Genomic DNA, 230,686 nt, shown 5'->3' with positions numbered 1-230,686 from the left:
CAGGCTGTTACCGCGATAATCCAGTTGACGAATTGCCGCTTCGATACGGTCAACTGTCTCCTGCGGCAGCATAATGCTTTGATTCATATAGCGGGATACGGTCGTTTTTGACAGTCCGGCCCGCGCTGCGACATCGGATAACAGTACCCGTTTTTTACTCATATCACCTGCCATATTGCCCGGAATCGGCTCTCAGTTAACACAGTCGTGCGCAGCGAAAACCGTTTTTCAGTAACCGCTGACGATAAAATAATCGCTTGACAAAATTTAGCCAGAAGCGAATGTTAAAGGCAGTTTACCGCATTACCCGGGAGTCACTCCCAAACCCGATTTATCCCTTTCACACGTGCACCATAATGGACGGTGTGCAGAAAGTCGATTAGTCAGGTCCTGGCTGAAGCAGCCATTCAGACGATATTTGCCCGCCACTCATATTCCCTCTGCATGTTGATGTGGAGATCGACTGGTTATCGCTCATTCCCGACGAGGAATTATAAGATGATGGCATTTAACACCAGAAAACTGCGTGCTGTTGCGCTGGCAACCGGCTTACTGTCTGCGGGTTCTTTATGGTCTCTGGCGCAAGCCGCTCCGGCTTATGCCCTGGTCCAGATTAATCAGCAGGCCCTGTTTTTTAACCAGATGAATAAGGGCGCCCAGGAAGCAGCGAAAGCCAGCGGTAAAGATTTAGTGATCTTTAACGCCAACGATAATCCTGTGTCGCAAAACGATGCGATAGAAAATTATATTCAACAGGGCGTGAAGGGCATTATGGTGGATGCGATTGACGTCAACGGTATTATGCCCGCGATCAAAGAAGCGGCGGCCGCCAAAATACCGGTGATTGCGATTGATGCCGTATTGCCGGCCGGCCCTCAGGCCGCACAGGTGGGCGTGGATAACCTGGAAGGCGGCAAAATTATTGGGAAATATTTTGTCGACTACATGGCTAAAAACAGCGGCGGCAAAGCGCGACTGGGCATTGTGGGCGCACTGAATTCAGCGGTACAGAACCAGCGTCAGAAAGGGTTTGAAGAGACGATTAAGAGCAATCCGGGCATCACCGTGGCGGACGTGGTTGATGGTCAGAACGTGCAGGATACGGCGATGACGGCGGCGGAAAACCTGATTACCGGTAACCCGGATTTAACCGCGATTTACGCGACCGGTGAACCGGCACTGCTGGGGGCGATTGCTGCCGTTGAAAACCAGGGGCGTCAGAAGGATATCAAAGTCTTTGGCTGGGATCTGACGTCAAAAGCCATCAGCGGTATCGATGGCGGTTATGTCACAGCCGTGCTGCAGCAGGATCCTGAAAAGATGGGTGAAGAGGCGGTAAAAGCCCTGAATGCGCTTACGTCGGGCAAAACCGTGTCAAAAACCATTCTGGTGCCGGCCACGGTGGTAACGAAAGCCAACGTGGACAGCTACCGGGCGATGTTTAAGTAAGCGCTGACTCGCCGCCTGTCTGGAGCAGCGCGGCGAGCTCCTCTGCGGTGGGAAAGGCCTGAAGCGTGCCGGGACGGCTGACGGTCAGCGCAGCAGCCTGACTGGCATGCGTCAGAGCTAATGTGTCAACGTCCCCCCCGCGCAGGAGCGCGGAGGCCAGCATCACGGCCAGAAAGGTGTCACCTGCGCCGGTGGTATCTACGGCATGGGCGGGTTGCGCCGGGGAAAATGTTCGCCGGTCGCCCTGAATCAGCCAGGCACCGGCGCTGCCGTGAGTGACCACTAAAGTGTGAACCGCGCCGGGCGGCAACTGTTGGGCTTCATGCTGATTGACCACCGCAATATCCACCAGCGGCCAGCATGCGCTGAACCCCGCCTGCACCGGAGAGGGGTTAAAAACGGTGATCAGGCCACGGGATTTCGCCTCGTTAAACAGCGCATAAGTTTTCTCTGGCGAGAAATTGCCCTGCTGTACCAGCAGATCACCCGGACGCGCACGGGCAAGATGGCGAGTAAGCGTATTGATATCCAGCGAATCTGCCGCCGTTGTACGGGTAATAATGGCGTTATCGCCATCGGCACTGTGCAGAATAAGCGAGGTATCGCTCAATGCGGTCATGGGCTGCGTGGGCAGTAACGTGACGGGCTCGTTCATGAGCTGCTGGCGGATCCATTTTCCATTGCTGTCATGACCGGTCGCGGCAATTAAATACGTTTCAATGCCGCAACGGGATAAGAGTATCGCCTGATTCGCGCCTTTACCGCCGATATCCAGCGAACGCGGATAACCGTGAACAGAGGCGCCCTTAGCCGGAATATCTGTAACAGACCAGGTTTCATCGACAGTAATATTACCAGCCACATAAACACGCATAGTGTTTTCCTGAACAGGATAAAGAAGCAATGGTTTCTATATCAGCAGAAAAAATTGATGCAATACAAGCGATATTTTCACGACCTAAAGCGGTTATTGGCGTGATTCACTGCGATCCTTTTCCGGGGTCGCCAAAATATCGCGGCAAGCCCGTCAGTGCGATAATTGATCGGGCATTACGTGATGCGGAAAATTATATTCTTGGCGGTGTTCATGGCCTGATTGTGGAAAATCATGGTGATATTCCCTTTTCAAAACCTGAGGACATTGGTCCTGAAACGCCGGCACTGATGGCGGTGATTACGGAAAAAGTGCGGGAACGTTTCGGCGTGCCGCTGGGAATTAACGTGCTGGCAAATGCGGCATTACCTGCTTTTGCCACCGCGCTGGCGGGCGGGGCGGATTTTATCCGCGTCAATCAGTGGGCCAATGCGTATATCGCCAACGAAGGTTTTATTGAAGGGGCGGCCGCGAAGGCGCTGCGCTACCGAAGCCAGCTCCGGGCTGAACATATCCGCGTGTTTGCCGACAGCCACGTTAAACACGGCAGCCATGCGATTGTGGCCGATCGCTCCATTAAGGAACTGACCCGCGATGTTGACTTCTTTGAGGCGGATGCGGTTATCGCCACCGGACAACGAACCGGTGACAGCGCTACGCTGGACGAAATCGACGAAATCCGTGCCGCCACCGCTTTACCGCTGCTGGTAGGGTCGGGCGTGACGCCTGTTAACGTCTGTCAGATTCTGTCACGCACGCAGGCTGTCATTGTGGCCAGCGCGCTTAAGGTCGATGGCGTCTGGTGGAACGATGTGGACCGGGAGAGGGTAAAACACTTTATGGCGGTGGCGCAGGCCGCGCTGGAGCAGGCTTAGCCGCCTTGTAGCACCCGACGCAGGAAAATCCTGCGGGCGAGGAGACAGGTCAGCACGGTGAAGGGCGGCGTTCACCGTGCCGAACCCGATTCAGGTCAGCCAGCTTTTCACCACCGGCAGCGCTGCAGGCAGCTGCGACAGCAGATAGAGGATCAGCCCGATGGTGCCGCCCACCAGCGTGCCGTTGATGCGGATAAACTGCAGGTCTTTGCCGATATTGAGTTCGATCTGCTGCGACATGTCGCGCGCGTCCCAGCTCTTTACGGTGTCGCTGATGTGACGCGTCAGGAAGCTGGCGAACTCCGGCGCCACGCTGCGCGCCGCCTGCTCCAGATGCTGGTTCATCGAGTCGCGCAGCGCCGGATCCGCCGCCAGCGTTTCGCCCAGCCACAGGGCTGCGCCACGCACTTTCTCCTGCACCCGCGAATCTTCACTGCTCAGATCGGCCTTGAGCCAGTTGCGCATATCATTCCACAGCTCACCGATGTAGCGATTAAATGTGGCATCCTCTTTCAGCCAGCCTTTGATCTCTTCGGCACGCGCGGCCATTTCCGGGTCGTTCTGCAGTCTGACAATCAGCTTCTCTACCGCCCGGTTAAAGCCCAGGCGCAGCTCATGCCCCTGATCCATCGCCACATCATCCAGTAGCGAATCGACCGCGTTCGCCACCAGCTCGGCGCTGTGTTCGCCCAGCCATTCGGTCGGCAACATTTTGGCTTTGATCGGATGCTCGCGCTTCAGCCAGCGCACCAGCTGCAGGGCGATAAATTCGCGGGTCGCAGGCTTGTGCAGCAGCTTCAGCAGCTGGTCGATGGCCGCGTCCAGCAGCGCCTGATGGCGGTTATTACGGGTCAGGCTCTCCAGCACCATGGCGCTGGTCTGGCTGAGATCCACCTTGTCGATGGCGCGATGCACCGCGCGGCGCATAAAGGTCTGGATGCGCGCGTCATCGGTGAGATCCAGGAAGCCGCGCATCACCTGCAGCAGATGGCGGCCGATGCGGTCGGCATTGCCCGGCGTGTTCAGCCACTGCGCTAGCAGCCGGGAGGGATCGTGACGGCGGATGAGATTCAGCAGCGAATCGGTATCCAGAAACTTCTCCTGGACGAAGCGGCCCAGGTTTTCACCGATGCGATCTTTGTTGCGCGGAATAATGGCGGTGTGGCGTGAGACAAAGGGCACCGGCACCCGCCGGAACAGCGCCACGACGGCGAACCAGTCCGCCAGTGCACCGACCATCGCCGCCTCGGCAATCGCCTTAACGCCGCTGACCCAGAAGCCGGGCGGCAGAAAAAGGGTGACAACAAAGGTGGCGGCGGCCAGCAGCAGCAGCAGCAGGGCCAGGCGCTTCATCCGTTTCAGTTCGTGTTGTTTATCCATAACCTGATCTTAGCAGAGAGCCGGGTTTACCGGCGACGGCCACCCAGCAGGCTGCCGAGTACGCCACGGATGATCTGATTCGTGATCTGGCGGGTAGCGCTTTTCGCCATCGTCTGCACCACCCCATCATGCCTGCCGCCGCGCGGGCCGGTATGACCAAACAGGATCTCTTTCAGTCCGCCGAGGATCCCGTTGTCGACCGCGACATCGCCGCCTCTGGCCGGAGGTGCACTGGCCTTATCGCTGGCGGCCTGGAAACCCTGTTGCAGCTTTTCAAACGCCGATTCACGATCGATTTCGGTGTCATATTTGCCGTAGAGCGGGGAGTGGTTGATCAGACCGTTACGTTCATCGCCGGTGACCGGCCCCATGCGCGAGCCGGGCGCAATCACCATCGTGCGTTCCACCACCGACGGGCTGCCTTTCTCATCCAGGAAGGAGATCAACGCTTCGCCGGTGCCCAGCGCCTGAATCGCTTCCACGCTGTCAAAGGCCGGATTGGTGCGCAGAGTCTCAGCGGCAGTTCTGACCGCTTTCTGATCCCGCGGCGTAAAGGCGCGCAGGGCGTGCTGGACGCGGTTGCCGAGCTGGCCCAGCACCCGATCGGGGATGTCGGCCGGGTTCTGCGTCACAAACCAGACGCCGACGCCTTTCGAGCGAATCAGCCGCATCACCTGTTCGATCTTCTCCAGTAGCACCGGCGGCGCGTCGGTGAACAGCAGATGCGCTTCGTCAAAGAAGAAGACCAGCTTTGGTTTATCTGGGTCGCCCGCTTCCGGCAGATGCTCATACAGCTCCGACAGCAGCCACAGCAGGCTGGTGGCGTAGAGTTTTGGCATCTGGTAGAGCTTTTCGGCGGAGAGGATGTTGATGATGCCTTTGCCGTTGCTGTCGACGCGCATCCAGTCGGCGATATCCAGCATCGGTTCACCAAAGAAGTGTTCCGCGCCCTGTTGCTCCAGCGTCAGCAGTCCGCGCTGAATGGCGCCGACCGAGGCGCTGTTGATGTTGCCGTAGTGGCTCTGGAAGCTTCTGGCGTTGTCACCGATGTACTGCGTCATGGCGCGCAGATCCTTGAAGTCCAGCAGCAGCAGGCCCTGGTCATCGGCGATACGGAAAATAATCTGCAGCACGCCGCTCTGCACCTCATTGAGGTTCAGCAGTCGCGCCAGCAGCAGTGGCCCGAGATCGGAGACGGTGGCGCGCACCGGATGGCCTTTCTCGCCGAAGATATCCCACAGCACTACCGGATTGCTCTGTGGTTGCCAGTCGGTAACGCCGATCGCCGCCAGCCGTGCCTGCAGCTTTTCACTGGACTGGCCCGCCATCGCCACGCCGGTCAGATCGCCTTTAACGTCGGCCATAAAGACCGGCACGCCGCTGGCGGAGAACGATTCGGCCAGCTTCTGCAGCGTGACGGTTTTACCGGTGCCGGTCGCGCCGGTGATCAGGCCGTGGCGGTTGGCCATCTGCGGTAACAGGTGAAGTTCGGTGTCGGGGGTACGCGCAATCAGTAGCGGGTCAGTCATGCTTTTTCACTCCTGGCTAAAGGGTATGCCTGAAGGATAGCAAGCCGGACATCTACAGGAGGAGAACAATCTGCCAGAAAAGGCGCCGCTGCCCGCTACGCAGCGGCCTGAAACGGATTTACTTCCGGACCTCTTCGAAGTTAAGCAGGCTGACGCCGATGCCCTGCTGCAGATGGCTGAGATTGCTGCGCACCGCCACCTGAACCGCACCCTGTAACAGCACGACAAACGGCGAATCCTGCTGGATGCGGGTCTGCAGTCCGGTGTAGAGGCTGCGGCGTTTCGCCGCGTCGCTCTCTCCGGCGGCGGCGCGGGTCTGCGCGCTTAATTCCGGAATAGTCCAGCCGACGCGCCACGCCAGGGTTTTGCCACCGCCCGGCACGTTATAGGCAAAGGTGCTGGCGTTGGTGTTGGGATCGATGTAGTCCGCGCCCCAGTAAGTGAAGATCGCCTGAAAGTCACGGCTGCGCATTTTGCTCCACAGCTCTGATTCCGCCACCGGCTGGAGATCGAGCTGCACATCTGCTTTGGCAAAGCTCGCCTGCAGCGCCTGCGCCACATCGATGTAAGGGGGCTGGTTCACCACCGTCAGCGCGATGTGGGTGCCCGGTTTGATGCCGCCTTTCTGCAGGATCGCCTGCGCCTTTTTCAGATCGTAATGGAACGGCGTACTGTTCAGCGCGCCGTCGAACCCGTCCGGCAGGAAGCTCTGATGAATGCGGTACTGACCTTTCAGCAGCTGGTTTGCCAGGCTGTCATAGTCGACCAGCCAGCGAGCCGCCTGCCACAGGGCCGGATTGCCCAGCGCCGGTTGCTGCGGGCTTTGGGTGTTAAAGCCGACGTAGTAGATCAGGCTGGACGGGAAGGCGTCGACGCGCACTTCCGGCACGCTTTTCAGCGCCGCAATCTGGTCCGGGCCAAGCTGATAGGCGACATCCACGTCGCCCTGCTGGAGCAGCAGGCGGCGGCTGCCGGGATCGGCGACGCCTTTCAGCAGCACCCGTTTCAGATGCGGCTTCTGCGTGCTGTGGGGGTTCGCCTCCAGCACCAGCGCCTGCAGCGGCACAAACTGTCTGATGGTATACGCCGCGCTGCCGGCGGAGTGCGTCTTCAGCCAGCCGTTACCGTAGTCATTATTGCTGGCGTGTGCCTGCGCCACTTTACTGTCGACAATCGAGGCGACCGGTGCGGTCAGCAGGCGCAGCGCCAGATCGCTGCCGATCTCCGCAGGCCAGCGCAGCTCAAGCTGGTGGTCGTTAATTACCGTGAACTGCTGGTCGATGTTTTCCGGCGTCCAGCCAAACTCGCCCAGGATAAAAGAGGGCGCTTTGTTAAGCTTTACCGCACGGGTTAAGGAGAAGACCACATCCTGAGCGGTCAGCGGATTGCCGCTGGCGAAGCGGGCCTGCGGGTTGAGGTCAAATACCAGGCTGTGAGGCGTTTTCCCTGGCTGCCAGCGCGTGGCCGCCAGCGGTGACAGCTGCTGCGGATCCTGATGATTTGGCTCCAGCAGCATCTGATAGATATTGCGCAGGCTGCTGTTGCTGACCGTTTCAAAACTTTCGGCCGGATCAAAACTGATAATGCCATCCAGCGGAACGGCGACCACCAGCGTATCGGCAGGCGTCGCGGCGTGGGCGGCGTGAGACAGCGCCAGAGCGGTAAAAAGAGATAAGAACGTTTTGCGCATCGGAAAGGGTCCTGAGTCGTCGATGGGCTCTACACTACCGGGCGGCGGATAATCTCAAAATGCCGGTTTGTTCTATGCTTTGCACAATATTCTGCATCGTCAGTCAGGCAAAAAGATAAAACGAAATAGTATTTATGCGTTATTATCTCGCGACGGACAGAAGAGGGTATAATAAAAAAGGCTGACCGCAGAGGATCACAGATTGCGCTTTGTCTGATGGCATCGCCACGGTTATTACGCCAGGATAGGCAACTGACAGGATAATCCTGCAGCAAAATATGATATTTTTTTACTGGTTATTCAGCGTGATGATGACGCACCGAAAATAATAACCTTTACTCCTGCGTTAAAACGACTAAATGCCCGATGTTTATAGGGTTTTAATGGCAATTTTCCCGCTGTAAATCTTTTACCTCTTTGTTACCCCTCCGCAACAGCATGATAAAGTTTCACTCTGAAATATTTTAAATTCAATTTTTACATTCAGAAATAGTTATATCCCTAAGATTGCCAGGTTATTAACCGATATGTTCCGTTAGTCACCGAACCATAATTTTACCCGCCTTTCCCTGTTCTGCCGTCGTCTGTCTTGTGTGCGTTCATCTCTGCGGAGCATTTCCGCCTGCACGCATTATTTCGCGCCAGAAGGGAGAAGCCGGGTATTCAGCAGATGAGAGTCGTGCGGATATGCTGTTAGAGAAACCCACCACCAGGCGTAAATTTTTGCTCGGTTCACTGCTGGCGCTGCCGCTCAGTGAACTGGTCTTCAAAGGCCTTACTGCGGCGCAGGCTGCGGAGATGGCCGCTCCCGAATTAGCCGATTACAAACCGATCTTTTTCAGTGCGGATGAGTGGCAGTTTATTCTGGCCGCCACCGACCGTCTGATTCCGGCGGGCGGCAAAGGCAAAGCGCCAGGCGCGCTGGAAACCAACGTGCCGATCTTTATCGATCAGCAGCTCCACAGCGAGGCCTTTGGCAGCGAGATCTACCTGCAGGGGCCATTCAATACCCAGGCTCCGGCGACGCTGGGTTATCAGATCCCGTTCCGTCCTCAGCAGATCTATCAGACCGGGATCCGGCTGATCGATCAGTGGTCGCAGAACACTCACCAGAAAGCGTTTCACGCGCTGACGCTGGAGGAGAAAGATGCGGTGCTGACTCAGGTGAACAAAAACCAGATCGACTTTGCCGCGCTGGGCGAGGCCGATCTCAAACCCGCTCACGTCTTCAGCCAGCTGCTCTCTGATACCAAACATGGCTACCTGGCCGACCCGATGTACGGCGGTAATAAAGGCATGAAAGCCTGGATCGCCATCGGCTTCCCGGGTGCGCGTGCCAGCTTCACCGAATGGGTGAAACAGCACAACGTGCCTTATCCACTGGGCCCGGTCAGCATCAAGGGTGAACGCGCATAAGGCGCTTCCACATCAGGTAAACAGGATTATCATGGCACAGGTTACTAAGAAAGAAGTCGACGTCGTGGTCTGCGGCCTCGGCTGGGCAGGCTCGCTGATGAGCATCGAGCTGGCGCTGGCAGGTCTGGACGTGCGCGCGCTGGAGCGCGGCGGCGATCGCGATTATGACGAATTCGCCTACCCGAAACCGGCGGATGAATATGCCTATGCGGTGCGCAACAAGGTGTTTGCGACCCCTGCCGAAGTGGCGGTCACCGTGCGCTACAACAGCAGCCAGACGGCGCTGCCGACCCGTAAGTGGGGCGCGTTTGCGCCGGGCACGGGCGTGGGCGGTGCCGGGATGCACTGGACGGCGGTGCTGATCCGTCCGACCCCGACCGACCTCAAACTCAAGACCTACGTGGATCAGGCTTACAGGCCGGGGATCCTGCAGGAAGATATGCGGGTGATGGACTTCCCGTTCAGCTGGGAAGAGATTGAGCCTTACTACTACAAATTCGAACTGATCTGCGGCCAGTCGGGCAACACCGGCAACCTGCGCGGCAAAATTCTGGAAGGCGGCGATCCGTTTGAAGGCCCGCGCTCCGAGCCTTACCCGCTGCCTGCGCTGGAAGATACGCTGAACAATGTGATGTTCAAAGATGCGGCCACGAAACTGGGTTATCACCCGTTCCCGAACCCCTCCGCCTGCGTGTCGCGCGCGTGGAAGAACCCCTACGGCAACCAGATCGCGCCGTGCAACTACTGCGGCTACTGCAGCAAGTATCCCTGCCTGAACTACTCCAAAGCCTCGCCGCAGACCGCGGTGATGGATTCGCTGAAGCGTATGCCGAACTTCTCCTATGAAGTGAACGCGGAAGTGATCAAAGTGGTACTGAACGATGATAAGAAAACCGCGAAAGGGGTGATCTACATCGATGCGCAGGGCAACGAGTGCTTCCAGCCTGCAAAAATTGTGGTGCTGAGCAGCTTCCAGCTCTACAACGTGCGGCTGATGCTGCTCTCCGGGATCGGTAAGCCTTATAACCCGATCACCGAAGAGGGAGTGGTCGGCCGTAACTACGCGTTCCTGTCAAACGGCGGCGCGACCCTGTTCTTCAAAGACAAGAACTTCAATCCTTATGCCACAGCGGGCGCAACCGGCCAGATGTTTAACGATATCTCGCCAGGCAACTTCGACGGGCCGTCGCTGGGCTTTCTCGGCGGCGCGAAGATCCACAGCTCCCAGGCGACCGGTACGCCGATCAGTACCGCGCTGCCAAAAGGCACGCCATCCTGGGGTATGGGCTACAAAGAGGGGCTGGAGGAGTGGTACGGCCATTCGATGAAGATCAGCATCACCACCACCTGCCAGTCTTATCGCGATATCTATCTGGATCTCGATCCGAACTACAACGATCACCGCGGACTGCCGCTGCTGCGCATGACCTTTAACTGGAAAGAGAATGAGCTGAAGCTGCAACAGCATCTGAAAGGCATCGTCGGCAACATCGCCAAAGAGCTGAACCCGGACAGCATGAGCATGAGCTTCCTGCCGATGGGCGCGGATTTCGACATCACCAAATATGTCTCCACCCACAACGTGGGCGGCGCGGTGATGGGCGATAACCCGAAAACCTCGGCGCTCAACAAGTATCTGCAGAGCTGGGATGTGCATAACGTCTTTGTGCCGGGCGGCAACGCCTTCCCGCAGAACTTCCAGGCGAATCCGACCGATACCATCGGTGCGATTACCCTGATGGCGGCACAGGCGATCAAAGATCACTACCTGAAAAATCCCGGCCCACTGGTACAGGCATAAGCGCATGAACAAGCTGAAACTGAAATCTTTTATCCTGGCGAATGCGGTGCTGCTGAGCGGCATGGTGCTGCCGGCTCACGCCGAAGATGAGGCGCAACTGATTAAGCAGGGCGAATATCTCTCCCGGCTGGGCGACTGCATGGCGTGCCACTCTTTGTCCGGCAAGCCTGCCTATTCCGGTGGCCTGGCGATTGAGTCGAACCTCGGCACCATCTTCTCCACCAACATCACACCGGATAAGCAGCACGGCATCGGCAACTACAGCGAGCAGCAGTTCTCTGACGCGGTGCGTAAAGGCGTCCTGCCGGACGGCTCCCGCCTCTATCCGGCGATGCCGTACCCGGACTACGCGAAAATCAGCGATGCTGATATCCACGCGCTCTACGTCTACTTTATGAAAGGCGTACAGCCTAGCGCGGCGCAGCCGCCGGAGACCGATCTGCGCTTCCCGTTCAGTCAGCGCTGGGGGATGCGTTTCTGGAACTGGGCGTTCACCTCCGACAAACCGTTCCAGCCGATTGGCGGCGCGTCCGAAGAGATCAATCGCGGTGCCTATATCGTCGAGAGCCTCGGTCACTGCGGCAGTTGCCATACGCCGCGCGGGCTGGGTATGAACGAGAAAGCGCTGGACAGCGGTGACGATCAGTTCCTGGCAGGCGGCAGCCTGAATCACTGGGAGGTGCCGTCACTGCGCGGGATACCGCACTGGACCCGGCAGGAAGTGGTGGAGTACCTGCAGACCGGGCGCAACGATAAAGCGGCGGTCGGCGGGGAGATGACCTCGGTGGTGGAGCACAGCAGCTCACACATGACCGACGCCGATCTCAACGCCATTGCCGCGTACCTGAAGTTCCTGGGCGGTAACCCGCCGCTGCAGGCGGTTAATGTACAGGCGCAGCAGGCGACGGAAGCGAAACTCACCGCCGCGAAGAACCTCAGCGAAGGCGAGCGTCTCTATCTGGATAACTGCGGTGCCTGTCACTTCGTCACCGGCAAAGGCGCGCCTGGCGTCTTCCCGGCGCTGGATCAGGCGACCATCGTAAACGCTAAGGATCCCGCCGGGCTGATCCACACCATTCTGGCCGGAGCGCAGCAGCCCTCGACGGAGAAAGCCCCGTCGAAACTGGCGATGCCGGGCTTTGCCGGACGGCTGAGTGATGATGAAGTCGCGCAGCTGGCGACCTTTATTCGTCAGGGCTGGAGCAACACCGCGCCTGCGGTGAGTCGCGATCAGGTTGCGGAGGTGCGTAAAACGCTGAAGTAACCGATCAGATGGCCCCCCGGTTAATGTGAGGGGGCCATCGCTCAGTGAAAGGTGTGCGCCACTTCCAGCACACCATTAATGACAAACTGCACGCCCATACAGACCAGCAAAAATCCCATCAGGCGCGAGATCGCCTCAATGCCACTCTTACCGACCAGCTTCATGATGGCCCCTGAACTGCGCAGCGAGATCCAGAGGATCAGGCTGACCAGCAGGAAGGTCAGCACCGGCGCGACGCTGATCACCCAGGCGGGGAAATCGACGCCGCTTTTTACCGTTGAGGCGGAAGAGATGATCATCGCGATCGTCCCCGGCCCGGCGGTGCTCGGCATTGCCAGCGGCACAAACGCGATATTCACCGGCTCTTTGGCCTCATCCAGCTCATCCAGCTTCTGCTTCGCCTCCACCGAATGACCTGCCGGCTTCGCCGGGAACAGCATCCGGAAACCGATAAAGGCGACGATCAGGCCGCCTGCGATGCGCAGGCCCGGAATGGAGATGCCAAAGGTATGCAGCACCGCATTGCCCGCGTACCAGGCCACCATCATGATGGCGAAGACATAGATCGACGCCTGGCGCGCCTGACGATTACGCGCCTGGAAGTTCATTTCGCCCGCCAGCCCTAAAAACAGGGCTACGGTGGTGAGCGGGTTAGCCAGTGGCAGGATGACGACCAGCCCCAGGCTGACCGCTTTAATCAGTTCCAGCATCGGTGATCTCCCCGGTTAGTGTTTTGGCCGCTCCAGCGCCTCAAGCAGTTCGGGGAAGAAGTCCTGCAGGATTTCTGGCGTCATCAGTTCGGGGTACTGCATCAGATGTTCTCGGATACGTTCGTTCACCTCCGGCAGCAGACGCTGGGCTGCGGCGCTGGCGGTGATCCGGTGCTTCTTCATGGCGCGCAGCAGGTCGGCAGGCAGCGTGTCTTCATCGGTGTCGTCTTCGATCATCTCCAGCGCATCCAGCTCATCGAACATCTCCATCAGCGCTTCGGTCTGCGGGGTACGCGACTCATATTCACGCGGATGTTCATCTTCCAGGAAGCGCAGCATCGCGCGCATTGGCGTGCCGTCGGGCGTCGACGGCGGCTCTGCGGCGAACCAGCTCAGCAGCTGGTGCATGGTGACCTGATGGACGCGGTAACCGCTGTCGACCAGTTCGTCGGCCAGCAGTTCGGCGGTTTCGTTTTCAATCAGGCAGATGTGGGTGCGGGCAGGTTCGTACTGTTCCAGCCATTGATAGATCTCTTCAATCACGCCATCGTCATACTCGAATTTTTTACTGAGATAGCTGCCATCCTGTTGGTGAACGCAGGCCTGAATCTGATCGGGGTCGAAGTAAAGTGCGATGTTGATGCCTTTCATGCGTGCTGTCCTGTAGAAATCAAAACAACACTATAGCGCTCAACCCCAGGTTTAGGGAATGTCAGGCGTCACAGCATCGGGGCGTTTGATACTCCCCTCATGGCAGAGAGGGGAGCAGAGAGAAGGGGATCAGGAGATAAAGTTTTTGCCCTGCTTCAGGACGACATCACAGGCTTTGGTTTTCAGCTTCTCACCCATCGGCGAGTTGCTCAGGCTCTGCAGGTTAAGCTGCTGGCCGTTGCCGGTATTCAGCAGGCCAGCCACACCCTGGGTGTAATCGGTTTGCTGCGCCTGCGCGGTGGTGGTGTTCAGGCCGAGCTTGCTCAGCACCTGATCTTTCACCGACTGCACATTGTTTTTCACCACGTTGTGCTCGACGCAATACTGCATCACACCGGCGGCGTTGGTCATGTTGTTGGCGCTGACCGCTTTGTCGCCACCGCCCAGCAGGCTGGTAATAGAAGAGAGCGACAGCCCGCCGTTCTGCTGGGTGGTGCTGGTGGTGTTCGCGTTGTTCTGCTGGCTGAGCTGCGACGCCGCGCTGCTCAGCTGATCCTGCCAGCTTGCCGCCGAGGCACTGCCTGCCACCAGAAGCGCCGCCACGCCCCATGCCCATGCCCTGCGCTGTACCTGTTTCATCTTAACCTCTGTCTGTACGTATTCAGTTCTGTTAAGAGAGGCTGAACAGCAGAAAGTTCCGGAGTTTCCTGCTTAACGGGCGCTTTGAGAATCTTCTGTAATAAGGACGAAAATCAAATCAGGTGAATAAGGATGTTATTATTCCGTGACGTTATTGTCTGCGGATAAAAATAAAAATCCTTCGCTGAAACATTATTTAATATCTGTTCATCGCTGCATTCACTTTATGAGGAATCGTCCTGGTTTATCTCCATTCTGCCGCTTTGGTTAAACGGTACTTTATTCCTGCTTGTGTCTTTGTTGTTAATATTTACCTGTGAAATTAAATTCTTTTAAGATATTGTTTATATTGTATTATTTTATTTAATCTTCTGCCAGATTAAGCCGTTTCCCACCAGGGTTAAGCTGTTTTTTCGCATCGCTTTTAAAATTTTCTGCTGATTTTTTTTAATATTCCGCCTTGCGAAATCCACGAGGGTATTCATGCTTAATTACTGTATCAGGCCGTTATGGCCGACTTATTGAACGGGAGGGAAAATATGGCTGGGCAGCCAGAGCACAATAACGATGCAGAGGTCACGCTTAAACTCGCTGAAGAGCAAATAGCACTGACGAAGCAGAAGATTGTGGATGGACATGTCCGCGTTACCCGTTCCACAAACGAGCATGACGAGGTCATCAGTACACTGGTTAACCGGGATAAGGTTGAGGTTGAGCATGTAGCAAAAGCAGAACCCGTTGAGGAAATGCCCGACATCAGGGAAGAGAACGGTGTACTGATTGTCCCGGTCGTTGAGGAAGAAATCCAGATCGTCCGAAAGCTGGTGCTGAAAGAGGAGATCCACATCCGAAAAGTGCAGGAGCGTGTTCCTTTTCAGGAAGTGGTGACCCGACGTGAGCAGCAGGTAAAGGTTGAAAGAGATGACGATCAAAACCGCTAACAGAGAGGAACCTATCATGGCACAGGAAAAAATCGTAACACTGTTCGATTCTGCACAGCAGGCAGAGGCCGCGAAAAGAAATCTCGTGAAAGCAGGCTTTTCTGATCGGGACATCAGTCTGATCAGTGGAGAACGTTTACAGCAGGAAGGGCACTCCGTCCGCCATCCGAGCCTGTGGCAGCGTCTGTTCGGTCACACCGTCGGTCAGGATCAGGCGGATGTCTACACCCGGGCGATGGACAAAGGCGGTGTCGTGCTGACCCTGCGAACCGAAGAGGAGAAGCTGGCCCGCGCCATGACGATTCTCCATTCGCATGACTCCGTAGAGGTACCGTCACGGATGCAGAGTTCAGTTGAGAATGGCACCCGCGCGCCCGGCATCGATCCCACCGCCGGTAAGCAGTTTGCCGGTGAGATCAACGACCGCCAGGCAGAACCGCGACGCACTTCGCTGACCGGGGATGAGAGCGAAGCCGACATTCTGCGCCTGGCCGAAGAGCAGGTAGAAGTGGGTAAACGTCTGGTCAGCGAAGGCTCGACCCGCGTGCGCCGCTACACGGTGACTGATACCGTCTCTGAAGATATTTCGCTGCATGAGCAGCACGCCGACATCTTCCGCCGCTCGGTGAACGAACCCGCGCTGGCCGGCGAAGTGGACTGGTCGGAGAAAACCGTCGAGGTCGCTGAGACCCATGAGCAGCCGGTGATTAATAAGACGACGCACGTGAAAGAAGAGGTGGTCGTGCGCACCGAGGGCAGCGACCGCACCGAGACCGTTAACGACACGGTGCGTCGTCAGGAAGTAGATATCGACCCTGCGCGCAGCGGACTGGAGCGCGAGCTGCCCGGAACCACGGCAGCGGCGAAACCCGCCACCGGTTCACCGTCACCCGCGACGCATCATCGCGACCATAAAGAGAGCCTGACGGAGAAGGTGAGCGAGAAAGCCAGCGAAGTGAAGGATAAGGTGGAGAACAAGCTGCATCACCGCGAGTACGACCATTCGCACTGAGGCGCCGATCCTGACAACCGGCGCTGACGGGTATCGCTGATGCCCAATGCTGAAGATGCAAGGAAGAGCCAACCGCGAGGTTGGCTTTTTTGCGTTTGAGGGGAAATAAAACGGATAACGACGCAATATCTTCTTCGATATAATCAGGGACTCTCCGCGCGGGTCGGGCAGAGATAATACCTGAGGGAATAAAGTGAACTGTAAACCGATGCTTTTCGTGCTGGCGGCGTTCTCCCTGTCGGCTCAGGCCGCCCAGAGCGGAACAACGCTTCAGCATAAGGACTGGGAAGTCGTCTGTGATAATACGCTGACCTGCCGTATGGCGGGTTATGGTAAAGAAGAGGATCCCTCCGGCTCTATCCTGCTCACCCGTGCCGCTGGTCCCGCAACGGAGACCGTGGGAGAAGTGACGCTGGGCGACACTGAAGATGACAGCGAGCCAGCGGAGAAACTGACGCTGTGGATCAACGGGAAGTCCGCAGGCGATCTGACGGCGGCGGATGATAACTGGCGGCTGTCGGCCAGCCAGACCGCTGCGATAATCAGCGCCGTGAAAGGCAACGGTAACGTCGAATTTAAAGGCGGCTCAAAGCCGTTCCAGCTTTCCGGCGAAGGTGCGTATGCCGCGCTGCTGAAAGCCGACGACGTGCAGGGCCGTATCGGCACGCCAGGCGCGCTCACCAGAAAGGGCAATAAACCGGAGAACAGCGTGGCTAAGGCCGTGCCCGCACCGGTTATTCAGGCAGCTAAAACCCTCAGCGGCGAACCCCGTTTGCTGACCGCACCGGAAACCGACGCGCTGAAAACCCGGTTGCTGGCCTCGGTCAATCACAATGACGATGACACCTGCGACAGCCTGTTTTCATCGGCAGAGAACAGCGATCCGGAGACCGACGGGCCCACTCTGACACCGCTGGATGACACCCATGCTTTGCTGTCGGCGCTCTGCTGGCGAGCCGCTTATAACGAGGGGTATGGCTACTGGGTCATCGATAAGCAGCTCAAAGGTACGCCGATACTGGTGACCACATCCGGATCGGATTATGACAAGGGCGAGATCACCAGCGTGCAGAAAGGCCGGGGCATCGGGGACTGCATGAGCCAGGAGAGCTGGGTCTGGGATGGTCAGGCGTTCCGTAAAAGTTATGACGGCGGAACCGGCATGTGCCGCTATATCCATGCTGGCGGTACCTGGGATCTGCCGACGCTGGTCACAGACGTGAAGTCTGTTGCGGAGTAGATCTTCTGGTTAACGGGATCTCAGCGTTTACCTGAGCGGCTATGAGGCCATCCGTTTCACTGCGCACAGGCTTTATCGTCACTCTGTGCCGGTGAAACCGGCATACTGAAGCGACTGTTCAGTGCGGGCAGGGAAGGGCAGGATTTCAGCCAGAGAGGCTACGCGGTGTAGTGAAGAACCCGGAAGACGTTTTTTTCAGCAGTTGCGTCGGCGTCGGCGGATAAGGGTTGCGGAAACAGGGGGCAACGGTATAATCCACAACGTTTTCCGCATCCCTTCAGTGCCGAAGTGGCGAAATCGGTAGACGCAGTTGATTCAAAATCAACCATCGAAAGGTGTGCCGGTTCGAGTCCGGCCTTCGGCACCAAGTATGCAAATTTAAGTCGCTTAAGGGCGGCTTTTTTTGTTTTTATTGCTCTGGAACTGAGTGTTTCGCATCCGGTTCAAGCTTTCAATATTTACAGTGAACCTTATGTTTATAACCTCTTCCACAAAATAATTTCGCCATACGATCTGCTTCTATCTCGGTTGGTAAAATTATCAACTATATGTGATGAATAACAATAGCCTCACTAAGTTCTGCTGATTTGTGTTATGAGAGGAAAAATAATGAAATAGAGTAATGTAACTATTACGCAATATGGCCTTTTGAATAAATAACGGGCTATGAAGACTTTCAGAAAATCCTCCTTAAAACCTACATTTGTACTTATGTTGAGTTCGAACATATTTCCAGCTAATCTATACAGCAATACACGGTATAGTCCTTTACTAGCAGGGACTTATGGCCGCTGTGAGTAATACAAAATACACCATAGTAGCTTACTGACCTCGTGCACCCTTCTGCCAGAAATAGTAGGTAAACAGCAGACAGAATTTAAATGTTATGAGAAGAAGATTTTTCTGGCTTTGGCCGGAGGCAAAATCTGAACATCTATGTCCTGTAGTCAACCAGATTGCTTTAGAGTCTGCTCTCGCAAGGCATGGATGAAGTATGATCAAACTAATAAATTTTCTCAATGTTCAGTAGAGTTAATATTTTCGTTTATATAGAATAGTTACAAATCCACATCAGAGACCGTGCGGTTATGAGCGCAATCACATTACAAAAGGCTTTGGGTGTACTTGCGAAGTCATCTTCGTTTTCCGTTACCACCATGACACACCGCCAGAGGGATGAGTTCGATCAGTTGAAGGAACAACTCTTTGTTAAACAAGAGATTGAAACCGAATTGCAACGCTATCTTGATGTTGCTAAACCCGGCGAAATTATTTTTTTGTGCGGTAGTAGCGGGGACGGAAAGTCCGAAATTCTAACCCGCTGTCAGTCAGATCCGCGTTATCAGCGGCGTTTTAGTTTCCATCTGGATGCCACTCATAGTTTTGCCCCTCGACAATCAGCTATTGATGCTTTGAATGAGTTGTTTGCTAATCATCATCAGCAGTCATCTCCATTGCTCATTGGCATCAATACCGGAATGCTTGCTAACTTTGCCCGAGAAGGTGCTGAATGCCATAAGGTGATTCGGTCTGCAATTGACTCATTTTTTTCAGGGCAGCAGGATGCAAGCCGTCCTTACCGTAACGAGAATTGTTCTTTTTTTGATTTTGAACACTATCCTAAATTCCAGTTTAACGAAAATAAAAACTATTCTTCATTTATTAAATCCTTATTAGATAACTTAACTCGTGATGATGATAATAATTTATTTCAATTTATCTTTCGGCGCGATGAATCAATTAACCCTGGCCTAAAAGAGGTCGCAAACTTTAAATTGCTTTGCATGCCTGGCGTGCAGAATGTATTAATTACGCAGCTCTTTAAGGCGCGGTTGATTAAAGACCAGTTTGTGACGACCCGAACGCTGCTGGACTTTCTTCATCATTTGTTAATGGGGCCTGGCTACTTATTTGATAATCTCTTCATCGGTGCAGAAAATGATCTGATTAAAAAGGTTTCCGATTTTGATCCCGCCAGATTGCACACCTATGAACTTGATCAGTTTGTTTTGCGCTATGAACTGGGACTGGTTGACGCTGATCTCGATGCTTTTTTAGCCGCACTTGAGCCGTTGCACATTAAGTTTGATCGCCAGAGCGTTAAGCCCGGTGACGCAACCTCATTGATCCGGCTTTTCTGGCTGTTGCAGCACGAGTCGTTAGGTAATGATTATCATCGGAGATTTTCTGCGTTCTTTAACGAATCGTTGTTTGAACGTTACTCAGAAATCTGGCATTTGCATAGAAATTACACAGCAGATCCGGAGCAAAAAAGGTCACTGAATCGCTTCTATACTTTTGAGCTTATCGCGGGTATCCAGCGTTATGCTAACCGCAAAGCACCTGAATTAAGTATGCAAAAAGAAGAGTTCTTTTTGGGTGAGTTTGGTGGGATAAAAATAACCGCACCAGTAGAGGTGAAGCCTGATTGGGATGCTATCCGTAATAAAAATACAGCTCATCCAACAGGCTTCGATGTCTATTTAAAGGTGGGGAAAAATCCACTGCCGCATATTCATATCGGGCTTAATTTGTTCGAATTACTGGACAAGTTGAATAATGGCTATCGTCCGAATAAATACGATAAAAATGCCATCGTGTTACTGGACGAAATTGTAGAGTTGATCGCGGAGCAGGCTAAGTCCAGCAGCGAAATAAAATTTTATGATGGCAGACAACGAGTTTATCGTGCAAAGGCGGATGACGATATGATCACTATTAGCGGTATGGAGAGTTAGCAGAATGTACCCTATCGCAAACGAGTTAAAAGTGGGTAACAATCAACTGGATAGTTACCTGCCTGTGCGCAATAAAAACAACGATATTAGCTGGCAATTCGTCACCGGTCTGGTCCTCAGTTACGCCCTGAAACGCAAAATCGAAGCTTATGCTCCCGAACAATTCCGTGAAGATTGTAAAACACATCTGCAGGAGCTGCTTGATGAGCCTGCATTCTGGTCCGTGCTGGAACGGATGTATTTTTCCAGTCACGATATTTTGCGTGTCTCCCCACTTTTTTTACTGTTCCACGCCCAGTTTAATGGTGAAAAAATAAGTGCGGGTTCAACGGCAGATAAACGACTTGGCACGCTATTTGCCAATTTGATGGGAGATTTTAGCCTCCTTTATCCCATACAGGACAGACTGAACTTCATCGAGCAGCAAATGCTGAATAAGCTAAATGAAAAAATAAAGCTGTTAGGGAAAGGACCGTTTGCTGATGAGCAACCGTATCTCCCGTATATGGTAACGTGTTTTCAATCTGATCTGGCATTTCTGGCAGAACATCCGCAGTACCTTTTACAGGAATTGACTAACACCCTACGTTTGTACGCCTTTAGCTGGTGCGCTCAATTGGCGCTCAATCTGGACAACTGGCAGGATGGCGAACCACAAAGCAAATCACTATTTTTTATTCTTGATAGCGAAAAAGCCAGCTCCGAACGGGAAAAGGTGAAACGTTATGGTTATAAGCTGTTCGCTAGCCAGAGCGAAAAACTGTTCCCGGTTCTCTCTGCACTTGAGGTTTTGCAGTGGGGAAAAGGACAGAAAAAGCGTCCGTTATGGCAGATTTATCAAGACACTCTGAATGATTCAGACTCATCTGCCCGAGTACTTAATGACCTTAACGTTTATTTGCAGGATTTTATTGTGGATCGTGGCCTCCCGCTTCGTGAACGCGCAATAAACCTGGAAAATGCCTTCAAACAGCTCTTATCCGTTGCCCTAGAGCAGTTTCAGGGAAAAAAAACTGACCGCGCGACGGTCAATCGTAAATACGTTAACGAGTTGGAAAACCAGATTTGCACTGACTTCATTCAGGTCCGTGGTCGGGCAGGGAAAGTGCTGGTACTGAATCAGGATCGTCTTCTTTTACTTACCAATCTCACTGTGGGCAAAAATGACAAACTCCGCCTGCATGAACTGCTGCGTGGTTTTGAACAGCGCGGTTTTTATCTTGACAACCAGTCGGCGCAAACGCTTGTGGCGTTTTATGAACGCATGGGAAATGTAGAGCGAATGAGTGATAGTGGAGACGCCGTTTATGTCCGTAAAACAGTATGAAACCTATCTGGCAGAAACCTTTGTTGAATGGGTAGGTGGCATCATTCAGCCTGGCGAGCGTTATCAGTTCAAATCTCCTGATCCCGATAATGCCCTGAAACTCTGGGAAGCATTCGTTTCTCTGGCGGACGGCAATCGGTTGGAAATTGCGCCAGGACAATATGTTGATTGTCTCCCCTGCAATGGTGTTCAGCTTATTCCTGTACTGCATGGTGCTGAGGCTCCAGCATTCACAGAAAACTACATTTCTCATTTGCGCGATGAAGTTGCAGGGCGCAGCGGCGTTTTTGCCCAGACAGCGCTGTTGATTATTCACAACAGCATGCTCGATACTCTGATTAACAGCACAAAAGACGTGGCGGCACCGGATGCTATCTGGTATCCACAAACTTTCAGTCATCAACTTGAAAAGCTCATTACCACAGGCAGTAAACGTTCGGAATTATCCCACTGTTTACTGGAGGATCAACTTGCGACGGTACTGGATGAAGGCGCGACCGTATTTGGTTTTTCGTCGCTATATCGCTTACTGGACGATGGCAATCTGGATTTCTCTGAGCTTCATCTGTTTAAAGATGATGAACTACTGAACTTTAGCCAGAAGCAGCTGCGCACCCGATTGAATGAAAACCGGAAATTATATCGCCAGATAGAAGATAGTGTTGAACGCTACAGTGGACAGCTGGAGAATGTGCTGCCTGAGTTTAGTTCAAAATTCATTCAGGAACATTTTTACGATAAAGATGACTGGCGTGAGCTCGATTTCTCCGACTACAGAAAAGAGAAAGAAAAGAATAGTGAACAAAAACTGGTGCTGGAAAACGTCTCCGTCGAAAACGGCGAGGTTTGGCAACGGGCGAAAAGCGCCAGTAAGGCAGGCAAGCGAGATATCAGCCTGCTGGTGCAGGTGCAGCCAGGGCAATCAAAGGCTGAGCTGGAATTCAGTTTTCAGGGTAATGATCTTCAGGATAACCAGATAAAGATTGCCCATAATCGTCAGTTAAAGAATGCACCTTTCTGGCATACCAGCCGGGCGGGTGGCAAGACTTCCCGCATTATTGCGTCGGTGCCTTTTAATGGTCATCCCTGCTTCTTCAGTCTTGAACTGACCAACCGCAATAATTCAGCCGAAGAGTATAAATTTCGCCTATTGTTGGTCGAGCAGGGACAATTCTGGCTGAACGATATTCAGCACTGTTACCGCATTGAGCCAGGTAAAGAACAAATTACTCTGCAACTGGAAGATAACATGCTGCGTGTTGCCGAGTCTGGCAATCTGACTTGTACGTTGAATGACGAGAGCGAAGACATAGACTGCCAGCATTTTGCTCAGGTGAATTTTGAAACGCTGGCAAATCAAAGTGACCTGGTTCAGTTTGCGATCGTTTCCGGTGATTCACGTCTGTCGTTTAACATAGAGGGACCGGGAGCAGAAGAAGGGCTAACGTTACCGTTGCTTTTTGACCAAAGTCGTTTTAATAAGTTGTTCAAAGAAGGGGGCAATGCAACCTGGAACCGACTAAAAGGGCGCATCATACTCGATAATACTGAACACAAGGTCGCAGGTGTACGCCAGCAGTTGTTGATACTGGAAGCCTCATTAATCGAGCAACGTCTGCTGGGTACGGGAAGTGACGATAGCGAGTTTGCGCTGGATGGACTTCTTGCCAGCTACCCCGATCTCCATAATGCTTATGACCAGTTATTTGCTTACTATCATCGTCGTAACACTCTGCCGAGTCTGGTGTCGTGGTCAGCGGAATATCGCACACTGGTCAGCTACATTGTTACTACGTTCGAACAGTCACTCCAGCAAATAGGCCTGAGCAGAGCGCTAACAGCACAAGAGAAACGTCTTCTGCATCTTGGGATCTGTCGCAATGAGAGCCATGAGCGCCTCTCTCCTCTGCATCCTCTGGTGCTGGCCTACCATCTACAACTGGTAGAAACTATCGTTGCGGAGTCGGAACAGCGCGATTCGGCATCATTTGCCACACTACCGCCGATTACTCTTGATCGATTGATGGTTTCCGGGTTAGTGCCGTTTGTTTATCACAGTGAGCATGAATATGCGCAACTACATCCGGTGGATGAAAACCGCTTCTGGATTGATGTGGTTCCTCAGCGGCAGGTCAGCCATGACTACGTTAAACGTCTGGTAAAAGACAAACTTAATGAGTTTACGGACGCTTACGCCCGGTTATTCCAGAGGGCTGAGAACAGTGCATTGATTATCAATGCCATTAATCAAGGTAACGCCAAAGAACTATTTCTGGGATTAGTAGAATATTTTAAGCAAGAAAAAGAGAAGGCTATTTCGGTTCATGTGAACTGCTACGATGAACGTTTACTACCTAATATGTTCGATCACTTTGCAGAAAGTGGTAGCTATGAGCAGCTTAAAAACGATCTCGATCTGAACAGTGGCGTATGGAGAGCCGAAGCCGATATGCTGATTGACCTGCTGCGTAGCCGGTTAACGTTCAGCAAGTTTGTCCTACCGTCAGAAAGCGACAAGCTGGCCTATGCACATCTGGCATTTTTCACCAATACAGCACCTGTGGATTGCCGCCAGATTCGCATTGAAGATGCGTCCAGTGGGGTATTGTGCCATGGATTGATTGCTGGAGAAGGTGCCGAAACGCAAGGGGATGCTTACTTTACCGCGTTTGGACTGCGTGATGTAGATACTGAACCCTATTGCGCCCTGCGTATTGCCCAACTAATCGGCTGCCTGTGGCAACCTGCACGTCAAAGCAACAGCCAGTATCATGGACAAGGGATCGGCTTGGCTGTGAGCGGCAATTTTAAACAGCTACTGAATTACTCCTACAATAGTGCGCTCTGGACCACCATCATTGATCCAAAAGTCACTCTCGATTTTTTCACTAGTCAGAAAGATGTGGTGCTTATCCACTATTCTGACCAGTACACCAGTTGCGCAGGCTACGATGCTGTCACCGTCACGAAGCAGGTTGATCTATTCCTGCGGTTGCTCCAGACCGGAAGCCAGTCAGGGCAACCTGCTGTTGATAGTCAGCATCTATTGGCTGAATTTAATGCCTTTAACGGTGAATGGCTGCTGAAAATGCTGCGTTCCAGTGAAAGAGAGCGTAAAGAGAAGCACGGCATTATAGGCGCGTACAAATTTGTGCAATCTATGTTGCACCAGTCCGATATTTGCTGGATTCCGTTATCGGTAGCCGAAATGATCCGTGTGTCCGGTAATGTCGGGCTGAAAATGAAAGAAAGCGATTTATCGAGAAATCTACAGGGTTATCGTAACGGCGCGATCTCTGATGATGTGCTCTTTGTGGGATTCAAAGAAGACCGGCTCTATCTGTTGCCTCTGGAAGTTAAAACCGGGGTGCGGCCTGACTACAGCTATGCAGGCCAACAGGCTCGTGAGCTGAAACGTTATTTACAGCAGGACATTCTGGAACCACAAACGCTGGCATCACAATTGTACCGGGCGCTCTTTGTACGTCAGGTACTGATGCAGGTGGAGAAACTGCGCCTGTATGGAGTGCTGAACAATGATAAACTGGCTCCTTTGCTGGAACGACGAGAATGGTGGTTAACGGGTGACTATCAGTTAGGTGAGTTGACCGACTATGCGAACGGCTTCGTGGTGGCGCATGTGGACAGTGCAACCTGCTTCGATCTCTCTTATAAAGAGACACCGGAGAATATATTACAGATCGAAATCCCTTATACACTGCTGCCTTCGCTAATTGCTGCGCAGGTGAATGAACCACCGCTGGCAGAACGTTACCGGGTGCCGGAAAAATACCTGCTTAAACCAGAGGGTGATGCCACTCCGTCACAGCCCGAAGTCGTGGTAGAAGTCATAACGCCGACTGCTGCACAGTCCATTTCGGAACCTGAGTCGGATTCGTTACAGCCTGCTGTAACGGTGGTGGCACCTGATATTAGCGATACTCCATTACAGATCCTGTTTGGTCATGATGCTGCGCGTCAGAGCCCATTACAATGGGAGCCAACCAACACTGCGAAGTTCATGAATACCAATACAGGCATTATTGGAACGATGGGCACCGGTAAAACCCAGTTTACTAAATCGCTGGTCACACAGTTGATGCGCAATCAAGCCTGTAACGTTGATGGTAAACCTATTGGTTTGCTGATCTTCGACTACAAATCAGACTATGTGGACGAGGCTTTTCTTGATGCAACGGGGGCCAAAAAGTACAAGTTATTTAAGCTGCCTTACAACCCCTTATCTCTGTTTGGCGACACGCCAATGCTACCAATCCATACCGCAGGCGGACTATCAGAAACGATGGCAAAAGCCTATGGACTGGGTCATAAACAGCAGCTGAAATTAGAAAACCTGATTTTAGAATGCTACGAAGCGGCAGGCATTTCGCCTGAAGATCCGACGACATGGTCACGGACTGCACCGACAATTGAAGATGTATGGCAGCGCTTCCTCGATCAGGAGAAGGTTGAAGAAGATTCGCTTTACGCAGCACTTTCTAAACTGGCGCGTTACAAGATATTCGAGACCATCCCGGAGAAGATGACCAGCTTGTACGAATTGATTAACGGCGTCACCGTTATTGAACTGGCTGGTTACCCGCCAGAAGTGCAAAACCTTGTAGTCGCGCTAACACTGGATCTTTTTTACGCGCAGATGCAAAAGCGCGGCAAACCAGTGGTGCGAGGGGATTATCGTCAGCTCACAAAAATGATTCTGGTGGACGAAGCCGATAACTTTATGCGGAAGGATTTTTCCAGCTTGCGTAAGATCCTTAAGGAAGGGCGTGAGTATGGTGTAGGTGCAATTTTGTCTACTCAGGAGATTACGCATTTTAAAACAGCAGACAATAATTATGCTTCCTATATTTTAACTTGGGTAATTCATCGAGTATCTGAAATCAAGAACGCAGATATTAAAGCTGTGTTTAACGTTGATGATAAATCAGAGCAAGAAGCATTAATGGGTCAGATTCGCCAGCTTGAGAAACATTTTAGTTTATACATTAACGGTGACAAGCAAGTCTTTAAAATGCGCGATAAAGCATTTTGGGAACTACATCAGAATAATTAAGAGGGAATGATGGCTACTAGAACTGACTTTATTATTTTGAATACTAAATTAGATAAATATTTCAAAATTTTGTGTGGATATACTGGCTTTAGCAACTATGGGGTTCTTAGCGAGTCTCAAAAACGTCGCTTTGGGTTCTATTTATTTATAATGGAAAATGTTTGCGATGTAGATTCTAATGAAGATGAACTCATTGAGTCTATAATTGACACAGACTTCAACAAAGTCTTTTTTAACGAGCATGTCAATGATTTTGGGATGGATGTTGTTTATATAAACGAAGAGAAAAGGCAGGTTAAGCTTTTTAATTTTAAATATAAAGAAAGGTTCAATGTTGATAAATCACAAAGCTTAAATGATAATTTTATTTCTACAAAATTTTTAAATCTATGTCTACAATATAATGAAACATTAGTTGAAAATAATCATAAAAAGCTTTGCAGTAAATTGAAAAAGCTAAATGATATTTTTTGCAACCCTAAAGATGAGTGGGAGGTGAAGTTTTATCAAGTTAGTAACGATGCGCAAGAAGTTAAAGAAACAACTTCAGAGTTGGAGAACTTATCTTCCATTTATGAAATTGAGATTGAGCCTTTGGCTTTACCTTCAATCTCACAATTCATGTCAATTCGCCCAAAAGACATCAATGCTAGTATTATTGTAAGTAAAGACGCACTAATGTGTTACAGCGAAGATAGTAAGGCTTCAGCAAAATCCTATATAGTGCGAGTAAGATGTGATGAAATAATTAGGATGACTTGTAATGATGGTTCTCTAAGAAATGAAACAAACCTGGATGACCTAAATCCACTGTCTGAGGTTGATCTAGAATTCAGTGTATTATTTGACAATGTTCGAGGTTTTGTTAAAAATTCAAAATATAACCCTAAGATTAGTTTAACTATTAAAAATCATCCGACAAAATTTTTCATGTATAATAATGGCATTACAATGGTTGCCAAGTCGGTATCTGCTCTTAATCTAGCCGGTAATAAAAGCATGAAGCTTGATATAAATGGCTTTCAGATTGTTAATGGCGGGCAGACACTTAGATCTATTCATAAGTTTAACCAAGATCATAAGGATAATATATCAAATTATCTTTGTAATGCTGAAGTGTTGCTTAGAGTTTTTATGCCTGATTCAGGTTCAAATGATATCCATAAAATTGCAGAGTTTACGAATAGTCAAAACTCTATCAAAACTTCAGACTTAAAATCTCTTTCAACAGAGCAAATTGATATTGAAAGATACCTTGATGAACATGAGATAGCATATTTACGGAAATCAGGGGATACTGGTTCCGATGATAAAAAAGAATATAAATACATGATCAAAATGGAGACGTTTGGTCAGATATTAAAATCTATCAGTGGTTATCCAGAAAAGTCAACTAATAGCATAAAAGACATTTTCGATAAAGATTATGAAGATCTATTTATTAATAATTTTGATTTAAAAAAATCACCGAAGCTAATTGGTGATTATTTCGAAATTATAAAGGATTACAAGTCATCAAATTATAAAGGTAGCCAGATAAAATATTTTTACTGCTTATACTTATTTGAGAAGGGAGTATCGCTAGATCATACTTCCTTGATAAATAAACTTGAAAACTGTATAAATTCATTCCAGGCAGAAAATACATCCATTGTTAGAAAAATGGGTTTGTCTAAATTCAAAGAGCATGTTAACGCAAACTTTGGATTGTAATTTTAACCCCATGCTTTGCATGGGGTTTGTTTTAAATGCTACTCATAAGGTTGTTAATGCTTTTATGGTTTCTTAATGCTGCAATACCATCATCTACGTGCGCTGCCCAAGCATAGGAAATTTGTTTTTGTTCAAGATTTGGGTAGAGCATTTTTAATACTAGCTCCGTTATTTGTAGAGTTTCACCTAACCATGTAATTTTATCTAACACAAGTGTGCCATCAAGTTTTAAATTATTTGTCTCGGCGGAAAATCGGAACCCATTTTCAACTGACCGAAAAAATGCTAGACGGGCAGAAATATTTGGGGTTAATCCAGTGAAACCCTTTAGTCTTTTAAGCTGCTCTTCAGTTTGACGGCTAAGTTGCATTCTATTAGGCAACATCAAATTGCCTCCTTAGTTAATTCCCAGAAATACCCAGCTTTAAGAGCAGATGACTTTGTATGTGCATTAAACACAATCTCATAAGCATGAGAGATATCATCACGCAATTGATCAACAAAATAACGCTCATCCACTTCCGTATCAGTAGATAGCAGCACTACCTGATGGCTGGCAAACGGGAAATAATGGTTGATCAGCTTGTCTCTATGCTGAGAATCTAAACGCCCTAAAGGCGTGTCAATAATTACAGGCAAATCACGACCAGAAGTTTTAGCCAAAGCTTCAAGAATAGCTATCGCATAGATTTGTTTTTCACCAGCAGAGAGCAGCTTACGATTAATAATCTTATTATTTTCATCTACTAGTTCAACATCAAATGTCTCAGGGTTAATATGAGCACTAAGCTGCAAATCCTCTTTACGGGCTAGTTTACGGTAAGCAATTTCAAAGTTAGCGGAAAGTGTTTTAACCCTTGCCTGAGTTAATAGCTCACTATATCGGTCAAGCAGATTAATTGTTTCTTGCGCGTTATTAAAGGCGCTATTAAAGCTATGCTGGTTGCGAGCCGCATCGTGCGCTTTTTGAACCTGACGAGCACAGTCTAACTGCTGTTGTTTAGTCTGTTTAGCTTCTTCCAGTAGTGAGCGATACTTTTGGCGTTTGGCTTCACGCTGTCGATCCAACTCCCGGAGTTTTTCAAAAATATCCATTAGCTGATCATCTTCTGGCGCACGGGCAATGTTTGCTGCGGCTTGCTCTAACTGTTCTTCTACTTCAGCGAGTTGGTTGCGGTAAAGATCAAAACGCTGCCAAGCTTTTTTACTATCCTGTTCGATAGATTGGTGAATCATACCTGCTTCACGCTCGGAGATATCAAACAATAGCTCACCTTTCGGTTTCCCTGCCAAGTATTCTTTAAGATTATCTTCAATCGCTTCAGCCGCAATTTTTCCAGTGCTTCCAGAACGGAATGAAATATCACTTTTTAGCTGCGTAAGGAATTCGTTTAATTCCTTCTCAAAGCTATTAGCCTGTTTTATTTGCATCTCAGCACTAATCTGCTCAAGTAACCGGCTGAGCGTGTTAGGTGCAAGCGCATAAGGCAAAGAACTGTCGCATTCGTGACGAAGCGCTTTTTCCAGATGATCTTTCTCTTTTAAAAGAGTATCAACCTTCTGTTTTTCTTGGGCTTTCGTCTGAGCAAAAGCGCCGCCTTGCGCATTCAGGAGTGCCTCATGCTGTACAATTTCTTTAGAGATTAGATCGATACGTAATTTTGCAAAATCTGCTTTTTCAAGAATCTGCTCCGTTTTGAAGGCAAATTCTTTAATTTGCAGCTCAAGCCCGGCTAATTTCTGCTGTTGAGATTCTGCCAGTTGACCAGATTGCTGACGCTTCACAAAGATCATTAAATCATTGCGAAGTTTCTCGATAAGATCTAATCCGAGTAAGCGGCGCACGGCGGTCCGCAAAATATTCCCTGATTCATCCTCAGCTAGCTCAGCAATTTTTTCACCATCGAAAAAGAACAGATCGGCAATCCCATGGGGGATCAATTCATTCAAAAATCCCTGGCATTGATCATATCCCAGTCCTTGAATCAACTTGCCATCCTGCTGCAGTGCAAGTTTATCCCGCTTTCCTTTTTTCCAGGTGCGAGTAACGGTGAATTCAGCTTCCTGACCGCCTTTATTGTACGTAAAGATGAGCTCGATTGACGCCTCATCGGGTTGTTCACCTGATGATGAGCCGTTATGTATCAGTGAGCTGAGTTCTTCAATATACTCCTGTTGCTGGGTCGTCGAACCAAACGCCAGTCTTCCGTACAATGCCAGACGGATTGCGGACAGAATTGATGTCTTACCCGCGCCGTTTAATCCGCCAAATAAGACAATCGGTCGGGGATTATCGTCGTGTTGCCGCTTTTTAGGCGCTAGATCAATCACATGAGTTCTGTTGAAAACTCGAAAATTTCGCAGCACCAGCTGTTTAATTAACACGTTCTTTATCCTCACTGGTATGCAAAGTTGGTTCGCTTACATCGGCGATTCTGCGCTGTAAAATCTGTAGTTCGTTTTCAATTTTGTTCACTTCTTCCTGATGAACATCTCTTTCATTGCGTTTCTGCAATGCTTCCTGCTGTTGTTTGATCTCTTCCAGGCTGCCCCAGTCCTGCTTGAGGATCGTCCCCAGTTTTTCGAAGATCCCTTGGCGGCGACTAAGTCCCTCCATCGAAACTTCAAGCTCAATCAGCTTCATGACCATTTCAGGAACAACATCAAACCCCTGAGCAATCTGCTCAAGAAGTTCTGCATCGCTGGCGTCAAAGCGTGACTGATCGTCTATGACCCAATCCAGATCTCTTCCGTAAACTTCGCGATAGATACCAGGCAGAGAGTCATACCAATCTGGTTCGTTAGGATCCTTCAACCATTCCTGACGGATAGCATGCAGCTCAGGTTCAGTAATTAAAGTAATCGTGTGCCCTTGGGCATTCATATCACGCTCTATGGTCAGTAAGTCCTTTAACCATTGTTGACGGTATTTAAGCCAATATGGGCCGGGCACATGCTTACGTTCAGCAGTAAGCTCTTCGCCGTCTTTTGCATACTGGTAGCTCACTTTGCCAGTTCGGCGCTTGTAATTACGGTAAGTATCTTTATTTGCGGGGTCAGTCGTGAATGCCAACAGATCGCGATACTTAAGCAGTGGCGACATCCACTCTTCACCGTTCTGGATCAGGCTCTCCATTGCTTTGTCTTTAGTCACAACGGTGCATGTCCAGCAACCAAAGCGGGAGTTACCGCACGAAGGCGTACTGTCATCGATCACGAGCGGGCATTCACCCTGTGCGGAAGAGTCCATATAGAGTGTCCACAAGGGGCGGTTATTCCCACCCCAAGGGCTTTCCCACTCATCAATATCGTCCGGGGCATAGCGGAACGCGCCGCGCAGCAGTTTCCAGACGTCTTCGACATCCCAGGTATCAATAGGGGTATAGATAAACGCATTTGCCAGCGTGGTATGTCGCGCCAGGCGAGTACCATCAATTTTGTGCTTAGCAATAACCTGAGCACGTGATGCGCTTTCGCTACTGCGTGAACCAAGTACAACGATGACTTCATCAAACTGGCTGACTTTATCTTTGATAAAATCACTCACCGGATTGATTTTCATGCGTTCAGTGCACCAGCGGAAACTACGGGTGGGGGCCGGATAGCCTTTACCCAGCAGATTGACCCAGAAGGTTTCGTGGGTCTTTGGCATGACGGCATGTTGAGTGATGGGGAGCCCAGCGCGTTTTGCACCGGCTTCAATTCGTTGCATGGTCTTTTTGATCAAATCGACTACGACTGGTGTTTCTACCAGTGTGTCGGACGAAACAAGAAACACGTCTTTCTGCCGCATAGCCGGCGGTAGTCCTAATAGAGCGAGGTATACTAAAGTAATGACAGCGCTGGAGTCTTTACCCCCGCTGTAACCAATCACCCATGGGCGCTTATCAGCACAATAAATACGTTGTACTTCAGATACATATTCTGCCAGAGGCCGCCCGGCAAAATTTTCCTGGTTGATGAAATCTTCGTAATCGGCCAGATCGTGGGCCTGAATCAGTTTACTCATGAGATAACCATTTGAGCTTCTAGCTCGTGTTCTTCATTTGAAAGGGGAAGCGATAAAGCGATTTTAAGAGCATTGCAGGTAAGCTGAATCGAAGCTGTCGTCTTACTGAGTTTACCATGTTGCATCGCACGTTTGGTTAGCTCTGGGCTACTTTTACGCCAGTCAAAGTCTCTAAGAGAACAAATTATTTTCTGCCATGAATCAGGGTGTTCTGTGAGTAAGCAATGACCCAGTAAACCTAGTGCCTGGAGTCCTATACCGTGTGCATGAACATACTCCTGACGAAGTTGAGCAGGAGAGACCTCTTTCTTTGCCGCTAATTGCCAGTCTGGCATGACCTGAAATATCGCTTGCCAATAGAGGACCGCAAGGTCAGAGCACTGCTCAACATCATTGGCTTTAGGATCTTTTCCCAGCAGAGAACGCGTCGCTTGCTTGATGCTGCTTAAAGTAAACAGTTTGTTTGAAAACTTACTAATGCTGGATTTTTCCATTTCAGTCAGTCCGATAAAAGGCTCGATATTCATAGCCAGATACCGTGAAAGATTTGAACTGACATCTCTGTGGTCATAGAGCGTCGCAAGCGAAGGGCTTGGTCTGATTGCATATTTGTTTAAATCAGCAAACATCTGCTGACTACGTTTAAGTCCTTCATCAACAAAGAACAAGACAGGAATATTGTCTTGCCCCAGCTCTGGTCTTGCATCCAGAGCGTCTTCTATCGCTTTCCTGCGATGCTGCCCGTCATTGATTAAAATTTGTGCTTCCATGGGCACGCGCAAAGTCCCTAAGTTATTGGAGCCCGAATACTCATCAAACTGTACATCAACTGCAATGGAGGCAGTGAGAGCTGAAAAAACATAATCATCTGGATTTTCAAGTAAGTAACGGACCATTTCAGGTATGCGGGTTTTATTGAGTGTTCTTTGTGCTCGTAACTCAGGCGGTACTTCATTTTCGTCAAAACTAAAAATTTTGGGGATTATGCGCATTGGGCAGGTAGCTATATAGAAAGGCCTACCTGCCTGGATTCCTCTGACGGCTGGGAAAGAGTAGCAATAGTCAGTGTCAAAATTCGCCATACAGCAGTTCCCTGGAAGTAATGTTCATTTTACGTAAAAATAAACGTTTTATATGCTCATGTCATCTTTTTTCACGTAGAGTTTTCGCTTTTTTGGCGGTTATTCCTAAATCGCTTTCGAGATTTAACATCTTTTAATTCAGTAGGTTATATGGACATTTAAATCGCAAGCTGAATTTTTTAGGTGCGTTTTACTCGCTCTTTTAACCACCTCACTTAACTCTAACTCTGTTTTCTCTTGTCCTGACGAGTCTTACCAGCTCAACCTAAGCCCCGCCCAAATAAAAAAAGACATCGCTCCATCAATGCCTTTCTCAATCTCAATTCACAGCCCATCGACCACCAGCCCCTTTACCGATACGGCCCCTTTTTCCCCATCGAACTAAACAGCGCCATCTTCGCCGCGACCACTTTACTCGCCGCCTGCATCGGTCTGACAAAAACAGCATTAAGCTCATGCTCCCTGGCATCTGTTTCTGCATCAATACCAAGAAGAATGCTTTCTCCATGCCACTGGGAATATTTATTTTCTGATGCCATACCGCGATATCTCTATCCTTGTGGCCCAAACTGCCATGCAGCATCTGTGGAGTATGAATTAATACAAAGCAGCCTTAAGAAACAGCCCCTCAGCCTCGACCGGCTAAAAAATAATCGATAAAATTCCCGGGCAAACGGCATAGGGAGATGTAAGTATGAGCACCAGACGAGAGATTAAGGATGGGGCACTATTTGACGTACTCGACAGAGGCCTGGTGTACACCGAGGTTCTGGGCTGGATTGATATGGGCCATGCCCGTGGCAATGATGTCGCTGCGCTGAGGCGTCAGTTCGCGGAAGGCGAGCGTAGCGGCCAGCCATCATATTCAGTCATGTACCGGCAGGATATGGGCATACTACGATTCAAATCGCGGTTTGGGGTCGGCAAATTCTCTCACTGGGAAATAAAGCGAGGCCGGAGTAGCGATGAGATTAACAGAATCATGCTGGCGATGATGATGAACACCGCGTTCAGATTCGAAGGCCTGCAGAGCCTGAGGTCATTCTCATGGTATACCGATAGTGGTTTTAGTGGCGAAGATTTGGTGTCTGACCTGTTCGGGTTTTATCGGGCTATCATACCGGGCCGGTATGGCTATCAGCTCAGGCCAGTCAGCTATGATTCAGCGATTCGTCGCTGGGATTACTACGGTGCCATCGGTTCCCATAAAAACCGTGGATTCCGTCCAATCCTTTTTCCTGATCCGGATGATCCATGTGTGCGGCACCAGCCGTATCGCGCCACTCTTCCACATTTTATGACATGGCTCAGGCCATGGAACGATTTCGCATCCGGAACGGTTAAGGTCGTTACCAATGATGGGACATCACTCTCATTTATGGGTAAGAAGCAATGAATAACCTGGTTAAGTGGTCTGCCGCTATGGCTGCCACCGTGTTGATCTGTGGTGGTTTATTTATCGGGTTTGTCGCATCGGGCTCGAATGAAGTGACCGTTTACACGCAACGCGATTTTTTTAAATACCACACACTGACAGATACGGATATTGAAAACGCCCCGCGTATTACGGAGAGCTACTATTTTGAAGCCCATCCGGGGGACGGTTATGCCCCTTCAAATAGCATCGTATTTAAGGGGGCGACAGAGACAGCATCGCTGCGCGCTTATCTCGAAAAGCTGGGATACGCGAAGCAAAAACACAGTCTGGGTGAGAAAGAAATATGGGCAAAGCCTGGCCAGCTGGATGGGGATCTGTTCTATCTCTATTTCAATCCCATAACCCGGGAAATCGAACTGACCAAGGTTCTGAATAACTAAGGCTCGTGGCTGACAATCATCGATGTCAGCATGATATCCCGTCCCGACGAGAGAGCTTCAGACCAGCACGCCTCACATCAGTATCGGCAAGACTGTGCGCAGCGCAGCAGGTAACGTTCACAAGCCTGCTGCACACAGGCCTCCTCCGGTTTGATAACAGCCAGTTACGTAACAGAGATGCCTCTGCCTACACTCTGCCGCTTGCCGCCCCAGCTCCGGGGCAGCAAACCCGACCTTTACCTTTCCCGCAGCGCTTCCTTCGCGCGATTCAGCGGTTTCAGCAGATACTCCATGATGGTTTTACTCCCGGTATGAATCTCTCCCATCGCGATCATCCCCGGATAAACCGGAAACTTCTTGCCCTTTTTATTCACCAGATAATCCTTATCGGTGCGGATATAGACGCGATAGTAGTACTGGTCGCGATGCACCTCGTCCTGGATGGTATCGGGTGAAATAGAGGCCACTTTGCCCTCCAGGCCGCCATAGATGTTGTAGTCATAGGCAGTCAGCTTCACCACCGCACGCTGGCCGGGCGTGATAAAAGCGACGTCGCGCGGGGCGATCTGCGCTTCAATCAACAACTGCTCATCCAGCGGCACGATCTCCATCAGATTACCGCGCTGCGGGATCACGCCACCAACCGTGTTGACTTCGATATCTTTAACGATCCCCCTTACCGGGGTGACGATTACCGTACGCTTCAGCGAATCCGCGCGTCCGATAATGATGGAACGCTGAGACGCCACTTCGGCATTGGCTTTCGCCAGCTCTTCACGCGCCTGAACGATGTACTGATTCTGAGCGTCGTTGAGCTTGTTCTGCAGGTCGTTGGCCTGACGTTTCAGCCGTAAGACCTCTACGTTACTGGCCGCGCCTTTTGCTACCAGCGATGCGGTCAGCTTTAGCTCACGGTTGATCAGGTCCAGCGCTTCGGTCAGACCGCTGATGGTTTTGCTGTAGTTCTCACGGCGCGAATGATAGAGCGCCGTTTCTGCTGCCACCAGCGCGCTGTCGGCCAGGACCTCTGGCGGAAACGTCAGCGGCGTTCCTGCGGTCTCCGCCTGCAGGCGGGCCGAGGTCGCCAGCGCGGCGCGCAACCGTGAGTTGCTCTCCTGTACGCTGGAATCTATCTGGGTTGGATCCAGCAGAGCCAGCACCTGACCGGCTTCCACAACGTCACCTTCGTGGACCTTCAACTCTTTCAGGATCCCGCCCTCCAGCGACTGGATGATCTGCTCGTGTGAGCTGGGGATGACTTTACCGACGCCGACGGTGACCTCATCCAGTTCGAAATTTGAGGCCCAGACGGCGAACAGGATCAGCATCAGCAGCACCGACATAATAATCAGGCCGCCGGATGAATCGCGATCAGGAGAACGCCGGTGCGTTAGTCTGCGGAATATGGAGGAAATCATGCCTGTGCTCCCGGCGTTTTAACGTTGACTTTGCCCTGATGAGGCGCGGCGCTGGCTTCGGGCCTGTTGACCAGCATCTCTGCTTTGGTGCCATCCCGCACAATCCTGCCTTTGTCGATCAGCATGATGCGATCAACCAGCTGTAAAACGGCCGGACGGTGGGTGGCGATGATCAGTGTCCGGTTACCCATCCACGTCATCAGCCGCTCAATCAGATGTTTTTCTGCGGCATCGTCCAGCCATGCGGTGGGTTCATCCAGCAGCAGCACGCTGGGCTGGCGGAGCAGGGTGCGCGCCAGTAACAGCTGCTGACGCTGTCCACCGGACAATCCTTTGCCTCCCTCCTGCATCAGGTAATCCATGCCCTCTGGCAGCCGCTGAATAAAGTCGAGCGCGCCGCTGATCTCCAGCGCCTGAAGCATCTCTTCTTCTGTGGCCAGCGGCATGCCCATGCGCAGGTTCTCGCGGATCGTGCCGTAGAACAGGCAGGAGGTCTGGGTGAGCAGGGCGACGTCACGCCGGACATCCAGCGGATCGATCGATGAGAGGCGCACGCCATCCAGCAACAGGGCACCTTCACCCGGCTGCAGCAGACCGGCCATCATCTGCAGCAGCGTCGATTTACCGGAGCCGTTGCGGCCCAGCAGCGCCACTTTCTCACCCGCTTTAATCGTCATATTTTTCACCGCCAGCACCGGTTCAGGGGCGTTCGGATCGTAGCGGTAGAGCACATCGGAGAAGGCATAGTCGCCATAGAGGCGTGGCCGATGAATGCGGATGCTGCGTTCTGGCTGATCGACCTCGCTGTTGAGCAGGTTTTCCAGTCCTTCACGCGCCACTTTGGCCTGCTGCCAGCGGCCAAAAATCATCGCCAGTTGTCCCAGCGGAGCCATCATGCGTGACGCCAGCATCGAGCAGCCGATTAACACACCGGTGGAGAGGTCGCCGCTCATGGCAAAGAAGGCGCCCACCAGCACTACGCTGACATAGGCGAGGGTCTGAACTTCGCTGGTCCAGCTCATCAGCAGACCGCTGATAAAACGCTGCTTCTTCGACGAGTGACTGATCACCTCGTTCAGGTGATTCCACTGGTTCTGAAAACAGGGCTCTGCACGCAGCAGTTTGATGTCATCCATGCCCTGAACGGTCTCGACCAGCATAGCGCTGCGGACAGCGGACTCGCGCATGGTCGCTTTAGAGAGCGTCGCCAGTGAACCCTGCGCCAGCAGCCCCGGAATCACGATCAGCGGAATCGCCGCCAGCGGAACCAGCACCAGCCAGCCCCCCAGCAGCCAGAGAATAAACAGAAAAATGATCAGAAAAGGCAGGTCAGCGATCGCCGAGATGGTGGTGGAGGTAATCAGCTCGCGTAGCTGTTCCAGCTCGCGGATCTGCGCAATAAAGGATCCGGTCGATTTGGGACGCTGATCGTTGCGGATGCGTAACGCATGACCGAAGACCCGATCGGAGATGCGCAGATCCGCGCTTTTTCCGGCCACATCCGAGATATGCGTGCGGATAATCCGCATGGCAAACACGCAGGTCAGCGCAATCATGACGCCGCCGAACAGTACCCAGAGAGAGGGCACGGACTGGGAAGGGATCACCCGGTCATAGACCTGCATGGTAAACAGCATCGCGGAGAGGCCGAGCACGTTGGAGATCAGCGATGCAAACATCACGTTAACGTAAGCTGGCCATTCCCGAAGGATGGTCTGCCATAACCAGTCCGGACGATGCGGGCGAATGTAGTCATCCACCCGCGCATCCGGCACCGAGGACTCCGGCTTCGCCAGCAGTACGCGCCGGGCATGCTGCGAAAGCTCTTCCAGACTCAGCGTGGTCTGGAGCTGTTTTTCACCGCTCAGCATGACACTGACTTTGCCCTCTTCGCCAACCGTGGTGATGACGCCGACGCCGCGGGATCCGAAGTCGACGATCAGCGGCATACGCCAGGGATCGAGCTGAGCCGGATCGAACGCATCAAATATCACCAGCAGCCCGAGCTGACGCGCCATATTCTCAATCAGCGAATCCTGAGAGAGGTGCTGCAGGTGCCACTCCGCTTCTCCTCTGACCCGCTCAGGTGACCCATCCAGCCGGTAATGTTTCGCCACCAGCAGCAGCGCTTCAAGCCAGGGGATATAGGCTTTTTTGTCCTCAGGCTGAGCTGAAGCATTTTCCCCGTCAGATTGTTTATTCATTATCATTTTCTCTTTATTGCTGACCGTATTACGGCGCGATACGCAGTCCCTGAATATCCTGATTATTTAAATTAAACGCCTCGCGAGCCATGCCGGTCACCACCAGATAATTCAGTGAGGCGGCCCAGAGATCACTGCGGGCATTAATTAAATCCTGCTGAGCGCGACTTATTTCCTGTTCGGCATTGAGTAAGTCGAGTACGTTACGGTTACCCAGTGAGAGATATTGCTCCCGATACAGGGCGCGTGTTTCCCTGATGGTTTTCATCCGGCTCGTCAGCAGGCTGATATTTTTCTGTAGTCCCTTTACACTCTGAAAATAATTTCTCTGCTGATCGCTGATCTCCAGTTTTTTACTGGCGATGGTGGTTCTGGCTGCTTCCAGCGCGCTGGCACTGGCACTTTCCTGCGCCACCAATGCGCCACCCTGATAAAGCGTGCTGTTGACGGAAAGATAAACATTCTGGTACTGGCTGTGGCGCTGATAATTCGCGATGTCGCCAATATACTTATTGGTGTTGGCTTCCAGTGACAGGGTAGGGTAACGCTGTGCTTTGTAATTGCGTAACTCGGCCAGCGCCACGGCGGCATCCGCCTGCGCGACCAGAATCGTCGGGTTACGGTTCAGATCGATCCGGCCGTTCTGACGCTCAATCAGCGGCAGCAGGGAGGCGGGTGCAGAGATTTTTTCCTCAGCTACCGGCTGTCCCAGCAGAGATTGCAGATGATATTTCTGCTGTTGCAGTTTGATTTCCCGATCCAGCTGCTCAGCCTGGGCGGCCTCAACGCGCGCCTCGGCCTGAACCGGGTCCACACGGGTACTGGCGCCGGCATCGGCCCGTAACTGCGTCAGCGCCAGAATATCGCGCAGGGCTTTTACCTCTTTTTTCGCATTATCGAGCAGCTGGGTTGAACGATAGACCTCGTTCAGCGCCAGTGCCGTCTGTTCAATGATGGTGTCAATCTGCTGCAGGACGGTGGCCTGCTGACGCAGGTATTTCGCGCTGGCCTGATCGACCGCGCTGCCGGTTTTACCGAAGTCATAGAGCATCTGGGAGAGGCCGACGGTGGCGATATGGCCGCTGCCCTCATCCTGCTGACGACCGGTCGTAATACCGGCTTTGATCGCAGGCAGATAGCCTGCTTTCGCGGCATCAATCGTGAATCCTGACGACGCCAGCGCCGAAATGCTGCTGCTGATGGCGGGATGATGGCTGACCGCCATCTGAATGGCCGCCTGCCAGTCTGCGGGAAAACGATCGCGCTTCGCTGGCTCGGTGGGCTGCATATCAATTTCAGCCGGATTAATTTTTAAATCACTGGCCAGGGAGGCGCTGCTCGCAGGTAATTTGCCGGGGTCCGGCGTTTTCGTAAAAACACCCCAGAATCCTGAAGGCGCTTCATTAATTGCAGGCTCGCCGCCGGTGAAGGCTTTTTTATCGGCAGCAAACGCAGAATAAGTGATGAGAATACAGTGCAAAGTAATGATTATTTTTTTCATATCATAAATGGATAAATATAATGGCGTTGTAAAAGGGCACGTTGGGCGCACTCAGAAAGAGCAGGCTGGCAGAAATAGCCCAGCCTGCTTTTAACCCGGAATATAATTATCCGATTGTTACATGGTCCTCGATATATATCTGTGCCACGGAGCCATCGGCGGCAGAACTGACGTAATGGTTGTAATTAATCCCATTTGCGACTACTCCATCCGCCTGTTGCCAGTTACCGTTCAGCGTAACCGTATCGCCATTTTCGCCTCTGACATATAACGTATTATCGTTATCGGTGACTTTCAGAACGCTTTCTGCACTGACGACCAGGTTATCCTTTTCGGCATCCTTCAGCAGATCGATGGTTTCGATATTGCTGACCCTGGCCGAGATATCACTGAGATTCAGTGCGCCCGTACCATGCCACGCCAGCGTATCGTTGCCCTCTGCACCGTTGACAGAGATGAAGTCGGTGTCATAGACCTCGAAAACATCTGCGCCACTGGTGCCGGTGAAGGTAATGGCACCGCCCGCACTGCCGTCAACATCCACGCCCAGGTTGAAGCTCAGAGACCCGTTGCTGCCGTCAGACAACGTGTAGGTGAAGGTGTCCGTGTTACCACTATGGGCGTAGGCATCATCCACAACGTAGCTGTAGTGCCCCGCGTCATCGATAACCAGTGTGCCATAAGCGCCTTTAAAGCTCAGGGCATCGTCGGTGATCGCCGCGGTTTCACCATTCTGACTCACCGAGACCACGGTGAGATCGGCGGAGGCGTCCATGACAGAACCGTTCAGATGCTCTGTGACTTCGTTGAAGTGCAGATCCTGCTGAACATAGAGCCGGATAGCCGTACCATCGAGCGCCGTACTGGTGTAGAGGGTGTAAGTAATGTTATTCAGCGTTTCAGTGCCGTTAACCGCCCACACACCCTGCAGTGACAGGGAGTCGTTACTGCCGCCCCTGACATACAGCACATGACTCTCATCCGTGATCTTTTCAATATCGTCGGCACTGATCAGCAGCGTTGTCGCCTTACCGTTATCCTGCAAATCCAGGATTTCGATATTGCTCACTTTGTCAGCGATGTCACTGAGGTTCAGACTGCCTGCACCATTCCAGACCAGCGTATCCTGCCCCGATTTACCATCCACCGAGGTGAAATGGGTGTCGTAAATCGTGAAGGTGTCATCGCCAACGGTACCGGCAAAGGTCAGCGCACCGCCTTCCGCACCATCCACAGAAACGCCTAATGTCATCACCAGATTTTTGACGGTGCCATCCGCCAGAATGTAGGTGAAGGCATCTTCGCTGCCGGCAAGTTTGATGACCGAATCACTGTTCAGTGTATAGGTGTAGCTGCCATCAGTTTTGATCGTCAGCGAGCCGTAGGTCCCCGCAATGGTGGTGCCTGCGTCTGTCACCAGCGCATAGTTTGCGGCGCCGCTTACAATACCGGCGGTGATTGATTTCACCAGCAGTGAACTCTCACCGGCGCTGTCGCTGGCAAAGATCGAACCGTTGACGCTGGTGCTGTGGGTGACTTTATAGTCGGTGGTGCTGACGATGTTTACCGAGATGTTCACGGTAAGCTCGTCATAGACGGTTGACCACAGGAAGCCAGGGTGTCCGGACTGCGTGGTGTCGACCACAATCCGATAGGTTCCGGCTTTCTGACCGCTCAGTGAAACACTCAGCGGACTGCCGCTGGTGACCATCTCAAGGTTGCTGCTCACGGTGTCCCAGCGCAGCGTCTGCGTGTTGTAAATCTGCAACGACCAGTTTACATACACGGCGTTGCTGGCATCGATCGACGCCCCGCTGACACTGACGTTGATCTCCTGCAAATCGCTGATGCTGTTTATCGTGAAGCTTTCACTGGTAACGCTGTCAGACTGGGTCTTCATCGTGGTGGTCTGCGCCACGCTGTCGCTGAGCAGCGTCACGTCGCCCGTCACATCCGCCGCATTATGTTCAGATGCGGTTTCGATGTTGCTCTGCGTAATGTGGCGATCAACATAGAGGTTGACTGTCTGACCTTCGGCGGTGGTGCCCACGTAATGGATGTAATCCACATTGTTGACCACTTCACTGCCTGACTGGGTCCAGCGACCGGAAAGCGTCAGCTGATCGGCGCTATCCCCTTTTACAAACAGTGTGTTGCTGTCATCGGTAATGCTCGCCACGCTTTGCGCCGAGACCACCAGATTCGTCACGACGTTATCATCCGCCAGTTCGATCTCTTCGATGTTGCTGAGTTTCGCCTGCAGATCGCTGAGCGTAAGCGTGCCATTAGCGTGCCACACCAGGGTATCCAGACCTTCGCCCCCATCAATGTGAGCAAAACTGTTGTCCGTTATGTGGAAGATATCGCCTTTTTCTGTTCCCGTTATATCCTGGGATGTCGTGACGTAATACTCCGTGCCATCCTGACTATCCTGATAGGTAGCGGAAGAGAGGCTGAGGCCCTTCTGCACAAAGATATCGACAACCGTATCGTCAGCAGTGGTGCTGGTGTAGTGCGTGTAGGTGACGCTGTCGACAATGACCGTTCCGCTGTTAATCCAGGTGCCTTCCAGCGTGACTTTGTCGCCAGCCATCCCTTTGATGAACAGTGTATTACTTTCACTGCTGACCGTTTCCACACTCTGCGCATTCAACACCAGATTATCGCTGCTGGTGGTCGAACTCAGCATGATTGCCTCAATGTTGCTGATTTTCGCCGCAACATCGCTTAACACCAGCTGACCGTTACCGTGCCATGCCAGCGTATCGTAGCCCGCAGCACCGTCGGCGGAGACAAAACTGATGTCATAGATATCAAAGACATCGTTCGCTTCCGTACCCTGGAAGACCAGAGCGCCACCGCTGCTGCCGTTCACTTCCACGCCCAGATGGATCGTGACCGTGGCGTTGACGACTTCACCATTGGCACCTTTCAGTGCATACGTGAAGACATCGACAGAGCCGGCTGGCAGTGAGTCAGTTGCAGGGGTATAGGTGTAGGCCCCGTTGTTATAGAGCACCAGGGTGCCATACTGCCCAGCGATAGAGACACCACTTTCCGTCACCCAGGTATAGCTGTCATCAATGGCCACATCGCTGGTGTTGTCACCGGCTTTGGCATAGATGCGGGTATAGATGGAGCTCAGTTTATCCACCTCACCGTCAGTTCCTTCGTCGGTCAGGAAGTTACCGGTTGCCACCTCATTTGCCGTGATCACATAGTGCGTCGGGCTGACGGTTTCTAACGCCACATTCATCAGCACGTTGTTGGCCGCACCCGTGGTCGAAACGGCCAGACGATAGGTACCCGCGCCCAGACCAGTCAGAAGCGTCGTGACATCCACGTTCTGAATGACTTCTGAGTTGTGCTCACCCGCGGCCACGACGGCAGTCTGGGTTTTCACCGTGGTCCATGTGCCATCACTGTTCTGCATCTGCACTTCATAAGTGATGTTCAGCGGCACTTTGAAATTATTGCCGAACACGCCCCATTCCGTTTTTAACGTCAGCGAACCGCTAGTCAGGTCGTCTGAACCCGCCAGGGTAAAGGTCGAGCTGTAGTTCTGCGTGCCGCCTGCGACCAGCTTAACGTCCGCATCGGAAACCGTTGAGGACTCATATGTCACGATGACGCTGGCGTTGGCCTCATCACTGGACGCAATGTCCGTGACGGCTTCCGCTGTCGGATCTGTCGCATTCCAGCTCAGCGTCAGCGCATTATTGGTGGTGCCAATCTGCACATGCAGTTGTGCTGTCGAGCTCTGGCCCGTAACGGTGTCAGTAATGGTATAGGTAAACGAATCGACCTTACCGATGCTGTCCATTGAAGAGACAGGGGTATAGACGTAGCTGCCATCAGAATGGATCTCCAGGGTGCCATACTGCCCGGTCAGCGTTGCAGATGGGGTGCTGGCACTCATCGTGACGCTGGCGCCCGTGCCATCAGTGGTGGCAACACCCACCGCCGTGACCGAGGTATAAGCAGGATGCGGGATACCATCCGAACCATAGACGCTGTCGGCATCGGTGATCACATTACCAATTGCTGTGGTGTAGTGGGTTGGGGTGCCCTGTTCCGCCAGTTTATAGACGATTTTAGATGCATCCAGCTTAAAGCTGGCCCCGACATTCAGTCCATTGGTGTTGTAAACCAGCCGATACTGGCCCGCCGTCAGTCCGGATAAAGTGATGGAGGAGGTCGACGCGCCCAGTCCAAACATACCAAACAGGTTGCCGCTATTGTCTTCCGTCACGGTGACCCAGGTGCTGGTTGAGTAGTCATACTTCTGCAGTTCCAGCGTCGAGTTACTGGCGACGTTCAGGAATGACGAGGAGGTTGCCGTCACGCTGAGATCCATAATGGTGCCATCGGCCACCGCAATCGGATCACTGACGATTTTATTGTTCAGTGCGACGATGCCGCCGTCATTCAGTACGGTTCCCAGATCCTGAGTGACTTCAACCGGATAGGTAAATCCGATGGCAGCACCAGAGCTGACGTTGTCGGATGCTGACAGAACCACTTCCTGCACAGTGAGATCCAGCGTATCAGATGGCGCACTGCTGTTGCCTGCGGTGTCTGAAACGGTAAAGGTCACTTCATGGCTGCCATCATACAGTCCGTCAGTGGTGGTCAGGCTCCAGCTGCCATCTTCGCTGACGGTGGTTTTACCAACAATCTGACCTTTGTCGTACATTGTGACGGTCGCGCCAGGTTCAAGATCGCCGCCGCTGAAGGTGAGGATATTATCGCTCTGGGTATCAGCTGGATTAACCTGCTCACCCGCTTCATCGGTGATCACGACCTGACTGATGTCCACGCCCTCTGGTGCCACTGAATCCAGGAGATAACTTTTCGTGGCTGATTCGCCACTGCTGTTACCTGCCGCATCGACTGCCTCAAACGTAAAGCTGTGTTCACCCTCGGTGAGTGCGTCGGACGGTGTGAATGACCAGCTACCATCCTCTGATACTTCGGCTTCACCCAGAACGGCGCCGTTATCGCGAACAATGACAGTCGTTCCAGCTTCCAGGCCGGAGGCACTGAAGGTTGGCGTGGGATCGTTCATTTCGCCACCAGCGACAAAGGCGTTGCCCGCATCGTCAGAGACCGTGACATCGTCAACATCGATCAGCTCTGGCGCAATTGTATCGATAGACACATTTACGGTATCGCTGATGGTGTCGCCTGCCGCATCGGTAACGGTCACGACGAATGCGTGGCTGCCCTCAGCCAGTGCGGTTTCGGGGGTAAAGCGCCAGCTTCCATCTTCCGCAACCACAACGCTGCCCAGTACGGTTTCACCATCACTGATTGTGACGGTTAAGCCTGGCGTCTGGCCCTGAGCGCTGAAGGTTAGCGTGTTATGGTTGGTGATATCGCCATCAGCAATCACATTACCCTGCTCGTCAGTAATGACAACGCCTGTGTTGATCCCTTTGGTGGTGGAGATTGAGAGATCCAGCACTGCGGATTTGCCGCTGCTGTTGCCGACCGGATCGATGACTTCAAACGTGAACTGGTGCTTGCCATCTTCCAGTGAATCCGGCGGTGTAAAGGACCAGCTTCCATCTTCATTAACATGGCTTTCACCTAAGACGGTTTCACCGTCCCGAATGACAACAGTCGCTCCCGGTTCAAGTGCTGTGCCATTAAAGTTCGGGGCGTTTTCTGCCGTTATACCTTCATGGGTAATAGCGTTACCGTCATGATCGATGATGTTTACATTGTTGATATCAACGCCTTCCGGTGGCGTCGTGTCGATGGTGACGCTGAAGATGCCGTTGGCAGTGACGCCATCTGGAGCGGTCACGGTGACCTGGATGTCATGCTGACCATCGCTCAATGCTGTGTCCGGTGTATAGCTCCAGTTGCCATCTTCACCGACCGTCAGGCTGGTGAGTGATGACGCGCCGTCCGTGATGACGATGGTCGTTCCCGGTTCGAACCCTTTGCCGATGAATGTCGGCGTGCTGTCGCGGGTTGTTGTGCCATCAGCAATCGCGGTTCCGTTGTCATCAACGATCTCCATCGTTGGCGCAAAGGTTTTGCCATTGTCCTCGTCGTCAGTGTTGCTGCCATTGCTGTCGCCGGTGCCAGATCCAGCATTGCTGCCGTTGCCGTTGCCGTTGCTGTCGCCGTCGTCGGTGCCGGTGTTGCTGCCGTTGCTGTCGCCGTCGCCGGTGCCGGTGTTGCTGCCGGAACTGTCGCCGTCGCCGGAACCGGTGTTGCTGCCGTTGCTGTCGCCGTCGCCGGTGCCGGTGTTGCTGCCGGCGTTGTCGCCGTCGCCAGAGCCGGTGTTGCTGTCGAAACTGTCGCCGTCGCCAGAACCGGTGTTGCTGCCGTTGCTGTCGCCGTCGCCGGAACCGGTGTTGCTGTCGTTGCTGCCGTTGCTGTCGCCGTCGCCGGTGCCGGTGCTGCTGCCGGAACTGTCGCCGTTGCCGGTGCCGGTGTTGCTGCCAGAGTTGTCGCCGTTGCCGGTGCCAGCATTGCTGCCGGAATTGTCACCGTTGCCGGAGCCGGTATTGCTACCGTTGCTGTCGCCGTCGCCGGTGCCGGTGTTGCTGCCGTTGCTGTCGCCGTCGCCGGTGCCGGTGTTGCTGCCGGCGTTGTCGCCGTCGCCAGAGCCGGTGTTGCTGCCGGAGTTGTCGCCGTTGCCGGTGCCAGTGCCAGTATTGCTGCCGGAGTTGTCGCCGTTGCCGGTGCCAGCATTGCTGCCGCCGTTTCCGGAGCCAGTATTGCTGCCGGAGTTGTCACCGTTGCCGGAACCAGTGTTGCTGCCGTTGCTGTCGCCGTTACCGGAGCCAGTGTTGCTGCCGGAGCTGTCGCCGTTGCCGGAACCAGTGTTGCTGCCGTTGCTGTCGCCGTTACCGGAGCCAGCGTTGCTGCCGGAGTTGTCGCCGTTGCCGGAGCCGGTGTTGCTGCCGGAATTGTCGCCGTTGCCAGAGCCGGTGCCAGTATTGCTGCCGGAGTTGTCACCGTTGCCGGAGCCTGTGTTGCTGCCGGAGTTGTCACCGTTGCCAGAGCCGGTGCCAGCATTGCTGCCGGAGTTGTCGCCATTGCCAGAGCCGGTGCCGGTGCCAGTATTGCTGCCGGAGTTGTCACCGTTGCCGGAGCCAGTATTGCTGCCGGAGTTGTCGCCGTTGCCGGTGCCGGTGTTGCTGCCGGAGTTGTCGCCGTTGCCAGAGCCGGTGCCGGTGCCAGTATTGCTGCCGGAGTTGTCACCGTTACCGGTGCCTGTGTTGCTGTCGGAGCTGTCGCCGTTGCCGGAGCCGGTGTTGCTGCCGTTGCTGTCACCGTTGCCGGAGCCGGTGTTGCTGCCGTTGCTGTCACCGTTGCCGGAGCCGGTGTTGCTGCCGTTGCTGTCACCGTTGCCGGAACCGGTGTTGCTGCCTGAGCTGTCGCCGTCGCCAGAGCCGGTGTTGCTGCCGGAGCTGTCGCCGTTACCTGAACCAGCGTTGCTGCCGGAGTTGTCACCGTTGCCAGAGCCGGTGCCAGCATTGCTGCCGGAGTTGTCGCCATTGCCAGAGCCGGTGCCGGTGCCAGTATTGCTGCCGGAGTTGTCACCGTTGCCGGTGCCGGTGTTGCTGCCGGAGTTGTCACCATTGCCGGTGCCAGCATTGCTGTCGCCGTCGCCAGAGTTGGTGTTGCTGCCGGAGTTGTCGCCGTTGCCAGAGCCGGTGCCGGTGCCGGTGCCAGTATTGCTGCCGTTGCTGTCGCCGTTGCCAGATCCAGCGTTGCTGCTGTTGCTGTCACCGTTGCCAGATCCAGCGTTGCTGCCGTTGCTGTCACCGTTGCCGGAACCGGTGTTGCTGCCGGAGTTGTCACCATTGCCGGAACCAGCATTGCTGCCGTTGCTGTCGTCGGTGCCAGAACCAGCGTTGCTGCCGGAGTTGTCGCCGTTGCCGGAGCCGGTATTGCTGCCGGAGTTATCACCGTTGCCGGAGCCTGTGCCAGCATTGCTGCCGGAATTGTCGCCGTCGCCAGAGCCGGTGTTGCTGCCGGAGCTGTCGCCGTTACCGGAGCCGGTGTTGCTGTCGGAGCTGTCGCCGTTGCCGGAGCCAGCGTTGCTGCCGGAGTTGTCACCGTTGCCAGAGCCGGTGCCAGCATTGCTGCCGGAGTTGTCACCGTCGCCAGAGCCGGTGTTGCTGCCGTTGCTGTCGCCGTTGCCGGAACCGGTGTTGCTGCCTGAGCTGTCGCCGTTGCCGGTGCCGGTGTTGCTGCCGGAGTTGTCGCCGTCGCCGGAGCCGGTGTTGCTGCCGGAGTTGTCGCCGTTGCCGGAGCCGGTGTTGCTGCCGGAGTTATCGCCGTTGCCGGAACCGGTGTTGCTGCCGTTGCCGGTGCCGGAGTTGTCACCGTTGCCGTTGCCAGATCCAGCGTTGCTGCTGGAATTGTCGCCGTCGCCAGAGCCGGTGTTGCTGCCGGAACTGTCACCGTTGCCGGAACCGGTGTTGCTGCCGGAATTGCCACCGTTGCCGGAGCCAGCGTTGCTGCCGTTGCTGTCTCCGTTGCCAGAGCCGGTGCCAGTATTGCTGCCGGAGTTGTCACCGTTGCCGGTGCCGGTGTTGCTGCCGTTGCTGTCGCCGCTGCCGGAACCAGCGTTGCTGCCGTTGCCGGTGCCGGTGTTGCTGCCGGAGTTGTCACCATTGCCGGTGCCAGCATTGCTGCCGTTGCTGCCGCCGTTACCGGAGCCGGTATTGCTGCCGTTGCTGTCGCCGTTACCGGAGCCGGTGTTGCTGCCGGAGTTGTCGCTGCTGCCGGAACCAGTGTTGCTGCCGTTGCTGTCGTTGGTGCCAGAACCAGCATTGCTGCCGTTGCTGCCGCCGTTACCGGAGCCAGCGTTGCTGCCGGAGCTGTCGCCGTTGCCGCTGCCGGTGCCAGTATTGCTGTCGGAGTTGTCACCATTGCCGGAACCAGCGTTGCTGCCGTTGCCGGTGCCAGCGTTGCTGCCGGAGTTGTCACCATTGCCGGTGCCAGCATTGCTGCCGTTGCTGCCGCCGTTACCGGAGCCAGCGTTGCTGCCGGAGCTGTCGCCGTTGCCGCTGCCGGTGCCATTATTGCTGCCGGAGTTGTCACCATTGCCGGTGCCAGTATTGCTGCCGGAGTTGTCACCATTGCCGGTGCCAGCATTGCTGCCGTTGCTGCCGCCGTTACCGGAGCCAGCGTTGCTGCCGGAGCTGTCGCCATTACCGGAGCCGGTGTTGCTGTTGGAGCTGTCGCCATTACCGGAGCCGGTGTTGCTGTTGGAGCTGTCGCCGTTGCCGGAACCAGTGTTGCTGCCGGAGTTATCACCATTGCCGGAGCCAGCGTTGCTGCCGGAGTTGTCACCATTGCCGGTGCTAGCATTGCTGCCGTTGCTGTCGCCGTTGCCAGAACCAGCGTTGCTGCCATTGCTGTCGCCGTTGCCGGAATTGTCGCCGTCGCCAGAGCCGGTGTTGCTGCCGGAGCTGTCACCGTTGCTGTCGCCGTTGCCAGATCCAGCGTTGCTGCCGTTGCTGTCACCGTTGCCGGAACCGGTGTTGCTGCCGGAATTGTCACCGTTGCCGGTACCAGCGTTGCTGCCGGAGTTGTCACCGTTGCCGGTGCCAGCATTGCTGCTGGAGTTATCGCCGTTGCCAGATCCCGCATTGCTGCCGGCGTTGTCGCCATTACCGGAGCCAGCGTTGTTGCCAGAATTATCCGGTACCGTACTGGTGTTATCGGCAGAGCTGACGGTGACGTCGACAGAATTGCTGGCAGGTTTGCCAGTAGAATCAGTGCCGTTCACGACCAGCGTGTGCTTGCCGTCGGACAGTGAGCTATCAGGGGTGAAGCTCCAGTGGCCGTTCGCATCCGCAGTCGTTTCGCCGATCACTGTTTCGCCATCCAGAATCGCGACAGTCGATCCTGGCTTCATGCCACTGCCGCTGATTGTTGGGGTGCTCTGAGTGGTGCTGCCATCCGTTACAGGATTACCTGTTGCATCTGAAATCGATGGCGTTGTGTCAGGTGCAGTAGTGGCGGCGTTATGATCTTCATTCGCTGCCGGAGCTCTGCGATTTCTGGAGGAGGATTTGCTACCCGAGTTCGTTGCTGCGGCCACACCAACCAGACCGGCCAGACCACCTACAACGCCCGCCGCGATATGCACATTGTCTGCAACGGAGTTACTAGCCGTGCCTGAAGCAAGTTCGTATACGCCATTAGCGGCATCATAGTCATAGGCATAAATCGCACCATCCGGACCTGAAGCCGTTATAACCGGCATTTCCTCCGGGCTGACGTTCTGAATTACCACGTCAAACTGCTCACCCGTGACGTCATCGACCAGTTTAACGTCGAGGTCACCGTGAGCGTTGGATGCCACGATCTTGTGGGGAGGCTGCCCATCATCACTATGGACCTCATACGAGGCGGCCTGTGGCGATGCCTGTAATGTCAGCGGCTGCCCGGGTTGTAAATTTTGTTTAGCAATGATGTTGCCATTACTATCTTTAACGAGTAATTGAATTTTCATTTTTCACCAATTGATGTCGAAATGAACCCTGTGTTTAATGAGTTAGTGTGTGTTGAATTAAGTAGGTGAGATCTTTTGGATTAGTTAACTAACCTCCAGAGGATGGCTGATAAAGTCATGCAAGCGATTTGTTATTAATGAAACAGATTTACTCTTCTGGTTTTGAACGATGATTCTCATTCTGCACTGCATTTAATAATGAAATTGAGATTTGCTCTTAACGCATCTTCAGGCTGATTCACTTTTTCATACTGCTTTTTTGGCAGCATTACTTCTGAATGTTGATGTCACCTGAACGTTAAGCTATGTCATTTTTATAATGGTTAATCCTCTTGTCTGAACTGATTTTTCTGAATGTTAAGTGGCTATTTTTATAATAGAGTCTGAATCGATCGGGATTCTTGCAAATAAAAACTTAAAAGGGAATTGAGCGGCGTTATGCGATTTTTTCACGGTTCTTTTGTTCTGTCTGAATTGCTTTTATTGATTTTTAATTTCTTTTTTATTTATTTTTTTAGGTTTTTTTTGTGTAGGCGTGGTTTTTTTCAGGCTGAAATTCTGGTCGGGCAGATTCTTTTGCTACGTTTCGGAGGGAACAGGGCGTGCTGCATAACTCGTTCAGGCTGGCTTTGATTTACTTAAGTCAAATCATGGGCTTGTTGATCTTTTGTTGATCGTTTTTGCCTGCTTTTCTTTGATGTTCAGGCGCTGGGTTGTTAATTTTTATTTGATTTTTTATTAACGTAAATAAAGCATGGGTATTCTTTTAGAAATGAAAAGTTAGCCTGAATTTTATCAATAAGTGCACTCTGAGGTGACCTTGTCAATAAGCGCGAACAAATTCACATTTTGTGATGGTTGTTAAGTTTCAGTTGGTTTGAGGGATGGATGAGTCGTTTATGATAACCGTTGTATCTACTTGATGGGGTGCTTTGTCTGGCTTAATATGCGGACGATTTTTTTATTTTAATCTTCTTGTGTCAGTCCGTCCTGATCATAAGGTCTTTTTCAAGGCGTTTGTCTTATTCGTTATCAGTGGCTTAGGCATGTCGGTATCGCCTGTCCTGATTGAAAAAATACTTGCTGGATCGTTGGTCTGTCATGCGTGATCTGAGAAGTGGCATGGTAAAGAGGCGGGCAGGCATTAACAAAAAAATCATCTTTTTATGCTTATTTTTAATCACCTTCCTTCTCACCGCGTCAGTTCTGATAAGTCTTCATCCGGTTTTGTCTTCACTTAATTCGGGTTGCTGTCGACCCTACGTGTGGTGGGGTCTGTTTTAGCGTAACGGCTGACTCATTATTGGGAGCAACACAGACGACAGGCGCGAGGCAAAGAGGAGATCGGCTGGCTGTTCATGTCCGGAAGTGGATTCGGTCATGATCCGGAGGTTGCGACGCTGGCGAGAGTGCGTTATCGGAATTGTGCAGACGGAGTGATGCTCGTCAGCAGGCGATAACTGGGTGGAGAAAGCCCGGCTTCAGCCAGGCATGTTTTGTTGTTCAGGGGTGTCACAAGGTGTCAGCGAGGCGTGCGGTCAGGGCGGGAACCCCAGAAAAGCATCGTCATTTTAAAACCTGCCAGGCACTCATCCGCCCGGCAGCTCGGCACGTTTAATCAGTGCAGGCAGCACTGCTTATATTTTTTACCGCTGCCGCACGGGCAGGGATCGTTGCGACCTGGCATTTTCTCTGCCGACACGGGCTTCTGCGGAACAGGAATGGCTTCAGGCTGAGAGATCCAGTGATCGTGCAGCGCCAGGGCTGCCGGGCGGATCGCCTCAATGCTGGCTTCCATCTCTTCCGGTGTCAGGGCGTCGATTCTGTCGAGGTTCTCTTCCGTGCCGTGCAGGGCGATGGCGTCCAGCGCAGGCTGCAGGTCAGGCGGCAGACCAGACCAGTCGCTTAGCGAGACACCGCGCATGTAGCCAAAGCACCACTCTTCAACCACGGTAAACTCCAGACCCTCCATCTCGCGGATGCCAAACAGCGGTTCGAACTGCTCCGGGAATTCCGATAAGCGGTCAGCCACGTCATTCATATGCTGGAAGCAGAGCGACATAAAGCGGGTCATTTCCCGCTCATTGCTCCATTTGGGAATATGCTTCTCGCCACCCCAGAGCGCGACCAGCCACTGGCTGGGTTCGATGGTCACGGGGCCAGAGAGGACGGCAGTCAGCAGACCATCCAGCTCGGAGACATCAATAATTGACGCTTCGCTGCCATATTTTTCCAGCATATCTTCCAGCCATTGCAGCTCTTTTTCGGACAGTGGGCCTTCTTTCATGCGGTTGCCTCCCGGGCGTATCAAATTTCAGCGTGGCGTTGAGCCATAAAACCGCAGCAGTGTACACCCTTGCGGGCCACAAGACAGCTAACCCCGTTGCGGCGTCTCTGGCGGTTAAACCGTATTTAGCCCCTGTTTCCGGCCGTTAAGCAGGCGATAGCCCGCTGCACTTTGTGGTACATTTTTGCGCTACCGCCCGCCTGTTACGTGCTTTACCGCGTTAAGTTTATGTTTAAATGATGAAAAATGGATTTACTGTCTGCCAGGCGGATGCCGACTGCGTTGAGGGGGCTGCTTCTCGCCGCCACCGGGCCACCTGCGTGCTCAGGCTGTTGACGCCGATCATCCTCTTCCTGCTGGCAGGCTGCGGCACCCTGTCGCAGACCTCTGCGCCGGTAAGCGATCGTGTTTATCTTACGCATGCCACCTTTGACGAAAACGTCGATGACATCGTGCAGCACTACATGCAGCAGAAGCAGGTTCCCGGGATCAGCATTGCGGTCATCCATCATGATGGTCCGACGCGCTTTTACCCCTTTGGCGTCACCGACCGGGTGCATCGCCACCCGATCACGCCGGATACCCTGTTTGCGCTGGGATCGCTGAGTAAAGGCATCACGGCAGAGGTGATCATCCAGCTGGTGGAGCAGGGCAGGCTGCGCTGGAGTGATACTCTGGCGGATCTGTTGCCAGAGAACGTAAGGCTCAGCGCGGATGCGCGGCGCATCACGTTGCTGCAGCTGGTGACGCATACCTCCGGTCTGCCGCGTCAGGATATGGATCTGCCGATGCTGGCGCAGTTTATCGGTTACCTGGGCACCGGCGAGAACTTCTATGGCAATCTCGACAGCGACACGCTGCTGAGCTATCTGGCGGATTTCACCGCGCCAGCCGTACGCGTGCCGCACTACTCAAACCTGGGCTATGCGCTGCTCGGTTATATCCTGCGCACCCGTTTTCATCAGGATATTCAGGCGCAGGCCTCAGCGCTGATCTTCGCGCCGCTCAGGATGAATCAGAGCAGTTTTGTGCCGGAAACGCTGACGGGCTATCCGCTACGTGCGCTGGGACATGCCGGCGATCAGCCGAAATTCATCCGTCGCGGTTCGCTGACGCCCGACTGGCATTTCCACGGCAATATGGTGGCCGCGGCCAGTCTATACAGTAATGCGCGTGATCTCAGCGCCTATCTGCGCGCGCATCTGCGTGCTACCGGGGATACGGCGCGGGATCGTGCGTTCGCCGCGGTTGGGCAGGCCTGGTATCAGCAGGGTTCACAGACGCAGAATATTGCCTGGGTGACTGACACGGTCGACGGGCAGCAGATTACCTATCAGGTAGGTTACATCGGTGGTTACGCCAGCTTTATCGGCTACGATAAACGGAACGGTAATGCGATTGTGGTGCTGCAGAACGGCTTTAACTGGAGCAACTATTTAGGCATTGCGCTGTTGGTCGATCTGGCAACTCAGGATAAAGTGGTCTCACAGTAACCGGTTAGCTGGCCTGTGTGCAGTGAAGTGAGTCGCGCTGTTTTTCCTGCAAAGCGCATCAGCGCGCCGGAACTGAAGTGCCATAAACATTGTCTTTAGCCTGACTGTCAAAATTTAACGTGGAAATCATTATGCGCAGGACTCAACGTGTACTTTTATCAATGGGATTACTGGTTGGCTCGCTGAGCCTGATCCCTGCTGTTCAGGCCGCTGGCGAAGCAACGGATAACGTTCCGCCACCGCCACAGGTTCAGCCCGCGAATCCCGGTACGCAGCCTGCTGCGCCTGATGCAGGTACGGCTCAGCCGGATACCGGTGCGCCGCAAAGCCAGGCACCGGCCAGCTCACAATCCAATGATGGCATTACGCCAACCACACCTGCACCGTCCAACGGCGCGCGGCCTAATTACGAACTGAGCACCATCATCATCGATTATAAAGAGTATAAAATCGGTGATACCGTGCCAGAGAAGTACACCGGTAAAACCTACACCATTGGCGAGTGGCAGAAACGTAACCTGCCTGCGCCACAGGAAAATACCCACTGGGCTTACATCAACGCCAACTACATTCTGATTACCAATGACACCGGCAAGATCGTCATGGGTAAATCAGGTGATATCTTCTTCCGTGGCTGAGTCAAAAAGCCGGTCGTGATGACCGGCTTTTTTTTTGCGGAAACGCCTGGTGCCACCGGCTTCGGTTATGCGGCGTCATCAGCCGGGCTGTGCCATCCCGCCCCACGCCGGATTAATCCGGCCAGTCCAGTAACCGGCCCAGCAGGCGCGTGGCCGCTGCAATTTGCGTGTCACTGCTGTTGCCATAGCCCATCACCAGCCCGGATTGTGCCGGTTCAGTCAGATAAAAAGTCGAGAGCGCCGCAGGCGCGAAACCTGCCTGATGCAGTCTTTGGGCGATGGCCCTGTCATCCCACTGCGAATCGAGAGGCAGCACCAGATGCATACCGCTTTCACCGCCCAGCAACGGCACGGCCCGACCCGCCGTGCGCTGCAGTTCGCTGCGCAGTGATGTCTGACGCTGACGGTAGAGACGACGCATCTTGCCGAGATGACGGCGATAATCCCCATTGAGAATAAAGTGTGTCAGCGCCAGCTGCGCCAGACGATTACCGCCCCGCAGCAGCTGATCGAGTGCCGGACGCAGACGGCTGACGAGTGACGCGGGCAGCACCATGAAACCAATCCGCAGCGCAGGAAACAGTGTCTTACTGAAGGAGCCAAGATAGATAACCGGCGCATTGCCGCTCATGCCCTGCATCGCCATGATGGGTTCGCCGTGATAATGGAAGTCGCCATCGTAATCATCTTCAATAATCCAGGCCTGCTGCTGGCGCGCAGCCGCAATCAGCGCCAGACGCCGGGCCGCGCTCATGACTGAACCGGTCGGATACTGATGCGTAGGCGTGGTGTAGATGAGACGGGGTGGCGTCAGCGCCCAGTCTGCTGGCCGGGGGGCCATTCCCTGTTGATCGGTCGGAATCGGCACCACGCTCAGCTCACCCGTCCGGAATGCGGCTTTTGCACCGCGATAGCCCGGCTCTTCGATCCAGCCACCGTCGCCCGGATTGGTCAGCAGGGCAACACACAGCATCAGCGCCTGCTGCGTACCTTCAGTGATGACAATCTGTGCGGCATCGCAACGCACCCCGCGTGTGATGCGCAGCTGCTGCGCCAGCACGGCCCGCAGTTCGGGCTCGCCGAGAGGATCGCCATAACCGAGCCGCTGCGGTGAGGTCTGGCTCATGACCTGGCTCATTGCCCGTCGCCATGCCGCCACTGGAAAGTGGTTAAGGGCCGGGATGCCGGGACGCAAAGGCAGTGTGCCGGTGTCGATCCATGGGTTGCGGTGAAAGGCGTCAATCCGATTTGCCAGGGGCCAGCTATCGGGCGTCATCTCCTCCGCCTGAGTCACAGGCAGAGCCAGCGGGCTGACCCGGCTGCCCTGTCTGTCGCTGGTGAGATAGCCCTCCGCCTGCAGCTGTGACCAGACGTTAAGCACGGTATTGCGCGACACGCCCAGCTCCAGGGCCAGCTGCCGGGTGGCCGGCAAGCGCGATCCGGCAGCAAGCTGCCCCTGCAAAATAGCCTGCATCATTCGCTGATAAAGTTGCTGCTGCAGCGTGGTTCCGGCGGCTGCCGTTAAGGGAGCCATCAGCAGGGCGGTGATCTCTGACGTCATGGTCTGCTCGCGTGGATCTATCATTTCTACTGATTGTGGTCCTTTTTCACCTGCCAGGATAGTGGCACTCTGCTGACATCATCCGCAGCCGGGAGGCGATATGTCACATCAAATCAATCAATATGGACAGATGGTCGGGGCACCTTTACCCGACTGGCAGCCCCGTCCTCTGCCTGAGCATCAGGTTTTCACTGGTGAGACGTGCCGGCTGGAGCCGTTCAGTCTGGCACAACATGGCGACGCGCTGTCTGCGTGCTGGTCCCTGGCGGAAGATGGCCGTGACTGGACATATATGTTTATGGGGCCGTTCAGCGATCGACAGGCGTGGCTGAATTATGCGAGTCAGCTCGAGACCAGCCGCGATCCGCTGCATTTCGCTGTTATCGATCTGGCAACGGAGCAGGCGACAGGTACTCTGTCATTAATGCGCATTCAGCCTGAACATGGCGTGATGGAGGTCGGGCATGTCGCTTTCTCACCGAGGCTGAAACAGACCCGGATGGCAACGGAAGCCCATTATCTGCTGATGTGTTACGCGTTTGAGACGCTGGGCTACCGGCGATATGAGTGGAAATGTGACAGCTGCAATGCCCCTTCCCGCAAAGCGGCAACACGTCTCGGTTTCCGCTATGAAGGTGACTTTCGTCAGGCCATTGTCTATAAAGGGCGCTCGCGTGACACCAGCTGGTTCTCCATTATCGACAGTGAATGGCCGCAGGTGAAAACGGGTCTGCAGCGCTGGCTGGCGGAAGATAACTTCACGGCTGACGGTCAGCAGCGCGAAAAGCTGGAGGCGCTGCGCAATCGATCCTGATCGGCTGCAGGCCGATCACAGCAGGATATCTTTCAGGACCGCCGCCAGCAGGGTGGTGGTCATCAGAATCGATAACCGCTTGATCCAGCGCATATCGGCGCTGAGGCCGGCCACGTCATTTCTCAGGTTGTCCACCGCTGACGTTAAGCGGACATTCATATCGCTGAGTAATGCTTCCAGCTTATCCATTCTGATTTCCAGATGATTAAACCGGACGGCCAGCTTATCGGTTTTTCTTTCGACATGGCCCAGCCGCTCGTCTATGTGATGGATTTTGGTCGCGAGCAGGCCGAGATGGGTATCCATCTGATCGACCTTCGTCGTCAGTTTGCTGAGATGGGTATCCATCAGGTCAAATTTAGTCGTTAGTTTGCCGAGATGGTTATCTATCTGGTCCACTTTGGTTGTGAGTTTACCAAGATGGGTATCTATCCGGTCCACTTTGGCTGTGAGTTTGCCGAGATGATTATCCATCCGGTCCACTTTGGCTGTAAGTTTGCCGAGGTGGGTATCCATCAGGTCGACCTTCGTCGTCAGTTTGCCGAGATGAGTATCCATCTGATCGACTTTGGTCGTCAGCTGGCTGACCCGGTTATCGGTCTGGTCGACCCTGACCATAAACCTGTCAAACCGGCTGTCTGTCTGATGAACGCTGGCCCGAATCTGACCGAGTTGTTTGCTGATCTGTTTGCCTGGCTGACTCTGTTGCATAGGGGTAAACACCTCAAGCATCGCCTCCGCCTGCCGATCGGCGATCCCGGCTCGCTGTAGCGCTTTAAACGCGTTATGAGTACGGATTAATGTGTTTTTCATCATGGCACCTCCCTGTCAATGCTGGCGATAACGCATCATGACAGGCATACGGCACATCACCAGACAATGTGGTTGTATTTTGCGCGCCCTGCAGAAAAATATCAATTAGTACAACAGGTAACGTGTAGCGGCGTGCGGTACGCTTCGCAAGATTTTGCAGCAGGCAGGGCGTCACGCCTCTGCGATTGTCGACAGAGGCGTGAGACGAAAAGGTGTTAAGACTGCGGTACGATTTTAATTTCGACCATGCCAATGCCGAGTCTGCGGGGATCCTGACCCGTGATATTACCGGTGTTACTCAGTTGCGGTTCAGGCGGGGCAATCACCAGACGATGACTGGCACCGGGATTGTCAAAATGCAGGGTATGGGTGGATATCTCCTCGCCCAGCGACAGCAGTTGCTCCTGATCGCCAACCCGGACCGGAATCGCCCGGTGTGCGTTGGCGCCGTAGGCGCGTGCGGTGATCACCAGATCGAACTTCGCTGGCAGCGCATCGACATAATCGATCCGTACCTCGGGCGCGAGATTGGCGTTGGACCAGCGTCCCCAGCTCTCTGGCCGGGAGATGCCGCTGAAGCTTTTCACGCTCTCCGGTGCGCCCGGCACATCGAGCCTGAAGCTGTCGGCGTTGTACCGAATATTGTTATCTTCCACCCGGATCTGTGCCAGATTCTGCCGGTAGCGCGCTTCTGTGACGGGGCCTGCCGGGAACTCTACTTTTCCTTTCCACTGCGGTTTATCGACGAGCGTAACCGATGGCGTGCCGCCGGGCTGCCCCATCGCCACACAGAGATCGCCGGAGAGCGCCAGCGAAGGCTGCCAGAGTCGCGCCATCTTAAAGCAGCGATCCACCCAGACGAATTTATCATCGAGAGCAAAATCGGCGAGCTGATAGCGCAGCGGGGCGGAATATTCGCCCTCTGGCATCGGCTCAACATGTTTGTCGCTGATGCGGAACAGGATCGGCAGTTTAAAGGTCGTCCCGGAGAAGCTGAAGGTACTCTTCGCCTTATCTATCGTGAAGTTGTCCATCTTCTTCGGAAAGTTCCACAGCTGAATAATATCGGGCTTCCAGCTCGACACCTTGCTCTTCATGTCGTCGAACTGGGTCGAGAGCGAAAGCGAGGAGAGGCTGCTGCGGCCCAGGCCAATCGCATTGTCGCCGCCCAGAATATCCAGCAGGGTGGCGCCGTTATCCAGCGTGCTGCGCTTCGCCTCCATCAGCTCCGCCTGCGGCTTATCACCCCGGATCACCATGAACAGGTTGCGGCGCGGCTGCTTTATCAGCCAGGGGTGTGCCGTATTGTTCATGGCCAGATGATCCGAACTCACCACAATCACGGTGTTCCGGAACCACGGCGACGCTTTGATGCGCGCAATCAGACGCGCCACATGTTCCTGTGAGCAGGCGACCGCGCTAAAGGACTGATTGGGTTTACCCTCCATGCTGTAGCTTCTGCGTTCACAGCTGCGTGAGATAAATCCGTCGGGATGATGGGTATCGACGGTCAGCGCAAACAGCGCAAAAGGCTTCCCGGCCTGAGAGAGTTCCTGATACTTCTCAAAGACTTCATCCAGCACCGTATCGTCGTAATAGCCCCAGTTATTGCGGTAGGTTGGATCGGCAACGCGGCTTTTCAGCTCCTGCGAGCCATAGAGGTTGGCCGGATCAAAACCGTGGGACTTCAGGAAAATGTCCTTACCGGCAAAACGCAGATCGGCACCCTGGATAAACCAGTTTTCATAACCTGAGTTTTTCAGGATGTCGCCCAGACAGACGTTTTGCGGATAGAAGCTGGAAAGCGAGGCCGACGCATTGCCGTCAAACGGCGCAAAGAGCGGGATACCGCACTGTGAGGCGACCATGCCCGCGATCGTGTAATCGGTGCCCGGCAGCTGCTCGGTCTGGCTGAAATCGATGCTCTGCTCTTTCTGACGGCTCAGTTCCGGCGCTAAACCCGGAAAAGCGTTGGCGTCGAAGTAGGTACGCTCCAGGCTCTCGCCGTAAATGTAAACCACATTGAGGTGCGGATTCTCAATGCGGTTGCGCGGCACTTTATAGAAGTTATCGAAGTCAGAATCGGCCAGTTGGGTGTGCGACACCACCAGTGTCGCGACCTGGCGAAAGGCCGGTGTCGTCTGAACCGACCCCAGCGCGCAGGCCGCCGCCAGCAGCGACCAGCCCAGATGATGCGGACGCCTGCGCCGCCGCAGGATCCACGACAGCAGGCAGAACAGCAGGAACAGCACGATGATCAGGCCAATCGCCGGCACCACATATTTACTGACGCCCGCGCCGGTCAGACTGTTGGTGAGGGTATAGAGCACCGCATCGTTAATGCCGTCACCGGTGAAATAGTTGCTGGCATAGAGGGTGGCATTCAGCACCACAAAAAGCACCAGCAGAATCAGAACAAGCACAAACCAGAATTTGTTACGCCCGGCTTTACAGGAATAGATTGCAATAGCGGCCAGAAATAACGCCACGGACACCAATTCGGACAACGGCAAATCCTCTCTCTACAAGGTTACGCGAGGCGTCGCGCAACCGGCCACCTGCGTGGGATGGTTTTTCGACAATCTATATTGGCTGTCATCGGGCTGCAACATATCCGGTCCGATTTGTGCAGTGATGAACAGATTGGCTGAGGGGCCGGGCAGAAGAGGGGGGATCAGGCGTGACGGTGGCTGGCGCGCACCGTCAGTGGCATCACGATCGCGACGCTTTTCAGAGTTTGCCGGTGAGATATTGCGCTTCGCCATCGGCAAAGCTCCAGTCGCCTTTGTCGTTGGTAATGAAGCTGATCATCAGGTCATTGCCGCCGACGCCACAATGCTCACGCAGCTCCCGTGCCAGCTCGGCCATAAAGTGCTGTTTCTGTTCCGTGCTGCGCGGGCTGGTGTAGACCCGCACCAGTACCAGATTGTCGCTGCGGGTGAATCCCAGTCCGGTATCCTGAAACACCATCTGATAACGCTTGTTTTCCTGAACAATCTGGTAGCGATCGCGTTCCGGTACCTTAAAGGCGGTGAGCACGGCGCGGTGTGCCGCATCCAGCAGCGTCCGCAGTTCAGATTCTGAACGACCTTCAATCACATCAAATTGCAGCAGTGGCATAGCCTATTCCTCGTTGGGGTTAAGCACCCTATGGTGAAGCCTTTAACCGGCGGGAAAAAGCGCGTAGCCTGAATTGATTATTCATTATAGTGAACAATGATGAAAGAGATGAAAACCGACACGCTGTGGGAGCACCTGCACTGGCTGACCGTGCTGGCGGACCAGGGCAGTTTTACCCGTGCGGCGGAGCGACTCGGCGTCAGTAAGGCGGCGATGAGCCAGAAAATCAAAGAGCTGGAGGCGCGGGCGGGTGTGCTGCTGGTGCAACGCACCACGCGCAGCGTACGGCTGACACCGGCGGGCGAGAAGCTGGTGGCGGAGCTGCGCGATCCCTTTACCCGTATTGAGCAGAGCTTTTTCAGCGTGCGCGACGAGGCCGGGCCGGTGCGAGGCCTGGTACGTATGACCGCGCCAGTGGCCTTTGCCCGTCAGCAACTGGTGCCGCTTATCGGTGAGTTTCTGCGCGACTATCCGCAGGTACGTCTGCAGCTGGATGTGACGGATCGTCTGGTGTCGCTGAGCCACGAGGGATATGACCTGGCGATCCGACACAGCGACACGCTGCCGGACACCCATGTGGCGCTGCCGTTGTGTGATACGCAGACGCTGCTGGTAGCGTCACCCGCCTATCTCAGGGCGCAGGGCGAACCGCAGCACCCGCAGGATCTGGTGCAGCATAACTGCCTTTACTATCCGCGCGGCGTGGAGTCGCCGCGCTGGCGGTTTGTCACGGCAGCGCAGCGCGAGCCGGTGCAGGTGCAGATTGAGGGCAGCTTCGCCACCAACAACAGCGAGTCGATCCGCGATGCCGCGTTACAGGGGCTGGGGATCGCCATGCTGCCTGACTTCAGCGCCCGTGAGGCGCTGGCGGCGGGAACACTGCGGCGGGTGCTGCCCGAATGGCAGCCGGCAGAGGCATTTGCGACCCGCCTGTGGATCGTGCGACCCTGGGCGGCACAGGTGCCGCGCGCAGTCACCACCTTTACGCACTGGCTACGCGCGCGCTTTGGTCATTGAAGGCAATGCCAGCGCGGAAGGCGAGGTGTGCATCATCGCCCCGATCAGGCTGCTGCGATTATAGAGGCCGAGCCGCAGATTGAAGTCGAGATGCAGCCGTTCGTTGCCGGTTAACTTGATAATAGGGGGCGGCGTCTGCGGCCGCTGGTGAAACATCACCGACTGCGCAAAGGCGCTGCTGCTGTCAGCATGCAGGCGCTGATAATACCAGGCGCTGGCTTCGCCTTTCCGCAGATAGAGGTTGGCCCGCCGGTACTCCCGCATCGCGACCTGCTGCGCCAGCGCCAGCAGCTGACGGGAAGGATTATCCATGCTCTGTACAATCAGCGGGAAATCGTCACGTTTCTTCAGCTCATGGAAATAGTTGCGGATACCGACGTTCTTGACCGGTGCCAGCTGCTTCAGCCATTCACGTATAAAGGGGTTCTGCGCGGGCGCGGCAATAAACCAGCTCTCGATGACGGGCGCCAGCAGGTTCATCGTGGATTGCTCGCGGTAGTAGCCGATCAGATCCATCGGACGCGCCTCATGCGCGCGATGCACCCAGCTGAGATCCTCAAACAGCAGAGTGCTGCAGTCAATGCCGATGCCGCCGTAGCGATGGATCAGCTCAAGCCGGATGATGTCACTTTTATGGGCCAGCGTCAGATCGGAAGAGATCAGGTTAAAGTCGGGTAGCCACTGCGACAGGGTGCGCTGCGTGACCAGATAGACCTGGTGATCCGGGTTGTCCCGCCGGATATTACGGATATTCAGGGCCATCGAGGCGGGCAGGCGATCGTGGTGCCACACCATCCAGACAATTTTGGGGATCGCCGGCAACGCTTTCTGCCCGCCGACTAATACCACGTTATTTTCCTGCCCCGGATCATATTCCGGAGCCTGAAGCAGGCTCTGCTGTTTTTTATTCCATAACATCTGGCTACTGAACGATATTCTTTTCCAGTTGCGCCAGATTTTATGTGCCGGACGCTGACGAAGTGAAGTCATGGTACACCTGTTATTTTTATTTTCCCGTTATCGTGCAGGCTCTGTCCGTTCCGCCAGCGGCGCAAACGTGCGGGGTTGCAGACCGGCTGCAAGCCCGTTGAGTACGGGAAGCGTTGAATAGTTTTCCCTGGTGGCGACGCAGTGCGGAAGCGCGCGATAGTTTCCTCACGGCGGATTAATTGCACTGCATCTTTTTAATAAAACATTATTTACGCATTAGCTATCTCTTTTTTTGACTTTAGGATAATACGGAAATAATCCGGTCACCTTTTGCGAATAATAATATCGACAGAATTAATCGTTTATTTAAATGGCATCAGCATGGGGGTTAAGGAATATCTGAAGATCAGGCGATGTGTACCGGATTAATGGCGGGCGGGCGACCCACGCAGGTCACTATTGGCCTTAAAACGGGGAGTAAGCCCGGCTCATCAGTGGGCAGAACCGGACAGCATCGGAGAGGATTGTCTACGCTTAAGAAGAACTTACTGAGAAAGGAGCACGCATGCAGAGTGAATCCTATGGTTTACTGGCGGTTGATAAGCAGGGCAATCGCGTCCTGTTCCTGAATCCGGAGACGTTCGCCGTCGAGCGGGAACTGAATGCGTTTCCGCCACGCCCGCATGAACTGCTGATGCTGGCGCCGTGGGGAAAAGCCTATGTGCCGATCTATGGTGACGGCGTGCACGGCGATAACCCGCATCCGGGGCACAAGGTGGCGGTTATCGATTTACAGCACCGGACGATCAGCGGCTTTATCGATCTGTCGCCGCTGCGGGCCCCGCACAGCGGACAGCTGGGGCGGGATGGCAAGGTCTATCTCTGCTGTGAGCAGAGCGCCGCCGTCGCGGTGATCGATCCGCTGACCGACAGCGTGGAAAAAATTATTCCGATCCCGTCCCACAACGCCCATCGTCTGACACTGTCGCCCAGCGGGCGCAAACTGTTTACCGATAACGAAGAGGATGCCACCATCACCGTGGTGGATCTCTGTGAAGCCGAGGGGCGGGTCATCGATACCATTCTGCTGCCTGGCCCGATCGCGGGCATCGCCGCCTCGCCGAAACACCCCTATCTGGTCGCCAGCGCAGCCGATGCGCCGCTGCTCTACGTGATTGACCGGCAAAGCCACCGTATCCGCCAGCGCCTGACGCTGCCGGGCCATCAGCAGCCCTGCCAGGTCGTGCGCTTCAGCACAGACGGGGAGCAACTGGTGGCGATAGGCGATCAGGAGCCGCTGGTCACGCTGTTTGACGATCTGCTGAATCCGCTCGGTGATATCAGCACGGGCCGCATGCCGATGGATGGATGCTTCACGCCCGACAGGCAGCAGCTGCTGATCGCCAATCAGGGCGACGGCACGCTGAGCGTGATCGACCTGGCGCAGCGCAAAGTGATTGCCACGCCGCGTGTCGGAACCGGCTGTGAGGTGCTGGGCTATTTTCCGCGCGGTCAGATAAACGGCCGGTGATAGATGGCGGAGCTCCAGTGACGACTGCTGGCATGTTTCTCGGCCTGCCAGCCGCGCTTGCGTAACTCGCGCGCAATCATCTTATTCATGATGCCGTGACCCAACAGCAGTACCGTGCCTCGCTGCGAGTGCGCGATCAGCCTCTCCGCCGCTGCTGAGGCCCGGCCGCGGGCATGCTGCAGCGACTCCGCTTCCCCCGCGTACCCGCAGAACCACAACAGGCGCAGCAGGGCCAGCCAGCAGACCGTGGGCAGCTCCAGCGCGCCGCTTCGCAGCAGGGGCACTTCGACTTCGCTGAACAGCGCATCAATCTCCTGCGGCTGTAACCCCAGCTGGCTCAGGGAGGATTGCGCGCGGGGCAGGGGGCTGCAGACCACCACCGTCGCCTGACGTGCAATCGCCACGCTGCGCGGCGGCGGGCCGTCACTGACCTGAGACTGATCGTAGGCTTCACACCAGTCTGCCAGCGCCTGTACGCTCTGGCGGCCCGTTGCCCGGTGATCGGGTTTACCGTGTCGCATCAGAATAATTGTCATCGCATCTCTGTCCGCTTTTTGTCCAGAGTAACGCATTGTCTCTGCTGACAGCCATTTTTCAGAATAAACAGGGCGTGTCATCTGACGGTCACAGGCGTGTGCGACAACAGAGCGCGATGAAAGGGGCGTCGCCTGTTCTCTACCGCTTAATGATTAGAGAAAATGGTAACTTGTCGCCGGAGATGATCTTTTTTTGTGCGATAAAGTGCAGTTAACTGGCTGAATTTTCGCTAAAAATGTGTGGTGACGGAAAGTGATAGTGAAGTTTTACTAACAATTTTCGTCAGGATCTCTTGATTTATCTACGCGCGTAGATACACTAAGTCTCCAGTGATTGCTCACGGTGCCTGATGCACGGTCGGCTCCATTGATTGTTAAGTTACATTCGTTCAGTTTAAGCGACCGGTTAAAAAAAGACCGGCGGAACAGGGCGGTGAATACGATTCCAACACCAGGGAATCCTTTAACCTTTCATCATGGTTAGTCAACTGAACGTCATCACCGGGGAATTCCGCTTCGATTAGGGAATCGACCCAGGGAGGGGCGTTTATCGATCTGCAAACGCATTCAGGGATAGGGTTATGACGGCACACAATTCCGTTAAGCAGCAGGCATCACTGTCTTCACCTTCAGCCGCCGACGAGCGGTTTAATACCTCTTCTGGCCGCAAAGATTTCTGGCGCGCCACATTCTCATGCTGGCTGGGAACGGCAATGGAGTACGCGGATTTCGCACTCTACGGCCTGGCTGCCGGTATCATCTTTGGCGATGTTTTCTTTCCGGAATCGACACCTGCGATGGCGCTGCTCTCGAGCTTTGCCACCTGGTCAGTGGGCTTTATCGCCCGGCCTATCGGCGCACTCTTTTTCGGCTGGCTCGGCGACCGCAAGGGACGCAAAGTGGTGATGATCACCACGATCATTCTGATGGGCGCCTCCACCACCTTTATCGGTTTAATCCCGGGTTATGCTTCAATCGGTGTCTGGGCGCCAGCCTGCCTGGTGCTGCTGCGCTTTACCCAGGGGTTTGGTGCGGGCGCAGAGCTCTCGGGTGGCACGGTAATGCTGGGGGAATATGCGCCGACCGCGCGTCGCGGGCTGGTCTCCTCCGTGATCGCGCTGGGTTCCAACAGCGGCACGCTGCTGGCCTCACTGGTCTGGCTGCTGGTGGTACAGATGGATCAGCAGAGCCTGCTGGAGTGGGGCTGGCGGATTCCTTTCCTCAGCAGCGCTCTGATTGCGCTGGTGGCGCTGTGGATCCGGCGTCATCTGCGCGAAACGCCGGTATTTGAGCGCAGAAAAGCGGAGATGGAAGCGGAACGCGCAGGCGTGCTGGCTGCGCCGCTGACCGATGAGCGGCCTTTCTTTCAGCGCACCCGGGCATTCTGGACCATGGTGGGCCTGCGTATCGGTGAGAATGGCCCCTCTTATCTGGCTCAGGGCTTTATTGTTGGTTACGTCGCGAAGGTGCTGATGGTCGATAAGTCGGTGCCAACCACGGCGGTGTTCCTGGCGTCCCTGCTGGGCTTCCTGATCATTCCTTTTGCAGGCTGGCTGTCGGATCGTTTTGGCCGCCGGATCGTCTATCGGGTGTTCTGCCTGTTACTGATGATCTACGCCTGGCCCGCCTTTACGCTGCTGGACACGCGTGAACCAATGGTGGTGATCCCGGTGATCGTGGCCGGTATGGCGCTGGCGTCGCTGGGCATTTTTGGTGTGCAGGCGGCCTGGGGGGTCGAGATGTTTGGCGTACACCATCGCTATACCAAAATGGCGGTGGCGAAGGAGCTGGGATCGATTCTGTCCGGCGGCACGGCACCGCTGATTGCCGCTGCTATGCTCTCTTATACCGGTCACTGGTGGCCCATCGCGATCTACTTCTCGGCGATGGCGGCCATTGGATTCTTTACCACCTTTGTTGCGCCTGAGACACGAGGGCGAAATCTCAACCTGCCTGAAGATGCCATCTAGATTCGTCTGAGCAGGCCATCTGTCGGGATCGGGTGAAAAGCAGCAGGCCGTGTAACGCGGCCTGTTTTTTTTATGGAGGAACGTGATGTGCCTAAGTCGTTAACGGGAAAAGTGACCCGCAGTGAAGTTGCCAAAGCGGCAGGCACGTCAGTGGCAGTCGTCAGTTACGTCATTAATAACGGACCACGCCCGGTCGCTGAAGCGACCCGTCAGCGCGTACTGGAAGCGATAAAAGCAACCGGCTACCGGCCGAATGCGGCAGCCCGCGCGCTGGCCTCCGGCAACACCAAAACCTTTGGTCTGGTGGTGCCTAACATCGGCAATCCTTTTGTGGCCTCCATGGCGCACGTACTGCTGCAGGAGTCGATGAATCACGGTCACGTCATGCTGCTGGGCGATGCAGGAGACGATCGCAAGCGCGAACTGGAGTTAATTCAGGGGCTGCTGAACCGGCAGGTCGACGGTCTGTTTTACAACAGCGTGGATCGCCATCCCTATATCGATCTCATTAAGGCCAGCGGAACACCACTGGTGATGCTGGAGCGGGTGGAGCCGCAGCCCGGCGTGAATATGTTGCGGGTCAATGAGCGTCAGGCGGCCTGGCAGGTGACGGCGCATCTGCTGAGCCACGGTTATCAGCAGGTCGGCATCATCAGTGGCCCGCTGGAGATGCTCAACGCCCAGGATCGTATTCAGGGCTGGCGCGATGCCATGCAGGAGCGCGGCCTGCCGATCGATGAGTCGCTGATGTTTCCGGCCAGCTACACCCCGCAGGGCGGATACGCTGCGGCTCAGACCATGATCGCCCGGCGCTGCGTCCCCCGGGCGCTGTTCGCCAGCAACGAGGGGCAGGCGATTGGTGCGCTGCGCGCCTTTTCCGAACATCAGATCCGGGTGCCGCAGGATGTGGCGCTGGTCTGCTTCAACGGCACCAATCACTCGTCGTTTCACGTCCCGAAATTAACGACCGTGCGTCAGCCGCTGCGTGAGATGGCCCGCTCCGCCATTCATATGCTGAAAGAGGGGCAGAGCGAAGCCCAGTTAAAGGAGTTTCCCCACTATCTTGAAATCGGTGAATCCTGCGGCTGCCAGCCGCAAAGCCAGAGTTAAATTATAAGAACATGAAAAGAATCATTATTGACTGCGACCCCGGCAACGGGATCGCAGGTGCCAACACCGACGATGGGCTGGCGATTGCGCTGGCCCTGGCTTCTCCCGGACTGTCGCTGGAGTTAATCACCACGGTAGCCGGTAATACACCCAGTGACGTGGGCGCGCGCGTAGCCAAAGATCTGATTGTCCGGCTGGGGCTGGCCATCCCGGTCGTGCAGGGCGCGACCCGCGCGCTGCAGGAAGATCCTGCGCCGTGGCGCGAGACGCTGGATAACCGGGTGAATCAGCTCGCGCTCGGCTCCCTCTGGCAGGATGTGCCGCCGCCTGCGGCGCTTGCGGCCGATGCCTTCGATGCCGCCGACGCTATCGGCAGGCTGATTTGTGAGCATCCGGGTGAGATTACCCTGGTCGCGATTGGCCCGCTGACTAACGTGGCGCTGGCGATGCAGCGCTATCCGGCGATGGCCGAAGCGGTCGCCGAAATTGTGATTATGGGCGGCGTATTTGCGCTGGATGATTACATCAAAGACACCAACTTTGGTCTGGACCCGGAGGCGGCGCATCAGGTGCTGCACAGCGGGGCGGCCGTTACGCTGGTGCCGATGGATGTTACGACGCAGACACTGCTCACGCAGCAGGATTTAACCCGCCTGACTACGGTGGACCATCCGCTGACCGCATTTGTACGCGACACGCTGCGGCCGTGGATCGACTATTCGATAGCGACCCGGCAGCTTGCCGGATGCTGGATCCATGATGCGCTGGTGGTCGCCTGGCTGCTGAATCAGCGAGTGGCGTCAGGCATCGATTATCAGGTCGACATCGAACTGCGGCCGGGTGCCACTCGCGGCAAAAGCTGGCGTTACCGGCAGCCGCTGCGGCTGACGGTGGGCGTACCTGAAGGGTGCGGTGCCTCGGTGCATGTGCTGCATCGGGTTGATAACGCGCTGCTGCTGTCGATCATCGAAGCGGCGTTTAAGCGCCTGAAAGCCTGATTCAGCGAAAGCGTCGCGAGCCGGTGGCAGGCAGCGCCCCGGCCCGCGGCGCGGTTCCGTTTGTCCGTTCGATCTATCAGGCGATCGGCAGAGTTACTTCGCAGCAGAGAGGGCTGGGTTCAGATTGCCTCGCAGACGTCGATCCAGCGGGCGTTTGTCAGTTCAGCCATCTGCTGTGGCGAGATGCGGACGGCGCTGTGGATCGCACCCGCAGCGGGCAGGACTTCGTCGAAACTGCGCAGGGAGACATCACAGTAGACGGTCAGGGGATTCTCCAGACCAAATGGACAGACGCCGCCGACCGGATGGCCGGTCCAGTTAATCACTTCATCAACGCTCAGCATCCGCGCCTTGGCTCCGAGAGCCGCTTTCAGCTTGCGATTATCCAGTCGGGCATCGCCTCGCGTCACGATCAGCACCACATCGTTTTTCACCTTCAGCGACAGCGTTTTCGCAATTTCTCCCGGCGTGACGCCGTGGGCGCGGGCAGCCATGCCGACCGTTGCGGTGCTTTCGGCCAGTTCGATAATTTCAATTTCAGGGGCGTGTTCGGCGAAGAACTGGCGCACGGACTCCAGACTCATCTTTTTCTCCAGGCTGATCGAAGGCGTAAAAATTGCCACAAGCCTCAGTGCCTGTAAACGAGATAAACGGAGAATTCGCGGGAATTAGCCCTGTTCAGCTCCCGTTCAGGGTGCAGTTGCCGCATTGTTCGACATCCGGAATGCGATAACGCTGACAGCAGCTGCGACGGACCAGCTCACCGTTGCGCGGGATCATGGTGCGGTAGAGGGGGTTTTCGCTGCCATCCAGCAGTCGCTGACTGAAGAACAGCGCCTGCTCCAGCTGCAGCACCAGCGTCTCGTCAATCTGGCTTTTCAGCTCGCCCAGGAACCACTGGAATGAGTAGCCCATGTTGTTCCAGATCAGGCGGGCATTGATGTCACCATGCTGCGTGATGCCGTTCACCACCGGGATAAGATGCTGCTGAATCAGCCGATCAATGCGCTGCCGGGGATTCAGATAGCGCGCTTCCTCATCCTCCTGCACCGCGATCCAGAACGTTGCCGGATGACCATGCTCATGGAAGCCGACGCGGATATGCTCCGGTGAGCAGTCCAGCGCGCGCGACTCCTGAAGTAACGCCATGATCAGCGGCGGCAGCAACAGGCCAAAATACCATTGCGCCCAGAGTGAGAGTACCGGCTTCGCTTCCCGGACTGCATCAGGATGATCGCGGTAGAGATAATCGCTGTAGCGCTGGATAAGCGGGGTAAAGTTTGCCGCCTGAGACCAGGCCGCGAGGGTCTGCGTGTCACGCGGCGCGGGCTGACTGAACTTCGTCGAGTCAAGCAGATAGCTGCGCTGCTGTTGCAGTTGCTCATGCAGACTTTCCGCCAGCGGACGGTCGTTCTGCCGGAAGATCATCGACTGAGCGCTAAAACGCGGTTCCTGAACTGAAGCGGTTGCCATGACGACTCGCGAAAAGTGTAGATAAGAAAGCAAATGATAATCGTTATTGATTAACTCTACAAGTCGCGCAAAAAATCTTCTGCTGGCGGGCAACGCGCAGGCGTTATCGGGGGCATCCGCCACGGACAGGGCAGGGCCTGTCGCGGCGTCATCTGTTGATAACCGGCTGAATCAGGCCGGTTCGCTGGCGGTCTGTTGCGGCTGTCGTGGGAGATCTTCCCAGGCGAGGATGGTATTGCGCCCCTGATTCTTAGCCACGTAGAGCGCGCTGTCAGCATTGGCGACGGCCTGATCAAACTCATCATCATAGATGGGCGCAATACCGGCGCTGATGGTGACGTGGGTCGACACGGTTTCGTTGAAAAGGTGGGGGATTTCTAAATCCACCACATACTGACGGATGCGCTCAGCCAGCTTCAGGGCAATCGAGCTGTTCACATTGGTCATCAGCACCAGAAACTCTTCGCCGCCGTAGCGGGTAACGACATCGCGTGAACGCACGGCATCCCGAATCGCGACAGAGACGCGCGCCAGCGCCTGGTCGCCCATCGCATGTCCGTAGTTGTCGTTGTAGGCCTTGAAGTGATCGATATCCAGCAGCAGCACATAGTGGCTGCCCGCGTGATTCTGCAGGATATTGTCGAGCCGGTTCTTCAGCCCGCGCCGGTTATAGAGTCCGGTCAGTGGGTCGAGCATGCTGAGATCGCTGAAGGTCTCTTTCTCTTCATAGAGCTGATGCATCAGGCGCAGAGTAAAATTGTCGGCGCGCCGCCGCATCAGATGCTGAAGCGAAAATCCGATTAACGGCAGGGCAATGGTCAGCAGGATCAGCGGCAGATGCTGCGCATTGTCGAGCAGCACAACGGTCACCACCGGCGGGGTAACGTGCAGCCAGAATGCCGCCAGATAATCACTCAGGGCGATTGCACTGATAAATAACAGACTGATTAAGCTGATAATAAGAAAGCCGCCATCGAAATAGAATATCTGATGAAAGCGATAATTAATGTGCCAGGCCCAGAGCACGCCGAGCAGCAGCGCCACGGGATTTAGCAGGGGAAGTTTTGCTTTTGGCCAGATTAAATAGGTTATTAACATGATGCCGCTGAATGCCATGATACAGATGAGCGGCAGAGTCGTATCGCTGTTTTCGACGTTAATTACGGGCAGAACAAAAAAGAGTGAAATGGCGATATTAAGAAACAGAAAAAGCATGACCGACAGGCGGTATTTGCTCTGTTTAAGCTCTTCATATGATTGTAATTTCATTGTAAATACTCGCGGCGACCCTGAAATACCAAAGCGCAAGCCGGCAGAATAGCTTCTGCCAGTCAGATAATTATTGCTGTTATTAAAAGTATTATCGGCCGCAATCTAGCATTTTCCAACTGGTCTGTCATCTTCGCGTCCGGAACCGACAAAAACAGGCTGCAGGGAGGTAAAATCTGCTATATGATAATGGGAATGCTTATCATTTGAGGCTTTGTCATGGGAATAGCGATTGTCGCAGCCTGCGGCCTGTGGGGCGTCAGCTGGGCGCTGGGTAAGAAACTGGATAGCGCCTGGGGCGTGCTGCTGCCCTGCATCGCGTTGCCGCTGTTTGCATTATGGGAGCCAAGCTTCAGCCAGTGGCGGATGGTGATGACCGTGGCGCTGCTGCTGACCGTCGTGATGCTGTTTAACCGGCGTCTGCGTCATTACCTGCTGCTGCCGTCGTGTCTGGCGTTAGCGGGCGGACTGGCGGCTGTCTCTGTGAACTTTCAACTCAGCTAGCGCTGCAGATCAGCTGGAAAACGGAGCAGGACGATCAATTAAAAACTCAGTGGAGTAAAAGAGGAAAACGGAACTGCAGGGGAAGAGAGAGGCGGCCGGGAACGACCTGAGAATGACAACGTTGGTGCGAAGAGAGGGACTTGAACCCTCACGTCCGTTAAGACACTAACACCTGAAGCTAGCGCGTCTACCAATTCCGCCACCTTCGCATCGAGTTGTCTTTTCATATCACCGCATTGGTGCGAAGAGAGGGACTTGAACCCTCACGTCCGTTAAGACACTAACACCTGAAGCTAGCGCGTCTACCAATTCCGCCACCTTCGCGCAGTGCTCGCGATATGAAACATGTGATTTTGGTGCGAAGAGAGGGACTTGAACCCTCACGTCCGTTAAGACACTAACACCTGAAGCTAGCGCGTCTACCAATTCCGCCACCTTCGCATACCCGTAACACCCTGAGAATGTTACAACCACGGAGGCGCATTCTAGAGATTTTACTCTTTGCGTCAACAACTATTTCGTCGGGCTGAAACGATTGCTGCAAAAAGCAACGTTTTCAGCCCGGCGATGCGGGTAATGGCGAAAAAAAGCGCTTATCGCGCCCTGGCGCCACGACCATAGATGGCACGATAGACCTTAAAGCGACCGGTCTGTGCGATCACTTCATGGCTGCCGAAGGTTTCATCCAGCACCTGGGGATAGGGCAGGAAGGTATTGGCCACGATACGCAGCTCACCGCCGGTGTTCAGATGCTTCACCGCACCCCGGATCAGCGCCTGAGCCGCATCGAGGCTGGTCTGCGTCCCTTCATGGAAAGGCGGGTTGGAGATAATCATATCGAAACGGCCCGTGACGTCAGAGAAGACGTTGCTGGCAAAAACTTCACCCTCGATGCCATTGGCGGCCAGCGTCGCCTTACTCGCTTCGATCGCCGCCGCATGGACGTCGCACAGCCAGAGACGGACTTTAGGCGATACGGCAGAGAGCGAAGCGGCCATCACGCCCGCGCCACAGCCCATATCCAGCACTTTGCCTTTGGTGTGCGGGGTAAAGGTCGACAGCAGCAGGGCGCTGCCGCTGTCCAGGCCATCACGGCTGAAGACGCCCGGCAGGGTGTGAATAGTCAGATCATCCAGCGGGTACTGGTCACCAAAGGCGCTGACGTCAAACGCCGGCTGGGTGTCGAGGCGGCCATGATAGAGACCACAGCGGCGGGCGCTGTCGATTTTCTCCAGCTTCACCCACGACGCCAGCATGCCTTCCGCGCTGCGCACGCCGCTGCGGTTTTCACCGACCACGAACACGTCGCAGCCCACCGGCAGCAGTGACAGCAGGTTCTGCAGCTGGAACTGCACTTCCGGCTTATTTTTGGTCCAGAAGTAGATCAGCGTGTCGCAGCCCTGCACATCTTCCGCCTGCGCCACCAGGCCGTAACGGGCCTGTTCGCCCATGCGGCGGCTCAGGTTTTGCCAGTGATGATATTGCTGGGTGTGAACGCGCGATGAGGCGGTTTCCAGCTGAGCGGGCAGGTCATCCTGCAGATCGCCAGCAAATAAGACATGGCGGGCGGTAAATTCATCACTGTGGCGCAGAATAACTTCGCTGGCCGGGGAAAAAGCAGACATGTAGGGCTCCTGTAAGATCTGAGCGGGGATTATAGTGCTTTGTTGGCGCATGTTCGATGGGTTTGCTAGCATAGCGTCGCAATCAGGCAGCAGAACAGGTAACACCATGACGTCCAGGCGCGACTGGCTTTTACAGCAAATGGGAATTACGCAGTATCAACTGCGCCGCCCGCGCGTGCTTCAGGGCGAAATTGCCGTCACGCTGGCCCCGGACACGCAGCTAATTATTGTCGCGGAGGCGCCCCCCGGTCTGGATGAGCCGCTGATGCGCGACGTGCTGCATGCGCTTCATCTGCAGCCTGCTCAGGTGATGACCGTTACGCCGGATCAGCTGCAGATGCTGCCGGAAACGCTGAACTGTGCGGGCTGGCTGCTGGGTGTTGAGAGCGAACAGACCTTCAATGGCGTGGCACTGAGCAGCGCCTCTTTTAATGAACTGATCAGCAGCGGCGTCGCCCGACGCGCGCTCTGGCAACAGATGTGTAACTATGACAGCCATCTCTTTCCTCACCCCTGACGATCTGGCGGAAGCCTTTGCGATCGAGTGCCGCAGCCACGCGTTTCCCTGGCGTGAACAGACCTTTGCCAGCAATCAGGGCGAGCGCTTCCTCAATCTGCGACTCGACGTCGGCGACAAAATGGCCGCCTTCGCTATTACCCAGGTCGTCCTCGACGAAGCCTCCCTGTTCAATATTGCGGTCGATCCCGCCTTTCAGCGTCGGGGATTAGGCCGTCAGCTGTTGCAGCATCTGATCGAGGCGTTGATCAAACGCGATGTGCTGACGCTGTGGCTGGAAGTGCGGGCCTCAAACCTGCCCGCAATCGCGCTCTATGAGCAGCTTGGCTTCAATCAGGTCAGTCGTCGCCCTGACTACTATCCCACTGCCAGCGGCCGTGAAGATGCCATCCTTATGGCGCTGACGCTGTAGCCGCATAAAGGAGCTTTCATGTCAGAACACTGGGATTGCATCCTGTTTGATGCAGACGATACCCTTTTTCATTTCGACGCCTTCGCCGGGCTGCAGCGCCTGTTCGCGGGTTACGATGTGCAGTTTACCGACCAGGACTACAGCGACTACCAGGCGATAAACAAACCGCTCTGGGTCGATTACCAGAACGGCACGATTTCGGCGCTACAGCTGCAGACGCAGCGGTTTAACCACTGGAGCGAAAAGCTCAGCGTCGCCCCGGAGATCCTCAACAGCGGCTTCCTCAGCGCAATGGGGGAGATCTGCACGCCGCTGCCGGGCGCGGTCAGCCTGATGAACCACCTGCACGGGCGGGTGAAGATGGGCATCATCACCAACGGCTTCACCGCCCTGCAGCAGACCCGCCTGGAGCGTACCGGCTTCCGCGATTACTTCTCGGCGCTGGTGATCTCTGAGCAGGTCGGCGTGCCTAAACCGGCGGCAGCGATTTTTGATTATGCGCTGGAACAGCTGGGCAATCCGGATCGTCAGCGGGTACTGATGGTCGGTGATACGCCGGAATCGGACATTCTGGGCGGCATGAACGCCGGTCTGAAGACCTGCTGGCTGGATCACGGCACCCGGCCGCTGCCGGAACAGATCAAACCGACCTGGCAGATCAAATCGCTGGCCGAACTGGAAGCGCTGCTGGTCGGCTGATCGACGCCGCACTCCGCGATCGCCTGCCGATCAAAAAGGCCCGCATAGCGGGCCTTTTCGTTTATCGCGATCCTGACGCCAGCGCGCTACGCTTTCTTCTCTTCATCGTCATCACGATCCTCTTGCACCGGCGTGCTGGCGGTCAGCAGAAACGGCGACTGCTGCCAGCGGGTGCGGCGATGGCGCAGCAGGGTGCGGGAGAGGATAATGCCGATGGCCAGTGCCAGCAGCATCATCAGGCGCAGAATATTGGTGGTGTTATCGACCTGATGTGAGTCGGTGACCAGCACATGGGTGTCGAGCGTTACGCGCAGAAAGCCGAGCGGGCCATCGCTGCCGTCCAGCGGCTGCACAATCTGATGGTTGAAATAGCTGCCCGCCCGCTGCCCGTCGAGCGCCAGCCGGTCGCGGACGTTGATATTCTCGCCGCTGTGCGCCACCAGGCTGCCGTCGCCGTCATAGACCGACGCATCCAGAATACGGCTGTTTGCCGTCATCTGGTTCAGGATCGCTTCGATCTGATTGCGGTTATTTTCGCTGTTATCCATCAACGGCTTAAGGCTGAACGCCACCTGACTGGTGAGGGTATGCGCCAGCTCCTCGACCTGTTCAGACCGCGCCATCTGATGACCCAGACTGAACCAGGATGCGCCCTGCATCAGGACGACCAGCAGCGCCATCGAGATGAGCACGATCACGGTTCGATGCAAGCGAAATTTCAGTGCGGTTTTAGCCATTAATCATCCGGGTCATGTCACAACAGAAAGCCTGGAGATTATGTTGCCAGAAGCGGCGCAGACAAGGTAGCCTCTTGCGTGGTTTTGTTGTCCCTACAGGAGCTGTGATGCCAAATCGTTTAACCTGGTGCGATCTTCCCGCCGACGTCTCTCTCTGGCCGGGTTTGCCCCTTTCTCTTAGCGGTGATGAAGTGATGCCGCTGGATTATCGCGCTGGCCGCACCGGCTGGCTGCTGTATGGCCGCGGGCTGGATAAGCAGCGTCTGACCGATTATCAGCATCAGCTGGGTGCCGCGATGGTGATCGTCAGCGCCTGGAACGTCGATGAGTATCAGGTGATTCGCCTGGCGGGATCGCTGACGCCGTTTGCCACCCGGCTGGCGCACGACGCCGGACTGGACGTGGCGCCGCTGGGTAAAATCCCGTGGCTGAAAGCGCCGGGCCTGCTGGTGATGGATATGGATTCGACCGCGATTCAGATCGAATGCATCGACGAGATCGCAAAACTGGCGGGCTGCGGCGAACAGGTGGCGGACGTGACGGAGCGCGCGATGCGCGGCGAACTCGACTTCGCTGCCAGCCTGCGCGAGCGCGTGGCGGCCCTGCAGGGCTCAGACGCCAATATCCTGATGCAGGTGCGTGATGCCCTGCCGCTGATGCCAGGCCTGACGACGCTGACGCAGAAACTGCAGGCGCTGGGCTGGCAGGTCGCCATCGCGTCCGGCGGCTTTACCTACTACGCCGAATACCTGCGTGACAGGCTGCATCTGTCGGCGGTGGCGGCCAATGAGCTTGAGATTCGCGACGGCAAGCTCACCGGCAAGGTGCTGGGACCGATTGTCGACGCACAATACAAAGCCGATACCCTGAAGAAGCTGGCGCAGCGTTTTAACATCGCGCCGGAGCAGACGGTGGCGATCGGCGATGGAGCCAATGACCTGCCGATGATCAAAGCCGCCGCGCTGGGCATTGCGTTCCATGCTAAACCTAAGGTGAATGAACAGACTGCGGTCACCATTCGCCATGCCGATCTTATGGGGGTGTTCTGCATCCTGACCGGCAGCCTGATCCACGAAGAGCGTTAACTGAGGTATTGATTTGGCCAAAGCGGCAAAACGCGCATTTGTCTGTAACGAATGTGGCGCAGATTACCCACGCTGGCAGGGGCAATGCAGCGCCTGTCACGCCTGGAACACCATCACCGAGGTGCGCATCGCCGCCTCGCCTGCGGCTGCGCGTAACGAGCGCCTGAGCGGTTACGCCGGCAGCGCCGGCACCAGCCGGGTGCAGAAACTCTCTGAAATCAGCCTGGAGGCGCTGCCGCGTTTCTCCTCCACCTTCAAAGAGTTTGACCGGGTGCTGGGCGGCGGCGTCGTGCCGGGCAGCGCGATCCTGATCGGCGGCAACCCTGGCGCCGGGAAATCGACGCTGCTGCTGCAGGTGATGTGCCGGCTGTCGGAGGGGATGAAAACCCTCTACGTGACCGGTGAAGAGTCGCTGCAACAGGTCGCGATGCGCGCCCATCGTCTGGGATTGCCCACCGAAAATGTGAATATGCTGTCGGAAACCAGCATTGAGCAGATCTGCCTGATCGCCGAGCAGGAGCAGCCGCAACTGATGGTGATCGACTCGATCCAGGTGATGCATATGGCGGAGATCCAGTCGTCACCCGGCAGCGTCGCCCAGGTGCGCGAAACCGCCGCCTATCTGACGCGCTTTGCCAAAACGCGCGGCGTCGCGATCATTATGGTCGGCCACGTCACCAAAGATGGTTCGCTGGCGGGGCCGAAAGTGCTGGAGCACTGCATCGACTGTTCGGTGCTGCTGGATGGCGATGCCGATTCCCGCTTCCGCACGCTGCGCAGCCACAAAAACCGCTTCGGCGCGGTCAATGAACTGGGCGTGTTTGCCATGACCGAGCAGGGCATGCGCGAAGTCAGCAACCCCTCAGCGATCTTTCTGTCGCGCGGCGAAGAGGTGACTTCCGGCAGCTCCGTGATGGTGCTGTGGGAGGGAACGCGGCCGCTGCTGGTGGAGATTCAGGCGCTGGTCGATCACTCGATGATGGGCAATCCGCGCCGTGTGGCGGTCGGGCTGGAGCAGAACCGTCTGGCGATTCTGCTGGCCGTGCTGCATCGACACGGTGGACTGCAGATGGCGGACCAGGATGTGTTCGTCAACGTCGTCGGCGGCGTGAAGGTCACCGAAACCGGTGCGGACCTGGCGCTGATGCTGTCGATGGTATCGAGTCTGCGCGACCGTCCGCTGCCGCAGGATCTGGTGATCTTCGGCGAAGTCGGCCTGGCCGGTGAAATCCGTCCGGTGCCCAGCGGCCAGGAACGCATCTCCGAAGCGGCGAAGCACGGCTTCAGACGCGCGATTGTGCCCGCCGGCAACGCACCGAAAAAACCGATTGCCGGGATGCAGGTGTTCAGCGTGAAGAAGCTGGCCGATGCGCTGGCCATTCTGGACGAACTGTAACGCGCCTGCGGCCTGTCAGCCGGAGTGCAGGGCAGGCCGGACGCACCTTAACCGCATTGATGCAGGAGGCACGACATGTCGTCGTTTGAATATCTGAAAACGGCCATCCGCCAGCAGGGTCACACGCTGCAACAGGTCGCTGATGCCAGCGGCATGACGAAAGGCTATCTGAGCCAGTTGCTCAATGCCAAAATTAAAAGCCCCAGCGCTCAGAAGCTGGAGGCGCTGCACCGCTTTCTGGGCCTGGAGTTTCCGCGCCGGGACAAACGGATAGGGGTGATATTCGGTAAGTTCTATCCGCTGCACACCGGCCATATCTATCTGATCCAGCGCGCCTGCAGCCAGGTGGATGAGCTGCATATCATCATGGGCTACGACGAGCCGCGCGACCGTGAACTGTTTGAGAACAGCGCGATGTCCCAGCAGCCGACGGTCAGCGATCGCCTGCGCTGGCTGCTGCAGACCTTTAAGTATCAGAAAAATATCCGCATCCACGCTTTCGACGAAGAGGGCATTGAGCCTTATCCGCACGGCTGGGATGTCTGGAGCAGGGGCGTCAGTGCGTTCCTCAGCGAACAGGGGATTACGGCGGACTGTATCTACACCAGCGAAGCGCCCGATGCCGAGATGTATCAGCAGCATCTGGGGATTCAGACCGTGCTGGTCGATCCCAGCCGATCCTTTATGAGCATCAGCGGCGCGCAGATCCGTCAGGATCCGTTCCGCTTCTGGGACTACATTCCCACCGAAGTAAAACCGTTCTTTGTCCGCACCGTGGCGATCCTCGGCGGAGAATCCAGCGGCAAATCGACGCTGGTCAACAAACTCGCCAACATCTTCAATACCACCAGCGCCTGGGAGTATGGCCGCGACTACGTCTTCTCCCATCTGGGCGGCGACGAGATGGCGCTGCAATATTCCGATTACGACAAGATCGCGCTGGGGCAGGCGCAGTACATCGATTTCGCCGTAAAATATGCCAATAAAGTGGCGTTTATCGACACCGATTTCGTGACCACGCAGGCGTTCTGTCTGAAGTATGAGGGGCGTGAACATCCCTTTGTGCAGGCGCTGATCGACGAATATCGTTTTGATCTGGTGATCCTGCTGGAAAACAACGTGCCCTGGGTTGCCGATGGATTGCGCAGTCTGGGCAGTTCGGTGGATCGTCGGGAGTTTCAGTCGATGCTGGTGACGATGCTGCGGGAAAATAACATCGATTTTCTGCACGTTCAGGAAGATGATTATGACACCCGCTTCCTGCGCTGCATTGAGCTGGTGAAGGCGATGCTGGGCGAGAAAAACGCCCAGCCGTAACGCCTGCGGTGATCCGGTCTGCCGTCTGGCAGCCGGATCGGGACATTAATAGACCATCACCACTTTACCGCGCATGTGGCCTTCCAGCACCCGCTGATGAGCGGCTTTCAGCGTCTCTACGCTCAGGCCGTGCAGCGTCTCGCTCAGCGTCGTCTGCAGTTTCCCCTCATCCAGCAGCGCCGACACCGCATCCAGAATCTCGCCCTGGCGCGCCATATCCGGCGTGTTGAACATGCTGCGGGTATACATCAGCTCGAAGTGCAGCGCGGCGCTCTTCAGTTTCAGCTGATCCATCGACAGCGGATGTTCGTTTTCGACGATGGTGCAGATATGGCCCTGCGGGGCGATCAGTTTAGCCATGGTTTCCCAGTGACCGTCGGTGTCATTCAGGCAGAAGATGTAATCAACCTGCTTAATCCCCTGTTTCTCCAGCTCGCCGACCATATCTTTGTAGTTGATCACCCGATCGGCTCCGCGATCGCGGCACCACTGCGCGGAATCTTCACGCGAGGCGGTCGCGATGATCTGCACCTTGCTGCGTAGCTTCGCCAGCGGGATCGCCAGCGATCCGACGCCGCCCGCGCCGCCGACGATCAGCAGCGTCTGATCGGCCGTGGCGTGCTCCAGGTTCAGTCGCTCAAACAATCCTTCCCAGGCGGTCAGGGCGGTCAGCGGGATCGCTGCCGACTGCGCCCAGTCCAGGCTCTCCGGCTTGTGGCCGGTGATACGTGAATCCACCAGCTGCTCGGTGCTGTTGCTGCCCGGACGGGTCAGGTCGCCGGCATAGAAGACTTCGTCGCCAGGCTTAAAGTTGCTGACTTTGCTGCCGACTTCCAGCACCACGCCGCTGGCGTCCCAGCCGAGAATGCGCGGCTGCTCAAGGCCATTTTTCATCGCCCCTTTATGTACTTTGGTGTCGACCGGGTTGACCGACGCCGCTTTCACTTCGACACGCAGGTCATACTCACCGGGCGTCAGGGATTCAGGGAAAATCTCAGTGAAGTTTTCAGGACTTTCCGGATTAACTGCGATAGCGCGAATAGACATAGCATTTTCCTGTTTAATCAGGCTCTCAGCCTGGAACGTGTCTCTGCCATGCTGACCGTGGCGCGGCAACCCGCTGTCGGGCTGCGCCACGCTTCACATGGCCGAATGGCGAATCTTTCAGAACCGGCTTTAAGTGTAGAACCAGGATTTAGCGGTGATAAGATGGACAATCTTTCATAGAGTGTTCGTCTGAGGTGAACAATGGCCTTTCGGCAGTGGCAGGATATGGCGCTTTTCGCGCTGGTGGCGGAGTGCGGCAGCTTTACCGGCGCGGCGGAACGGGCCGGTCTGCCGAAATCGAGCGTCAGCCAGCGCATCAGCCAGCTGGAGCAGCGGCTGGGGATCCGGCTGCTGAACCGCACCACCCGCCAGCTCAATCTGACCTTTGCCGGTGAGCGCTATCTGCTGCACTGCCAGGAGATGATGCAGGCCAGTGAACGCGCCGATCAGGCGATTGCCAGCCTGCGTGACAACCCCAGTGGCCGCCTGCGTATCACCAGTCCGGCGGGCATCGGCGCCACGCTGCTGGCGCGCTGCAACGCGGCATTTCTGCGCCTTTATCCTGATGTGACGCTGGATGTGTCGATATCGGATGAGATGCGTGACCTGGTGCAGGAGGGGTTTGATGTGGCGCTGCGCACGGGTCAGCCGCAGGAGTCCTCGCTGATTGGCCGCCGGATAGGCAACTGCCCGCGACGGCTGGTTGCTTCGCAGCACTATCTCGACCAGCATCCTCCGCTGCTCCATCCCCAGCAGCTGTCGGCCCATCGCTGTATTGCGCACCGCGCCTGGAATGAATGGGTGCTGCAGCGTGACGAAGAGTTCTATCGCTGGCTGCTGCCGCCAGGCCACCTCACGGACAATCTGCTCTACGCGCGCGAATCGGCGCTGGGCGATGCGGGCATCACGCTGCTGCCGCACTTCCTGATCGACGGGCCGATGGCCGATCCCCGGCTGGTGCCGGTGTTACCGGAATGGGAGGTCGAAGGCAATGAGCTGTGGCTGGTCTATCCGGGCCGCAAACTGCAGTCGCCTGCGCTGGCGCGCTTTATTGAGTTTGCGCTGCAGTCTCCGGTATTCAGGGCGTTTTATCGCTGAGCGGCTGGATATGGCGGAGAAATAAAGCTGCCATTTTTTCAGGGCCGGATTGATAACCGGCAATATTAGCGGCTAACCAGTCGCTGGCGCTCAGACCTTCCCAGCTGACCTGATAGCCTGCATGCAGAATAATATGTTCAAACAGGATGCGCAGTGCACGGCCATTACCTTCGCGAAAGGGATGCAGAATATTTAACTCGCAATAGTACCAGGCAACCTGATAACAGAAAGCCGCATGATCAGGCTGGGAGAAGAGTTTCTCATGCGCCATTTTCGTAAATAAACGGTCTGCTTCCCGCGCAATAAAAGCGGGCTGGCAAAATCGCGTCTGGCCTTTGCTGATGGAGATATCGCGTATTTTTCCTGCCCAGCTGTAAAGTTCGTTAAACAGGCAATAATGAATATGGCACAAGGTCCGGAGGGAAAAGGGAGGATGTGAAAGCGTAATCGTATGAATAGTCAGTGCGGTGACATCACGTTCAGCCTGATCAAGCAGGATCTGATCGCGGATATTATAACGATTGATCAGCACATCTGAATCGGGGTAACAGTAGTGATCCCGCCAGACCTGATAACGATTCACCTTCGCCACCTGTTACTGTTTATAGCGGCGTCGGATCTCTTCCAGCGTTAATAATTTACTGTCAGCAGAGATATAGATTCCCTCAAGGCGCGAACTGGCGGCAAAGTTAGCCACTTTCGTCGCCTCAAAAATCGCTTCTGCTTTTTTCGATGTTGATGCCCTGGCTGTTTTTTTCATCAGATTCAGACCTCTGTAGCGAACAGAATGAAAAGCGGAAGAGGGAGACCGGAGCCTCCCTCTGACACGCTTACTTCGTCATACGCTTGTACTTGATGCGCTTCGGCTCCAGCGCGTCTGCGCCGAGGGTACGCTTCTTGTACTCTTCATATTCGGTAAAGTTACCTTCGAAGAATTCAATTTTACCCTCATCCTGATAATCCAGAATGTGAGTCGCGATACGGTCCAGGAACCAGCGGTCATGCGAGATCACCATGGCACAGCCCGGGAACTCCAGCAGGGCGTTTTCCAGCGCGCGCAGGGTTTCGATGTCCAGGTCGTTGGTTGGCTCATCGAGAAGCAGCATGTTGCCGCCTACCTGCAGCAGTTTCGCCAGGTGCAGACGACCGCGTTCACCGCCCGACAGTTCACCGACGCGCTTACCCTGATCGACGCCTTTGAAGTTGAAGCGGCCGACATAGGCGCGGCTTGGCATCTCGGTGTTACCGATACGCATGATGTCCTGACCGCCGGAAACCTCTTCCCATACGGTTTTGGCGTTATCCATGCTGTCACGGAACTGATCGACGGAGGCCAGCTTCACGGTTTCACCCAGCACGATGCTGCCGGAATCAGGCTGTTCCTGACCGGACATCATACGGAACAGCGTCGATTTACCCGCGCCGTTCGGACCGATGATCCCGACAATCGCACCCTTCGGCACGGAGAAGGAGAGGTCATCAATCAGCACACGATCGCCGTACGATTTACGCAGGTTGCTGACTTCCAGCACTTTGTCACCCAGACGGGCACCTGGCGGAATGAACAGTTCGTTGGTTTCGTTACGCTTCTGGTAGTCCGTGTTGTTCAGCTCTTCGAAGCGTGCCAGACGGGCTTTGCCTTTAGACTGACGGCCTTTGGTCCCCTGACGCACCCACTCCAGCTCTTTCTCGATCGACTTACGGCGAGCGGCTTCGGTAGAGGCTTCCTGTGCCAGACGCGCATCTTTCTGCTCCAGCCAGGAGGAGTAGTTGCCTTCCCACGGAATGCCTTCGCCGCGGTCCAGCTCCAGAATCCAGCCCGCCACGTTATCCAGGAAGTAACGGTCGTGCGTAATCGCCACGACGGTGCCTTCGAAGTCATGCAGGAAGCGCTCCAGCCAGGCGACAGACTCGGCGTCCAGGTGGTTGGTCGGTTCGTCCAGCAGCAGCATGTCTGGTTTTTCCAGCAGCAGGCGGCAGAGGGCAACGCGGCGGCGTTCACCACCGGACAGGTTCGCGATTTTCGCGTCCCAGTCTGGCAGACGCAGCGCATCGGCCGCACGTTCCAGCTGCGTATTCAGGTTGTGACCGTCGTGCGCCTGGATAATCTCTTCCAGACGACCCTGTTCAGCGGCCAGCTTGTCGAAGTCTGCATCCTCTTCGGCGTACAGGGCGTAGACTTCGTCGAGGCGTTTCAGGGCGCCAACCACTTCGGACATCGCCTCTTCCACCGACTCACGCACGGTGTGTTCAAGGTTCAGCTGCGGCTCCTGCGGCAGGTAGCCAATCTTGATGCCGGGCTGTGGACGCGCTTCCCCTTCGATATCTTTATCGATGCCGGCCATGATGCGCAGCAGGGTAGATTTACCCGCACCGTTCAGACCGAGGACGCCGATTTTTGCGCCTGGGAAGAAGCTGAGCGAGATGTTTTTCAGGATATGACGCTTCGGCGGAACCACTTTGCCGACGCGATGCATGCTATAGACGAATTGAGCCACGTTGGTTTGAGCCTCTGGGTCTGTTGGTCGTTGGAATGATGTCGAAGTTTAGCCTTTTTCACCGTCTAATCCCAGCCGGGGGGCGGCGAATATTACCCCGCGAAGGGAATGGCGGACGGCGCAGAGCGTCAGCGTCTGATTTCATCACCGCCTGGCGGACAGGCGGCAGAGGCGGGGATCAGGGCAGGCGCAGCGGTATCGCCTGCTGCGTCAGCCAGTGTTGCAATGCCTGATCGGGCGCGCTGTCGCTGACCAGCAGATCAAAACGCTGCAGCTCGGCGATACGGGCGGGCAGCACCTTGCCATATTTGCTGCTGTCAGCCACCAGCACCGACTTCCGGGCGCGCAGCATGGCGTGATGCTTCATCATCAGCTCATTGGTGTTGTAGCAGGTCGCGCCCTGATCTTTGTCGATGCCTGCGGCAGAGATAAAGGCCAGCGTCGGACAGAGATCATCCAGGATGGTGTGCACGCCAATCGGCGTAAACAGGGCATTGTCAGCGTGAAATTCACCGCCGCTGAGGATCACGTTGCAGGCCGGTTTCTCTTTCAGCGTCAGAAAGGTGTTCATGGCGCAGCAGATGGCGGTAAACGCGAGGGTATCGGGGATCGCATCCACGATGTAGGGCAGGGTGGTGCCGCAGTCAAAAAAGACCGTATCGTTCTCCACGATCAGGCTCGCCGCAGCCTGGGCCAGCCGCTGTTTTCGGGCGGCATTCTGCCCATGCTGATCGCTGACAAAATAGTGGCTGGCGTGACTTTTCGGATCGCTGACGATATAGCCGCCCAGCAGAACGATACTGGAAGCCGGTTCGGTTAAGTCGCGCCGCACCGTCATCTCTGAGACGCCCAGCAGCTGAGCCGCATCTTTCAGATGCAGTTTATCGGTGCGTTTCAGCGCCTGCGTCAGCTTGTGAATGCGTTCGTCGCGCCGGGTTTCCATGGTCATCTCTCTGTTACCTATCCTGCAGTGCGGAACAAGGACGCCGTAACCGGCGTTATATCGCGACAAACCTCACAGATTTGAATGAGTTGCGTCTCATCCGCCAGGCTGGCAATCAATCTTACCCGCAATCCGTAAGGGCCGCAAACCTGCGCTGCGCGGTCAGCGTCGTGTCACACCACGACCGCATACAGGCGGGGAGATAAGTCTCGCCCGCATGGACGGTGATGTTATCTTGTTATAATAGTAACACTCCCTTGCCCGTTTATCGCCGAAAGGTCGGGTCGCCTGCCGCTTCAGGATGTGGTTTTTGTCACATATTTAACCTTTAAGAAAGGTTATTGTTAATTTATTAACATTTAAGCTGGCAACACATCCGGGAGAAACCGTTATGACAATCGCGGTGATCGGCTCAAACATGGTCGATCTGATTACTTATACCAACAGCCTGCCGAAAGCGGGCGAAACCCTCGAAGCCCCCGACTTTGCCATCGGCTGCGGCGGCAAAGGCGCAAATCAGGCGGTTGCGGCGGCGAAAATGGGCGGCCGCGTGATGATGGTCAGCAAGGTCGGTGACGATCTCTTCGCGCCCAGCACTGTGGCGAATCTGCAACAGCAGGGGGTCGACACGCGCTTTGTGACCACCGCCTCAGGAACCTCCAGCGGCGTGGCGCCCATTTTTGTTGATGACCAGTCGCAGAACCGCATTCTGATTATCAAAGGCGCCAACCAGCAACTGAAGCCGGCAGATATCGACGACGCGGCAGAAGCCCTGAAAGCCTGCACGCTGATTATCCTGCAGCTCGAGATCCCGCTGGAAACGGTCTACTACGCCATCGATTTTGCCCGCCAGCATGAGATTCGGGTGATCCTCAATCCGGCTCCGGCCGTCGCGACGCTGGACATCGACTATGCCTGCAAATGTGACTTCTTCATGCCCAATGAAACCGAGCTGGAGATCCTGACCGGCCTGCCGGTCAGCAGCGATGAAGAGGTGATGCGTGCCGGTCAGTCGCTGCTGAAGCGTGGACTCAAAAATCTGATTATCACCCTGGGCAGCCGGGGATCGGTCTGGATGAGCGGCGATCGGGTACATCGTGTGGCCGCCACGCCGGTTCAGGCGGTGGACACCAGCGGCGCGGGCGATGCCTTTATCGGCTGCTTTGCGGTTCTGCTGACCGAAACCGGCGATGTGGCCGCGGCCATGACGCAGGCGTCTGCCTATGCTGCCTGCAGCGTCACCGGGCGTGGCACCCAGCGTGCTTACCCTGACACAGCGGCTTTCCAGCGTTTTCTCAACCGTAACTGAGGTTCTGCTATGCAACAGAAAATAGTTCAGCAATCTGATGGCTATCTGAATAAAACGCCGCTGTTTCAGTTCATCCTGCTGTCATGCCTCTTTCCGCTATGGGGCTGTGCGGCGAGTCTCAACGATATTCTGATCACCCAGTTTAAAAGCGTCTTTGCCCTCAGCGACTTCGCCAGTGCGCTGGTGCAGAGCGCCTTCTATGGCGGCTATTTTCTGATTGCGATCCCGGCCTCGCTGGTGATCCGCAAGACCAGCTACAAGATGGCGATTATGATCGGCCTGGCGCTCTACATTGCAGGCTGCATCGCCTTTTATCCGGCGTCGCACATGGCGACCTACACCATGTTCCTGGCGGCGATTTTTGCCATCGCCATTGGCCTGAGCTTTCTGGAAACCGCGGCCAATACCTACAGTTCGATGATTGGTCATCGTGATCACGCCACGCTGCGGCTCAACGTCAGCCAGACCTTCTATCCGGTTGGTGCGCTGATGGGGATTGTGCTGGGCAAATATCTGGTGTTTCAGGATGGCGGCAGCCTGGAGAGCCAGATGGCGGGCATGACGGCGGAGCAGGTACATGCGTTCCGGCTGACCATGCTGGAACACACGCTGGAGCCGTACAAGTATCTGGTAATGGTGCTGGTGGTCGTGATGCTGCTGTTTATGTTCACCCGCTATCCGCACTGCAAGCCGGACAGCCACGCGAAATCGCGCCCGTCACTGGGTGAGACCTTCCGCTATCTGGCCAGCAATCGCCACTTTAAACGCGGGATCGTGACCCAGTTTCTCTATGTTGGCATGCAGGTGGCGGTCTGGTCATTTACGATTCGTCTGGCGCTGACGCTGGGCGCGGCCAATGAACGTCACGCCTCTAACTTTATGATCTACAGCTTCATCTGCTTCTTTATCGGCAAGTTCGTGGCGAATTTCCTGATGACCCGTTTCCGGGCCGAGAAGGTGCTGATTGCCTATTCCGTGCTGGGCGTGCTGACGCTGGCCTATGTGATGCTGGTGCCGGACTTCACCGCCGTGTACGCCGCCGTGTTTGTCAGCGTGCTGTTTGGCCCCTGCTGGGCCACCATTTACGCAGGCACGCTGGCGACGGTAGACAACAGATATACCGAGGTCGCGGGTGCGTTTATCGTGATGGCGATTGTGGGCGCCGCCTTCGTTCCGGCGCTGCAGGGGCTGGTCTCTGACTCCCTGGGATCGATGCAGCTGGCGTTTGGCGTGTCGCTGCTCTGCTTCGCCTGGGTCGGCTTCTATTTCTATGGCGAGCTGCGTCATAAAAAGCAGCCGGTTGCAGGCGGGCGTCTGGTGGAGGAGTTGCCATGAAAACCCGTTTACCCCTGACGCGTGACCAGTTTCAACCCACGCCGTCGACGCTACTGGAGAGCGAGGCGTTCCGGGTCGAGCTGTTTCGCTATCCGTCAGGTATTGAGGCGGTGCGCCTCCATAACCGTCGCGGCAGCGTAACCGTGCTGCCGTTTCTCGGGCAGATGATCTGGGAGGTCGCGTTCGACGGGCATAACCTGACGATGGGCCACAGTTTCAGGCAGCCGCTGCCAGCCCGTTCGATCATCGATACCTATGGCTGTTTTGCGTTTCACTCGGGATTGCTGGCGAACGGCTGTCCTGCGCCAGAGGACGATCATCCGCTGCACGGCGAGATGGCCTGCGCCCGCATGGACAGCGCCTGGCTGGTGCTGGAGGAGCAGACGCTGTCGCTGGAAGGGGAGTATGACTATGTTAAAGGCTTTGGTCATCACTATCTGGCAGCACCGGCCGTTCGTCTTCAGGCCGATCGCCCGCGGCTGACGATCGACATGACGGTCACCAATCTGGCCGGTGCGCCGATGCCGTTGCAGTACATGTGTCACATCAACAGCGCGTGGATCGATCAGGGGCGCTTCAGGCAGTCGATCCCCGATCGGGCCTTTCAGCTGCGCCAGTCGATCCCGGCGCATCTGCGGCCAACGCCTGCCTGGCGCGACTACACGGATCGGCTGGCGCGCGATCCGCTGGCCCTGCAGCAGCTTGATCAGCCGCAGCTCTGCGATCCGGAGATCGTCTTTTTCGCGGACGATCTGCCGCAGTATGGCGATGAGGTGCAGTTTGAGCTGCATGCGCCACAGGGCTACGCGCTGATGACGCGCTTCTCCACCGCGCAGTTCCCGCACGCCACCCGCTGGCTGCTGCATAATCCCGATCAGCAGGTGGCGGCCTATATTCTGCCCGCCACCTGCCGGCCGGAAGGCTTTCTGGCGGCACAGCAGGCAGGTACGCTGATCACCCTGAAACCGGGCGAACAGCGCCACTTCTCCGTCGAAACGGGTCTGCTCTGATCGCCGGTTAAATCGCCACGAGGCCGCGCACACCCTCTGCTTCCATGGTGTCGCCGCGGCCACGCTGCACGATCTCCCCGCGCGACATCACCAGATAGCTGTCCGCCAGCTCGGCGGCGAAATCGTAAAACTGCTCGACCAGCAGGATCGCCATATCCCCGCGCTGCGCCAGCTGGCGGATCACTGCGCCGATCTCTTTGATCACGGAGGGCTGGATCCCCTCTGTGGGTTCATCCAGGATCAGCAGCTGAGGACGACAGGCCAGCGCCCGGCCGATCGCCAGTTGCTGTTGCTGACCGCCCGAAAGATCGCCGCCGCGACGTGACTTCATCGCCAGCAGCACCGGAAAGAGCTGATAGATCTCCTCCGGCACCTCGCGCGCCTGCGCCGCCGGAAAACGGGAGAGCCCCATCAGCAGATTCTCCTCCACCGTCAGATGCGGAAAAATTTCGCGGCCCTGTGGCACATAGGCGATGCCCGCCTGCACGCGCTGATGAGGTTTACGGCCAGTGATCCGCTGCTGCTGCCAGTAGATATCCCCTGACTTCGCCGGGATCAGCCCCATCAGGCACCTGAGCAGCGTGGTTTTCCCCACGCCGTTGCGTCCCAGCAGGCAGGTGATCTCACCAATTTTTACCTCAAACGACAGGCCGCGCAGAATATGACTGCCGCCATAATATTGATTCAGTTCAGTAACCTGTAACATCTCAGCGCCCCAGATAAACGTCGATAACCTGCTCGTTGGCCTGCACCTCGCGCAACGACCCTTCTGCCAGCACCTGACCCTGATGCAGCACCGTGACATGGTCGGCGATGGTCTCCACAAAACCCATGTCATGCTCCACCACCATCAGCGAGTGTTTGCCCGCCAGGCTGCGGAACAGCTCGGCGGTGTAGTCCGTCTCGGCGTCGGTCATGCCCGCCGCAGGCTCATCCAGCAGCAGCAGATGCGGCTCCTGCACCAGCAGCATCCCGATCTCCAGAAACTGCTTCTGGCCGTGCGACAGCAGGCCCGCCCGGCGCTGGCGTTCAGCGCCCAGCCGCAGCAGTTTCAGCACTTCATCAATGCGATCACGCTGTTCGCTGTTGAGGCGGGCGCGCAGGCTGGCCCAGACCGATTTATCGGTTTTAAGCGCGATCTCCAGATTCTCAGTGACCGTTAACGCCTCAAACACCGTGGGCTTCTGAAACTTGCGGCCGATACCGGCGCGGGCGATCTCCACCGGCGAAAGACGGGTCAGATCGCTGTTCTGGTCATAGATCACCCGGCCCGAATCGGGTCGGGTTTTGCCGGTAATCACATCCATCAGCGTGGTTTTGCCCGCGCCGTTGGGGCCGATCACGCAGCGGAGTTCACCGATGCCGATCTGCAGCGACAGATCGGTGAGCGCGCGAAAGCCCTCGAACGAGACGTTGATCTTCTCCAGCTGCAGCACCGGATCGCGCTGCAGCCGATGACGATCCGCCCGCTGGGGCTGGGTAAACAGGGCATCACTCATGGTTTCCTCCGGCGCAGCAGGCCAATGACGCCAGAGGGCAGAAACAGCGTCACCAGAATGAACATCAGACCCAGAAAGAACAGCCAGTACTCCGGGAAGGCCACGGTGAAGATGCTGCGTGCGCCGTTGACAATCGCCGCCCCCAGCAGCGGGCCAATCAGCGTGCCGCGTCCGCCCAGCGCCACCCAGATGGCGGCTTCGATCGAGTTAGCCGGTGACATTTCTCCCGGATTGATAATGCCGACCTGCGGCACATAAAGCGCCCCGGCCAGGCCGCACAGCACAGCGGAGAGCGTCCAGACAAACAGCTTAAAGCCGCGCGGATCGTATCCGCAGAACATCAGGCGATTCTCCGCATCCCGCACCGCGGTCAGCACCCGGCCAAACTTGCTGCGCGCCAGGGCAAAGCCGATCGCCAGGCTCAGCAGCAGCAGCAGCACCGTGGCAACGAACAGCCCGATACGGGTGCCCGTCGCCGTGACGGAAAAGCCGAGCAGGGTGGTAAAGCCGGTAAACCCGTTGTTGCCGCCAAACCCGGTTTCGTTGCGGAAGAACAGCAGCATACCGGCGTAGGTCAGCGCCTGGGTGATGATGGAGAAGTAGACGCCTTTGATTTTTGAGCGAAAAGCGAAGAAGCCAAACAGCCAGGCCAGCAGGCCCGGCACCAGCATGCTCAGGCAGAGCGCCCAGGCGAAGTACTGGGTGCCGGTCCAGAACCAGGGCAGCTCATGCCAGGAGAGAAAGGACATAAAGGCGGGTAAACCCTCACCCGCGGCCTGGCGCATCAGGTACATGCCCATGGCATAGCCGCCCAGGGCGAAAAACAGGCCGTGCCCCAGCGACAGCAGACCGGCGTATCCCCACACCAGATCCAGCGCCACCGCGACCACCGCATAGCAGAGGATTTTGCCGACCAGCGTCAGGGTATAGGTCGAGAGGGCCAGCGGATGCGTGGCGGGCAGCAGCGCCAGAAACGGCATCAGCAGCAGCGCCAGCGCGACCAGCAGGCCGAGGCTGAGTGTCAGGCGCGGCGCGGTACGCGCCACGCGAAGCGTCATGGGTTGCGTCATCAGTCAGTCACCCTTCCTTTAACCGCAAACAGGCCCTGCGGGCGTTTCTGAATAAACAGCACGATGATCATCAGAATCAGGATCTTGCCCAGCACGGCGCCCATCTGCGGCTCCAGCACTTTGTTGAGAATGCCCAGGCTGAACGCCGCGACCACGGTGCCCGCCAGCTGGCCAACGCCACCCAGCACCACCACCAGAAACGAGTCGATGATGTAGCCCTGGCCCAGCTCCGGCCCGACATTGCCGAGCTGGGACAGCGCCACGCCACCCAGCCCGGCGATACCGGAGCCGAGGCCAAACGCCAGCATATCGACGCGGCCGGTCGGTACGCCGCAGCACTCCGCCATCGCACGGTTCTGGGTTACGGCCCGGACGTTCATGCCCAGGCGGGTGCGGTTCAGCAGCAGCCAGGTGAGCGCCAGCACAAACACCACAAACAGGATCACCGCGATACGGTTCCACGGCAGCACCAGGTTAGGCAGCAGCGTCAGGCCGCCCGAGAGCCACGCCGGATTCGCCACCTCCAGGTTCTGTGCGCCGAACAGTACCCGGACCAGCTGGATCAGCATCAGGCTGATCCCCCAGGTGGCGAGCAGTGTCTCCAGCGGACGGCCATAGAGATGGCGGATCACCGTGCGCTCCAGCGCCATGCCGATGGCGGCGGTGACCAGAAAGGCGACCGGCAGCGCCAGCAGCGGATACCAGGCTAAATAGTGCGGCGCGAACTGCTGAAACAGACCCTGCACCCACCAGGTGGCATACGCGCCGAGCATCAGCATTTCACCGTGCGCCATGTTAATCACCCCAAGCAGACCGTAGGTGATCGCCAGGCCCAGCGCGGCCAGCAGCAGAATCGACCCGAGCGACAGGCCGCTGAAGGCCTGCCCCAGCAGATCGCCCCACATCAGCCGCTTCTGAATCTGTTGCAGGCTCTGCGCCGCCGCCGCCCGCACCGTGGGATCCGGCTCGTTCGCGGCCTGAGTCAGACGCTGCAGGCTGGCCTGAGTATTGGGATCGCCGGACTCACCCAGCTGCTGAACCGCCCGCAGACGCACCATCGGCTCGCGATCGGCCAGCTGCAGATTCGCCAGCGCCAGCGCTAACGCGGCGTGGACCCGACTGTCCGGCTCGGCGGCCAGCCGCTGTTCCAGCAGGGGGAGCTGGTCCGCCATCCCCTCATTTTGCAACTGCCGGGCCGCGCGCAGGCGCAGAGCGACATCCGGGCTGACCAGCTGGTGGGCGGCCAGCGCAGTGTTGACCAGTACCCGCAGCCGGTTGTTCATAAACAGTTTTTTCAGGCTGCCGGCAGGCTGCGCCACCGTGTCCAGCGGCTGCAGCGTCGCACCCTGCTGGCTGAACGGCTGCCTGTTCTGGTCGGTAACCACGGTTTCGGCATGCAGCGCCTCCAGCAGCGGCAGGCGCTGACTGTCGGGCGCCGCGGCCCACTGCTGCAGCAGTGCCGCCTGCTGGCTGCGGCTGGCGGCCGCAAAGTCCGCAGCCGGTCCGGCGCTGGCCATCAGCGGCATCAGCAGCAGCAGGCTGAGAAAGCAGCGACATAGATTCATAAAGAGAGCCTCGTCAGGGAGAGCATCGCGGCCGCGTCACAGCAGGTGACGCGGCCGGGTTATCCGCCGCGCACCATTACTGCGCGGTCTTGACCGGGTGATCGGGCTTTTTGTCGTTACCGGCGATATAGGGGCTCCACGGCTGCGCGCGAACCGGCTGATCGGTCTGCCATACCACGCTGAACTGGCCGTTCTCTTCCACCTCGCCAATCATGACCGGCTTATGCAGATGGTGGTTGGTCTGATCCATCGTCAGGGTAAAGCCATCCGGGGCCTTAAAGGTCTGGCCGGCCATGGCCGCCCGCACTTTGTCGACGTCCGTGGTGCCCGCTTTTTCCACCGCCTGCGCCCACATATGGATCCCTACATAGGTTGCCTCCATCGGATCGTTGGTGACGACGGTGGCGGCGTTCGGCAGGTTGTGCGCTTTGGCGTAAGCGCGGTAATCGGCGACGAATCTGGCATTAACCGGATTATCAATCGACTCGAAATAGTTCCAGGCCGCTAACTGGCCCACCAGCGGTCGGGTGTCGATGCCGCGCAACTCCTCTTCGCCCACCGAGAAGGCGACGACCGGAATGTCAGTGGCCTTGATTCCCTGGTTGGCCAGCTCTTTGTAGAACGGCACGTTGGAGTCGCCATTGATGGTGGAGACCACGGCCGTTTTGCCGCCCGCCGCAAACTTTTTAATGTCCGCGACGATGGTCTGATAATCGCTGTAACCGAAAGGCGTATAGACCTCTTTGATATCGCTGTCCGCCACGCCTTTGCTGTGCAGGAAGGCGCGCAGGATCTTGTTGGTGGTACGCGGATAGACGTAGTCGGTGCCCAGCAGGAAGAAGCGTTTCGCGCTGCCGCCATCTTCGCTCATCAGGTACTCCACGGCCGGGATCGCCTGCTGATTCGGCGCGGCACCGGTGTAGAAGACGTTGGGCGACATCTCTTCCCCTTCATACTGCACCGGGTAGAAGAGCAGGCCGTTCAGCTCTTCAAACACCGGCAGCACCGACTTACGTGAAACCGAGGTCCAGCAGCCAAACACCACGGCCGCCTTATCCTGCGTCAGCAGCTGGCGCGCTTTTTCGGCAAACAGCGGCCAGTTGGAGGCGGGATCCACCACCACCGGCTCCAGCTTTTTCCCCAGCACGCCCCCTCTGGCGTTGATCTCATCGATCGTCATCAGCGCCACATCTTTCAGCGGCGTTTCAGAAATCGCCATGGTGCCGGAGAGGGAATGCATGATCCCCACTTTGATGGTATCCGCAGCCTGGGCACTCCAGGTGAAACCCAGACTGACAACGGTGGCGGAGAGCGCAAAAGCCTTGATCAACGAACGTCTTTTCATCATCTGAACCCCTGAGTGGTAGTGGTATTATTCGGTGAGCTGAAGCCGGGCCTGCTGGAGGCGGTGCAGCGTGATCTTGCGGACTTCCGCCTTACTGACGGCGATGTGATCGGTCAGGATCTGTTGTGCCGTGGCACGCTGCTGCTGAAAAATTGCCTGTAAAATCTGCGCATGTTCCTGATAGGTGGCGCAGATGCGATCGTCGCGGGTGAAGTCGAGGCGACGGATGATGCGGATCTTCTCCGTGAGTTCGGCGTGAATGCGCGCCATCTCCGGATTACCGGCGGCGGCGACCAGCGTCATGTGAAACGCCTCATCATGCTGCGATACCACCAGTCCGTCGGTGAGCGCCTCCGACTCACACCAGAACTGGTTGAGTGCTTCGAGTAGCGCGGCGCACTGCGGCGCGGGCAGGGCGCAGAGGCGTTTTACCGCCTCGCACTCCAGCACGGTGCGCAGATCATAGAGCGATTCGAACCAGGCGAAATCAAAGGTCTTAATCTGCCAGCCGCTGCGAAACCAGACGTCCACAAAGCCTTCACGCTCCAGCCGGAACAGCGCCTGGCGCACCGGGGTGCGGCTGACCGCCATGCGCGCGGCGATTTCGCTTTCGCTGAAGCGATCGCCCGGCATCAGGCGAAAGGCAAAAATATCGGCCTTCAGGGCCTGATAGACCCGTTCGGCCAGCGCTTCGGGGCGCGCTTTCGGAGGATGTGCTCTCATTCTGCCTCCGGTTCAAGCCATAACAGGGTGTCGCCGGGCGTGACCGGCCGCCCCGCCTGACAAAGGATCCGCGTCACGCGGCCCGCCTGAGGTGCGACAATCGCCAGCTCCATCTTCATCGCCTCCACGATGATCAGCGTCTGACCGGCGCTGACCGCCTCGCCCGGCTGCACCAGCACTTTCCAGATGTTGCCATTGAGGTCAGCCTGCACGGCCAGGCCGCTGTGATCCTCGTCACTGACGCCGGTGGCGGCCTCCTGCACAGGCGGGGCGTTCTCCTCTTCCCGCGCCCAGTGCTGCACTTCCTGTTCAAAGGCAGCAGCCTGACGCTGGCGAAAGGCGGCGATCTCAGCGGCGTGATCGGCAAGGAACTGCTGATGAGCGGCGAAATCAAACTCGGTCTCTTCAATACGCAGGCTGGCGCGGCCTTCACGGAAATCTTCGCGCAGCCGATTCAGTTCGCTCTCACTTACCGGATAGAAGCGCACCTGGTCGAAGAAGCGCAGCAGCCATGGCGCATCGGCCGCGAACTGCGGATTTTTCAGGAAGGTGTTCCAGATCGGCAGCGTGCGGCCCACCAGCTGATAGCCGCCGGGCGAATCCATGCCGTAGATGCACATATACATGCCGCCGATACCGACGGTGCCTTCGGCGGTAAAGGTGCGCGCCGGACTGTATTTGGAACTCAGCAGGCGATGACGCGGATCGATCGGCACCGCGCAGGGGGCGCCTAGATAGACGTCGCCCAGTCCCAGCACCAGATAGCTAGCGTCGAACAGGGTATCGCGCACCGCTTCGCGGCTGCTCAGGCCGTTAATGCGCTGAATGAAATCGACGTTATTCGGCAGCCAGGGGGCCGTGGCGCGCACCGTCTCCTGATAGCGGCTGACGGCGCCCAGCGTGGCGCTGTCTTCAAACGCCATCGGCATCCACACGACGCGCGACGGCACTTTAAGGGTGCTGACATCGCCCAGCGTGGCCTCCAGCGTCAGCAGCAGCGACATCAGCCGCGCCTGGCTGATAACCAGGCTGTCGTAGCGCACCTGCAGCGACCGCACACCCGGCGACAGCTCCTCAATGCCCGGTTCAGCCTCTGCTTTCAGCGCATTCATCAGCAGATGCACGCGCAGGCGCAGCGCCAGATCCAGTACGTTATCGCCATACTCAATCAGCACATATTTGTCGCCCGCCTGGCGGTAGACCACGGCCGGTGTGCTGCCTGTCGCGTCCCGCGCGGCCAGGATCGTCGCGGAGCCGTGGGCAGTTTCGGCCAGCGACGGCACGGCAAACGCTGGCGGATGCTCCGGCCGCAGGGTTTCGATCAGATGCGTCTGCGCTTTTTCCCGCGCCAGCGCATCGTCTGCGGAAATCGGGTGGAAGCGGATGGTGTCGCCAGGTTTGACCTGACCCACCTTCCACAGCTCCGCTCTGGCGATGGTCACCGGACAGACAAAGCCGCCCAGACTGGGGCCGTCATGCGTCAGGATCACCGGAAAGTCGCCGGTAAAGTTGACCGCGCCGATGGCATATTCGCAGTCGTGTACGTTTGAGGGATGCAGGCCCGCTTCACCGCCGTTGGCACGGGTCCAGGTGGGTTTCGGGCCGACCAGCCGCACGCCGAGGCGGTTGGAGTTGTAGTGCACCTGCCAGTCACTGGCAAAGAACTCATCAATCGCGGCCTGGGTGAAGAAGTCCGGCGCGCCGTGCGGCCCGTAGAGGACGCCGATACGCCATTCGCTGCCGTAGTGCGGGATCAGCGCCGCGTCGAGCGGCTGCGGTGCGCTGATCGGGGCAGGGGTGGTGCAGGCCGCCTGTTCAGGCCGGGAGATCGGCAGCATATCGGCCACACGCAGGGTGCGCCCGGCGTGACCGCCGAACTGGCCCAGCGAGAAGGTGCTGCGGCTGCCGAGATAGACCGGTACGTCGAAGCCGTTGCGCACCGCCAGATAGCTGCGGCAGCCCTCTCGGGCGCGGCCCAGCGCCAGCGTCTGTCCCGCTTTTACCGTCAGCGGCTGCCAGTAGCTCACCGGCTCGCCATCCAGCGTGGCGTCACACGCCGCGCCGGTCAGCGCCAGCGTGGCATCGCAGTGGAAGCGCAGGGTCGGCCCCTGCAGCGTAAACTCCAGGCCCGCTGCCGATGCATGGTTCCCGACGATGCGGTTAGCCAGCCGGAAGGCGAAATCGTCCATCGGGCCGGAAGGCGGCACGCCGATGTCCCAGTAGCCGAGGCGGCCGGGATAGTCCTGAACCGAACTGAAGGTGCCGGGCTGCAGCACCTCCACCACCGGGGCGGCGGGCACCACGCTGTCGAGATAGCGGGTCCAGACGCTGCCGCTGCGAAACGTGTCGCTGGTGGTGATCTGCCGCAGGTAATCCAGGTTGGTGGCGATGCCGTGCAGCTGGGTGGCATCCAGCGCCTGCTGCAGTTTTTCCAGGGCCGCATCGCGGCTGTCGGCGTGCACAATCAGCTTGGCGATCATCGGATCGTAGAAGCTGGAAACCTCGCTGCCGGTTTCGACACCCGTGTCGACCCGCACGCCCTCGGGAAAGACCACGCCCGTTAAGAGGCCTGGGCTGGGCTGAAAGTTTTTCAGGGGATCTTCGGCATAGAGACGGACTTCAATCGCCGCCCCCTGCGGCGCCTGCTGCAGACGCGCCCAGTCCACCGCATCGCCCGCCGCCACCTGTAACATGCACGCCACCAGGTCCAGCCCGGTGACGCACTCCGTAACCGGATGTTCCACCTGCAGGCGGGTGTTGACCTCCAGGAAGTAGAATGTCTGCTGGCTGACGTCGTAGATATACTCCACGGTGCCCGCGCTGCGGTAGTTTACCAGCTCACCGAGCCGCACCGCCGACGCGAGCAGGGCCTCGCGCGTGGCGGGCGACAGGCCCGGCGCAGGCGTCTCCTCCACCACCTTCTGATTACGGCGCTGCAGCGAGCAGTCGCGTTCGCCCAGCGCCACCACGGTGCCGTTGCCGTCGCCAAAAATCTGGACTTCGATGTGACGGGCGCGATCGATACAGCGCTCCAGAAACACCCCGGCATCACTGAAGAACTGCTTGCCGAGGCGGCGCACGCTCTCCCAGGCGCTGGCCAGAGCCTGCGCATCGGCGCAGCGTGTCAGGCCAATACCGCCGCCGCCCGCGGTGCTTTTCAGCATCACCGGATAGCCAATCTCATCGGCGGCCTGCAGCGCCGCCTCAAGCGACGCCAGCAGCGGCGTGCCCGGTGTCATCGGCACGCCCGCACGGGCCGCCAGTTCGCGCGCGCGGTGCTTCAGTCCGAACTCGCCAATCTGCTGCGCGGTCGGGCCGACAAAGGCGATGCCTGCCGCTTCGCAGGCTTCGGCAAACGGCTGGCTTTCGGAGAGAAAACCGTAGCCAGGCCAGATCGCCTGCGCGCCGCTCTGCTGCGCCGCCGCCAGAATTTTGTCGATGCGCAGATAGCTGTCGCTGGCTTTGTCGCCGCCCAGGGCGATAGCCACATCCGCCTGCCTGACGTGCCGGGCGTTGCGGTCGGCGTCAGAGTAGACCGCGACGCTTTTCACGCCGAGGCGCTTCAGGGTGCGGATGGCGCGACAGGCAATCTCGCCGCGGTTGGCAATCAGTACGGTGGTGAACATGATCAGTGACTCCCCTGTGATGCCAGCCAGTTGCGCCAGCCGCCCGTTTCAGTGATCTCCAGCGCGCCGTTCAGCGCCGCGCCTTCGCAGATAAAGCCTTTGACGACCCGGCCATCGGCCAGCGTCAGGTTGCCGATCCCCAGCGGCGCCGGGATCCCGGCCACAAACTCGCCGAAGCGCGCCAGCGGAATGTCCCACAGCTCCACGGCGATCGCGGCGCCCTGTTGATCACGCATCAGGCCCGGCTTTTTGATCGCCCCCTCCAGCAGGGCAAACAGGCGGTAGTGGGGTGCGGTCTGCGTCTCCTCGACCCACACCGCCTGACGTTCGGTAAGCTCGAAATTGAGCGGCATGCCGGTGAGATGGGCACCCACCACCGCCAGCCGGACGTGATCAGCAGAGGTGGGCAGCGTGGCGCGTCTGGCCGGGAAGGGCTGACCGGTGGCGCCCAGCGGCAGGGTCAGTTGCTGCTGCCAGCGCAGGCCAAACCCGGCCAGCGCCCGATCGTGCCAGGCCGGCGCGATCAGCGTGATGCCCGCCGGCAGGTCGTCGTTGCGGAACGGCGCGGGCAGCGCCAGCGCGGCGAGGTCGGCCAGGTTGGTAAAGTTGGTGTAGGTGCCAAACTGCGAGTTGTAGTGGACGGGCTCCTGCTTCATCTCTTCCAGGGTGTGGATGGTGGGCGAGGTCGGCACCACCAGCGCGTCAAAGGGGGCCAGGGCCTGCTGGATCTGGCGCGTCAGGTCGGCGCGCAGATACTCCGCTTTAAACGCCTCCACCGCGCTGTAGTTCAGCCCGCTGGCGATGATGTTCTGCACGACCGGCTCCATCTGGTCGAGCATTTCGCCCACCGCCGCCGTGCGTTCGGCGACCCAGGGGCCGTAATAGAGCTGTTCAGCCAGCTGACGGAACGGAGTGAAGTCGATGGGGTGCAGCGTCGCGCCGCCCGCCTGCAGGGCCTCCAGCGCCCGATCCCAGGCGGCTTCGGCAGCAGCATCATCAAAAAAGGCCGGATCGGCCGGGATAGCAAAGTGAGGACGGGCGGGCAGGCTGGCCGGGGCGGTGCGCGGGTTGACGCGCGAATAGGCGTCGCCGCTGTCATAGCCGCCCATGAGCGTGGCGACGGTAAAGGCATCTTCGGCCGTCAGCGCAAAGACTGAGATGGTGTCGTTAAGCCGACAGGCGGGCACCACGCCGCGCGCAGAGAACCAGCCTTTGGTCGGTTTGAGGCCGACGATGTTGTTGAAACCCGCCGGGACACGACCCGATCCGGCCGTATCGGTGCCGAGTGAAAAAGCGACCAGTCCGCGCGCCAGCACCGACGCCGAGCCAGAGCTGGAGCCGCCGCTGACATAGTCGGCATCGAAGGTATTGCAGACCGCTCCGTAAGGCGAACGGGTGCCCACCAGACCGGTCGCGAACTGATCGAGGTTGGTTTTGCCGATGACCACCGCGCCAGCGGCTTTCAGCCGGGCGACAGCCACCGCATCCTCACGGGCGGTGTAGGTAAAGGCGGGGCAGGCGGCGCTGGTGGGCCAGCCCGCCACATCAATGTTGTCTTTGACCGCGAACGGTATCCCAAACAGCGGCAGCGCCGCAGGATCGCGCTGATAGTTCGCCAGCAGTGGCGCAATCTGTGCCGCTAACTGATCCGGTGTCGCCAGGGTGATCCAGGCGTTATCCTGCGGATCGATCTCCGCCAGGTGTGCGTTGAGCAGGGCGCTAATCTGCTGCGGTGCCTGCTGAATGCGCTGCTGCCAGGCGTGAAGCGTCAGGCCAATGGTCGATGTCATAAGAAGAATTCCAGCTGGTATACAAGATGGCATTCAACAGAGCAAAGGGTGTGCCAGTTTTTTAACGCGCTGATTCAACGGGTTAATGACGGTGGTGATAAGATTTTCTGATGATAATTTGCACAATCGCGGCGCGCAGCCTGAGCGATAGCGGTGCGCCGGGGGGCGTGGTGCGTAAATTTTGTGAAGAACATGGCAAGAGTCCGGTGGCCTGGTTAGCATGAAGACTGTCTGGCAGTTCGCCGGGCCCAGCAACAGAGGAGATTTACGTGGTGAAGTGGCGTAACTGGATGATAGGGATCTGCCTGGCCGGCACGGCCAGCAGCGCATGGGCCGATTCGCTTGATCAACAACGGCAACGTTATCAACAAATTAAACAGGCCTGGGACAGCAACCAGATGGCCACCGTGGATCAGCTCCTGCCGACGCTGCAGGATTATCCGCTTTACCCTTATCTGCAGTATCGCCTGCTGGCGCAGGATCTCGATCAGGAGACCGCGCTGGCCGTGCAGAACTTTATTCGCCAGTATCCGACGCTGCCGCCTGCGCGATCGCTCAGCACCCGCTTTATCAACGTGCTGGCTTACCGCCAGGACTGGCAGGGCGTGCTGAACTTCAGCCCGACTGAACCTAAGCCGGTGCAGGCGCGCTGCAACTGGTACTACGCGAAATGGGCCACCGGCCAGCAGCAGGCCGCGTTCGACGGTGCGAAGCAGATCTGGCTGCGCGGCACGGCGCTGCCTGCGGACTGCGATAAGCTCTTCTCGGTCTGGCAGTCTTCCGGTCAGCTCTCACCGATTACCATCCTGGAACGTATCCGGCTGGCGATGAAGGCCGGTAATGACAGCCTGGTGAGCTATCTGGCGAAAACGCTGCCGGCCGATTATCAGACCATGTCTGACGCGGTGCAGGCGCTGCAGCAGGATCCGCTGACGGTCAGCACCTTCGCCAGCAGCGTCGGGCCAACTGACTTCACCCGCCAGGCGACGATCTACGCCTTTACCCGCGTGGCGCGGCAGGACATGGAAAACGCCCGCAGCCTGATCCCGATCCTGGTCCGGGCGCAGAAGATGGGGCCGGAGGATGAACAGGCGCTGAAGGAGATCGTGGTCTGGCGCATGATGGGCAGCGATCTCACCTCAGAGCAGGCGCGCTGGCGTGACGCGGTGGTGATGAACAGCGAGTCGACCGCGCTGCTGGAACGCCGGATTCGCCTGGCGCTCACGCAGCATGACCGGCGTGGCCTGAACACCTGGATCGCCCGTCTGCCGCTGGAAGCCAAAGAGAAAGATGAGTGGCAATACTGGCAGGCCGATCTGCTGTTTGAGAAAGGGCGCAAAGAGGAAGCGGAAGAGATCCTGCGTAAGCTGATGCAGGCGCGCGGCTTCTATCCGATGGTGGCCGCCCAGCGGCTGGGCGTGGATTATCCGCTGCAGGTGGATGAAGCGCCGAAGCCAGACAGCGCCACGGTGCAGGGCCCCGAACTGGCCCGTGTTCGCGAACTGATGTACTGGGGGCTGGATAATCTGGCACGCAGCGAATGGAGCAATCTGATCGGCAGCCGCACGCACATCCAGCAGCAGATGCTGGCGCGTTACGCCAACGAACAGGACTGGTGGGATCTCAGCGTGCAGGCGACCATCACGGCCAAAATGTGGGACAGCCTGAAGGAGCGTTTCCCGCTGGCATGGCAGAGCGTCTATGAGCGTAATACCGACGTGAAGCAGATCCCGCCGAGCTATGCGATGGCGATCTCGCGTCAGGAGAGCGCCTGGAACCCCAAAGCCCGTTCGCCGGTCGGTGCCAGCGGTCTGATGCAGATCATGCCCGCCACCGCGGCGCACACCGTGAAGATGTATAACATTCCGGGCTACAGCAACGTCAGCCAGCTGCTCGATCCGGAAACCAATATCCAGATCGGCACTCAGTATCTGGAGTATGTCTATCAGCAGTTCAGCCAGAACCGGATCTTTGCTTCGGCGGCGTACAATGCCGGGCCGGGCAGGGTGCGGAGCTGGCAGAAAATCAGTGCCGGCAATCTGGATGCCGTGGCGTTTATCGAGACAATCCCCTTCTCAGAAACGCGCGGCTACGTGAAGAACGTCCTGGCGTATGACGCCTACTATCGTCACTTCATGGGCAAGCCTGACCGGATCCTGTCAGATGCTGAGTGGAATCGCCGTTACTAGCTGTGCTAAGCTTCCGTACTCTTTAGCGAGTACGGAAGCCTCTCCATGACCCATTCTGAATCCCCCTCTGCCGATGCGCATCCGACAGACGATAGCTGGCAGCGCGTTGTCCTGCTGATGCAGCAGGCCTTTGCGGATGGCCATGCGCTGCCTCTGCTGCAGCTGATGATGACGCCCGACGAGCGCGAAGCGTTCGGCACCCGCCTGCGGATCATCGAAGAGTTAATGAACGGCGAGATGAGCCAGCGCGAGCTGAAAAATGAGCTTGGCGTCGGCATCGCGACCATTACCCGGGGATCCAACAGCCTGAAAGAGGCGCCGCCGGAGCTGAAACGCTGGCTGGAAGCGCGTCTGGGCCGCGCCTGATCACTGCTGATAGAGCGGATGGACGAACGGGCAGAGCGCCAGAATCAGCGCCTGATGATAGACGCTGGAGCGGCTGAGCAGGCCATGCGTAAACGCGCCGATCGCGCCGCCCTTCTGTTTGATATTCTCGATGCCGGTTAAGCGCGCCATCTCCTCGCCCAGCTCACGGCCTTCGCGCAGGCCCGCCAGAACGGCGGGCGGCAGGGTGAAGCTGGCTGACCGCGATTCGCCACGCTGCTTCTGATTCTCCACCACCATCCAGGCAAACGCACAATCCTCTTCAATCCCCGCCTCAATCGCGACCCAGAACGCCGCTTCAGGACGAACCTGACGGGCATTCATCACGCGCTGGCGTGCGCCGGTTCGTGTTTCGAGATGAGTTAACGGCTGTGCGGCAACGCCACTCTCGACCTCGACCCCTTCGATATGGCAGGATCCTTCGCCGAAAACGTCGCTGAATGCCTGCGCAATCGCGTGAATCTTCGCTGGGTTGGTTGTGGCTGCGACAACATGGTACATAATTGATTGAACCCTCAGGTGATTAAGCGCCTGGCCCTCAGGCCATTTTATCTGTCAGTCTGAGCCGGAACAGTGCTCCTGCGCCTCACGTACTCACCGTACGTCGGGTCGTTCCGCACTGGCTCCGCCCGGACTGCCTGCAACAATGACGCCTGTCGGGACAGGCTCTAAAGCGATTTTGTCGCAGTATAACGGAAACTAACATGCTACAGGTCTATCTTGTTCGTCACGGTGAAACGGTATGGAATGCGGAGCGCCGCATTCAGGGCCAGTCTGACAGTCCATTGACGGAAAAAGGTGAGCAGCAAGCCCGGCAGGTGGGTGAGCGCGTCAAACAGCTGGGGATTACCCATGTGATCGCCAGCGATCTGGGACGGACGCGCCGCACTGCGGAGATTATTGCGGATGCCTGTGGCTGCGGCGTAACGCTGGATGCGCGGCTGCGTGAGCTGAATATGGGTGTGCTGGAGAAACGTCCGCTGGATGGTCTGACCGCCGAAGAGGAGCAGTGGCGCGCCACGCTGGTCAACGGCACCGAAGGCGGCCGCATCCCGCAGGGCGAGTCGATGTCGGAGATGGCGACGCGCATGCACGCCGCGCTCAATGCCTGTCTCGACCTGCCTGCCGGCAGCCGTCCGCTGCTGGTCAGCCACGGGATGGCGCTGGGGTCACTGGTCAGTACGATTCTGGGGCTGCCCGCCTATGCGGAGCGTCGTCTGCGCCTGCGTAACTGCTCACTGTCACGGGTGGATTATCAGCAGAGCGCCTGGCTGGCGGAAGGCTGGATTGTGGAGACGGCGGGGGATGTGTCTCATCTGGATGCCCCCGCGCTCGACGAGCTGCAGCGCTAATCCTGCAGGCTGCCGTTACGAGAACGGCAGCCCCGATCTTAGCTGTCGGCCGCCTGGCGGCGGATAGGGATCAGATAGTCGCAGCGGATCTCTGTCGGCGGCTCGGCGCGCTTTTTGCCACCGTGGGTATAAAAGCGTTCGATGTCCTGCCCCTGACGGCGGGTCAGGCCCAGCGTGGGCATGCAGGTGCCATAGAGTAACAGGATAAACTCCTGCAGGCAGGCGCGGGGGCCGCTGTAGCTGAATTGCACATAATCCCCGGCTTCCAGAATCACGTTCTGGCCGGAGAAGAGGCTGGCTGCGCCGTCCGCCGGTACCGCCGTGGTGTAGAGGATCTCCTGCTCGTCATCTTTCTCCTGGCTGGCGCGCACCTGATGCAGGCCATACAGCACCGGTGGCACGGTGTCAGTTTCCAGCAGGAACTGCTTCCAGAAGTGAATACGCATCTCGTCGCGGTAGCTGGAAATCTGCTCCAGCGTACAGGTGTAGTTCTGGGTCTGTCCCACCAGCACCGTTTCCGGCAGCGTCACGAAAGCGGATTCCGGCTGCGCCTCATTATCCAGACGGATAGGGGGGCGGATACCGAATGAGTTCCAGTCAGAGGCGCGACGATACCAGGCTGGCGTCTGAGCGAACTGCTTTTTAAAGGCGCGAGTAAAAGTCTGTTGTGAATCAAAACGATACTGAAGTGCGATATCCAGGATCGGGCGGCTGGTCAGGCGCAGCGCCACGGCGGCTTTCGACAGGCGACGGGCGCGGATATAGGCACCGATGGCGTGCCCGGTCACGTCTTTGAACATCCTCTGCAGATGCCACTTAGAGTAACCCGCTTTCTGGGCAACGTTATCCAGTGAAAGGGGTTGATCCAGATGGCTCTCCAGCCAGACAAGCAAATCGCGAATGATACCGGCTTGGTCCATAAAACATCCTCATACTCTGGTGGGGCAGCTAAACGCACTCGAAAATATTAGCACTCGTTGCACAAAAGACGTGGGCCGTTTTCCGGGGAAGGTTGTGCTAAAACATGACGGGTTAAGACCCGTTTTGGTTTGGTCGTTGTATCGATTAACAGTACATTACATTCTCATCTATTCCATTTGCAATGGTAACTCCATGACAATATCGCGTCTTATATTAGCTGCGCTCACTACCCTGAGCTTCTCCAGCCCGCTGTTTGCCGAGCAGATCGGCTCGGTCGATACCGTGTTCAAAATTTTCGGTCCTGACCATAAGATTGTTGTCGAAGCTTTCGACGATCCGGACGTGAAAAATGTAACCTGTTATATCAGCCGGGCGAAAACCGGCGGGATCAAAGGCGGGCTGGGGCTGGCAGAAGATACGTCTGATGCCGCGATTTCCTGCCAGCAGATTGGGCCGGTCGAGCTGAGCGAGAAGATCGCCCAGGGCAAAGCGCAGGGGGAAGTGGTCTTCCGCCAGCGCACCTCGCTGATCTTCAAAAAGCTGCAGGTCGTGCGTTTCTTCGACCAGAAGCGTAACGCGCTGGTCTATCTGACCTACTCCGATAAGATGGTCGATGGCTCACCGAAAAATGCGCTCAGCGCCGTACCGATTATGCCGTGGCACTAAGCCGGACATATTGAGGACAAAAAAAACGCCCGCAGGGGCGTTTTTTACAGGCGGCCTCTGGCGGGCAGTTACTCCTGCAGATCACCGCAGAAGCGATAGCCTTCACCATGAATGGTGGCGATGATCTCTGGGGTATCCGGCGTCGATTCGAAATGCTTACGGATACGGCGGATCGTGACATCGACGGTGCGATCGTGTGGCTTGAGATCGCGGCCGGTCATTTTCTTCAGCAGATCGGCGCGGGTCTGGATCTTGCCCGGATTTTCGCAGAAGTGCAGCATGGCGCGGAACTCACTGCGCGGCAGCTTATAGTGCTCGCCGTTCGGGTTGATCAGTGAGCGGCTGTTGATATCCAGCTCCCAGCCGTTGAATTTATAACTCTCGACCTGACGACGCTCTTCGCCCGGCATCGCCAGGTTCATGGTGCGCGACAGCAGGTTGCGGGCACGAATCGTCAGCTCACGCGGGTTGAACGGTTTGGTGATGTAGTCGTCAGCGCCAATTTCCAGACCAAGAATTTTATCGACTTCGTTGTCACGGCCGGTCAGGAACATCAGTGCGACGTTGGCCTGCTCACGCAGTTCACGGGCCAGCAACAGGCCGTTTTTACCGGGCAGGTTGATGTCCATGATCACCAGGTTTACGTCATTGTCGGTCAGCACCTGATGCATTTCAGCACCGTCCGTCGCCTCATACACCACATAACCTTCCGCCTCAAAAATGCTCTTGAGGGTATTACGCGTGACCAGTTCGTCTTCAACGATAAGAATGTGCGGGGTCTGCATGTTTAGCTACCTAAAATTTGCCAACAAATTGAAAACAGGGCGTACAGCGGTATGGCGTTCTCCATCATCGAGAGCGGCGGGCCGCGCGGAACCGTTGTACGAAATCATCTTTTGATAAGCCATCTATCAACGTCAACAACAGTATTAGCTCAGCCAGTCAGGATGAAAATTGCATGCCCCGGGCGTTAATGATAATGGCGCATATCCTAACTGTATTAACAGCAACCTAACAGCACCAACTACAACCGATAAGCATAAAAAAAACGCTTCGTTGACTTATATCAAATGCAATTGTAGCACGTTAACACTTTTGTGAAAAACTTCTCGCATATTGCCTGTTTAGCTCACAAAAAGCATCATTTTCGTTACATTTTCTGTGGGCGAGGCCCAAAATGAAACCGGAGCGTCACGACATTCTATCCTGTTGAAGTTAAATGCTTTAATAATGTTTTCTTTAATAATGGCCGCTTCAGTGATAAAAATATCCCGGCCACGATTTTTAATGAGTTTTAACATCGTTAACACTCTATTTTCTTATTACCTGCTGCCGACTGAATCATTAACAGCCATGTTAATATGGCGTTATGTAAATGGACCAATGGAATAAATATGCTTTTTCCCCTGATTCTCGTCTCGCCTGCGCGGCCAGAAAATATCGGCGCGGCGGCGCGTGCCATGAAAACGATGGGCTTCACCCAGCTGCGTATCGTGGCCAGTGACGCCTGGCAGGACCCCGCTGCGCGCCGGGTCGCCCACGGCGCGGGTGAGATCCTCGATAATGTGCAGACCTTTGCCACTCTGGCCGACGCGCTGGCGGATATCGATTTTTCGGTCGCCACCACGGCGCGCAGCCGGGCAAAGTTCCGCTACTACGCTACGCCGGAGCAGGTCGAAGCGCAGCTGCAGGAGAAGCGCCAGTGGGTCAACAGCATGGCGCTGGTGTTTGGCCGCGAGGATAGCGGGCTGACCAACGAGGAGCTGGAGCAGGTCGATCTGCTGACCGGCATCCCGATGGCGAATGACTATCCGTCCCTCAATCTCGGTCAGGCGGTGATGGTCTACTGCTATCAGCTGTCGAAGCTCAACCAGGTGGAGGCGCCGGTCGCCGCGGCCGCCGACGGGCAGCAGCTGCAGGCGCTGCGTCAGCGTTTCCATCAGCTGCTGACGCACCTTGAGGTCAGCGATGATGAAAAACTGGCAGACTGGATCGATCAGCGGGTCGGGCTGCTGGAGCAGCGCGACAGTGCGATGCTGCATCGTCTGCTGCACGATATTGAAAAAAAACTCACAGATAAATCCTCGGCAAAAAGCTGATTTTATAGCACCAGATCGCACCTGGTTTCGTGATGGCAAACGATCAAACACCGTTTCCGGCTTTCACCGGAGGCTGTGCGCAGTGGCGAAGATCTGTCCGGCGGACAAATCGGGTTGACTTAATGTGCGCTTTGCTTTACTTCTGGGAGCCAGACGGACAAAAAAGACAGACAGAAAATAAATCTCAATGCGTAAAATCAGCCTGAACACCACAATTATTACCACCACCATTACCCCAGGTAACGGTGCGGGCTGACGCATACAGGAAAAACAGAAAAAAAGCCCGCACCTGAACAGTGCGGGCTTTTTTTTCGGCTTAAATTCAGGAGAGTGAATATCATGCGAGTGCTGAAATTCGGCGGGACCTCGGTAGCGAATGCGGAGCGGTTTCTTCGCGTCGCGGACATTCTGGAAAGCAATGCGCAACAAGGACAGGTTGCAACCGTGCTCTCTGCGCCAGCGAAGATCACTAACCATCTGGTGGCGATGATTGAAAAAACCATCAGTGGTCAGGATGCTTTGCCGAATATCAGCGACGCCGAACGCATTTTCAGCGAGCTGCTGCAGGGACTGGCGGAGGCTCAGCCCGGCTTTGAATACGATCAGCTGAAAACCCGTGTCGATCTGGAGTTTGCCCAGTTGAAGCAGGTGCTGCACGGCATCAGCCTGCTGGGGCAGTGTCCGGACAGCGTAAACGCAGCGATCATCTGTCGTGGTGAAAAGCTCTCGATCGCGATCATGGAGGCTCTGCTGCAGGCGCGCGGCTATGGCGTCAGCGTGATCGACCCGGTGGAAAAACTGCTGGCGGTCGGCCACTACCTTGAATCTACCGTCGATATTGCCGAATCGACCCGTCGCATCGAGGCGAGCCGGATCCCACCGCAGAACATGATCCTGATGGCGGGCTTTACGGCCGGTAACGAACGCGGCGAGCTGGTGGTGCTGGGCCGTAACGGCTCTGACTATTCAGCAGCGGTGCTGGCAGCCTGTCTGCGCGCCGACTGCTGTGAAATCTGGACGGACGTGGATGGCGTCTACACCTGCGATCCGCGTCAGGTGCCGGATGCGCGCCTGCTGAAGTCGATGTCCTATCAGGAGGCGATGGAGCTCTCCTATTTCGGCGCGAAAGTCTTACATCCCCGCACCATTGCGCCGATTGCCCAGTTCCAGATCCCCTGCCTGATCAAAAACACCGCTAATCCGCAGGCACCCGGCACCCTCATCGGCGCAGAAGGCGACCAGGATGAGACCCCGGTGAAAGGCATCACTAACCTGAATAATATGGCGATGGTCAATGTCTCCGGCCCGGGCATGAAAGGGATGGTGGGCATGGCGGCCAGAGTCTTTGCGGCGATGTCCCGTACCGGGATCTCCGTGGTGCTGATCACGCAGTCCTCTTCGGAATACAGCATCAGTTTCTGCGTGCCGCAGAGCGAGCTGGCGCGTGCGCGTCAGGTGCTGGAAGAGGAGTTCTATCTGGAGCTGAAAGATGGCCTGCTGGACCCGCTGGATATCATCGAAAACCTGGCGGTCATCTCGGTAGTGGGCGATGGCATGCGCACCCTGCGCGGCATCTCAGCCAAATTCTTCTCGGCGCTGGCGCGCGCCAATATTAATATCGTGGCGATTGCCCAGGGCTCCTCTGAACGCTCTATCTCGGTCGTGGTCAACAATGACGAGGTGATCACCGGCGTTCGCGTGGTGCACCAGATGCTGTTTGCCACCGATCAGGTGATTGAGGTGTTCGTGGTCGGCGTAGGCGGGGTGGGCGGCGCACTGCTGGATCAGCTGCATCGCCAGCAGGCGTGGCTGAAGCAGAAGCATATCGATCTGCGGGTCTGCGGCATCGCCAACTCGCGTGCGCTGTTAACGAACGTCCACGGCATCGATCTGAGTCACTGGCAGGCGGCGCTGGCCGAGGCGAAAGAGCCGTTCAATCTGGGCCGCATGGCGCGTCTGGTAAAAGAGTACCATCTGCTCAATCCGGTGATTGTGGACTGTACCTCCAGCCAGGCAGTTGCCGATCAGTACGCCGATTTTCTCAGCGAAGGCTTCCATGTGGTGACGCCGAACAAAAAGGCCAACACCTCCTCCTGGCATTACTATCAGCAGATGCGTGCGGCGGCGGCCAAATCACGGCGCAAATTCCTGTATGACACCAACGTGGGCGCTGGCCTGCCGGTGATCGAAAACCTGCAGAACCTGATGAACGCCGGTGATGAGCTGCTGCGTTTCTCCGGTATTCTCTCCGGTTCGCTCTCCTTTATCTTCGGCAAGCTGGATGAAGGGGTGTCCCTCTCCCAGGCGACCCGGATGGCGCGTGAGATGGGCTTCACCGAACCCGATCCACGCGACGATCTCGCCGGAACCGATGTGGCGCGCAAGCTGCTGATTCTGGCGCGTGAGGCGGGTCATCAGCTGGAGCTGAGTGACATTGAGATCGAGCCGCTGCTGCCCGCCAGCCTGACCGGGATTCAGGATGTTGAGCAATTTATGCAGCGTCTGCCGGAACTGGATGACGCCTTTGCCAGCCGGGTCGCGCAGGCGCAGGAGGCGGGTAAAGTCCTGCGCTATGTGGGCGTGATCGAAGAGGGTGGTATCTGCAAAGTGAAGATCGAGGCCGTTGACGGCAACGATCCGCTCTATAAAGTGAAAAATGGCGAGAACGCGCTGGCGTTTTACAGCCGCTACTATCAACCGATTCCGCTGGTGCTGCGCGGATACGGTGCAGGAAATGATGTCACAGCGGCCGGGGTCTTTGCCGACCTGCTGCGTACGCTGTCATGGAAGTTGGGAGTTTAATCATGGTAAAAATTTACGCACCGGCCTCGATTGGTAACGTCAGCGTCGGCTTCGATGTGCTGGGCGCGGCCGTTTCGCCGGTAGATGGCTCCCTGCTGGGCGACTGCGTGTCGGTTGCGGCGGCGGATCAGTTTTCCCTGACCAACGCCGGCCGTTTCGTCAGTAAGCTGCCCGCCGATCCCAGGGAGAATATCGTCTATCAGTGCTGGCAGCGTTTCTGCGAGGCGGTGGGCAAAGAGATCCCGGTGGCGATGACGCTGGAGAAGAATATGCCTATCGGCTCCGGGCTGGGCTCCAGCGCCTGCTCGGTGGTGGCCGGTTTAATGGCGATGAACGAATTCTGCGGCAAACCGCTCAGCGACAGCGCTCTGCTGACGCTGATGGGCGAGCTGGAAGGGCGGATCTCCGGCAGCGTACATTACGATAACGTTGCGCCCTGCTTCCTGGGCGGCATCCAGCTGATGCTGGAGGAAAACGACATTATCAGCCAGGCGGTGCCGGGCTTCGACGACTGGCTGTGGGTGATGGCCTATCCGGGCATCAAGGTCTCGACCGCCGAAGCGCGCGCCATTTTACCTGCGCAGTACCGCAAAGAGGATTGCATCAAGCATGGCCGCCTGCTGGCGGGCTTCATTCACGCCTGCCATACGCGTCAGCCTGAGCTGGCCGCTAAACTGATGCAGGATGTGATTGCCGAACCCTATCGCACCCGGCTGCTGCCCGGCTTTGCCGCGGCGCGCCAGGCCGCTAAAGATACTGGCGCGCTGGCGTGCGGGATTTCAGGTTCCGGTCCGACACTTTTCGCCGTTTGCAATCAGATGGAAACGGCACAGCGGATGGCTGACTGGCTGAGCCAGCACTATCTGCAGAACGATGAAGGCTTCGTCCATATCTGCCGTCTTGACACGGCTGGCGCACGACAATTGGGATAACGCATGAAACTCTACAATCTTAAGGATCACAACGAGCAGGTCAGCTTCGCCCAGGCGGTGAAACAGGGTCTGGGCTCACAGCAGGGTCTCTTCTTTCCGCTGGAACTGCCAGAGTTTGAACTGACCGACATCGACGCGATGCTGGAGATGGATTTTGTCAGCCGCAGCAGCAAAATCCTCTCGGCGTTTATTGGTGACGAGATCCCGGCCCAGCAGCTGCATGAGCGCGTGAAAGCCGCGTTTGCTTTCCCGGCGCCGGTCAAAGCGGTCAGCGAGGATATCGCCTGTCTGGAACTGTTCCACGGCCCGACGCTGGCGTTTAAAGATTTCGGCGGCCGCTTTATGGCGCAGATGCTGTCGTATGTTTCTGGTTCCGATGAGCAGATCACGATTCTGACCGCCACCTCCGGCGACACCGGTGCCGCCGTAGCGCACGCCTTCTACGGCATGAAAAACGTGCGCGTAGTGATCCTCTATCCGCAGGGCAAAATCAGTCCGCTGCAGGAGAAACTTTTCTGCACCCTGGGCGGCAACATCGAAACCCTTGCGATCGACGGCGATTTCGATGCCTGCCAGGCACTGGTGAAACAGGCGTTTGATGATGAAGCGCTGAAGAAGGCGATTGGCCTTAACTCGGCAAACTCCATCAACATCAGCCGCCTGCTGGCGCAGATCTGCTACTACTTTGAAGCAGTGGCTCAGCTGCCGCAGGAGAAACGCAATCAGCTGGTGGTCTCTGTGCCAAGCGGCAACTTTGGCGATCTGACCGCCGGTCTGCTGGCTAAATCACTGGGCCTGCCGATCAAGCGCTTTATCGCCGCCACCAACGCCAACGACACGGTGCCGCGCTTCCTGGGCAACGGCGAGTGGCTGCCTAACCAGACGGTCTCTACGCTGTCGAATGCGATGGATGTCAGCCAGCCGAACAACTGGCCGCGTGTGGAAGAGCTGTTCCGCCGTAAAACCTGGCGCCTGACCGATCTGGCCTGTGGTGCCGTCTCTGATGAGACCACCCGCGCCGCGATGCGTGAACTGGCTGAAGCAGGCTATGTGTCCGAGCCGCATGCCGCCATCGCCTGGCGTCTGCTGCGCGACCAGCTGCAGGAAGGGGAGTATGGTCTGTTCCTGGGGACGGCTCACCCGGCGAAGTTCCGCGAGAGCGTGGAGGCGATCCTGGAGCAGACGCTGACGCTGCCGCCGGCGTTAGCGGAGCGCGCCGATCTGCCGCTGCTGTCGCATAAGATGAAGGCGGATTTCGCCGCGCTGCGGGCGTTCCTGCTGAAGTAAGAGTACCCAGGGCTTCTCCGATAGGGGGAAGCCCGGCGCGCGGCGGCGTTACTGCTCCGCGCGCTTAAACACCAGCTCACTGTCGCTGCTGCTGGCGGCATCAAAACGATACCCCTCCAGATCAAACGCTTTAAGCTGCTCCGGCTTCGTCAGCTGCTGCTGAATCACAAAGCGACTCATTAGTCCGCGCGCCTTTTTGGCATAGAAACTGATGACTTTGTAGCTGCCGTTCTTCTCGTCGAGGAACACCGGCTTGATCATCTGCGCCTGCAGTTTCTTCGGCTTAACCGCCCTGAAATATTCGTCCGAGGCGAGGTTGATCAGCACCTCATCGCCCTGTTCCGCCAGCGCGGCATTCAGCGTTTCAGTAATGAGATCGCCCCAGAAGGTATAGAGATCTTTACCGGCCGGGTTCGCCAGGCGAATCCCCATCTCCAGACGGTAAGGCTGCATTAAGTCGAGCGGACGCAGTACGCCATAGAGGCCAGACAACATGCGCAGGTGCTGCTGAGCAAAATCGAAATCGCGATCGCTGAAGGTTTCAGCCTGCAGGCCGGTGTAAACGTCGCCTTTGAACGCCAGAATCGCCTGGCGGGCGTTCTGTGGCGAGAAGTCGGGCTGCCAGCTGTTAAACCGCTCGGCATTCAGGTGCGCCAGTTTGTCGCTGATGCTCATTAACGAGGCGATGCTGGCCGGGGACAGATCGCGGGCAATCTCAATCAGCTGTTGTGATTTTTCTAACAGCGCAGGCTGGGTGTAGCGCGTCGTCGCCAGCGGGCTTTCATAATCCAGCGTCTTGGCCGGAGAGATCACCATCAACATAGTCGTTTCCTCGATTAATAGCTGGATTTACAGGGCATTGGCTGCTCATCAGGGCTGGCAGTGTAGCAAAAAAGCTGCAAAGAATGACGAATCACACCTATTTGTCCGCACTATCGCAAACGGCATTCCCTGACCTTGCGCCACCGTTGCTGCGTGATATTATCGCCACAGCCTTTTTTCACACTGATAGTTAACTAAGAGAAAAGAACATGACGGACAAACTTACCTCCCTGCGTCAGCTCACCACCGTCGTCGCCGACACCGGTGATATCGCAGCCATGAAGCTGTACCAGCCTCAGGATGCGACTACCAACCCTTCTCTGATCCTCAACGCCGCACAAATCCCTGAATACCGTAAACTGATCGATGAAGCGATCGGCTGGGCGCGTGAGCAGAGCAGCAACAAAGAAGAGCAGCTGCAGCTGGTTTCTGACAAGCTGGCCGTAAACATTGGTCTGGAAATCCTTAAACTGGTGCCGGGCCGCATCTCGACAGAAGTCGATGCGCGTCTCTCTTACGACACTGAAGGCAGCATCGCGAAAGCCCGCAGCCTGATCAAGCTCTATAACGATGCCGGTATCAGCAATGACCGTATCCTGATCAAACTGGCCTCTACCTGGCAGGGTATCCGCGCGGCGGAGCAGCTGGAAAAAGAGGGCATCAACTGTAACCTGACGCTGCTGTTCTCCTTTGCCCAGGCGCGTGCCTGTGCCGAAGCGGGTGTGTTCCTGATTTCGCCGTTTGTTGGCCGTATCCTCGACTGGTACAAAGCGAACACCGACAAAAAAGAGTATGCCGCGCACGAAGATCCCGGCGTGATTTCCGTTTCTGAAATCTACAACTACTACAAGCAGCACGGCTATGAAACCGTGGTCATGGGTGCCAGCTTCCGTAACGTGGGCGAAATCATCGAGCTGGCCGGCTGCGACCGTCTGACCATCTCTCCTGCGCTGCTGAAAGAGCTGGCAGAAAGCGAAGGCACTCTGGAACGTAAACTGAGCTACAGCGGCGAAGTGAAAGCGCGTCCGGCCCGCATGACCGAGTCTGAGTTCCTGTGGCAGCACAACCAGGATCCGATGGCCGTTGCCAAGCTGGCTGAAGGTATCCGCAACTTTGCCATCGACCAGGGCAAACTTGAGAAGATGCTGGCAGAACTGCTGTAATCTGCTGACCGTGACGGCACAGGCCGTCACGGTTTTCCCTTTTGCGACCCTTTCACTTTATATTATCCTCTCTGCCAGTCCCCTTTTACTCCACCGCACCGCGGTAAAGCACAGCGAAATACATCATGAATACATTACGCATTGGCCTGATCTCAGTCTCCGATCGCGCCGCCAACGGCATCTATCAGGATCAGGGGATCCCCGCGCTGGAGAGCTGGCTCAGCAGCGCCATCAGCAGCCCGTTTGAGATTGAATCCCGCCTGGTGCCCGATGAGCAGGTGATGATTGAACAGGCGATTTGTGAACTGGTCGATGAACGCTTCTGCCATCTGGTGCTGACCACCGGCGGCACCGGTCCGGCCCGTCGCGATGTCACTCCCGACGCGACGCTGGCCGTCGCCGATCGCGAGATGCCAGGGTTTGGTGAGCAGATGCGCCAGATCAGCCTGCAGTTTGTGCCGACCGCGATTCTGTCGCGCCAGGTGGGGGTGATCCGCAAACAGTCGCTGATCCTGAATCTGCCGGGCCAGCCAAAATCGATCAAAGAGACGCTGGAAGGGCTGAAGGATGCGCAGGGCAAGGTTCAGGTGCACGGCATTTTCGCTTCTGTACCTTATTGTTTACAGCTGCTGGACGGGCCGTATGTCGAAACGCATCCGGAAGTGGTAGCAGCATTTCGGCCTAAAAGTGCCATCCGTGAGATAAATAACTAAATATTCCCCATTTCAGGCATAAGCTATAGCCCTGCTGGTGTGGCAAAAGATTGACGGTATAGTAATCGTATCTTTACAACGTTATCTCTTTTGCCTCTGGAATATTATGAATCCGACTCCTACTCAGCGCCTGACCGGTAAGGATTACCGTACGCTGGCGCTGGCCGCCCTGGGCGGCGCGCTCGAATTTTACGACTTCATCATTTTTGTCTTCTTCGCCGCCGTTATCGGCGAGCTTTTCTTCCCGGCAGATATCCCGGAATGGCTGCGTCAGCTACAGACGTTTGCCATTTTTGCTGCGGGCTATCTGGCGCGGCCGCTGGGCGGCATCGTGATGGCGCACTTCGGCGATAAGCTCGGCCGCAAAAAGATGTTCAGCCTGAGTATTCTGCTGATGGCGCTGCCGACCCTGATGATGGGCGCGTTACCCACGTGGCAGACGATCGGGATCGCGGCGCCACTGCTGATGCTGCTGATGCGGATGTTGCAGGGAGCGGCGATTGGCGGTGAAGTGCCGGGCGCCTGGGTGTTTGTCGCGGAGCATGTGCCTTATAAACGTATCGGCATCGCCTGCGGCACACTGACCGCCGGGCTGACCATCGGCATTTTACTGGGCTCGCTGGTGGCGACGCTGATCAATACGTCGATGTCTCCGCAGGCGATTCACGAGGGCGGCTGGCGTATCCCGTTCTTTTTAGGCGGGCTGTTTGGCCTGCTCGCGATGTACCTGCGCCGCTGGCTGCATGAAACACCGGTGTTTGTGGAGATGCAGCAGCGTAAAGCGCTGGCGGAAACCCTGCCGCTGAAAACGGTGCTGGCGGAGCATAAGAAATCCGTCGTCATCTCTATGCTGCTGACCTGGCTGCTCTCCGCCTGCATTGTGGTGGTGATCCTGATGTCGCCGGTCTGGCTGCAGAAGCAGCAGGGCATTGCGCCCGCGCTGACCCTGCAGGCCAACAGTATCGCCACCCTGATGCTCTGCGTGGGCTGTATCCTTGCCGGGCTGGCTGCCGATCGCTTTGGCGCCAGCCGCACCCTGTGTGTCGGCAGCCTGCTGCTGGCGATCTGCAGCTGGCAGTTTTATCACCTGACCGCTCTCTATCCGCAGCAGCTCTTCGTGCTCTATGGGCTGGCGGGGCTGAGCGTCGGGGTCGTCGGCGTCGTGCCGTTCGTGATGGTGCGTGCCTTTCCGGCAGAGGTGCGTTTTACCGGGCTCTCGTTTTCCTACAACGTCGCCTATGCGATCTTCGGCGGGCTGACCCCCATCGCAGTCTCACTGCTGATGGGGTTCTCGGTCATGGCGCCGTGCTGGTATGTGATGGCGCTGGCGCTGGCAGGCCTGATGACCGGGATCTGGCTGCGACGCGATCTCAGCCATGAACCGGTGCAGGCGCAGGAGATTAAGCCACTGTCATAAGCAACGCGGAGCCTGGCTTCGCGTGCTGTCAGGCTTCCGTGGCGTTTGCGCCAGTCGGCAGGAGGGTGCGGCCAAAGGGCTCATTCAGCACTTCACCCAGCGCCAGATAGCAGGCACTGGCCCCGCAGATCAGGCCGATCCAGCCTGCGTAAACCAGCAGCGCAGGCTGATGCAGCAGGTGGCCTGCGGGTAGCAGGATCGCCACAAAGTGCAGCCAGAACATGCCGCAGGAGGTAAAGGGCCGTCGCCCGAAGATGTTGTTCTGTTTAAACGACCGCAGACCGGCCAGCAACCGGGCCATCCCGCCATAAAAAATCCCCATCGCTAAAAGGGTCACATCCATGTCAGACAGGCCCGCGTTGTGCAGATTAAGCCAAACGGTTGTCATGCCAAATCGCATTAAGCCCGGTTGGGCAGGGTTAGCCAGCGCTGAATTTGCCACTGTTCCCCGGCAGTAAAAGGAAGGTTGATGAAATAAAAGTATCGCCGTCCGTGCGCTTAAAAGAGCAAGGCGTCACATGATATTCAGCGCGGGAAGGGGGTTCATTCACACCGGCGGGCGCTGCGGCGAAAAATTTTTTTTGATTTAACCCTTGATGCGCTTCGAAGCGGCCCCATTTACTTCTCATCGAGCGTTGTGAACGCTGCAAAAAAAGCATGTGCTGGCAGGTTGAATGCAAACAACCCGCCCACATAAAAGGTTCACAACCCAAACTTGGCAACGAATTTAAGTGGGAGATGTTTAGATGGGTAAGATTATTGGTATTGACCTGGGTACAACCAACTCTTGTGTTGCGATCATGGATGGCACCAAAGCACGCGTGCTGGAAAATGCCGAGGGCGATCGCACCACGCCTTCAATCATTGCTTACACACAGGATGGCGAAATTCTGGTCGGTCAACCGGCTAAACGTCAGGCAGTGACTAACCCGCAGAATACCCTGTTCGCGATTAAGCGTCTGATCGGTCGTCGCTTCCAGGACGAAGAAGTACAGCGTGATATCAAAATCATGCCTTACAAAATCGCCAGCGCCGACAACGGTGACGCCTGGCTGGAAGTGAAAGGTCAGAAAATGGCACCGCCGCAGATCTCTGCTGAAGTGCTGAAAAAAATGAAAAAGACCGCCGAAGATTACCTCGGTGAGCCAGTGACTGAAGCGGTCATTACCGTTCCGGCCTACTTCAACGATGCGCAGCGTCAGGCGACCAAAGATGCCGGCCGTATCGCAGGTCTGGAAGTTAAACGTATCATTAACGAACCGACGGCGGCGGCGCTGGCGTATGGTCTGGATAAAGGTCAGGGCAACCGCACTATCGCGGTCTATGACCTGGGTGGCGGTACCTTCGATATCTCGATCATCGAGATCGACGAAGTTGACGGCGAAAAAACCTTTGAAGTGCTGGCGACCAACGGTGACACCCACCTGGGTGGTGAAGACTTCGACAGCCGCCTGATCAACTATCTGGTTGCAGAATTCAAGAAAGACCAGGGCATCGATCTGCACAACGATCCACTGGCGATGCAGCGTCTGAAAGAAGCGGCAGAGAAAGCGAAAATCGAGCTCTCTTCTGCGCAGCAGACCGACGTTAACCTGCCTTACATCACGGCAGATGCGACCGGTCCTAAGCACCTGAACATCAAAGTGACCCGCTCTAAACTGGAGTCACTGGTTGAAGATCTGGTTGCACGCTCAATCGCGCCACTGAAAGTTGCGCTGCAGGATGCGGGCCTGTCTGTTTCAGACATCAACGACGTTATCCTGGTGGGTGGTCAGACCCGTATGCCACTGGTTCAGGCGAAAGTGACCGAGTTCTTCGGCAAAGAGCCACGTAAAGACGTGAACCCGGACGAAGCGGTTGCAGTCGGCGCGGCTGTTCAGGGTGGTGTACTGGGTGGCGACGTGAAAGACGTGCTGCTGCTGGACGTTACCCCGCTGTCACTGGGTATCGAAACCATGGGTGGCGTGATGACTTCGCTGATCAGCAAGAACACCACCATCCCGACCAAGCACAGCCAGGTCTTCTCAACAGCAGAAGATAACCAGTCAGCCGTAACCATTCACGTGCTGCAGGGTGAGCGTAAGCGCGCCAATGACAACAAGTCACTGGGCCAGTTCAACCTCGACGGTATCCAGGCTGCGCCACGCGGTATGCCGCAGATCGAAGTCACCTTCGACATCGATGCGGACGGTATCCTGCATGTGTCAGCGAAAGATAAGAACAGCGGTAAAGAGCAGAAAATCACCATCAAAGCCTCTTCAGGTCTGAACGACGAAGAGATCGAAAAAATGGTGCGTGATGCAGAAGCGAATGCGGAATCTGACCGTAAGTTCGAAGAGCTGGTACAGACGCGCAACCAGGGCGACCAGATTGCCCACAGCACCCGTAAGCAGCTGGAAGAAGCAGGTGACAAACTGTCTGCTGATGACAAAGCGCCAATCGAAGCCGCACTGGCCGCGCTGGAAACTGCGCTGAAAGGCGAAGATAAAGCGGAAATCGACGCGAAAATGCAGGCGCTGATGGAAGTCTCTGGCAAGCTGATGGAAGCAGCACAGCAGTCTCAGGCAGGTGCAGCGGATGCCGGCGATGCGTCAGCGAAGAAAGACGATGACGTTGTCGATGCTGAATTCGAAGAAGTGAAAGACAACAAGAAATAATTGCCCCTGACCGGGCGCGACGGCTGGCCTGACAGCCGTTGAAACCAGCACGGGCGTAGGAGATCTCTCCACGCCCGTGCGATCATGTTAAGGGCTAAATAAACATGGCGAAGAGTGATTACTACGAGATTTTAGGCGTCGCCAAATCCGCGGACGAGCGTGAAATCAAAAAGGCTTACAAACGCCTGGCGATGAAATATCACCCGGATCGTAATCCCGGTGATAAAGAGGCCGAAGCCAAATTTAAAGAGGTCAAGGAAGCGTATGAAATCCTGACCGATGCGCAGAAACGCGCGGCCTACGATCAGTATGGTCATGCGGCCTTTGAACAGGGCGGCATGGGTGGCGGTGGATTCGGCGGCGGCGGCTTCGGCGGCGGCGGTGCAGACTTCAGCGATATCTTTGGCGACGTATTCGGTGACATCTTCGGTGGTGGACGCCGTCAGCGCGCATCCCGTGGCGCCGATTTACGCTACAACATGGAGCTGTCGCTGGAAGAAGCGGTACGCGGCGTGACCAAAGAGATCCGCATTCCAACGCTGGAAGAGTGTGACGTCTGCCACGGCAGCGGTGCGAAAGCGGGTACCAAGCCACAAACCTGTTCAACCTGTCACGGTGCAGGCCAGGTGCAGATGCGCCAGGGCTTCTTTACCGTTCAGCAGGCCTGTCCGACCTGTCACGGTCGCGGCTCGGTGATTAAAGATCCGTGCAACGCCTGTCATGGTCATGGCCGCGTTGAGAAGTCGAAGACGCTGTCAGTGAAAATCCCGGCAGGGGTGGACAACGGCGATCGCATTCGTCTGAGTGGCGAAGGCGAAGCGGGCGAGCAGGGTGCACCGGCTGGCGATCTCTACGTCCAGGTTTCCGTGAAGAAACACCCTATCTTCGAACGTGAAGAGAACAACCTCTACTGTGAAGTGCCGATCAACTTTGCGATGGCGGCGCTGGGCGGCGAGATCGAAGTGCCGACGCTGGATGGTCGCGTGAAGCTGAAAGTGCCGTCAGAAACCCAGACCGGCAAGCTGTTCCGCATGCGCGGACGGGGCGTGAAGTCGGTCCGCGGTGGCGCGGTCGGCGACCTGTTATGCCGCGTAGTGGTGGAAACCCCGGTCAGCCTGAACGAGAAACAGAAAACGCTGCTGCGTGAACTGGAAGAGAGTTTTGGTGGCCCGAGCGGTGAACATAACAGCCCGCGCTCAAAGAGCTTTTTCGACGGCGTGAAGAAATTCTTTGACGATCTGACCCGCTAAGCGGTGACAGAGAAAACGGAGCCTCAGGCTCCGTTTTTTTTGCCCTTCAGGCCACATCCTCCCGGCCGTAAACCTCCCCTCTTTTCAGACCGCCTTTTCCCGACTCAGTTAAACCGAGCTAACAGCGTGGTATAAGCTGCTTTTAACGAACTATATGAGCCGTTACACTCATTCTCTTTCTATCGCTGATCAGGAAGATAAACGTTGAATAAGCCTCGCAGACTCAAAAACCTCCTAAAAAGCTTCATTGAGAGTGACGCCAGTAATGGCATGATATTAATCCTGGCGGCCGTGGCCGCCATGATTCTGGCCAACACGGCGTCGACCGCCGAAGGCTATCAGGCGTTTCTCAATGAACCTGTCCAGATCCGCTTCGGCGCACTCGATATCAGCAAAAATCTGCTGTTGTGGATTAACGATGCGATGATGGCGCTGTTCTTCCTGCTGATTGGCCTGGAAGTCAAACGCGAGCTGATGGTGGGTGAACTGGCAAGCCGCGACAAGGCGATCTTCCCGGTTATCGCCGCCCTGGGTGGCATGGCGCTGCCGGCACTGATCTTCCTCGGCTTCAACCACGGTGATGAGATTGCCCGCAATGGCTGGGCGATTCCCACTGCGACCGATATCGCTTTTGCGCTGGGCGTGCTGGCCCTGCTGGGCAGCCGTGTGCCTGCGGCGCTGAAAGTGTTCCTGATGGCGCTGGCGATCATTGATGACCTGGGGGCGATTGTGATTATCGCCCTGTTCTACACCAGCGGCCTCTCGGTGCTCTCTCTGGGTGTGGCAGCAGGGGCGATCGTGGTGCTGGCGCTGCTGAACTACTTCAACGTCCGTAAGATCTCGATCTACATCCTGGTGGGGATTGTGCTCTGGACCGCCGTGCTGAAGTCGGGCGTTCACGCCACGCTGGCGGGTGTGATCGTGGGCTTCTTTGTGCCGCTGGAGAAGCGGGAAGGGCACTCCCCTGCGGAGCATCTGGCACACGGTCTGATGCCGTGGGTGAACTGGCTGATCCTGCCGCTGTTCGCCTTTGCCAACGCCGGTATCTCACTGGCGGGGATTACAATCGGCGACGTTCTCTCACCTGAGCCGTCAGGCATCATCCTTGGCCTGTTAATCGGTAAGCCACTGGGCATTACGCTGTTCTGCTGGCTGGCCGTCCGGCTCCGCCTGGCGGTGCTGCCCGACGGCACGACCCTGCGTGACATCATGGCCATTGGGGTGCTGTGCGGCATTGGCTTTACGATGTCGATATTCATCAGTTCGCTGGCCTTTGACGCGGCCCACGAGCAGCTGGTGACCTTCTCTAAACTGGGGATTCTCACCGGCTCTCTGCTTTCCGCCGTGATCGGATACTGCCTGTTGCGGGTCAAACTGCGTTAATGGAGAGGAGGCGAAAGCCTCCTTTTTTCGATGAATCATATCAACTACAACCACCTCTACTACTTCTGGCACGCCTGCCGTGCAGGCTCGATAGCGGGCGCCGCAGAGGCGCTCTCCCTGACGCCACAGACCATCACCGGGCAGATCAAAACGCTGGAGGAGCGCCTGCAGGGCAAGCTGTTCCGGCGTCAGGGCAGGGGACTGGTGCCGACCGAACTGGGGCAGCTGGTCTTTCGCTATGCGGATCGCATGTTCATGCTGGGTCAGGAGATGCTGGACATCGTTAACTACCGCAAAGAGTCGCATCTGCTGCTGGATGTGGGCGTGGCGGATGCGCTCTCCAAACAGCTGGTCAGCAAGGTGCTGGAGACGGCGGTGGTCGCAGAGGAGAAAATCCATCTGCGCTGCTTTGAATCGACCCATGAAATGCTGCTGGAGCAGCTCAGTCAGCACAAGCTGGATATGATTATCTCTGACTGCGCCATCGACTCTACCCGCCAGGAGGGGCTGTTTTCGGTCCGGCTGGGCGAGTGTCCCGTCAGCTTCTGGTCAACCGAGCCGCTCTCCGGCCTCGCTTTCCCGGCCTGCCTGGAGTCGCGCCCGCTGCTGATCCCCGGCCGCCGCTCTATGCTGGGACGCAAGATCCTGAACTGGATCAGCACGCAGGGGCTGCAGGTAGAGATTCTGGGGGAGTTCGATGATGCGGCATTGATGAAGGCGTTTGGTGCGAGACAGAATGCGCTCTTTGTCGCACCGGCGCTGGATATCGGTCAGCGGGAGGGGATTCATGAAGCCGGACAGCTCAGCGCGGTGTCCGAGGAGTATCACATTATCTTTGCGGAGCGGATGATTCAGCACCCGGCGGTGCAGCGGATCTGCCACGCGGACTTCAGCGGTCTTTTCCCCCGCCAGAATCCGGACGAAAAAAAACCGGCGTAAGCGCCGGTTCTTTCAACAAAGCGATAAACAACGGGCGATTAAGCCAGTTTGTTGATCTGTGCAGTCAGGTTTGCTTTATAACGTGCAGCTTTGTTTTTGTGGATCAGACCTTTAGCAGCCTGACGATCCACGATTGGTTGCATTTCATTGAATGCGTTCTGCGCAGCAGCTTTGTCGCCTGAAGCGATCGCCGCGTATACTTTCTTAACGAAGGTACGCATCATAGAGCGGCGGCTAGCGTTATGCTTACGGCGTTTCTCAGATGTTACGGCGCGTTTCTTAGCTGATTTGATATTAGCCAAGGTCCAACTCCCAAATGTGTTCTATAGAGACAAATCAAAGGCCGAGGACTATGCCCTTCTAACCTGATTTTGTCAATGGATTTGTGCAAATAAGCGTCGCTCTGCGAGCAGCACTCGGTTACGTATTTGATGGCGTAAGATTCTACCAGCTTCCCCTCCCTGAATACAGTATTTAGCGACAAAATTCTTAACATGCGGCTCTGTAACAGGAAATGCAGCCCGTAAAGCATGAAAGGCGTGCTGACGGGTTAACCTGAGTCACTTTCAAGGGTATAATCCGCCGATTTCCACCGGTTTGGGCCAGCCATGAAGTTTATCCGCGGTATTCATAATCTTAACGAGCAGCATCGCGGCTGCGTTCTGACCATTGGTAATTTCGATGGCGTTCACCGTGGGCATCAGGCGCTGATTTCCCGGCTGTGTGAAGAGGGACGCAGGCTGAATCTGCCGGTGGTGGTGATGGTTTTTGAGCCACAGCCGCTGGAGCTGTTCGCCGGTGATAAAGCCCCGGCTCGCCTGACCCGCCTGCGCGACAAACTGCGATACATGGCGGAAGCGGGCGTCGATAACGTGCTGTGCGTGCGGTTTGACCGTCGCTTCGCGGCGTTGTCCGCCCAGCGCTTTATCAGCGACCTGTTAGTTGAAAAGCTGGATGTTAAGTACCTTGCGGTAGGCGATGACTTCCGCTTTGGCGCGGGACGCCAGGGCGATTTCCCGCTGCTGCAGAAAGCTGGTGCGGAGTATGGCTTCGACGTCGTCAGCACTGAAACCTTCTGCGACGGCGGCAAGCGCATCAGCAGCACCGCCGTCCGTCAGGCGCTGGCCGCAGACGATCTGGCGCTGGCGCAGTCGCTGCTGGGCCATCCTTTCACGATTTCCGGCCGCGTGGTGCACGGGGATGCGCTGGGACGCACGCTGGGCTTCCCGACGGCGAACCTGCCATTGCGCCGCAGCGTTTCGCCGGTGAAAGGGGTCTACGCGGTTGAAGTGCGGGGCCTCACGCCCGAGCCGCTGCCAGGGGTTGCCAACATCGGCACCCGCCCGACGGTAAAAGGTTTGCGCCAGCAGCTTGAAGTTCACCTGCTCGACATCAATATGGATCTCTATGGCCGTCACATTGATGTGGTGCTGAAACAGAAAATACGAAACGAGCAGCGCTTTGCCTCACTGGAGGCGTTGAAAGAACAAATTGCAGACGATGTGGTAACGGCCCGACACTATTTCGGGCTGCTTTAACCTGAGCGAAAAACGGAATCGAGAATCTGATGAGTGACTATAAATCTACCCTGAATTTGCCGGAAACGGGATTCCCGATGCGTGGCGATCTCGCCAAACGCGAACCGGGAATGTTGCAACGCTGGTATGCCGACAATCTTTACAGCATCATCCGCGAAGCCAAAAAAGGGAAAAAAACCTTTATCCTGCATGATGGCCCTCCGTATGCGAACGGCAGCATTCATATTGGTCACTCCGTTAACAAGATTCTGAAAGACGTTATCGTTAAGTCGAAAGGCATGGCGGGCTATGACGCGCCCTATGTGCCGGGCTGGGACTGTCACGGTCTGCCTATCGAGCACAAAGTGGAGCAGATGATCGGCAAGCCAGGCGAAAAGGTCACCGCAGCCGAATTCCGCGAAGCGTGCCGCAAATATGCCGCTGAACAGGTGGAAGGTCAGAAAGCGGACTTTATCCGTCTGGGCGTGCTGGGCGACTGGGATCGCCCTTACCTGACCATGGATTTCGGCACCGAAGCCAACATCATTCGCGCGCTGGGCAAAATCATCGGCAATGGCCATCTGCATAAAGGCGCGAAGCCCGTGCACTGGTGCCTGGACTGCCGTTCAGCTTTAGCCGAAGCCGAAGTCGAATATTACGACAAAACGTCACCGTCGATTGACGTGATGTTCAACGCCCTGGATACCGATGCGGTGCGTCAGGCCTTCGGTGTGGCAGACGTGAGCGGCCCGATTTCGCTGGTGATCTGGACCACCACGCCGTGGACGCTGCCGGCTAACCGCGCGATCTCCCTGCACCCTGAATTTGAGTATCAGCTGATCCAGATCGAGGGCCGTGCCCTGATCCTGGCGAAAGAGCTGGTGGAGAGCGTCATGAAGCGCGCCGGTGTCAGCGAATGGCAGGTGCTGGGCGAATGCAAAGGCGCGGCGCTGGAGCTGCAGAAATTCCAGCACCCGTTCCTGGCGATCGCGTCGCTGGTGGTGCTGGGTGAGCACGTCACGCTGGATGCCGGTACCGGTGCGGTGCACACCGCGCCAGGCCACGGCCCGGATGACTATGTCATCGGTCAGAAATATGGCATCGAAACCGCCAACCCGGTCGGTCCGGATGGCACCTATCTGCCAGGCACCTTCCCGACGCTGGATGGCGTGAACGTCTTTAAAGCCAACGACATGATCGTTGAGCTGCTGAAAGAGAAAGGCGCGCTGCTGCACGTCGAGAAACTCCTGCACAGCTACCCGCACTGCTGGCGCCACAAAACGCCGATCATCTTCCGTGCGACCCCGCAGTGGTTCATCAGCATGGATCAGAAAGGTCTGCGTGCGCAGTCGCTGAAAGAAATTAAAGTCGTGCAGTGGATCCCGGACTGGGGCCAGGCACGTATCGAATCGATGGTCGCGAACCGTCCCGACTGGTGCATCTCCCGTCAGCGTACCTGGGGCGTGCCGATGGCGCTGTTCGTTCATAAAGAGAGCGAAGAGCTGCACCCGGACACCCTGGCGCTGATGGAGAAAGTCGCGCAGCGCGTTGAGCAGGATGGGATTCAGGCCTGGTGGGATCTCGACCCGCGCGAGCTGATGGGCGACGACGCCGATCACTACGTGAAAGTGCCGGATACCCTGGATGTCTGGTTTGACTCCGGTTCAACCAGCTACTCGGTGGTCGATGCGCGTCCTGAGTTTGACGGCCATTCGCCGGATCTCTATCTGGAAGGCTCCGACCAGCATCGCGGCTGGTTCATGTCCTCGCTGATGATCTCCACGGCGATGAAGGGCAAAGCGCCTTACCGTCAGGTTCTGACCCACGGTTTCACCGTCGACGGTCAGGGCCGCAAGATGTCGAAATCGATCGGCAACACGGTGTCGCCGCAGGATGTGATGAACAAGCTGGGTGCCGATATTCTGCGTCTGTGGGTCGCCTCAACCGACTACTCGGGCGAGATGGCGGTGTCAGACGAGATCCTCAAGCGCTCTGCCGACGCCTACCGTCGTATCCGTAACACTGCACGTTTCCTGCTGGCGAACCTCAGCGGCTTCAATCCGGCCACCGATCTGGTGAAACCGGAAGAGATGGTGGTGGTGGATCGCTGGGCAGTGGGTCGTGCGCAGGCGGCGCAGGCCGATATCGTTGCCTCCTACGAAAACTATGACTTCCATGAAGTGATCCAGCGTCTGATGCAGTTCTGCTCCATCGAGATGGGCAGCTTCTATCTGGACATCATCAAGGATCGTCAGTACACCGCCAAAGGCGATGGCCTGGCGCGTCGCAGCTGCCAGACCGCGCTGTGGCATATCGTTGAAGCGCTGGTTCGCTGGATGGCACCGATCATGTCCTTTACGGCGGATGAGATCTGGGGCTACCTGCCGGGCGAGCGTGCGCAGTATGTCTTCACGGAAGAGTGGTATCAGGGGCTGTTCGGTCTGGCTGAGAACGAAGCGCTGAATGACGCCTACTGGGCCGAGCTGCTGAAAGTGCGCGGCGAAGTGAACAAGGTGATCGAGCAGGCGCGAGCAGACAAACGTATCGGTGGCGCGCTGGAAGCGACCGTCACGCTGTATGCCGATCCGGAGCTGGCCGCTAAGCTGCAGGCGCTGGGCAACGAACTGCGCTTTGTGCTGCTGACCTCCGGCGCACAGGTGGCGGATTACGCGCTGGCCAGCGATGAAGCGCAGCAGAGTGAACTGCTGAAAGGTCTGAAAATCGCGCTGCACAAGGCGGAAGGCGAGAAATGTCAGCGCTGCTGGCATTACACTACTGACGTCGGACAGAATCCGGAGCACGCTGAGGTGTGTGGTCGTTGTTATACTAACGTAGCCGGTGACGGTGAACAGCGTGAATTTGCCTGATGCGTAAACCTATTTTATCAACCGGATTGCGCTGGCTCTGGCTGGTGCTGGTAGTGATTGTTGTCGACTTCGCCAGTAAGCAGTGGGTGATGAACAACATGATGCTGCACGAAACCCAGCCGCTGATGCCGTTCCTGAATCTGTTCTACGCGCACAACTACGGCGCGGCGTTCAGCTTCCTGGCGGACAAGGGCGGCTGGCAGCGCTGGTTCTTTGCCGGTATTGCGCTGGCCATTGTGGTGTCACTGATGGTGATGATGTACCGCAATCGAGCCAGCCAGAAGATCGCCAATATCGCGTATGCCCTGATCATCGGCGGCGCGATAGGCAATCTGTTTGATCGTTCATATCATGGCTTTGTGGTCGATTTTATCGATTTCTACGTCGGTAACTGGCACTTCGCTACATTTAATATCGCCGACTGCGGCATCTGTATTGGTGCGGCACTGGTGGTGCTGGAGGGGTTTTTAAGCCCCAACAGCAAACAGGCTAAACAGAAAGGGTAAGTGATGACTGAGTGCGTACAGCGTGAAAGCGCGGTGTTGGTGCATTTTACGCTGAAGCTGGAAGATGGCTCGACGGCGGAATCGACCCGTGCAAACGGCAAGCCCGCGCTGTTCCGTCTCGGTGATGGCAGCCTCTCTGCGGCACTTGAGCAGGCACTGCTGGGGCTGAAAGCGGGTGACACAAAGCAGTTCACCCTGGCGCCGGAAGAGGCATTTGGTGGTGTCAGTCCGGACCTGATCCAGTATTTCTCGCGTCGTGACTTTATCGACGCAGGAGAGCCGGAAGTGGGTGCCATCATGCTGTTCAGCGGCATGGGCGGCAGTGAAATGCCCGGCGTGATCCGCGAAGTCTCCGGTGATTCTATTACCGTGGACTTCAACCATCCGCTGGCAGGTCATCGTATTCAGTTTGATGTAGAGGTGCTGGAAATCGATCCGGTCCTGGAGGCCAACGATGCAAATCCTGTTAGCTAATCCGCGCGGTTTCTGCGCCGGCGTCGATCGCGCCATCAGCATTGTTGAGCGCGCGCTGGAGATGTATGGCGCGCCGATCTATGTCCGTCACGAAGTGGTGCATAACCGCTACGTGGTGAACAGCCTGCGCGAACGTGGCGCCATCTTTATCGAAGAGATCAGCGAAGTGCCGGATGAGGCGATCCTGATCTTTTCAGCGCACGGCGTGTCTCAGGCGGTGCGTGCGGAAGCGAAAGCACGCAACCTGACGATGCTGTTCGACGCCACCTGTCCGCTGGTGACGAAGGTGCATATGGAAGTTGCCCGCGCCAGCCGTAAAGGCGTTGAGGCGATCCTGATCGGCCACGCGGGCCACCCGGAAGTCGAAGGCACCATGGGGCAGTACAACAACCCCAACGGCGGCATGTATCTGGTCGAGTCACCGGAAGATGTCTTCAGGCTGACGGTGAAAGATGAAAATAATCTGAGCTTCATGACGCAGACGACGCTGTCGGTGGATGATACCTCAGACATCATCGATGCCCTGCGTCAGCGTTTTCCGGCGATCGTCGGGCCGCGCAAAGATGATATCTGCTACGCCACCACTAACCGTCAGGAAGCGGTGCGGACGCTGGCGCAGGATGCCGACGTGGTGCTGGTGGTGGGGTCGAAGAACTCCTCTAACTCAAACCGTCTGGCAGAGCTGGCGCAGCGTGCCGGTAAACTGGCGAAGCTGATCGACTCTGCGGAGGATATTCAGGAAGAGTGGGTAAAAGGCGTCGGCTGCATTGGCGTGACGGCGGGCGCGTCTGCCCCGGATATTCTGGTGCAGCAGGTCATCCAGCGGCTGCGTGAGCTGGGCGGGGAAGCCGCGATTGAGCTGATTGGCCGCGAAGAGAACATTGTCTTCGAAGTGCCGAAAGAGCTGCGCGTCGAGGTGCGCAACGTCCAGTAACTCCCGGAAATTTCTGATAAAAAAGGCCGACTCTGTTCGGCCTTTTTTGTTTTTTCAGCCCGGTCACCGGACCGGCGTTTGCTGCGGTGATTGCTTTTACTGATAATCAGCGGCGGCTGGCATAAAATTCTTATTATCACGGATTAATAGTGGCGTGACTGTTAACTCATCGTTAACCTGATAACGCTTTGGATGCATAGTTTTGTTTTAGGAATGAATAAATATGAACACTATCCGCATTGCTGTGGTGGGCGCACCGGGCCGTATGGGCCGTAATCTGATCGAGGCGACGCAGCAGGCAGAAGGCGTGACACTGGGGGCCGCTCTGGTCCGTCCCGGTTCATCGCTGACCGGCAGCGACGCCGGTGAATTAGCCGGTATCGGCCGGAACGGCATCCTGATTGCCGACGATTTACGCGCGGTGATCAACGATTTTGATGTGCTGGTCGACTTTACCCGTCCGGAAGGGACGCTGGAGTATATGGCGATCTGCCGTGAACACGGCAAAGCGATGGTGATTGGCACCACCGGTTTTGATGAAGCCGGTAAAGCCGCGATTCGTGCAGCGGCTGAAGAGATCGCCATCGTGTTTGCCGCGAACTTCAGCGTCGGGGTTAACCTGGTGCTGAAGCTGCTGGAGCAGGCCGCAAAAGTCATGGGTGAGTACGCGGATATTGAGATCGTCGAAGCGCACCACCGCCATAAAGTGGATGCGCCATCAGGCACCGCGCTGGCAATGGGTGAGGCGATCGCCGATGCGATGGCGTGGAAACTGGATGAGCATGCGGTCTATGCCCGTGAAGGCCACACCGGCGAACGCCAGCCGCAGACCATCGGTTTCGCCACCGTGCGTGCGGGCGATATCGTCGGTGAGCATACCGCGATGTTTGCCGATATTGGCGAGCGGGTAGAGATAACCCACAAGGCTTCAAGCCGTATGACCTTTGCAAAAGGCGCGGTTAAGTCGGCCGTATGGCTGAAAGACAAGAAAAAGGGTCTTTTCGATATGCGGGATGTGCTCGGCTTAGCAGACTGATGTGTGTTGTGAACCATCGTGATGTGGTTATTTCAATCGTTAATTCATTGATTGAGAAGGGGCAATGTTTTCATTGCCCTTAATTTTATCTTTTATCTGACTTATCCCTTCTTAATTGTCTGTAACCTCTTTTTTTGTCACTTTTCTATCTTTTTTGATCCGTTAAGATGCTAATTTTGACCATTTGGTCAAAAAAAACAGGCTCTCTCTCGCTGGTTTCGCGTTTAGGCGGCATGGCAAACGATTATTTCAATGGGTTTCCTCCTCTTTTTGCCCTTTATATCGCATATTTTCTTCAGAAGGCGGATAAAGGTGAAAAAAAGTGGCGTCAGGGTAGACAATGACCAGGGGGATCATTAGAATGCGCGCAATTTGCCAAAAATCGACAATTCAGGCGGTTTTTGCATTGATTCAACCGGCTATTTTGAATTAATATGCAGATATTATGACTGTTTATTCCCTGGAGGATGTTTTGATTAAGTCAGCAATCCTGGTTCTGGAAGACGGAACCCAATTCCACGGTCGGGCCATCGGGGCAACGGGGTCGGCAGTGGGGGAAGTCGTTTTCAACACCTCAATGACCGGTTATCAAGAAATCCTCACTGATCCTTCCTATTCCCGCCAAATCGTTACTCTCACTTATCCCCATATCGGTAATGTCGGTGCCAACGCCGCCGATGAAGAATCCAGCCAGATTCATGCGCAGGGCCTGGTCATCCGTGACCTGCCGCTGATTGCCAGCAACTTCCGCAGTGAAGAGGGCTTATCCGCCTACCTGCAGCGCAATAACATCGTGGCCATCGCCGATATCGATACCCGCAAGCTGACACGTCTGCTGCGTGAGAAAGGGGCGCAGAACGGTTGCATCATCGCTGGCGACGCGCCGGATGCGGCACTGGCGCTGCAGAAAGCCCAGGCGTTCCCCGGCCTGAAAGGGATGGATCTGGCGAAAGAGGTCTGCACCACCGAGACTTACAGCTGGCAGCAGGGCAGCTGGACGCTGAACGCGGGGCTGCCAGAGCAGTCATCGGCAGAGTCGCTGCCTTACCATGTTGTGGCGTACGACTACGGTGCCAAGCGCAATATTCTGCGTATGCTGGTCGATCGCGGCTGTCGTCTGACGGTCGTACCGGCACAGACGCCTGCGGAAGAGGTACTGAAGCTGAACCCGGATGGCATTTTCCTCTCCAACGGTCCGGGCGACCCGGAGCCGTGTGACTACGCGATCAGCGCCATTCAGTCATTCCTGAAAACAGAGATTCCGGTGTTTGGTATCTGCCTGGGTCATCAGCTGCTGGCGCTGGCCAGCGGTGCAAAAACCGTGAAGATGAAGCTCGGCCATCACGGCGGCAACCATCCGGTGAAAGATCTCGACAGCAACCGCGTGATGATCACCGCGCAGAACCACGGTTTTGCAGTCGACGAGAACGATCTGCCCGCGAATCTGCGTGTGACCCACATTTCGTTGTTCGATAAGACCGTGCAGGGCATTCACCGCACCGACAAGCCTGCCTTCAGCTTCCAGGGACACCCGGAAGCCAGCCCGGGACCGGGTGACGCAGCGCCGCTGTTTGACCACTTTATCGAATTGATTGACGCATTCCGTCTGCAAGCGAAGTAATCAGGAGCTAATTCATGCCAAAACGTACAGACCTGAAATCCATCCTGATTCTTGGGGCCGGTCCGATTGTGATCGGACAGGCCTGCGAATTCGACTACTCCGGTGCGCAGGCGTGTAAGGCGCTGCGTGAAGAGGGTTACCGCGTCATTCTGGTCAACTCCAACCCGGCGACCATCATGACCGACCCGGAAATGGCCGATGCGACCTATATCGAGCCCATCAACTGGGAAGTGGTGCGTAAGATCATCGAAAAAGAGCGCCCGGACGCCGTTCTGCCGACCATGGGCGGCCAGACCGCGCTGAACTGTGCGCTGGAGCTGGAACGTCACGGCGTACTGGAAGAGTTTGGCGTCACCATGATCGGTGCGACCGCCGATGCGATCGACAAAGCGGAAGATCGTCGCCGCTTCGACGTGGCAATGAAGAGCATCGGTCTGGACACCGCGCGTTCCGGCATTGCGCACACCATGGAAGAGGCGCTGGCCGTGGCCGAAGATGTGGGCTTCCCCTGCATTATCCGTCCCTCCTTTACCATGGGCGGCACCGGTGGCGGCATCGCCTATAACCGTGAAGAGTTCGAAGAGATCTGCGAACGCGGCCTCGACCTCTCTCCGACCAATGAGCTGCTGATCGATGAGTCGCTGATTGGCTGGAAAGAGTATGAGATGGAAGTGGTGCGTGATAAAAACGACAACTGCATCATCGTCTGCTCAATTGAAAACTTCGACGCGATGGGCATCCACACCGGTGACTCCATCACGGTCGCGCCGGCTCAGACGCTGACTGACAAAGAGTATCAGATCATGCGTAACGCCTCGCTGGCGGTACTGCGTGAGATTGGTGTGGAAACCGGCGGCTCCAACGTGCAGTTCTCGGTGAACCCGAAAGATGGTCGTCTGATTGTCATCGAGATGAACCCGCGTGTTTCACGCTCCTCGGCGCTGGCTTCAAAAGCCACCGGCTTCCCGATTGCGAAAGTGGCGGCCAAACTGGCGGTGGGCTACACCCTCGATGAGCTGATGAACGATATCACCGGCGGATTAACTCCGGCGTCGTTCGAACCCTCTATCGACTACGTTGTGACCAAAATCCCCCGTTTCAACTTTGAAAAATTTGCCGGTGCTAACGACCGTCTGACCACCCAGATGAAGTCGGTCGGTGAAGTCATGGCGATTGGCCGCACATTCCAGGAATCTATGCAGAAAGCGCTGCGTGGCCTGGAAGTCGGCGCGAACGGCTTCGACCCGAAAGTGCACCTCGACGATCCGGAAGCGTTAACCCGTATCCGTCGCGAGCTGAAAGATGCCGGTTCCGACCGCATCTGGTACATCGCGGATGCGTTCCGTGCGGGCATGTCAGTGGATGGCGTCTTTAACCTGACCAACATCGACCGCTGGTTCCTGGTGCAGATCGAAGAGCTGGTGCGGCTGGAAGACCAGGTCGCGCGTGAAGGCGTTAACAGCCTGGATGCGACTTTCCTGCGCGCGCTGAAACGCAAAGGCTTTGCGGATGCGCGTCTGGCTACGCTGGCCGGTGTGGCTGAAAGCGAAATACGCAAGCTGCGTCAGCAGTTTAACCTGCATCCGGTCTACAAGCGCGTGGACACCTGCGCCGCCGAGTTCGCAACGGACACGGCCTACATGTACTCCACGTATGAAGAGGAGTGCGAGGCCAATCCATGCACGGATCGCGAAAAGATCATGATTCTGGGCGGCGGACCGAACCGTATCGGCCAGGGGATCGAATTTGACTACTGCTGCGTTCACGCCGCCCTGGCGCTGCGTGAAGATGGCTATCAGACCATCATGGTCAACTGTAACCCGGAAACGGTCTCGACCGATTACGACACCTCCGATCGCCTCTACTTTGAGCCGGTCACGCTGGAGGATGTGCTGGAGATCGTGCGCATCGAGCAGCCAAAAGGCGTGATCGTGCAGTATGGCGGTCAGACGCCGCTGAAACTGGCGCGTGCGCTGGAAGCGGCAGGCGTACCGGTTATCGGCACCAGCCCGGATTCGATTGACCGCGCGGAAGACCGTGAGCGTTTCCAGCAGGCGGTCGATCGTCTGAGCCTGAAGCAGCCGGCTAACGCCACCGTTACCACGCTGGAGCAGGCCGTTGAGAAGGCCGCAGGCCTGGGCTATCCGCTGGTGGTGCGTCCTTCTTATGTACTGGGCGGCCGGGCCATGGAGATCGTCTACGACGAGCTCGACCTCAAGCGCTACTTCCAGACGGCGGTATCGGTCTCCAACGATGCGCCGGTTCTGCTGGATCGCTTCCTGGATGATGCGGTTGAAGTGGACGTGGATGCGATCTGCGACGGTGAGCGGGTGCTGATTGGCGGCATCATGGAACACATCGAGCAGGCGGGCGTGCACTCCGGTGACTCCGCCTGTTCACTGCCGGCCTACACCCTGAATCAGGAGATTCAGAACGTGATGCGTCAGCAGGTCGAAAGACTGGCGTTTGAACTGAACGTGCGGGGTCTGATGAACGTGCAGTTCGCGGTGAAGGAGAACGAAGTCTACCTGATCGAAGTGAACCCACGCGCGGCGCGTACCGTCCCCTTCGTCTCTAAAGCGACCGGTGTACCGCTGGCGAAAGTGGCGGCACGTGTGATGGCCGGTAAAACCCTGGCCGAGCAGGGCGTCACCGAAGAGGTGATTCCGCCGTACTACTCCGTCAAAGAAGTGGTGCTGCCGTTTAACAAGTTCCCTGGCGTTGACCCGATTCTTGGCCCGGAAATGCGTTCGACCGGTGAAGTCATGGGTGTGGGCCGCACCTTCGCGGAGGCATTCTCCAAAGCGATGCTGGGCGCACAGAGCAACATGAAGAAGTCGGGCCGTGCGCTGCTGTCGGTGCGCGAAGGCGACAAGAAGCGGATCGTTGACCTGGCCGCTAAGCTGCAGAAGTTTGGGTTCGAACTGGATGCGACGCACGGCACGGCGGTGGTACTGGGCGAGGCGGGCATCAATCCGCGCCTGGTCAACAAGGTGCACGAAGGCCGTCCGCATATCCAGGACCGCCTGAAGAACGGCGAATACAGCTACATCGTCAATACCACGGCAGGCCGCCAGGCAATTGAAGATTCGAAGCTTATCCGCCGCAGCGCGCTGCAGTACAAAGTGCATTACGACACCACGCTGAACGGCGGCTTTGCCACCGCGATGGCACTGAATGCAGACCCGACGGAGCAGGTTATCTCCGTTCAGGAGATGCATGCTCAGATAAAGGCGATGTAATGTAAAAACGGCTCCTGCGGGAGCCGTTTTTTTTGCCCACTCTCTGGCGATAGTCTTAAAAACAGGTCCAGGAAAAGCAAAGAGTTTGCGTTAAAGTTACTGATTTGACTTATTTTTTTAGCTAAAGGTGCGAAACGCATCGCTTCGCACAGATTTATAAAATAAACGCTTTCTGTACGGATTTTTCGCCAGTACTATGCCTGCCGCTCATCACCAGAGCGTATCAGGACACTAATAAAAAATGAAAATGCGTACTTTTTCTCTGAGTGCAGTGGCTGCACTGATGGCTGTTCTTCCTTTCGCCAGCCAGGCAGAAATCACCCTGCTGAAGCAGGATCCGCAGGCGGGCGATCCGCTCAGCCGCCTTAACTTTACGTTTGGCGGCAGCATTCGTGCTCAGGTCAACCATCAGACCGGCGTGAATGACAAATCCTATAAGCGCGACGGTTTTGACGGCGGCACCCGTTTCCGCTTTGGCGCGGACTACTACCTGTTCGATGACGTCAGCTGGGTCAGCTACTATGAGCTGGGCGTTAACGTCCCGGCCCTGTTCAGCTGGGACGGTCACTATGCCGACGGGGCGAATAACACCACCCGCCGCCAGCTTTACACTGGCCTGAAAAGCAAAACCTGGGGTCAGCTGACCTTTGGTCAGCAGAACAGCGTTTACTACGATACCGTGGGCGCCAAGACCGATATCTGGGATTACGACATGATCGGCCAGGCACCGGGCAACGGGATCAACGGCGACTACGACGGCTCTTACCGTTCGCGCAAGCAGTTGAAATATAAAAACAGCTTCGGCGATGTGGATCTCTTCGCCTCTTACCTGTTCGACGACAATGAGTTCCTGCCGGGCAATGGCCTGCGCTACAAGCGTAAAGGCGGCGGTTCACTGGGTGTGGACTACCACATCACCGACGATCTGAGCTGGGGCACCGCGTGGAACTACACCCGTGCGGCGATGCGTAACCCGAACAACGGCGACAGCAAAACCTACGACCAGAACATCTTCGGTACTGCGCTGAGCTGGACACCGGGTAACTGGACGCTCTCCGCTGGCGGTGGCTGGTATCAGAACTTCATGACCACCAAACGCAAAGATGTGCATGACTACTTTGCGGGCGATGCGTGGGGCCTGGAATATTTCGCTGGCTACAAAATTCCGGTCGCGCAGTATGGCCTGAAAGCGGTTCAGCCTTACGTCATGGGCGATCGCATCGAGTATGCCAACGGTCGTGACTACCAGCGCATCGACAACGGTCTGGGTGTGACGCTGTTCCTCGACTACGGTTTCCGTGTCGATTACGAACATGTCTTTACCTCCAGCACCGATAACCTGGGTGACATGAATCTGGTGCGTCTGCGCTACGACTTCTGATCATCCTGACGGCTCCTGCGGGAGCCGTCTTCTTTTGCGCCCCCCGTTTATACCAGCCCGAGGCCGCTGGCTGGCGAGCTGCAGCAAACTAACGCGATTACGCGGTGAAAAACGCTGCACAGGCCGCGAAAAACGGCGTCATAAAAAGCTTTACGCAAATAGACCGATCCCCCTATCGACGAAACTTTCACCTTTACGTATCATGGCGCCAATTTTTTTCAGTGAGTGGTTAACATGATTAGTCTTATCGCGGCATTAGCAGCAGATCGCATTATTGGAATGGAGAACGCCATGCCGTGGGACCTGCCTGCAGACCTGGCGTGGTTCAAACGTAATACGCTGAAGAAACCGGTGATTATGGGCCGACTGACCTTTGAATCGATCGGCCGTCCTCTGCCTGGTCGCCTGAATATTGTGGTCAGCAGCCAGCCCGGCAGCGCAGAAGGGGTCACCTGGGTCACGTCGCTGGAGGAGGCACTTCAGGCCGCCGGTGATGCAGAAGAGATCATGGTGATTGGCGGTGGGCGCGTCTACGAGCAGATGCTGAAGCGTGCCGATCGTCTCTACCTGACGCACATCGACGCAGAGGTTGAAGGCGATACCCAGTTCCCGGATTACGAGCCGGACGAGTGGCAATCCACATTCAGCGAATTTCACGACGCTGACGAGCAGAACTCCCACAGCTACTGCTTCGAGATCCTCGACCGTCGTCGCTAATCCCGCCCCCGCCTGGCTGTAACCTGGCTGTCATCATTATTCATTAGCATTGCTTCTTTTCTGGGATCGTGACAAAGGAAGCAATAACCAATGAAAACCGAATTATCCGCATTAAGCACTGACCGCCTGCCTGATCCACTGCGTCGTAAATTTCTTGCCGGTTCCGGCGCTCTGGGCCTGACCGGCTTTCTCAGCGGCGGCCTGACGCTCTCATCCGGCGCGCGGGCCGCAGAGAAACCGGCGGGCAGCGCGCTGCTGGGCTTTCAGGCGATTGCCGCCTCGACCGCTGACGAGGTGGTGGTCGCGCCCGGCTATCGCGCTGAGGTGCTGATCTCCTGGGGCGATCCGCTGGTGAACGGCGCCGCCGCGTTTGATCCGCACGGCAACAACAGCGCGGCGGATCAGGAAAAGCAGTTCGGTGACAACAATGACGGGATGAGCTTCTTTGCCATCGACGATCGTCGCGGCGTGATGGCGATCAATAATGAATATGTTAACGAGCCAACGCTGTTTGCCCACGGTGGCAGCAAAGCAACCAGCCTGGAGGATGTGAAAAAGTCACAGGCGGCGCACGGTATTTCCGTGGTGGAAGTGAAGCGGGGCGAGGATAATCGCTGGCAGGTGGTGCGTCCATCTGACTATAACCGCCGCATTACCGCAAATACCCCGATGCGCTTTTCCGGTCCTGCCGCCGGTGACAACGCATTGCAGACCGCAGCCGATCCCGAGGGCATGAACGTCCTCGGCACCTTTGGTAACTGCGCCAACGGCAAAACGCCGTGGGGCACCTACCTGACCTGCGAAGAGAACTACGACACCTATTTTGGCACCCGACAGGCGGACTTCACGCCAACCCCGCAGCAGAAGCGCTATACCCTGAATGCCGCCGAGCCGGAACGGAACTGGGCCGACTTCGATCCCCGCTTTGATGTCGCGAAAAACCCCAACGAATTTAACCGCCACGGCTGGATAGTGGAAATCGATCCCTTTGACCCTCACTCCGTGCCGGTTAAACGCACCGCGCTGGGCCGCTTCAAACATGAGAATGCGGCGGTCACCGTCGCTAAAAGCGGTCAGCTGGTGGTGTACATGGGAGATGATGAGCGCGGCGAGTATATCTATAAATATGTCTCCGACGATCGGGTTATGCCAGATGATGCGAAAGCGAATCATGGACTGCTGGACAAGGGCACGCTCTATGTCGCGCAGTTCAATGGCGATGCGCAGGGCACGCCGCTTAAAGGCACCGGACGCTGGCTGGCGCTGAAGTGGGGCGAAAACGGCCTCACCGCAGAGAAGGGCTTCAGCAGTCAGGCTGACGTCCTGATCAACGCGCGCGCGGCGGCCGATGTGGTAAACGCCACCCGCATGGATCGGCCGGAATGGATCGCCGTGAATCCGCACGATGGCCGCGCCTACTGCACGCTGACCAACAACAACAAGCGCGGTAACGAGGGGATGCCCGTCAATGCGGCCAACCCGCGGCCAAAAAATATCTACGGCCAGATTATCCGCTGGGATGAGAAGGGCGATGCCACCGCGCTGACGTTTGAGTGGGATATTTATGCGCTGTGCGGCAATCCGATCGCGCATCCTGAGGGGATCTATCGCGGCACGCCCAATATCACTGCTGAGAACACCTTCAACAGCCCGGATGGTCTGGGATTTGATGCCGCGGGGCGCTTATGGATCCTGACCGACGGCAAATACAGCAACAAAGAGGATTATCAGGGGCAGGGGAATAATCAGATGCTGGTGGGCGATCCCGACAGCGGCGAGATCCGCCGCTTTATGGTCGGCCCGAAATCGTGCGAGCTGACCGGCATTACTTTCACGCCCGATTACAGAACGCTGTTCGTCAACGTGCAGCATCCGGGCGAGGAGGGGGACTCCCATTTCCCGCATAACAGCCCGCGTCCGCGCTCATCGGTGATCATGATCACCCGCGAAGATGGCGGTGTTATCGGGGCCTGAGACCACATGCTGGCCTGACGGCCAGCATGATCGTTACAGCGCAGGCGGGGCCAGGCTGTCGCTGGCATTCAGCGCTTTTTCGCGGTTGGAGGGCTGCACCACATAGCGCTGCGTTTCCCAGTGCAGCAGGGTCAGCGTTCCGCCCCAGCAGCAGCCGGTGTCCAGACCGATAATTCCTTCAGGCGTGCCTTTGCCTTCCAGCGACGCCCAGTGACCAAAGATGATGGTGTAGTCGCGTGCGACCGGCCCCTCAAGGGTAAACCAGGGTTTCAGCGGTGGAAGCGCCGACTCCGGCGCATCTTTGCAGATCATATCCAGCTGACCGTTCGGGAAGCAGTAACGCATACGGGTCAGGGCGTTGGTGCTGAAGCGCAGACGGGCCAGCCCGGTCAGGTCTTCACTCCAGTTATTCGGCATGTCGCCATACATGGCATCCAGGAACAGCGGATAGCTGTCGCTGGCAAGCACCGCTTCGACCTCACGCGCGCACTTTTTCGCGGTTTCGATATCCCACTGCGGCGTGACACCGGCATGGCCCATCACCAGTTTCTTCTCATCATCCACCTGCAGCAGGGGCTGACGACGCAGCCAGTTAATCAGCTCGTCGGCATCCTCCGCTTCCAGCAGCGGCGTCAGACGATCTTTGGGCTTGTTGCGGCTGATCCCGGCGTAGACCGCCAGCAGATGCAGGTCGTGATTACCCAGCACCAGACGCACCGCGTCGCCCAGCGATTTTACGTAGCGCAGAACCTCCAGCGAGCCGGGGCCGCGCGCGACCAGGTCGCCGGTCAGCCACAGGGTATCCTGCTCAGGGTTGAAATCGACCTGTTGCAGCAATGCACGTAATTCGTCGTAGCAACCATGAACGTCGCCAATCAGGTATGTGCTCATAACGTTTTATCCATCGGGAAGGTGCCCGGCCCGGCGGGCAAAAAGCGTGTGAATCAGTGAATGTGGGTCTGAACGGCGAGGCGGAACACCGGGATATCGACGTGAAAGGTTTCACCCTGCTCATCGACCATCACATAGTGCCCCTGCATGGTACCCATCGGGGTTTCAATCACGGCACCGCTGGTGTACTGAAACTCATTGCCTGCGGCGATAAGCGGCTGTTCACCGACCACGCCTTCACCCTGAACTTCCGTTTCGCGGCCATTACCGTTGGTAATCAGCCAGTAGCGCCCCAGCAGTTGCACAGCGGAACGGCCCAGATTGCGTATCGTGATGGTATAGGCGAAGACGTAGCGATCCTCATCCGGCGAGGACTGGGAGGCGACGTACTGGCTCTGCACATGGACGGAGACGCGGGCCGTTTCACTCATGACTTACTCCTGCGATTTTCCCTGATGATTCGCCAGCCAGTTGGCCAGCTGACAATATTGCGCGACTGAGACATTTTCAGCGCGCAGACCGGGATCGATGGACAACTCTTCCAGCGCACCGGCCGTCACCATGTGGTTCAGGCTGTTTCGCAACGTTTTGCGGCGCTGACCAAAGGCTTCGGTGGTAATGCGGCTCAGAATACGCACGTCGCTGACCGGATGAGGCGGTTCGGCAAAAGGTACCAGACGCACCACCGCAGAGTCCACTTTCGGTGGCGGAGTAAAGGCGTGCGGCGGCACTTCCAGCACCGGGATCACCTGGCAGTAATATTGCGCCATCACCGTCAGGCGGCCATAGGCTTTACTGCCCGGACCGGCAACCAGACGGTTAACCACCTCTTTCTGCAGCATGAAGTGCATATCTTTGATCGAACCAGTATAGCTGAAAAGGTGGAACATCAGCGGGGTCGAAATATTGTAGGGCAGGTTACCAAATACCCGCAGCGGCTGGCCTCGCTCCTGCGCCAGGGCGGCGAAGTCGAAGGTCATGGCATCCTGCTGGAAGATGGTCAGTTTCGGGCCAAGGAACGGATGGGTCTGCAGACGCGCGGCGAGATCGCGGTCCAGCTCGACCACCGTTAAGCTATCGAGGCGTTCGCCTACCGGCTCGGTCAGGGCACCCAGGCCAGGACCGATCTCAACCAGCGCTTCATCGCGCTGTGGATGGATAGCGGAGACAATGCTGTCGATAATGTACTGATCGTTCAGGAAGTTCTGCCCGAAACGTTTACGGGCATAGTGCCCCTGATGGACGCGATTATTCATTACTGCTCTTGATCATAGTGATGGCGAGGTTAAGCGCCGTGATGAAGCTGCCCGGTTCCGCCTGACCCAGCCCGGCGAGTTCAAGCGCGGTGCCGTGGTCTACGGAGGTCCGGATAAAGGGCAGGCCCAGGGTGATATTTACCGCCCGGCCAAACCCCTGAAATTTCAGGACCGGCAGGCCCTGGTCGTGATACATCGCCAGAACCGCATCGGCATGTTGCAGATATTTAGGCTGAAACAGCGTATCCGCAGGCAGCGGGCCGGTCAGTCTGATGCCCTGCTGACGCAGTTCATCCAGTGCCGGTGTGATCGTCTCGATCTCTTCACGGCCCATGTGGCCGCCTTCGCCCGCGTGGGGATTGAGACCGCAGACGTAGATGTGTGGCTCGGCGATCGCAAACTTCTGCTGCAGATCGCGATGCAGAATCGTGATCACCTCATGCAGGCAATCACGCGTTACCGCCGCGGCGACATCCTTCAGCGGCAGATGGGTCGTCGCCAGCGCGACACGCAGCGCTTCGGTCGCCAGCATCATCACCACGCGATGTCCGCCTGCGCGATCGGCGAAGAACTCGGTATGGCCGGTGAAGGCGATACCGGCATCGTTGATCACGCCTTTGTGGACCGGGCCGGTGATCAGCGCCGCAAATTCGCCGGACAGGCAGCCGTCACAGGCGCGCGCCAGCGTGGTCAGCACATAATCGCTGTTCGCGACGCAGAGCGTGCCCGGCGTCACCGGTTCGGCAGTTTCGACGGGCAGGATAGTCAGCGACCCGGCCTGCTGTGGCTCGGCAGCCACGCCAGGCTGATAGGGTCGCAGGGTCAGTGGCAGACCGAGCTGCGCCGCACGCTGCTGTAGCAGGGCAGGTGAGGCGCACACCACCAGCTCAACCGGCCACGCCTGCTGAGCCAGCTGAACGGTAAGATCGGGACCAATCCCGGCGGGTTCGCCGGGCGTGATCACCACACGGGCATTACTGCGCATTGCCATCCAGAATCTTCACGTAGGCGCTGGCGCGCTGTTCCTGCATCCAGGTCTGTGCTTCTTCCGCAAACTTACGGTTGAACAGCATGCGGTATGCGCGCTCTTTCTGGGCCGCATCGGTCTTATCGACCTGACGGGTATCCAGCAGCTGAATCAGATGCCAGCCGAAAGAGGAGTGCACAGGCTGACTGACCTGGCCTTTCTGCAGACGCAGCAGCGCGTCGCGGAACGCCGGATCGAAGACTTCCGGTGAGGTCCAGCCGAGATCGCCGCCCTGGTTAGCCGAGCCCGGATCGTCAGAGTACTGCTTGGCCGCGGCGGCAAAGGTGGTTTTCCCGCTGCGGATGTCGGCAGCGATCTGCTCCAGCTGCGCGCGCGCCTGGCTGTCAGTGAGGATCGGTGAGGGCTTCAGCAGGATATGACGTGAATGCACTTCGGTGACGGAGACATTTTTGCTCTCGCCGCGCAGGTCGTTCACCTTCAGGATGTGGAAGCCCACACCGGAACGGATCGGCCCGACGATGTCGCCTTTTTTAGCCGTTGCCAGCGCCTGAGCAAACAGGGTCGGCAACTCTTCGATTTTGCCCCAGCCCATGTTGCCGCCTTTCAGCGCCTGAGAGTCGGCGGAGTAGGTCACGGCCATCTTGCCGAAGTCAGCGCCATTTTTCAGTTCGCCCACCAGCTGTTTCGCCAGCGTTTCCTGCTCATCAACCTGCTGCTGCGTCGGGTTTTCCGGCAGCGGCAGCAGAATGTGGCTGACGTTCAGCTCGGTGCCCTGGCTGTTCTGAGAGCCAATCTGGGCAGCCAGCGTATCCACTTCCTGCGGCAGAATGGTCACGCGACGCCGTACTTCGTTGTTGCGGACTTCGGCAATCGTCATCTCTTTGCGGATCTGCGCACGATAGACGCTGTAGTTCATGCCGTCATAGGCCAGACGGCTGCGCAGCTGATCGAGGCTCATGCGGTTCTGTGCTGCAATGTTCTGAATAGCCTGGTCCAGCTGCTCGTCGCTGATCTGAACGCCCGCTTTCTCGCCCATCTGCAGGATGATGTTGTCCATGATCTGACGTTCCAGAATCTGATGGCGCAACGTTTTATCATCTGGCAGCTGCTGATTTGCCTGCCGGGCCTGAGATTTGACGGTGCTCATCATGCCGTCCACGTCACTCTCAAGAACCACGCCGTTATTGACTACGGCAGCAACTTTATCAACGACTTGTGGTGCTGCGAACGCGGTGTTGGCACTGATTGCCACACCAAGAATCAGCATTCTCCAGTTCTTCATACTTTATCCATTGTTGGTTCCGCACTGCGGGATTGCCTGTCAAACATCACAACATCAGAAAGCGGGCTGGTAAGGAATAATGCCCTGACGCAGCATATCGTTGGTGCCTAAGCCGTAGTTAGGACTCAGACCACGCAGCTCAATGTTGAATGAGATTTGGTTGTCATATTTACTGTCGTTGTTTTCCCAACCGTTAATTTTGCGCTCGTAACCGACCCGGATCGCGTAACAGCATGAGCTGTACTGCAGGCCCACCAGCTGCGATGCCGGACGCGTGTTGCGGGTATCGTAGTAGTAAGCGCCTACCACAGACCATGCATCCGCAATCGGCCAGCTGGCCGTGGTGCCGACCTGTGAAATCCCATTTTTATAGATAGGATTGGTTACCAGCGCACTGTTGTTCAGCGCACTGGCCACATATTCCGGGCTGCTGTAACGATAGCTCAGCTGCACCATGCGGTCGGCATCGCGACGGTATTCCAGGACGGTATTGCCCTGAGAGACGTTGTCGAGTTTGGTGTCATACTGCAGACCACCCCGGACGCCCCAGCGATCGCTGATTTTCCAGTATGTATCGCCAGCCCAGATCAGGCTGCCGGTATCATCTTCTTTACTGGTTTGATTCACACCAGTACGAGAAGGGGTAAACGAGTAGATTTGACCCACAGAAACGTTAAAACGTTCAACCAGATCGGTATCATAAATACGTGAAGTGACACCGGTCGCGACTTCATTCGCAGACGCGATGCGATCCAGGCCGCTGTAAGTACGATCGCGGAACAGGCCGGTGTAGTCGGTCTGCAGCAGTGTTGAGTCGTACGGATAGATGTTGCTCTGATTGCGGTACGGGATATAGAGGTACTGTACCCGCGGCTCCAGCGTCTGGGTGTAACCCACCGCCGAGTTCATATCGCGATCAAAGACCATCCGGCCATCAACCTTAAACTGCGGCAGCGTACGGTTAACGGACTCTTTGAGCTGGTTGTTGCGATCGGTATCGATGTTGGTGTTGTAGTACTCAACATCATCCTGCTGATAGTGGGTCGCCAGTAATTTCGCTTCGGTATCCAGGCTGGCCCAGCCGTTTGACAGCGGCAGGTTCAGGGTCGGCTCGATATGCAGGCGGGTCGCTTCAGGATAGCGGTCGCTGACGTTGGTGAATTTCACCGCCTGCGCATAGATCCGGCCATCGAACGGACCGATGTCGTTCTGATAGAGATTGACGTCCAGCTGCGGCATGGCGCGATAGACGTTATTGCTGCTGTTATCGCCGAACACCTGGAAATCTTTGGTGGAAAGCGTGGCGTCCCAGTTGGTGTCCGCATAACCGATGCTGAATTTTTGCGTGGCGTAGTTATCGGTTGAGCTGTAGTACTTCGAGTCGAGATCGTTGAAGTAGTACTTATCGCTGACCTTGGTGTAGTCCGCATTGAAACGCCAGTTCTTGTCATAGACACCGGCATGACGCCAGTAGAAGAGCCAGCGGTTTGAGCTGTCATCTTCGGCGATACCGCGCATCGCTTTGTCGTTATCGTACTGTTTGTCTGAGCCGAGGTAGTCAAATTCCACCAGGCCCGCGCCCAGCGTCGTCAGATAACGGAATTCGTTCTCAAACTGCATGCCGCGCTTACTCATGTAGTGCGGCGTAATGGTGGCATCGGCCTGCGGCGCGATGTTCCAGTAATAGGGCAGCATGAACTCAAAGCCGTTGTTGCTGCCATATTTTGCATTCGGGATCAGGAAACCGGAGCGGCGGCGATCGCCAATCGGTAACTGCAGATAGGGGCTGTAGAACACCGGCACGGAGCCGATCTTAAAGCGGGCGTTCCAGATCTCGGCCACTTCTTCTTCGCGATCCTGGATCACCTCGGATCCCACCACACTCCAGCTGTTGGAGCCGGGCAGACAGGAGGTAAAGGTGCCGTTTTCCAGAATGGTGTAGCGGTTGTCCCCGCGCAGCTTCATCTGGTCGGCGGTGCCGCGACCCTGACGATCCACCATCTGATACTGACCATTCCAGACGTTGGTATCTTTGGTGTTGAGATTTGACCAGGCTTTCGGACCTTTCAGGATGACCTGATTGTCATCGTAGTGCACATTACCCAGCGCATCGACGGTGCGAACCGGGGCGGTCTGGTCGTTCTGCTGACGCTGATGAAGCTGCACTTCATCGGCCTGCATGCGGCTGTTGCCCTGCTCAATATTCACGTTGCCGGTAAACACCGCGTCGTCGGGATAGTTCCCTTTGGCGGCGTCGGAATTGATGGTAACAGGCAGCTGATTCGCATCGCCATTGACCAGCGGGCGGTTGTAACTCGGCACGCCTAACATACACTGCGACATCAAATCGTCGGCAAAGGCTTGCTGGCTAATGGCTGCGCCGATCAGTGTGGCCAGCAGGGTAGGTATATGTTTTTTCATACGCGGTATCGAGAATTCCATGAAAACTGGCATCATGCCGACAATCGGGTCAGAGACTAACTTACTGCCCGGCGTTGCGCCAGTGTTAATCCTGGTCTGTCAGCGTTGCTGTTAGGCGCTGAGGTAAATGACAGGTATGATAATGCAATTTTCAGCCGCAAGCATGGCGAATTGAGGAGTTTATGCGCTACTGGGGAAAAGTTGTGGGTCTGGCGGTGGGATTACTTTCCGGCGCCGGCTTTTGGGGTATTGTGATCGGTTTGATCATTGGCCATATGATTGACAAAGTACGCGGTGCGCAAGGCAAGGCTTACTTCTCAAACAATCAGACCCGACAGACGCTGTTTTTCAGCACCACCTTTCAGGTGATGGGCCATCTGACCAAGTCAAAAGGGCGCGTCACCGAAGCCGATATTCAGATTGCGTCGCTGCTCATGGAGCGGATGCAGCTGCACGGTGACTCACGCACGGCCGCCCAGCGCGCCTTCCGTGAAGGCAAACAGGCGGACTATCCGCTGCGCAGCAAACTGCGTGAACTGCGCAGCGCCTGCTTTGGCCGCTTCGACCTGATCCGGATGTTTCTGGAGATCCAGATCCAGGCCGCCTTTGCCGACGGTTCGCTGCATCCCAATGAGCGTCAGGTGCTCTATGTGATCGCCGAGGAGCTGGGGATTTCACGCACGCAGTTCGATCAGTTCCTGCGCATGATGGAAGGCGGCCAGCAGTTTGGCGGCGGCCAGCACAGCGCGGGCGGTTTCCAGCAGGCGCAACGCGGCCCGACGCTGGATGACGCCTGCAGCGTGCTGGGCGTAAAGCGCAGTGACGACGCGACCACCATTAAGCGGGCCTATCGCAAGCTGATGAGTGAGCATCATCCCGACAAGCTGGTGGCGAAAGGCTTACCGCCCGAGATGATGGAGATGGCGAAGCAGAAAGCGCAGGAGATTCAGGCGGCGTACGACCTGATTCGCAAAGAGAAAGGCTTCAAGTAATCCCCGGCGGCCTGGCCTCTTCTGTCACCGAGGAGGCCGGCCGTCGCTGGCGTGGCGTGAGTCTCAGAAGTCGGCGGGCTGACGAAACGTCATCGCATTGCCAAACGCCGGATGGGTGATAGTCAGCGACTCCGCATGCAGCAACAGGCGGGACGCCATCGCCCTGGCATCCGGATGGGCATAGAAGTTATCCCCCAGAATCGGATGGCCCAGTGCCAGCATATGCACCCGCAGCTGGTGCGAGCGACCGGTGATCGGCTTCAGCGACACGCGCGCGCTGTTATCGTCGCGGTATTCCAGCACCTGATACGCCGTCTGCGCGGCTTTCCCGTTCTCAAAACAGACCATCTGCTTCGGACGATTCGGCCAGTCGCAGATCAGCGGCAGATCAACCAGACCCTCCTCCTTTTCCGGATGTCCCCAGATGCAGGCCACGTAGGTTTTGGCTGGCTCGCGCTCGCGGAACTGACGTTTCAGTTCACGTTCGGCGTCCTTGGTCAGGGCGACGACCAGCACGCCGCTGGTCGCCATATCCAGCCGATGGACCGATTCAGCCTGCGGGAAGTCCCGCTGAATCCGCGTCATCACGCTATCTTTGTGCTCGGATAACCGGCCGGGGACGGAGAGCAGACCGCTGGGTTTATTGACCACCATGATATGCGCATCCTGATAAAGGATGTGCAGCCAGGGGTCGCGCGGCGGATTGTAAGGTTCCATGGGGCTTTCCAAAAAAAGAGGGGCCATGCGGCCCCTGAGCTTACTGGTGGGTCACGACAATCAGGCGCAGCGCGTCGAGACGCCAGTTAGCCTGATCGAGACTTTCCAGCACCTGTTCGCGGTTGCTTTCCAGCGCCTCGATTTCATCTTCACGGATGTTCGGGTTCACCGCTTTCAGAGCGTTGAGACGCGAGAGCTCAGCGCCCAGCTTCTCGTTCGCCTCGGTGCGCGCAGCGTCAATCAACGCACGCGCTTCGCTGACGACGCTCTCTTCACCCTGCAGCAGAATCGCATGCACATCCTGCTGAACCGCATTCACCAGTTTGCTGGCGGTATGACGGTTCACCGCGTTGAGCTGACGGTTGAAGCTCTCGAACTCCACTTTGTCCGCCAGATTAGTGCCTTTGGTATCCATCAGCAGACGGATCGGCGTTGGCGGCAGGAAGCGCGTCAGTTGCAGATGCTTCGGCGCCTGCGCCTCTACGACATAGATCAGCTCGACCAGCAGCGTGCCGACCGGCAGCGCCTTGTTCTTCAGCAGCGACAGCGCGCTGCTGCCCGTATCGCCCGAGAGAATCAGGTCCAGACCGTTGCGGATCAGCGGGTGCTCCCAGGTAATGAACTGGGTATCCTCGCGGGACAGCGCCTGGTCGCGGTTAAAGGTGATGGTGCAGCCATCTTCCGGCAGACCAGGGAAATCGGGCACCAGCATGTGATCGGACGGCGTCAGGACGATCAGGTTATCGCTGCGATCTTCCTGATTGATACCGACGATATCAAACAGGTTGAGTGCGAAGTTAACCAGACCGGTGTCGTTATCCTGCTCGCTGATGGCATTTGCCAGCAGCTGCGCCGATTCGCCGCCGTTGGAGTTCAGCTCCAGCAGACGGTCACGACCCTGTTCCAGCTGCGCTTTCAGCGCATCATGCTGTTTACGGCACTCGCTGATAAACGTATCGAAACCTTCGCTGTTTTCCGGCGCGGCCAGATAGCCAATCAGCTCTGAATGCACGCTGTCATAAATGGTGCGGCCGGTCGGGCAGGTGTGTTCAAACGCATCCAGCCCCTCGTGATACCAGCGCAGCAGCACCGCCTGGGCGGTCTGCTCCAGCCACGGCACCAGAATCTGGATGTCGTGCGCCTGGCCGATACGATCCAGACGACCGATACGCTGCTCCAGCAGATCCGGGTTAAACGGCAGGTCAAACATCACCAGACGGCTGGCGAACTGGAAGTTACGGCCTTCGGAGCCGATCTCGGAGCAGAGCAGCACCTGCGCGCCATTCTCTTCGGAGGCGAACCAGGCGGCGGCACGGTCACGTTCGATGATCGACAGACCTTCGTGGAACACGGCGGCCCGGATGCCTTCACGCTCGCGCAGTACCTGCTCCAGCTGCAGCGCGGTGGCGGCCTTGGCGCAGATCACCAGCACTTTCTCTTTGCGGTTGCTGGTGAGATAGCCCATCAGCCACTCCACGCGCGGATCGAAGTTCCACCAGGTGCCGCTGTCGCCTTCAAATTCCTGATAAATCTGTTCCGGATAGAGCAGGTCACGCGCCCGATCTTCGGCGCTCTTGCGCGCGCCCATAATGCCGGAAACTTTAATCGCGGTCTGATACTGCGCGGGCAGAGGCAGACGGATCTGGTGCAGTTCGCGTTTCGGGAAGCCTTTAACGCCGTTGCGGGTGTTACGGAACAGGACGCGGCTGGTGCCGTGGCGGTCCATCAGCATCGAGATCAGCTCCTGGCGCGCCGCCTGCTTGCCGTCGCGATCGCTGTTGGCGACCTGCAGCAGCGGCTCGATATCCTGTTCGCCGACCAGATCGTTGATCCGGTTCATCTCCTCCTGGGAGATCGCCTTGTCTGCCAGCAGCGCCGTGACGGCGTCGGCAATCGGCCGGAAATGCTGCTGCTCTTCAACAAAGGCGGCAAAGTCGTGGAAGCGATCCGGATCGAGCAGGCGCAGACGGGCGAAGTGACTCTCCATACCCAGCTGCTCCGGCGTCGCGGTCAGCAGCAGCACCCCGGCGGTTTTCTCCGCCAGCTGTCCGATTACCTGATATTCGCGGCTCGGTTCGCCTTCTGACCAGGCCAGGTGGTGCGCTTCATCGACCACCAGCAGATCCCACTCGGCATCGGCCAGCTTCTCCAGACGCTGACGGTTACGACGCACAAAGTCGAGAGAGCAGATAATCAGCTGCTCGGTTTCAAACGGGTTATCGCTGTCGTGCTGCGCTTCGGTGTAGCGATCGTCATCAAACAGCGCAAAGCGCAGGTTAAAGCGACGCAGCATCTCGACCAGCCACTGGTGCTGTAAGGTTTCCGGCACCACGATCAGGACACGTTCGGCCCGGCCCGCCAGCAGCTGCTGCTGGATGATCATCCCGGCTTCAATGGTTTTTCCCAGACCCACTTCATCGGCCAGCAGCACGCGCGGCGCATGGCGGCGGCCCACATCATGGGCAATATGCAGCTGGTGAGGGATCAGGTTGGTGCGCATACCACGTAAGCCGCTAATCGGCAGGCGGTACTGCTCACTCTGGTATTTACGGGCGCGGAAGCGCAGGGCAAAGCGATCCATCCGGTCGAGCTGGCCGGCAAACAGGCGATCCTGGGGTTTGCTGAACACCAGCTTGCTGTCGAGCATCACTTCGCGCAGCATCACGTCGCTCTCGTCGGTATCCAGACGGGTACCGATGTAGGTCATCAGGTCATTTTCGTTGCGGACGTCATCGACGCGCATCTGCCAGCCTTCGTGGCTGGTGATGGTGTCACCCGGATTAAAGATAACGCGGGTAACCGGCGAATCATTGCGGGCGTAGAGGCGGTTTTCCCCCGTGGCCGGAAACAGCAGGGTGATCATGCGGGTATCGATCGCCACCACGGTGCCCAGTCCCAGTTCACTTTCCGTATCACTAATCCAGCGCTGACCTAATGTAAAAACCATATATTTTTTGCTCGAATTTTAACGTTTTTAGAGGTGTTTCCCAAAAATCAGGCAATAGCGTTACCGCCAGACAGCAGGGTCTGGAGCGTACTTAAGAGCGGTGAGTTTCAGGAAGGGCGCTATGGTACTGGATGGCAGGGCGTTCGTCACCTGTCAAAAAAGCCCCAGCTGCCCGGTAATCAGTGTAGCAAAGTCCCCCTCCACAAAGGGCAGGATCCCCTCCGCGACGGGCTGAAGTTGTCGGGTTACGTAGTGATCATAGTCCAGCGGGGTGCTGCGCGCCTCCAGCGGCTCGGGGCCGGCCGTCGCCATGACATACCGGATCCGGCCGCCGTTCTGATACTGCAGCGGACGGTTTAATTTGCGATTCTGCTCGTCGGCCAGCCGCGCCGCACGGACGTGCGGCGGCACGTTTCGTTCATACTCCTTCAGCGGACGCCGCAGGCGCTTTTTGTAGATCAGCTGATCGTCGAGTTCCCCCGCCAGCAGTTGGGCCACCGTCTCCCGGATATAATCCTGCCAGGGTTCCCGATGGAAGATGCGGTGATAGAGCTGCTGCTGAAAGGTTTTTGCCAGCGGCGTCCAGTCGGTGCGCACCGACTCCAGCCCCTTGAAGACCATACGCTCGCCGCCCGCGTCACGGATCAGGCCCGCGTAGCGTTTTTTGCTGCCCTGTTCGGCCCCCCGAATCGTCGGCATCAGAAAGCGGCAGAAGTGGCTCTCATACTCCAGCTCCAGCGCACTGGTCAGCCCCTGGGTCTGCTGCAGATGGTCGCGCCACCAGGCGTTCACCTTCTGCACCAGCTGATGACCAATCGCGGCCGCCGCTTCCTCGCTGTGGGCCGACTTCAGCCAGACAAAGGTGGAGTCGGTGTCGCCATAGATCACATCGTAGCCTTCCGCCTCAATCAGCGCGCGGGTCTGCTGCATGATGGCGTGACCGCGCAGCGTAATCGAGGAGGCGAGGCGCGGATCGAAGAAGCGACAGGCGCTGGTGCCCAGCACGCCGTAAAAGGCGTTCATGATGATCTTCAGCGCCTGCGACAGCGGCTGGTTGTTCTGTTTTTTCGCCGCTTCACGGCCCAGCCAGATCTGCTCAACAATCGCCGGCAGGCAGTGGGTCTGCCGCGAGAAGCGCGCTTCCCGGAACCCCGCCACCGAATCGGCATCATCGGGATGGGCCAGGCCCTCCACCAGCCCGACCGGGTCGATCAGGAAGGTGCGGATAATCGAGGGGTAGAGGCTCTTATAGTCCAGCACCAGCACCGAGTCATAGAGGCCGGGGCGCGAATCCATCACATAGCCGCCCGGACTGGCTTCCGGCGCGACATCTCCCCGGTTGGGCGCAACAAACCCGGCGCGGTGCATCCGGGGAATATAAAGATGACTGAAAGCCGCCACCGATCCGCCGTGGCGATCCACCGCCAGGCCGTTGACCGCCGCGCGCTCCAGCAGGAACGGCATAATCGCCGTCTTGTGGAAAATGCGCGTGACCAGCTCGCAGTCTTTAAGGTTATAGCGCGCCAGTGCCGGTTTATCGTTGGCAAAGCGCCAGTTGATCTCCTCCATGCGCTGCCAGGGATTATCGATCGCTTTCCCTTCACCCAGCAGCTGCTGCGACACCGACTCCAGGCTGAAGGAGGGGAAATCCCAGAACGCCGACTTAAGGGCCTCGATGCCGTCGATAATCAGGCGGCCGCTGGCCTGGGCGAAGAAAACGCCGGGCTTGAAGCCATGTTCACGCCACTCCAGCGCGGCCTGCTGGCGCCCCAGGCGCAGCGGGATGCCGTAGCGATCGGCATGTTTCTGCAGCACGCGCAGGTCAAACTGCACCACGTTCCAGCCAATCAGGACATCCGGATCGTGCTCGGCAAACCACTGGTTCAGCGCCTCAATCAGCTGAGGACGGCTGTCGAGGTAGATCAGCTCGAAATCGAGGGCGCTGGCGTCGCCGTTGGCCGGGCCGAGCATGTAGACCTGACGCTGACCGCAGCCCTCCAGCCCGATGCAGTAGAGCTCGCCGTGCTGGGTGGTTTCGATATCCAGCGACACCCACTTCAGCGGCGGGCGATAGTCGGGATGCGGCTTGAGCCGCGCATTGACCACGCTGTCACCCTGCTGCTCGCCGTCAAACCAGACGGGCGCGGTAATAAACCGCTCCATCAGATAGCGCTCCGGCGGGCGGATATCCGCCTCATAGATCGGAATACCCTCTTCGCGCAGCCGTTTTTCGATGCGCTGAAGCTGCCGGTTCTGCGGACAGTAGAGGCCGAAAACCGGGCGACGGCGGAAATCTTTCAGCGCCAGCGACTGCATCCGAAACTGACGCTCATCCTGGAGCAACGCGCTGACCTGCGCCTGAAACGCCTCAGGAATAAAGGCCACGGACTCCTGCAAAGGCAGCACCACGCGCTGCGGGCCCGCATCGGTGGCGAGCCAGAGGATAATTTCCGTGCCATGCGGGCTGTCGCGCCAGTGGCGGGTGAGCACAAAACCTGCGCGGGGCATCATCAGCGGTTCTCCGGACTCAGCGTTTCAGGGTTAAGAAAACCCGTTCAGTATACCATGGATATTTATACAGTTCCCACGGCTGGCTTTTGTCAACATTGCCCTACAATTCTTGCCTTGACGCTGTGTGGCTGGCTCAGGACAATCCAGCCTTCTGCTTTTACTGAGGATGAATATGGAAGCCTGGATTCAACAACTGATTACGCAGTCCCTGGAGTGGGCGCTGTTTGCCGTTGCGCTGGTGACGTTTCTGGAGTCACTGGCGCTGGTCGGGCTGTTGCTGCCAGGCACGGTGATGATGGCCAGCCTGGGCGCGCTGGTCGGCAGCGGCGAGCTTGGCCTCTATCCGGCCTGGGCCGCGGGCTTTGCGGGCTGCCTGATTGGTGACTGGGTTTCCTACGGCATCGGCTGGAAATTCCAGGGGCCGCTGCATCGCTGGAAATATCTGCAGAAATATAAGGGGCTGCTGGATAAAACGGAGCACGCTCTGCATCAGCACAGCATGTTTACCATCCTCGTCGGGCGCTTTGTGGGGCCGACGCGGCCGCTGATCCCGCTGGCGGCCGGGATGCTGGAGCTGCCGGTGCGGAAGTTCCTGCCACCGAACATCATCGGCTGTATCCTCTGGCCGCCGCTCTATCTGCTGCCCGGTATTCTGGCGGGCGTGGCGATCGATGTGCCGAAGGCCGCGCAGGGCGGCAGCTTCAAGTGGCTGTTGCTGGGGGCTGCGCTGCTGATCTGGCTGGGCGGCTGGTTATGCTGGCGCTGGTGGCGCAGCGGCAAAAGCCGTGACTGGGCTACCGCCTGGCTGCCGCCGGAACGCCTGCGCTGGGCAGGCCCGCTGGGGCTGATCGTCGCCGTGGCGGCGTTCGTCGGCATTCAGTTCCATCCGATGATGCCGGTTTTCCGCCACCTGCTGTGGCAGGTCTTTATCGCCTGACCCGCTTAACGACGCGGGATACCGAGGACATCGGCTTCCCGCGTCTCGCCCGACAGCAGCTGTCGGGTTTCGCCATCCCAGTAAACCCGGCCATCCACGATCACCACGCTGCGCGCCGCAATCTGCTGCGCATCTTCCAGACTGTGCGACACCATCAGCAGGGTGATCCCGCGCGCCTCGCACACCGAACGCACCAGCTGCAGCATCTCGCCGCGCAAGGCCGGATCCAGCGCCGAGAAAGGCTCATCCAGCAGCAGCACCGGCCGATCCCGCAGCAGGCAGCGGGCCAGCGCGACGCGCTGTCGCTGTCCGCCCGACAGTTCGCCCGGCAGACGCGTCAGCAGATCGCCCAGCCCCACCTGTGCGGCCAGCGTGACCAGTGCCTGACGCTGCAAAGCCGTGAGCTTTAATCCCGGATGTAGCCCCAGCCCCATGTTCTGCTCCACGCTGAGGTGCGGAAAGAGGTTATTTTCCTGAAACAGCATCGAGACCGGTCGTCTGGCCGGGACGCTGTGCGTATGATCCTGGCCGTCGATGATCAGGGAACCCTGGTTCACCGGCAGGAAGCCGGCGATCAGGCTCAGCAGGGTACTTTTACCGGCGCCGCTGGGCCCGAGAATGGCGATGCGCTCGCCGCGTGCGGCGGTAAGGCTGAAGCGCATCGGCAGATGCTGATAGAGGTAGGTAAGGTTATCGAGAGTCAGCATGGCGACCTGGTAATTTTTCCATTAGCGTAAACAGCAACAGGCAGAGCAGCAGCAGCAGCAGGGCGGTGACTGCGCCATCCGCGCCGCGATAGGCGCCTATCTGCTGATAAAGGTAGAACGGCAGCGTGCGGAAGTCGGCGCTGCCAAACAGCGCGACCACGCCAAAATCGCCCACCGACAGGACGCAGGCAAAGGCCAGCGCCTGCGCCAGCGGACGCTTCAGCGCCCGCAGCTCAATCAGCCGCAGCCGGTTCCAGCCGCGGATATCCAGCGAATCACAGAGTCTGCCGTAACGCTCCGCCACATCCCGCATCGGGTTTTCCAGCACTTTCATGGCATAGGGAATGGCGATCAGCGCATTGGTAAAGATCACCAGCCCCTCTGCCGAATCGGGCAGGCCGATCGTGGCGTTGAACAGCAGGAAAAACCCGGTGGCGAGGACGATGCCGGGCATCGCCAGGATCAGCATCCCGCTGGTGTCGATCAACTGAGCGGCCACCGGGCGCTGACGCAGCCGCAGCTCACGGCTGCTCCACAGCAGCATCATGGTCAGCGCCACACAGAGCAGGCCCGCGCCGGTGGCGATACGCAGCGAGGTAAAAGTCGCCTGCCAGAGGGCTGGCTGCGCCAGTGCGCCCCGCACGCCGCCGTGCAGCCCCTCGACAATCACCGCCGCCAGCGGGGGCAGCAGCAGGAGCAGCGCCAGCAGGATCAGCAGCGTATCGATCAGCTGCGCCGCGCGCGAATCCTGCGGATCGCGCCAGCCGCTGAGCTGGCTGCTTCCGGCGGGGATCGCCTTGCTGAAGCGCTGACTGAGCAGCACCAGCGTCAGGCAGCAGCCGAGCTGGATCATCGCCAGCAGGGCGGCGCGGCCGGGATCGTAGTCATAACTCAGCGCCTGGAAGATCGCCAGTTCGATAGTGGTCGCCTGCGGACCGCCGCCCAGCGACAGCACGGTGGCAAAGCTGGCAAAGCAGAGCATAAAGATCAGCGCCCCGGCAGGCAGCAGCTGACGCCGCAGCCACGGCCACTCCAGCAGACGAAAGTGGTGCCAGCCGCGCAGGCCAAGCTGAGCCGCCAGCTGACGCTGCTCTGCCGGGATCTGCTCCAGCGCCTGCAGCAGCAGACGCGTCGCCAGCGGCAGGTTAAAGAAGACGTGCGCCAGCAGGATGCCCGACAGCCCGTAGGGCGAGAAGTGATAGCCGATCCCGGCCCACTGGCAGAGCTGCGCCAGCCAGCCGGTGCGTCCGTAAATCGTCAGCAGACCAAATATCGCCACCAGCACCGGCAGCACCAGGGTCATGGCGCACAGGCGCAGCAACAGCTGACGGCCGGGAAAGCGGCGGCGATAGAGCGCCCGCGCCAGCGGCAGGGCGGGCAGCAGCGACAGCAGTGCGGAGAGCAGCGCCTGACCGAATGAGAACGCGATGACATGGCGCAGGTAATCATCCTGCAACATGCTGCGCAGATCGGTTTCCGGTGCGGCGCTCCAGAGTGCGCCGAAGGCCAGAAACGCCACCAGGGTTAGCAGCAGCGTGGCGAACGATCCGGGCAGCAGCCAGCCCGGCATCAGCGACTGACTGCGCGTTGCCACTGGCTAATCCAGCCGGCGCGCTGGCTGGCGACCTCTTCCGGCGAGAACTGCAGCGCGGTGGCGGGCACCGTCAGGGCGTTAAAACCGGCGGGCAGCGGCGTGGCGGTCACCGGGTACATCCAGTTACCGGTCGGAATGGTGCGCTGGAAGTCGGGGGAGACCATAAACGTCATGAACTGCTGCGCCAGCTCGGGCTGCCTGCTGCTGGCTAACTGCGCGGCGACTTCGACCTGCAGATAGTGGCCTTCGGCAAACGGGGCGGCCGCATAGTTCTCTTTCTTCTCTTCGATGATGTGATAAGCCGGTGAGGTGGTGTAGCTCAGCACCAGATCGCTTTCCCCTTTCAGGAACAGGCCATAGGCCTCACTCCAGCCTTTGGTCACCGTCACGGTTTTCTGCGCCAGCTTCTGCCACGCCTGCGGTGCCTGAACGCCATAGACTTTCTGCATCCAGAGCAGCAGACCTAAGCCGGGGGTGCTGGTGCGGGGATCTTCGTAGATCACCCGCCACTTCTGCGGGCTGTCGACCAGCTCTTTCAGGCTTTTTGGCGGGTTTTTCAGCCGGGTCCTGTCATAGACAAAGGCGAAGTAGCCATAGTCAAAGGGGATGAAGGTCGTGTCATGCCAGCCGCCGGGCAGGGTTAATTTTGTGGTGTCGACCTGACTGCTGGCGAACAGGCCGGTTTTCTGCGCCGTCTGCACCAGATTGTTGTCCAGCCCCAGCACCACATCCGCCTTGCTGTTTTTGCCTTCCATCCTCACGCGGTTCAGCAGCGAGACGCCATCTTCCAGCGTGACAAATTTCAGCTCGCAGTTGCAGCGGGCTTCAAAGGCTTTTTTTACCGCCGGGCCGGGGCCCCAGTCGGCAGAGAAGGAGTCGTAGGTGTAGACCGTGAGAACCGGTTTTGCCGCCAGAACGGGGGCGGAGAGTAACAGCAGGACCGGCAGAACTTTCTTTAACACTTTGCGCTCCTTCAGGAGAATAGGGGATGAGTCGCAAAGGATCTGAGCACTGAGGCCTCTCAAATCCCTACGTCGGTATTAACCGAATCAGGTTCGACGGGTCTCTCTCAGCTGCTTGCTGGTGGCAGGCGGCACCCCGTTGAGAACGCCACATTCTAGTCATTTCATCGGCGTGGCGAAAGCGTTACAGCGCGGGTGGCGCGAACCAGGCCGATTTAAAATCGAACCAGCCCAGCGTATTCATCCGCACGCCGCGCATACTGCGCTGACCTTCGAGCAGCAGCCAGTGGTGAAACAGCGGATGCAGGCCCGCCTCTTCGACTAGCTGTTTGCTCCATTCGGCCAGCGGCAGCGTTTTCTCACGCCAGCGCGCCGCATCGCCCTGCCAGTCGACGGGCAGGCAGTGGTGCAGCAGCGGGATCTCATACAACTGCGCGAACAGCGAATAGTTGAGCGGCAGGGTGAAGTTCACGCTGCCGAGCCAGATGTCACTTTCCGCCTCGCCCTGATACCAGCTCTCGTAGTCGATCTCGCGGGTCACCAGCGTGACGCCATGCTGAGCCAGCAGGGGTCGCAGCGCATTGGCAATGCCTTCATGCTCCACATGCTGGCTGTACCAGGTCAGCGTCAGGTGGGTCAGGCCGGGCGGCTTCTCAACCGGCGTCAGGTCGCGGCGGTGATGCCAGCGCGGCAGCAGGCCATAGGCCGGGAACCAGTAGCGCTGATACCCGACGCCCGCGTGGTTGAGCAGGGCGATGGGGTTAAACAGATAGCTCACCCAGCGCCGGACCGCCGCGTCGCGGCCCTGCGCGGAACGCTGGTCGAACAGCAGGTAGTAGCATCCCTCCTCCAGGCGACTCTCCTCCTGAACCTCATCAGCGCTCTCGCTGTCGCCCTGCAGACGGACACCGGCATAGACCAGCTCATCGCTGATGTCGGGCAGCACCCAGATAGAGACATCGTCGATCAGGGCGCGAAAACCAAAATAGTCATCAAAGGCTTCAATTTTCAGCTGGCTCGCCTGATTGCGGATCACCCGGTAGGGGCCGGTGCCCACCGGCTGGCGGGCAAAATCGGCTAGGGTGGGCCATTCGCGTGGCAGGATCATCGCGCTCACGCTGCCCAGCAGCCAGGGCAGCCACGCGTCGGGCTGGCTTAAGTGGATGTCGAGCGTCCAGGGGGCGGGCGAGGCGATCTCTGCAATATGGGAGAAGAGCGGGTGAGGGCGCTGACGCGCCAGCGTGGCCAGCACATCCTCCATCTCCAGCTCTCTGCCGTGATGAAAACGAATCGCCGGACGCAGAAAGAAGCGCCAGTGTAGCGGCGAGGTCTGCTGCCAGTGATGGGCAATGTCCGGCTCGACTTCCCCGTTTTCCTCATTTATTCGCGTCAGGCCGTTGAAGATCTGGCGGGCAATATGGGTCTCCGAGCGTCGCAGCGGCGAGCCGGGCAGCAGGTTGAGCAGCGGCCGGTAGTAGAGCACCCGCAGGATATGCTTGCCCTGGCGGAAGCTGCGGCCCAGATGCGCGCCGATCATCTGGCGTACCTGATTTTTGTCCCCGACCAGCTGAACCAGCTGATCGATACGATCCTGATCCAGCAGATCCTCGGCGCGCTGCTGCTGTAAGGCCAGCCCGGTGTAGCAGAAGGTGAGCACCGAGCGTTTGCCGCGACCGGCCTCAGCCTGCCAGATCAGCCAGCCTGCGGCCTGCATGCGGTTGAGCAGGTTGCGCATATGGCGGCGCGAGCAGTGCAGCCGATCGGCCAGCTCGCTCAGGGTGATCGCCTGCGTCTGCCCCTGACAGCTCTGCCACAGGCGGATGAACTGCTGCTTCAGACGTGATGAGGACATAAAAGGGGAACTCCCGCTGAAAAGCGCTCTGTTTTTCCTGCCTCATTTTAAGAGCAAACTTTGTGCGATGGGAAGAGCGGGAGGCATTCCCCAGGGAATGGCGTTCGACCCTCACGTCGCGCTTCAGCGCGGTGCTTTTCTGAGTAGGGTGCATTTTCACCGCCAGCAGAGGATCTCTGCTGGCTTTTTTCATGCTGCGCGGTATCGTCTACCCTTCTTTTTTTCCCCGTTTGTCCTGTAAGGGATTTCGCTATGAAATCGCTGTTAACGCGGCAGCGCCGCATCAATCCGGTTTATCTCGCCTTTATGGTCGCCTCTTTTATGCTGGGCGTGGCCGGTGCATTGCAGGCGCCGACCCTCAGCCTGTTTCTGACGCGCGAGGTGCAGGCGCGCCCCTTCTGGGTCGGCCTGTTCTTTACCATCAATGCGGTGGCCGGGATCGTGGTGAGTATGCTGGTGGCAAAGCGCTCTGACAGTGTAGGCGACCGGCGTCATATCATTCTCTTCTGCTGCCTGATGGCGCTGGCCAATGCGCTGCTGTTCGCCTTTACCCGACACTACTTGACGCTGCTCACCCTGGGCGTACTGCTGTCGGCGCTGGCCAGCGTGTCCATGCCGCAGCTGTTTGCGCTGGCGCGCGAGTACGCCGACCAGTCGGCGCGCGAAGCGGTGATGTTCAGTTCGGTGATGCGCGCCCAGCTCTCGCTGGCGTGGGTGATCGGGCCGCCGCTCTCCTTCGCCCTGGCGCTGAACTACGGTTTCGTTACGCTGTTTATCGTGGCCGCCGCGCTGTTTCTGATCTGTATTCTGCTGGTCTGGTTTACGCTGCCGTCGGTGCCGCGCAGCCAGCCGCTGATGCAGAGCGGCGGGCTGCCGATAAGCGGCTGGCGCGATCGGGATGTACGTCTGCTGTTCCTCGCCTCGGTGGTGATGTGGACCTGCAACACCATGTATATCATCGACATGCCGCTCTATATCAGCACCACGCTGGGCCTGCCGGAGAAGCTGGCCGGTCTGCTGATGGGCACGGCGGCCGGGCTGGAGATCCCGGTGATGCTGCTGGCGGGCCACTACGCGCGGCGCATCGGCAAGCGCCGGTTGATGCTGATCGCGGTGGCGGCGGGTGTGCTGTTCTACCTGGGGCTGGTGCTGTTTAATTCCCGCGCGTCGCTGATGGTGCTGCAGCTGTTTAACGCCGTGTTTGTCGGGATCATTGCGGGCATCGGGATGCTGTGGTTTCAGGATCTGATGCCGGGACGGCCTGGCGCAGCGACCACGCTGTTCACCAACTCCATCTCGACCGGCATGATCCTGGCGGGCGTGATTCAGGGGACGCTCAGCGAGCGGCTGGGACATGAGGCGGTTTACTGGCTGGCGTTCGGGCTGGCGGTGGTGGCGCTGGTGATGTCGGCGCGGGTGCGCGACGTATAAAGAAGAACAGGGGCGACCGGGTGCCGCCCCTGTTTAATGCAATCAGCGCAGGAAGGCGGGCTGATTCTGCTCATACTGTGAAATCGACGCTTCGTGCTGCAACGTCAGGCCGATGCTGTCGAGGCCGTTGATCATGCAGTGGCGGCGGAAGCTGTCCAGCTCAAACGGATAAACGTTGTCGCCTGCGGTGACCGTCTGCGCTTCCAGATCGACCGTGAAGCGGATGCCAGGCTGGGCCGCAACCAGTCTGAACAGCTCATCCACCTGCTCTTCGCTTAACTTCACCGGCAGCAGCTGGTTGTTGAAGCTGTTGCCGTAAAAGATATCCGCAAAGCTCGGCGCGATGACGACGTGAAAACCGAAGTCGGTCAGCGCCCAGGGCGCATGCTCGCGTGAGGAGCCGCAGCCAAAGTTCTCGCGCGCCAGCAGGATGCTGGTGCCTTTGAATTCGGGCTTGTTCAGCACAAAGCCGGGCGTCGGCACCGTACCGGCGTCGTCTTCGAAGCGCCAGTCATGAAACAGGTGCTGGCCGAAGCCGGTGCGGGTGACCTTCTGCAAAAACTGTTTAGGGATGATCGCGTCGGTATCCACGTTCGCGGCATCCAGCGGCGCAACAATGCCGGTGTGCTGAGTAAATTTATTCGCCATGACTTAAGCTCCTGTCGTCAGTTCACGGATGTCGGCAAAGTGGCCGGTCACGGCCGCCGCTGCGGCCATCGCCGGGCTGACCAGATGCGTCCGGCCACCGCGGCCCTGACGACCTTCAAAGTTACGGTTGCTGGTGGACGCGCAGCGCTCGCCCGGATTCAGACGGTCGTTGTTCATCGCCAGACACATTGAGCAGCCCGGCAGACGCCATTCAAAGCCCGCTTCCAGGAAGATTTTATCCAGACCTTCCGCTTCAGCCTGCGCCTTCACCGGACCGGAACCCGGTACCACCATTGCAATCACGCCCGGCGCGACCTTGCGACCTTTGGCGATCGCCGCGGCCGCACGCAGATCTTCGATGCGGGAGTTAGTGCAGGAGCCGATAAACACTTTATCAATTGCGACGTCGGTCAGACGGATGCCCGGCTGCAGGTTCATGTAGGCCAGCGCTTTTTCCGCAGAGGCGCGCTCCACCGGATCGGCAAAGGAGGCCGGATTCGGGATCAGCTGATCCACCGCGATCACCTGACCGGGGTTGGTGCCCCAGGTGACCTGCGGCGCAATCTCTTCCGCCTGCAGCGTGACCACCGCATCATAGTGCGCGCCCTCGTCAGACTTCAGGGTGCGCCAGTATTCCACGGCCTGCTCCCATTTCTCACCCTGCGGCGAGAACTGGCGACCTTTCAGGTAGCTGAAGGTCGTTTCATCCGGTGCGACCAGGCCCGCTTTCGCGCCCATTTCGATCGCCATGTTGCACAGGGTCATACGGCCTTCCATGCTCAGCGCCTGGATCGCCGGGCCACAGAATTCAACCACATAGCCGGTGCCGCCTGCGCTGCCGGTTTTGCCGATGATCGCCAGTACGATATCTTTTGCGGTAATCCCGGCCGGGGCCTGGCCCAGCACTTCGATCTTCATGGTTCTGGCCCGACCCTGCTTCAGGGTCTGGGTGGCAAACACATGCTCGACTTCAGAGGTGCCGATACCAAAGGCCAGCGAGCCAAAGGCGCCGTGCGTCGCGGTATGTGAGTCGCCGCAGACAATGGTCATGCCCGGCAGCGTCATACCCTGCTCAGGGCCGATAACGTGGACGATGCCCTGGAAAGGGTGATTCAGGTCATACAGCTGGACGCCAAACTCCGCGCAGTTCTTCATCAGCTCCTGCATCTGAATACGCGCCATCTCGCCGGAGGCATTGATGTCTTTGGTCTGCGTCGAGACGTTATGATCCATGGTGGCAAAGGTTTTGCCCGGCTGACGGACTTTACGCCCGTGCGCGCGCAGCCCGTCGAAAGCCTGCGGCGAGGTCACTTCATGGATCAGGTGACGATCGATGTAGAGTAACGGCGTTTCATTCGGCGCTTCGTGAACGACATGAGCATCAAATAACTTCTGGTATAAGGTTTTCATTGTTTTATTTTTCCTCGGCGATAAAGCGGGCAATGATGCTGCCCATCTCATCTGTGCTGACCGCAGGGCCATCACCGGCTAAATCTTTGGTGCGGTAGCCCTGTTCCAGCGCACGGCTGATGGCGCGTTCAATACTGTCGGCAGCCGCATCGGCATTCAGGCTGTAACGCAGCAGCAGCGACAGCGACAGGATCTGAGCGACCGGGTTAGCAATATTCTGACCCGCGATGTCCGGCGCAGAGCCACCCGCCGGTTCGAACAGGCCGAAGCCCGCTTCGTTCAGGCTGGCCGAGGGCAGCATTCCCATCGAGCCGGTGATCATGGCGCATTCGTCAGAGAGAATGTCACCAAACAGGTTGGAGCAGAGCAGCACATCAAACTGCGAAGGATCCTTGATCAGCTGCATGGTGGCGTTGTCGATATAGATGTGGCTCAGCTGCACGTCCGGGTACTCTTTCGCCACCTCGTTGACGATCTCACGCCACATGACTGAAGTCTGCAGCACGTTCGCTTTATCGACCGACGTGACCTTGTTGCGACGCTTGCGGGCGGACTCAAAGGCGATGCGGGCGATGCGCTCGATCTCAAACCGGTGATAGACCTCGGTATCGAAGGCGCGCTCTTCCGGGCCGTTGCCTTCGCGTCCTTTTGGCTGACCAAAGTAGATGCCGCCCGTCAGCTCACGCACGCACAGAATATCGAAGCCCTTCGCGGCGATGTCGCTGCGCAGCGGGCAGAATGCTTCCAGGCCGCTGTAGAGCGCCGCCGGACGCAGGTTACTGAACAGCTTAAAGTGCTTACGCAGCGGCAGCAGGGCACCGCGCTCCGGCTGTGAGGCGGGCGGCAGGTGTTCCCATTTCGGGCCGCCAACGGAGCCAAACAGGATCGCGTCGGCCTGCTCGCAGCCAGCCACGGTTGCGGGGGGCAGAGGTTCGCCATACTGATCGATAGCGATGCCGCCGACCGCATATTCCTGCGTGGTGATCTGCATATCAAAGCGCTGACGAATGGCCTCCAGCACTTTCATCGCCTGCGCCATCACTTCCGGGCCGATGCCGTCACCGGGTAAAACTGCGATATGAGAGGAGCTGGACATGGTTATACGGTTTCCTTCTGATCTTTAAATTTGCGCTGCAATTCCTGTTCAACCTGACGGGCACGCCAGATGTTGTTCAGGGCGTTGACCATCGCTTTGGCGGAGGATTCGACGATATCGGTCGCCAGACCCACGCCGTGGAACTTGCGGCCGTTGTAGGCGACCACGATATCGACCTGGCCCAGGGCATTCTCGCCGTGGCCTTTGGCGGTCAGTTTGTAGTCAACCAGCTCGGCGTCAAACTGCGTGATCCGGTTAATCGCCTGATAGACCGCATCCACCGGACCGTTACCGGTAGCCGCATCGGATTTGCCCTCATCACCGCAGCCCAGATTGACGGAGGCGGTGGCGGTGATGCCGGAGCCGGTCTGGACGTTGAATTCGCGCAGCTGGAAATGCTCCGGCTCTTCGTTCTGCTTGTTGATAAAGGCCAGCGCCTCCAGGTCGTAGTCGAAGACCTGACCTTTCTTGTCGGCCAGCTTCAGGAAGGCGTCATACAGCGTATCCAGGTTGTAATCCTGCTCGGCATAGCCCATCTCTTCCATGCGATGTTTTACCGCCGCACGACCGGAACGGGATGTCAGGTTCAGCTGAATTTTGTGTAAGCCGATCGACTCCGGCGTCAGGATCTCGTAGTTTTCGCGGTTCTTCAGCACGCCATCCTGATGGATACCAGAGGAGTGAGCGAAGGCGTTGGAACCGACCACCGCTTTATTGGCCGGGATCGGCATGTTGCAGATCTGGCTGACCATCTGGCTGGTGCGGTAGATCTCCTGATGATGAATATTGGTGTGGACGTTCATGATCTGCTGACGGGTTTTAATCGCCATGATCACCTCTTCCAGCGCACAGTTACCTGCACGTTCGCCCAGACCGTTCATCGTGCCCTCAACCTGACGCGCGCCCGCCTGAACCGCCGCCAGGGCGTTGCCGGTTGCCATCCCCAGATCGTCGTGGGTATGCACAGAGATGATCGCTTTATCGATGTTCGGTACGCGGTTCATCAGCTCGCTGATAATATGGGCATATTCGCCCGGCAGGGTGTAGCCGACGGTGTCCGGGATGTTGATGGTGGTGGCACCGGCGTTAATGGTGGCTTCCACCATCCGGCACAGATCATCAATCGGGGTACGGCCGCCATCTTCGCAGGAGAACTCCACGTCGCTGGTGTAGTTACGCGCCCGCTTCACCATATGCACCGCACGCTCAATCACTTCCGGCAGGGTGCTGCGCAGTTTGGTTGCGATGTGCATCGGCGAGGTGGCGATAAAGGTATGAATACGGAAGGCTTCGGCCACGCGCAGCGATTCGTACGCGGCATCGATATCTTTCTCTACGCAGCGCGCCAGACCGCAGACCCGGCTGTTTTTAATGGTGCGCGCGATAGTCTGTACGGATTCAAAGTCGCCAGGTGAGGAGACCGGGAAACCGACTTCCATCACATCCACGCCCATGCGCTCCAGCGCTAACGCGATCTGCAATTTTTCTTTCACACTCAGGCTGGCCTGCAATGCCTGCTCACCGTCGCGCAGAGTGGTATCGAAAATAATGACTTGCTGACTCATCGTAATCATCCTTATGCATTTTCTGGCCTGGCAACGAGCATAAAAAAACCCGCGACAGGCGCGGGTTTTTAACTTTCAGCAGGTTTGAATCAGTGTCTGATTCCGCCCACAAGTCTACCGCGCAAGCTGTGTGCGTTTAGTAGTAGACCGAGAAGGCGAGCAAAACGAAACATGGATTCAAACCTTATAAAATGTTGTGCTGCACATATTGGTACTGGAATCACCGGGGGATGTCAACCTTCAATGCAGGGTTATTCTGCGCGGCGCGGAAGGAAGATATTCTGTTATTTCACGGTCAGGCAGCGGATTAAACAGCAGGGTAACGGCGGCCGCGGTCACCCCCTTGCGCTGAGCGGCCTTGCTGGCTCTTTTTGAGATGTAAAGTAATAAAAATAAAGCGTTTTTATCGAAAGAGGCTCCTGCCGGACACAGAATTTATCACCTCCGGGTTAGCATAATCGCATGTGTCTGACTGATTTAATGGTTAATTACGCCAGAAAAGAAAAGTGTCAGACGATTGTGGGCTGGAGCCGGGCGTAATAAGTTTTCGTTATTTCTTATATCACGCTGAAAATAATTTCTTACTCAGCATTTTCCGCTGCGGTTCTGCGGCGCAATTAGTTTAATCCGCGCAGCCAATTCTTTTCGGGCAGAGCCTTTACGCCCCGGCCATTTAATTTACGCGGGTTTGTGGTTTGCCTGCCCGGTTAAGTGCGGTTATGGTAATCGACCTACTCTCAGAACAATGAACGCAGCAGATTTCTCTGTAACCGGACCGCGATCGCTGTGTCGCTGTCGTGAATAAACATACGTTTTAGATTGGCAAAGCAGGCACCGACGCGGTGTGACAGGCCCGATGGGCCTGTCAGCAGCGTCAGGTTCTGCAGCCTGGAGGCAGAAGATGGAGATGTTGTCAGGAGCCGAAATGGTCGTCCGTTCGTTAATCGATCAGGGCGTTAAGCAGGTATTCGGTTATCCGGGTGGCGCAGTGCTGGATATCTACGATGCGCTGCAAACCGTCGGAGGTATCGATCACATTCTGGTACGCCACGAGCAGGGCGCGGTGCACATGGCGGATGGCCTGGCGCGCGCGACCGGCGAAGTCGGCGTGGTGCTGGTCACCTCCGGCCCCGGCGCCACCAATGCGATTACCGGTATCGCCACCGCCTATATGGATTCGATCCCGCTGGTGATTCTGTCGGGTCAGGTTCCTTCGTCACTGATTGGCTATGACGCCTTTCAGGAGTGCGACATGGTCGGCATCTCCCGCCCGGTGGTGAAGCACAGCTTCCTGGTAAAAAGTACCGAAGAGATCCCCGGCGTGCTGAAAAAGGCGTTCTGGCTGGCCGCCAGCGGACGCCCGGGCCCGGTAGTGATCGACCTGCCAAAAGATATTCTGAACCCGGCGAATAAGCTTCCTTATCACTGGCCGGACACGGTCAGCATGCGCTCTTACAACCCGACCATTCAGGGGCATAAAGGGCAGATCAAACGCGCCCTGACCACCCTGCTGGCCGCGAAGAAGCCAGTGATTTACGCCGGTGGCGGTGCCATTACCGCAGGCTGCGAAGCGGAACTGCTGCAGCTGGCCGAAAGCCTGAACGTGCCGGTCACGACCTCGCTGATGGGGCTGGGGGCGTTTCCGGGCACGCACCGTCAGTGCGTCGGCATGCTGGGCATGCACGGCACTTACGAAGCCAATATGACGATGCACAATGCCGATCTGATTTTTGGCGTCGGCGTCCGCTTCGATGACCGCACCACCAACAATCTGGCGAAATATTGTCCCAACGCCACGATAATGCATATCGACATTGACCCGACGTCGATCTCCAAAACGGTGGCGGCCGATATTCCGATCGTCGGTGATGCGAAGCAGGTGCTGCAGCAGATGCTGGAGTTACAGGCGCAGAGCGACACTCCGTCAGGCAGCGAGAGCCTGCACGACTGGTGGCAGGCGATTGAAGGCTGGCGCAGCCGTCACTGTCTGGAGTTTGATCGCACCAGCGACAAAATCAAACCGCAGGCCGTGATCGAAACCATCAGCCGCCTGACCAAAGGCGAAGCTTATGTGACGTCGGATGTGGGCCAGCACCAGATGTTTGCGGCGCTCTATTATCCGTTCGATAAACCGCGTCGCTGGATCAACTCCGGCGGTCTCGGCACGATGGGCTTTGGCCTGCCTGCCGCGCTGGGCGTGAAGATGGCGCTGCCGGAAGAGACGGTCATCTGCGTCACGGGCGACGGCAGCATCCAGATGAATATTCAGGAGCTGTCGACCGCGCTGCAGTACGATCTGCCGGTGCTGGTGCTGAACCTGAATAACCGGGTGCTGGGCATGGTGAAGCAGTGGCAGGATATGATCTACTCGGGTCGTCACTCCCAGTCTTATATGGAGTCGTTGCCTGATTTCGTCCGCCTGGCGGAAGCCTACGGCCACGTCGGGATCGCCATTGAGCATCCGGCGGAGCTGGAAGAGAAGCTGACGCTGGCGCTGGAGACCCTGGCGAAGGGGCGTCTGGTCTTTGTGGATGTCACCGTTGACGGTAGCGAGCACGTCTACCCGATGCAGATTCGCGGTGGCAGCATGGATGAGATGTGGTTAAGCAAAACGGAGAGGACATAATTATGCGTCGTATTTTATCAGTTCTGCTGGAGAATGAATCCGGCGCATTATCCCGTGTCGTCGGCCTCTTTTCACAGCGCGGCTACAACATCGAAAGCCTGACCGTGGCACCGACCGACGATCCGACCCTGTCGCGGATGACAATCCAGACCGTGGGCGATCAGAAGGTGCTGGAGCAGATCGAGAAGCAGCTGCACAAGCTGGTCGATGTTCTGCGCGTCACCGAACTGGGGCAGGGCGCCTACGTTGAGCGCGAGATTATGCTGGTGAAGATTCAGGCCAGCGGTTATGGCCGCGAAGAGGTGAAGCGTAATGCTGAGATCTTCCGCGGTCAGATCATCGACGTGACGCCGACGCTGTACACGGTTCAGCTGGCAGGCACCAGCGACAAACTGGACGCCTTCCTGAACTCCGTACGCGAGGTGGCCGAAATCGTTGAGGTGGCACGCTCCGGAATCGTGGGCGTTTCACGCGGCGATCGCATCATGCGTTAATCACGCACCGTCATCATCGAACCTGACCTAACCCGGCGAAATGCCGGGTTTTTTTATTTTTTATGCGCCAGGCGGGTTACATTCAGAAAAGCGGTTGCTCCGCGCACTTTTCTGCTGTTAGATGATAGTCATAGGTTATCCATAGCGTAACTGCGGCTATTCTGCCGCGACGCGGATTTGATGGTGGGGTTATCGTGAAGCTGGATGAAATCGCGCGTTTAGCAGGCGTATCGCGCACCACGGCCAGTTATGTCATCAATGGCAAAGCGCGGCAGTATCGTGTCAGCGACAAAACCGTTGAGAAAGTGATGGCGGTGGTTCGTGAGCATAATTATCACCCCAATGCGGTGGCCGCCGGGCTGCGCGCCGGGCGCACGCGCTCGATTGGATTAGTGATTCCCGATCTGGAAAACACCAGTTACACCCGTATTGCCAACTATCTTGAGCGCCAGGCGCGTCAGCGCGGCTACCAGCTGCTGATCGCCTGTTCAGAAGATCAGCCCGATAACGAGATGCGCTGCATCGAGCATCTGCTCCAGCGGCAGGTCGATGCGATCATCGTTTCGACCTCCTTACCGCCGGAACACCCTTTCTATCAGCGCTGGATCAACGACCCGCTGCCGATTATTGCATTAGACCGGGCGCTGGATCGTGAGCACTTCACCAGCGTCGTCGGTGCCGATCAGGATGATGCGCAGACGCTGGCCGCTGAATTGCGTCAGCTGGACGTCAAAAATGTGCTCTTCCTGGGGGCGCTACCTGAGCTGTCCGTGAGTTTCCTGCGCGAAATGGGCTTCCGTGACGCCTGGAAAGGCGATTCCCGCCCGATTGACTACATCTACTGCAACAGTTTTGAGCGGACCGCCGCCGCCGCGCTGTTTGAGCGTTATCTTGACGATCACCCGATGCCGGAGGCGCTGTTTACCACCTCTTTTGGTCTGTTGCAGGGGGTGATGGATGTGACGCTGAAACGAGACGGGCGCTTGCCGACCGAGCTGGCGATTGCCACCTTTGGCGACCACGAACTGCTCGATTTTCTGGAGTGTCCGGTGCTGGCCGTCGGGCAGCGTCATCGCGACGTGGCAGAGCGCGTGCTGGAATTAGTTTTAGCCTCGCTGGATGAACCCAGAAAACCGAAACCGGGTTTAACCCGCATCCGGCGTAATTTATACCGGCGCGGACAATTAAGCCGAAGAGTGAAATGAATCTCAGGCGGGTATTACCATGCCCGCCCGCTTTATTTTCACAATTTAACTGATTAAATAAACAGGTCGACGTAAAAAAGCGTAAATTCTCCTCATCAAATCTCACAAAGCAGAAAGGACGAATTTTATTATCTGCTTACAACTTCAACAAACTTCCCGGCCCCGTCGCCCCTGAACCCGCTGGGCTTCCTTTCGGAAATCCCCTAAAATGCCGCAGCTTTCTGCCGGACCGCGATAAATATTAAGTGGGTCACACTGTTTCATTTTTAAGCGTTTTTTCACAGATCGTTTTTTTTATTCAGATATTCATTGGCTTAATTTTTACTTTTCTCTTTCATTCGATTATATCGTCGCCAGAGATTAATTTTGCGCTCTGTAAAGAGTGATATTCAGCTACCGCTCCGGCTTGACAATGATTTCCCCGGATCCTTAAACTCGTTTCGTGGTAAAAAGTGGGATAAAGTGGTGTAAACGGGTGACCAGGAGGAGAGACTGGCATGTTCCGCGGAGCAACGTTAGTCAATCTCGACAGCAAAGGGCGGCTCGCCGTACCCACGCGCTATCGCGATTTGCTGATCGGGGAATCTCAGGGGCAGATGGTCTGTACCATCGACCTCCACCAGCCATGCCTGTTGCTTTATACCCTGCCCGAATGGGAAATCATTGAAAAAAAGCTGGCACGCCTTTCCAGTATGAATCCACTTGAGCGTCGTGTGCAGCGTTTGCTGCTGGGCCATGCCAGTGAATGTCAGATGGACAGTGCGGGCCGCCTGCTGCTGGCGAACACGCTTCGGCAGCATGCAAAATTAACCAAAGAAGTGATGCTGGTTGGACAGTTCAACAAGTTTGAGCTGTGGGATGAACAGACCTGGTATCAACAAGTCAGGGACGATATTGACGCAGAACAGTCGGCTCAGGAGCCTTTATCTGAGCGGTTGCAGGACTTGTCGCTATAGCTATGCAGGAAAATTTCAAACATACCACCGTACTGTTGGATGAGGCGGTTAACGGCCTCAATATCAGGGAAGACGGTATTTACATCGACGGCACCTTCGGTCGCGGTGGTCATTCACGCCTGATTCTTTCCCGGCTGGGAGAGAAGGGCAGGCTGATCGCTGTCGATCGGGATCCGCAGGCGATCGCCGCCGCCGCCGACATCACTGACCCGCGCTTTTCTATTATTCATGGTCCTTTTTCTGCCCTCGCTGAGTATGTGGCTGAACGGGATCTGGTCGGGAAAATTGACGGCATTCTGCTGGATCTGGGCGTCTCCTCGCCGCAGCTGGATGACGCGGAGCGCGGCTTCTCCTTTATGCGTGACGGACCGCTGGATATGCGCATGGACCCTTCCCGGGGTCAGTCTGCCGCAGAGTGGTTGCTGAATGCGGAAGAGGCCGACATCGCCTTCGTCCTGAAAACCTACGGTGAGGAGCGATTCGCTAAGCGCATTGCCCGGGCCATCGTCGAACGCAATCGCGAACAGCCGATGACCCGCACCCGGGAACTGGCTGAAGTCATTGCCGTCGCCACACCGGTAAAAGATAAGTTCAAGCATCCGGCCACGCGCAGTTTCCAGGCCATTCGTATCTGGATTAACAGCGAACTGGAAGAGATCGACACCGCCCTGAAAGGTGCGGTTGACGTCCTGGCACCACAGGGGCGTCTCTCGGTGATCAGCTTCCATTCGCTGGAAGATCGGCTGGTGAAACGCTTTATGCGCGACCAGAGCCGCGGGCCGCAGGTGCCCGCCGGGTTGCCGATGACTGAACATCAGCTGCGCGCCCTGGGCGGCCGCGAACTGAAACTGCTCGGCAAGATGTCGCCGGGTGATGCGGAAGTGGCCGAAAACCCACGCGCCCGCAGCTCGGTATTACGTATCGCGGAGAAAACCGACGCATGATCGGTAACGAGCGTCACAGTCTGCCCGCCGTCATTGGCGGGGATCTGCTGCGAAAGGGCAAGATTCCGGTGCTGTTGCTGATCGCCGTGGTAGTGTCGGCTGTGCTGGTGGTGACCACCACCCACAAAACACGCCTGCTCACCGCGCAGCGTGAGCAGCTGGTCCTGGAGCGTGACGCGCTGGACATTGAGTGGCGTAACCTGATTCTGGAAGAGAATGCGCTGGGCGACCACAGTCGTGTCGAACGCATTGCCACCGAGAAGCTGCAACTGCAGCACGTTGATCCTTCACAAGAAAATATCGTGGTGCAGAAATAAGGATTTCAGATAGCGAATGAGCGGTACAGGCAGAACGCTGAAGTTAAAGAAACCGGAAGATAAGGCCAGCTTTGTAAGCTGGCGTTTTGCGTTGCTGTGCGGCTGTATTTTGCTGGCGCTGGGAGGCCTGCTGTCGCGGGTGGCCTGGCTGCAGGTGATCAATCCGGGCAAGCTGGTTAAAGAGGGCGATCTGCGCTCACTGCGCGTTCAGGCGGTGCCGACCTCGCGCGGAATGATCAGCGACCGCGCCGGACGCCCGCTGGCGGTGAGTGTGCCGGTGAATGCGATCTGGGCCGATCCTAAGGAGCTGCACGCCGGGGGCGGCGTGACGCTGGACAGCCGCTGGAAGGCGCTCTCCGATGCGCTCTCGATTCCGCTCGATCAGCTGGCGGCCCGTGTTAATGCGAATCCCAAAGGCCGTTTTGTCTATCTGGCGCGCCAGGTCAATCCGGCCATTGGCGACTACGTTAAAAAACTCAAACTGCCGGGTATTCATCTGCGCGAAGAGTCGCGCCGCTACTATCCTGCCGGGCAGGTGACCTCCCATCTGATTGGCTTCACCAACATCGACGGCCAGGGCATTGAAGGCATCGAAAAGAGCTTTGATAAGTGGCTCACCGGCGCGCCGGGCGAAAGAACGGTGCGTAAAGACCGCTATGGCCGGGTCATTGAAGATATCTCCTCCGTAGACAGCCGGGCTGCCCATAACCTGACGCTCAGCATCGATGAGCGGCTCCAGGCGCTGGTCTACCGTGAACTGAACAACGCAGTTGCCTTTAACAAAGCGGAGTCAGGAACGGCGGTGCTGGTGGATGTGAACACCGGCGAAGTGCTGGCGATGGCCAACAGCCCGGCTTACAACCCGAACAACCTCAGCAACACGCCGAAAGATCTGATGCGTAACCGTGCCATCACCGACATCTTTGAGCCCGGCTCGACCGTGAAGCCGATGGTGGTGATGACGGCGCTGCAGCGCGGCGTGGTCAGAGAGAACAGCGTCCTGAATACCGTGCCGTACCGCGTCAATGGTCATGAGATCAAGGATGTGGCGCGCTACAACGAACTGACCCTGACAGGGGTTTTACAGAAGTCGAGTAACGTCGGTGTTTCACGTCTGGCGTTAGCGATGCCCTCCTCAGCGCTGGTAGAAACTTACGCGCGCTTTGGACTGGGTAAACCGACCAATTTGGGGCTGGTCGGGGAAAGCAGTGGCTTATACCCTAAAAAACAACGGTGGTCTGACATAGAGAGGGCCACCTTCTCTTTCGGCTACGGGCTAATGGTAACGCCGTTACAGTTAGCGCGGGTCTACGCAACGATTGGCAGCTATGGCATTAACCGTCCGCTGTCGATCACCAAGGTCGATCCCCCTGTCGCGGGTCAGCGCGTTTTCGATGAATCACTGGTTAAGACCGTGATGCACATGATGGAAAGCGTGGCGCTGCCCGGCGGTGGTGGCGTCAAAGCGGCCATCAAGGGCTACCGGATTGCGATAAAAACCGGTACGGCGAAAAAGGTCGGTCCCGACGGACGCTACGTCAATAAATACATTGCTTATACCGCAGGCGTGGCGCCTGCCAGTCATCCCCGATTCGCGCTGGTGGTGGTGATCAACGATCCCCAGGCCGGCAAGTATTACGGTGGTGCGGTTTCCGCACCGGTGTTTGGTGCCATCATGGGCGGCGTACTGCGCACCATGAACATTGAGCCGGATGCGTTACCGACGAATGACAAGAACGAGCTGGTGACTAACAGAAGTGAGGAAACAAGTGACAGATCGTAACCTGCGCGACTTACTCGGCCCCTGGGTGCCAGGCGCGCCGGCGCGCCCTTTGCGCGACATGACCCTGGACAGCCGCCTGGCGGCTTCTGGCGATCTGTTTGTCGCGGTTGCAGGCCACCAGGTCGACGGACGCCGTTTCATTCCACAGGCGATCGCGCAGGGCGTGGCGGCGGTGGTGGCGGAAGCCGAGGGTGAAGCAGCTGACGGCGAAATCCGTGAAATGCACGGGGTGCCGGTAATCTATCTGGCGCAGCTGCCTCAGCGTCTGTCGGCGCTGGCAGGCCGCTTTTATCAGCAGCCGGGCGAAAAGCAGACGCTGATTGGCGTCACCGGCACCAACGGTAAAACCACGACCACGCAGCTGCTGGCGCAGTGGGCGACGCTGCTGGGCGAAACCAGCGCGGTCATGGGCACCGTCGGCAATGGGCTGGTCGGTCACTTATCGGCGGCGGAAAATACCACCGGTTCGGCGGTCGATGTTCAGCATCTGCTGCACGATCTGGCCGAAAAAGGGGCGACCCTGACCGCGATGGAAGTCTCGTCGCACGGCCTGGTGCAGCATCGCGTAGCGGCGCTGCCGTTTGCCGCCGCAGTCTTTACCAATCTCAGCCGCGATCATCTCGATTATCACGGCGATATGCAGGGCTATGAGTCAGCCAAGTGGCTGCTGTTTTCTGAACACCAGGTCGGCCAGGCGATCCTGAACGCGGATGATGAGGTCGGCCGTCGCTGGCTGGCGCGCCTGCCTGATGCCGTCGCCGTGACGCTGGAGGATAACCTTCAGCCGGGCTGCCGGGGCCGCTGGCTTAAAGCCGATGCGGTGACCTATCACGATAACGGTGCGCACATCCGTTTCAGCTCCAGCTGGGGCGATGGCGAGATCGACAGCCCACTGATGGGTGCCTTCAACGTCAGCAACCTGATGCTGGCGCTGGCAACGCTGCTGTCGCTGGATTATCCGCTGGCCACGCTGGTCAGCGTGGCTCCGCAGCTGCAGCCGGTCAACGGGCGCATGGAAGTCTTCAGCGCCGAAGGAAAACCCACGGTGGTGGTGGATTATGCCCATACACCGGATGCGCTGGAAAAGGCGCTGGAAGCGGCCCGCCTGCACTGCAAAGGCAAACTCTGGTGCCTGTTTGGCTGTGGCGGCGATCGTGACAAAGGCAAGCGTCCGCTGATGGGCGCAATCGCCGAGCAGTATGCGGATGTCGTGGTCATTACGGATGACAACCCGCGCAGCGAAGATCCTCAGGCGATTGTGAATGACATTCTGACCGGCCTGCTCGACCCGGGCCGCGCCCGCGTGGTCGCCGGCCGTGCTCAGGCGGTGACGAACACCATTATGCAGGCGCAACCCGACGATATCGTGCTGGTGGCAGGCAAAGGCCATGAAGATTATCAGATCATCGGTCAACACCGTCTCGACTACTCCGATCGTGCCACCGTGGCGGCACTGCTGGGAGGCGTAGCATGATCCCGGTTTCATTACAGACCCTGGCGCAGATCACCGGCGGCACGCTGCACGGCAGCGATCTGACCCTGAATGAGGTGACCACCGACACCCGCCGCGTAATCGCAGGCAGCCTGTTTGTGGCGCTGGTCGGTGAACGCTTCGATGCTCATGACTTTGCCGCTGACGCGATTGCCAGTGGCGCACAGGCTTTGCTGGTTAGTAAGCATTTACCTGTCGCCGTGCCGCAGGTCGTGGTTGCGGATACCCGCCTCGCCTTTGGCAGACTGGGCGCGTGGGTTCGTCAGCAGTCCACCGCGCGTGTGGTGGCGCTGACCGGCTCCTCCGGCAAGACCTCGGTTAAAGAGATGACGGCCGCTATCCTGCGTGAGTGCGGTGAAACGCTCTACACGGCGGGCAACCTGAACAACGATTATGGCGTGCCGATGACGCTGCTGCGTCTGACCGCAGAGCATCAGTATGCGGTGATCGAACTGGGTGCGAATCATCAGGGCGAAATCGCCTACACCACCGATCTGGTGAAGCCGGAAAGCGCGCTGGTGAACAACCTGGCCGCCGCTCATCTGGAAGGTTTTGGTTCACTGGAAGGTGTCGCCAAAGCCAAAGGCGAGATTTTCCAGGGCTTACCGGCTCAGGGGATCGCCATCCTGAACGCCGAGAGCAATGACTGGCCCAACTGGCAGCGCACACTGCAGGATAAAACGGTATGGCGCTTCTCGCCGCAGGCCGCAGAGTGTGATTTTTCCGCCCACGACATCCGCATCGCGCAGGATGGCACCCATTTCGTTATGAAAACGCCGTGCGGCACGATCGACATCGTGCTGCCTCTGCCGGGACGTCACAACATCGCTAACGCTTTAGCGGCCGCGGCGCTGGCGCTGTCGGTAGACGCTCCGCTCAGCGCCGTTCAGCAGGGACTCAGAAACCTGCAGTCGGTGCCGGGCCGCCTGTTCCCGGTGCGCCTCTCTGCGAACCAGCTGCTGCTGGATGACAGCTACAACGCCAACGTCGGATCGATGACCGCCGCCGCGCAGGTGCTCTCTGAGATGCCGGGCTACCGGGTGCTGGTCGCGGGTGACATGGCGGAACTGGGTGACGAAACAGAAAAATGTCACCGCGAAGTCGGGGAAGCGGCGCGTGATGCCGGTATCGATCGCGTGCTGACCACCGGCAGATTCAGCCATTTTATCGGCGAAAGCAGCGGCGTTGGCGAACATTTCAGCGATAAGACGGCGCTGACTGAACGTTTGCGTCAGTTGTTGTCCGAACACTCAGAAATTACGGTCTTGATAAAAGGTTCACGTAGTGCCGCCATGGAGCAGGTAGTACAGAGCTTAAAGGAGAAAGGAACATGTTAGTTTGGCTGGCCGAGCATCTGGTCGCTTTTTATTCCGGCTTTAACGTCTTTTCGTATCTGACGTTTCGCGCCATTGTCAGCCTGCTGACCGCGTTATTTCTCTCGCTCTGGATGGGCCCGCGCCTGATCGCCTGGCTGCAGAAATTACAGATTGGTCAGGTTGTCCGTAACGATGGCCCGGAGTCGCACTTCAGCAAGCGCGGCACGCCGACCATGGGCGGCATTATGATCCTGACCTCCATCACCGTCTCCGTGCTGATGTGGGCCTATCCCTCGAATCCGTACGTCTGGTGTGTGCTGTTCGTCCTGATCGGCTTCGGCATCATCGGCTTTGTCGATGACTATCGCAAAGTCGTGCGCAAAGACACCAAAGGCCTGATCGCCCGCTGGAAATATTTCTGGATGTCGGTGATTTCGCTGGGCGTTGCCTTCGGACTCTATGCGGCGGGCAAAGATACGCCTGCGACCCAGCTGGTGGTGCCTTTCTTCAAAGACATCATGCCGCAGCTGGGCCTGTTCTATGTGCTGCTGGCGTACTTTGTGATTGTCGGCACGGGTAATGCGGTCAACCTGACCGATGGCCTGGATGGTCTGGCTATCATGCCAACCGTGTTTGTCGCGGCGGGCTTTGCGCTGGTCGCCTGGGCCACCGGTAACGTCAAGTTTGCGGAGTACCTGCACATCCCTTATCTGCGTCACGCGGGTGAACTGGTGATTGTCTGCACCGCCATCGTCGGGGCAGGGCTGGGCTTCCTCTGGTTTAATACCTATCCGGCTCAGGTCTTTATGGGCGACGTCGGTTCGCTGGCGCTGGGTGGCGCGCTGGGTACCATCGCCGTGCTGCTGCGTCAGGAATTTTTGCTGGTGATCATGGGCGGCGTGTTTGTGGTTGAAACGCTGTCGGTGATCCTGCAGGTGGGATCGTTCAAGTTACGCGGCCAGCGTATTTTCCGCATGGCGCCGATCCATCACCACTATGAACTCAAGGGCTGGCCGGAACCGCGCGTGATTGTGCGCTTCTGGATCATTTCGCTAATGCTGGTGCTGATTGGCCTGGCCACGCTGAAGGTGCGTTAATCATGGCTGACTATCGGGGTAGAAAAGTCGTCATCATCGGGCTGGGCCTGACCGGGCTCTCCTGTGTTGATTTCTTTTTAGCGCAGGGCGTAACGCCTCGCGTGATGGACACCCGTGTCTCGCCGCCGGGGCTGGATAAACTGCCGGGGCAGGTTGAACGCCATCTGGGCGGGATCAACGGCGACTGGCTGCTGGCCGCCGACCTGATCGTAGCCAGCCCGGGCATCGCGCTGGCGCACCCGATTCTCAGCGAAGCGGTTGACGCCGGTATCGAAATCGTCGGCGACATCGAGCTGTTCTGCCGCGAGGCGCAGGCTCCGATCGTCGCCATTACCGGCTCCAACGGCAAAAGCACCGTCACCACTCTGGTCGGTGAGATGGCGAAAGCGGCGGGCTGGCAGGTGGGCGTCGGTGGCAACATCGGCCTGCCCGCGCTGAGCCTGCTGCAGTCTCCGGCACAGCTCTATGTGCTGGAACTCTCCAGTTTCCAGCTGGAGACCACCTACAGCCTTAAAGCGGCGGCGGCCACCGTGCTGAACGTCAGCGAAGATCATATGGATCGTTATCCGCTGGGCATGCAGCAGTATCGCGCGGCCAAACTGCGGATCTACGAGAACGCCCGGACCTGCGTCGTTAACGCCGATGATGCGCTGACGATGCCGGTGCGCGGCGCAGACAACCGCTGCATCAGCTTCGGTATCGATTTCGGCGACTACCACCTTAACAAGCAGCAGGGCAGTATCTGGCTGCGGGTGAAGGGCGAGAAAGTGCTGAACACGGCCGAAATGAAGATGGTGGGACAGCACAACTACGCGAACGCGCTGGCGGCGCTGGCGCTGGCCGATGCGGTCGGTCTGCCTCGCGCCTCCAGTCTGGCTGCCCTGACGCAGTTCAGCGGCCTGGCGCACCGTTTTCAGCTGGTCCATGAACATCAGGGCGTGCGCTGGATTAACGACTCCAAAGCCACCAACGTCGGCAGCACCGAAGCGGCGCTGAACGGCCTGCAGGTAGAGGGAACTCTGTGGCTGCTGATGGGCGGGGACGGAAAGTCTGCTGACTTCTCGCCGCTGATCCCCTGGCTGCAGGGCGACCATATCCGCCTCTACTGCTTTGGCCGCGATGGTGATGCGCTGGCGGCACTGCGTCCGGAGATTGCTGTGCGCACGGAGACGCTGCGTCAGGCGATGGAGCAGATTGCGCCACAGGTCCGGTCCGGCGACATGGTGCTGCTGTCGCCCGCCTGCGCCAGCCTTGACCAGTTCCGTAACTTTGAGCAGCGCGGTGAGCAGTTCGCGCAACTGGCGAAGGAGCTGAGCTGATGCGTATTCCTGGTGCCGGTGTGGCGCAATTCTTTGGCGGACGCCTGAAAGACTGGGTCATGGGCGCACGCGAGAGCGATGACACGTCGCTGGTGCTCTATGACCGCACGCTGCTATGGCTGACGCTGGGTCTGGCGGTGATCGGTTTTGTGATGGTGACATCGGCCTCAATGCCGGTCGGTCAGCGTCTCAACGATGACCTGTTCTACTTTGCCAAGCGTGATGCGTTCTATATCGCGCTGGCCTTTGGTATGGCGCTGGTCACGCTGCGGGTGCCGATGGATTTCTGGCAACGTTACAGCAACGTGATGCTGATGGTGACGGTAGCGATGCTGCTGATTGTTCTGGTGGTTGGTAGCTCGGTTAACGGTGCTTCGCGCTGGATCGCGCTGGGGCCACTGCGTATTCAGCCTGCCGAGCTGTCGAAGCTCTCCCTGTTCTGCTATCTCGCCAGCTACCTGGTGCGCAAGGTAGAGGAGGTGCGTAACAACTTCTGGGGCTTCTGTAAGCCGATGGGCGTGATGGTGGTACTGGCAGTTTTACTGCTGGCGCAGCCCGACCTCGGAACGGTCGTCGTACTCTTTGTGACCACGCTGGCGATGCTGTTTCTGGCGGGCGCCAAACTGTGGCAGTTCATGGCCATCATCGGTTCCGGTATTTTCGCGGTGATCCTGCTGATCATCGCCGAACCTTACCGTATGCGCCGTGTGACCTCGTTCTGGAATCCGTGGGAAGATCCCTTTGGTAGCGGCTATCAGCTGACGCAGTCGCTGATGGCATTTGGTCGCGGCGAATTCTGGGGCCAGGGACTGGGTAACTCCGTACAAAAGCTGGAATATCTGCCGGAAGCGCATACCGACTTTATTTTCGCCATCATAGGGGAAGAACTCGGCTACGTCGGTGTGGTATTGGCACTTTTAATGGTATTCTTCGTCGCTTTTCGTGCGATGTCGATTGGTCGCCGCGCGCTGGAGCTGGATCAGCGTTTCTCCGGCTTTCTGGCCTGTTCGATCGGGGTCTGGTTCAGCTTCCAGGCGCTGGTTAACGTCGGGGCCGCCGCCGGTATGCTGCCGACCAAAGGTCTGACGTTACCGCTGATCAGTTACGGTGGGTCGAGTCTGATCATTATGTCGACGGCCATCGTCTTTTTATTACGCATAGATTATGAAACGCGCCTGGCGAAAGCGCAGGCGTTTACCCGAGGTGGTCGATGAGCGGTAAGCGATTGATGGTGATGGCAGGCGGAACCGGTGGGCATGTGTTTCCCGGTCTGGCTGTCGCCCATCATCTGATGGAACAGGGCTGGGAGGTTCGCTGGCTCGGGACGGCCGACCGTATGGAAGCCGATCTGGTGCCAAAGCATGGCATCGACATCGACTTCATCCGCATCAGCGGATTACGCGGCAAAGGCCTGAAGGCGCTTCTGCAGGCCCCGCTGCGCATTTTCAACGCATGGCGTCAGGCGCGCCGCATCATGAAAGCCTGGCAGCCGGATGTGGTGCTGGGCATGGGCGGCTACGTTTCAGGCCCTGGCGGTCTGGCGGCCTGGAGTTGCGGGATTCCGGTGGTGCTGCATGAGCAGAATGGCATCGCCGGACTGACCAACAAATGGCTGTCGAAAATCGCCACCAAAGTGCTGCAGGCCTTTCCGGGCGCATTCCCCGCCGCGGACGTGGTCGGGAACCCGGTGCGTACCGATGTCCTGGCGCTGCCGCTGCCTGCGCAGCGGATGGCCGGTCGTCATGGCCCCGTGCGGGTGCTGGTGATTGGCGGCAGCCAGGGCGCACGGATACTGAATCAGACCCTGCCGCAGGTCGCGGCGCGGGTGGGTGATGAGATCACCCTGTGGCATCAGACCGGTAAAGGTGCGCTGCCCGAAACCGAGAAAGCCTATCAGCAGGCCGGTCAGACCCAGCATAAGGTGACCGAGTTTATTGATGATATGGCCGCCGCCTACGCCTGGGCGGACCTGGTGGTGTGCCGCTCCGGTGCGTTAACCGTGAGCGAAGTCGCTGCGGCAGGTTTACCGGCGATTTTTGTGCCGTTTCAGCATAAAGATCGCCAGCAGTACTGGAACGCGCTGCCGCTGGAGAAAGCGGGCGCCGCCAGAATTTTTGAGCAGCCGCAGTTTACTGCGGAGGCCGTCGCGGATCAGCTCCGCCACTGGGATCGCGCAACACTGCTGACGATGGCTGAACAGGCCCGTCAGGTGGCGATCCCCGATGCGACCGAACGGGTCGCTCAGGAAGTGGCTCGCGCCGCAAAGTAATCATTCCGGTCAGCGCGTCTGACCTGTACCCGGAGCAGGTACAAACTGAAAGAGCAGGTAATTGAGAGCGATGAATACACAACAATTGGCAAAACTGCGTTCTATTGTGCCCGAGATGCGTCGCGTCCGGCACATTCACTTTGTCGGCATCGGTGGTGCGGGCATGGGCGGTATTGCCGAAGTGTTAGCAAATGAAGGCTACCATATCAGCGGTTCAGATCTGGCCCCGAATCCGGTGACACAGCATCTGACCGGGCTGGGTGCCACCATTTATTTTAACCATCGCCCTGAGAACGTCACCGATGCCAGCGTGGTCGTGGTTTCCAGCGCCGTTTCGCAGGACAACCCTGAGCTGGTGGCGGCCCGCGAACAGCGTATCCCGGTGATCCGCCGTGCGGAGATGCTGGCTGAGCTGATGCGCTTCCGTCACGGCATCGCCGTTGCCGGGACGCATGGCAAAACCACCACCACGGCGATGGTTTCAAGTATTTATGCGGAAGCGGGTCTCGATCCGACCTTCGTTAACGGCGGCCTGGTGAAAGCCGCAGGCACCCATGCCCGCCTGGGTAACAGCCGCTATCTGATTGCCGAAGCGGATGAGAGCGATGCGTCGTTCCTGCATCTGCAGCCGATGGTGGCGATTGTGACCAACATCGAAGCCGATCACATGGACACCTATCAGGGCGATTTCGAGAACCTGAAGCAGACGTTTATTAACTTCCTGCACAACCTGCCGTTTTACGGTCGCGCAGTGATGTGCGTAGATGATGCAGTGATCCGTGACCTGATCCCGCGCGTGGGACGCCATATCACCACTTACGGTTTCAGCGACGATGCGGATCTGCGTATCGAGAACTATGAGCAGCTGGGTGCGCAGGGCCATTTCACCCTGATCCGTCAGGATAAAGCGCCGCTGAAGATTACGCTGAACGCGCCAGGCCGTCACAACGCCCTGAACGCGGCCGCCGCCGTTGCCGTCGCCAGCGAAGAGGGCATCGAAGACAATGCGATCCTGGCCGCGCTGGAGAGTTTCCAGGGTACCGGTCGTCGCTTTGATCTGCTGGGCGAGTTCCCGACAGAGCCGGTCAATGGTCAGCCAGGCAGCGCGATGCTGGTGGATGATTACGGTCACCATCCCACCGAAGTGGATGCGACGATCAAAGCCGCGCGCGCAGGCTGGCCGGATAAGAAGCTGGTGATGGTGTTTCAGCCGCACCGCTACAGCCGGACCCGCGACCTGTTTGACGATTTTGCAAACGTGCTGTCGCATGTGGATGTGCTGCTGATGCTGGATGTTTACTCTGCCGGTGAAACCGCCATTCCGGGCGCTGACAGCCGTTCGCTGTGCCGCGCGATTCGCAACCGTGGCAAGGTCGATCCGATTCTGGTTACCGAACATGAGGCCCTGCCGGAGATGCTGGCGCCGCTGCTGTCGGGCAACGACCTGATTCTGGTGCAGGGTGCCGGCAACGTCGGCAAAGTGGCGCGTAAGCTGGCGGAGAGTAAACTCCAGCCAGCGCCGGAAGCGGAGGATCGTCATGGCTGATAAAGTTGCCGTATTAATGGGCGGCACCTCGGCAGAGCGCGAGGTTTCGCTGAATTCAGGTCAGGCCGTTGTCGCCGGATTACGGGAAATGGGAATAGATGCTGAGGGCATCGACACCCGCGACGTCTCTGTGCTGACGCTGAAAGAGCAGGGCTTCACCAAAGCATTTATCGCGCTGCATGGCCGGGGCGGAGAAGATGGCACGCTGCAGGCCGTCCTGGAGTTCCTGCAACTGCCCTACACCGGCAGCGGCGTGATGGCCTCTGCGGTAACCATGGACAAGCTGCGTACCAAACTGCTGTGGCAGGGTCGCGGCTTACCTTCAGGCCGCTTTGTCTGGCTGACACGTCAGCAGCGTGATGCCGGGCTGGATGCCGCGTGTCACGCGGAGATTGCGGCGCTGGGCTTACCGCTGTTTGTCAAACCTGCCTGTGAAGGGTCCAGCGTGGGCATCAGCCGGGTCAACGATCTGAGCGCGCTGCCTGCGGCGCTGGAACTGGCGTTTAAGCATGACGACGATGTGCTGGTCGAGGCGTTTCTCAGCGGCGCAGAGTATACCGTGGCGATCGTGGGCGACCGTATCCTGCCGGCCATCGAAATAAAGAGCGCCAGCGAGTTCTATGATTATGAAGCAAAATACATTTCTGACGATACTCAGTATCTCTGCCCGGCGGATTTAAGCGCTGAACGCGAGGCGGAGCTACAGCAGCTGGTACTGGCCGCCTGGCGTGCGCTGGGATGCAGCGGCTGGGGACGGATAGACGTGATGACCGATGGGGCAGGGAACTTCCAGCTGCTTGAGGCGAACACCTCGCCGGGCATGACCAGCCACAGCCTGGTGCCGATGGCGGCAAAACAGGCGGGCATGAGTTTCCCGCAGCTGGTTGCCCATATTCTGGAGCTGGCCGACTGATATGTCACAGGCGGCGATGAGAGTTCGAAACCGTGAACCGCAGGAGCGTATTCGCACCGGCCGCAGTAACGGAGCCCGACTGTTCGGCATTATCTTTTTGCTGACCGTTATCGGGATTATGGTGGCAGGCGGCCTGGCCGTGCTGAAGTGGATGAACGATGCGTCCCGGCTGCCGTTATCGAAGCTGGTGGTGACGGGGCAGACGCACTACACCACGCACGATGATATTCGCCAGGCGATTCTGTCGCTGGGGCCGCCCGGCACGTTTATGTCGCAGAACGTGGACATCCTGCAGCAGCAGATTGAGCGGCTGCCCTGGATTAAGCAGGTCAGCGTGCGTAAGCAGTGGCCGGATGAGCTGAAGATCCATCTGGTCGAGTATACGCCAGTGGCGCGCTGGAACGATTTGCATATGGTGGATGCGGAAGGGGTTTCCTTTAGCGTACCCGCCAGTCATGTCGGCAAAGAGGTACTGCCGATGTTGTATGGGCCGGAAGGGAGTGAGAAAGAGGTCCTGGCGGGCTATCACAGCATGGATGATGTGCTGAAAGCCCGGAAATTTACGCTGAAGGTGGCGTCGATGACGGCCCGGCGTTCATGGCAACTGGTCACCAGCGATGATATCCGCATCGAACTGGGACGCAGCGACACGATGAAACGACTGAATCGCTTTATTGAGCTCTATCCGGTGCTGCAGCAGCAAGGTCAGAACGAGAGCAAACGTATCAGCTACGTGGATTTGCGATACGACTCTGGTGCTTCTGTGGGCTGGACACCGGTCGTGATGGAGCCACAGGACAGTAATCAGCAACAGAACCAGGCACAGGCTAAACAACAATGATCAAGGCAACGGACAGAAAACTGGTAGTTGGACTCGAAATCGGCACTGCGAAGGTTGCCGCCCTGGTTGGGGAAATTCTGCCCGATGGTATGGTCAACATTATTGGGGTGGGCAGCTGCCCGTCCCGTGGTATGGATAAAGGTGGCGTCAACGACCTTGAGTCGGTGGTGAAATGCGTTCAGCGCGCCATCGACCAGGCTGAGCTGATGGCAGACTGCCAGATCTCCTCCGTCTACCTTGCTTTATCGGGCAAACATATCAGTTGTCAGAACGAAATCGGGATGGTTCCGATTTCCGAAGAGGAAGTGACTCAGGATGATGTGGAGAACGTCGTACATACCGCGAAATCGGTTCGTGTGCGTGACGAGCATCGCATCCTGCACGTTATCCCTCAGGAGTACGCCATCGACTACCAGGAAGGGATCAAAAACCCGGTCGGTCTGTCCGGCGTGCGTATGCAGGCGAAAGTGCACCTGATCACCTGCCACAACGATATGGCGAAGAACATCGTCAAAGCCGTTGAGCGCTGCGGACTGAAAGTGGATCAGCTGATTTTTGCCGGTCTCGCCTCCAGTTTTGCCGTGCTGACGGAAGATGAACGTGAGCTGGGCGTGTGTGTTGTCGATATTGGTGGCGGTACAATGGACATTGCCGTATATACCGGCGGCGCTTTACGGCACACTAAGGTTATTCCGTATGCAGGTAACGTCGTGACCAGCGACATCGCCTATGCGTTTGGTACACCGCCGACGGATGCTGAAGCGATCAAAGTGCGCCATGGCTGCGCGCTGGGCTCGATTGTCGGCAAAGATGAGAACGTTGAAGTGCCGAGCGTGGGCGGACGTCCACCGCGCAGCCTGCAGCGTCAGACGCTGGCCGAGGTCATCGAGCCGCGTTACACCGAACTTTTGAATCTGGTCAACGACGAGATTCTGCAGTTACAGGAACAACTGCGTCAGCAGGGCGTGAAGCATCATCTGGCCGCAGGCATTGTCCTGACCGGGGGTGCCGCGCAAATCGAAGGACTGGCGGCCTGTGCGCAACGCGTATTCCATACGCAGGTGCGTATCGGACAGCCGCTGAATATTACCGGCCTGACTGACTATGCGCAGGAATCGTACTACTCCACCGCAGTGGGACTGTTGCACTACGGCAAAGAGTCGCACATGAACGGTGATGCAGAGACCGAAAAACGTGTCTCAGTAGGCAACTGGTTCAAGCGTATTAACAGTTGGTTAAAAAAAGAGTTTTAATTTTTGTGAAAGGGGATCATGCTGTTTTCTTTTGTGATCTCCAGGCGACAGGCACATAACGGAGAGAAATCATGTTTGAACCTATGGAATTAACCAACGACGCGGTGATTAAAGTCATCGGCGTCGGTGGCGGCGGCGGTAACGCCGTAGAGCACATGGTACGCGAGCGTATCGAAGGTGTGGAATTCTTTGCTGTGAATACCGACGCGCAAGCGCTGCGTAAAACAGCTGTCGGCCAGACCATCCAGATCGGTAATAACATTACCAAGGGTCTGGGTGCGGGTGCGAACCCGGAAGTGGGCCGTAACTCTGCAGAAGAAGATCGCGAAGCACTGCGTTCTGCGCTGGAAGGGGCAGACATGGTGTTCATCGCAGCCGGCATGGGCGGCGGTACCGGAACCGGTGCAGCACCTGTAGTCGCTGAAGTGGCTAAGGATCTGGGTATCCTGACGGTGGCTGTCGTTACCAAGCCGTTCAACTTCGAAGGCAAAAAGCGCATGGCGTTTGCCGAGCAGGGGATCGCTGAACTCTCTAAACATGTGGATTCTCTGATCACCATTCCAAACGACAAGCTGCTGAAAGTGCTGGGTCGTGGCATCTCTCTGCTGGATGCATTTGGTGCGGCGAACGACGTGCTGAAAGGCGCTGTCCAGGGTATCGCCGAGCTGATCACCCGTCCGGGCCTGATGAACGTCGACTTTGCTGACGTGCGCACCGTGATGTCCGAAATGGGCTATGCGATGATGGGTTCCGGCGTTGCGTGCGGTGAAGATCGTGCGGAAGAAGCGGCTGAAATGGCGATCTCAAGCCCACTGCTGGAAGATATCGATCTCTCTGGCGCGCGCGGCGTGCTGGTCAACATCACGGCGGGCTTCGACCTGCGTCTGGATGAGTTCGAAACCGTGGGTAACACCATCCGCGCCTTCGCGTCTGATAACGCGACCGTCGTGATCGGTACCTCACTGGATCCGGAAATGAATGACGAACTGCGCGTCACCGTGGTGGCAACCGGTATCGGCATGGACAAGCGTCCTGAAATCACGCTGGTGACCAACAAGCCAGCCAGCCAGCCAGTGATGGATCATCGCTATCAGCAGCACGGTATGTCACCGCTGCCGCAGGAGCAGAAACCGGCGGCTAAAGTGGTTAACGAGCAGCCTGCACAGTCGAACAAAGAGCCTGATTATCTTGATATTCCGGCCTTTTTACGTAAGCAGGCCGATTAGGATTAACCCGATAATTGGGATTCTCCGCTCTTTGTGCTAAAGTGTCTGCCCGCTGGTAAAGTATACTGGCGGTCGGAAAGGTGATACTGCGAGATAATGCGATGATCAAACAAAGGACATTAAAACGTATTGTTCAGGCGACTGGCGTCGGTTTGCATACCGGCAAGAAAGTCACCCTGACCTTACGCCCTGCGTCGGCTAACACCGGGGTCATCTATCGTCGCACCGACTTGAATCCACCGGTAGATTTTCCGGCTGATGCAAAATACGTGCGCGACACCATGCTGAGCACCTGCCTGGTGAATGATGAAGGCGTACGTATTTCAACGGTTGAACACCTCAATGCCGCCCTGGCGGGTCTGGGTATCGACAACATTATTGTTGAAGTTGATGCGCCAGAGATCCCGATCATGGACGGCAGCGCAGCACCGTTTATCTATCTGCTGATGGATGCGGGTATCGAGCAGCTCAACAGCGCGAAGAAATTTGTGCGCGTTAAGCAGGCCGTGCGTGTGGAAGAGGGTGACAAATGGGCCGAGATCAAACCTTATAACGGTTTCTCGCTCGATTTCACCATCGACTTTAAACACCCGGCGATCGACTCCAGCTCACAGCGCTATGCGATGAACTTCTCTGCTGACGCCTTTGTTCGTCAAATCAGCCGGGCGCGTACATTTGGCTTTATGCGTGAAATCGAATATCTGCAGTCTAAAGGCCTGTGCCTGGGCGGTAGCTTAGATTGTGCGATAGGCCTGGATGATTTCCGCGTACTGAATGAAGAAGGCCTGCGTTTTGAAGACGAGTTTGTCCGTCACAAAATGCTGGACGCCATTGGCGACTTGTTTATGTGTGGCCACAACATCATTGGCGCATTCACTGCGTTCAAATCGGGCCATGCGCTGAACAACAAGCTGCTGCAGGCGGTTCTGGCGAAGCAGGAAGCCTGGGAATGGGCAACCTTCGAAGACGAAGCGGAACTGCCGCTGGCATTCAAAGCACCGAATCTGGTTCTGGCGTAACGCCTCAGGAACGTGAAACGGCTGGTTATGCTGACACCCTCTCCGGTCAGCGGCACCAGCCGTTTTTTTATCCCCTCTTTCTCCCCCGGATCGCTGCGAGCGCACCCGCAAAACGCGATTTCCGCTGCTGAATTGCTGAACAATCACGCGCGTTTTCTCACACCGCCACTTTAATCTCAGGTGTGGATGCCCCACATTAATGTTACTATCTGAGGCGCTTTTACAGGCCAAAATCCGTTGCGGTTCGCGGCGGGTACACAAAAACAAGAGAGCAGCACTCTGTGCGCGATGGAAAGGTTGTGATCGGGATTCTTCAGCGCTGGCGACAATTAGGTAGACGCTACTTCTGGCCTCATCTCCTGTTGGGGATGGTTGCGGCCAGCTTTGGCCTGCCAGCCTGCGCGCAAAGCTCCGAACTTAACGCTTCGTCTGAATCGCCTGCCAGCAGCCTGTTTCTGGGCAACGCCACACGTTTTGACCACCTGATCCGGCTTCAGGAAGCGTCCCGGCGCCCGAGCTTCAGCGTCGACTACTGGCACCAGCACGCAATCCGCACCGTTATCCGTCATCTCTCCTTCACGCTGGCGCCTCAGGCGCAGGCGGAGCAGCAGCCGTTACCGCTGGCAGCACAAAAGCTGGCGCTGATCGACTCCCTGCACAATTTACTGACATCACACTCTGCGCTGCACACCGCGCCACAGCAGCTTGCTGTTCCCCCGCTTTTTATGGCCGTTACCCGCTCATGGGTTGAGTGGCATGCCAGCGTGCATGGCATTCGCGCCGGGCCTGCCCGATTGTTCTGCTAATCTTTCTGGTTTTATTCACTCTGTTTAGATTTCGCAGCCCGCAATGCGCCGGCTGAATTGAGAATATATTTATTATGTTAAGCAAAATATTAACCAAGGTTTTTGGTAGCAGTAACGATCGTACCCTGCGCCGTATGCGCAAAGTGGTGGACGTCATCAACAAAATGGAGCCTGACTTCGAGAAGCTCTCTGATGATGAACTGAAAGCGAAAACCGACGAGTTCCGCGCACGTCTGAAAAAAGGGGAATCCCTGGAAAGCCTGATCCCGGAAGCGTTTGCCACCGTGCGTGAGGCCAGTAAACGTGTGTTCGGGATGCGCCACTTTGACGTGCAGCTGATTGGCGGCATGGTGCTGAACGACCGCTGTATCGCAGAGATGCGTACCGGTGAAGGTAAAACCCTGACCGCGACGCTGCCAGCCTATCTTAATGCGCTGTCGGGCAAAGGCGTTCACGTCGTGACCGTCAACGACTATCTGGCACAGCGTGATGCGGAAAATAACCGTCCGCTGTTCGAATTCCTGGGCCTGAGCATCGGTATCAACATGTCGGGCCTGCCGGCGGTGGCGAAGCGTGAAGCCTACGCGGCCGACATCACCTACGGCACCAACAACGAATATGGCTTCGACTACCTGCGCGACAACATGGCGTTCAGCCCGGAAGAGCGCGTTCAGCGTAAGCTGCACTATGCGCTGGTGGATGAGGTCGACTCCATCCTGATCGATGAAGCGCGTACACCGCTGATCATCTCCGGTCCGGCAGAAGACAGCTCCGAGCTTTACACCAAAGTGAACAAAATCATCCCGCATCTGGTTCGCCAGGACAAAGAGGATTCCGAAACCCATCAGGGTGAGGGTGACTTCTGGGTTGATGAGAAAGCGCGTCAGGCGCACATGTCTGAGCGCGGTCTGGTGAAAGTGGAAGAGCTGCTGGTCAGCCAGGGCATCATGGAAGCGGGCGAGTCGCTTTACTCTCCGACCAACATCATGCTGATGCACCACGTCACGGCGGCACTGCGCGCGCACGCCCTCTTTACCCGCGATGTGGATTACATCGTGAAAGATGGCGAAGTGGTAATCGTCGATGAACACACCGGCCGTACCATGCAGGGGCGTCGCTGGTCCGATGGTCTGCATCAGGCGATCGAAGCGAAAGAAGGTGTGGAGATCCAGAACGAGAACCAGACTCTGGCCTCGATCACCTTCCAGAACTACTTCCGTATTTACGAGAAGCTGGCCGGGATGACCGGTACGGCCGATACCGAAGCGTTCGAATTCAGCTCCATCTATAAACTCGACACCATCGTGGTGCCGACTAACCGTCCGATGGTGCGTAAAGATCTGGCTGACCTGGTCTACATGACCGAGAAAGAGAAGATCGATGCGATTATCGAAGATATCCGTGAGCGTACCGCCAACGGCCAGCCGGTGCTGGTGGGGACCATCTCGATTGAGAAATCGGAAGTGGTCTCTAATGAACTGACCCGCGCCGGTATCAAACACAACGTGCTTAACGCCAAATTCCACGCCCGCGAAGCGGATATCGTGGCGCAGGCGGGTCAGCCGGGAGCCGTCACCATCGCCACCAACATGGCCGGTCGTGGTACCGACATCATGCTGGGCGGAAGCTGGCACGCGGAAGTGGCCGAGCTGGAAGCGCCGACCGAAGCCCAAATTGAAGAGATCAAAGCGGCGTGGAAGATCCGTCATGATGCGGTTCTGGCATCAGGCGGTCTGCACATTGTGGGCACCGAGCGTCACGAATCACGTCGTATCGACAACCAGCTGCGCGGTCGTGCAGGCCGTCAGGGTGACGCCGGTTCATCACGCTTCTATCTGTCGATGGAAGATGCGCTGATGCGTATTTTTGCCTCGGATCGCGTCTCCAATATGATGCGTAAACTGGGCATGAAGCCGGGTGAAGCGATTGAGCATCCGTGGGTAACCAAAGCGATTGCCAACGCCCAGCGCAAAGTTGAAAGCCGTAACTTCGATATTCGTAAGCAGCTGCTGGAATATGATGACGTGGCGAACGACCAGCGTCGCGCGATTTACAGTCAGCGTAATGAGCTGCTGGATGTCTCCGACGTCAGCGAAACCATCAACAGCATCCGTCACGATGTCTACAAGGCCACCATCGATACCTACATCCCGCCGCAGTCTCTGGAAGAGATGTGGGATGTGCCTGGTCTGGAAGAGCGTCTGCGTGCGGACTTCGATCTCGACCTGCCGATTGCGGAGTGGCTGGATAAAGAGCCGGATCTGCATGAGGAAGTGCTGCGCGAACGCATCATGGCCCGTGCGATCGAGAGCTACGCCGAGAAAGAGGAGATCGTGGGCGCAGAGATGATGCGCAACTTCGAAAAAGGCGTGATGCTTCAGACACTGGATTCGCTGTGGAAAGAGCATCTGGCCGCGATGGACTATCTGCGTCAGGGTATCCATCTGCGTGGCTATGCGCAGAAAGATCCGAAGCAGGAGTACAAGCGTGAATCCTTCGCCATGTTTGCGGCAATGCTGGAGTCACTGAAGTATGAAGTGATCAGTACGCTGAGCAAGGTGCAGGTGCGCATGCCGGAAGAGGTGGAAGCGATGGAGCAGCAGCGCCGCGAAGAAGCCGAGCGTCTGGCACAGCAGCAGCAGCTGAGCCATGTCGAAGAAGATCTGCTGGCTGAGCCAGAGCCGCAGCAGAGCGGTGAACGCAAAGTGGGCCGCAACGATCCCTGCCCATGCGGTTCCGGCAAAAAATACAAGCAGTGTCATGGCCGTATCGCCTGAGACTGACCGCTGAATAAAAAGGAGCCGCTGGCTCCTTTTTTTATGCCTTCTCGCAGCATCCGGCACCGCCTGAGCGGAGAGGGCTGCGCCGGGCTAAAGCGGTTAACTTCCGCAGAGGCATGCTCTAAAATCATCCCTCATTCATCGATCACAACCGGATAGTCCTCATGAAGCACCTGCAGGTTGCAGTTGGCATCATTCGTAATGCCAATAGACAGATTTTCCTTGCCCAGCGCGCGGCGAGTTCTTACATGGCGAACAAATGGGAGTTTCCTGGCGGTAAGATTGAAGCGGGCGAAAGCGCCGAACAGGGACTGATCAGGGAACTGCATGAAGAGACCGGCATTGAGGTTACTGAGGCGCATCCGGTCGGTCATGCAGACCACACCTATGAGGACCTGCGTGTGACGCTGCACTTCTTCCTGGTGGAAGGGTGGAAAGGCGAGCCGTGGGGCAAAGAGGGACAGCCGCAGCGCTGGGTCGATCAGCAGGCGCTGGTGGCAGACGAGTTTCCGCCAGCCAATCACCAGCTGATTGCACGCCTGGTCGCGGGCGAACTCTGAGGGAATGGGGCCGTGCGCCCCATTCTTTAATCAATGATCCTGCTCGCTCCAGCTGTCGCTGTCGTTCATGTCATCGCGGCTGGGGATCCGTTTCTCTTCGGCGGCCCATTCCCCTAAATCAATAAGCTGGCAGCGCTTACTGCAGAACGGGCGCCACGGGCTCAGCTCATCCCAGATGACATCTTTGCCGCACTGCGGACAGGAAACGGTCATAACATCTTGCTGCATGGTTACCTCTAACAACAGGCCAGTTGAAAATTAAGGCGGGCCGGGACTTCACCGTGCTCGCTGTCAAATGGCATAAAACGAATGGCATAACGGCTTTTGTGGCCGGATACCTGGGGATAGAGCGCGTCGTCCAGTGACAGCTGCAGCCGCAGCAGATCGGCTCCTTCGGCATTATCCTGATAAAACCCATTAAGGCTGGTCTGCAGATGGAAGGTACCGGACTGACGAATCAGATCCAGCACCATCGCCAGCGCATGATGCAGCGGCTCCAGCGTCTGCATCCAGGCTTCGACCTGGGCATCGCGTGTCTCCTGAGGCAGATGCAGCCAGATGTGCAGGCCCGGCAAATCAAAGCTGCAGCAGCCGCCGGGAATGCTCAGACGCTGGCGTACGAGGGCGATAAGACGATCCTCGCGCAGCTGCTGGCCCATCCGCGGGGCATTCATCAGCTGAGTTGACTGAACTCTGAGTTTATCGCTGAGGGCGTTAACCAGCGTCATATCGACACCGGGCACATCCGCCCAGGCACGCAGCTTCTGCTGCTGACGCTCCAGCTCTTTCAGCAGCTCTGTACGCATGTCCCCCCGCTCGAAAATGTCGAGCAGTTCGGCGATCAGACGGAAAAAGGTCAGCGCATTTACCGTCTTATCCAGCGGCGTGCTCTCATCTAACTGATTAATCAGAAACTCAACCCGTAGCCAGGTGCGCATTTTTTCATTCAGTGGGTGTTCAAACAGAACGGGTGTGCTCATGGTATTAATCCTGTTTCGTTGCCGCCAGCCTGAGGTAGCGCTGATGAAGTCCGGCAACCTGTGGCAAGGCGTCATCGGGCTCGCCACTGTTATCAATGATGTCATCGGCACAGGCCAGGCGCTGCTGGCGGGTGGCCTGTGCGGCAAGAATACGGTGTACCTGGTCGGCAGAGAGACCATCACGCTGCTGCGTGCGCGCTAACTGCGTAGCCTCATCGACATCCACCACCAGCACTCTGTCAGCCTGGTGCTGTAACTGGTTTTCCACCAGCAGCGGCACGACCCACAGCACATAAGGTGAGGTGGCCTGCGCGATCAGCTGGCGCGTCCGGGCGTTGATCAGCGGATGGAGCAGCGCGTTTAACCAGCTTTTCTCTTCCGGCTGCTGAAAAATAATGTCGCGAAGCCGGGCACGATCAAGCGTCCCCTGCTGCGTGACGATCGATGAACCGTAGCGCGCCTGAATGGCCTGCAGAGCCGGTGTGCCCCGCTCGACCACTTCACGGGCGATCAGATCCGCATCAATAATCTCCACGCCAGACGCGGCGAATGCCCGGGCAATCGTACTTTTTCCACTGCCGATTCCACCGGTAAGCGCGACGATATAGGGCATGTTTTTCACCTGACTTCTTATCCGGACCGGGTTTCAGGGTAATGATCTGGCAAAAAAACGCAAAAATGCGCGTCAGATCACACCGATAAAGCACAACTAAATTTAACGGATTGTAGCGTAAATAAAGTGAAATTCGCAGTCTTGTCGCAAAGCAGGAGGCGCGTATCATAACGTCACTGGAGCTGTGCTTATTTCGTGAAGAACGATTCATTGCCACTTACCAGGACACTGTTTATGCGTATTGAAGAAGATCTGAAACTGGGCTTTAAAGATGTGTTAATCCGCCCGAAACGCTCCACGCTGAAAAGCCGCTCGCAGGTTGAGCTGGAACGCAGCTTTACCTTCCGTCATTCGGGGCAGCGCTGGAGCGGCGTGCCGATCATTGCCGCCAACATGGACACCGTCGGCACTTTTTCGATGGCCGAGGCGCTGGCCAGCTTCAATATCCTCACCGCGGTTCACAAACATTACAGCGTCGATGAGTGGCGCGCCTTTATTCAGCGCGTGCCCGCAACGGTACTGACGCAGGTCATGGTCTCAACCGGCACCTCAGAGGCCGATCTCAGTAAGCTGGTCGCAATTATGGCGCTCTCTCAGGAATTGCAGTTTATCTGCATCGATGTCGCCAACGGCTACTCACAGCATTTTGTCGATTTTCTGCAGCGGGCGCGTGAGAGGTTCCCGACCAAAACCATTTGTGCCGGTAACGTGGTCACGGGTGAAATGGTGGAAGAGCTGATCCTCTCCGGCGCGGATATCGTCAAGGTCGGCATCGGCCCCGGCTCGGTCTGTACCACCCGGGTGAAAACCGGCGTTGGTTATCCGCAGCTGTCGGCCGTTATTGAGTGCGCCGATGCGGCGCACGGCCTGAGCGGACAGATCGTCAGCGATGGCGGCTGTTCTGTGCCCGGCGACATCGCCAAGGCGTTTGGCGGCGGAGCTGACTTCGTGATGCTGGGCGGAATGCTGGCGGCGCATGATGAATGTGAAGGGCAGATCGTCGAAGAAAATGGCGAAAGTTTTATGCTCTTCTACGGCATGAGCTCTGAATCAGCGATGAAGCGTCACGTCGGCGGTGTCGCGCAGTACCGCGCCGCGGAAGGGAAAACCGTGAAGCTGCCGTTACGCGGCCCGGTGGATGACACCGCCCGTGATATTCTGGGTGGACTGCGTTCCGCCTGCACCTACGTCGGCGCTGAGCGCCTGAAAGAGCTGACCAAGCGCACCACCTTTATCCGCGTTAACGAGCAGGAAAACCGCGTCTTTAACCGATAGCGATCCCGGGGCGCAGGCTGCGCCCCTTACTGCATTGCATCGCCCAGCCCGAAGACCGGCAGGTACATCGCTATCACCAGCGTACCGACAATGCCACCCGTCACTACCATCATCATCGGTTCCAGCGAGGCCGCCAGCGTCTCCGCGCGTTCCCGGGTTTCCGTTTCGTGCCACTCCGCCAGACGGGCCAGCATCAGATCCAGCGCACCTGCCTCTTCGCCGACCCGAACCAGCTGACTGCATAACGGGGTGAACAGGGGATGATGGATCAGTGCCTGATGCAGCGGGTTTCCCTGAGCAATGTGCTGCTGCAGTCCGGCGATCGCCTCCCGCCACAGCCGCGATGAGAGCGTGCCTTCCACGGCGGTCAGACTCTGCAACAGCGTTAAACCTGCGCGCTGCGTCAGGTTAAGAATGGTGTAGATCTGCGTCAGTTGTGCGCCGCGCCATAGCCCGGACAGCAGCGGGATACGCAGGAAGATAGCCTGCTCACGGCGTTGCCAGCCCGCAGAGCGCCGTCGCAGCTGATGCCAGGCAATCAGCAACAGCGAGATACCGCAGGCGGCCACCGCACCCCACGCCTGAAGCCACGCAGAGACCTGCATGACCGCGGCCGTAAAGGCAGGCAGCGGCGCATCGAAAGCGTCATACACGGCGACAAACTCTGGCAGCACAAACAGCAGCATGCCGCAGGAGACGGCCACCGCCACCAGCAGGATAAACAGCGGATAGCGCAGCGCCTTCGTGACCTGCTGGCGTAACTGCTGCTGACGGCTCTGCTGCCTGGCCAGTTCACTGCAACAGACATCCAGCTGACCGGTCAGCTCGCCGACCTCCATCAGGGAAGGATAGAGCGCCGGAAAGATCTGCGGCCATTCCCGCAATGCCTGGGAAAACGGCGCGCCGCTGAGTACCCGATGATGCAGCGCACGCATCAGCGCCCGCCAGCCAGGATGCGGATGGCCTTCCGCCAGCAAAGCAAGGCTTTCTGCCAGCGGCAGGCCCGCTTTAAGCAGGGTAGCCAGCTGCCTGAACAGGTCGACCCTGGGCTGCCATTTCCAGGCCTTCCGGGGCCAGACTTTCTCTCTCTTCCAGCTCACCGGCAGAAGATCACGCTGTGCCAGCATCAGCAGCAGGTTGTCACTGTCGATCGCCAGTAGCTGCCCACTGCGTAACTGACCCTGGCTGTCTACCGCCTGCCAGCGGAATAAGAATGTCTTATCCATCGTCCAGCCCGATCACCCGTTGCATCTCCTCCAGCGAGGTATCGCCCCGGCTCACCGCTTCCAGGCCAGACACCAGCAGGGTACGCAGGCCCTGCTGTTTCGCCAGCGTGAGCAGACTCTCCAGCGGCATATCGGCGGCGATCGCATTTTGCAGCCGGGCATTAATCGGCAGCAGTTCAAACAGCGCCAGGCGGCCAAAATAGCCGGAAAAGCAGTGATCGCAGCCGGGCGCGCGCCAGGTCTGCAGCGTGCCGGGCCAGAGATCGGGCGGATAGTGCGCCACGGCCTGAGCAGGCTGACGGCAGTGCGGGCAAAGGCGCCGGACCAGACGCTGAGCAACAACCAGTTTTAGCGCCGGGCCCAGAAGATAGCCGGGGATGCCCATCTGGCGCAGCCGGGTCAGGGTGTCGGCCGTGGAGTTCGTATGCAGCGTCGACAGCACCAGATGACCGGTCTGCGCGGCTTTCACCGCAATTTCTGCCGTTTCCGCATCCCGGATTTCGCCCACCATGATCACGTCCGGATCCTGTCTCAGCAGCGCCCGCAGCACGCGGTTAAAATCGAGACCGTTTTTGGTATGGATCTGCGTCTGGTTGATGCCGGGTAACGGGATTTCGACCGGATCCTCCACGCTGCAGAGGTTCTTCTCCGGGGTATTCAGAGCGCTGAGTGCGCTGTAGAGCGTAAAGGTCTTGCCGCTGCCGGTCGGGCCGGTCACCAGTATCAGCCCCTGTGGCTGGGCCAGCGCGGCGCAGAACAGGCGAAGCTGGGCGGCGGGGAGGCCCAGCTTATCCAGTGACAGCGCTGCGCTTTCACTCTGCAGCAGCCGGACCACGGCTTTTTCACCGCCGCAGACGGGTAGCGTAGCCAGGCGAAAGGAGGCCGGTTTTCCGGCGATCTCCAGACTGAACTGACCATCCTGCGGCAACCGGCGTTCGGCGATATCCAGTCCGCCGAGGATCTTCAGACGCGCCAGCAGCGCCGCAGGCGGAGTGGCGGGCAGGGCGGAGAGAGGCTGCAGAACGCCGTCGATACGCAGCCTTACCCGCAGGCCCTCGCGGCCGGGCTCAATATGGATATCCGAGGCGCGACGCTCCAGCGCCTGACGCAGGATCAGCTGCGTCGCCTCAACCGCCGACTCCGCCGGTGACGCTTCGCGCGCGACCAGCGCGGTATCTGCATGCTGATGCTGGTCGAGCCGGGCCTGCGGCCAGCATTCGATCTCAATCTGGCACTGGCTGGCAAAATGGAGAGCCTCAGCCAGGCCCGGCGGCGCGCTCTCAGCCACCGCAACGCGCAGATCGGTGGCGTCATGGTGCAGAACCACAGCGCGATAGCGCTGACAGAGTGCCGCAATTGCGGCATCAGGCTTCGCCATCGCCGGCTCCTTTATCCGCGAAGCGGAACTGCGCCAGACAGTTGTCACGCAGGCTGCTGTTGCTGCTGGTGCAGCTCCGCTGCCAGCTGATGCCGCCCTCGCTGCTGTCCCGGATCGGTACCATTTCGACGCTCAGGCCATTCAGACTCTCCTGACCGGTCAGGGTAATCACCCCGTTCGCCACGCTGAGGGCGGAAACATAGCGCGAGCCGCGCGCGGCAGGAATCCCCGCCTCTCCGGCCTGGCACTGTGCGGGGCCGCCATGTTCCATCGCACACAGCTCGACCGCCGTTTTATAGGGCATCATCGTCTGCAGCATGTCGGTCAGGGCTGCGCGCTGGAGATAGTTCTGATAAGCAGGCAGGCCGATGGCGCTTAAGATCGCCACAATCCCCACCACAATCATCAGTTCTACCAGTGTAAATCCACGTTGATTTGTCATCACATCGTCTCCTGATTAAGAAGCCGACAGGGTAAAAATCATGGATGATGAAAGACAGTGCGCGAGAAGCGAACCGGAAAGCGGGCTGCAGGAAGATTTCAGCATTGCAGCGCAGTCGAAACTGCGCCGGAAGCAGGGTCGCAAAATTGCCGTCCCGGATGACGGCGGGGCGGGTTACTGCTGTTTAAAACGCATAGAGAGATCCAGCGCCCTGACATGCTTGGTCAGCGCACCCACCGACACATAGTCCACGCCGGTCTGAGCGATCTGCGGCAGAGTGGTTTCCGTCACGTTACCGGAGACCTCCAGCCATGTCCGGCCCTGGTTGAGCGCGACGGCAGCACGCATGTCGTCCAGGCTGAAGTTATCCAGCATAACGATATCGGCACCGGCCTCCAGCGCCTGCTGAAGCTCCTCCAGCGACTCCACCTCGACCTCGACCGGGACGTCGGGCTGCAGCCATTGCGCGCGTTCCACCGCCTGCTGGATCGAACCACTGGCGATAATATGATTTTCTTTGATCAGGTAAGCATCGGAGAGGCCGAGGCGGTGATTCTGCCCGCCGCCGCACAGCACGGCATATTTCAGCGCGGTACGCAGGCCGGGCAGGGTTTTGCGCGTGTCGAGCAACTGCGTCTGGCTGCCCGCCAGCAGGGCCACATAGCGGCTCACCTCAGTGGCCACGCCTGAAAGCGTCTGCACGAAGTTAAGCGCCGTACGCTCGGCGGTCAGCAGCAGTCGGGCCGGACCGGTGATCTCAAACAGCAGCTGATCCGCTTTCACCGCATCGCCATCTTCAACATGCCAGTTCAGGGACGCGTGGGCGCCAAGCTGGATAAAGACCTCTTCCACCCAGCGTTTACCACAGAAAACACCGTCTTCGCGGGTGATCACCTGCGCGTGAGCGTGCGTGTCGGGCGGCAGCAGCTGGGCGGTAATGTCACGGTCTGCGTCGATCTCGCCGCCGAGATCCTCTTTCAGTGCCAGCGCGACGGCATCCGGGATGTCACTTTCAACGCGTTTAATCAACGCCTGACGGCGGCTGTCCGGATCATAACCACGAGATGACATAGTCGTTTTACCTTATAAAAGTGCAATAACAGAGGGGGTCACAATAGCCTGAACCGTTACGCTGTACCAGTCCTGGTGCTGATTTTGTTTAGTATCCTTAACAGGGTGCGCTTCTTCGCCATGATCCGGACACACTAAGAGGCAAGAATCCTTTATTATTCATGCTATTCTCAACCAGGCAGAACAAGGAATCCGGTATGAAAATCAAACAGGGCTGGCTGACCGGGGTGCGTCACGTGCCGTCAACACATTGCAACGAACGTCCTGACGATGAGGCGCCTTCGCTGCTGGTGATCCACAATATCAGCCTGCCACCGGGTGAATTTGGCGGGCCGTGGATCGATCGCCTGTTTACCGGCACACTGCCGCCTGATGCTCATCCCTATTTTGCGGATATCGCCGCCCTGAAAGTGGCGGCACACTGCCTGATTCGTCGTGACGGGGAGATTGTGCAGTATGTCTCTTTTGATAAACGCGCCTGGCATGCGGGTGTTTCTCAGTTTAGAGGACGTGAAAACTGTAACGACTTCTCCATCGGTATCGAGCTGGAAGGGACAGACAGCGAGCCTTATACCGGGGCGCAATATCGGGCCCTGCAGCAGGTAACGCAGTTACTGCTGCAGCACTATCCGTTAACGCCTTCACGTATCACGGGGCATAGCGACATCGCACCGGTACGCAAAACCGATCCCGGACCTGCTTTTGACTGGGACTACTACAGACAGCTGTTAACGCAGCCCACATCCTGATTTTTGCGGGGTCAGTATGACGTTGTTTACCTTGTTGTTGGTTTTAGGCTGGGAGCGCCTGTTTAAGCTGGGCGAGCACTGGCAGCTCGACCATCGGCTGGAGCCGATTTTTCGCCATCGCCGTCATTTCTCGCTGGTGCGCACGTTGCTGATGGCCGTGCTGGCGATGGCGCTGACCGCGCTGGTGATCTGGAGCCTGAAAGGGCTGCTGTTCGGCGTGCTGCAGCTGCTGTTCTGGATCGTCTCCGGTCTGCTCTGCATCGGTGCCGGTTCGGTTCGTCAGCACTATCATCACTACCTGAAAGCCGCCAGTCATGATGACGAGGCGGCACATCAGGCGATGGCGGCCGAGCTGACGCTGATCCACGGTGTACCGGTGGAGTGCAGCGAGCGCGAATTTCTGCGCGAACTGCAGAACGCCCTGATCTGGATAAACTTCCGCTTCTATCTGGCCCCGATGTTCTGGCTGGTGGTGGGCGGGCCCTGGGGCCCGGTGCTGCTGGTGGGCTATGCGTTCCTGCGCGCCTGGCAAAGCTGGCTGGCAAAACAGGGTACGCCAATGGCGCGCGCGCAGTCCGGCGTGGATGCGATTCTGCACCTGCTCGACTGGATCCCGGTGCGGCTGGCGGGCGTGGCCTACGCGCTGCTGGGCCACGGCGAGAAAGCGCTGCCTGCCTGGTTTGCCTCGCTGACCGACCGTCATCGCTCCCAGTATCAGGTGCTGACGACGCTGGCCCAGTTCTCCCTGTCGCGCGATCCGCATACCGATAAAGTTGAAACGCCACGGGTGGCCGTGGCGTTAGCGAAGCGCACCTCACTGGTGCTGGTGGTCGCCGTTGCGTTGCTGACGATTTACGGCACGCTGGTGTAATCGGCGGGTGGCACACCAAAATCGGGTGTGCCATCGTCCCGCCAGTGAACATATTTCAGGCGGGTATGGCGGTTCGGATCCCAGAGCGGATCGCCCTCAATTTCCGTGTAATTGCGTGCGTGATATACCAGCACGTCACGGCCCTCTTCATCGCGGGTGAAGCTGTTATGACCCGGTCCATACTGGTGGTTGTCCCAGCTGGAGACAAAGACCGGCCGGGCGGATTTCTGCCAGGCAGAAACGTCCAGCGGGTCAGCATCAGCCGCAATCGACAGAAGCCCCAGGCAGTAATTCTCATCGGTGGCGCTGGCGGAGTAGGTCACAAACAGCCGATCTCCGTGACGGATCGCCGCCGGTCCCTCATTGACGCTAAACCCTGCGCACTCCCACTCATACTCCGGCCGGCTCAGCATGACCGGCGTACCTTTCAGCGTCCAGGGATTGAGTAATTCGGCCAGATAGAGGTTGGAGTTACCGGGGATCAGGGGATCTTTCTGCGCCCAGAGATACCAGTTCTTGCCCTGATGAACGAAGTGCGTGGCATCCAGCGAGAAGCTGTCAAACTGACTGAAGACCCGGCGGCAGGGCTGCCAGGGTCCCCGCAGGGGATCTTCCGCGTCACAGACCAGCGCATACATCCGGTGCTGAAACAGCCCCTCTTTGATGTCGCGTGTCGGGGCAGCTGCGAAATAGATCACCCACTGGCCGTCAATAACGTGCAGTTCGGGCGCCCAGATTAATTCGCTGCAGGGGCCGCTCTCCGGTTTGTGCCAGACCTCCACCGCCTCGGCGCTGCGCAGGCCTGCCAGCGTGGTGGCACGGCGGATCTCAAGCCGGTCATACTCCGGGACCGAGGCCACGAAATAGTAGTGCTGGTCATGGTGCAGGATAAAAGGGTCGGCGCGCTGCGTAATAAAAGGATTTGGCCAGGCTGTCATCATTTTACCTCTCCGGTTGGGGTGACCGCTTCGTCGCGCAGGCGAACCGAGTGCAACTCACGGAAGTTCTGGCGGCGCAGAGCGAGATCCTGCTGGATGGTCAGCATCATTTTGCGGTCAACCTTCAGCAGCCGGACCACACCAGCGGTAATCAGATAGCCGACGCCCGGAATGACGGTGAAGAGCAGCATGATGCCGTTAATGGCTTCCGGCGACTGCTGTTTTGCCCCCGCATTGTAGCCGTAGATCGACAGCAGAAAGCCGACCATCGCACCGGCGACGGCCAGGCCAACCTTAAGGAAGAAGAGGTTGCCGGAGAAGCTGATGCCGGTGATGCGTTTGCCGGTTTTCCATTCGCCGTAGTCGTCTACATCGGCCATCAGTGACCAGTGCAGCGGTGACGGGATCTGATGCAGGATATTCAGTACAAAATAGGCGACGACCACCATCACCGTGGCGTGAGGATCGATCCAGTAGAAACCGCTGGAGAAGAGCGCCAGCGCGATATTGGTCCAGAAGAAGACTTTGAGTTTGCACCAGCGATCGGTGAGCAGTTTCGCCAGCGTGCTGCCGACCATCATGCCAATCACCCCCAGGCTGATAAACAGCGTGGCGAAGTGCGTTGACTGGCCCATCACCCAGGTCACGTAATACATGGTGGCCGCCATGCGGATAAAGCCGGGGCAGACGTTGCAGAAGGTCAGCAGCAGAATTCGCACCCACTGGTCGTTCTTCCAGACGTCGCGCAGATCCTTTTTCAGGTCATCGTTGCTCGGCACGGCCGGATGGATACGTTCGCGCACCGTCGCAAAGCAGAAGAGAAACATCGCCAGTCCGATGGTGGCGAGAACCGTCATCGCCATCTGATAACCGCGGGCCTTATCGGCACCGCCGAACCATTCCGCCATCGGCAGCAGTGACATCGAGAGAATCAGCGTGGCGATGCCCACCATAACAAAACGGTACGACTGGCAGGAGACACGCTCACCGGGATCGTTGGTGATCACGCCCCCCAGCGAGCAGTAGGGAATGTTGATGGCGGTATAGGTCAGCGACATCAGGAAATAGGTGACGAAGGCCCAGATAACCTTGTTGTGATAGGTCCAGTCGGGAGTAGTAAACATCAGGATGCTGAACAGCACATAGGGCACCGAAACCCACAGCAGCCAGGGGCGGAAACGTCCCCAGCGACTCTGGGTGCGGTCGGCGATCGCGCCCATAATCGGGTCGGTCACCGCATCCAGTACCCTGACTGACAGCAGCAGGGTGCCCACCAGCGCCGGGGCCAGGCCAAAAACATCGGTATAGAAGTAGTTCAGGAACAGCATGATGGCGCCGCCAATCATGTTGCATCCGGCATCGCCCATGCCATATCCCAGCTTTTCTTTAAATGAGAGTAATGCGGGCTTCATTGTTCGTCTCCTGACAGTCATGAAGCCACCGATTATTAGGGTTCAAACGGTCGATGGTGCAGTAGCAACTGGTTACAGAGATGGACAAAACAGGTGGTGTAAAAAAAATGTGAACTGGCATGCAGGAACAGGCCTGTTCACATTGGATTAGAGGAGAGAGAGGGTATGAGGTTGAATTATGTGGCGCTGCTGTTCTGGCCTTCGACCAGTCCACCAATTTTTCCGCCAATAATGCCGCCCAGGTAACTGAGGATATTACCGACAGTCGACGAGATAAAACCAGAGACAAATGGGATGGGTATCAGCTTACCCAGTTTGTTACCGATGTACGTCCCAAACTGCTTACCCACGGCAGTCGTAGTGTCCTTGATAACGCCACCGCCGCTGACGGCCATGATTTCTGATGCTGCGAGTTCGCGCATAATTTTTTGCTCCTTGATTGGGTTTACATCAGGACAAAAAACTATCACCTCACGGCAGCGAAAAAAATAGTAATCCAGCGATAGTGACAGGTGCGCGTGATTCTGCGCACCTGCCAGATCTGCGCATCAGGCTTTCTGGGTTTTGTTCTTAATGAAGTAACCGATAGCCAGAATCACCAGCCAGACCGGAATCAGCCAGACAGAGATTGCCATGCCCGGCGTGGTCGCCATCAGCACCAGAATCGCGGCCATGAAGACCAGGCAAATCCAGTTCCCCACCGGATAGAGCAGCGCTTTAAAGCGGGTGGTAACACCCTGCTGATCTTTCTTACGACGGAACTTCAGGTGTGCCAGGCTGATCATCGCCCAGTTAATCACCAGCGCAGAGACCACCAGCGACATCAGCAGACCAAAGGCTTCGCCCGGCATCAGATAGTTGATCAGCACGCAGAGCGCCGTGGCGACGGCCGAAACCAGAATCGTGAGTACCGGCACGCCGCGACGGTCGACCTTCAGCAGCGATTTCGGCGCGTTGCCCTGCTGAGCCAGACCAAACAGCATACGGCTGTTGCAGTAGACGCAGCTGTTATAGACCGACAGCGCCGCCGTCAGGATTACGACGTTGAGCGCATTCGCCACCATCGCATCGCCCAGCTCATGGAAAATAAAGACGAACGGGCTGACGTCAGAGGTGACGCGATTCCACGGCATCAGGGAGAGCAGCACGGCCAGCGAACCAATGTAGAAAATCAGGATGCGCCACAGCACCTGGTTGGTCGCTTTCGGAATGCTCACTTCCGGATTGTCAGCTTCGGCTGCAGTGATCCCGACCAGCTCCAGCCCGCCAAAGGAGAACATAATAATCGCCATGACGGCGACCAGTCCGCCGATGCCGTGCGGGAAGAATCCGCCCTGTTCCCAGAGGTTGCGCACGGTCGCCTGCGGACCCGCATGACCGCTGAACAGCAGCCAGCCACCGAACAGGATCATGCCGATCACCGCCAGCACCTTGATGATGGCAAACCAGAACTCCATCTCACCGAACACCTTAACGTTGGTCAGGTTGATGGCGTTGATCATGACGAAGAAGATAGCGGCCGAGGCCCAGGTCGGAAAATCGGGCCACCAGAACTGGATATATTTGCCCACGGCGGTCAGTTCCGCCATCGCGACCAGCACGTAAAGTACCCAGTAGTTCCAGCCCGAAGCGAAGCCGGCAAAGTTGCCCCAGTATTTATACGCAAAGTGGCTGAAGCTACCGGCGACCGGCTCTTCCACCACCATCTCGCCCAACTGGCGCATGATTAAGAAGGCAATAAAACCGGCGATCGCATAGCCCAGAATAACGGCCGGTCCGGCGGATTCGATAACCGATGCGCTGCCCAGAAACAGCCCGGTTCCCACTGCACCACCCAGCGCGATGAGCTGAATATGGCGGTTCTTAAGACCACGTTTCAGCGCTTCGCCTTGCTGTTGTTCCATACAAACCTCGTGATGTTTTTATTCTTCGTTCGCAGCGCAGTTCGCTGTAATGAAGTGGTTACAATAACGTATTGATAATTTTACGGTATCTGGCCTGCTGAATGCTGCCATGCGCTACCCTGGCGACAAGAATAGTGATAAGCGGATCGCTTTGCACCTGCTTTCGCCTTTTGTGCTGAGAGTTGACTGAAAAAACGCCGTTCCCGTCACGTCCGATCAGAGAAACTTCTGCCATGAAATTCCGCGCATGACGAATAGCTTTCACTTATGGCTGCCGCTGCGTCTGGCCGCTAACCGGGTGTAAGGTTTGGTAAAAGTGCATTTGTTTAACATTTGCGGCAACGCTGAATTTTCATTTTTTTAACCACAAGTTAGCGCCAGCACAGGGCCTGGGGAGATGTGAATGTCGCCGACACCATATAGACACAAGGTGAATACTTTGTTACTTTACGGGCGCCCCCTGGCAATTGGTATTACCAATTTACTCCGGACGATTGGTTTAATAAGAAGGGATGATGGCTTACAGTAAGATTCGCCAACCCAAGCTCTCTGACGCGATCGAGCAACAGCTCGAATCCCTGATCATGGAAGGGACCCTGCGTCCGGGAGAGAAGCTGCTCCCTGAGCGCGAACTCGCCAAACAATTCGATGTCTCACGTCCATCTCTCCGTGAAGCGATCCAGCGGCTGGAAGCCAAAGGATTATTGCTGCGCCGACAGGGTGGCGGAACGTTTGTACAGGAGAATCTCTGGCAAAGCATGAGCGATCCACTCGTTGAGCTTCTCGCCGACCATCCGGAATCACAGTTTGACCTGCTGGAAACGCGCCATGCCCTGGAGGGTATCGCTGCCTATTACGCGGCACTGCGCGGCACGGAAGAGGACCTGGTGCGCATTCGCGACTGTCATCTCCACATCCAGCAGGCGCAGGACAGCGGCGATTTAGACGCCGAAGCGGACGCAGTGATGCAGTATCAGATCGCTGTCACAGAAGCGGCCCATAATGTTGTGCTTTTGCATTTGCTACGCTCAATGGGCCCTATGCTGGAACAAAACGTCCGTCAGAATTTCGAATTGCTCTACTCGCGCCGGGAAATGCTGGCGAAAGTGAGCGGTCACCGCGCCAGAATCTTTGAGGCGATTGTGGCCCGTGAGCCAGAAAAAGCGCGCGAGGCTTCACACCGTCACCTGGCGTTCATAGAGGAAATCTTGCTGGACAGAAGTCGGGAGCAGAGCCGTCGTGAACGCTCCCTGCGTCGTTTACAGCAACGTAAGGAATAACGTGCGACAAAGATCGTACGGACATGTGCGACGAGCCTGCCGGCATCTGCTTTAACAGGCTCCCGATTATTCAACGTATTAGACACAGATAAGGAACACACCCATGTCAGAACGTTTACACAATGACGTGGATCCGATCGAAACTCGTGACTGGCTACAGGCGATCGAATCGGTCATCCGTGAAGAAGGTGTTGAACGTGCGCAGTATCTGATCGATCAGGTACTGGGTGCAGCCCGCAAAGGCGGCGTCAATGTGGCTGCAGGTTCGTCTGCAATCAGCAACTACATCAACTCTATTGCCGTTGAAGATGAACCCGACTATCCGGGCAACACCTCTCTTGAACGTCGTATCCGTTCCGCAATTCGCTGGAACGCCATCATGTCGGTGCTGCGTGCATCCAAGAAAGATCTGGAACTGGGTGGTCACATGTCCTCCTTCCAGTCTTCTGCCACGATCTATGAAGTGTGCTTCAACCACTTCTTCCGTGCGCGCAGTGACAAGGATGGCGGCGATCTGGTCTATTTCCAGGGCCACATCTCTCCGGGTATCTATGCCCGTGCGTTCCTTGAAGGTCGCCTGACCGAAGAGCAGATGAATAACTTCCGTCAGGAAGTGGATGGCAAAGGCCTCTCTTCTTATCCGCATCCAAAACTGATGCCGGAATTCTGGCAGTTCCCGACCGTTTCTATGGGTCTGGGTCCGCTGTCCGCTATCTATCAGGCGAAGTTCCTGAAATATCTGGAACACCGTGGCCTGAAAGACACCTCCGCACAGACCGTTTATGCCTTCCTGGGTGACGGCGAAATGGATGAGCCGGAATCAAAAGGTGCGATCACCATCGCCACCCGTGAAAAACTGGATAACCTGGTCTTCATCATCAACTGCAACCTGCAGCGTCTGGATGGCCCGGTCACCGGTAATGGCAAGATCATCAACGAGCTGGAAGGCATCTTTGCCGGTGCTGGCTGGGAAGTGATCAAGGTCATCTGGGGCGGTCGCTGGGATGAGCTGCTGCGCAAAGATACCAGCGGCAAGCTGATTCAGCTGATGAACGAAACCGTCGACGGTGACTACCAGACCTTCAAATCCCGTGATGGTGCCTATGTGCGTGAGCACTTCTTCGGTAAATATCCGGAAACCGCGGCGCTGGTTAAAGATATGTCCGACGATGAGATCTGGTCACTGAACCGTGGCGGCCACGATCCGAAGAAAATCTACGCGGCACTGAAAAAAGCGCAGGACACCAAAGGCAAGCCCGTCCTGATCCTGGCGCATACCATCAAAGGCTATGGTATGGGCGACACCGCGGAAGGCAAAAACATTGCCCACCAGGTGAAGAAGATGAACATGGATGGCGTGCGCTATATCCGTGATCGTTTCAACGTGCCGGTTGCCGATGACAAAATCGAATCACTGCCGTACGTGACCTTCGAAAAAGGGTCCGAAGAGCATACGTACCTGCATGCGCAGCGCGAGAAGTTAGGCGGCTACCTGCCAACGCGTCAGCCGAAGTTCAGTGAAAAACTGGAAATGCCGGCGCTGGAAGAGTTCAGCGCGCTGCTGGAAGAGCAGAACAAAGAGATCTCCACCACCATCGCCTTCGTGCGTGCCCTGAACGTGATGCTGAAGAACAAGTCGATCAAAGATCGTCTGGTTCCGATCCTCGCCGACGAAGCGCGTACCTTTGGTATGGAAGGTCTGTTCCGCCAGATCGGTATCTACAGCCCGAACGGCCAGCAGTATACGCCGCAGGACCGTGAGCAGGTTGCGTACTACAAAGAAGATGAGAAAGGCCAGATTCTGCAGGAAGGGATCAACGAGCTGGGCGCAGGTTCATCCTGGCTGGCGGCGGCGACCTCTTACAGCACCAATAACCTGCCGATGATCCCGTTCTACATCTACTACTCGATGTTCGGCTTCCAGCGTATCGGCGATCTGATGTGGCTGGCAGGCGATCAGCAGGCGCGCGGCTTCCTGGTCGGCGGCACCTCGGGTCGTACGACTCTGAACGGCGAAGGTCTGCAGCATGAAGATGGTCACAGCCACATTCAGTCGCTGACGATCCCGAACTGTATCTCTTACGATCCCTCTTACGCCTACGAAGTCGCTGTCATCATGCACGACGGTCTGGTGCGTATGTATGGCGAAGCGCAGGAGAACATCTACTACTACATCACCACGCTGAACGAAAACTACCACATGCCAGCCATGCCTCAGGGCGCGGAAGAGGGTATCCGTAAGGGTATCTACAAGCTGGAAACGGTAGACGGCAGCAAAGGCAAAGTGCAGCTGCTGGGCTCAGGTTCTATCCTGCGTCACGTTCGTGAAGCCGCGCAGATCCTGGCGAAAGATTACGGTATCGGCTCCGATGTCTACAGCGTTACCTCGTTCACCGAACTGGCGCGTGATGGCCAGGATTGTGAGCGCTGGAACATGCTGCATCCGACAGAAGAAGCGCGCGTGCCTTACATCGCTCAGGTGATGAACGACGCGCCAGCAGTCGCCTCAACCGACTACATGAAACTGTTCGCTGAGCAGGTTCGTAGCTATGTGCCTTCCAGCGATTATCGCGTACTGGGTACAGATGGTTTTGGTCGCTCTGACAGCCGTGAGAATCTGCGTCATCACTTTGAAGTTGATGCATCTTATGTGGTGGTTGCCGCGCTGGGTGAGCTGGCTAAACGCGGCGAGATCGAGAAGAAAGTGGTGGCCGACGCGATCACCAAATTCAATATCGATGCCGATAAAGTTAACCCGCGTCTGGCTTAAGAGGTAAGAGAGTAATGGCTATCGAAATTAAGGTACCGGATATCGGGTCTGACGAAGTGGAAGTCACCGAGATTCTGGTGAAAGTTGGCGACAAGGTGGAAGCCGAGCAGTCGCTGATCACCGTGGAAGGCGACAAAGCCTCAATGGAAGTGCCGTCGCCACAGGCTGGCGTAGTGAAAGAGATTAAGATCTCTACCGGTGACAAAGTTGAAACCGGCTCACTGATCATGATGTTTGACGCGGAGGGCGCTGCGGAAGCCGCCCCTGCTGCTGCTCCGGAGAAGAAAGCGGATGCGGCGCCTGCGCCAGCCGCGGCGGCGGCCACGGCCAGCAAAGAAGTGGCGGTACCGGACATTGGCGGTGACGAAGTGGAAGTCACTGAGATTCTGGTGAAGGTCGGCGACAAAGTCGAAGCCGAGCAGTCACTGATCGTGGTCGAAGGCGACAAAGCGTCGATGGAAGTCCCGGCACCGTTTGCGGGTGTGGTCAAAGAGATCACCATCGCGACCGGCGACAAAGTCAGCACCGGTTCCGCCATCATGGTCTTTGAAGCCGAAGGCGCAGCCCCGGCCTCTGACGCGAAGCCCGCGATGAAAGAAGAAGCGGCATCGGCACCTGCCGCCGCCGCAGGCGCGAAAGACGTGAACGTCCCGGACATCGGCGGTGATGAAGTGGAAGTCACCGAGGTGCTGGTGAAGGTCGGCGACAAAGTCGAAGCCGAGCAGTCACTGATCGTGGTGGAAGGCGATAAAGCCTCAATGGAAGTGCCTGCGCCGTTTGCGGGTACGGTCAAAGAGCTGAAAGTCGCGACCGGCGATAAAGTCAGCACCGGCTCCCTGATCATGGTGTTCGAAGTCGAAGGCGCGGGGCCAGCGGCACCTGCGGCGGCGAAACAGGACGCGGCACCAGCACCGGCTGCCAAATCTGACGCGAAAGCCGCAGCACCTGCACCGGCTGCCGCGAAAGCGGACAGCAAAGGTGAGTTCGCCGAGAACGACGCTTACGTTCACGCGACCCCGGTGATCCGTCGCCTGGCGCGTGAGTTCGGTGTGAACCTGACGAAAGTCAAAGGCACCGGTCGTAAAGGTCGCATTTTGAAAGAAGACGTGCAGACTTACGTGAAAGAGGCGGTGAAACGCGCTGAAGCGGCACCGGCTGCTGCCAGCGGCGGCGGTCTGCCAGGCATGCTGCCGTGGCCAAAAGTGGACTTCAGCAAGTTTGGCGAAGTCGAAGAAGTCGAACTGGGCCGTATCCAGAAAATCTCTGGTGCGAACCTGAGCCGTAACTGGGTGATGATCCCGCACGTTACGCATTTCGACAAAACCGATATCACCGAGCTGGAAGCCTTCCGTAAGCAGCAGAATGCGGAAGCTGAGAAGCGTAAGCTGGACGTGAAGTACACGCCTGTCGTGTTCATCATGAAAGCCGTGGCGGCCGCGCTGGAGCAGATGCCACGCTTCAACAGCTCGCTCTCTGAAGATGCGCAGAAACTGACGCTGAAGAAATATATCAACATCGGTGTGGCGGTTGATACGCCAAACGGCCTGGTGGTTCCGGTCTTTAAAGACGTGAACAAGAAGGGCATCACCGAGCTGTCCCGTGAACTGATGGCGATTTCGAAGAAAGCGCGTGACGGTAAACTGACGGCGGGCGACATGCAGGGCGGATGTTTCACCATCTCCAGCCTGGGCGGCCTGGGCACCACACACTTCGCGCCGATCGTGAACGCGCCGGAAGTGGCTATTCTGGGTGTCTCTAAGTCGGCGATGGAACCGGTATGGAACGGCAAAGAGTTTATGCCGCGTCTGATGATGCCGATTTCTCTCTCCTTCGACCACCGCGTGATCGACGGGGCCGATGGTGCAAGATTCATCACCATTATTGGCAATATGCTGTCCGACATTCGTCGTTTAGTTATGTAAATGTAAAGAAGGCCGGCGGATGCCGGCCTTCCTTTAACGATTCGTCGCGCCGCGGTTGGCAGTTTGTTAACAATTCTGTAAACTCTTGCGGTGAAAGTCCCGGTGGAACAAGGGCATTATAAGAACGTCTGACCCGCCGGATATCAATTAAGAGGTCATGATGAGTACAGAGATTAAAACCCAGGTCGTGGTACTTGGGGCAGGTCCTGCAGGTTACTCTGCAGCCTTCCGTTGTGCGGATTTAGGTCTGGAAACCGTACTGGTTGAGCGTTACAGCACCCTGGGCGGTGTTTGCCTGAACGTCGGTTGTATCCCCTCTAAGGCGCTGCTGCACGTTGCCAAAGTGATTGAAGAGGCGAAAGCCCTTGAAGAGCACGGCATTGTGTTTGGTCAGCCCTCTACTGATATTAACAAGATTCGCAGCTGGAAAGAGAAGGTCATCAACCAGTTGACTGGCGGCCTGTCAGGTATGGCAAAAGGGCGTAAAGTCACCGTGGTTAACGGCCTGGGCAAATTCACCGGTGCTAACACCCTGGTGGTGGAAGGAGAAGGCGGCGCGACCACCATCAACTTCGACAATGCCATTATCGCTGCGGGTTCACGCCCTATCGAACTGCCGTTCATCCCGCATGAAGATCCACGCGTCTGGGACTCTACCGATGCACTGGAGCTGAAAGAAGTGCCGAAGCGCCTGCTGGTTATGGGTGGCGGCATCATCGGTCTGGAAATGGCGACCGTGTATCACGCGCTGGGTTCAGAGATCGACGTGGTCGAGATGTTTGACCAGGTTATCCCGGCTGCGGATAAAGACGTCGTTAAAGTCTTTACCAAGAAAATCAGCAAGAAATTTAACCTGATGCTGGAAACCAAAGTGACCGCCGTTGAAGCAAAAGACGATGGCATTTACGTTTCGATGGAAGGGAAAAAAGCACCAGGCGAAGCGCAGCGTTATGACGCCGTGCTGGTGGCGATCGGTCGCGTACCGAACGGTAAAGGTCTGGATGCCGGTAAAGCGGGCGTGGAAGTGGACGACCGTGGTTTCATCCGCGTCGACAAGCAGATGCGTACCAACGTGCCACACATCTACGCTATCGGTGACATCGTCGGTCAGCCAATGCTGGCGCACAAAGGCGTGCATGAAGGCCACGTGGCAGCGGAAGTGATCTCCGGTCTGAAGCACTACTTCGATCCGAAAGTGATCCCGTCAATTGCCTATACTGAGCCAGAAGTTGCCTGGGTCGGTCTGACCGAGAAAGAAGCGAAAGAGAAGGGCATCAGCTATGAGACAGCGACCTTCCCATGGGCGGCCTCTGGCCGTGCAATCGCCTCCGACTGTGCAGAAGGCATGACCAAACTGATCTTCGACAAAGAGACTCACCGTGTTATCGGTGGTGCGATTGTCGGCACCAACGGCGGCGAGCTGTTAGGTGAAATCGGTCTGGCGATTGAGATGGGTTGTGATGCGGAAGATATCGCGCTGACCATCCACGCTCACCCGACCCTGCATGAGTCAGTCGGTCTGGCTGCAGAGATCTTCGAAGGCAGCATCACCGATCTGCCTAACGCGAAAGCGAAGAAGAAGTAAGTTTCTGCCGCAGTGAAAGAGAAAGCTCCCGTTACGGGGGCTTTTTTTTTGCGCGAAATGTCTGACATTTTTCAGGCCACACGGCGGGCAGGCCTGCTCAGGGGTGGCCCGGCAGAGTTGCTGAGGCTGTATTATTCTGACGGGCACGGCACAGGACGTCGCGATGGATAGCCGCAGAGTCATGGCGGAAATCAGGGCGATGGCCGGAGGCTGGTGGATATCGATGTGATTCGACGGCCAGGCGGCGCTGAAAAACTAACGTTACCCTGCCTGAATCCCTGCCCAGAGCGATCGCGGCGTGGCCTCGCAACCCGAAGACAAAAGAGGTGCGGGCTTTTTAGCGCAGGGTGCGCGTAAATGGATTGGGGCGAAGAGCAGCACGCCTGAAAAATAGGCTGCGCTGCGGCTGAAAAGAGAGGAAAGGCGGATGGGCAACGTTGCGGGGCCTGTCCGGCTGTTCTGTCCGGCAGCCAGCGCGCGGGGCAGGGCAATCATCCTCCCCGCATACGCTGCGAAAACAGAATGCGCGGTCATCGCGAAGTCACTCCTTCAGCCTGCGCCGGCGTCGCTGAAAAGAGACGACGGCCATTCAGGACTTAACGTTCTGCTTCTCCCGCGCCACCCGCTCAATAAACATCTGCGCCAGCGCAGCAATGGCGCTGTTGCCGGGCAGCCTCTCTTCATTCATATGCATCACCAGCGTACTGCTGCGCCTGCGGCCCTGACGCAGCGGCAGGGGACGGAGTTCACCGCTCTCCAGCAGGGCGGCGATATTCTGTTCCGGCAGCCAGCCGTAGCCTAACTGATGCTGGACCGCTTCAATCGCAGCCGACAGCGTGGTGAATGACCAGTTCTCCGCCTGCTCGCCATTGACCTCTGACTGCTGCTGTTGCTGGCGATCCAGAATGGTTACGCAGGGCCAGCGGGCCAGCGTGGTCGCGTCCAGCGGGGCCGGTTCGCGGTGCAGCGGATGGTCGCGATGGGCGACGGCGACAAAATCGACGCTCATCAGGCTTTCGCCCGCTAACGGCTCTGCACCATACTGCGCGACCAGCCAGAGATCGGCCTGATACTCCGCCAGCCTGTCCGGCGTCTCACTGCGGACGATTTCACTGAACCAAATGCGGACGTGCGGATAGCGCTGCTGAAAGGTTCGCAGCACATCAAACAGCAGGGGCTTGGGCAGAGTGGCGTCGACCATCAGATCGATGCGCGAACGTTCGCCGCGTTGCAGCGCATGCGCCCTGGCCTCCAGCGCACCGAATCCCTCCAGCAGCGGACGAACCTGAGCAAGCAGCTGATGTCCTTCCGCGCTCAGCACCGCGCGACGGCCTTCCTGCTCCAGCAGCGTCATCCCCAGTCGCTGCTGAAGCAGGCTCAGCTGATAGCTCAGCGAGGACTGGCTGCGATGATTCTTCTCCGCGGCCAGCGCGAAGCTGCCCGCATTCACCACCTCATCGAGCAGATACCACTGTTCAAGCGTCGTTTTAAACATGCCGGACTCATCTGAAATTTGAATGATTTAGTGCTAAAAATAGCGTTATTAATCGCTTTTGTAACGCGCAATAATCCCTTCAACGAAAACAAATGAGGAATAAATCATGAGCACATTTGATAAACATGACCTGTCAGGCATCGTCGGCAAACATCTGGTTTATACCTATGACAACGGCTGGAACTACGAGCTTTACATCAAAAACGCCAGCACCATCGACTACCGCATTCACAGCGGCATGGTCGGTAATCGCTGGGTTAAAAATCAGCATGTTTATGTCGTTCGTCTGGCGCAGGATGTCTACAAAGTCTCCTGGACTGAGCCAACCGGTACGGATGTCAGCCTGGCCGTTAACCTGACCGACAAAATTTTCCACGGCACCATCTTCTTCCCGCGCTGGGTAATGAATAATCCTGAAAAAACAGTCTGCTTCCAGAACGATCATCTGGAAGAGATGGCAAAATTCTGCGAAGCGGGCCCGGCGTATCCGACCGAAATCATCGATGAGTTTGCAACGCTGACCCTGATCCGCGATGTGGGTGAAAACAACGAAAGCGTGGTGGACTGCCCGCCTGACCAGCTGCCAGCCGACTGGCCAGCCAGCCTGAAAAACTAATCATCATTCTGAAGAGGCCCGGGCGGCCTCTTCTGTTATCGGCGTCAGACCAACGCGCCGCGCTGCCTGCAAAAACCCGTTCCGGTGCACTGCCCGGATTCTGAAAGCGCGCGGCCGCCGGCCCGGAATCACAACGGCCAGCCAGGCTGACGCCCTCCGCCGCCTGAGATATCCGCTGCTCAGCGCGTTCTCCATACACCGCTGCGATAACCGCCGTGCGGCCGGGTTTCCATTCCGGCAGGTTATCTATTCCCCTGAATCCCTTCACTAAAATGGCGGCATCGCGCACAGGCTTTGCGGGTGTTCGCTGGCCTGTGCTGCGTCGCACGCCGGGATCGTTCCGGCTGTGCGATCGGGCGGATGCAGCGGGCGAGAAGGGCAGAAGGGACGCAGGAGATTATGTTGTATTTTTGTAAACAGATTAACAAACAGCCGGAATCCTGCTATTCTGCCCTCCGCGAAACCGGGCACCTCAACCTGGACGAGAAAGGGAAGTGTGTTCTCCATAAGTGAGCAAGGTGGTCGGAAAGCCCTACATAATGAGAGCGAGGATAACGTCGTGCTAGAAGAATACCGTAAGCACGTTGCCGAGCGTGCTGCCCAGGGAATTGTCCCTAAGCCTTTAGAGGCTTCCCAGATGGCCGCGCTGGTTGAACTGCTGAAAAATCCACCTGCGGGTGAAGAAGAATTTTTGACCGATCTGTTGGTCAACCGCGTCCCACCTGGCGTCGATGAAGCGGCGTATGTCAAAGCCGGTTTCCTGGCGGCTGTCGCCAAAGGCGAAGCAACCTCTCCTCTGATTACTCCTGAAAAAGCGGTTGAACTGCTCGGCACCATGCAGGGCGGTTACAATATTCATCCGCTGATCGAGGCGCTGGACGATAGCCGACTGGCCCCTGGCGCGGCGAAAGCCCTTTCCCACACGCTGCTGATGTTCGACAACTTCTATGATGTCGAAGAGAAAGCGAAAGCGGGTAACGAATACGCGAAGCAGGTGATGAAGTCATGGGCAGAGGCTGAATGGTATCTGTCACGCCCTGAGCTGGCTGAAAAGATCACCGTTACGGTGTTCAAAGTCACCGGCGAAACCAACACCGATGACCTCTCTCCGGCACCGGATGCCTGGTCACGTCCCGATATCCCTCTGCACGCCCTGGCGATGCTGAAGAATGCCCGCGATGGCATCGAACCGGATGAAGCCGGTAATATCGGCCCGATCAAACAGATCGAGGCGCTGAAGACCAAAGGTTTCCCGCTGGCCTACGTCGGTGACGTGGTCGGAACCGGCTCTTCTCGTAAATCTGCCACCAACTCGGTGCTGTGGTTTATGGGCGACGACATCCCGAACGTGCCGAATAAAAAAGGCGGCGGCGTGGTGCTGGGCAGCAAAATCGCACCGATCTTCTTCAACACCATGGAAGATGCGGGTGCCCTGCCGATTGAAGTGGACGTGAACAACCTGAACATGGGCGATGTCATCGACATCTATCCGTTCAAAGGCGAAGTCCGCAATCACGAAACCAATGAGCTGCTGGCAAACTTCGAACTCAAAACCGAAGTGCTGATCGACGAAGTACGTGCCGGTGGCCGTATTCCATTGATCATCGGCCGTGGCCTGACCACCAAAGCGCGCGAGTCGCTGGGTCTGCCGCATAGCACCGTATTCCGTCAGGCGAAGGATGTGGCGGAGAGCAGCCGCGGCTTCTCGCTGGCGCAGAAAATGGTTGGCCGCGCCTGTGGCGTGACCGGCGTGCGTCCGGGTGCCTATTGCGAACCGAAGATGACCTCGGTCGGCTCGCAGGATACCACCGGCCCGATGACCCGTGACGAGCTGAAAGATCTGGCTTGCCTGGGCTTCTCGACCGACCTGGTTATGCAGTCCTTCTGTCACACCGCTGCCTATCCTAAGCCGGTCGATGTGAACACGCACCACACTCTGCCAGACTTCATCATGAACCGTGGCGGCGTCTCACTGCGTCCGGGCGACGGCATCATCCACAGCTGGCTGAACCGTATGCTGCTGCCGGATACCGTAGGCACCGGCGGTGACTCCCATACCCGTTTCCCTATCGGTATCTCTTTCCCGGCGGGTTCAGGCCTGGTGGCGTTTGCTGCCGCGACCGGCGTCATGCCGCTCGACATGCCGGAATCGGTGCTGGTGCGCTTCAAAGGTAAGATGGAGCCAGGCATCACCCTGCGCGATCTGGTTCACGCCATTCCGCTGTATGCCATCAGACAGGGTCTGCTGACCGTTGAGAAGAAGGGCAAGAAAAACATCTTCTCTGGCCGCATCCTGGAAATCGAAGGTCTGCCGGATCTCAAGGTGGAGCAGGCGTTTGAGCTGTCCGATGCGTCAGCGGAACGCTCCGCTGCGGGCTGTACCATCAAGCTGGATAAAGCGCCGATTATCGAATACCTCAACTCCAACATCGTGCTGCTGAAGTGGATGATCGCAGAAGGTTACGGCGATCGCCGTACGCTGGAGCGTCGTGTTGAGAGCATGGAGAAATGGCTGGCCGATCCTCAGCTGCTGGAAGCCGATGCGGATGCGGAATATGCCGCCGTGATCGAAATCGATCTGGCCGATATCAAAGAGCCGATCCTCTGTGCACCCAACGATCCGGACGATGCCCGTCTGCTCTCTGACGTTCAGGGTGAGAAGATCGACGAAGTGTTCATCGGCTCCTGCATGACCAACATTGGTCACTTCCGTGCCGCCGGTAAACTGCTGGACAGCCACAAAGGCCAGCTGCCAACCCGTCTGTGGGTGGCACCGCCAACCAAGATGGATGCGGCCCAGCTGACCGAAGAGGGCTACTACAGCGTCTTCGGCAAAAGCGGTGCGCGTATCGAGATCCCGGGCTGCTCACTCTGCATGGGTAACCAGGCGCGTGTGGCAGATGGTTCGACGGTCGTCTCGACCTCGACCCGTAACTTCCCGAACCGTCTGGGAACCGGCGCGAACGTCTATCTGGCGTCAGCCGAGCTGGCCGCGGTTGCGTCTCTGCTGGGCAAACTGCCTACGCCGGACGAGTATCAGCAATTTATGGCGCAGGTCGATAAAACGGCCAGCGACACATATCGCTATCTCAACTTTGACCAGCTGGCGCAGTACACCGATAAAGCGGACGGCGTGATTTTCCAGACTGCGGTCTGATTCTTCACCCGACAGCGTGAGAGAAGGGGCGATGATTCGCCCCTTTTTTACGTCTGACGATCGGGCTGCGGCACGATCAAAAGCTGGATTTCGCCAGACAGCCTGTAATAATGCGCGACGTGTCACACTTTGCTGCACAGGCAGCACGGACACTTATCAGGTGACGCGACGACGTTGAGAGGAACGGGCGATGGAATATGAATTTTTACGCGATGTGACCGGACAGATTAAGGTCCGCATGTCGATGGATCATGAAGCGGTCGGCCACTGGTTCAACGAAGAGGTTAAAAACGATCCGGGCCTGCTGGATGAAGTCGAAGCCGCCATCGAAGATGTCAGAGGCAGCGTACGCCAGTGGCAGCGCATCGGCAGCGAGTACACCATCCTGCTGGATGAGGAAGAGGTGATGATTCGCGCCAATCTGCTGGCCCTGGAAGATGATGGCATGGAGGAGGGGATGAACTACTACGACGAAGAGAGCCTCTCGTTCTGCGGCATTGAAGACTTTCTGCTGGTGATCGCCGCCTATCGCCAGTTCGTTAATCAGTACGGTAAGCCTGTCCGGTGATCACAGCCGGGCGACCTGCGTCACCCGGCCTGTGCGTTAACTCAGCGACGCGCCGCCGCACATCACCAGCTGCTGGCCGGTGATCGCCGCCGCCGCCGGAGAGAGCAGGAAATCGACCAGTCCGGCGACCTCCTCCGGCTGAATGTAGCGGCCGATCGGCGGCAGGCGGGGCGGTGAACTGGCCCGGCCTGGCTGCTGCAGCATCGGCGTTTCGGTGGCACCGGGCGCCACGATGTTCGCCGTGATGCCGCGCGGCGCCAGCTCTGCCGCCCAGCTGCGGACCATGCCGATCATCGCCGACTTGGTCGCCACATACTGACTGCGGCCCGCCGCGCCGCCTGACGTGCGACTGCCCAGCAGTACGATCCTGCCGCCCGCGTGCATCTGCGGCGCAAAGTGATTCGCCAGCTGTTCAGCGGCGGCAACATGCAGCCGCCACAGGCGTGCGCTGGCCTCGCCGTCCAGCTCTCCCAGCGGCGCGGCCTGCATCATGCCTGCTGCGTGAACCACCGCCTGCGGCACGGGCAGACGCTCCAGTAATGCCTGCAATGCTGCGCTGTCGCTGATATCGACCTGGTGACTCTGCCAGCCGCTTTCGGTCCGGTTGATGGCCGAACGGCTCAGGCCGGTTACCTGCCAGCCCGCCGTGAGCAGGCGCTCCGCAATCGCCTGGCCGATGCCGGAGCTGGCTCCGGTCACCAGCGCCATCCGTGCGATCACGCGTCACCTCCCTGTACCCAGGACTCCCCGACCCGCACATACTTAATCGCCTGACGATACCAGGTGTAGGCGATATGCAGTTCGCCGTTCACCCCCTGCTTGATGCTGGGGTAGGAGAATTCACGGTTCAGCTTCTGCTGGGAGTTATTGGTCATGCAGTAGCCATCGCCCTCGTCCAGATTGCGCTGCAGTGGCCAGCTTTTACCGCCATCCGTAGAGATCGCCAGCGTCATTGGTGCGCGTGGTGCGCCCCAGAAGGCGGTGCGACCGCTCTGCACCACCGGTTCGGCAGCGACCGCCACGTCACCTTCAGCCGCCTCTTCATCATCTTCGATCTCGTCATAGAGCGACAGCCGCCGCTCTTTAGCGCCCTCTGCGCTCATGGCGTTGAACACCAGCGCCAGATGACCGTTGCGCAGCGTGGTGACCTGAATCGAGGAGTTATTGTTGGGCAGCGACAGCGGTTCCGGCGCGCTCCAGCTCTCACCCTGATCGAATGAGCGGCTCTGATAGATATGGTCGGCCCAGCGGCTGCGGTAGAGCGCCAGCAGGGAGCCATCCTCCAGCAGCGTGACGTTCATGTGCACGCAGCCGGTGCTGTCAGGCACGCTGACGTCGCGCCAGCTGCGGCCTTTATCTTCCGAGATTTTGACCGCGCTGACGTCATAGCTGCCGACCCATTTCTCTCCGGGCCGCGTCAGGCAGTAAAAGACCGGCAGCAGCCAGTTGCCGTTGGGCAGCACCACGATCGGCTGGCGAATAAAGGTGCCGGGTTTATCCAGCAGGGTGCGGATTTCGCCCCAGCTCTGGCCCAGATCGTGAGACTGGCGATAGCGGACGATCGCGGTGTCCTGATTGCCCGACTTCTGCGCTGTCCAGAGCAGCCACAGCACCTGATCAGGATCGAGGAACAGCACCGGGTTCTGTTCGGATCGGCCCGGATCGTCAGAGAGTTTCTCTGCGTCACTCCAGCGATCGCTGCCCTTTTTCAGTCGTGAGCACCAGACAGAGATATCGGCGATCCCCTCCTGTGTGCCGCCAAACCAGACGCAGAGCAGATCGCCATCGGGCAGCGGCAGCAGGTTAGCTGCGTGGTTCTGCGGGCAGGGGGAAGGCAGCATCGCAACCTGCTGCGCGCTATCCTGCGGGTGCGGCGCAAGCTGGCCGTTGCGTTCTGCGGTGACGGTTTCCTGAGTCATATTAGGCTCCACTTTTTTGTGCATTGTGTTGCGGTTGAGGCTGAGACTGACGTGACGGAATGCAGCGGTCAATCACCATAATGATGGCCGGGGTAATCAGCGCCACATACATATTGTCGATACCGAAAGGGTTACCCATCAGGAACCAGACGGAGGTGACCAGACAGGCGCCAATCAGACCGGCATTTGCGCCACGCGTGCTCTTAAACCATGGCAGATAGAACGCCATGATGGCCACCACGGTGATCGACAGGCGAATCGCGCGGGTAAAGAAGGAGAGCTTCAATACTTCCGGGAAGAACAGGACAAACAGCAGCGGAAAGAAGCCGATACCGATCGAGATCCAGCGCGTGACCTTAAATTCGCGCTCCGGAGTGGGTTTGCGGTAGGGCACATAGAAATCTTTCACGACCAGCGAGGCGATAGCCAGGGCGACGGTGCCGACGCTGACGAAGATCGAGGCCACCAGCGAAGTGGTAACGATCCCGGCCAGCCACGGCGACATATCCTGCAGAAACACCGGCAGCGCATAGAGGCTTTTGATATCGGGATGAGCAAACTTCGCCGCCACGCCAATCAGCGCCATCGCCAGGCCGATAGGCAGACAGAAGATAAAGGCGATCCAGGTTGCGCGTTTCGCGGACTTCACATCTTTGGTGGAGGAGATCGCCTGGATCACAAACTGGGTACAGAAGATCGATCCCACGGTACCGATCAGCCAGGCGACAATGGTGCTGGCCCCGACATGCCCATCCCAGGTCCAGTAGAACGCCGGCATTTTCTCCATCATCGGCGCGACGCCACCGGTCATCTTCAGCGCCACATAGAGAATAATCAGGATCCCGGCGTACTTGATGGCGCTGTGCAGCAGCGTCACCCAGGCGACGCCTTTCATGCCGCCAAACGCGAAGTAGAAGGTACTGACCACCGCCGTGATAAAGGCCGCCTGGGTCAGATCGACTTTTAACACGGTGGAGATCGCCGCCGCGCCGCTGATGTAGTTACCGACGTTCACCAGCAGCAGCGCATAGATCATAATCAGCGAGATGATATTTTTGGTCGAGCTGCCATATTTCTCGGCGATCGCGCCGGAGATCGTGATCTTCCCGGTGTTATAAATGCGTTTGACCAGAATCAGGCCAAACAGCGGAAAACCAATCGCTGCGCCAATGACCGACCAGGAGGCGGCGAAGCCATCCTCAAAGGCCGCCTGTGCGGTGCCGATGGTGGATTTGGCCCCGATATACTCGGACATCAGCATGATGCCGACAATAAAGGCGGGCATGGCGCGCGAGCCTTCCATAAAGTCGCCGCTGGTTTTACTGCGCAGCCGCCAGGTCAGCCAGGTAGTGAACAGAATATAGGCGACCACCATGCCGACGATCAGTAAGGTGCTCTCAGTTGAAAATGATTTCATCATGACCTCGATTGTTCTGGCAGATGGCGACCATCAGGTTCGTTCTCATCTGACCGATAGTGTGCAAAGGCGATGGACGTTATTGCAGGTAGTGGTTCACGATTTGACGAATCTGCTGCTGCTCTTCGGCGCTGAACTGCACCGCATAGCGACTTTCACCGACCTCAAAGCCCTGCAGGCTGACCGCTTTTTTCACGGCGGCCGGTGAAAAACCGATGCTGTAGAGCGCGGTGCGCAGGCCGGTCACGCTCTCCTGCGCCTGATGCGAACCGGCGATGTCGCCGGCGCTGAAGCGCGCCCAGATCGCGTTGATCGCGTCGGGTGCCACATTAGCCAGCCCGGAAATCGACGCAGAACAGCCGTCAACGAATCCCTGATGGATCAGCGAATCCGGACCGTTCAGGACATCGAAACCTTCGCAGTCGGCAGTGGCCTGCAGAAATCCGCTCAGGCTCTCATAGCTGCCGGCAGAGTCTTTGATGCCGATGATGTTCGGGTGCGCCGCCAGCGTGCGCACCGTGTCGGGCTGCAGGGTGTTGCCGGTGCGTGCCGGGATGTTGTAGAGGAACAGCGGCACCGTGAGTGCATCCGCCACGCGCTGATAGTGGTCAATCAGCTCCTGCTGTTTCAGCGGAACAAACCACGGCGTGATCGCGGACACCGCATCCACGCCCAGGCGGCCAATCTGCTGGCCGAGCCGGATGGTTTCGCGGGTCGAAATCTCTCCGATATGCGCCACTACCGGCACCCGGCCGTTGACTTCATCGACGCAGGTCGTGGTGACGGCAATCTTCTCCTGCTCGTTCAGCACAAAGAATTCGCCGTTGGTGCCGCCGCAGAAGATCCCGTTACCGGCGTCGATCTGCCGTCTGACCTGCTCGCGCTGCTTCACCGGGTCAAAGGCCCCCTCCCGGTCGAAAGGGGTGACGATGGCCGTCAGAATGCCCTCTATTTTCTTATTCATAACAATCCTCAATTCGCCTGGCGGGAAGGAAACAGGGTGAGATAGATAGCGCGCACATCGTCGGCGCTGACACTCATCGGCACATTTTTCATCAGGCGCTGAACGTCGAGTGCTGCTTCCACCAGATAGGGCAGGTGATCCGGGCTGATGCCCAGCGCTTCGAGACTGGCAGGCAGCTGCAGCCGCTCAACCAGTGCGGTGAAGTACTCCACCAGCGCATGGGATTTCTCGTCGTCGCTTAAACGGCTGTCGGCATCGGGCAGCAGATCATAGGCCTGCGCGAACTTGCTCACCGCGGCCGGGCGGACGAATCGCATGCAGGGCGCCAGCAGAATGGCGTTGGCGACGCCGTGAGGCAGATGATATTTGCCGCCGAGCGGATAGGAGAGGGCGTGCACCAGATGGGTACCGGCATGGGCGATGGCCGCGCCGCCGTAGTAAGAGGCCCAGAGCATCTCCAGCCGCGCCTGTAAATTGTCTGGCTCGCGCAGCGTGGTTTCGAGACTGGCGAACAGCTTCTTCATGCCGGTGAGTGCATAGTTGTCGCTAACCGGATTGGCGACGTTGGCCGTGAAGCACTCAATCAGATGGCAGAGCGCATCAATGCCGGTCGAAGAGGCGATGTGGGCGGGCATGCTGGTGGTGAGTTCCGGCACCAGCGCCACCACATCCGGCAGCATCACCGGGGAAATAATACCGACTTTGGTCTCCTTCTCTGGGATAGCCAGAATCGCATTGGGGGTGGCTTCAGAACCGGTTCCGGCGGTGGTCGGGATCAGCAGCGAGCGGGTGCGGCGCTGCGGTTTTTCACCCGCCAGCAGGGCGTCGAGCGACGGCGCCGCGTCCAGGCAGAGTACCGAGAGCAGCTTCGCCACATCCAGAACGCTGCCACCGCCGATGCCGATCACCATATCGGCCTGCCGGTGGGGAAGCGCCGCCAGGATCGCAGCAACATCGTGCTGGCTCGGCTCTGGCGGGACGCTGTTGACCAGGCTGAGCTGCGGAATCCGATCCCGCAGTTGCCCCATCAGCGCCTGCACCGCCGGAATCGCCTCAATGTTTCGGTCCGTGACCACGACCGCTGCCGAGACGCCCTGCAGCAGATAGCCCATGTCGTTCAGCGCCTGATAGCCGCTGATCACCGTGCTGTTAATGTTCATTTCATCCCCTCTTTACTGTCGCGGCGGAGCACATGATTAATTTTGCTCAGCACAATGCGAATTCAGTCACTCTGTGTGGCTAAATTTATAAGGCATATCGATTTCGATTAATTTGAACTTGCTCACATATAATCAATCATGATTGAATATAATCAAATGCAAATGGCAGTCGCCTGACAGGAGTGAGGATGGGCTCATCAAGATGGAAAACCGCGGTACTGGTCATCGCCGATGACTTTACCGGTGCCAACGATGCGGGCAGCGGGCTGGCTCAGGCCTGTGCCCGCGTGCAGGTGCTCTTTGGCCTGGGGACGTCGGTGCCGGACGCAGCGGATGTGTTGGTGATCAGCACCGACAGCCGGGCCGTCAGTGCCGGGCAGGCGGCTGAGCGCGTCACGCAGGTGGTGCAGCACCATGCGGCACAGTTTCAGACAGGCTGGCTGTTTAAAAAGATCGACTCTACGCTGCGCGGCAACGTGGGTGCGGAAACGGCGGCGGCGCTGCGCGCCAGCGGCAAAACCCTGGCGCTGGTGGTACCGGCGGTGCCGCGACTGGGCCGCACCACGCGGCAGGGTTGCGTGTGGGTCGATCAGCGTTTGCTGACGGAGACCGAATTTGCCAGCGATCCCAAAACCCCGATCCGCAGCGCCCGCGTCCTCGATCAGATGCAGATCGAGGGCATGGAGATCGATCTCGCCACGCTGCGCAGCGATCGGCTCGATGCCGTGCTGGCCGCGGCGCAGGGCGTGGTAGTGGTGGATGCCGAAAACGAGGCCGATCTGGCGCGGCTGATTGCGGCGGCGGCGCAACTGCGCGAGAAGCCGCTGCTGGTCGGGGCTGCCGGATTAAGCGATGCGCTGGGCGCGGCGCTCTCGGTTCGCCCGGCCCGGCCGGTGCTGGCGGTGGTGGGATCGATGAGCGACAGCGCCCAGCAGCAGATCGCCGCCCTGCAGCAGCAGCGGGCCGTTGAGATCGTGGAGGTGGACATCACTCAGCTGTTTCAGCAGCCCGCCTGGCCGGAACGGGCGCGCTGGATCGCGCAGGCGGCCGACGCACTGCGGGCCGGTCGTCATACGGTGATCCGGACCTGCCAGCATCGCGCGCAGCGCCACGCGATCGAGGCGCTCTGCCAGCAGCACAGCCTGACGCGCCAGCAACTGGGTGAGGCGATCTGCGGCTTGCTCGGTGAGATGACCTTAAGCCTCTGCCGCGCCGCGCTGCCGCATGCGCTCTATCTGTCAGGAGGCGACGTGGCAATCGCCGTCGCTCAGGCGCTAGGCGCCAGCGGCTTCCATATTCAGGGTCTGGTGGCGGGCTGTGTGCCGCACGGGGTTCTGCTTAACAGTGAATTTACTCTGCCGGTGATGACCAAAGCGGGTGGCTTTGGTGATGCAAATACTCTGGTAGCAGCCATTGGTTTTATTGAGGAGAAGTCGAGTGAGTAAAATTATTGCGATCACCATGGGCGATCCGGCGGGCATCAGTCCGGAAATCATTATCAAGTCGCTCTCTGAAGGTGAGCTGAATGGCATTCCTGCCGTAGTGATTGGCTGTGCCAGCACGCTGCGCCGCATTATGGCGATGAACATCACGCCTCAGGCCGAATTGCGGGTGCTGGATCGGGTGCAGGATGCGCGCTTCGCGCCGGGCATTATCAACGTCATCGATGAGCCGCTGGCGGATCCCGCAGCCCTGAAACCTGGCGTGGTGCAGAAAGCGGCGGGAGATCTGGCGTGGCGCTGCGTGAAACGGGCCACCGAACTGGCGCTGGCGGGTGAGGTTCACGCCATTGCCACCGCACCGCTGAACAAAGAGGCGATGCATGCCGCCGGACATCTCTATCCGGGTCACACCGAACTGCTGGCGCACCTGACCGACACCAAAGATTACGCGATGGTGCTCTACACCGATAAGCTGAAAGTCATCCATGTCACGACCCACATCGCGCTGCGCAAATTCCTCGACACGCTGAACCAGACGCGCATCAAAACGGTGATTGGCATGGCGGATACCTTCCTGCGCCGTGTCGGTTATAGCGCCCCGCGCATCGCGGTCGCGGGGGTGAATCCTCACGCCGGGGAGAACGGGCTGTTCGGGGATGAGGAGATCACCACGGTTGCGCCCGCGATTCAGGCGATGAAGGCGCAGGGCGTGGACGTTTACGGGCCCTGCCCGCCGGACACAGTATTCCTGCAGTGCCAGGAGGGGTTGTATGACATGGTGGTGGCGATGTACCACGATCAGGGGCACATTCCGCTGAAGCTGCTGGGCTTCTATGATGGCGTCAATATCACCGCAGGCCTGCCGTTTATCCGCACCTCGGCGGACCACGGCACGGCGTTTGATATCGCCTGGACAGGTAAAGCGAAGTCTGACAGCATGGCGATCTCGATTAAACTCGCGATGCAGCTCGCTTAGGGAACTATGAACGGACAGAGCCGTCTTGACCAGATTATGGATTACCTCAAAAGCCATAATCTGGTGACTGTTGAGCAACTGGTCAGCGCCATCTCCGCCTCACCCGCCACGATTCGGCGCGATCTGATTAAGCTGGATAAAGAGGGCGTGATCAGCCGCAGCCATGGCGGCGTCACGCTGAATCGTTTTATTCCTGCGCAGCCCACCACGCTGGAGAAGATGCAGCGTAATCTGGCCGAAAAGCAGGCGATCGCGGCCTGCGCCGCCAGCTTCGTGCGTGCCGGGGATGCGGTTGTGCTGGATGCCGGCACCACCATGCTGGAGCTGGCGCGCCAGCTTACCCATCTGCCGCTGCGGGTGATCACCGCAGATCTGCACATTGCGCTGTTTCTGTCTGAGTTTAAGCAGATTGAAGTCACGATTATCGGCGGGCGGATCGACGACTCCAGCCAGTCGTGCGTCGGTGAGCATGGCCGCCGGCTGCTGCGCACGATCAACCCCGATATCGCCTTTGTCAGCTGTAACTCCTGGAGCCTGGAGCGCGGGATTACCACGCCCACCGAGGAGAAAGCGGGGCTGAAACACGATCTGCTGGCCAATGCGGCCCGGCGGGTGCTGCTGGCGGACAGCAGCAAATATGGCTCCTGGTCGCTGTTCTGCGCGTCACCGGTCGACGATCTGACCGATGTCGTGACCGACAGCCGGCTGGATGAGGCTGTCTGCCGCACGCTGCGCGAACGCGGGATTACGCTGACGCTGAGCGCCGGATAACCTGTACGCGCAGGTTACCCAGGGTAACGCTGCGCGTCTGATTTTACAGCGTCTTCAGTCCCACGGAGGGGATGTTTCTGCCGTAATAGATCTCACGCATCTCTTTCCACAGCAGGTCGGTAATGCGCTTGTGCTCCTGCGGCGTAAGATCGTCCGGACGGGTGTTGAACAGGTAGTGCTTCAGATCGAACTCTTTCAGCAACATCTTGGTATGGAAGATGTTTTCCTGATAAACATTCACATCCACCATGTCATACATCCCCTTCATATCCTCTGACATGAAGTTCTGAATCGAGTTGATCTCGTGATCGATAAAGTGCTTCATCCCCTTCACATCGCGGGTGAAACCGCGCACCCGGTAATCGACGGTGACGATATCGGACTCCAGCTGATGGATCAGGTAGTTCAGCGCCTTAAGCGGTGAGATCACGCCACAGGTCGAGACTTCAATGTCCGCACGGAAGGTGCACAGTCCGCCTTCCGGATGACTTTCCGGGTAGGTGTGCACGCAGATGTGACTTTTATCGAGATGGGCCACGACCGAATTGGGCAGCGGGCCAGGGTGCTCGGAGTTATCGATATCCCGGGGATCGATAGGCTCTTCGCTGACCAGAATCGTGACGCTGGCACCCTGCGGCTCATAATCCTGGCGTGCGATGTTCAGGACGTTAGCGCCGATAATAGAGCAGGTCTCCGTCAGGATTTCCGTCAGACGGTTAGCGTTATATTGTTCATCGATATAGGCGATGTAGCCATCGCGTTCCGCTTCAGTATTCGCATAGCAGATATCGTAAATACAAAAACTCAGGCTTTTCGTCAGGTTGTTGAAGCCATGTAGTTTTAGCTTTTGCAATTTCGTTCACCCCCTCAGAGATGCGTTATCAGCCTGCGGCAGATAACGCATTCAACAGATATTGCGGCAGGGCAAAGCTGCCGGTATGGATCGCTGGCGTGTAGTAACGGCAGCGCAGGCCCGCGTGCGCAAAGCGCGACTGCAGCGTGGCGACATCATGCTGACGCAGCGCCGGATTATCACTCGCCCAGGCAAAGGTCATGATGCCACCGTAATAGGTCGGGATCGCCGCCTGATAGAAGCTGACATCCGCAAAATAGTGCCCCAGCTTACGATGACTGTTCACGGCCTCATCCTGCTGCAGGAAGCAGACGCCATTCTGCGCCACAAAGATGCCATTTTCATTAAGGGCCGCTTTGCACCCCGCATAAAATTCCGACGTAAACAGGCTCTCGCCCGGCCCAATCGGGTCGGTGCAGTCAGAGATGATCACATCGAACTTCTCCTGCGTCTGATTAACGAAGTTAACCCCGTCATCAATCACCAGCGTAAAGCGCGGATCGTCATAGGCACCGGCGCTGTGGTTCGGCAGATACTGGCGGCAGAACGTCACGACGCCCGCGTCGATCTCCACCATGGTGATCTTTTCGACCTCCGGATGACACGAGACTTCGCGCAGCATGGCGCCGTCGCCGCCGCCGATGATCAGCACATGCTTCGCCGCGCCGTGAGCCAGCAGCGGAACGTGCGTCATCATTTCATGATAGATAAATTCGTCGCGTTCGGTGGTCTGCACGACGCCATCCAGCGCCATGACCCGGCCCATCGCCGCATTTTCGAAAATGATTAAATCCTGATGCGCAGTCTTCTCACGGTACAGCTCTTTATCCACCGTGAAATACTGGCCAAAACCGGTATGAAGGGTTTCATACCACGTCTCATTGTGGGCCATAGTGCTCTCCTCTGATGACATCGCCATGAAGATGGGCGGCACATGATAGCTAACAGTGACCGTGGTTGCACGGTCAATGTCCGGCTGCAGAGGGCGGGCGGGTTACCTGACGTAGGCCAGCAGGCTCAGTGAATCCCGGGCCAGAGACTTGCACTTTTTGTCGTTGGTAATGGCGATGCCGCTGAGATCGCGATAGCTCTCTTCGCCCAGCGCCTTCATGTTGTAATTGCTGTAGTTGCTTAAATCCCAGCGGTTCTGCTGAGCAA

At 57.3% G+C, this 230,686-nt stretch carries 185 protein-coding genes, 4 tRNA genes, 1 riboswitch and 1 other annotated feature (2 of these 191 cut by a window edge); of the genes, 99 read left to right on the top strand and 90 right to left on the bottom strand.

The window, feature by feature from the left end:
• Positions 1-174, bottom strand: the start of a protein-coding gene (locus J1C59_RS16160; RefSeq protein WP_128084081.1) for a LacI family DNA-binding transcriptional regulator. It extends 849 nt beyond the left edge of the window; only the first 174 of its 1,023 coding nucleotides appear in the window; its start codon is at positions 172-174; its stop codon lies off the left edge, out of view.
• Positions 175-498: 324 nt separating this feature from the next.
• On the opposite strand from J1C59_RS16160, the gene J1C59_RS16155 reads away from it, so the two are divergent.
• The gene (locus J1C59_RS16155; protein WP_128084082.1) at positions 499-1,449 is read left to right on the top strand and encodes an ABC transporter substrate-binding protein; all 951 of its coding nucleotides are present in this window, start codon (positions 499-501) and stop codon (positions 1,447-1,449) included.
• On the opposite strand, the gene J1C59_RS16150 is transcribed toward J1C59_RS16155, so the two are convergent.
• Positions 1,442-2,323 (bottom strand): PfkB family carbohydrate kinase, encoded by an 882-nt coding sequence (locus J1C59_RS16150; protein WP_128084083.1) that lies wholly within the window; start codon positions 2,321-2,323, stop codon positions 1,442-1,444. The genes J1C59_RS16155 and J1C59_RS16150 overlap by 8 nt on opposite strands.
• A gap of 29 nt (positions 2,324-2,352) precedes the next feature.
• Here J1C59_RS16150 and J1C59_RS16145 point away from each other — a divergent pair, with 29 nt between their 5' ends.
• Positions 2,353-3,198, top strand: coding sequence for a BtpA/SgcQ family protein (locus J1C59_RS16145; RefSeq protein WP_128084084.1), 846 nt, complete (start codon positions 2,353-2,355; stop codon positions 3,196-3,198).
• A 90-nt stretch (positions 3,199-3,288) separates the two neighbouring features.
• Here J1C59_RS16145 and J1C59_RS16140 read toward each other — a convergent pair whose 3' ends face one another.
• The 3 genes from J1C59_RS16140 to J1C59_RS16130 all read right to left on the bottom strand — a co-directional run bounded on the left by J1C59_RS16140 (position 3,289) and on the right by J1C59_RS16130 (position 7,797).
• Positions 3,289-4,578 carry a DUF445 domain-containing protein gene (locus tag J1C59_RS16140; RefSeq protein WP_140916848.1) on the bottom strand — a complete coding sequence of 430 codons (1,290 nt, stop codon included), beginning with the start codon at positions 4,576-4,578 and terminating at the stop codon, positions 3,289-3,291.
• A gap of 26 nt (positions 4,579-4,604) precedes the next feature.
• Positions 4,605-6,107: a helicase HerA-like C-terminal domain-containing protein gene (locus J1C59_RS16135; protein WP_128084085.1), complete on the bottom strand. Its 1,503-nt coding sequence runs from the start codon at positions 6,105-6,107 to the stop codon at positions 4,605-4,607.
• 118 nt (positions 6,108-6,225) lie between these two features.
• Positions 6,226-7,797 carry an ABC transporter substrate-binding protein gene (locus J1C59_RS16130; protein WP_128084086.1) on the bottom strand — a complete coding sequence of 524 codons (1,572 nt, stop codon included), beginning with the start codon at positions 7,795-7,797 and terminating at the stop codon, positions 6,226-6,228.
• A 687-nt stretch (positions 7,798-8,484) separates the two neighbouring features.
• On the opposite strand from J1C59_RS16130, the gene J1C59_RS16125 reads away from it, so the two are divergent.
• The 3 genes from J1C59_RS16125 to J1C59_RS16115 are packed head-to-tail and all read left to right on the top strand — an operon-like array spanning position 8,485 to position 12,278.
• Positions 8,485-9,213 (top strand): gluconate 2-dehydrogenase subunit 3 family protein, encoded by a 729-nt coding sequence (locus J1C59_RS16125; RefSeq protein ID WP_140916849.1) that lies wholly within the window; start codon positions 8,485-8,487, stop codon positions 9,211-9,213.
• Between the two features lie 31 nt (positions 9,214-9,244).
• Positions 9,245-11,014, top strand: coding sequence for a GMC family oxidoreductase (locus J1C59_RS16120; RefSeq protein WP_128084087.1), 1,770 nt, complete (start codon positions 9,245-9,247; stop codon positions 11,012-11,014).
• Between the two features lie 4 nt (positions 11,015-11,018).
• Positions 11,019-12,278 (top strand): c-type cytochrome, encoded by a 1,260-nt coding sequence (locus tag J1C59_RS16115; protein WP_140916850.1) that lies wholly within the window; start codon positions 11,019-11,021, stop codon positions 12,276-12,278.
• A 41-nt stretch (positions 12,279-12,319) separates the two neighbouring features.
• Here the strand turns inward: J1C59_RS16115 and J1C59_RS16110 are convergent, their stop codons facing one another.
• From J1C59_RS16110 to J1C59_RS16100, 3 genes are all read right to left on the bottom strand, one after another.
• Positions 12,320-12,988, bottom strand: coding sequence for a MarC family NAAT transporter (locus J1C59_RS16110; protein ID WP_128084088.1), 669 nt, complete (start codon positions 12,986-12,988; stop codon positions 12,320-12,322).
• Between the two features lie 15 nt (positions 12,989-13,003).
• Entirely contained in the window at positions 13,004-13,639 is a 636-nt protein-coding gene (locus J1C59_RS16105; protein WP_128084089.1) for a hypothetical protein, read from the bottom strand.
• Positions 13,640-13,768: 129 nt separating this feature from the next.
• Complete coding sequence (locus J1C59_RS16100; protein WP_128084090.1) at positions 13,769-14,278, bottom strand: YjjA family protein; 510 nt, start codon at positions 14,276-14,278, stop codon at positions 13,769-13,771.
• 539 nt (positions 14,279-14,817) lie between these two features.
• Between J1C59_RS16100 and J1C59_RS16095 the strand changes: the two genes are divergently transcribed.
• The 8 genes from J1C59_RS16095 to J1C59_RS16060 all read left to right on the top strand — a co-directional run bounded on the left by J1C59_RS16095 (position 14,818) and on the right by J1C59_RS16060 (position 28,323).
• Positions 14,818-15,219 (top strand): DUF2382 domain-containing protein, encoded by a 402-nt coding sequence (locus J1C59_RS16095; RefSeq protein ID WP_128084091.1) that lies wholly within the window; start codon positions 14,818-14,820, stop codon positions 15,217-15,219.
• A 16-nt stretch (positions 15,220-15,235) separates the two neighbouring features.
• Positions 15,236-16,231, top strand: coding sequence for a YsnF/AvaK domain-containing protein (locus tag J1C59_RS16090; RefSeq protein WP_128084092.1), 996 nt, complete (start codon positions 15,236-15,238; stop codon positions 16,229-16,231).
• Between the two features lie 208 nt (positions 16,232-16,439).
• On the top strand, positions 16,440-17,471 hold the full coding sequence (locus tag J1C59_RS16085; protein WP_128084106.1) for a DUF1176 domain-containing protein: 1,032 nt from the start codon (positions 16,440-16,442) through the stop codon (positions 17,469-17,471).
• A 282-nt stretch (positions 17,472-17,753) separates the two neighbouring features.
• Positions 17,754-17,838 (top strand) — tRNA-Leu (locus tag J1C59_RS16080).
• A 721-nt stretch (positions 17,839-18,559) separates the two neighbouring features.
• The gene (gene dptF, locus J1C59_RS16075; protein ID WP_128084093.1) at positions 18,560-20,209 is read left to right on the top strand and encodes a DNA phosphorothioation-dependent restriction protein DptF; all 1,650 of its coding nucleotides are present in this window, start codon (positions 18,560-18,562) and stop codon (positions 20,207-20,209) included.
• 4 nt (positions 20,210-20,213) lie between these two features.
• Positions 20,214-21,536 carry a DNA phosphorothioation-dependent restriction protein DptG gene (gene dptG, locus J1C59_RS16070; RefSeq protein WP_128084094.1) on the top strand — a complete coding sequence of 441 codons (1,323 nt, stop codon included), beginning with the start codon at positions 20,214-20,216 and terminating at the stop codon, positions 21,534-21,536.
• A complete protein-coding gene (gene dptH / locus J1C59_RS16065; RefSeq protein WP_128084095.1) occupies positions 21,517-26,610 on the top strand; it encodes a DNA phosphorothioation-dependent restriction protein DptH in 5,094 nt (1,697 codons plus the stop codon). Before dptG ends, dptH begins: the two co-directional genes overlap by 20 nt.
• Positions 26,611-26,616: 6 nt before the next feature.
• Positions 26,617-28,323: an AIPR family protein gene (locus J1C59_RS16060; protein ID WP_242281341.1), complete on the top strand. Its 1,707-nt coding sequence runs from the start codon at positions 26,617-26,619 to the stop codon at positions 28,321-28,323.
• A 31-nt stretch (positions 28,324-28,354) separates the two neighbouring features.
• Here J1C59_RS16060 and dndE read toward each other — a convergent pair whose 3' ends face one another.
• The 5 genes from dndE to J1C59_RS16035 form a co-directional block, all read right to left on the bottom strand.
• The gene (gene dndE, locus J1C59_RS16055; protein WP_128084096.1) at positions 28,355-28,708 is read right to left on the bottom strand and encodes a DNA sulfur modification protein DndE; all 354 of its coding nucleotides are present in this window, start codon (positions 28,706-28,708) and stop codon (positions 28,355-28,357) included.
• A complete protein-coding gene (dndD, locus tag J1C59_RS16050; protein WP_128084097.1) occupies positions 28,708-30,708 on the bottom strand; it encodes a DNA sulfur modification protein DndD in 2,001 nt (666 codons plus the stop codon). Before dndD ends, dndE begins: the two co-directional genes overlap by 1 nt.
• Positions 30,698-32,332 (bottom strand): DNA phosphorothioation system sulfurtransferase DndC, encoded by a 1,635-nt coding sequence (dndC, locus tag J1C59_RS16045; RefSeq protein WP_128084098.1) that lies wholly within the window; start codon positions 32,330-32,332, stop codon positions 30,698-30,700. The genes dndD and dndC overlap by 11 nt, the downstream gene beginning before the upstream one ends.
• Positions 32,329-33,414 carry a DNA sulfur modification protein DndB gene (dndB, locus tag J1C59_RS16040; protein WP_128084099.1) on the bottom strand — a complete coding sequence of 362 codons (1,086 nt, stop codon included), beginning with the start codon at positions 33,412-33,414 and terminating at the stop codon, positions 32,329-32,331. Before dndB ends, dndC begins: the two co-directional genes overlap by 4 nt.
• Before the next feature lie 350 nt (positions 33,415-33,764).
• Positions 33,765-33,953, bottom strand: a complete 189-nt coding sequence (locus J1C59_RS16035; protein ID WP_128084100.1) for a hypothetical protein — start codon at positions 33,951-33,953, stop codon at positions 33,765-33,767.
• Between the two features lie 155 nt (positions 33,954-34,108).
• Between J1C59_RS16035 and J1C59_RS16030 the strand changes: the two genes are divergently transcribed.
• Together J1C59_RS16030 and J1C59_RS16025 are read left to right on the top strand one after the other, a co-directional pair.
• Entirely contained in the window at positions 34,109-34,810 is a 702-nt protein-coding gene (locus J1C59_RS16030) for a hypothetical protein (protein WP_128084101.1), read from the top strand.
• Positions 34,807-35,232 carry a hypothetical protein gene (locus J1C59_RS16025; protein ID WP_128084102.1) on the top strand — a complete coding sequence of 142 codons (426 nt, stop codon included), beginning with the start codon at positions 34,807-34,809 and terminating at the stop codon, positions 35,230-35,232. The genes J1C59_RS16030 and J1C59_RS16025 overlap by 4 nt, the downstream gene beginning before the upstream one ends.
• 236 nt (positions 35,233-35,468) lie before the next feature.
• Here J1C59_RS16025 and J1C59_RS16020 read toward each other — a convergent pair whose 3' ends face one another.
• The 5 genes from J1C59_RS16020 to J1C59_RS16000 form a co-directional block, all read right to left on the bottom strand.
• Entirely contained in the window at positions 35,469-36,650 is a 1,182-nt protein-coding gene (locus J1C59_RS16020) for an HlyD family type I secretion periplasmic adaptor subunit (RefSeq protein WP_242281340.1), read from the bottom strand.
• Positions 36,647-38,854, bottom strand: a complete 2,208-nt coding sequence (locus J1C59_RS16015; RefSeq protein WP_242281339.1) for a type I secretion system permease/ATPase — start codon at positions 38,852-38,854, stop codon at positions 36,647-36,649. Before J1C59_RS16015 ends, J1C59_RS16020 begins: the two co-directional genes overlap by 4 nt.
• A 28-nt stretch (positions 38,855-38,882) precedes the next feature.
• Entirely contained in the window at positions 38,883-40,142 is a 1,260-nt protein-coding gene (locus J1C59_RS16010) for a TolC family outer membrane protein (protein WP_242281338.1), read from the bottom strand.
• A gap of 319 nt (positions 40,143-40,461) precedes the next feature.
• Positions 40,462-50,850 carry a beta strand repeat-containing protein gene (locus J1C59_RS16005; RefSeq protein WP_140917040.1) on the bottom strand — a complete coding sequence of 3,463 codons (10,389 nt, stop codon included), beginning with the start codon at positions 50,848-50,850 and terminating at the stop codon, positions 40,462-40,464.
• Positions 50,851-52,468: 1,618 nt separating this feature from the next.
• Positions 52,469-53,137, bottom strand: coding sequence for a YecA/YgfB family protein (locus tag J1C59_RS16000; protein ID WP_128086355.1), 669 nt, complete (start codon positions 53,135-53,137; stop codon positions 52,469-52,471).
• 236 nt (positions 53,138-53,373) lie between these two features.
• Between J1C59_RS16000 and J1C59_RS15995 the strand changes: the two genes are divergently transcribed.
• Positions 53,374-54,630, top strand: a complete 1,257-nt coding sequence (locus tag J1C59_RS15995) for a serine hydrolase domain-containing protein (protein WP_422615476.1) — start codon at positions 53,374-53,376, stop codon at positions 54,628-54,630.
• 131 nt (positions 54,631-54,761) lie between these two features.
• Positions 54,762-55,268 (top strand): RcnB family protein, encoded by a 507-nt coding sequence (locus J1C59_RS15990; RefSeq protein WP_128086356.1) that lies wholly within the window; start codon positions 54,762-54,764, stop codon positions 55,266-55,268.
• Between the two features lie 112 nt (positions 55,269-55,380).
• On the opposite strand, the gene pdxR is transcribed toward J1C59_RS15990, so the two are convergent.
• Positions 55,381-56,829 (bottom strand): MocR-like pyridoxine biosynthesis transcription factor PdxR, encoded by a 1,449-nt coding sequence (pdxR, locus tag J1C59_RS15985; protein WP_128086360.1) that lies wholly within the window; start codon positions 56,827-56,829, stop codon positions 55,381-55,383.
• A 100-nt stretch (positions 56,830-56,929) separates the two neighbouring features.
• Here pdxR and J1C59_RS15980 point away from each other — a divergent pair, with 100 nt between their 5' ends.
• The gene (locus J1C59_RS15980) at positions 56,930-57,643 is read left to right on the top strand and encodes a GNAT family N-acetyltransferase (protein ID WP_128086357.1); all 714 of its coding nucleotides are present in this window, start codon (positions 56,930-56,932) and stop codon (positions 57,641-57,643) included.
• 15 nt (positions 57,644-57,658) lie between these two features.
• On the opposite strand, the gene J1C59_RS15975 is transcribed toward J1C59_RS15980, so the two are convergent.
• From J1C59_RS15975 to J1C59_RS15965, 3 genes are all read right to left on the bottom strand, one after another.
• Entirely contained in the window at positions 57,659-58,459 is an 801-nt protein-coding gene (locus tag J1C59_RS15975; protein WP_128086358.1) for a hypothetical protein, read from the bottom strand.
• A gap of 212 nt (positions 58,460-58,671) precedes the next feature.
• Positions 58,672-60,963, bottom strand: coding sequence for a phosphatidylglycerol--membrane-oligosaccharide glycerophosphotransferase (gene opgB / locus J1C59_RS15970; RefSeq protein WP_140917039.1), 2,292 nt, complete (start codon positions 60,961-60,963; stop codon positions 58,672-58,674).
• 223 nt (positions 60,964-61,186) lie between these two features.
• Positions 61,187-61,576 (bottom strand): tautomerase family protein, encoded by a 390-nt coding sequence (locus tag J1C59_RS15965; RefSeq protein ID WP_128086359.1) that lies wholly within the window; start codon positions 61,574-61,576, stop codon positions 61,187-61,189.
• A gap of 99 nt (positions 61,577-61,675) precedes the next feature.
• On the opposite strand from J1C59_RS15965, the gene J1C59_RS15960 reads away from it, so the two are divergent.
• Positions 61,676-62,593 (top strand): LysR family transcriptional regulator, encoded by a 918-nt coding sequence (locus J1C59_RS15960; protein ID WP_242281336.1) that lies wholly within the window; start codon positions 61,676-61,678, stop codon positions 62,591-62,593.
• Here J1C59_RS15960 and J1C59_RS15955 read toward each other — a convergent pair.
• Positions 62,570-63,583, bottom strand: coding sequence for a glycosyltransferase family 32 protein (locus tag J1C59_RS15955; protein ID WP_128086927.1), 1,014 nt, complete (start codon positions 63,581-63,583; stop codon positions 62,570-62,572). The two genes, J1C59_RS15960 and J1C59_RS15955, sit on opposite strands and share 24 nt — an antisense overlap.
• Before the next feature lie 505 nt (positions 63,584-64,088).
• Here J1C59_RS15955 and J1C59_RS15950 point away from each other — a divergent pair.
• Positions 64,089-65,054: a beta-propeller fold lactonase family protein gene (locus tag J1C59_RS15950; RefSeq protein ID WP_128086928.1), complete on the top strand. Its 966-nt coding sequence runs from the start codon at positions 64,089-64,091 to the stop codon at positions 65,052-65,054.
• Here the strand turns inward: J1C59_RS15950 and J1C59_RS15945 are convergent.
• Positions 65,036-65,590: a histidine phosphatase family protein gene (locus J1C59_RS15945; RefSeq protein ID WP_140917037.1), complete on the bottom strand. Its 555-nt coding sequence runs from the start codon at positions 65,588-65,590 to the stop codon at positions 65,036-65,038. The two genes, J1C59_RS15950 and J1C59_RS15945, sit on opposite strands and share 19 nt — an antisense overlap.
• Before the next feature lie 581 nt (positions 65,591-66,171).
• Between J1C59_RS15945 and J1C59_RS15940 the strand changes: the two genes are divergently transcribed.
• The 3 genes from J1C59_RS15940 to J1C59_RS15930 all read left to right on the top strand — a co-directional run bounded on the left by J1C59_RS15940 (position 66,172) and on the right by J1C59_RS15930 (position 69,668).
• Positions 66,172-67,560: an MFS transporter gene (locus J1C59_RS15940; RefSeq protein ID WP_128086645.1), complete on the top strand. Its 1,389-nt coding sequence runs from the start codon at positions 66,172-66,174 to the stop codon at positions 67,558-67,560.
• An 87-nt stretch (positions 67,561-67,647) separates the two neighbouring features.
• Complete coding sequence (locus J1C59_RS15935) at positions 67,648-68,670, top strand: LacI family DNA-binding transcriptional regulator (RefSeq protein WP_140917036.1); 1,023 nt, start codon at positions 67,648-67,650, stop codon at positions 68,668-68,670.
• 11 nt (positions 68,671-68,681) lie between these two features.
• Entirely contained in the window at positions 68,682-69,668 is a 987-nt protein-coding gene (locus J1C59_RS15930) for a nucleoside hydrolase (RefSeq protein WP_128086644.1), read from the top strand.
• A gap of 119 nt (positions 69,669-69,787) precedes the next feature.
• On the opposite strand, the gene J1C59_RS15925 is transcribed toward J1C59_RS15930, so the two are convergent.
• The 3 genes from J1C59_RS15925 to J1C59_RS15915 all read right to left on the bottom strand — a co-directional run bounded on the left by J1C59_RS15925 (position 69,788) and on the right by J1C59_RS15915 (position 72,410).
• Complete coding sequence (locus J1C59_RS15925) at positions 69,788-70,252, bottom strand: YbaK/EbsC family protein (RefSeq protein WP_098051571.1); 465 nt, start codon at positions 70,250-70,252, stop codon at positions 69,788-69,790.
• Positions 70,253-70,346: 94 nt separating this feature from the next.
• Positions 70,347-71,141, bottom strand: a complete 795-nt coding sequence (gene fhuF / locus J1C59_RS15920) for a siderophore-iron reductase FhuF (RefSeq protein WP_128086643.1) — start codon at positions 71,139-71,141, stop codon at positions 70,347-70,349.
• Positions 71,142-71,312: 171 nt separating this feature from the next.
• Positions 71,313-72,410 carry a GGDEF domain-containing protein gene (locus tag J1C59_RS15915; RefSeq protein ID WP_128086642.1) on the bottom strand — a complete coding sequence of 366 codons (1,098 nt, stop codon included), beginning with the start codon at positions 72,408-72,410 and terminating at the stop codon, positions 71,313-71,315.
• A 219-nt stretch (positions 72,411-72,629) separates the two neighbouring features.
• Between J1C59_RS15915 and J1C59_RS15910 the strand changes: the two genes are divergently transcribed.
• On the top strand, positions 72,630-72,914 hold the full coding sequence (locus tag J1C59_RS15910; protein ID WP_128086641.1) for a DUF1435 domain-containing protein: 285 nt from the start codon (positions 72,630-72,632) through the stop codon (positions 72,912-72,914).
• Positions 72,915-73,036: 122 nt separating this feature from the next.
• Here the strand turns inward: J1C59_RS15910 and J1C59_RS15905 are convergent.
• The 4 genes from J1C59_RS15905 to rsmC all read right to left on the bottom strand — a co-directional run bounded on the left by J1C59_RS15905 (position 73,037) and on the right by rsmC (position 74,539).
• Positions 73,037-73,123: transfer RNA gene (locus tag J1C59_RS15905), tRNA-Leu, on the bottom strand.
• Between the two features lie 28 nt (positions 73,124-73,151).
• Positions 73,152-73,238, bottom strand: a tRNA-Leu gene (locus tag J1C59_RS15900).
• Positions 73,239-73,268: 30 nt separating this feature from the next.
• Positions 73,269-73,355, bottom strand: a tRNA-Leu gene (locus J1C59_RS15895).
• A gap of 152 nt (positions 73,356-73,507) precedes the next feature.
• On the bottom strand, positions 73,508-74,539 hold the full coding sequence (gene rsmC, locus J1C59_RS15890) for a 16S rRNA (guanine(1207)-N(2))-methyltransferase RsmC (RefSeq protein ID WP_140917035.1): 1,032 nt from the start codon (positions 74,537-74,539) through the stop codon (positions 73,508-73,510).
• 106 nt (positions 74,540-74,645) lie between these two features.
• On the opposite strand from rsmC, the gene J1C59_RS15885 reads away from it, so the two are divergent.
• From J1C59_RS15885 to yjjG, 3 genes are read left to right on the top strand one after another with little or no spacing between them, the layout of a single operon-like run.
• The gene (locus J1C59_RS15885) at positions 74,646-75,056 is read left to right on the top strand and encodes a DNA polymerase III subunit psi (RefSeq protein ID WP_128085974.1); all 411 of its coding nucleotides are present in this window, start codon (positions 74,646-74,648) and stop codon (positions 75,054-75,056) included.
• Positions 75,028-75,468, top strand: coding sequence for a ribosomal protein S18-alanine N-acetyltransferase (gene rimI / locus J1C59_RS15880; protein ID WP_128085973.1), 441 nt, complete (start codon positions 75,028-75,030; stop codon positions 75,466-75,468). The genes J1C59_RS15885 and rimI overlap by 29 nt, the downstream gene beginning before the upstream one ends.
• 18 nt (positions 75,469-75,486) lie before the next feature.
• Positions 75,487-76,167 (top strand): pyrimidine 5'-nucleotidase, encoded by a 681-nt coding sequence (yjjG, locus tag J1C59_RS15875; protein ID WP_128085972.1) that lies wholly within the window; start codon positions 75,487-75,489, stop codon positions 76,165-76,167.
• Positions 76,168-76,253: 86 nt separating this feature from the next.
• On the opposite strand, the gene J1C59_RS15870 is transcribed toward yjjG, so the two are convergent.
• Positions 76,254-76,904, bottom strand: a complete 651-nt coding sequence (locus J1C59_RS15870) for a YtjB family periplasmic protein (protein ID WP_128085971.1) — start codon at positions 76,902-76,904, stop codon at positions 76,254-76,256.
• 107 nt (positions 76,905-77,011) lie between these two features.
• Between J1C59_RS15870 and serB the strand changes: the two genes are divergently transcribed.
• The 3 genes from serB (at position 77,012) to nadR (ending at position 80,702) form a co-directional block, all read left to right on the top strand.
• A complete protein-coding gene (serB, locus tag J1C59_RS15865) occupies positions 77,012-77,989 on the top strand; it encodes a phosphoserine phosphatase (protein WP_128085970.1) in 978 nt (325 codons plus the stop codon).
• A gap of 13 nt (positions 77,990-78,002) precedes the next feature.
• Positions 78,003-79,385, top strand: a complete 1,383-nt coding sequence (gene radA / locus J1C59_RS15860; RefSeq protein ID WP_128085969.1) for a DNA repair protein RadA — start codon at positions 78,003-78,005, stop codon at positions 79,383-79,385.
• Between the two features lie 75 nt (positions 79,386-79,460).
• The gene (nadR, locus tag J1C59_RS15855) at positions 79,461-80,702 is read left to right on the top strand and encodes a multifunctional transcriptional regulator/nicotinamide-nucleotide adenylyltransferase/ribosylnicotinamide kinase NadR (protein ID WP_128085968.1); all 1,242 of its coding nucleotides are present in this window, start codon (positions 79,461-79,463) and stop codon (positions 80,700-80,702) included.
• Positions 80,703-80,747: 45 nt separating this feature from the next.
• Here nadR and J1C59_RS15850 read toward each other — a convergent pair whose 3' ends face one another.
• Positions 80,748-81,749 (bottom strand): zinc-binding alcohol dehydrogenase family protein, encoded by a 1,002-nt coding sequence (locus J1C59_RS15850; protein WP_128085967.1) that lies wholly within the window; start codon positions 81,747-81,749, stop codon positions 80,748-80,750.
• 201 nt (positions 81,750-81,950) lie between these two features.
• Here J1C59_RS15850 and J1C59_RS15845 point away from each other — a divergent pair, with 201 nt between their 5' ends.
• Positions 81,951-82,847: a LysR family transcriptional regulator gene (locus J1C59_RS15845; protein WP_128085966.1), complete on the top strand. Its 897-nt coding sequence runs from the start codon at positions 81,951-81,953 to the stop codon at positions 82,845-82,847.
• Here J1C59_RS15845 and J1C59_RS15840 read toward each other — a convergent pair.
• The 4 genes from J1C59_RS15840 to deoR all read right to left on the bottom strand — a co-directional run bounded on the left by J1C59_RS15840 (position 82,828) and on the right by deoR (position 86,288).
• Positions 82,828-83,430 (bottom strand): putative adenosine monophosphate-protein transferase Fic, encoded by a 603-nt coding sequence (locus J1C59_RS15840; protein WP_128085965.1) that lies wholly within the window; start codon positions 83,428-83,430, stop codon positions 82,828-82,830. The two genes, J1C59_RS15845 and J1C59_RS15840, sit on opposite strands and share 20 nt — an antisense overlap.
• Before the next feature lie 12 nt (positions 83,431-83,442).
• Complete coding sequence (locus J1C59_RS15835; protein ID WP_128085964.1) at positions 83,443-83,607, bottom strand: YhfG family protein; 165 nt, start codon at positions 83,605-83,607, stop codon at positions 83,443-83,445.
• A gap of 70 nt (positions 83,608-83,677) precedes the next feature.
• Positions 83,678-85,345, bottom strand: coding sequence for an energy-dependent translational throttle protein EttA (gene ettA / locus J1C59_RS15830; RefSeq protein ID WP_128085963.1), 1,668 nt, complete (start codon positions 85,343-85,345; stop codon positions 83,678-83,680).
• Between the two features lie 178 nt (positions 85,346-85,523).
• Positions 85,524-86,288 carry a DNA-binding transcriptional repressor DeoR gene (deoR, locus tag J1C59_RS15825; protein ID WP_128085975.1) on the bottom strand — a complete coding sequence of 255 codons (765 nt, stop codon included), beginning with the start codon at positions 86,286-86,288 and terminating at the stop codon, positions 85,524-85,526.
• A 391-nt stretch (positions 86,289-86,679) separates the two neighbouring features.
• On the opposite strand from deoR, the gene rbsK reads away from it, so the two are divergent.
• From rbsK to J1C59_RS15810, 3 genes are read left to right on the top strand one after another with little or no spacing between them, the layout of a single operon-like run.
• The gene (rbsK, locus tag J1C59_RS15820; protein ID WP_128085962.1) at positions 86,680-87,597 is read left to right on the top strand and encodes a ribokinase; all 918 of its coding nucleotides are present in this window, start codon (positions 86,680-86,682) and stop codon (positions 87,595-87,597) included.
• Between the two features lie 9 nt (positions 87,598-87,606).
• On the top strand, positions 87,607-88,932 hold the full coding sequence (gene fucP, locus J1C59_RS15815; protein ID WP_128085961.1) for an L-fucose:H+ symporter permease: 1,326 nt from the start codon (positions 87,607-87,609) through the stop codon (positions 88,930-88,932).
• A complete protein-coding gene (locus J1C59_RS15810) occupies positions 88,929-89,942 on the top strand; it encodes an aldose 1-epimerase family protein (RefSeq protein WP_128085960.1) in 1,014 nt (337 codons plus the stop codon). Before fucP ends, J1C59_RS15810 begins: the two co-directional genes overlap by 4 nt.
• A gap of 7 nt (positions 89,943-89,949) precedes the next feature.
• Here the strand turns inward: J1C59_RS15810 and urtE are convergent, their stop codons facing one another.
• The 8 genes from urtE to atzF all read right to left on the bottom strand — a co-directional run bounded on the left by urtE (position 89,950) and on the right by atzF (position 101,560).
• Positions 89,950-90,648, bottom strand: coding sequence for an urea ABC transporter ATP-binding subunit UrtE (gene urtE, locus J1C59_RS15805; protein WP_128085959.1), 699 nt, complete (start codon positions 90,646-90,648; stop codon positions 89,950-89,952).
• A 1-nt stretch (position 90,649) separates the two neighbouring features.
• Positions 90,650-91,441: an urea ABC transporter ATP-binding protein UrtD gene (gene urtD, locus J1C59_RS15800; protein ID WP_128085958.1), complete on the bottom strand. Its 792-nt coding sequence runs from the start codon at positions 91,439-91,441 to the stop codon at positions 90,650-90,652.
• Positions 91,438-92,511 carry an urea ABC transporter permease subunit UrtC gene (gene urtC / locus J1C59_RS15795; protein ID WP_111141516.1) on the bottom strand — a complete coding sequence of 358 codons (1,074 nt, stop codon included), beginning with the start codon at positions 92,509-92,511 and terminating at the stop codon, positions 91,438-91,440. Before urtC ends, urtD begins: the two co-directional genes overlap by 4 nt.
• A complete protein-coding gene (gene urtB / locus J1C59_RS15790; protein ID WP_140917034.1) occupies positions 92,511-94,076 on the bottom strand; it encodes an urea ABC transporter permease subunit UrtB in 1,566 nt (521 codons plus the stop codon). Before urtB ends, urtC begins: the two co-directional genes overlap by 1 nt.
• A gap of 76 nt (positions 94,077-94,152) precedes the next feature.
• Positions 94,153-95,421: an urea ABC transporter substrate-binding protein gene (gene urtA / locus J1C59_RS15785; protein WP_111141526.1), complete on the bottom strand. Its 1,269-nt coding sequence runs from the start codon at positions 95,419-95,421 to the stop codon at positions 94,153-94,155.
• A gap of 27 nt (positions 95,422-95,448) precedes the next feature.
• A complete protein-coding gene (locus J1C59_RS15780; protein ID WP_128086875.1) occupies positions 95,449-96,144 on the bottom strand; it encodes a GntR family transcriptional regulator in 696 nt (231 codons plus the stop codon).
• Positions 96,141-99,770, bottom strand: coding sequence for an urea carboxylase (gene uca / locus J1C59_RS15775; protein WP_140917033.1), 3,630 nt, complete (start codon positions 99,768-99,770; stop codon positions 96,141-96,143). The genes J1C59_RS15780 and uca overlap by 4 nt, the downstream gene beginning before the upstream one ends.
• A gap of 2 nt (positions 99,771-99,772) precedes the next feature.
• Positions 99,773-101,560 (bottom strand): allophanate hydrolase, encoded by a 1,788-nt coding sequence (gene atzF / locus J1C59_RS15770; protein ID WP_140917032.1) that lies wholly within the window; start codon positions 101,558-101,560, stop codon positions 99,773-99,775.
• Positions 101,561-101,829: 269 nt separating this feature from the next.
• Between atzF and sltY the strand changes: the two genes are divergently transcribed.
• On the top strand, positions 101,830-103,749 hold the full coding sequence (gene sltY / locus J1C59_RS15765) for a murein transglycosylase (RefSeq protein WP_128084673.1): 1,920 nt from the start codon (positions 101,830-101,832) through the stop codon (positions 103,747-103,749).
• Positions 103,750-103,794: 45 nt separating this feature from the next.
• Positions 103,795-104,115 carry a trp operon repressor gene (trpR, locus tag J1C59_RS15760; RefSeq protein ID WP_128084672.1) on the top strand — a complete coding sequence of 107 codons (321 nt, stop codon included), beginning with the start codon at positions 103,795-103,797 and terminating at the stop codon, positions 104,113-104,115.
• On the opposite strand, the gene yjjX is transcribed toward trpR, so the two are convergent.
• Positions 104,116-104,634 (bottom strand): inosine/xanthosine triphosphatase, encoded by a 519-nt coding sequence (gene yjjX / locus J1C59_RS15755; RefSeq protein WP_128084671.1) that lies wholly within the window; start codon positions 104,632-104,634, stop codon positions 104,116-104,118. It lies immediately after the preceding gene.
• A gap of 203 nt (positions 104,635-104,837) precedes the next feature.
• Between yjjX and gpmB the strand changes: the two genes are divergently transcribed.
• A complete protein-coding gene (gene gpmB / locus J1C59_RS15750; RefSeq protein ID WP_128084670.1) occupies positions 104,838-105,485 on the top strand; it encodes a 2,3-diphosphoglycerate-dependent phosphoglycerate mutase GpmB in 648 nt (215 codons plus the stop codon).
• A gap of 38 nt (positions 105,486-105,523) precedes the next feature.
• Here gpmB and robA read toward each other — a convergent pair whose 3' ends face one another.
• Entirely contained in the window at positions 105,524-106,405 is an 882-nt protein-coding gene (robA, locus tag J1C59_RS15745) for an MDR efflux pump AcrAB transcriptional activator RobA (protein WP_128084669.1), read from the bottom strand.
• 193 nt (positions 106,406-106,598) lie between these two features.
• Between robA and creA the strand changes: the two genes are divergently transcribed.
• Entirely contained in the window at positions 106,599-107,072 is a 474-nt protein-coding gene (gene creA, locus J1C59_RS15740) for a protein CreA (protein WP_128084668.1), read from the top strand.
• 68 nt (positions 107,073-107,140) lie between these two features.
• On the opposite strand, the gene arcA is transcribed toward creA, so the two are convergent.
• Positions 107,141-107,857, bottom strand: a complete 717-nt coding sequence (gene arcA, locus J1C59_RS15735) for a two-component system response regulator ArcA (protein ID WP_111141369.1) — start codon at positions 107,855-107,857, stop codon at positions 107,141-107,143.
• Between the two features lie 339 nt (positions 107,858-108,196).
• Positions 108,197-108,373: a hypothetical protein gene (locus tag J1C59_RS15730; protein WP_167498258.1), complete on the bottom strand. Its 177-nt coding sequence runs from the start codon at positions 108,371-108,373 to the stop codon at positions 108,197-108,199.
• 93 nt (positions 108,374-108,466) lie between these two features.
• On the opposite strand from J1C59_RS15730, the gene J1C59_RS15725 reads away from it, so the two are divergent.
• The 5 genes from J1C59_RS15725 (at position 108,467) to thrC (ending at position 114,192) form a co-directional block, all read left to right on the top strand.
• On the top strand, positions 108,467-109,171 hold the full coding sequence (locus J1C59_RS15725; RefSeq protein ID WP_128084667.1) for a tRNA/rRNA methyltransferase: 705 nt from the start codon (positions 108,467-108,469) through the stop codon (positions 109,169-109,171).
• A gap of 187 nt (positions 109,172-109,358) precedes the next feature.
• Positions 109,359-109,427: a thr operon leader peptide gene (gene thrL / locus J1C59_RS15720; RefSeq protein WP_090964490.1), complete on the top strand. Its 69-nt coding sequence runs from the start codon at positions 109,359-109,361 to the stop codon at positions 109,425-109,427.
• Positions 109,366-109,484 (top strand) — a sequence feature (Thr leader region). (Overlaps the previous gene by 62 nt.)
• Before the next feature lie 26 nt (positions 109,485-109,510).
• The gene (gene thrA / locus J1C59_RS15715; protein WP_128084666.1) at positions 109,511-111,973 is read left to right on the top strand and encodes a bifunctional aspartate kinase/homoserine dehydrogenase I; all 2,463 of its coding nucleotides are present in this window, start codon (positions 109,511-109,513) and stop codon (positions 111,971-111,973) included.
• A 2-nt stretch (positions 111,974-111,975) separates the two neighbouring features.
• Complete coding sequence (thrB, locus tag J1C59_RS15710) at positions 111,976-112,905, top strand: homoserine kinase (RefSeq protein WP_128084665.1); 930 nt, start codon at positions 111,976-111,978, stop codon at positions 112,903-112,905.
• Between the two features lie 3 nt (positions 112,906-112,908).
• Entirely contained in the window at positions 112,909-114,192 is a 1,284-nt protein-coding gene (gene thrC, locus J1C59_RS15705) for a threonine synthase (RefSeq protein WP_128084664.1), read from the top strand.
• A gap of 48 nt (positions 114,193-114,240) precedes the next feature.
• Here thrC and yaaA read toward each other — a convergent pair whose 3' ends face one another.
• Entirely contained in the window at positions 114,241-115,014 is a 774-nt protein-coding gene (yaaA, locus tag J1C59_RS15700) for a peroxide stress protein YaaA (RefSeq protein WP_128084663.1), read from the bottom strand.
• A 209-nt stretch (positions 115,015-115,223) separates the two neighbouring features.
• Between yaaA and tal the strand changes: the two genes are divergently transcribed.
• The 3 genes from tal (at position 115,224) to J1C59_RS15685 (ending at position 118,307) form a co-directional block, all read left to right on the top strand.
• On the top strand, positions 115,224-116,177 hold the full coding sequence (gene tal, locus J1C59_RS15695) for a transaldolase (protein ID WP_111141363.1): 954 nt from the start codon (positions 115,224-115,226) through the stop codon (positions 116,175-116,177).
• Positions 116,178-116,302: 125 nt separating this feature from the next.
• Positions 116,303-116,890 carry a molybdopterin adenylyltransferase gene (gene mog, locus J1C59_RS15690; protein WP_128084662.1) on the top strand — a complete coding sequence of 196 codons (588 nt, stop codon included), beginning with the start codon at positions 116,303-116,305 and terminating at the stop codon, positions 116,888-116,890.
• Positions 116,891-116,996: 106 nt separating this feature from the next.
• Positions 116,997-118,307, top strand: coding sequence for an MFS transporter (locus tag J1C59_RS15685; protein WP_128084661.1), 1,311 nt, complete (start codon positions 116,997-116,999; stop codon positions 118,305-118,307).
• Between the two features lie 28 nt (positions 118,308-118,335).
• On the opposite strand, the gene J1C59_RS15680 is transcribed toward J1C59_RS15685, so the two are convergent.
• Complete coding sequence (locus J1C59_RS15680; protein WP_128084660.1) at positions 118,336-118,749, bottom strand: acetate uptake transporter; 414 nt, start codon at positions 118,747-118,749, stop codon at positions 118,336-118,338.
• Positions 118,750-119,053: 304 nt separating this feature from the next.
• Between J1C59_RS15680 and dnaK the strand changes: the two genes are divergently transcribed.
• The 4 genes from dnaK (at position 119,054) to nhaR (ending at position 124,536) form a co-directional block, all read left to right on the top strand.
• A complete protein-coding gene (dnaK, locus tag J1C59_RS15675) occupies positions 119,054-120,964 on the top strand; it encodes a molecular chaperone DnaK (protein WP_140917031.1) in 1,911 nt (636 codons plus the stop codon).
• Between the two features lie 104 nt (positions 120,965-121,068).
• Complete coding sequence (dnaJ, locus tag J1C59_RS15670; RefSeq protein ID WP_128084659.1) at positions 121,069-122,214, top strand: molecular chaperone DnaJ; 1,146 nt, start codon at positions 121,069-121,071, stop codon at positions 122,212-122,214.
• 204 nt (positions 122,215-122,418) lie between these two features.
• On the top strand, positions 122,419-123,597 hold the full coding sequence (nhaA, locus tag J1C59_RS15665; protein ID WP_111139365.1) for a Na+/H+ antiporter NhaA: 1,179 nt from the start codon (positions 122,419-122,421) through the stop codon (positions 123,595-123,597).
• A gap of 30 nt (positions 123,598-123,627) precedes the next feature.
• A complete protein-coding gene (gene nhaR, locus J1C59_RS15660; RefSeq protein ID WP_128084658.1) occupies positions 123,628-124,536 on the top strand; it encodes a transcriptional activator NhaR in 909 nt (302 codons plus the stop codon).
• A 38-nt stretch (positions 124,537-124,574) separates the two neighbouring features.
• Here nhaR and rpsT read toward each other — a convergent pair whose 3' ends face one another.
• Positions 124,575-124,838: a 30S ribosomal protein S20 gene (gene rpsT, locus J1C59_RS15655; protein ID WP_006117633.1), complete on the bottom strand. Its 264-nt coding sequence runs from the start codon at positions 124,836-124,838 to the stop codon at positions 124,575-124,577.
• 306 nt (positions 124,839-125,144) lie between these two features.
• Here rpsT and ribF point away from each other — a divergent pair, with 306 nt between their 5' ends.
• The 11 genes from ribF (at position 125,145) to J1C59_RS15600 (ending at position 140,805) form a co-directional block, all read left to right on the top strand.
• Positions 125,145-126,074: a bifunctional riboflavin kinase/FAD synthetase gene (ribF, locus tag J1C59_RS15650; protein WP_140917030.1), complete on the top strand. Its 930-nt coding sequence runs from the start codon at positions 125,145-125,147 to the stop codon at positions 126,072-126,074.
• Between the two features lie 29 nt (positions 126,075-126,103).
• The gene (gene ileS, locus J1C59_RS15645; RefSeq protein WP_140917029.1) at positions 126,104-128,920 is read left to right on the top strand and encodes an isoleucine--tRNA ligase; all 2,817 of its coding nucleotides are present in this window, start codon (positions 126,104-126,106) and stop codon (positions 128,918-128,920) included.
• Positions 128,920-129,426, top strand: a complete 507-nt coding sequence (gene lspA, locus J1C59_RS15640) for a signal peptidase II (protein ID WP_128084657.1) — start codon at positions 128,920-128,922, stop codon at positions 129,424-129,426. Before ileS ends, lspA begins: the two co-directional genes overlap by 1 nt.
• A 3-nt stretch (positions 129,427-129,429) precedes the next feature.
• On the top strand, positions 129,430-129,900 hold the full coding sequence (gene fkpB, locus J1C59_RS15635; RefSeq protein WP_111139430.1) for an FKBP-type peptidyl-prolyl cis-trans isomerase: 471 nt from the start codon (positions 129,430-129,432) through the stop codon (positions 129,898-129,900).
• Positions 129,881-130,834 carry a 4-hydroxy-3-methylbut-2-enyl diphosphate reductase gene (ispH, locus tag J1C59_RS15630; protein ID WP_128084656.1) on the top strand — a complete coding sequence of 318 codons (954 nt, stop codon included), beginning with the start codon at positions 129,881-129,883 and terminating at the stop codon, positions 130,832-130,834. Before fkpB ends, ispH begins: the two co-directional genes overlap by 20 nt.
• A 223-nt stretch (positions 130,835-131,057) precedes the next feature.
• Complete coding sequence (gene dapB / locus J1C59_RS15625) at positions 131,058-131,870, top strand: 4-hydroxy-tetrahydrodipicolinate reductase (RefSeq protein WP_128084655.1); 813 nt, start codon at positions 131,058-131,060, stop codon at positions 131,868-131,870.
• Between the two features lie 472 nt (positions 131,871-132,342).
• Complete coding sequence (gene carA, locus J1C59_RS15620) at positions 132,343-133,491, top strand: glutamine-hydrolyzing carbamoyl-phosphate synthase small subunit (RefSeq protein ID WP_128084654.1); 1,149 nt, start codon at positions 132,343-132,345, stop codon at positions 133,489-133,491.
• Positions 133,492-133,505: 14 nt separating this feature from the next.
• Positions 133,506-136,733, top strand: coding sequence for a carbamoyl-phosphate synthase large subunit (carB, locus tag J1C59_RS15615; protein ID WP_128084653.1), 3,228 nt, complete (start codon positions 133,506-133,508; stop codon positions 136,731-136,733).
• Positions 136,734-136,980: 247 nt separating this feature from the next.
• Positions 136,981-138,114, top strand: coding sequence for a porin (locus J1C59_RS15610; RefSeq protein ID WP_375717234.1), 1,134 nt, complete (start codon positions 136,981-136,983; stop codon positions 138,112-138,114).
• A 234-nt stretch (positions 138,115-138,348) separates the two neighbouring features.
• A complete protein-coding gene (folA, locus tag J1C59_RS15605; protein ID WP_128084651.1) occupies positions 138,349-138,831 on the top strand; it encodes a type 3 dihydrofolate reductase in 483 nt (160 codons plus the stop codon).
• Positions 138,832-138,921: 90 nt separating this feature from the next.
• Positions 138,922-140,805, top strand: coding sequence for a PhoX family protein (locus J1C59_RS15600; RefSeq protein ID WP_140917028.1), 1,884 nt, complete (start codon positions 138,922-138,924; stop codon positions 140,803-140,805).
• A gap of 33 nt (positions 140,806-140,838) precedes the next feature.
• On the opposite strand, the gene apaH is transcribed toward J1C59_RS15600, so the two are convergent.
• Genes apaH through lptD form a run of 6 tightly spaced genes read right to left on the bottom strand, consistent with a single transcriptional unit; the run spans position 140,839 to position 147,643 of the window.
• On the bottom strand, positions 140,839-141,696 hold the full coding sequence (gene apaH / locus J1C59_RS15595; protein WP_128084650.1) for a bis(5'-nucleosyl)-tetraphosphatase (symmetrical) ApaH: 858 nt from the start codon (positions 141,694-141,696) through the stop codon (positions 140,839-140,841).
• A gap of 53 nt (positions 141,697-141,749) precedes the next feature.
• Positions 141,750-142,127, bottom strand: a complete 378-nt coding sequence (gene apaG, locus J1C59_RS15590) for a Co2+/Mg2+ efflux protein ApaG (RefSeq protein ID WP_111139378.1) — start codon at positions 142,125-142,127, stop codon at positions 141,750-141,752.
• A gap of 3 nt (positions 142,128-142,130) precedes the next feature.
• Positions 142,131-142,952 carry a 16S rRNA (adenine(1518)-N(6)/adenine(1519)-N(6))-dimethyltransferase RsmA gene (rsmA, locus tag J1C59_RS15585; RefSeq protein WP_111139379.1) on the bottom strand — a complete coding sequence of 274 codons (822 nt, stop codon included), beginning with the start codon at positions 142,950-142,952 and terminating at the stop codon, positions 142,131-142,133.
• A complete protein-coding gene (gene pdxA / locus J1C59_RS15580; protein WP_128084649.1) occupies positions 142,945-143,937 on the bottom strand; it encodes a 4-hydroxythreonine-4-phosphate dehydrogenase PdxA in 993 nt (330 codons plus the stop codon). Before pdxA ends, rsmA begins: the two co-directional genes overlap by 8 nt.
• Positions 143,927-145,222: a peptidylprolyl isomerase SurA gene (gene surA / locus J1C59_RS15575; protein ID WP_111139380.1), complete on the bottom strand. Its 1,296-nt coding sequence runs from the start codon at positions 145,220-145,222 to the stop codon at positions 143,927-143,929. Before surA ends, pdxA begins: the two co-directional genes overlap by 11 nt.
• Before the next feature lie 54 nt (positions 145,223-145,276).
• On the bottom strand, positions 145,277-147,643 hold the full coding sequence (gene lptD / locus J1C59_RS15570; protein WP_128084648.1) for an LPS assembly protein LptD: 2,367 nt from the start codon (positions 147,641-147,643) through the stop codon (positions 145,277-145,279).
• Between the two features lie 182 nt (positions 147,644-147,825).
• Between lptD and djlA the strand changes: the two genes are divergently transcribed.
• The gene (gene djlA, locus J1C59_RS15565; RefSeq protein ID WP_128084647.1) at positions 147,826-148,635 is read left to right on the top strand and encodes a co-chaperone DjlA; all 810 of its coding nucleotides are present in this window, start codon (positions 147,826-147,828) and stop codon (positions 148,633-148,635) included.
• A gap of 63 nt (positions 148,636-148,698) precedes the next feature.
• On the opposite strand, the gene rluA is transcribed toward djlA, so the two are convergent.
• The 3 genes from rluA to polB all read right to left on the bottom strand — a co-directional run bounded on the left by rluA (position 148,699) and on the right by polB (position 154,807).
• Positions 148,699-149,352 carry a bifunctional tRNA pseudouridine(32) synthase/23S rRNA pseudouridine(746) synthase RluA gene (gene rluA / locus J1C59_RS15560; RefSeq protein ID WP_128084646.1) on the bottom strand — a complete coding sequence of 218 codons (654 nt, stop codon included), beginning with the start codon at positions 149,350-149,352 and terminating at the stop codon, positions 148,699-148,701.
• A 40-nt stretch (positions 149,353-149,392) separates the two neighbouring features.
• Entirely contained in the window at positions 149,393-152,299 is a 2,907-nt protein-coding gene (gene rapA / locus J1C59_RS15555) for an RNA polymerase-associated protein RapA (protein WP_128084645.1), read from the bottom strand.
• Positions 152,300-152,452: 153 nt separating this feature from the next.
• Positions 152,453-154,807 carry a DNA polymerase II gene (gene polB, locus J1C59_RS15550; protein ID WP_422615487.1) on the bottom strand — a complete coding sequence of 785 codons (2,355 nt, stop codon included), beginning with the start codon at positions 154,805-154,807 and terminating at the stop codon, positions 152,453-152,455.
• A 175-nt stretch (positions 154,808-154,982) separates the two neighbouring features.
• Between polB and J1C59_RS15545 the strand changes: the two genes are divergently transcribed.
• Positions 154,983-155,747 carry a DedA family protein gene (locus tag J1C59_RS15545; protein ID WP_111139386.1) on the top strand — a complete coding sequence of 255 codons (765 nt, stop codon included), beginning with the start codon at positions 154,983-154,985 and terminating at the stop codon, positions 155,745-155,747.
• Positions 155,748-155,752: 5 nt separating this feature from the next.
• Here the strand turns inward: J1C59_RS15545 and thiQ are convergent, their stop codons facing one another.
• The 4 genes from thiQ to sgrR all read right to left on the bottom strand — a co-directional run bounded on the left by thiQ (position 155,753) and on the right by sgrR (position 160,862).
• Positions 155,753-156,454, bottom strand: coding sequence for a thiamine ABC transporter ATP-binding protein ThiQ (gene thiQ / locus J1C59_RS15540; protein ID WP_140917026.1), 702 nt, complete (start codon positions 156,452-156,454; stop codon positions 155,753-155,755).
• A complete protein-coding gene (gene thiP / locus J1C59_RS15535; RefSeq protein WP_140917025.1) occupies positions 156,438-158,048 on the bottom strand; it encodes a thiamine/thiamine pyrophosphate ABC transporter permease ThiP in 1,611 nt (536 codons plus the stop codon). Before thiP ends, thiQ begins: the two co-directional genes overlap by 17 nt.
• A complete protein-coding gene (gene thiB / locus J1C59_RS15530; protein ID WP_140917024.1) occupies positions 158,024-159,010 on the bottom strand; it encodes a thiamine ABC transporter substrate binding subunit in 987 nt (328 codons plus the stop codon). The genes thiP and thiB overlap by 25 nt, the downstream gene beginning before the upstream one ends.
• A gap of 46 nt (positions 159,011-159,056) precedes the next feature.
• Positions 159,057-159,159, bottom strand: a riboswitch (TPP riboswitch).
• 35 nt (positions 159,160-159,194) lie between these two features.
• Positions 159,195-160,862, bottom strand: a complete 1,668-nt coding sequence (gene sgrR / locus J1C59_RS15525) for an HTH-type transcriptional regulator SgrR (RefSeq protein WP_128084252.1) — start codon at positions 160,860-160,862, stop codon at positions 159,195-159,197.
• Positions 160,863-161,114: 252 nt separating this feature from the next.
• Between sgrR and J1C59_RS15520 the strand changes: the two genes are divergently transcribed.
• Positions 161,115-162,293: an MFS transporter gene (locus J1C59_RS15520; RefSeq protein WP_128084253.1), complete on the top strand. Its 1,179-nt coding sequence runs from the start codon at positions 161,115-161,117 to the stop codon at positions 162,291-162,293.
• 42 nt (positions 162,294-162,335) lie between these two features.
• Here the strand turns inward: J1C59_RS15520 and leuD are convergent, their stop codons facing one another.
• From leuD to leuA, 4 genes are read right to left on the bottom strand one after another with little or no spacing between them, the layout of a single operon-like run.
• A complete protein-coding gene (gene leuD / locus J1C59_RS15515; protein ID WP_128084254.1) occupies positions 162,336-162,941 on the bottom strand; it encodes a 3-isopropylmalate dehydratase small subunit in 606 nt (201 codons plus the stop codon).
• A 3-nt stretch (positions 162,942-162,944) separates the two neighbouring features.
• A complete protein-coding gene (leuC, locus tag J1C59_RS15510) occupies positions 162,945-164,351 on the bottom strand; it encodes a 3-isopropylmalate dehydratase large subunit (RefSeq protein ID WP_128084255.1) in 1,407 nt (468 codons plus the stop codon).
• A gap of 4 nt (positions 164,352-164,355) precedes the next feature.
• Entirely contained in the window at positions 164,356-165,447 is a 1,092-nt protein-coding gene (gene leuB / locus J1C59_RS15505; protein WP_128084256.1) for a 3-isopropylmalate dehydrogenase, read from the bottom strand.
• A 2-nt stretch (positions 165,448-165,449) separates the two neighbouring features.
• Entirely contained in the window at positions 165,450-167,012 is a 1,563-nt protein-coding gene (leuA, locus tag J1C59_RS15500; protein WP_128084257.1) for a 2-isopropylmalate synthase, read from the bottom strand.
• Positions 167,013-167,913: 901 nt separating this feature from the next.
• Here leuA and ilvI point away from each other — a divergent pair.
• From ilvI to mutT, 22 genes are all read left to right on the top strand, one after another.
• Positions 167,914-169,638 carry an acetolactate synthase 3 large subunit gene (gene ilvI, locus J1C59_RS15495; protein ID WP_140917023.1) on the top strand — a complete coding sequence of 575 codons (1,725 nt, stop codon included), beginning with the start codon at positions 167,914-167,916 and terminating at the stop codon, positions 169,636-169,638.
• A gap of 2 nt (positions 169,639-169,640) precedes the next feature.
• Positions 169,641-170,132 (top strand): acetolactate synthase small subunit, encoded by a 492-nt coding sequence (ilvN, locus tag J1C59_RS15490; protein WP_009092152.1) that lies wholly within the window; start codon positions 169,641-169,643, stop codon positions 170,130-170,132.
• A 194-nt stretch (positions 170,133-170,326) separates the two neighbouring features.
• On the top strand, positions 170,327-171,337 hold the full coding sequence (cra, locus tag J1C59_RS15485) for a catabolite repressor/activator (RefSeq protein WP_128084258.1): 1,011 nt from the start codon (positions 170,327-170,329) through the stop codon (positions 171,335-171,337).
• 497 nt (positions 171,338-171,834) lie between these two features.
• Complete coding sequence (gene mraZ, locus J1C59_RS15480) at positions 171,835-172,293, top strand: division/cell wall cluster transcriptional repressor MraZ (protein WP_111139399.1); 459 nt, start codon at positions 171,835-171,837, stop codon at positions 172,291-172,293.
• A 2-nt stretch (positions 172,294-172,295) separates the two neighbouring features.
• Positions 172,296-173,237, top strand: a complete 942-nt coding sequence (gene rsmH, locus J1C59_RS15475; RefSeq protein ID WP_140917022.1) for a 16S rRNA (cytosine(1402)-N(4))-methyltransferase RsmH — start codon at positions 172,296-172,298, stop codon at positions 173,235-173,237.
• Entirely contained in the window at positions 173,234-173,554 is a 321-nt protein-coding gene (gene ftsL / locus J1C59_RS15470; RefSeq protein ID WP_003854764.1) for a cell division protein FtsL, read from the top strand. The genes rsmH and ftsL overlap by 4 nt, the downstream gene beginning before the upstream one ends.
• A gap of 16 nt (positions 173,555-173,570) precedes the next feature.
• Complete coding sequence (locus J1C59_RS15465) at positions 173,571-175,337, top strand: peptidoglycan glycosyltransferase FtsI (protein ID WP_111139401.1); 1,767 nt, start codon at positions 173,571-173,573, stop codon at positions 175,335-175,337.
• Positions 175,324-176,811: a UDP-N-acetylmuramoyl-L-alanyl-D-glutamate--2,6-diaminopimelate ligase gene (gene murE, locus J1C59_RS15460; protein ID WP_128084259.1), complete on the top strand. Its 1,488-nt coding sequence runs from the start codon at positions 175,324-175,326 to the stop codon at positions 176,809-176,811. The genes J1C59_RS15465 and murE overlap by 14 nt, the downstream gene beginning before the upstream one ends.
• Positions 176,808-178,166 (top strand): UDP-N-acetylmuramoyl-tripeptide--D-alanyl-D-alanine ligase, encoded by a 1,359-nt coding sequence (murF, locus tag J1C59_RS15455; RefSeq protein WP_128084260.1) that lies wholly within the window; start codon positions 176,808-176,810, stop codon positions 178,164-178,166. Before murE ends, murF begins: the two co-directional genes overlap by 4 nt.
• Positions 178,160-179,242, top strand: coding sequence for a phospho-N-acetylmuramoyl-pentapeptide-transferase (gene mraY, locus J1C59_RS15450; RefSeq protein ID WP_111139404.1), 1,083 nt, complete (start codon positions 178,160-178,162; stop codon positions 179,240-179,242). The genes murF and mraY overlap by 7 nt, the downstream gene beginning before the upstream one ends.
• Before the next feature lie 2 nt (positions 179,243-179,244).
• The gene (murD, locus tag J1C59_RS15445; RefSeq protein ID WP_128084261.1) at positions 179,245-180,561 is read left to right on the top strand and encodes a UDP-N-acetylmuramoyl-L-alanine--D-glutamate ligase; all 1,317 of its coding nucleotides are present in this window, start codon (positions 179,245-179,247) and stop codon (positions 180,559-180,561) included.
• Positions 180,561-181,775 (top strand): cell division protein FtsW, encoded by a 1,215-nt coding sequence (ftsW, locus tag J1C59_RS15440; protein WP_111139406.1) that lies wholly within the window; start codon positions 180,561-180,563, stop codon positions 181,773-181,775. Before murD ends, ftsW begins: the two co-directional genes overlap by 1 nt.
• On the top strand, positions 181,772-182,830 hold the full coding sequence (murG, locus tag J1C59_RS15435) for an undecaprenyldiphospho-muramoylpentapeptide beta-N-acetylglucosaminyltransferase (RefSeq protein ID WP_128084262.1): 1,059 nt from the start codon (positions 181,772-181,774) through the stop codon (positions 182,828-182,830). The genes ftsW and murG overlap by 4 nt, the downstream gene beginning before the upstream one ends.
• Before the next feature lie 70 nt (positions 182,831-182,900).
• Positions 182,901-184,376, top strand: coding sequence for a UDP-N-acetylmuramate--L-alanine ligase (gene murC / locus J1C59_RS15430; protein WP_128084263.1), 1,476 nt, complete (start codon positions 182,901-182,903; stop codon positions 184,374-184,376).
• A complete protein-coding gene (locus J1C59_RS15425) occupies positions 184,369-185,289 on the top strand; it encodes a D-alanine--D-alanine ligase (RefSeq protein ID WP_128084264.1) in 921 nt (306 codons plus the stop codon). The genes murC and J1C59_RS15425 overlap by 8 nt, the downstream gene beginning before the upstream one ends.
• 1 nt (position 185,290) lies before the next feature.
• Positions 185,291-186,130 carry a cell division protein FtsQ gene (gene ftsQ / locus J1C59_RS15420; protein ID WP_111139410.1) on the top strand — a complete coding sequence of 280 codons (840 nt, stop codon included), beginning with the start codon at positions 185,291-185,293 and terminating at the stop codon, positions 186,128-186,130.
• On the top strand, positions 186,127-187,383 hold the full coding sequence (gene ftsA / locus J1C59_RS15415) for a cell division protein FtsA (RefSeq protein ID WP_003854739.1): 1,257 nt from the start codon (positions 186,127-186,129) through the stop codon (positions 187,381-187,383). Before ftsQ ends, ftsA begins: the two co-directional genes overlap by 4 nt.
• Positions 187,384-187,454: 71 nt before the next feature.
• Complete coding sequence (gene ftsZ, locus J1C59_RS15410; protein WP_111139411.1) at positions 187,455-188,609, top strand: cell division protein FtsZ; 1,155 nt, start codon at positions 187,455-187,457, stop codon at positions 188,607-188,609.
• A 101-nt stretch (positions 188,610-188,710) separates the two neighbouring features.
• The gene (lpxC, locus tag J1C59_RS15405) at positions 188,711-189,628 is read left to right on the top strand and encodes a UDP-3-O-acyl-N-acetylglucosamine deacetylase (RefSeq protein WP_111139412.1); all 918 of its coding nucleotides are present in this window, start codon (positions 188,711-188,713) and stop codon (positions 189,626-189,628) included.
• 299 nt (positions 189,629-189,927) lie between these two features.
• Positions 189,928-190,434 (top strand): secA translation cis-regulator SecM, encoded by a 507-nt coding sequence (gene secM / locus J1C59_RS15400; RefSeq protein ID WP_242281335.1) that lies wholly within the window; start codon positions 189,928-189,930, stop codon positions 190,432-190,434.
• Positions 190,435-190,508: 74 nt separating this feature from the next.
• Positions 190,509-193,211, top strand: coding sequence for a preprotein translocase subunit SecA (gene secA, locus J1C59_RS15395; RefSeq protein ID WP_140917021.1), 2,703 nt, complete (start codon positions 190,509-190,511; stop codon positions 193,209-193,211).
• 167 nt (positions 193,212-193,378) lie between these two features.
• Entirely contained in the window at positions 193,379-193,774 is a 396-nt protein-coding gene (gene mutT, locus J1C59_RS15390; RefSeq protein WP_128084266.1) for an 8-oxo-dGTP diphosphatase MutT, read from the top strand.
• A 30-nt stretch (positions 193,775-193,804) separates the two neighbouring features.
• Here mutT and yacG read toward each other — a convergent pair whose 3' ends face one another.
• The 3 genes from yacG to coaE are packed head-to-tail and all read right to left on the bottom strand — an operon-like array spanning position 193,805 to position 195,367.
• Positions 193,805-194,002, bottom strand: coding sequence for a DNA gyrase inhibitor YacG (gene yacG, locus J1C59_RS15385; protein WP_128084267.1), 198 nt, complete (start codon positions 194,000-194,002; stop codon positions 193,805-193,807).
• A gap of 8 nt (positions 194,003-194,010) precedes the next feature.
• Positions 194,011-194,754, bottom strand: coding sequence for a cell division protein ZapD (zapD, locus tag J1C59_RS15380; protein ID WP_128084268.1), 744 nt, complete (start codon positions 194,752-194,754; stop codon positions 194,011-194,013).
• Between the two features lie 4 nt (positions 194,755-194,758).
• Complete coding sequence (gene coaE / locus J1C59_RS15375) at positions 194,759-195,367, bottom strand: dephospho-CoA kinase (RefSeq protein ID WP_128084269.1); 609 nt, start codon at positions 195,365-195,367, stop codon at positions 194,759-194,761.
• Positions 195,368-195,601: 234 nt separating this feature from the next.
• Here coaE and J1C59_RS15370 point away from each other — a divergent pair, with 234 nt between their 5' ends.
• Positions 195,602-196,642, top strand: a complete 1,041-nt coding sequence (locus J1C59_RS15370) for a GMP reductase (RefSeq protein WP_128084270.1) — start codon at positions 195,602-195,604, stop codon at positions 196,640-196,642.
• A gap of 26 nt (positions 196,643-196,668) precedes the next feature.
• Here J1C59_RS15370 and hofC read toward each other — a convergent pair whose 3' ends face one another.
• The 4 genes from hofC to nadC all read right to left on the bottom strand — a co-directional run bounded on the left by hofC (position 196,669) and on the right by nadC (position 200,759).
• Positions 196,669-197,868 (bottom strand): protein transport protein HofC, encoded by a 1,200-nt coding sequence (gene hofC / locus J1C59_RS15365; RefSeq protein ID WP_128084271.1) that lies wholly within the window; start codon positions 197,866-197,868, stop codon positions 196,669-196,671.
• Positions 197,861-199,246 carry a type II secretion system protein GspE gene (gene gspE, locus J1C59_RS15360; RefSeq protein ID WP_128084272.1) on the bottom strand — a complete coding sequence of 462 codons (1,386 nt, stop codon included), beginning with the start codon at positions 199,244-199,246 and terminating at the stop codon, positions 197,861-197,863. Before gspE ends, hofC begins: the two co-directional genes overlap by 8 nt.
• Entirely contained in the window at positions 199,233-199,688 is a 456-nt protein-coding gene (gene ppdD / locus J1C59_RS15355; protein ID WP_128084273.1) for a prepilin peptidase-dependent pilin, read from the bottom strand. The genes gspE and ppdD overlap by 14 nt, the downstream gene beginning before the upstream one ends.
• A gap of 174 nt (positions 199,689-199,862) precedes the next feature.
• Positions 199,863-200,759 (bottom strand): carboxylating nicotinate-nucleotide diphosphorylase, encoded by an 897-nt coding sequence (nadC, locus tag J1C59_RS15350; RefSeq protein ID WP_128084274.1) that lies wholly within the window; start codon positions 200,757-200,759, stop codon positions 199,863-199,865.
• Positions 200,760-200,956: 197 nt separating this feature from the next.
• Between nadC and ampD the strand changes: the two genes are divergently transcribed.
• Both ampD and ampE read left to right on the top strand, forming a co-directional pair.
• Positions 200,957-201,508, top strand: a complete 552-nt coding sequence (gene ampD / locus J1C59_RS15345) for a 1,6-anhydro-N-acetylmuramyl-L-alanine amidase AmpD (protein ID WP_128084275.1) — start codon at positions 200,957-200,959, stop codon at positions 201,506-201,508.
• Between the two features lie 16 nt (positions 201,509-201,524).
• On the top strand, positions 201,525-202,379 hold the full coding sequence (ampE, locus tag J1C59_RS15340) for a beta-lactamase regulator AmpE (RefSeq protein WP_128084276.1): 855 nt from the start codon (positions 201,525-201,527) through the stop codon (positions 202,377-202,379).
• Here ampE and J1C59_RS15335 read toward each other — a convergent pair.
• From J1C59_RS15335 to J1C59_RS15315, 5 genes are all read right to left on the bottom strand, one after another.
• Positions 202,361-203,320: a glycoside hydrolase family 43 protein gene (locus J1C59_RS15335; RefSeq protein ID WP_128084277.1), complete on the bottom strand. Its 960-nt coding sequence runs from the start codon at positions 203,318-203,320 to the stop codon at positions 202,361-202,363. The two genes, ampE and J1C59_RS15335, sit on opposite strands and share 19 nt — an antisense overlap.
• Positions 203,317-204,729: a glycoside-pentoside-hexuronide (GPH):cation symporter gene (locus J1C59_RS15330; RefSeq protein WP_128084278.1), complete on the bottom strand. Its 1,413-nt coding sequence runs from the start codon at positions 204,727-204,729 to the stop codon at positions 203,317-203,319. The genes J1C59_RS15335 and J1C59_RS15330 overlap by 4 nt, the downstream gene beginning before the upstream one ends.
• 176 nt (positions 204,730-204,905) lie before the next feature.
• On the bottom strand, positions 204,906-205,151 hold the full coding sequence (locus tag J1C59_RS15325) for a hypothetical protein (protein WP_128084279.1): 246 nt from the start codon (positions 205,149-205,151) through the stop codon (positions 204,906-204,908).
• A gap of 126 nt (positions 205,152-205,277) precedes the next feature.
• Positions 205,278-206,633 (bottom strand): aromatic amino acid transporter AroP, encoded by a 1,356-nt coding sequence (gene aroP / locus J1C59_RS15320; protein WP_128084280.1) that lies wholly within the window; start codon positions 206,631-206,633, stop codon positions 205,278-205,280.
• Positions 206,634-206,691: 58 nt separating this feature from the next.
• The gene (locus tag J1C59_RS15315) at positions 206,692-206,898 is read right to left on the bottom strand and encodes a hypothetical protein (RefSeq protein WP_128084281.1); all 207 of its coding nucleotides are present in this window, start codon (positions 206,896-206,898) and stop codon (positions 206,692-206,694) included.
• Between the two features lie 250 nt (positions 206,899-207,148).
• Between J1C59_RS15315 and pdhR the strand changes: the two genes are divergently transcribed.
• The 4 genes from pdhR to lpdA all read left to right on the top strand — a co-directional run bounded on the left by pdhR (position 207,149) and on the right by lpdA (position 214,190).
• Positions 207,149-207,913 carry a pyruvate dehydrogenase complex transcriptional repressor PdhR gene (gene pdhR, locus J1C59_RS15310; protein ID WP_128084289.1) on the top strand — a complete coding sequence of 255 codons (765 nt, stop codon included), beginning with the start codon at positions 207,149-207,151 and terminating at the stop codon, positions 207,911-207,913.
• A gap of 103 nt (positions 207,914-208,016) precedes the next feature.
• Positions 208,017-210,683, top strand: coding sequence for a pyruvate dehydrogenase (acetyl-transferring), homodimeric type (aceE, locus tag J1C59_RS15305; RefSeq protein WP_128084282.1), 2,667 nt, complete (start codon positions 208,017-208,019; stop codon positions 210,681-210,683).
• Positions 210,684-210,697: 14 nt separating this feature from the next.
• Complete coding sequence (aceF, locus tag J1C59_RS15300) at positions 210,698-212,605, top strand: pyruvate dehydrogenase complex dihydrolipoyllysine-residue acetyltransferase (RefSeq protein WP_128084283.1); 1,908 nt, start codon at positions 210,698-210,700, stop codon at positions 212,603-212,605.
• Between the two features lie 160 nt (positions 212,606-212,765).
• Positions 212,766-214,190: a dihydrolipoyl dehydrogenase gene (lpdA, locus tag J1C59_RS15295; protein ID WP_111140842.1), complete on the top strand. Its 1,425-nt coding sequence runs from the start codon at positions 212,766-212,768 to the stop codon at positions 214,188-214,190.
• A gap of 589 nt (positions 214,191-214,779) precedes the next feature.
• Here lpdA and J1C59_RS15290 read toward each other — a convergent pair.
• Entirely contained in the window at positions 214,780-215,685 is a 906-nt protein-coding gene (locus J1C59_RS15290) for a LysR family transcriptional regulator (protein ID WP_128084284.1), read from the bottom strand.
• A 106-nt stretch (positions 215,686-215,791) separates the two neighbouring features.
• Between J1C59_RS15290 and J1C59_RS15285 the strand changes: the two genes are divergently transcribed.
• From J1C59_RS15285 to yacL, 3 genes are all read left to right on the top strand, one after another.
• Positions 215,792-216,301 (top strand): phenolic acid decarboxylase, encoded by a 510-nt coding sequence (locus J1C59_RS15285; protein ID WP_128084285.1) that lies wholly within the window; start codon positions 215,792-215,794, stop codon positions 216,299-216,301.
• Between the two features lie 559 nt (positions 216,302-216,860).
• The gene (gene acnB, locus J1C59_RS15280) at positions 216,861-219,458 is read left to right on the top strand and encodes a bifunctional aconitate hydratase 2/2-methylisocitrate dehydratase (RefSeq protein ID WP_128084286.1); all 2,598 of its coding nucleotides are present in this window, start codon (positions 216,861-216,863) and stop codon (positions 219,456-219,458) included.
• 190 nt (positions 219,459-219,648) lie between these two features.
• Positions 219,649-220,026 (top strand): protein YacL, encoded by a 378-nt coding sequence (gene yacL, locus J1C59_RS15275; RefSeq protein WP_128084287.1) that lies wholly within the window; start codon positions 219,649-219,651, stop codon positions 220,024-220,026.
• Positions 220,027-220,062: 36 nt separating this feature from the next.
• Here yacL and J1C59_RS15270 read toward each other — a convergent pair whose 3' ends face one another.
• The 5 genes from J1C59_RS15270 to J1C59_RS15250 all read right to left on the bottom strand — a co-directional run bounded on the left by J1C59_RS15270 (position 220,063) and on the right by J1C59_RS15250 (position 225,486).
• On the bottom strand, positions 220,063-220,746 hold the full coding sequence (locus tag J1C59_RS15270) for an SDR family NAD(P)-dependent oxidoreductase (protein WP_140917020.1): 684 nt from the start codon (positions 220,744-220,746) through the stop codon (positions 220,063-220,065).
• Entirely contained in the window at positions 220,743-221,945 is a 1,203-nt protein-coding gene (locus J1C59_RS15265) for a sialidase family protein (protein WP_128086761.1), read from the bottom strand. The genes J1C59_RS15270 and J1C59_RS15265 overlap by 4 nt, the downstream gene beginning before the upstream one ends.
• Position 221,946: 1 nt before the next feature.
• Complete coding sequence (locus tag J1C59_RS15260) at positions 221,947-223,362, bottom strand: sodium:solute symporter family protein (protein ID WP_140917044.1); 1,416 nt, start codon at positions 223,360-223,362, stop codon at positions 221,947-221,949.
• 79 nt (positions 223,363-223,441) lie between these two features.
• Entirely contained in the window at positions 223,442-224,326 is an 885-nt protein-coding gene (locus J1C59_RS15255; protein ID WP_128086762.1) for a dihydrodipicolinate synthase family protein, read from the bottom strand.
• A gap of 8 nt (positions 224,327-224,334) precedes the next feature.
• Positions 224,335-225,486 (bottom strand): iron-containing alcohol dehydrogenase, encoded by a 1,152-nt coding sequence (locus tag J1C59_RS15250; RefSeq protein WP_128086763.1) that lies wholly within the window; start codon positions 225,484-225,486, stop codon positions 224,335-224,337.
• Positions 225,487-225,674: 188 nt separating this feature from the next.
• Between J1C59_RS15250 and dtnK the strand changes: the two genes are divergently transcribed.
• Genes dtnK through J1C59_RS15235 form a run of 3 tightly spaced genes read left to right on the top strand, consistent with a single transcriptional unit; the run spans position 225,675 to position 228,675 of the window.
• Positions 225,675-226,931 (top strand): D-threonate kinase, encoded by a 1,257-nt coding sequence (gene dtnK / locus J1C59_RS15245; RefSeq protein WP_140917019.1) that lies wholly within the window; start codon positions 225,675-225,677, stop codon positions 226,929-226,931.
• The gene (locus tag J1C59_RS15240; RefSeq protein ID WP_128086772.1) at positions 226,924-227,904 is read left to right on the top strand and encodes a D-threonate 4-phosphate dehydrogenase; all 981 of its coding nucleotides are present in this window, start codon (positions 226,924-226,926) and stop codon (positions 227,902-227,904) included. The genes dtnK and J1C59_RS15240 overlap by 8 nt, the downstream gene beginning before the upstream one ends.
• Before the next feature lie 6 nt (positions 227,905-227,910).
• A complete protein-coding gene (locus J1C59_RS15235; RefSeq protein WP_128086771.1) occupies positions 227,911-228,675 on the top strand; it encodes a DeoR/GlpR family DNA-binding transcription regulator in 765 nt (254 codons plus the stop codon).
• Between the two features lie 43 nt (positions 228,676-228,718).
• On the opposite strand, the gene speD is transcribed toward J1C59_RS15235, so the two are convergent.
• The 3 genes from speD to J1C59_RS15220 all read right to left on the bottom strand — a co-directional run.
• Positions 228,719-229,528 carry an adenosylmethionine decarboxylase gene (speD, locus tag J1C59_RS15230; protein WP_128086770.1) on the bottom strand — a complete coding sequence of 270 codons (810 nt, stop codon included), beginning with the start codon at positions 229,526-229,528 and terminating at the stop codon, positions 228,719-228,721.
• Positions 229,529-229,556: 28 nt separating this feature from the next.
• A complete protein-coding gene (gene speE, locus J1C59_RS15225) occupies positions 229,557-230,420 on the bottom strand; it encodes a polyamine aminopropyltransferase (RefSeq protein WP_128086769.1) in 864 nt (287 codons plus the stop codon).
• Positions 230,421-230,522: 102 nt separating this feature from the next.
• A protein-coding gene (locus tag J1C59_RS15220; RefSeq protein WP_111140856.1) for a YacC family pilotin-like protein crosses the window boundary here: on the bottom strand, positions 230,523-230,686 show its end. Its footprint extends 184 nt past the window's final position; the window shows 164 of its 348 coding nt (coding positions 185-348); its start codon lies beyond the right edge, outside the window — the gene reads right to left on this strand; the stop codon is at positions 230,523-230,525.

The organism is Pantoea deleyi (assembly GCF_022647325.1).
In the GTDB taxonomy this organism is placed as follows: Bacteria; Pseudomonadota; Gammaproteobacteria; order Enterobacterales; family Enterobacteriaceae; genus Pantoea; species Pantoea deleyi.
The sequence above is the reverse complement of the archived record's forward strand: the minus strand, read 5'-3'. Positions and strand labels throughout refer to the sequence as shown.

Bases quoted from the DNA above. Each gene is read 5' to 3' on its own strand.
- J1C59_RS16005 (WP_140917040.1), bottom strand. From the start codon at position 50,850: ATGAAAATTCAATTACTCGTTAAAGATAGTAATGGCAACATCATTGCT.
- apaH (WP_128084650.1), bottom strand. From the start codon at position 141,696: ATGAGCACATACCTGATTGGCGACGTTCATGGTTGCTACGACGAATTA.
- J1C59_RS16090 (WP_128084092.1), top strand. From the start codon at position 15,236: ATGGCACAGGAAAAAATCGTAACACTGTTCGATTCTGCACAGCAGGCA.
- urtC (WP_111141516.1), bottom strand. From the start codon at position 92,511: ATGACGCAACCCATGACGCTTCGCGTGGCGCGTACCGCGCCGCGCCTG.
- rsmH (WP_140917022.1), top strand. From the start codon at position 172,296: ATGCAGGAAAATTTCAAACATACCACCGTACTGTTGGATGAGGCGGTT.
- J1C59_RS16145 (WP_128084084.1), top strand. From the start codon at position 2,353: ATGGTTTCTATATCAGCAGAAAAAATTGATGCAATACAAGCGATATTT.
- urtD (WP_128085958.1), bottom strand. From the start codon at position 91,441: ATGAGTGATGCCCTGTTTACCCAGCCCCAGCGGGCGGATCGTCATCGG.
- J1C59_RS15960 (WP_242281336.1), top strand. From the start codon at position 61,676: ATGAAAGAGATGAAAACCGACACGCTGTGGGAGCACCTGCACTGGCTG.
- rsmA (WP_111139379.1), bottom strand. From the start codon at position 142,952: ATGAATAATCGCGTCCATCAGGGGCACTATGCCCGTAAACGTTTCGGG.
- leuC (WP_128084255.1), bottom strand. From the start codon at position 164,351: ATGAAAACCTTATACCAGAAGTTATTTGATGCTCATGTCGTTCACGAA.
- atzF (WP_140917032.1), bottom strand. From the start codon at position 101,560: ATGACATCGACCATTGGCCTGACGCTTCACGCCTGGCAGCAGCGCATT.
- fucP (WP_128085961.1), top strand. From the start codon at position 87,607: ATGCAACAGAAAATAGTTCAGCAATCTGATGGCTATCTGAATAAAACG.
- ampE (WP_128084276.1), top strand. From the start codon at position 201,525: ATGACGTTGTTTACCTTGTTGTTGGTTTTAGGCTGGGAGCGCCTGTTT.
- J1C59_RS15940 (WP_128086645.1), top strand. From the start codon at position 66,172: ATGACGGCACACAATTCCGTTAAGCAGCAGGCATCACTGTCTTCACCT.
- dnaK (WP_140917031.1), top strand. From the start codon at position 119,054: ATGGGTAAGATTATTGGTATTGACCTGGGTACAACCAACTCTTGTGTT.
- dndC (WP_128084098.1), bottom strand. From the start codon at position 32,332: ATGAGTAAACTGATTCAGGCCCACGATCTGGCCGATTACGAAGATTTC.
- J1C59_RS16155 (WP_128084082.1), top strand. From the start codon at position 499: ATGATGGCATTTAACACCAGAAAACTGCGTGCTGTTGCGCTGGCAACC.
- J1C59_RS15545 (WP_111139386.1), top strand. From the start codon at position 154,983: ATGGAAGCCTGGATTCAACAACTGATTACGCAGTCCCTGGAGTGGGCG.
- J1C59_RS15930 (WP_128086644.1), top strand. From the start codon at position 68,682: ATGAAAAGAATCATTATTGACTGCGACCCCGGCAACGGGATCGCAGGT.
- gspE (WP_128084272.1), bottom strand. From the start codon at position 199,246: ATGGCGAAGCCTGATGCCGCAATTGCGGCACTCTGTCAGCGCTATCGC.
- urtB (WP_140917034.1), bottom strand. From the start codon at position 94,076: ATGAATCTATGTCGCTGCTTTCTCAGCCTGCTGCTGCTGATGCCGCTG.
- aroP (WP_128084280.1), bottom strand. From the start codon at position 206,633: ATGGAACAACAGCAAGGCGAAGCGCTGAAACGTGGTCTTAAGAACCGC.
- J1C59_RS15685 (WP_128084661.1), top strand. From the start codon at position 116,997: ATGAATCCGACTCCTACTCAGCGCCTGACCGGTAAGGATTACCGTACG.
- ftsL (WP_003854764.1), top strand. From the start codon at position 173,234: ATGATCGGTAACGAGCGTCACAGTCTGCCCGCCGTCATTGGCGGGGAT.
- J1C59_RS15265 (WP_128086761.1), bottom strand. From the start codon at position 221,945: ATGACTCAGGAAACCGTCACCGCAGAACGCAACGGCCAGCTTGCGCCG.
- deoR (WP_128085975.1), bottom strand. From the start codon at position 86,288: ATGGAAACCCGGCGCGACGAACGCATTCACAAGCTGACGCAGGCGCTG.
- J1C59_RS15810 (WP_128085960.1), top strand. From the start codon at position 88,929: ATGAAAACCCGTTTACCCCTGACGCGTGACCAGTTTCAACCCACGCCG.
- uca (WP_140917033.1), bottom strand. From the start codon at position 99,770: ATGTTCACCACCGTACTGATTGCCAACCGCGGCGAGATTGCCTGTCGC.
- dndB (WP_128084099.1), bottom strand. From the start codon at position 33,414: ATGGCGAATTTTGACACTGACTATTGCTACTCTTTCCCAGCCGTCAGA.
- hofC (WP_128084271.1), bottom strand. From the start codon at position 197,868: ATGGATAAGACATTCTTATTCCGCTGGCAGGCGGTAGACAGCCAGGGT.
- dptG (WP_128084094.1), top strand. From the start codon at position 20,214: ATGTACCCTATCGCAAACGAGTTAAAAGTGGGTAACAATCAACTGGAT.
- pdhR (WP_128084289.1), top strand. From the start codon at position 207,149: ATGGCTTACAGTAAGATTCGCCAACCCAAGCTCTCTGACGCGATCGAG.
- rluA (WP_128084646.1), bottom strand. From the start codon at position 149,352: ATGGAACCTTACAATCCGCCGCGCGACCCCTGGCTGCACATCCTTTAT.
- lpxC (WP_111139412.1), top strand. From the start codon at position 188,711: ATGATCAAACAAAGGACATTAAAACGTATTGTTCAGGCGACTGGCGTC.
- J1C59_RS15730 (WP_167498258.1), bottom strand. From the start codon at position 108,373: ATGTTAAAACTCATTAAAAATCGTGGCCGGGATATTTTTATCACTGAA.
- lptD (WP_128084648.1), bottom strand. From the start codon at position 147,643: ATGAAAAAACATATACCTACCCTGCTGGCCACACTGATCGGCGCAGCC.
- coaE (WP_128084269.1), bottom strand. From the start codon at position 195,367: ATGCCCTATATCGTCGCGCTTACCGGTGGAATCGGCAGTGGAAAAAGT.
- serB (WP_128085970.1), top strand. From the start codon at position 77,012: ATGCCAAATCGTTTAACCTGGTGCGATCTTCCCGCCGACGTCTCTCTC.
- leuD (WP_128084254.1), bottom strand. From the start codon at position 162,941: ATGGCGAATAAATTTACTCAGCACACCGGCATTGTTGCGCCGCTGGAT.
- murD (WP_128084261.1), top strand. From the start codon at position 179,245: ATGGCTGACTATCGGGGTAGAAAAGTCGTCATCATCGGGCTGGGCCTG.
- djlA (WP_128084647.1), top strand. From the start codon at position 147,826: ATGCGCTACTGGGGAAAAGTTGTGGGTCTGGCGGTGGGATTACTTTCC.
- J1C59_RS16105 (WP_128084089.1), bottom strand. From the start codon at position 13,639: ATGAAAGGCATCAACATCGCACTTTACTTCGACCCCGATCAGATTCAG.
- J1C59_RS16095 (WP_128084091.1), top strand. From the start codon at position 14,818: ATGGCTGGGCAGCCAGAGCACAATAACGATGCAGAGGTCACGCTTAAA.
- J1C59_RS15290 (WP_128084284.1), bottom strand. From the start codon at position 215,685: ATGTTTAAAACGACGCTTGAACAGTGGTATCTGCTCGATGAGGTGGTG.
- murG (WP_128084262.1), top strand. From the start codon at position 181,772: ATGAGCGGTAAGCGATTGATGGTGATGGCAGGCGGAACCGGTGGGCAT.
- J1C59_RS15250 (WP_128086763.1), bottom strand. From the start codon at position 225,486: ATGAACATTAACAGCACGGTGATCAGCGGCTATCAGGCGCTGAACGAC.
- leuA (WP_128084257.1), bottom strand. From the start codon at position 167,012: ATGAGTCAGCAAGTCATTATTTTCGATACCACTCTGCGCGACGGTGAG.
- mog (WP_128084662.1), top strand. From the start codon at position 116,303: ATGAATACATTACGCATTGGCCTGATCTCAGTCTCCGATCGCGCCGCC.
- yjjG (WP_128085972.1), top strand. From the start codon at position 75,487: ATGTCAGAACACTGGGATTGCATCCTGTTTGATGCAGACGATACCCTT.
- dptH (WP_128084095.1), top strand. From the start codon at position 21,517: ATGTCCGTAAAACAGTATGAAACCTATCTGGCAGAAACCTTTGTTGAA.
- yacL (WP_128084287.1), top strand. From the start codon at position 219,649: ATGGAATATGAATTTTTACGCGATGTGACCGGACAGATTAAGGTCCGC.
- J1C59_RS15975 (WP_128086358.1), bottom strand. From the start codon at position 58,459: ATGATGAAAAACACATTAATCCGTACTCATAACGCGTTTAAAGCGCTA.
- J1C59_RS15845 (WP_128085966.1), top strand. From the start codon at position 81,951: ATGGCCTTTCGGCAGTGGCAGGATATGGCGCTTTTCGCGCTGGTGGCG.
- J1C59_RS15285 (WP_128084285.1), top strand. From the start codon at position 215,792: ATGAGCACATTTGATAAACATGACCTGTCAGGCATCGTCGGCAAACAT.
- ileS (WP_140917029.1), top strand. From the start codon at position 126,104: ATGAGTGACTATAAATCTACCCTGAATTTGCCGGAAACGGGATTCCCG.
- sgrR (WP_128084252.1), bottom strand. From the start codon at position 160,862: ATGTCCTCATCACGTCTGAAGCAGCAGTTCATCCGCCTGTGGCAGAGC.
- lspA (WP_128084657.1), top strand. From the start codon at position 128,920: ATGCGTAAACCTATTTTATCAACCGGATTGCGCTGGCTCTGGCTGGTG.
- ampD (WP_128084275.1), top strand. From the start codon at position 200,957: ATGAAAATCAAACAGGGCTGGCTGACCGGGGTGCGTCACGTGCCGTCA.
- J1C59_RS15955 (WP_128086927.1), bottom strand. From the start codon at position 63,583: ATGACTTCACTTCGTCAGCGTCCGGCACATAAAATCTGGCGCAACTGG.
- J1C59_RS15835 (WP_128085964.1), bottom strand. From the start codon at position 83,607: ATGAAAAAAACAGCCAGGGCATCAACATCGAAAAAAGCAGAAGCGATT.
- nadR (WP_128085968.1), top strand. From the start codon at position 79,461: ATGTCGTCGTTTGAATATCTGAAAACGGCCATCCGCCAGCAGGGTCAC.
- tal (WP_111141363.1), top strand. From the start codon at position 115,224: ATGACGGACAAACTTACCTCCCTGCGTCAGCTCACCACCGTCGTCGCC.
- thrC (WP_128084664.1), top strand. From the start codon at position 112,909: ATGAAACTCTACAATCTTAAGGATCACAACGAGCAGGTCAGCTTCGCC.
- robA (WP_128084669.1), bottom strand. From the start codon at position 106,405: ATGGACCAAGCCGGTATCATTCGCGATTTGCTTGTCTGGCTGGAGAGC.
- pdxR (WP_128086360.1), bottom strand. From the start codon at position 56,829: ATGACGTCAGAGATCACCGCCCTGCTGATGGCTCCCTTAACGGCAGCC.
- J1C59_RS15725 (WP_128084667.1), top strand. From the start codon at position 108,467: ATGCTTTTTCCCCTGATTCTCGTCTCGCCTGCGCGGCCAGAAAATATC.
- J1C59_RS15885 (WP_128085974.1), top strand. From the start codon at position 74,646: ATGACGTCCAGGCGCGACTGGCTTTTACAGCAAATGGGAATTACGCAG.
- rsmC (WP_140917035.1), bottom strand. From the start codon at position 74,539: ATGTCTGCTTTTTCCCCGGCCAGCGAAGTTATTCTGCGCCACAGTGAT.
- J1C59_RS15990 (WP_128086356.1), top strand. From the start codon at position 54,762: ATGCGCAGGACTCAACGTGTACTTTTATCAATGGGATTACTGGTTGGC.
- J1C59_RS15870 (WP_128085971.1), bottom strand. From the start codon at position 76,904: ATGGCTAAAACCGCACTGAAATTTCGCTTGCATCGAACCGTGATCGTG.
- carB (WP_128084653.1), top strand. From the start codon at position 133,506: ATGCCAAAACGTACAGACCTGAAATCCATCCTGATTCTTGGGGCCGGT.
- J1C59_RS16115 (WP_140916850.1), top strand. From the start codon at position 11,019: ATGAACAAGCTGAAACTGAAATCTTTTATCCTGGCGAATGCGGTGCTG.
- murC (WP_128084263.1), top strand. From the start codon at position 182,901: ATGAATACACAACAATTGGCAAAACTGCGTTCTATTGTGCCCGAGATG.
- J1C59_RS15910 (WP_128086641.1), top strand. From the start codon at position 72,630: ATGGGAATAGCGATTGTCGCAGCCTGCGGCCTGTGGGGCGTCAGCTGG.
- ilvI (WP_140917023.1), top strand. From the start codon at position 167,914: ATGGAGATGTTGTCAGGAGCCGAAATGGTCGTCCGTTCGTTAATCGAT.
- mutT (WP_128084266.1), top strand. From the start codon at position 193,379: ATGAAGCACCTGCAGGTTGCAGTTGGCATCATTCGTAATGCCAATAGA.
- urtA (WP_111141526.1), bottom strand. From the start codon at position 95,421: ATGAAAAGACGTTCGTTGATCAAGGCTTTTGCGCTCTCCGCCACCGTT.
- dtnK (WP_140917019.1), top strand. From the start codon at position 225,675: ATGGGCTCATCAAGATGGAAAACCGCGGTACTGGTCATCGCCGATGAC.
- fhuF (WP_128086643.1), bottom strand. From the start codon at position 71,141: ATGGCAACCGCTTCAGTTCAGGAACCGCGTTTTAGCGCTCAGTCGATG.
- J1C59_RS15335 (WP_128084277.1), bottom strand. From the start codon at position 203,320: ATGATGACAGCCTGGCCAAATCCTTTTATTACGCAGCGCGCCGACCCT.
- dndE (WP_128084096.1), bottom strand. From the start codon at position 28,708: ATGTTGCCTAATAGAATGCAACTTAGCCGTCAAACTGAAGAGCAGCTT.
- ilvN (WP_009092152.1), top strand. From the start codon at position 169,641: ATGCGTCGTATTTTATCAGTTCTGCTGGAGAATGAATCCGGCGCATTA.
- J1C59_RS16025 (WP_128084102.1), top strand. From the start codon at position 34,807: ATGAATAACCTGGTTAAGTGGTCTGCCGCTATGGCTGCCACCGTGTTG.
- J1C59_RS16135 (WP_128084085.1), bottom strand. From the start codon at position 6,107: ATGACTGACCCGCTACTGATTGCGCGTACCCCCGACACCGAACTTCAC.
- fkpB (WP_111139430.1), top strand. From the start codon at position 129,430: ATGACTGAGTGCGTACAGCGTGAAAGCGCGGTGTTGGTGCATTTTACG.
- aceE (WP_128084282.1), top strand. From the start codon at position 208,017: ATGTCAGAACGTTTACACAATGACGTGGATCCGATCGAAACTCGTGAC.
- J1C59_RS16085 (WP_128084106.1), top strand. From the start codon at position 16,440: ATGCTTTTCGTGCTGGCGGCGTTCTCCCTGTCGGCTCAGGCCGCCCAG.
- mraZ (WP_111139399.1), top strand. From the start codon at position 171,835: ATGTTCCGCGGAGCAACGTTAGTCAATCTCGACAGCAAAGGGCGGCTC.
- J1C59_RS16030 (WP_128084101.1), top strand. From the start codon at position 34,109: ATGAGCACCAGACGAGAGATTAAGGATGGGGCACTATTTGACGTACTC.
- J1C59_RS15945 (WP_140917037.1), bottom strand. From the start codon at position 65,590: ATGACAATTATTCTGATGCGACACGGTAAACCCGATCACCGGGCAACG.
- ftsZ (WP_111139411.1), top strand. From the start codon at position 187,455: ATGTTTGAACCTATGGAATTAACCAACGACGCGGTGATTAAAGTCATC.
- yaaA (WP_128084663.1), bottom strand. From the start codon at position 115,014: ATGTTGATGGTGATCTCTCCGGCCAAGACGCTGGATTATGAAAGCCCG.
- J1C59_RS15915 (WP_128086642.1), bottom strand. From the start codon at position 72,410: ATGAAATTACAATCATATGAAGAGCTTAAACAGAGCAAATACCGCCTG.
- nhaR (WP_128084658.1), top strand. From the start codon at position 123,628: ATGAATCATATCAACTACAACCACCTCTACTACTTCTGGCACGCCTGC.
- rimI (WP_128085973.1), top strand. From the start codon at position 75,028: ATGACAGCCATCTCTTTCCTCACCCCTGACGATCTGGCGGAAGCCTTT.
- J1C59_RS16140 (WP_140916848.1), bottom strand. From the start codon at position 4,578: ATGGATAAACAACACGAACTGAAACGGATGAAGCGCCTGGCCCTGCTG.
- J1C59_RS16035 (WP_128084100.1), bottom strand. From the start codon at position 33,953: ATGGCATCAGAAAATAAATATTCCCAGTGGCATGGAGAAAGCATTCTT.
- lpdA (WP_111140842.1), top strand. From the start codon at position 212,766: ATGAGTACAGAGATTAAAACCCAGGTCGTGGTACTTGGGGCAGGTCCT.
- J1C59_RS15780 (WP_128086875.1), bottom strand. From the start codon at position 96,144: ATGAGAGCACATCCTCCGAAAGCGCGCCCCGAAGCGCTGGCCGAACGG.
- J1C59_RS15950 (WP_128086928.1), top strand. From the start codon at position 64,089: ATGCAGAGTGAATCCTATGGTTTACTGGCGGTTGATAAGCAGGGCAAT.
- J1C59_RS16130 (WP_128084086.1), bottom strand. From the start codon at position 7,797: ATGCGCAAAACGTTCTTATCTCTTTTTACCGCTCTGGCGCTGTCTCAC.
- apaG (WP_111139378.1), bottom strand. From the start codon at position 142,127: ATGAGTGAAACGGCCCGCGTCTCCGTCCATGTGCAGAGCCAGTACGTC.
- zapD (WP_128084268.1), bottom strand. From the start codon at position 194,754: ATGAGCACACCCGTTCTGTTTGAACACCCACTGAATGAAAAAATGCGC.
- rapA (WP_128084645.1), bottom strand. From the start codon at position 152,299: ATGGTTTTTACATTAGGTCAGCGCTGGATTAGTGATACGGAAAGTGAA.
- surA (WP_111139380.1), bottom strand. From the start codon at position 145,222: ATGAAGAACTGGAGAATGCTGATTCTTGGTGTGGCAATCAGTGCCAAC.
- polB (WP_422615487.1), bottom strand. From the start codon at position 154,807: ATGCCCCGCGCAGGTTTTGTGCTCACCCGCCACTGGCGCGACAGCCCG.
- aceF (WP_128084283.1), top strand. From the start codon at position 210,698: ATGGCTATCGAAATTAAGGTACCGGATATCGGGTCTGACGAAGTGGAA.
- creA (WP_128084668.1), top strand. From the start codon at position 106,599: ATGACAATATCGCGTCTTATATTAGCTGCGCTCACTACCCTGAGCTTC.
- J1C59_RS16125 (WP_140916849.1), top strand. From the start codon at position 8,485: ATGCTGTTAGAGAAACCCACCACCAGGCGTAAATTTTTGCTCGGTTCA.
- ppdD (WP_128084273.1), bottom strand. From the start codon at position 199,688: ATGACAAATCAACGTGGATTTACACTGGTAGAACTGATGATTGTGGTG.
- ribF (WP_140917030.1), top strand. From the start codon at position 125,145: ATGAAGTTTATCCGCGGTATTCATAATCTTAACGAGCAGCATCGCGGC.
- J1C59_RS15520 (WP_128084253.1), top strand. From the start codon at position 161,115: ATGAAATCGCTGTTAACGCGGCAGCGCCGCATCAATCCGGTTTATCTC.
- yjjX (WP_128084671.1), bottom strand. From the start codon at position 104,634: ATGTACCATGTTGTCGCAGCCACAACCAACCCAGCGAAGATTCACGCG.
- ftsA (WP_003854739.1), top strand. From the start codon at position 186,127: ATGATCAAGGCAACGGACAGAAAACTGGTAGTTGGACTCGAAATCGGC.
- J1C59_RS15995 (WP_422615476.1), top strand. From the start codon at position 53,374: ATGATGAAAAATGGATTTACTGTCTGCCAGGCGGATGCCGACTGCGTT.
- murF (WP_128084260.1), top strand. From the start codon at position 176,808: ATGATCCCGGTTTCATTACAGACCCTGGCGCAGATCACCGGCGGCACG.
- thiQ (WP_140917026.1), bottom strand. From the start codon at position 156,454: ATGCTGACTCTCGATAACCTTACCTACCTCTATCAGCATCTGCCGATG.
- J1C59_RS15850 (WP_128085967.1), bottom strand. From the start codon at position 81,749: ATGTCTATTCGCGCTATCGCAGTTAATCCGGAAAGTCCTGAAAACTTC.
- nadC (WP_128084274.1), bottom strand. From the start codon at position 200,759: ATGTCATCTCGTGGTTATGATCCGGACAGCCGCCGTCAGGCGTTGATT.
- dptF (WP_128084093.1), top strand. From the start codon at position 18,560: ATGAGCGCAATCACATTACAAAAGGCTTTGGGTGTACTTGCGAAGTCA.
- leuB (WP_128084256.1), bottom strand. From the start codon at position 165,447: ATGTCCAGCTCCTCTCATATCGCAGTTTTACCCGGTGACGGCATCGGC.
- J1C59_RS15425 (WP_128084264.1), top strand. From the start codon at position 184,369: ATGGCTGATAAAGTTGCCGTATTAATGGGCGGCACCTCGGCAGAGCGC.
- J1C59_RS15465 (WP_111139401.1), top strand. From the start codon at position 173,571: ATGAGCGGTACAGGCAGAACGCTGAAGTTAAAGAAACCGGAAGATAAG.
- secA (WP_140917021.1), top strand. From the start codon at position 190,509: ATGTTAAGCAAAATATTAACCAAGGTTTTTGGTAGCAGTAACGATCGT.
- J1C59_RS15610 (WP_375717234.1), top strand. From the start codon at position 136,981: ATGCGTACTTTTTCTCTGAGTGCAGTGGCTGCACTGATGGCTGTTCTT.
- J1C59_RS15325 (WP_128084279.1), bottom strand. From the start codon at position 205,151: ATGCGCGAACTCGCAGCATCAGAAATCATGGCCGTCAGCGGCGGTGGC.
- J1C59_RS16110 (WP_128084088.1), bottom strand. From the start codon at position 12,988: ATGCTGGAACTGATTAAAGCGGTCAGCCTGGGGCTGGTCGTCATCCTG.
- ispH (WP_128084656.1), top strand. From the start codon at position 129,881: ATGCAAATCCTGTTAGCTAATCCGCGCGGTTTCTGCGCCGGCGTCGAT.
- J1C59_RS15235 (WP_128086771.1), top strand. From the start codon at position 227,911: ATGAACGGACAGAGCCGTCTTGACCAGATTATGGATTACCTCAAAAGC.
- folA (WP_128084651.1), top strand. From the start codon at position 138,349: ATGATTAGTCTTATCGCGGCATTAGCAGCAGATCGCATTATTGGAATG.
- arcA (WP_111141369.1), bottom strand. From the start codon at position 107,857: ATGCAGACCCCGCACATTCTTATCGTTGAAGACGAACTGGTCACGCGT.
- J1C59_RS16000 (WP_128086355.1), bottom strand. From the start codon at position 53,137: ATGAAAGAAGGCCCACTGTCCGAAAAAGAGCTGCAATGGCTGGAAGAT.
- urtE (WP_128085959.1), bottom strand. From the start codon at position 90,648: ATGTTACAGGTTACTGAACTGAATCAATATTATGGCGGCAGTCATATT.
- J1C59_RS16150 (WP_128084083.1), bottom strand. From the start codon at position 2,323: ATGCGTGTTTATGTGGCTGGTAATATTACTGTCGATGAAACCTGGTCT.
- ftsQ (WP_111139410.1), top strand. From the start codon at position 185,291: ATGTCACAGGCGGCGATGAGAGTTCGAAACCGTGAACCGCAGGAGCGT.
- dapB (WP_128084655.1), top strand. From the start codon at position 131,058: ATGAACACTATCCGCATTGCTGTGGTGGGCGCACCGGGCCGTATGGGC.
- J1C59_RS15330 (WP_128084278.1), bottom strand. From the start codon at position 204,729: ATGAAGCCCGCATTACTCTCATTTAAAGAAAAGCTGGGATATGGCATG.
- J1C59_RS16015 (WP_242281339.1), bottom strand. From the start codon at position 38,854: ATGAATAAACAATCTGACGGGGAAAATGCTTCAGCTCAGCCTGAGGAC.
- thrA (WP_128084666.1), top strand. From the start codon at position 109,511: ATGCGAGTGCTGAAATTCGGCGGGACCTCGGTAGCGAATGCGGAGCGG.
- dnaJ (WP_128084659.1), top strand. From the start codon at position 121,069: ATGGCGAAGAGTGATTACTACGAGATTTTAGGCGTCGCCAAATCCGCG.
- pdxA (WP_128084649.1), bottom strand. From the start codon at position 143,937: ATGCGCAGTAATGCCCGTGTGGTGATCACGCCCGGCGAACCCGCCGGG.
- J1C59_RS16100 (WP_128084090.1), bottom strand. From the start codon at position 14,278: ATGAAACAGGTACAGCGCAGGGCATGGGCATGGGGCGTGGCGGCGCTT.
- J1C59_RS16010 (WP_242281338.1), bottom strand. From the start codon at position 40,142: ATGCAGCCCACCGAGCCAGCGAAGCGCGATCGTTTTCCCGCAGACTGG.
- J1C59_RS15370 (WP_128084270.1), top strand. From the start codon at position 195,602: ATGCGTATTGAAGAAGATCTGAAACTGGGCTTTAAAGATGTGTTAATC.
- speE (WP_128086769.1), bottom strand. From the start codon at position 230,420: ATGGCCCACAATGAGACGTGGTATGAAACCCTTCATACCGGTTTTGGC.
- J1C59_RS15925 (WP_098051571.1), bottom strand. From the start codon at position 70,252: ATGAGTCTGGAGTCCGTGCGCCAGTTCTTCGCCGAACACGCCCCTGAA.
- thrB (WP_128084665.1), top strand. From the start codon at position 111,976: ATGGTAAAAATTTACGCACCGGCCTCGATTGGTAACGTCAGCGTCGGC.
- mraY (WP_111139404.1), top strand. From the start codon at position 178,160: ATGTTAGTTTGGCTGGCCGAGCATCTGGTCGCTTTTTATTCCGGCTTT.
- J1C59_RS15980 (WP_128086357.1), top strand. From the start codon at position 56,930: ATGTCACATCAAATCAATCAATATGGACAGATGGTCGGGGCACCTTTA.
- J1C59_RS15965 (WP_128086359.1), bottom strand. From the start codon at position 61,576: ATGCCACTGCTGCAATTTGATGTGATTGAAGGTCGTTCAGAATCTGAA.
- J1C59_RS16060 (WP_242281341.1), top strand. From the start codon at position 26,617: ATGATGGCTACTAGAACTGACTTTATTATTTTGAATACTAAATTAGAT.
- gpmB (WP_128084670.1), top strand. From the start codon at position 104,838: ATGCTACAGGTCTATCTTGTTCGTCACGGTGAAACGGTATGGAATGCG.
- J1C59_RS16020 (WP_242281340.1), bottom strand. From the start codon at position 36,650: ATGATTTCCTCCATATTCCGCAGACTAACGCACCGGCGTTCTCCTGAT.
- J1C59_RS16120 (WP_128084087.1), top strand. From the start codon at position 9,245: ATGGCACAGGTTACTAAGAAAGAAGTCGACGTCGTGGTCTGCGGCCTC.
- J1C59_RS15260 (WP_140917044.1), bottom strand. From the start codon at position 223,362: ATGAAATCATTTTCAACTGAGAGCACCTTACTGATCGTCGGCATGGTG.
- ftsW (WP_111139406.1), top strand. From the start codon at position 180,561: ATGCGTATTCCTGGTGCCGGTGTGGCGCAATTCTTTGGCGGACGCCTG.
- J1C59_RS15600 (WP_140917028.1), top strand. From the start codon at position 138,922: ATGAAAACCGAATTATCCGCATTAAGCACTGACCGCCTGCCTGATCCA.
- J1C59_RS15255 (WP_128086762.1), bottom strand. From the start codon at position 224,326: ATGAATAAGAAAATAGAGGGCATTCTGACGGCCATCGTCACCCCTTTC.
- rbsK (WP_128085962.1), top strand. From the start codon at position 86,680: ATGACAATCGCGGTGATCGGCTCAAACATGGTCGATCTGATTACTTAT.
- trpR (WP_128084672.1), top strand. From the start codon at position 103,795: ATGACCCATTCTGAATCCCCCTCTGCCGATGCGCATCCGACAGACGAT.
- yacG (WP_128084267.1), bottom strand. From the start codon at position 194,002: ATGCAGCAAGATGTTATGACCGTTTCCTGTCCGCAGTGCGGCAAAGAT.